Source organism: Roseococcus suduntuyensis (genome assembly GCF_014196305.1).
GTDB lineage: Bacteria > Pseudomonadota > Alphaproteobacteria > Acetobacterales > Acetobacteraceae > Roseococcus > Roseococcus suduntuyensis.
On the sequence record NZ_JACIDJ010000001.1, the window covers coordinates 1 to 225,469 of the forward strand.

Here is a 225,469-nt window from a genome sequence, read left to right on the forward strand (position 1 = left end):
CACCCCAGCTCGCCAGCCCTCTCAGACCAACAAACCAAAGCAGATCACGTCAGCACTTACTATCTGCATAACCAGATGTGATTTTGAAACAACGAAGAAGCTTTTCAGCTTCTTGCCCTAACCTTTGGAGACAGTCAATCGAGGCCGACGAACCGCCCTCGGTTACTACTCTTTGTGTCAGAACCGCGTCAGGCATCCCGTCGGCGTGGAGGGGCTTTTACGGGTCTGACCGGACCCTGTAAACCCCCTCCGCATGCGATAAACGCATGGCCGACATGTTCAGCTACGCAACAGGCGCAACCTCCACCTCCAGGGCGAGTTCATCCCCGTTGGTCGTCACGCGGACCACGTCACCAGACCGCACCTGGCCCTCCAGCAGCAGAACAGCCATTTTATCTTGCAAATTCCGCTGGATAACGCGCTTCAGCGGCCGCGCGCCATACACCGGGTCATACCCCGCTTCCGCCAGCCAGGCCCGCGCGGAGCCATCAAGGGCCAGGCCGATCTTGCGGTCATCCAGCAGTGCCCGCAGCCGCTCCAACTGGATGTCCACGATCACGTCCATGTCCGCCCGCGCCAGGCGGCGGAACAGCACGATTTCGTCCAGCCGGTTCAGGAATTCCGGCCGGAAGCGGTCCCGCACCGCCCGCATCACGGCGGGCCGGGCCTGCTCGATATCCGCGTCCTCCGACAGCTCGGCGATGGCATGGGCGCCGAGATTGCTGGTCAGCACGATGATGCAGTTGCGAAAATCCACAGTCCGGCCCTGGCCATCCGTCAGCCGCCCGTCATCGAGCACCTGCAGCAGGATGTTGAAGACGTCCTCGTGCGCCTTCTCGACCTCGTCGAAGAGGATCACCTGGTAGGGCCGGCGGCGGATCGCTTCGGTCAACGCGCCCCCCTCCTCATAGCCGACATAGCCCGGAGGCGCCCCGATCAGGCGGGAGACGGCGTGCTTCTCCATGAACTCGCTCATGTCGATGCGCGTCATCGCCCGGTCATCGTCGAACAGGAACGACGCCACAGCTTTCACCAGCTCCGTCTTGCCCACCCCCGTCGGTCCGAGGAACAGGAAGCTGCCGATAGGCCGGTTCGGGTCCTGCAACCCGGCACGCGCGCGCCGCACCGCCTTGGACACGGCCTCCAGCGCCTCCTCCTGCCCGACGACGCGCTTGCGCAACGCATCCTCCATCCGCAAGAGCTTGGCGCGCTCCCCTTCCAGCATCTTCTCGACGGGGATACCGGTCCATCGGCTGACGACGCCCGCGATGCCCTCCTCGGTCACCGCCTCGTTCACCAGCTTGGCCCCGCCCTCCCCGGCCTCGGCCAGCTTTTTCTCCAGCTGCGGGATGGTGCCGTAACGCAGCTCCGCCGCCTTGTTCAGGTCGCCGCGGCGCTCGGCCAGTTCCTGCTCAGTGCGGGCGGCGTCCAGCTGCTCCTTCAGCTTCTGGGTCTCCACCACCTGGCCCTTTTCCGCCTCCCAGGCGGCGGTCATCGCGCTGGAACGCTCCTCCAGCTCAGCCAATTCCCGTTCCAGCTTGGCCAGACGGTCGCGCGAGGCCTCGTCCTCCTCCCGCTTCAGAGCCTCACGCTCAATCTTCAATTGCAGGAGGCGACGGTCCAGCTCGTCCAGCTCCTCGGGTTTGCTGTCCACCATCATCCGCAGGCGCGACGCCGCCTCGTCCACGAGGTCAATCGCCTTGTCGGGCAGGAAACGGTCCGTGATGTAGCGATTGGAGAGGGTCGCCGCCGCAACCAGCGCCGCATCCGCGATGCGAACCCCGTGGTGCAGCTCATATTTCTCGCGGATGCCGCGGAGGATGCTGATCGTGTCCTCCACCGTCGGCTCGCCCACGAAGACCGGCTGGAAGCGCCGGGCCAGGGCCGCGTCCTTCTCGATGTGCTTGCGATATTCGGCCAGGGTCGTCGCACCGATGCAGTGCAATTCGCCCCGCGCCAGGGCTGGCTTCAGCAGATTGGAGGCGTCCATCGCCCCATCCGCCTTGCCCGCGCCCACCAGGGTGTGCAGTTCGTCAATGAAGAGAATCACCCGCCCCTGGGCGTCCTCCACCTCCTTTAGCACGCCCTTGAGGCGTTCCTCGAACTCCCCGCGATACTTGGCCCCGGCCACCATGGCGCCAAGGTCAAGCGACATCACACGCTTGTCCTTCAAGGCCTCGGGCACATCGCCCTTGGCGACCCGCAGGGCCAGGCCCTCCACGATGGCGGTCTTGCCCACGCCGGGCTCACCGATCAACACGGGGTTGTTCTTCGTACGCCGCGCCAGCACCTGGATGGTGCGGCGGATTTCCTCGTCGCGGCCGATGACCGGGTCCAGCTTGCCGTTGCGCGCCGCCTCGGTAATGTCCCGCGCATACTTCTTCAGCGCATCGAAGCTTTCCTCGGCATTGGGGGCATCCACGCGACGGCCCTTGCGGAGGCGCTGGATGGCCTCTTCCAACGCGGGCGCCGTGACATGGCCGGCCTTCAGCGCGTCGGCCGCCGGGCCGGACGTCAGCGCCAGGCCCAGCAGCATGCGATCCTGCGCCACATAGGCATCACCGGCCTTGGTGGCCGATTGCTGGGCGGCATCCAGCGCGCGCACCAGTTCCGGCGCAGCATTGGGCTGGCCAGCCCCGCCGCCCTGCACGGAGGGAAGCTTCTTGAGCGCCGCCTCGACCGCCGCCCGCGCCGCGGCCGCGTCGCCGCCGGCGGCGCCGATCAGGCCGGCGGCCGCGCCCTGCTCGTCATCGAGCAAGGCCTTGAGCAGATGCTCTGGCGTCAGGCGCTGGTGGTATTCGCGGATCGCGATGGTCTGGGCGGCCTGGAGGAATCCACGGGCGCGCTCGGTAAACTTCTCGATGTCCATTCCTGTCCCTCCATGAGGCGACTGCATGTCCGCGCCCCCGATTGGGCGACGCGGTCAAGGGGAGTGTGGTAACTCTGCCACGGTGACTTCAAGAGGAATCGGTGAGGAAGCCATGCGCGTCGAACACATTTACCGCTACCCCGTGAAGGGATTCTCGGCCGAGGCGCTGGAGGAGGTCGCCCTCACCCCCGGCCAATGCCTGCCGCATGACCGGGTCTATGCCCTGGCCCAGGGGGATTCCCCCTTCGACACGGCCGCCCCCGTCTGGATGCGGAAGACGAATTTCGCCTGCCTCGCCGCCAACGCTCGCATCGCCAAGCTGCACACGGCCTATGACCCCAAGACCTCACAGCTGGTCATCCGCCCGCCTGAGGGCGCGCCGCTGATGCTGGACCTGGGCAAGCCCGCCGACCGCGCCCGGCTTGAGGACTTCATCACCGACTACCTGGGCGAGGAGGCGCGCGGCCGGCTGCGCCTGGCGGAGGCGCCGGGCTACAACTTCACGGACATTCCGCAGAAATCCGTCTCCATCATCTCCCTGGCCAGCCTGGCGGCGCTGGAGCGCGCCCATGGCATGCGGCTTGATCCCCTGCGCTTCCGCGCCAACATCTATGTCTCGGGCGGGGCCGAATGGGCGGATTTCGACCTGATGGGCCAGGAGATCCAGCTCGGCACGGCCCGGCTGCGCGTCTGGAAGCGCATCGTCCGCTGCCCCGCCACCGAGGTGAACCCCGACACGGCCGAGCGTGACGCGCGCCCCCCGCGCGTGCTGCGTGAGAATTTCGGCCATGCCGACCTGGGCGTGCAGGCCGAGGTGCTGGAAGGGGGCCGCGTGGCGGTGGGCGATGCGCTGGAGGTCTTCACCCCGGCCTGACCCCTCGCCGCCTGAAAGGGAAGCTTGGGCATGGAGCCGGTGGATGTGGCGCTGGTGCTGGCGGTGGATGTTTCCGCCAGCGTGGACTTCCAGGAATTCGCGCTGATGATCGGCGGGCTCTCCGCCGCCTTCCGCGACCCATCCGTGCTGGCCGCCGCCACAGGCGGGCCGCGCGGCGCGGCGGCGCTTTCGGCCGTCTTCTGGTCCGACACCGCCGAACCCGCCGCCCCCTGGACCCGCATCCAGAACGCCGCCAGCGCCGATGGCTTCGCCACCCTGCTGGAGGAGGCCCCCCGCCTGCCCCGCCCGGGCGCCACGGCGCTCGGCGATGGGATGGTGGCGGGCCTTACTTTGCTGGCCCGCTGCCCGGCCCCGGCGACGCGCTCGGTGATGGACGTCTCGGGCGATGGGCGCAGCAATCGCGGCCGCCCCCCCGGCCCGGTGCGGGACCTGGGCGTGGCGGCCGGCGTCACCATCAACGGGCTGGCCGTGCTCGATGAGGAACCTGACCTGCTGGAGCACTACGAGACGGAGGTCATCGGCGGTCCCGGCGCCTTCGCCATGTCCTGCGCCGACTACGCCGATTTCGTGGAAGCCATCCGCCGCAAACTGATCCGGGAACTGCGGGGGCCGGGCCTGCTGGTGGTGTGACGGGGCGCCATTCAGCGCGGCGCCTCCGCCTCGCCCGCGCCGGACAGGCGCTCGACCAGATGCAGCAGCCGCAGGATTTCCTGCTCGCGCAGGGCGTCGAGCTTGGCGTGCAGCGCCTCGATCTCCAGCTCCGCCTTCACGTTCACGCGGTAGTCGTGCTCGGCGTGCCGGCGGTCCAGTTCGGCCTGGCGGTTCTGGCTCATCATGATGATGGGCGCGGTGTAGGCCGCCTGGAAGGACAGCAGCAGGTTCAGCAGGATGAAGGGATAGGGGTCCCAGGCGTTTGCATAGGCGATCACATTTCCCGCGATCCAGAGCGCGAGCAGCACGCTCTGGATGATGATGAAATGCCAGGAGCCGATGAGGGCCGTCAACGCGTCGGCGATGCGCTGGGCGCGCCCGGCGCGCCGCCGTGACGGGTGGGTGAGTTGGGCCGGACGTTCCTGCCGCAATTCATCAAGTCGCGACTGGTCCTCGGCGGAGAGCTTGATGCGGTGTGCGGTCATGGCAGGCTCCGTGGTGTTGACGAAGCATAAGCCCCATCCGCCGGCTGGCGGGGTCGCGAAAGAAGCGGCTCAGCCCAGCGTCCGCGCCACCTCGGCATGCCGGGACAGCCCTTCGCCGAACTCCCCTGCCTCGATCGAATCCGCGAAGGCGCAGAAGGCATCGCGTGCATGATCGGGTGGTAGGCTGCCCGTCGCCACCCACCAGCGCAGCAGCACCAGCCAGGTGGCGGCCACGTCGGCGCGGCAATAGGTGGCGATGCGGGCATGGTCGCCGGCCGCCCAGAGGCCCTCCACCCGTTCCCCATCCATCTCGGCCTTCAGCGGCAGGCCCAGCAGGGCGCAGCATTCCGCCAGGCTGGGTGCCGGCGAGGCACGGAAGCCCGAGAGCCGGTCCATCAAATCCAGATGCGCCCGGCCGAAGCGGTGCAGGTAGTCTGCGCCGGCCGCCCCGTGCAGGTTGGGCAGCGGCACGCCGAGCGCCATGGCGCGATAGCGGAGCACGGGAATGTCGAAGCCCGAGGTGTTGAAGCCCACCAGCAACGGCCCGCCCTGCAGGGCGCGGTCGAAGCGGGCCAGCAGATCGGCCTCATCGTGATCGGCGAGGGTGGCGGCACGGACATAGCGCACCCGCCAGGGCTCATCGGGATCGGCGCGCTCCGCGCCCAGCAGGCCCAGGCAGCAGAGGCGGTGCAGGGGGGCCTTGAGGAAGGTGGCCTCCGGCGCCTCGCCAGCCCGGGCATAGTGGGCGCCAAGGGCGGTGCGGATGTCGGCGTCGGGCGCCTCGGGCAGGTTCAGCAGCGCCCGCCCGGCGGTGAGGTCGGGCAGGGTCTCGATGTCGAGGATCAGCAGCCTCTGCAGCTCAGGCCTGCTTGCGCTCGATCAGTCCGCTGCGGATTTTCCGCCCGCGCTGAATACGGTCCACGATGAACTCCTCCTGCCCCCAGCGGATGGCCCGGCCAAAGGCGTGGGCATCTTCCGTGAAGCGCGCCAGCATTTCCAGCACGGCCTCGCGGTTGTTGAGGAAGACATCGCGCCACATGGCCACGTCACTGGCCGCGATGCGGGTGAAGTCCCGGAAGCCCGAGGCCGCGAATTTCAGCACACTCTCGCGCGTTTCCTCCGAGAGGTCGTCGGCCGTGCCGCAGATGGTGAAGGCGATGAGGTGCGGCAGATGGGAGACGATGGCCACCACCTTGTCATGCGTCAGGGGGTCCATGGCCTCCACGGTGGAACCGCAGCGGCGCCAGAATTCCCGCACCTTCTCCAGCGCGTCCGGGTCCGTAGCCTCGGTGGGCGTGATGATACAGTAGCGGCCGTCGAAGAGCGTGGCGAAGCCGGCATCGGGGCCGGAATACTCGGTGCCCGCCATGGGGTGCGCCGGCACGAGATGCACGCCGGGCGGCAGCAGCGGCGTCAGGTCTCGGACGACCGAGCCCTTGGTGGAGCCGACATCGGAGAGGATGGTGCCCGGCGCCAGGTGCGGCGCGATCTCCCGCATGACCGAGGCATAGGCGCCCACGGGCACGCAAAGGATGACGGCATCGGCGCCCTGGACCGCCTCGGCCGCGCTGTCCACCACGCGGTCGGCGAAGCCCAGTTCGCGCACCCGCGCGCGCGTGGCGGGGCTGCGGGCGGTGACCACCACCTCGCCCGCCAATGCGCGGGTTTCCTGGTTGCGGCGGGCGATGGAGCCGCCGATCAGCCCCGCCCCGATCAGGCAGAGCCGCTGGAAGAGGGGTTCAACCGCCATTCTGGACAAAGGCGGCAAGGCCCTCCTGCACGAGGGTGCATTCCTCGGCCGTGCCGATGGTGATCCGAAGGCAGGTGGGCAGGGCATAGCCGCCCACGGCGCGGACGATGATGCCGCGCGCGCGCAGCGACGCATCGGCGGCCTTCGCACGCTCCGCATCGCCGAAATCGGCCAGGATGAAGTTGCAGGCGCTGGGCCAGACCTTGATGCCCAGCGCGCGCAGCCCCTCGGAGAGCTTCGCGCGCCATTCCTCATTGTGAGCGACGCTACGCTCGATCCAACCGGGTTCGGAGACCGCCGCGATGCCCGCCGCCATCGCGGCCGAGTTCACGTTGAAGGGCCCGCGGATGCGCGCCAGCACATCGGCCACCTGCGGCGGCATGTAGGCCCAGCCCAGGCGCAGCCCGCCCAGACCGTAGATCTTGCTGAAGGTGCGCGTCATGACGGTGTTGCCCGAGGCATCCACCAGGGCATTGCCGGGGTCGTAGTCCGGGTCGGTCACATATTCGGCATAGGCCGCGTCCAGGATCAGCAGGATGTCGTCGCGCAGCCCGGCGCGCAGGCGCTGCACCTCGGAGCGCGGCAGCAGCGCGCCCGTCGGGTTGTTGGGGTTCACGAGGCAGACCAGCTTGGTGCGCGGGCCGACGGCCGCCAGCATCGCGTCCACATCGGCCATCAGGTTGCGCTCGGGCACCTTGATGACGCGGCAGCCGGCGTAGCGGCCCGTCAGGTCATACATGACGAAGCCATGGGCGGGCATGACCAGCTCCGTCCCCTCCCCGCCATAGGCGAGGATGAGATAGGCGATCAGCTCATCCGAGCCATTGCCGCACACGATCCGCGCGGGGTCCAGACCGAAGCGCGTGCCGATGGCCTCGCGCAGCCTGGTGGCGCCACCATCCGGGTAGCGGTGCGCCTCGCGCGCGGCGGCGATGATGGCCTCCTGCGCCGAAGGGGGCGGACCGAAGGCGCCCTCGTTGGAGGAGAGCTTGATGATCCGGTTCACGCCCGGCAGCTTCGACTCGCCGCCCACATAGGGCTCGATCGTCAGGATGGAGGGGCGGGGGAGCAGGGCGTTCACGTGGAGGGCGCTCCTCGTTCAGGGATGGCGTAGCGGCCGAGCACGGCCGCATCGGCCGGCACGGTGCCGTCGGTCTCGATCAGGGCCAGGGTGTGGGTGCCCTCGCGGCGCAGGACCACCACGCGGCCGCCGGGAAACATGGCGGCCACCGAGGCGCGGTCCGGCGTGCCGGGCAACTCCACCCGCACCAGCCGGGCGTCCTCGCCCGAAGGGTCGGCCGGGTAGAGGGCGACGACCGCGGCTTCCAGCGGCGGCTCGCGCTCGCTCAGGAAGGGCAGGCGCGCGATGATGGAGAGGTGCTGGGCGTCGAGGCGCATCCACCAGCTCTCGGCCTCGTTGTCGCTCTCGCGGGGCCAGGGCAGCACGGCCACCGCGGCCTCCCGCTGGCCGAGCGCGGAGAGGGCGGCGCCGGCCGAGGGGTGCTGGCGCAGCGGCGTGGCCGCGCCGAAATGCGAGGCGGCCAGCCGGGCCAGCGCCGGGTCCGCCGGCAGGGATACCGAGAAGCTGGCCTGCTGGGCGATGGAGCCGGCGAAGATCTCCCGCCAGACCTGCACCAGCGTGGCGCGCGGCATGGCCCCCTGGTGGCCGGCCAGCAGCCGGCGAAGGATGCGGGCCTCGCGCCCCGGCCGCAGCACCGTGCCCTGGGGCTTGGCGGCGCTGCTGGCCAGGCGCTGCACCACCTCGGCCCGGCGCATCAGCAGGGCGTGCAGGGCATCGTCGGCGGCGTCGATCTCGGCGCGCAGGGCGGCGAGCGCGGCCTCGGAGGGCGCGGTCTCGGGCGGGGCGGTCTCGGGGGGGGGCGCGTCGGACATGTCTCCTGCACGCATAGCGGGGGGGGCGCGCGGCGCCAAGTTGCCCGGTCGCGGGGCAGGCCCTATCTCTGTGCGTGAATGAACCAGACCGCCGCCCCGCCGCCCATCGAGCACCAGCGCACCGTGCTGCGGGACGGGCTGCGGCTTGACTCCGGGCAGTTGATCCGCCCGCTGCATGTGGCCTGGCGCAGCTATGGCACGCTGAACGCGGACCGCAGCAACGCCATCCTGATCTGCCATGCCCTGACCGGCGACCAATACGTGGCCGAACGCCACCCCAGCACGGGCAAGCCCGGCTGGTGGGCCAACCTGGTGGGTCCGGGCCTGCCGGTAGACACGGACCGCTTCTTCGTCATCTGCGCCAATGTCCTGGGCGGCTGCATGGGGTCGAGCGGCCCGCGCGAGGAAATGACCGACGCGGACGGCAACGGCCTTGGCCGGCCCTGGGGCACGGATTTCCCCTCCATCACCATCCGCGACATGGTCCGCGCCCAGAAGATGCTGGTGGACCATCTGGGAATTGACCGGCTGCTGGCCGTGATCGGCGGCTCCATGGGCGGGATGCAGGTGCTGGAATGGGCCGCCACCTTCCCGCAGAGCGTCTTCGCCGCCGCCCCCATCGCCTGCGCCACGCACCACTCCGCGCAGAACATCGCCTTCCATGAGGTCGGCCGCGCCGCCATCCAGTCCGACCCCGACTGGATGGGCGGGCGCTACTGGGAGACGGGGCGCATCCCTGAGCGGGGCCTGTCCGTCGCGCGCATGGTGGCGCACATCACCTATCTGAGCGAGGCGGCGCTGACCCGGAAGTTCGGGCGGGAGTTGCAAGGCGGCTCGGCACTGACCTTCCTGGAGGATGTGTTCCAGGTGCAGAGCTACCTGCGCCACCAGGGCAGCACCTTCGTGCGGCGCTTCGACGCCAACAGCTACCTCACCATCACCCGCGCCATGGATTATTTCGACCTGGCGACGGAGCATGGGGGGCTGGCCAAGGCCTTCAGCGGCACGCCGACGCGCTTCCTGGTGGCCTCCTTCTCCTCCGACTGGCTGTTTCCCACCTCGGAAAGCCGCACGCTGGTGCGGGCGCTGAACGCGGCCGCGGCGCGGGTCAGCTTCATCGAGATCACGACCGACAAGGGCCACGACGCCTTCCTGCTGGACGAGCCCGACTTTCACCGGGCGCTGGGCGGCTTCGTCGCCGGCGCCGCGCGGGACCTCGGCCTGTGAGCGCGGCGCTGCTGATGCGCGCCCAGGCGCGCAACAATGCCTGGGCGAACCACCGGCTGCTGACGGCCTGCGTGGCGCTCTCGCAGCCGGAGTTCGAGGCTCCGCGCACGGGCTTCTTCCCGTCGCTGCGCGCCACGCTGAACCACATCCTGGTGATCGACCTGTTCTATGTGGACGCGCTGGAGGGCGGCACCCTCGGCCCCGCCGCCTGGGCGGACCCGGAGCCCTGCAAGACACTGACCGAGCTGCATCCCGCCCAGGCCGCGGTGGACCGCCGCCTGATGGCCTGGTGCGACACGCTGACGGATGGCGACATGGGCCGCCTCATCCATGTGCATCGGGGCCAGCGCGTGCAGACGGAGCGCGCGGACCGGTTGCTGCTGCACCTGTTCCAGCATCAGGTCCATCACCGCGGCCAGGCCCATGCGATGCTGTCGGGCACCGCTGTCCGTCCGCCGCAGCTCGACGAGTTCTACAGCATCGCCGAGGCGCCGTTGCGCGCCACGGAATTCGCGGCGCTGGGCTTCACCGAGAATGACCTCTGGCAGGAGCACGCATGATGCGGCCGCCCGCCCCGGTCCAGTATGTCGCGAAGAACATGCGCCTCGACCTGCGGCTCATCGCGGAGATGATCCCCGAACGCGCGCGGGTGCTCGACATCGGCTGCGGCGACGGCGCGCTGATGGCGCATCTCGTCACCGAGAAGGCGGTGGATGCGCGCGGCATGGAGATCGACATGAAGGAGGCCACGGAAGCCGTGGCGAACGGGCTGGCCGTGATCCATGGCGATGCCGACACGGACCTGGCCTTCTACCCCGACGACGCCTTCGACTATGTGGTGCTGAGCCGCACCCTGCAGGCGGTGGAACGCCCGCGCGAGGTGTTGAGCCAGATGCTGCGCATCGGCCGCCACGCCATCGTGAGCTTCCCCAATTTCGGACATTGGGAGGTGCGGCTGAAGCTGCTGCTCGGCGGCCGCATGCCGGACACCGAGACCTGGAGCCGCCCCTGGTACGAGACGCCCAACATCCACCCCTGCACCATCGTGGACTTCGTGGCGCTGGCCGAGATGGATGGCCATGTCATCGAACGCTGGCTGGCGGTGGATGAGCGCGGGTTGAAGGCGCCCTGGCGGCGCTCGGTGCGCCTGGCCAACATGTTCGGGCAGCAGGCGCTGTTCCTGTTGCGACGCAAATAGCCGCGCCGCCCAGGCTGGGCACCGGAAATCGTGGTCCTGCCAGCCCTTGATCGTCTAGCATCTGGCGGCCTGCCCGACTGTGGCCCTGCAAGGGAAGCGGCGGGCAGGGCACGACAGGGCAGGAAGGACAAGAAGCATGGCACGTCTGGCGGTGGTAACGGGGGGCACGCGCGGCATCGGCGCCGCGATCAGCAAGGGGCTCATGGCCGCCGGGCGAAAGGTGGTGGCGACCTATGGCGGGAATGACGAAGCCGCGCAGGCCTTCTCCGCCGAGACGGGCATCCCCGCCGTGAAGTTCGACGTGAGCGATTTCGACGCCTGCGTGGAGGCGGTGAAGCGCGTCGAGGCCGAGCACGGCCCCGTCGAGATCCTGGTGAACAATGCCGGCATCACCCGCGACGCCATGCTGCGCAAGCAGACACGCGAGATGTGGGACGCCGTGATCGACACCAACCTCGGCTCCTGCTTCAACATGTGCAAGGCGGTGTGGGATGGCATGACGGGGCGCAAATTCGGGCGCATCGTCAACATCGGCTCCATCAACGGCCAGGCGGGGCAGCTGGGCCAGGTGAACTATGCCGCCGCGAAATCCGGCATCCATGGCTTCACCAAGGCGCTGGCGCAGGAAGGTGCCCGCGCGCAGGTGACGGTGAACGCCATCGCGCCCGGCTATGTGGACACGGAGATGGTGCGCGCCGTGCCGGCCGATGTGCTGGAAAAGATCGTGGCGCGCATCCCGCGTGGGCGTCTCGGCACCGCCGATGACATCGCCCGTGGCGTGGTCTTCCTGACGGCCGATGATGCCGACTTCATCACGGGCAGCACGCTGTCCATCAATGGCGGACAGCACATGTATTGAAGCCGCGCGGCCCCTGGCGTCACCGCCAGGGGCCTTGCGCGCTCAGGCGTGTTCGAGCGCCACGGTGAACTCGGCCTCGGTGGCCGCGCGCAGCTCGTCCAGGCTGACGCCGGGGGCCAGCTCCACCAGCCGCAGGTCGGTGGGGCCGCGGCGGGCGATGGAGAACACCGCCATGTCCGTCACCACCATGTCCACCACGCGCTGGCCGGTCAGCGGCAGGCCGCACTCCTTCAGCAGCTTGGGCTTGCCGCCGGCGGTGTGCTCCATCAGCACGATCACGCGCTTGACCCCGGCGACGAGGTCCATGGCGCCGCCCATGCCCTTCACCATCTTGCCCGGGATCATCCAGTTGGCGAGGTCGCCGTTCGCGGCCACCTGGAGCGCGCCCAGGATGGACAGGTCGATATGCCCGCCGCGGATCATGGCGAAGCTGTCGGCGCTACTGAAGATGCTGGTGGTGGGCAGCATCGAGACGGTCTGCTTGCCGGCGTTGATGACGTCCGGATCCTCGGAGCCTTCCTCGGGGAAGGGGCCGATGCCCAGCATGCCGTTCTCGCTCTGCAGCTGGACGGAGATGCCGGAGGGGATGTGGTTGGCCACCAGCGTCGGAATGCCGATGCCGAGATTGACGTAGAAGCCGTCCTCCAGCTCTCGCGCGGCGCGGGCGGCCATCTGGTCACGGGTCCAGGGCATGGTCGTCTCCTTTCCTCAGGCCGCTTCGCGGGGGCGGACGGTACGGTTCTCGATGCGCTTCTCGTAGCCGGCCGGCACCTGGATCATGCGCTTCACGAAGATGCCGGGGGTGACGATGTGGTCCGGGTCGATCTCGCCGGGATGCACCAGGTGCTCGACCTGCGCCACCGTCATGCGGGCGGCGGTGGCCATCATCGGGTTGAAGTTCCGCGCGGTGCGCCGGTAGACGAGGTTGCCCTCGTGGTCGCCCATCCAGGCATGAACGAGGGCGAGGTCGGCCACGATGCCGCGTTCCATCACATAGGTCTCGCCGTCGAATTCGGCGGTGGGCTTGCCTTCGGCCACCGCGGTGCCGACGCCGGTCTTGGTGTAGAAGGCGGGGATGCCGGCGCCGCCCGCGCGGATGCGCTCGGCCAGGGTGCCCTGCGGGTTGAACTCGATCTCGAGCTCACCAGCCAGGAACTGCCGGGCGAATTCGGCGTTCTCGCCCACATAGCTCGCGATCATCTTCTTGATCTGGCGCGTGCGGAGCAGCCGGCCCAGGCCCACATCATCGATGCCGGCATTGTTGGAGACGACGGTCAGGCCCTTCACGCCCGAATCGCGCACCGCGTCGATCAGGATGTCGGGGATGCCGCAGAGGCCGAAGCCGCCGGAATGGATCACCATGTCGTCGCGCAACAGGCCGGCCAGTGCCGCCGTCGCGTCGGGGTAGACCTTTCGCATCGTGCCTCATTCTCCATTCGGTGGGGCGCAGGCTACCCGCCCGGCCGATTGCAGGAAAGGCCGGGGGGTGGGCTTGCGGGGCGTTTCGAGGGGGGCTATAGCCGCGTCCACCCAAGGGGGGCCATAGCTCAGTTGGGAGAGCGCTTGAATGGCATTCAAGAGGTCGGCGGTTCGATTCCGCCTGGCTCCACCACTCCCCTTCCTGCACCGGACATCGTGATTTTTCGACCCGACGCCGTTCAGCGTCGCGGAAGCATGTTCGGTGAATTTGGGAAGGCATGTCCCCGGCGGGATTCGAACCCACGGCCCCCAGATTAGGAATCTGGTGCTCTATCCGGCTGAGCTACGGAGACGCCGCCGCAGGAAATAGCACCTCCCGCGCCCCCGCAAAACCCGCCACGTTGGCGGCGCCCGCCCCGCGGCGCATAACGGGCGGACCCATGGCCCGCCCCACCCCCCGCCTGCTGCTGCCCGATGCCCCTGCCCTGGTCGCGGCGCATGGCCGCGCCACGCTGCTGACGCCGGATGGCGAGCTGATGGTGCTGACCGGCCCCCGCATCGCCGAGACGCTGGCCGAGATGCCGCCCCCCATCCTCGTCCACGGCCCCGCCACGGCGCGCCGCCTGGACCTGCCACGCTTCCTCGATGCCTTTGACCTGCTGGAGCTGTTCGCCTTCGCGCGCCCCGCGCAGAACGCACCGCCCACCGCGCGCGGCCTCGCCTTGGCGCTGGACCTTCCACCACCGGCCGATGACGCGGCCGCCGCCGCCCTGCTGCCGGACATCGCGGCCCGCCTGTTGCGGTACCTCGCCGACGAATCGCCCCACCCTTCCGCCCGCGACGCCGCCGGCATGGCCGCCCAGCTCGACCAGGCCGGCTGGTCCTGGGCGCCGGGCGTGCTGGCCGCGCTGGGCCAGGCGGACCCCCGCCCCTCGCGCGATGCCTTCAAGGCTTGGCGGCGTCTGACGGAATGGGAAGAAACCGCCCCTCTCCCCCCGCCCTCCAGCCACCCGGTGTCATCCAACGACGCCCGGCGGCGCCTGGCCGAGATGCTGGGTCCCGGCGCCGAGCAGCGCCCGCAGCAGGGGGACTTCGCCTCGGCCGCCGCCGGCGCCTTCGCCCCGCGCGAGGCGGAGGGCTCGCCCCACATCGTCCTCGCCGAGGCCGGCACCGGCACGGGCAAGACGCTGGGCTATATCGCGCCCGCCAGCCTCTGGGCCGAGCGCAACGGCGCGCCCGTCTGGCTCAGCACCTACACCCGCAACCTCCAGCGGCAGATCGACCAGGAGCTGGTGCGTCTCTTCCCCGATCCCGAGGAGCGCCGCCAGCGCGTGGCCGTCCGCAAGGGGCGGGAGAACTACCTCTGCCTGCTGAACTTCGACGAGGCACTGGGGCAACTGAACATCCGCAGCCTCACCCTGCCGCTTGCGCTGGTGGCGCGCTGGGCCGGCGCCACGCGCGATGGCGACATACAGGGCGGCGACTTCCCCGGCTGGCTGGCCGAGCTGTTTCCCCCCGGCAGCTTCGCCAACCTGGCCGATCGGCGCGGCGAGTGCATCCGCTCGGCCTGCGCCCATTACCGCAAATGCTTCGTGGAGCATTCCATCCGCCGCGCGCGGCAAGCGCGCCTGGTCGTCGCCAACCACGCGCTGGTCATGGTGCAGGCAGCCCTGGGCGGGGGCGAGGACAGCCGCCCCACCCGCTATGTCTTCGACGAGGGCCACCACCTCTTCGACGCGGCCGACAGCGCCTTCTCGGCCGAGTTCTCGGGCATGGAGGCGTCGGAGCTGCGCCGCTGGCTGCTGGGGGCGGAGGGCGGACGCTCCCGCGCCAAGGGCGTGCAGCGCCGCATCGAGGAGTTGGCGGGCGACATCCCGGACCTGCTCGCCCCGCTGGAGGCCACGCTCCAGGCCGCCCGCGCCCTGCCCCCTGCCGGCTGGTTCGGCCGCCTGACCGACGAAACCCCCACCGAGAATGTCAGCGAGACCTTCCTGCGCGAGGTCCGCGCCCAGGTCCTGGCCCGCGCCGAGCGCGACGAGGGCTATACGCTGGAGGTGGACCTGCACCCGGTGGGCGAAGCCCTCGCCGAGGCCGGCGCCACCCTGGCCCGCGCCCTGGCCCGGCTGGAGGAGCCACTGACCACCCTGCGAGATCGCCTCGCGGAACGCCTCGCGGCCGGTGAGGAAGACCCCGACACCGAGGCGGGCGAGCGCATCCGTCTCGAAACCGCGCAGCGCGGCATCGAGCGCCGCGCCCTGATGCCGCTGGCCGCCTGGCGCGCCATGCTGGCCAGCCTCGCCGAGCCCGCGCGCGAGCCTGGTCAGCGCCCCGTCATGGTCGAATGGCTGCAACTCGACCGTCGCGACGGGCGCGACGTGGATGCGGGGCTGCACCGGCATTGGCTGGACCCCTCCATCCCGTTTGCCCAGGCGGTGGCGGCGCCGGCGCATGGGCTGCTCATCACATCCGCCACCCTCACCGACGCCGCGAAGCGCGACGACCCCGAGGCCGCCTGGCGCGTGGCGGAAGCCCGCAGCGGCGCCGTCCACCTGCCCCTGCCCGCGCTGCGCGCCGCCGTGCCCTCGCCCTTCGACTATGCGGCCAACACCCGCGCCTTCGTCATCACCGATGTGGACAGCCGCAACGCCGGGCCTGTCGCCGGCGCCATGCAGCAGCTGTTCACGGCGGCCGGCGGCGGCGCGCTCGGCCTCTTCACCGCCATCCGCCGCCTGCGCGAGGTGGCCGCGCGCATCGCCCCCGCGCTGGAGGCCCGCGGCATCCCGCTCTACGCCCAGCATGTGGACGCGATGGACAACGCGACCCTGGTGGACATCTTCCGCGCCGAGGAAGATGCCTGCCTGCTCGGCACCGACGCCATGCGGGATGGCGTGGACGTGCCCGGTCGTGCCCTGCGCCTGCTGGTCTTCGACCGCGTGCCCTGGCCGCGCCGCACCATCCTGCATCGCGAACGTCGGCTGCACCTCTCCGAAGGCGATCCGCAGGGCCATGACGACGCCCATGCCCGCCACAAGCTGCGACAGGCCTTCGGCCGGCTGATCCGTCGCGCCGATGACCGGGGCGTTTTCGTGCTGCTGGACCGCGCCTGCCCCTCGCGCATCCTGGCCGCCCTGCCGGAGGGTGTGGCGGCCCGGCGCGTCACGCTCGCGGAAGCGGTGGCGCAAACGCGCGATCTGTTGCAAGGGTGAGCGCCATGAACATCCCCGAACAGCTTTCCCCCCAGCAGGCGCTGATCTGTTCCATGCTGCTCATGGCCGCGGCCGGCGGCCAGGTGGACGACCAGGAACTGGCCCAGATGACGCGGCTGATCCAGAACCTGCCGGCCTTCGCGGAACTCGCCCCGGACGAGGTCGCGCGCAGCACCGAGGCCTGCCTGCCCCTGTTGCAGCGCGCCGACGGGCTGGACCGCGCCTTCGACCTGATCCGCGAGGCCCTGCCGCCCCGCCTGCGCGAGACCGCCTATCTGCTGGCCTGCGACGTGGCGGCCGCCGATGGCGATGCGACGCAGGACGAGTTGCAGATGCTCCAGCATTTGCGCATCGGGCTGGAGCTGGACCGGCTGGTGGCCGGCGCCATCGAGCGCGCGGCCCGCGCGCGGTATCAGGTGCTATAGCGCCTGATCCGCGGAGGCGGAATCGCCGGAGCGGTGAATCAGTCGCTCACAAAGCCACCGGGGGCTCGCCGCCCTTCAGCAGCATGACCACGCCGACGACCAGGCAGGGCAGCCCGCACAGGATGAAGCCCAGCGCGTGGCTGCCCGAGACGCTCAGCACCGCCGCGTAGAACAGCGGCATGGTCAGCGCGCCGAGTTGCCCGAAGGAGAGCACACCGCCGGTGGCCGCCCCGCGCATGCCCTCGGGCGCGAGGCGCGCGGCCTCGGCCAACAGGACCCCGTGCCAGGAAAGGACCGTGGCGCTCAACGCCACCGCGGCCAACCCGAGCAAGATGAGGCCCGTCAGCCCCCCCGCCAGCCCGATCATCGCCGTGCTGGCCGCCATGCCGATGGAGAGCCAGGCCAGCACCACGCGCGGCGCGGCGAAGGCGCTGCTGAACCAGCCCCAGAAGACGCGGCCCGGCACCGCCACCAGCGTCGCGATGGAGAACACCATTCCGGCCACCGCCAGCCCGTGCCCCAGCACCACCAGGTAGGTCACGAAATAGGCCACGAAGACCATCTGCAGACCGTTGAAGGCGAAGCAGGCGAAGGAGAGGTTCCGCAACTCACGGCGCTTGGTCACCACCGTCAGCGTGGCGCCAAGGTCCGACAGGTGGAAGCTGCGGGACGGCACGCGGTCTGAGTCGAACTCCCGCCGCGCCGGCTGCAGCACGAAGGCGAAGACGAGGCAGGCCGCCGCCGCCGCCAGCATCGCCGCCCGCCAGCCCCAGAGCCCCACCAGCAGCGGCCCCAGCAGCCCGGCCAGCAGCAGCCCGGCCGGCACCGCCGTCTGCTTCAGCGAGAACACCAGCGGCGCATAGCGTGGCGGCGAATAGCGCCCCAGCAGATGGGAACTGGCGGGCGTCGAGATGGCCGAACCCCCGCCGCCGATAATGGCCGAGAGCGCGAACAGCGCCATGGGCCCCACGGTGGCGGCGGCCAGCCCCACCGCCAGCATGACCAGCGCCGCCTGGCTGGCGCGGAGCGCCCCATAGCGCACGATGAAACTGCCGCAGCTGAGTTGGGCCAGCAGCGCCGCCGCCGCCGTCAGCCCGACATAGACACCGATCCAGGCGGGATCGAGCTGGAGGTCCGCCAGGATGGCCGGTGCGATGATGGGCGGCAGGTTGCGTCCAAGTGCCGCGAAGGTCTGCTGGAAGAACATGGCGCCCAGGGCCAGCAGCAACAGGTTCATCTGCGGGGAACGGGGCATCCCATCATCCATCCGGCGCGGCCCGGATGGCGGCGCGACGGCGGTGGCAGCATAGGCACGCCCCCGCCGCGCGGCAAAACCGTGGTGGCTACAGAACGCCCGCCGCGCGCATCTCGGCCACCTCCTCGGCGGTGAAGCCGAGTTCGGTGGCGATGTCCGCGCCATCGGCGCCCGGGGCGCGCAGATCGCCCGCGCCGCCGGGCCGCGCGCCGTCGAGCGTGATGGGCAGGGCCGGCAGCTTCACCGGCCGCCCGTCCGGCAGCGTCATGGGCACCAGCCCGTCCGAGCCGTTGAGGTGCGGGTCCTCGAACAGCTCCTCGGGCCTGCCGATGGGGGCGTAGGGCAGGCCCAGCGCCTCGCACTTCGCCATCAGCGCTGGCTTGTCATAGGTGCGCAGCACGGCCGCGATGCGCGGGATGGTGCGCGCGCGCTCGGCCACGCGCTGCTGCTTGGTCCGCAGCGTGGGATCGGCGGCCAGGTCCTCCAGGCCGAAGGCCACGCAGAAGGCGGGCCAGGAGGTGTCGGTCACCACGCCCACGAAGACCTTCCCGCCATCGGCGGTGTCGAAGATGTCGTAGACCGGCCAGGCGGGCAGGCGCGTGGACATGGGCGGCGGCGCCTGGCCGGTGATGGCGGTCTGCGCCATGTGCTGCGCCATGAGCAACGCCACCGTCTCGAAGAGGCCCGCCTGCACCTGGCCGCCCAGGCCGGTGGCTTCCCGTTCGCGCAGCGCGGCCAGGATGCCGATGACGGCCGACAGCCCGCCCATGATGTCAATGACGCTGGAACCGGCGCGCAGCGGCCGCCCCTCCGGCCCCGTCATGTGGGCGAGGCCGCCCATCATCTGCACCACCTCGTCCAGCGCGGTGCGGTGCTCATAGGGGCCGGGCAGGAAGCCCTTGCCGGAGCAGTAGATCAGGCGCGGGTTGCGGGCAGCCAGCTCCTCCGGGCCGAAGCCCAGCTTGGCCATGGCGCCGGGGCGGAAATTCTCCAGCAGCACATCGGCGCGGTCGGTCAGGCGGTGCACCAAAGCGCGGCCGCGCGGGTCCTTCATGTTCACGCAGAGGCTGCGGCGCCCCCGGCCGAAGGCGGCGTAGAAGCCGATGCCGGAGCCAGTGAGACGGCGCGTGGTGTCGCCCTCCGGCGCGGGTTCCACCTTGATGACCTCGGCGCCCAGATCGGCCAGGACCATGCCGGCCGTGGGGCCCATGACCATGTGGGTGAACTCGACGACGCGCAGGCCCTTCAGCGGGGTGGGCGTGGTCATGCCGCGGCCCGCCAGCCGGTGGGGCGGCCGGCACGGGCATAGGCGCCATGCAGCGGTTCGCGGGGCAGCGCCTCGGCCAGGATGGCGCGGGCGGCCAGCAGCGCGTCGAGGTCCACGCCCGTCCGCAGGCCGAGGGATTCCAGCAGGAACACCAGGTCTTCCGTCACGATGTTGCCCGAAGCGCCCGGCGCGAAGGGGCAGCCCCCCAGCCCCGCCAGCGCGCCGTCGAAGATGCGGATGCCCTCCTCCACGCCCACCGTCACGTTGGCGAGGCCCAGCCCCATGGTGTCGTGCATGTGCAGGCTGTCGCAGCGTTCGCCGATCTCGGCGCGCACCGCGCGCAGCAGGCGCCGCACCTGGGCGGGTTGGGCATAGCCCGCCGTGTCGGAGAGGCCCACGCTGTCGAAGCCCGCCTCGGCCAGCGCCACGGCCATCTCCACCACCTCACGCTCCGGCACCTCGCCCTGGAGGGAGCAGCCGAAGGCGGTGGACAGCCCGGCCTCCAGGCTGGGTCGCGTGGCGGTGGCCAGCGCCATGACGTGCGCGGCCAGCGCGCGCGCCTCCTCCATCTGCCGTTCGCGCGAGCGGCGGAGGTTGGCCTGGCTGTGCTTCTCGCTGGCCGACAGCGTCAGCGTGATCTTGTCGGCCCCCGCCGCGACCGCCGCCTCGGCGCCGCGCTTGTTGGGCACCAGCACGGCCACATGCAGTCCGGGCAGGGTCTTGGCAAAGCGCGTCACGGCCTCCGCATCGGCCATCTGCGGCACCAGCGCGGGCGGGACGAAGGAGGCGACCTCGATCTCGGGCAGGCCCGCCGCGTGCAGCGCCGCGATCCAGCGGCACTTCACCTCGGTGGGCATCACCTGGGACACCATCTGCAACCCGTCGCGCGGGCCGACCTCGCTGATCGTCACGTCGCGCTGCATGGTTGTTTCCTCCTGTGCTCGTTGCGTGGCGCCGGCCCCGCTTCTACCGCGCCAGGAGGTAATCCGGCAAAGCCGTCACCAACCCGGGAAAGACCGTGATCAGCGCCACCGCCAGCACCAGCATGGCGAAGAAAGGCAGCGCAGCCAGCGCGATCTCGGTCTGTTCCTTCCCTGTCATGCTCTGCATGACAAACAGGTTGAAGCCGAGCGGCGGCGTGATCTGGCCGATCTCGACCAGCAGGATGATGAAGATGCCGAACCAGATCAGGTCGAACCCGGCCTGCTGCACCATCGGCACCACCACGCTGGTGGTCAGCACGATCATGGACACGCCATCCAGCGAGGTTCCCAGCAGGATATAGACCACGGTCAGGATGGCGATGATGGCATAGGGACCGAGCCCCGCACTCGCCACCGCCGCCGCCAGCGCGGCCGGAATGCCCGTCAGCGCCATCGCCTTGGTCAGGAAGGCCGCACCCGCCAGGATGAACAGGATCATGCAGGAGAGCCGCGTGGCGCCGGCCAGGCTGTCCTTGAAGCCCTGCCAGGTGAGCGAACCGGTCACTGCCGCCAGCACCAGGCTGCCTGCCACGCCGAAGGCCGCGGCCTCGGTGGCGGTGGCGATCCCGCCCAGCATGGAGCCGATGACAGACAGGATCAGCAGCACGCAGGGAATGAGCTGCGCCGATTGCCGCAGCTTGTGGCCGAAGCTGGTGGAGGGCTCGGCCGCCGGCTGCTTCTGCGGATTCAGCAGCGCCCAGATCGCGATGTAGGCGCTGAACAGCACCACCACCATCAGCCCGGGGATGAAGCCCGCGATGAAGATACGCACGATGGAGACCTCGGCCGCCACCGCATAGACCACCATGATGATGGAGGGCGGCAGCAGCAGCCCCAGCGTGCCGGCGGTGGCCAGGCTACCGATGGCGGTGCGCTGGTCATAGCCGCGCTTCGCCAGCTCCGGCAGGGCAATCTTGCTGACGGTGGCGCAGGTGGCCGCACTGGACCCGCTGACGCAGCCGAACAGGCCGCAGGCGAAGATGTTCACATGCATCAGCCGCCCGGGCAGGCGCCGCACCCAGGGGGCGATGCCGTTGAACAGCTCATTGCTGAGGCGCGTGCGGAACAGGATCTCGCCCATCCATATGAACATGGGGAGGGCGGCCAGGGTCCAACTGGCCGCGCTTTCCCAATACGCGCCGGCCAGGAACAGCCCCGGCGAGGGGTGCACCAGCGCCATGGCCACATAGCCCGTGGCCGCGAGCCCGAGCGCCACCCAGACGCCCGACCCCAGCAGGAAGATGAGCAGCACCAGCAGCAGGAGCGCGAGTTCGAGAAGGCCCATCGCGGTCAGGCCGTGTAGTCGTGGGCGGCGGCACGCGCCTCGGCCGCGCGTGCATAGCCGGGCTTCTGGCCGCGGATCACGGTCACCCATTCATCAAGGATGGCCACCAGCAGCACCCCCGCGCCGATGGGAATGGCAAGTTTTGGCATCCAGAGGGGATAGGCCACGCTGCCCTGCGCCACCTCCTCGATCTCGAGGCTGAACATGGCGTCGTGCCAGCTCCACCAGGTGATGTAGGCGACCATGACGGCGGCGATGGTGAGGGCGAAGATCTCCATCACGCGCCGCTTGGGCGGCGGCAGATTCTCCACGAGCAGCCCCACGCGAATGAGTTCACCCTTCCGGAAGGTCCAGGCCAGGCCCAGGAACCCCACCATCACGCAGAGATAGCCGGTGAGGTCCGTGGCACCCGGGAACTGGATGGCGAACTGGCGCAGGATCATCTGCGCCATCATCACCAGGAAGATGCCCAGCAGGGCCAGCGCCGCGAGCACGCCACACAAGCCATAGAGGGCATCAAGCGCGCGGCGCACGCCCCCTCAGCTCCGGCCGGCGCGGTAGGCCTGGATGGCGGCCTGCCCGTCGGGGCCCGAGCGCGTCAGCCACTCCTGCACCATCGTGTCGGAGATGCGCGCCATAGCCTCCAGCATGGCGGGCGAGGCCTGGCTGACATTCATGCCGCGCTGCGCCAGCGTGGCGGCGGCGGCGTCACGCGCCTCCTCGCTCATCCGCCAGCCGCGCGTCTCGGCGGCGGCGGCGGCGGCACGGACCGCGGCCTGGTCGGCGGCGGAAAGGGCTTCCAGCGCGCGGCGATTCACGAAGACCGCGTTGCGGGTGAAGGTGAAGCCCACATGGGTGAAGTAGCGCGCGAAATCCCAGGCGCTGCTGTCCACGCCGGTGGCGGCACTCGTCACCATTGCGTTGACCACGCCGGTGGCGAAGGCCTGCGGCACTTCAGCCGCCTGCACCAGCACGGGGCTTGCGCCCACCAGCGTCGCGAAGCGGTTGGTCATGACGTTGAAGGTGCGCATGCGGGTGCCGCGCAGGTTCTCCAGCGTCTCGATCGGCGTGTTGGTGTAGAAGCCCGAGGAGGGCCAGGGCACCATGTAGAGCAGCGACAGGCCCTGGCGCTGGAGACGCGCCTCGATGAAGGGCTTCGTCACCTCGTTCAGGCGGCGGGCATCGGCATAGGTGGGCACCAGCTGCGGGATGCTGTCCACCTCGAAGAACGGGTCCTCGTTGCCATAGGCCGAGAGCAGGATCTCGCCGAGCTGGACCTGGCCGCTCTGCGTGCCGCGCTTGATCTGCGCCATGGGCAGCAGCGAGGCATTGGAATGGAGCTGGACGTTCACCCGCCCGCCCGTGGCGGTGGACAGCTCCTCCAGGAAGCTCCGGACGTTGCGCGTGTGGAAGTTGCCGTCCGGATAGGGGGTGGCCATCTGCCAGCGCGCCTGGGCGGCGGCATCGAGGGCAGGCAGCAGGGGCGCGGCGGCCCCGGCCGCCAGAAGGGCGCGGCGGGTGGTGAGCATGACGATGAGCCTCTCCCATTCGGGCTTTTGATGGGGCGGATCATCACGCGACGGGTGGGCGGCGCGCAAGCCCGCCTTGGGCCGGTCCCCGTGGGGCTTCGCACATCCCTGCCCGCCGAGGCGGCAGAAACCGCGCAGGGTGCACGCGAATCCATGCACCCCGCCCACGGCTCAAAGCGGGTAGTCGCGCTCCGGCTCGACACCGGCGGCTGCGATCAGCTTTCGCAGGCGCATGACCTCGTCACCGCCGACAGAGCCGGAGCCGAGGTGGAAGCTGCCGCGCTCCTCGCCCAGCTTCACGGCCAGGGCGCCATGTCCGGTGTGGCTGAGCTCCGCGCCCAGTTCTTCCAGGACATGCTCGACCGCGCGCGGGTCGAGGTTGTGGTTCAAGGGGTGGGAAAAGATGCCATGCAGCACCTTGCGGTGGCGGTGGTTCATGCGGACGCTCCTTTCAAGATCGCCCGCCGAGATCACCACGCCACCCGCCCGCCGTCCTTGCGGCAGGTCAAAACCCTCAGCCCGCGGTGGCGACGTAGCTCTTGAGCGCCTCGGCCTCGTCCTCGGCCTCCGCGATGCGGGCCTTCACGAGGTCACCGATGGAGACCATGCCCGCGAGCGTCCCGTCGGCATGCAGCACCGGCAGGTGACGGACCCGGCGGTCGGTCATGAGCTGGAGGGCATCCTGGATGGTGCTGGCCGGTCCCGCGGTGAAGAGCACCCGCGTCATCAGCTGGCCCGCCGTCATTCGCATCACGGCTTCGCCAAGGGCGGCCAGCGCGCGGACAATGTCGCGTTCGCTGACGATGCCCAGCACCTGCTCCCCTTCCAGCACCAGCACCGCGCCGATCCGGTGCTGCGCCAATGTGCGGGTGATGGAGGCGATCGAGTCCCCTGGACGGACGGACACCACCTGGCTGCCCTTGGTCTTTAGAACCTGCGCGACGATCATGTGGAGATCTCCTCCCACCTTTAGGGGGAGAAGAGTGCGGCCGCGCATGGCCAGGATGCAATCTTTTGGTGTGCTGCACCGCAGCGAAGGCGTGCGGTGCAGCGCGCCAGGTCAGGCCGCGCTGAGGCGACCATCCCCCAGGCCCGCACGCAGCCCCGGCATGGCGGGGAGCGGGCTGCTCTCACGGATGATGTAGCCGCGGCCCCAGACCGTGCCGATCACATTGGGCGCGCCGGCCTGCTGGAGCTTCTTGCGGAGCTTGCAGACGAAGACGTCGATGATCTTGGCGTCCGGCTCGTCCATGCCGCCATAGAGGTGGTCCAGGAAGTTCTCCTTGGACAGCACCGTGCCGCGGCGCATGAGCAGCAGTTCCAGGATGGCGTATTCCTTGGTGGTCAGGTGGACCGACCGTCCATTTATCGCCACTTCCTTCGCGCTGAGGTCCAGCGAGAGGGCACCAAGCTGGATGCGCGGCTGGCTGAAGCCCTTGGACCGGCGGATCATCGCCTGCAGCCGTGCCACCAGCTCATCGGGCTCGAAGGGCTTGGACAGGTAGTCATCCGCGCCGACCGACAGCCCACGGATCTTCGCCTGGGTCCGGCCATTTGCGGAAAGCATGAGCACAGGGGCCTCGATGCGAGCGGCGCGGAACTTCGCCACCACGTCATAGCCCTCCATGTCGGGCAGCATCAGGTCCACGATGGCGGCGTCGTAGTCATAGAGGCGGGCCAGTTCCAGGGCCTCGGCCCCGCAATCCGCCACATCCACGACCATCCGATGCTGCTGGAGCTGAAACGCGATGCCGCGTGCCGCCGACCGGTCATCTTCCACCAGGAGAATTCGCATCCGTCCATCTCCACACGTTTTGCGTGCAGAGATTTACCACCGGAAGGTGTAGGCGGCTAGGGTGAATCGACATTTTCTGTGTATTTAAAAGAAAATTTTTCACATTTAGAGATTTTTTGGCTCAATTCGACCGCCTTAATGCCTCCCCGGCAGGCCCTGCGGCCCCTGAACCCCATTTCGTATCATCAATTGGACAGACGCTGATAGAGTCTCGAATTGATGGATTCGCGCACCGAAATTAAGCGCTGACTCGGCATCGCGCGACCATGAAAAAAGGGGCGAGCCTCACGGCCCGCCCCCTGCATTCCCGTGCGCCCCTCCCTCGCGGGTGGGGCGCCGTGTCTCACTCCTCGCCGGCCATCTCGCGGCGGCGGCGGATGGCCGCGCCCAGGATGTCGCCCAGCGAGGCACCGCTGTCGGCCGTGCCGAATTCCTTCACGGCCTCGCGCTCCTCCTCGATCTCCTTGCCCTTCACGGTCAGGGAGAGGCGGCGGGCGGCGCGGTCCACGGCGGTCACCTTGGCGTCCACCTTCTCGCCGATGGCGAACTTCTCCGGGCGCTGGTCCTGGCGGTCACGGGCCAGTTCGGCGCGGCGGATGAAGCCCGTCAGCACGTCGTCCACACGCACCTCGATGCCATTGGCCTCGACCTTGGTGACGGTGCAGGTGACGATGTCGCCCTTGCGGACGCGGTCCAGCACCTCGGCGGCCGGGTCGGCCTCAAGCTGCTTGACGCCCAGCGAGATGCGCTCCTTCTCGATGTCCACGTCCAGCACCTTGGCCTTGACCATGTCGCCCTTCTTGTAGGCGGCCAGGGCCTGCTCGCCAGGGACATCCCAGGACAGGTCGGAGAGGTGCACCATCCCGTCGATGTCGGGACCCACGCCCACGAACAGCCCGAACTCGGTGATGTTGCGGATCTCGCCCTCGATCACGCTGCCCAGCGGGTTGTTCTGGACGAACAGCTCCCACGGGTTGCCCTGCGCCTGCTTGAGGCCCAGCGAGATGCGGCGCTTCGGCTCGTCCACGTCCAGGATCATCACGTCCACCTGCTCGGAGGTGGCGACGATCTTGCCCGGATGGACGTTCTTCTTGGTCCAGGACATCTCGCTGACGTGCACGAGGCCCTCGACGCCCGGCTCCAGCTCCACGAAGGCGCCGTAGTCGGTGATGTTGGTCACGCGGCCCGAGAAACGGGCGTTGACCGGGTACTTGAGCGCCACGCCATCCCAGGGGTCGCTCATCAGCTGCTTCATGCCGAGGCTGATGCGCTGCGTGTCCTGGTTGAAGCGGATGACCTGCACCTTCACCTGCTGGCCGATCGTCAGGGCCTCGCTCGGGTGGTTGATGCGGCGCCAGGCGATGTCGGTCACGTGCAGCAGCCCGTCCACGCCGCCCAGGTCCACGAAGGCGCCGTAGTCGGTGATGTTCTTCACCACGCCATCCAGCACCATGCCTTCCTTCAGGCCCTGGACCAGCTCCGCGCGCTGCTCGGCGCGGGTCTCTTCCAGCACGGCGCGACGGGAGACGACGATGTTGCCGCGGGCGCGGTCCATCTTCAGGATCTGGAAGGGCTGGGCCTGGCCCATCAGCGGGCCCACGTCACGGACGGGGCGGATGTCCACCTGGCTGCCCGGCAGGAACGCCACCGCGCCGCCCAGATCCACCGTGAAGCCACCCTTCACGCGCCCGAACAGAATGCCGTTCACGCGCTGGTTGGCGGCGAAGGCCTTCTCAAGGTTGGTCCAGGCCTCCTCGCGGCGGGCCTTCTCGCGGCTCAGCACGATGGAGCCGTCGCGGTCCTCGTAGCGCTCGACGAAGAGGTCGAACACGTCGCCGACCTGCACTTCCGGCTTCATGCCGGCGGGGGCGAATTCCTTGAGGGGCACGCGGCCTTCGCTCTTGAGGCCCACATCCACCACGGCAAAGTCGTCGTCCAGGCGAACGACCTTACCCGTGACGACGGAGCCGGCGAAGCCGGTGTTGGCGCCCAGCATTTCATCGAGGAGGGCGGCGAAATCTTCGGTGCCCGCGGTCGAGCCGGGGGCGTTGGCGTTGGCCATGTAGAGCTTGTGTCCTGGGTCAGGTTCGGAACGAGATGTTCCGAAGTCCGGTCCTGCGCAACGGCCTGGGGCCTTGCCCCGCCATGCCATCACGGCTTGCCGCCAGCCACGGAGGGGTCTGGGGGCCGATGGGTGGGTCGCTTGCGGCGCGCCCCGAAGGCCGGTCCCGGCATCGCCGACACGCACCTGTCTTCGACGGAGTCGTCCCCAGGGTCAAGCCAAAACCGCGATCCACTCCGGGATCACGTCGCTTTTTGCGCCGCAACAGCCCAGGAAAGGGCGATCTGGAACACGGTTTCGGCATCAAGTTCGCTGGTGTCGAGCAGCTTGGCGTCCTCGGCCGGGCGCAGCGGGGCCACGCCGCGATTGGCATCGCGCGCGTCGCGGTCTGCCATGTCCCGCGCCACCTGATCGAGGCTCGGCGCCGGGCCCTTGGCCAGCAGTTCCGCATGGCGACGCTGGGCGCGCACCTCGGGGCTGGCCGTGACGAAGAGCTTCAGCCGCGCCTCGGGGAAGACGACGGTGCCGATGTCCCGCCCATCCAGCACCGCGCCGTGCCGCGCGCCGAAACCGCGCTGGAACTCCAGCAGCGCCGCCCGCACGCCCGGAATGGCCGCGACCTTGCTGGCGGCGGCATCGGCGGCGGGGCCGCGCAGATCGGGGCGTTCGAAGTCGGCGGGGGTCAGATCGCGGGCGGCGGCCTCGGCCGCCACGGGGTCGGCGGGGTCGGCGCCCATGTCCAGCGCCCGGCGCCCCGTGGCGCGGTAGAGCAAGCCGGTGTCCAGGTAGGGCAGGCCCAGTTCCCGGGCGAGGCGCCGCGCCAGGGTCCCCTTGCCCGCCGCCGCCGGCCCGTCCACGGCGATGACGAAGGGCGTGCTCATGCCGCCTCGATGGCCGCGCCGCCCGCGGCGCGGTTCATCAGCCCGACGAAATCGGGGAAGCTGGTGGCGATGAAGCCGCCATCATCGATGGTCATGGGGGCGCGGGTGGCGAGGCCCAGCACCAGGGCGCTCATCGCCAGGCGGTGGTCCATCTGGGTGGCGACCAGGCCGCCGCCGGGGGCGGGGCCGCCCGTGCCATGGACGATCATGTCATCACCCTCCACCTCGACCTTCACGCCGGCGGCCTCCAGCAGGGCGGCGGTGCCGGAGAGGCGGTCGCTCTCTTTCACCCGCAGTTCGCCCAGGCCACGGAAGCGGCTGGCGCCGCGGGCATGGGCGGCGGCCACGGCCAGGATGGGGTATTCGTCGATCATGGAGGGCGCGCGGGTGGCGGGCACGTCCACGGCGCGCAGCTCGCCCTGGCGCAGCACGAGGTCGCCCACCGGCTCACCGCCCTCGGTGCGGGCATTGGCGACGGTGAGCGCGGCGCCCATCTCGCGCAGCGTCTCGAACAACCCGGTACGGAGTGGGTTCAGCCCCACATTCTCCACCACCAGGCGCGAACCGGGCACAATCAGCGCCGCCACGGCGAAGAAGGCGGCCGAGGATGGGTCGCCCGGCACCTGCACCGGCGCGGCGCGAAGCTCGGGCTGGCCATCCAGCTCGATGACACGGCCATGTCCCTCCGCCGCCACGCGGACGGTGGCGCCGAAATGCCGCAGCATGTTCTCGCTGTGGTCGCGGGTGGCCTCGGGCTCCACCACGCGGGTCACGCCAGGGGCGCAAAGACCGGCCAGCAGGCATGCGCTCTTCACCTGGGCCGAGGCCACAGGGAGGCGATAATCGAGCGGCAGCGGGTTGCGCGCGCCGTCCACCGCCAGCGGCAGCCGGCCACCCTCGCGCGTCAGGAAACGGGCGCCGGTGGCGGCCAGCGGGTCCGTCACGCGCTTCATGGGGCGGCGGCGCAGGCTGGCATCGCCCGTCATCACGGCAAACAGGGGGTGACCCGCCAGCAGCCCGCAGATCAGCCGCGCGGCGGTGCCGGAATTGCCCATGTCCAGGACATCCGCGGGTTCCGTGAGGCCGCCGATGCCACGCCCGGCCACGCGCCAGGCGCCATCGCCCAGCCGGTCCACCGTCGCGCCCAGCAGGCGCATGGCGGCGGCGGTGCGCAGCACGTCCTCGCCCTCCAGCAGGCCCTGGATTTCGGTGGTGCCGATGGCCAGCGCGCCGAACATCAAGGCGCGGTGGCTGATGGACTTGTCGCCCGGCACGCGCAGCCTTCCGGAGAGCGGTGCGGGGGCCGCGCGGGCGCGCAGGGGCTGGGGTGCGGATTCGCTCGACATGGAAGGCGGTTTGACACCGACGCGCTGCCCGTGGCAATGCGCCCCGCCCGCCCGGACGGGCGGCATTAGTATAGAGGGCTCCATGGCAAAGCCGGAACTTGGCCTGAAGCGCGTCTGCGTGGCCTGCGGCGCGAAATTCTACGACCTGACGCGCGCGCCCGCGATCTGCCCCAAATGCGGGACGGAACAGCCGGCCGAGCAGCCGCGCGCCCGCCGCTCCGCCGCATTGCCGGAGGACAAGGTGAAGAAGCGCGCCGGTGTCCCCGCCGAGGCCGACGCCGAGGATGTGGAACTGGAAGACGTGGAGGCGGACCCCGCCCTCGACGACGACGCCGACCTCGAGGACGAGGAAGAGGCGATCGGCGATGAGATCGAGGTCGAGGCCGATCGCGACGAGGAAACCTGAGTCCATGGACGCTGGGCGCGGCTGCGCCTATTCAGCGTCCATGTTCCGGACCCTTTTCGTCGCGGTGCTGCTGGCCGCGGCACCCGCCGCCGCCCAGCAGGCCAACCGGCCCTCCAAGCTCGGTGATTTCGACGCCTGGACCGCCGTCACCCATACGGAGGGCGGCCAGCGCGTGTGCTACGCCTTCGCCCGCGCGCGCTCCGTGGATGGTGTGCCAGGGCGCCTCGCGCCCAATGTCATGCTGCTGGTGACGCACCGCAGCAACCAGCGCGACCAGGTGGCCATCCGCCCCGGCTACGCCTTCGCCCGCGGCGCCGAGAGCGCGCTGGTGGTGGGCAATGCCACCCTGCCCTTCTTCACCGCGGGCGACACCGCCTTCGCGCGTGACGGCGCGGCCGTGGTGGCGGCCCTGCGCGGGGGGCGCGAGGCGCTGTCACGCGGGCCTGGTCCCAACAACCGCGGCGTCTCGGCCGATGTGTTTCCCCTGCAGGGCTTCACCGCGGCCTACAACGCCATCACGCGCGCCTGCCCGGCGGCCCGCCGATGAATGCCTTCCCGCCCCACAACCGCACCCTGCCGCCCAGCGACGGGCTGACCGAGGCCGAGCGCGCGCGCATCCTGGCCAAGGCCGCCGCCTTCGCGCCGCCGCCCATGCAGGACGCGGAGGGCCGCCGCGAACTGGTGGGGCTGACGCGCGAGGAACTGGCGGCCGAGATGGTCGAGATGGGCGAAAAGCCCTTCCGCGCCAAGCAATTGTGGCACTGGATCTACCACCAGGGCACGCGCGACTTCGCGGCCATGACCTCCATCGCCAAGCCCTTCCAGGCGCGGCTGGCCGAGCGCTTCACCATCGGCCGGCCCGGTGTGACCACCGAGCAGACCAGCACCGACGGCACCCGCAAATGGCTGTTTGCCTTCCGCGACGGGCAGCAGGTGGAGACGGTCTATATCCCGGACGAGGACCGGGGGGCCGTCTGCATCTCCTCCCAGGTGGGCTGCACCCTCTCCTGCACCTTCTGTCACACCGGCACGCAGAAGCTGGTGCGGAACCTGGGTGCTGCCGAGATCGTGGGGCAGTTCATGGCCGCGCGCGATTCCTACGGCGAATGGCCAACGCCCAAGGGTGGGTCGGGGGACAAGGATGGGTCCGAAGATGGCCGCCTGCTCTCCAACATCGTCGTCATGGGCATGGGCGAGCCGCTCTACAATTACGAGAACATCGCCAAGGCGCTCACCATCATCATGGACCATGAGGGCATCGGCCTGTCGCGCCGGCGCATCACCCTCAGCACCTCCGGCGTGGTGCCCATGATGGACAAGTGCGGGGCGGAGCTGGGGGTGAACCTGGCCGTTTCGCTCCACGCCGTCACGGACGAGTTGCGCGACGAGATCGTGCCGCTGAACCGCAAATACCCCATCGCGGAGCTGCTGGCCGCCTGCCGGCGCTACCCAGGTGCCTCCAACGCGCGGCGCATCACCTTCGAATACGTCATGCTGCGCGGGGTGAACGACAGCGAGGCCGAGGCGCATGAACTCGTCCGCCTGCTGCGCGGCATCCCGGCCAAGGTGAACCTGATCCCGTTCAACCCCTGGCCCGGTTCCCCCTACAAGACCTCGACGCCCGAGGCGGTGAACCGCTTCGCCGCCATCCTGAACGATGCCGGCTATTCCAGCCCCATCCGCCGCCCCCGCGGCCGCGACATCCTGGCCGCCTGCGGCCAGCTCAAGACCGAAAGCGAACGGGCGAAGCGGGGCGGCGCGGCGTGAGCTGGGCGCCGGGGCCCGGCCTGTGGCGCTGGGCGCTGGCGATCGTCACTCTCTTGGCCTGGAGCCCGATCCTGTCGGTGCTGACGGCCTCGGCCCTGGCCGATGTGCTGGGCTGCCGGCTGAATGAGGGCACCCCCCACCCCTGCCTCCTGGCCGGGCAGGACATTGGCGGCACGCTCTATGGCATGTTCGTGATGGGCTGGTTCGGCCTGCTGACCTTCCCCTTCGCGATCGGCACGGCGCTGGCCTGGGCCTGGCTCGGCGCCCGCGCCCTGTGGCGGCGCTTCCAGTGAGCGTGCCCCTGCCGCTCGGCCTCATGGCATTCGGCGGCTTCGCCATCGGCGCGGGGATGCGCCTGCTGGACCCGCTTCTGCCCATGATCGCGGTGGGGTTCGGCACCACCGTGGCGGGGGCCGCCATCCTGATCGCGGCCTTCGCCCTGCCCTATGGCGCGGGGCAGATCGCGACCGGCCCGCTGGGCGACCGGCTGGGCAAGGTGCGCGTGGCGAGCTTCGCGCTGATCGCCTACGGGCTGGTCAGCATGGCATCCGCCCTCGCGCAGGGGCTGACGGACCTGACCATCATGCGCGCGCTGGCCGGGCTGTTCGCCGGCGCTGTGATCCCGCTGATGATGGCGCATATCGGCGACAGCGTGCCCTATGAGGACCGCCAGGCGGCCATCGGCCGGTTCCTGACGGGCATGGTCTTCGCACAGATGCTGGCCGGCCCGATGTCCGGCGTGCTGGGCGAGAATTTTGGCTGGCGCGCGAGCTTCCTGGCGGCCGGCGGGCTGGCGGTGGGGGCGGGCGGGCTGATGGCCTGGAAGCTGCTGCGCGGGGCGCCGCCGCCCGTGCCCTCGGGCGCCGGGATGTTTTCCGGCTTCGGCAAGCTGCTGCGGGCGCGCGCGGGGCGAAAGCTGCTGATGCTGGCGGGGCTGAACGGGGCGCTGCTGTTCGGCGGCGCCTTTCCCTTCGTGGCGAGCTTCCTGATCGAGCGCTTCGGGCTTTCGGCGGCCGAGGCGGGGCTGGTGATGGCGGGCTTCGGCGCGGGGGCGTTTCTCTACACGCGCATCGCCAAGCGGCTGGTAAGGCGCTTCGGGGAGCGGGGGCTGCTGGGCATCGGCGGGGCGGCGCTGATGGGGCTGCTGCTGCTGATCAGCGTGGCCTGGGCCTGGTGGGTGGTGCTGGTGGCGCAGCTTTGCATCGGCCTGGCCTTCTTCATGTTCCACGGGGTGCTGCAGGCGCGCGCGACCGAGGCGCTGCCCGAGGCGCGCGGCACGGCGGTGAGCGCCTTCGCCATGGCGCTGTTCCTGGGGCAGACGGTGGGGACGCTGGTGTTTGCGGGGGTGATCGCCTGGGGGGATTACCGGGTGGCGTTTGCGCTGGCGGGGGTGGGGGTTGGGGGCTTGGCTTGGTGGGCGCGGAAGGCGCCCTCGCAACTATAACAATAGTTTGTCAGCTGGAGAGAGATGCCGAAAACTTTGAGGCCGCCAAGCAGGAAGGCTGTCACTGCCAAGCAAGTCAAGAAACAAAGGATCAAAACTGAGTGATCCATTCGAAAAAACTACATTTGATACATACTTTTTCCCACTTGATAACGCCCACTGAGCCCCGATTTCGACCTCGACAACGTCTGCCAGCTTTAGTGAAGCAAGCGGATGAATGCAGTAAACCCATTTACGTTCTGCGGCCTGCTCGGCGTCTACCCTTCCATAGTTTTGTTCTTTAAAAAAAACTCCTAGACCCCTCTGCAGATTGAATTGACCCCTTCGGTCAAGAGTAACGAAGATCGTTCGAAACTCTAATATTCCGGCTAAAGGAAATAGAAAAGCTTCCTGGTCAAAGATATGGGCCACAATTATTGGAACACAATTCAAGGCAGACCACTTCTCCAATCTTCCTAGGTCTTCGTCTTTGACAAAAATATTTGGCGCGACGGGAACAGGTAGTGTTTTTGGAATATTTCGATTTGAAGGTATGAGCCGTGGAATTTTATAGCGCTCTTTCATTTCAGAGGCACGATAGGGCGAAAACTCCACCTCGAAAGCAAGACGAGCCTTAGACAAAACGAAGCTTGGCTTTGAAACAGAGCCTCCGGCAGGCACAGACAAGTCATTGCTCACCAGCCACTCTAATTCTGTCTGGGTAAGTTCTTCTTTAAGATATAATAAAAGATCTGGTTCTTTTATAGTTATATCGCCGAGATCCACATACTTCGAATCAGAGGAGAATGAGGCTCCGTACCGTATCAGCAAATACGGACCAAGTTTGTTTATTTCTTGAAATAAAAGATTTTCTGCCCACCGACTCGCGTTGAATCTATTCTCAAAATCGGCGCCACGGCCTCGTGACTGAGATGATTCACTCATCGGATGGCCCTTTATATTTTTCTGCGAGAAGCACTAGACAGGAAGGGGCGATCGCAAGTCCTGCAGCTATTCGGACTAAGATAGAAAATGTCGGATTTCTTTTTCCTCGCTCCACGCCACTTAGATAAGTAACGTGGATGCCCGCCCGGTCAGCCAGGGCTTCCTGTGACATTGCGCGGGCCAGCCGGGCCTGTCGGACAGCGACACCCAACTGCAGTAAATCTGCTGCGCCCGCATTGGGGGCTGGGGAGGCCTGCTCATTAGTCACAGGTAAGTCTCACCCCTTCCTCAAGTTGAGGGATGCGACACCGGCGCGCGGCCGTTCCGCCATAGCCAATGAGTCAAGTTCAAGCTATGGCTGCAGAAACGCAGCTCTTCGCAGGCGAAGCCATTAACGGCGCGCTCGCGATCGGTTGGGGGTTACGACGACTGCCGACCTCGGGCAGTTTAGCACTTAGAATCCGAGTACCAGGCACCGCCGATGGGGATACCTTTGAGTAGAATGCGACAGGAACCGTTTGCTCCTCCTTTGCCGGTTGGTCCGGAAAGGGAGCAACTTCGCACGAAAGGCCAATTCTGGACGCCGGCGTGGGTTGCACGAGGAATGGTCGCCTGGGCACTGCAAGGGACGGAAACTCTTTTCGATCCCGCAGTTGGACCTGGTGCGTTTTTCGATGCAGGCAAGTACGTAGGCCAACTGCGTGAAGCGTCTGTGAAACTCAAGGGCGCAGAAATTGATAGCGACCAGATAGCTGCCGGTATCGCAGGCGGCCTTTCTCCAGATGATTATGCCGCCGTGACTCACGGTAATTATATGAGTTTAAAATTTGATGATTTACCATGCATTGTGGCAAATCCTCCATATATCCGTCACCATCGTATGCCCCCCGATGAAAAATTGGCCTATCAGGAAAACAGTTCGCGTATTATCGGAAGAAAAATTGACGGCCGCGCCGGTCTACATGTCCATTTTCTTATTAAATCGCTAACAGAACTAAAAAAAGCAGGGCGTCTATGTTATATTCTTCCGTCTGATGTGTGCGAAGGTAAATATTCAGACGCTCTTTGGTCTTGGATTAGTCAGAATTTTCGAATCAACGCCGCGGTAACATTCAGGAGCTCTTCGTCGCCATTCCCAGGAATTGATACAAACCCGATTATTATTTGTATATCTAATGAGGAGCCCGCCCCCGAATTTGTTTGGGCGCAAGTCAAAGAATACAATTGTTCAGATTTTTTTGATTTTTTCAATTCGAATTTTTCTAACATTGCCGAATCTATTTCGGCAAAGAGAAGACAGACGCTCGAAGCGATTCGTACTGGCTTGAGTCGACCGCCACAGATGGCCATTAACGGCATCGAGTTCGGAAAACTCTTTAAGGTTATGAGGGGCATTGCGACTGGAGATAATTCCTTCTTTTTCCTTACATTGAGGCAAATCCAATTTTACGGCCTCGAAACTAAGTACTTCCGCCGGGGAATTGCTCGTACCCGTGATCACGCATCACCGGTACTTCGTCACGTTGACCTTGACCGGCTAGATGAAAAAGGCCGTCCGACTTATTTGCTTTCGTTCGATGCAAGAGGAAAGGATATTCCAGCGTCGCTTTTAAGTTATATTCGAAGAGGGGAGGATTTGGGCCTGCCGCAGCGCCCGCTGATTGCGCAGCGGTCCCCCTGGTATAAAATGGAGCAGCGCGTTCCGCCGCCATGGTTATTTGCTTACTTGGGACGACGCGAATGCCGCTTTATCAGAAATGAAGCTGAGGCACTACCTCTAACGGGTTTTCTCTGTATATATCAACGTGACGTCCTCAACATATCGTCCAGTATCTGCGAAGAAATATTGAGCGACCCAGATATATTAACTCACTTGGCGCTAGTGGCGAAGAGTTATGGTCAAGGTTCCCTTAAAGTAGAGCCGCGCAATTTGGAAAAACTAATGATCCCTCATGAAGTTTTGCTACGAGCCGGACTCAGTAAATATTGATCAACCTTAACAGGTGTATGGAGAACGTCGTGACCACCCCGAATGTCAAAAAAGTCGTCCTCGCCTACTCCGGCGGGCTCGACACCTCCGTCATCCTCAAATGGCTCCAGACCACCTACCGCTGTGAGGTGGTGACCTTCACCGCGGATCTCGGCCAGGGTGAGGAACTCGGCCCCGCGCGCGACAAGGCGCTGATGCTCGGCATCAAGCCCGAAAACATCTACATGGACGACCTGCGCGAGACCTTCGTGAAGGATTTCGTCTTCCCCATGTTCCGCGCCAACGCGCTGTATGAGGGGATGTACCTGCTCGGCACCTCCATCGCCCGCCCCCTCATCGCCCAGCGGCAGATCGAGATCGCGGAAGCGGTGGGCGCGGACGCCGTCTCCCACGGCGCCACCGGCAAGGGCAATGACCAGGTCCGGTTCGAACTGAGCTATTACGCCCTCAAGCCCGACATCAAGATCATCGCCCCCTGGCGCGAATGGGACCTGACCAGCCGCACCAAGCTGATCGAGTTCGCCGAAACCCATCAGATCCCCATCGCCAAGGACAAGCGCGGCGAGGCCCCCTTCTCCGTGGACGCCAACCTGCTGCACAGCAGCAGCGAGGGGAAGATCCTGGAAGAACCCTGGGACGCGCCGGACGAGATGGTCTGGCAGCGCACCATCAGCCCCATGGACGCGCCCGACACCCCCACCGAGATCACCATCCAGTTCAAGGGCGGCGATGCGGTGGGCATCAACGGCCAGGCGCTGTCCCCCGCCACGCTGTTGACGAAGCTGAACGAACTCGGCAAGGCCAACGGCATCGGCCGGCTGGACCTGGTGGAGAACCGCTTCGTCGGCATGAAGTCCCGCGGCTGCTATGAGACGCCGGGCGGCACCATCCTCTCCGTCGCGCACCGCGCCATGGAGAGCATCACGCTGGACCGCGAGGCCGCGCACCTTAAGGACAGCCTGATGCCCCGCTATGCGGAGATCATCTACAACGGCTTCTGGTTCGCGCCGGAGCGCCACATGCTCCAGGCCCTGATCGACGCCAGCCAGGCGAGCGTGGAGGGCGATGTCCGCCTCAAGCTCTACAAGGGCAACACGATCGTGACCGGCCGCCGTTCGCCGCACAGCCTGTACAGCATGAAGCACGTGACCTTCGAGGACGACCAGGGCGCCTATGACCAGGTGGATGCCCAGGGCTTCATCAAGCTGAACGCGCTGCGGCTGCGGCTGGGCGCCATGGCGGGGCGGCGCGGCGGGGCGCTTTAGCGCCCGCGTCCGATCCGAGCCGGCGAAAGCCGGCGCGGTGAATCGGCCGCCAAGCAAGTTCTAACGGGCCCGCGTCTCCACCATCACGGCGCGGGCCGCGACCTGCCCGCCCGCGCCACGCCGCGCCTGTTCCAGGGCGGCGGCCAGGGCAGGGACCGTTTCCTCATCGGGGCGCGGGGTGGCGAAGAGCGGCCGCTCCGACGCCACCACCAGCACGAGTTCCAGCCCGAACGGCTCGTCAATGATCCAGGGGAAGTCCGGGCTGGTCTCGCGCATGTTCACGCGGGCGCCAGGGGCCATGGGGCGCTCGCGGATCAGTTGCAGCGCGTTCCCGTCATGCATCACGAACCAGATGTTCAGGTGCGCGGCCCAGGGCGGCATCTGCAGGGCCAGTTCCATCTGGTCGTTGCGGCGCAACAGGCGGGCGCGCGGCTCCACCTCCAGCCCCGCACCCGGCGCGGCTGTGATGGGGCGGATGGCGGCCAGCACGTCGCAATAGGGCGCATCGAAGACATCGGCGGCCAGGCGCAGGGTCAGGTTGGCCTCGGCGGCGGCGCGGCGAAGGGCCGTGGCGTCATCCTGGTGCAGGAAGCCGTTGACGACGAAGCCCGAACCCTCCGGTGCCTGTGACACCACGCCGCAGCGCACACGGCCGAGGATGTCGGCCAGGATGGCGGCGGGTGCCGGGGCCGGCACGAGAACGGGCGCCTGCGGCTGCACCAGCACGGGCGGTGGCGGTTCGGGGCGCGGCTGCGCCACCGGTGGCGGTGGTTCCGGACGGGGTTGCGCCACGGGGGGCGGTGGCGGTTCGGGGCGCGGCTGTGTCACCGGCGGCGCGGACGGCTCAGGCCGAGGTTGCGCAACCGGGGGCGCGGGCGGCTCTGGACGTGGCTGTGCCACGGGCGGCGGAGGTTCCGGACGCGGCTGCACCACGGGGGGCTCAGGCTCAGGCCGGGGCTGCACCACCGGCGGCTCCGGACGCGGCTGCGCCTGGGGCGGCGGCGTCACGGGCGGCGCCGGCGGCGGCTCGGGCCGTGGCTGCGCGATCGGCGGGGCCGGGGGCGCTTCGGATGGCGGCTGGGGCTGCGTCACCGGCGGCGCGGGGGGGGAGGCGGACTCGGGGCGTGGCTCGGCAACGGGCGGCGTCTGCAGGGCGGGGGCGGGTGGCGCCTCCGGCTGGGGCGAAGGCGGTGTCAAAACCAACGCTTGCTGCTGTTGCGGCGGCGCGGGTGGCGCCTGGCCACCTGGCAGCAGGAAGATCACGGCGCCCACCACCGCCGCGACGGCCAGCCCCGCCCCGGCCAGGAGGGCCGGCGAAACCCCACCCTTCTTCGCAGGCGGGGTCGGCGCGGCGGGGGGCGGTGCCACGGCGGTGGCCCGGGTCTCGTCCCCCCGCCGGGCGCGCGCGGCCTCCAGCAGCCCGGCCGCGAAGGCACGGGCATCGGGGTAGCGCTTGGCCGGGTCCTTGGCCAAGGCGCGTGCCAGCACCGCGTCGAAGGCGGGCGTCGCCAGGAAGGAGATGCGCGAGGGCGGCTCCGGCTCCGTGGTCAGGATGGCCTGGGTGACGGCGTCGGGGTGGTCGCCGGTGAAGGGCTTCTTCTCGGTCAACAGTTCGTAGAGCAGGACGCCGGTGGCCCAGATGTCCACGCGGTGGTCGAAGGGCAGGCTCTTCGCCTGCTCGGGCGCCATGTAGGCCGGGGTGCCGATGAAGCTTTCGGCGGGCGGGCGGGCGCCGGCCACCACCGTCACGTCATCGGCGAATTCGGGGCGGGAGCGGGCGATGCCGAAATCGGTCAGCTTCACCTCGCCGGAGGAGGTGGCGACGGTCAGCATGATGTTGGCGGGCTTGATGTCGCAATGGATCACGCCCTGATCGTGGCAATGGGCCAGCGCATCCAGCACCTGCACCACCAGGCGCACGATCTCGGGCAGGGTCAGGCGGGTTCCACCACGGATCAGGTCGCGCAGGGAGCCGCCTTCCACCAGCTCCATCACCATCCAGCCGGTGCCCTGCTCCTCGCCGAAGTCATAGACGCCGACGATATGCTCGTGCTTGAGGCCGCCCGCCACCTGGGCCTCGCGCCGGAAGCGCTGGAAGGCGGCCATGCTCTCGGGGTCGCCGGGGATGGGCGGGTCGGCCAGCTTGATGGCGACGCGGCGGCGGATGGTGGTGTCGAAAGCGGCGAAGACGCGGCCCATGCCGCCCCGGCCGAGCAGTTCCTGCCACTGGTAGCGCTTGGGCAGGCCGCTCGGGAGCGGTTCGGTCTCGCTCATGCCGCGGCTTCCCTCAGCGCCCGAGGTTGATCACCTGCACCCTTCGGTTCTCGGCGCTGGGGGTGTTGTCGGGGGTGGGCACCAGAAGCTGCGTCTGGCCAAGGCCGATGGTCTCGAGCCGCCCGGCATCCACGCCGAAGCGCTGCGCCAGGTAGCGGCCCACCGCGGCGGCCCGGCGCTCCGACAGCGCCTGGTTCAGGCTGGCGGCCCCCACCGTGTCGGTGTGGCCCTCGATGCGGAAGCGATAGGGGGCCAAGTCGGCCGAGGTCAGTGCCCGGCCCAGCCGGTCGAGTTCGCGCATGGCCGAGGGCGTCAATTCGTCCGAGCCGGTGGCGAAGTTCACCGTCAGGCTGGCCGAGGGCATGCCGGCGGGCGCGGTCGTGCTCGGGCGCGCGGTCTGGGCCGCCGGCGCGGGGCGCGGCGGCGGCTGGGGCGCCGGGGCGGCGGGGGTCAGTGTCACGGCCGGGGTGGCCGGGGATTCGCTCGGCGCCGAGGGCGGGCGTCGCAGCCCGCGGGTGGCGTTCAGCGCATCCTGGCTCTGCGGCCGAAGCTGGTCGATCAGCCGTTGGGTGGCGGGGTCCATCTGCGCCTGGACGGGTGCGGCAGGGAGCAGAAGGCCGAAGGCCAGAAGGGACACAGGCAGGAGATGAATGGTTCGCATGGAACGCCCCCTAGACGCTGCACGGCGCACAAGTGACGGTGGGACACAAATACTGTCCCGCCGATCGTGGCCGGATGTTTGGCCATCATTATAGGAGACGGACCGCCCACGACCAGAGAGAAACCTGAGGCCGCGCCCATCACCGCCCTGGATAACCGACTTGCGACGCGCGCCCCTGGCTGATTTGATCGCCTTCGACCCCACGAGGCCGCACGCCCCGCATGAAACCCGCAAGCTTCGCGCACCACGCCCCCCTCACCCTTGAGGAAGCGCTGGCGTTGCTGGCACGGCATGGCGAGGAGGCACGGGTCCTGGCCGGGGGCCAGAGCCTCGTGCCAACCATGGCCTTCCGCATGGCAAGGCCCGCCGTGCTGGTGGACATCAACCGCATCGCCGCCCTCGATCACGTCACCGTCGAAGGGTCCGTGCTGCGGATCGGCGCCCTGGCCCGCCATGCCCGCTTCGAGACACCGGCGGTGGCGGGCCCGCTCGGCGCGCTGCTGGCGCGGGTGGCGCACCACATCGCGCACCCACCGCTGCGGCTGCGCGGCACCTTCTGCGGCAGCCTGGCCCATGCCGACCCCGCCTCCGAATGGTGCGCCACGGCGCTGGCGCTGGAGGCGCGCATGGTCCTGGCCCGCGCCGATGGCCTGCGCGAGGTGGCGGCCGAGGATTGGTTCCAGGGCGTCTTCTCCACCGCCATGGCACCCGGGGAGATGCTGCGCGAGGTGGTGCTGCCCCTCCCCGCCCCCGCCTGGCGCGGCGGCTTCGCGGAGTTCGCGCGCCGCGCGGGGGATTTCGCGCTGGCCATGGCGGTTGTCGGGCTGCGGCTGGAAGGCGGCGTGGTGCGTGGCGCGCGGATCGCGCTGGGCGGCATCGGCGGCCAGCCCGTGCTGGCGCGGGAGGCCATGGCCCTGTTGGAAAGCCAGCCCCCCTCGCCCGCCCTGCTGGAGGAAGCCGCCGCCACCGCCGCCCGCCATTGCGACCCGCAGGAGGACCTGCACGCCCCGGCCGAATACCGCCGCGAACTGGTGGCCGTCATGGTGAAGCGCGCGCTGCGCCAGGCGGTGTCGGCATGAACTGGGTCGGCCGCCGCTTGCCCCGCAGCGAGGACCCGCCGCTGCTGCGCGGCGAGGGCCGATATGTGCCCGACATCGCCATCGGCGCGCGGGTGGTGCGCTTCCTGCGCAGCCCGGTGGCCTCGGGCCGCATCACCGCGCTGCGCCCGCCGGCCGAGATGCCGCCCGGATGCCTTTTCGTGACCGGGGCGGATCTGGCCGAGGTGCAGCCCATCAAGCCCGGCCTGCGCCGCTTCAACTACCGCGCCGTGGAACAACCCGTGCTGCCCATCGAGCGCGTGCATTTCGTGGGCCAGGCCATCGCCGCCATCGTGGCCCCCGGCGCGGCCCTGGCCGAGGATTTGCTGGAAGCCTGCGAACTCGACATCGCGGCGGAAGACCCCGTGATCGGCTTCGACGCGGCGCTGGCGCCGGACGCGGCCCTGGTCCACCCCATCGCGCCGGGCAATGTGGCGGTGGAGGGGGAACTCCGGCCCGAAGCCTTCGCGGAGACCCTCGCCTCCGCCGCGCATATGGTGGAATTCGCCTTCCGCTCGGGCCGGCAGAGCGCCATGCCGCTGGAGGGCCGCGGGGGTGTGGCGGAGTATGACCGGGCGACGGGCCGCATCCGGCTTTCCGCCTCGGCGCAGATGCCGCACCAGTTGCGCACCGGCATCGCGCAACTGCTGGGGATGCCGGAGGCCGACCTCCAGGTCATCGCCCCCGATGTGGGCGGCGGCTTCGGGCAGAAGATGGCGCTGTTCCCGGAATACCCCGTGCTGGTCTGGCTGGCGCGCAAGCATCGCGGCCGCTTCGCCTGGGTGGAGGACCGGAACGAGAACCTCATCGCCTCCGCCCATTCCCGCGACCAGCGGCATGTGCTGCGCGCGGGCTTCGATGCCGAGGGGCGGTTGCTGGCGCTGGAGGCGGACATATTGGCCGATGTCGGCGCCTTCTCGGTCTTCCCCACCACCTGCGCGGTGGAGCCCTTGATGGCGCTGGCGGAATACCCTGGCCCCTACAAGGTGCCCGCCTATGCCGTGCGGACGCGCGGGGTGCTGACCCATACCTGCCCCATGGCGCCCTATCGCGGCGTCTCGCGCCCCGTCATCACCTTCGGCATCGAGCGGGTGATGGACCGGGCGGCGGCGGCGCTGGGCCTCGCCCCGGACGAAATCCGGCGCCGCAACCTGCATGACGTGTTTCCGGCCCGCAGCGCCACGGGGATGGTGCTGGACGAGGCCAGCTACATCCAGGCACTCGACGAAGCCGTGCACATCCTGGACATCCCCGCCTTCCGCGCGCGGCAGGCCGCCGCGCGCGCGCAGGGGCGCTATCTCGGCCTGGGGCTTTCCGTCTTCAACGAGCGCACGGGCTATGGCACGCCCGCCTTCGCCGCGCGCTCCATGGACGTCGTGCCGGGCTATGAGGTGGTGGACATCGCCATGCTGCCATCGGGCGAGGTGGAGGCGCGCATCGGCTCCTCCCCGCATGGCCAGGGGCTGCGGACCACGCTTTCGCAGATCATCGCGGACCGGTTGGGGCTCGATCCCGGCCACATCCGCATCATCCATGGCGACACGGACCGCACGCCCTATGGCTGGGGCAGCTTCGCCAGCCGTTCGCTCGTGATCGGCGGCGGCGCCTGCCAGGTGGCGGCGGACAAGCTGGCCGACAAGCTGCGACGCGGCGCCGCGCGGCTGCTGCAATGCGAGCCCTCCGATGTGACGCTGCGCGACGGGAACGCCGTGGCCGGCGCGGCCTCCATGCCCATCGCGGAGCTGGCGCGCCTCGCCCACCAGCGCAGCGAATTGCTGTCCGACGCCATCGGATTCAACCTGGCCGAAACGGGCCAATACGACCCTGGCGGCACCTTCTCCAACGCCTGCCACGCCGCCATCGTGGAGGTGGAGGCCGAGACCGGGCATGTCCGCGTGGAACGCTATCTGGTGGTGGAAGACGCGGGCCGCATCATCAACCCCATGATCGCCGACGGGCAGGTGCAGGGCGGCGTGGCCCAGGGCATCGCCAATGCGCTGTTCGAGGAGGTGATCTACGCCCCTGACGGCACGCCGCTCACCGGCACCTTGGCCGACTACACGCCCCCCACCTGCGCGGAGATCCCCGAGATCGAAATCCACCACCTGGAGACCATCAGCGACGCCACCATCACCGGCGCCAAGGGGCTGGGCGAGGGTGGCTCCATCGGCGCGCCGGCGGCCATCGCGAACGCCATCAGCGATGCGCTTTCGCCCTTCGGCGTGGATGTGGCGGAATTCCCGGCCACGCCGCCCCGCATCCGCGCGCTGGTCCGCGGCCGGGCGCCCCGCGCATGACCGAGGTTCGCTTCACCGTGAACGGCGCGGCGCAATGCGCGGAGGTGGAACCGCGCCTGACCCTGGCCGACATGCTGCGCGAGGAATGCGGCCTGACCGGCACCCATCTGGGCTGCGAGCACGGCGTCTGCGGTGCCTGCACGGTGCTGATGGATGGGCTGCCGGTGCGCGGCTGCCTGGTGTTCGGCGTGCAGGCGGAGGGGGCCGACATCCGCACCGTGGAGGGGCTGGCCGCGCCGGACGGCACGCTGAACGTGTTGCAACGCGCCTTCCAGGCGCAGCACGGGTTGCAATGCGGCTTCTGCACGCCCGGCTTCCTCATGCTCGCCACCTGGATGCTGGAACAGCCGGGGGGCGTGGACGAGGCGCGGTTGCGGGACGTGCTGGCCTCCAACCTCTGCCGCTGCACGGGCTACCAGAACATCCTGGCCGCCGTGCGGGCGGCGGCGCAGGAGATGGGTGTGTGGAAAGGCTGAAGCGCCCTCAGGCCGCCGGCGTATCCGGGTCCTCGACCTCCACGCGCCCCGTCGCGGCCTTCCACAGCTTGGGCCATTGGAAACCCAGCGTCAGCACGATGGCCAGCAGCGGCTGCATCAGCCAGGACCAGACGCTGGCATCGCGCGCATCCATCAGCCCGTAGAAATCCGCCGCCCAGATGCACAGCACGATGATAAGGGTGACGATGCCAAGCCCGATCGGCCCCAGCGCCCGCCACGCCCCATAGACGTAGAGGCCGAAGCCCAGCAGCGCGAAGGCCGTCACCAGGAGCTTGACCGGAAGCGCCACCTCGTTGGGCGCGGCCCAGAGGTGGAAGACCGACAGGCCGGACGGGTTGTACAGCACATAGACGTTCAGCAGGATCAGCAGGAACCAGCCCCAGATGGGGATGTTCCGCAGGAATCGTGTCATGCGGGGTCTCCAGACGCGTCGGCCCCTGCATAGCAGAGGCCGGCGCGCCCGGCATCACGCCGCATGCAGCGCCTTCCACACCACTTCCGGCGTGGCCGGCATGTCAATGGCGGAGACGCCATCCTCGCGCAGCGCGTCGATCAGCGCGTTCACCACGGCGGGGGGCGAGCCCACCGCGCCGGCCTCGCCCGCGCCCTTCACGCCCATCGGGTTGCTCTCGCAGGGCACCTCGATCAGGTCCACCTCGATGTCCGGCAGGTCCTCCGCGCGCGGCAGGCAGTAGTCCATGAAGCTGGCCGAGAGCAGCTGGCCGCTGTGGTTGTCATAGGCCGTGCGCTCCAGGAAGGCTTGGCCGATGCCCTGCGCCACGCCGCCATGCACCTGCCCGCGCACGATCAGCGGGTTCAGCGCATGGCCCACATCATCCACCACGATGTAGCGCGGGATGGTGATGTGGCCCGTGTCGGGGTCCACCTCGACTTCCGCAACATGGCAGCCATTGGGGAAGGTGTGGGCGTCGATGTTCGCCGTCTCCAGCGCATCGAGCAGGATGGTGTCCTCGCCTGCCGCCACCCGCTGCCGCTGGCGCGCGGCGAGGTCCAGGATGTTCACCGCGCGGTCCGTGCCGACCACGCTGAAGTCACCCTTGGTGAACTCGATGTCCACCACGGCGGCTTCCAGCATTTCGGAGGCCGCCTGCTTGCCCTTCTCGATGACGCTCGCGGTGGTGACGAGGATGGCCTGCCCCTCGGAATAGAGGCTGCGCGCACCGCCCGTGCCGCCGCCCGAGGGCAGGCTGTCGGAATCGCCCTGCTTGATGCGGATCTTGTCCATGGGGATGCCCAGTTCATGGCTGGTCATCATGGTGTAGGCGGTCTCGTGGCCCTGGCCGGAGCTTTGCGTGCCCACATAGACATCCACCATGCGATCCTCGGCGAAGACCACCTTGGCGTTCTCGGTGGGGCTGCCGCCCGTGGCCTCCAGGTAGTAGGCGAGGCCGATGCCGCGCTTCTGCCCGCGCTTGGCGGCCTCGGCGCGGCGGGCGGGGAAGCCGGCCCAGTCGATCTTTTCCAGCGCGGCGTCCATGACGCGCGAGAAGTCGCCGCTGTCATAGCGCTGCTTCATGGCGGTGGTGTAGGGCATGGCGGATTGCCCCACCATGTTGCGCCGGCGCAGCTCCACCCGGTCCACGCCAAGGTCACGCGCGGCCTGGTCAATCAGGCGCTCCACCAGGTAGTTGCTCTCGGGCCGGCCGGCGCCGCGATAGGCGTCCACCGGCACGGTGTTGGTCAGCACGCCGATGACGTTCGCGTGGATGGCCTGGAAGTCATAGACGCTGGCCAGCACCTTGGTGCCCGCCCCGGTCGGGATGAAGGGCGCGAAGGTGGAGAGATAGGCGCCCATGTTCGCGTAGTTCTTCGTGCGCAGCGCGAGGAACTTGCCGTCCTTGTCCACCGCCAGCTCGCCGAGCGTGATGTTGTCGCGCCCATGCGTGTCGGACTGGAAGGCCTCCGAGCGGTCGGCGGCCCATTTCACCGGCCGCCCCACCTGCTTCGCCGCGATCGCGCAGAGGGCATATTCGGCATACAGGTAAAGCTTCATGCCGAAGCCGCCGCCCACATCGGGCGTCAGCACGCGGATGTTCTCGGGGTCGGTCTTGAGCACGGCGCTGGCCAGCAGGTTCTTCACCAGCCAGGAGCCCTGGGTGCCGGTGTGCAGCGTGTAGCGGCCGGTGGTGGCCTCGTATTCCGCCGCGCAGGCGCGCGCCTCCATGGAGGCCACGACGACGCGGTTGTTCACCACCGTCAGCCGGGTGACATGGGCGGCCTGGCCCATGATCTCCTCCACCATCTGCTTGTCGCCGGTTTCCCAGTCGAAACAGATGTTGTTGGACGCCCCCTCCCAGAGCTGCGGCTGGTCCGCCAGATGCGCGGTGGCGAGGTCGGTGGCCGAGGGCAGGATCTCGTACTCCACCTCCACCGCCTCGGCCGCGTCGCGCGCCTGCTGCGGCGTCTCGGCCACGATGAAGGCCACCGGGTCGCCCACATGGCGCACCCGGTCGGTGGCCAGCGGCAGGCGCGGCGTGTTGGCGCGGTCCGTGCCGTCCTTGTTCTTCAGCGGGATGGCGCAGGGCACCTCGCCGATGCCGGCGGCGGCCAGGTCGGCCCCGGTGATGACGGCCAGCACGCCCGGCATGGCCTGGGCGGCCGAGACATCCATGCTCTTGATCTCGGCATGGGCGTGCGGGCTGCGGAGCACATGGCCCGCCACCTCGCCCGGCAGGGAGATGTCGTCGGTGTAGCGCCCCTGCCCCAGCAGCAGCCGGGGGTCCTCCACGCGGCGGACGGATTGGCTCAGACCAAACTTGGGCATGGTGTCTCTCCCGCAATCTTCCCTCGCATCATCTGACGATGCTGGGGGAAAGGGGAAGGGGTCCCGCGCTTCAAGGCTGGATTCGGCCGTTCCCGGGCGGCGGCGGCGACTCAACCAGGGAGGACAATTCGCCCGGCCATGTCCTGCTTGCGTCGCATGGCTGCCCGTGCAGCCCCGCAACCTTGGGTCCGCCTTTCCGGGATTCAACTTGACCGAATGGAAAGCTTCCATGCCAAGGATACAGCCAGAGGTGCATTTATCATGCTGCGATGGCTTCCCGCTCTCATTCTCCTCCTTGCCGTGGCCCCCGCGGCCCAGGCGCAATTCGGCCCCGCCGGACCACCCTCGGTGGGCGTGGTCGAGGCCCGGCGCACACCCGTCACGGAATTGTCCGAGTTCATCGGGCGGGTCGAGGCCATCGCGCGGGTGGACATCCGCGCCCGCGTCACCGGCTTCCTGGAGGAGCGCCTCTTCCAGGAGGGCAGCGAGGTGGAACAGGGCGCCCCCCTCTTCCGCATCGAGCGCGCGCCCTTCGAGGCGCAACTGGAGGAGGCCCGCGCCAGCCTGGCCTCGGCCGAGGCCACGCAGCTCAACGCCCGCGTGGCGCTGAACCGCGCGCGGGAGCTGCGGTCCACCGGCGCCGGCACCCAGGCCGCGCTGGACAATGCCCAGGCGCAGGAACGCACCGCGGCCGCGGGCGTGCTGGGCGCCCAGGCGCAGGTGCGCGTGGCCGAGATCAACCTCGCCTACACCGAGATCCGCGCGCCCATCGCGGGCGCCATCGGCCGGGCGACCTTCACGCCGGGCAACGTGGTCACGCCGCAAAGCGAGGCGCTGGCCACCATCTACAGCCAGGACCCGATGCGGGTGGCCTTCACCATCCCCTCCCGCACCGCGACCGAGCTGCGCAACCGCTATGAGGGGCGCGGCGGCACCGCCGCCGTCGTGGTCCGCATCCGCTTCGCCAGCGGCACCACCTATGAGCAGGTGGGGCGCGTGGACTTCATCGACGCCGCGGTGAACCGCGACACGGATTCGCTGCTGGTGCGCGCCTCCATCCCCAACCCCGTCCGCCAGGGCGCGACCGCGGGCGAGCCCGGCGCGCGCGAGCTGCTGGACGGCCAGTTCGTGACCGTGCTGCTGGAAGGCGCGGAGCCGGTGAACGCCATCACCATCCCGCGCGCCGCCGTGGCGCAGGACCAGATGGGCTTCTTCGTCTTCGTGGTGGACGCCGAGGGCCGCGCGCAGCGCCGCAACCTGCGCCTGGGCCGCAGCACCGCCGAGACCGCGGTGGTCGAGGAAGGCCTGCAGGAAGGTGACCGCGTCATCAGCGAGGGCGTGCAGCGCGTGCGCCCGGGCCAGCAGGTGAACGCGGCCCCGGCCGGCGCCCCGCCACGGCCCGCCCTGGCACCGGGCCAGGGCGGCTGACGCGCTATGATCTCCAACCTGTTCATCCGGCGGCCGCGCTTCGCGATCGTCATCTCCATCGTCATCACCCTCGCGGGCCTGCTGTCCATGACGCAGATCCCCGTGGCGCAGTTCCCCGACATCGTGCCCCCCGTGGTGCAGGTGACGGCGCGCTACCCGGGTGCGTCCGCCGCGGTGGTGGAGGCCACGGTGGCGCAGCCCATCGAGGGTGCCGTGAATGGCGCCGATGGCATGCTCTACATGCGCTCCAACAGCGCCAATGACGGGACCTACACGCTCAGCGTCACCTTCGCGCTGGGCACCAACCCCGACATCAACACGGTGAACGTGAACAACCGCGTGCAGGGCATCCTGGCGCGGCTGCCACAGGAGGTGCAGCGCAGCGGCGTCACCGTCCGCAAGCAATCCTCGGCGGTGCTGCAGTTCATCGGCGTCACCTCCACCAACCCCGCGCATGACCCGCTGTTCCTGTCGAACTTCGCCACCATCAACATGCTGGACACGCTGCGCCGCCTGCCGGGCGTGGGCGATGTGCAGATGTTCGGCGCGCAGGACTATTCCATGCGCGTCTGGTTCGAGACAGACCGGCTGAACAACCTCAACGTCACGCCCACCGAAATCATCTCGGCCATCCAGGCGCAGAACGTGCAGGCCGCGGCGGGGCGGATCGGCGCGCGGCCCATCGGCGACGACCAGCAGTTCCAGTTCAACATCCAGACCTCGGGCCGCCTCGCGAGCCCCGAGCAGTTCGGCGAGATCATCATCCGCGCCAACCCCGACGGCTCCACCCTGCGCGTGCGCGACGTGGCCAACGTGGCGCTCGGCGCGGCCAACATGGATGTGGAGGCGCGGCTGAACGGCCAGCCCACCGTCACCATGGGCGTCTACCTCTCACCTGGCGCCAATGCGGTGGCGGTGGCGGAGGCGGTGCGCGCGGAGCTGGCACGGCTGCAGCAACGCTTCCCCGACGGCATGGAGACGGTGGTGGTCTATGACACCTCCTCCTTCGTGCTGGAGACGATGCGCGAGGTCATCATCACCCTGCTGGAAGCCTTCGTGCTGGTGGTGGTGGTGGTCTATCTCTTCCTGGGCTCGTTCCGCGCCACGGTGATCCCCATCATCGCCGTGCCGGTCAGCCTCATCGGCACCTTCGCGGTGATGCTGGCCATCGGCTTCTCGGCCAACACCATCTCGCTGCTGGCCATGGTGCTGGCCATCGGCATCGTGGTGGATGACGCCATCGTCGTCGTCGAGAATGTCGAGCGCGTGATGGAGGAGAACCCCGAATTCACGCCGGCCGAAGCCACGCGCGTCGCCATGGGCGAGATCACGGGGCCCATCATCGCCATCACGCTGGTGCTGCTGTCGGTCTTCGTGCCCATCAGCCTCATCGGCGGCGTGTCGGGGGTGCTGTTCCAGCAATTCGCGGTGACCATCAGCGTGGCCATGATCATCTCGGCCATCAACGCGCTGACACTCTCGCCCGCGCTGTGCGCCATCATGCTGCGGCACACGGGGCCGAAGCGCGGCCCCATCAAGTACGTGCTGCGCGCCATCGACAAGGTGCGCGACGGCTATGCGGCCATCGTGACGCGGCTGGTGCGGGTGGCGGCCGTCTCGCTGCTGCTCACCGCGGCCATCGGCTGGGGCATCTTCGAGATCGGCAACCGCACCCCCTCGGGCTTCCTGCCCAACGAGGACCAGGGCGCCTTCTTCATCCAGCTCCAGCTTCCCCAGGGCTCCTCCGTCGCCCGCACGCGCGAGGTGGTGGAGCAGGTGGAGGAGATCCTCGCCCGCAACCCCGCCATCCAGGACCGCCTGGCCATCGTGGGCTTCTCGCTCATTGACGGCGGCGCGCAGTCCAACGCCGCCTTCATGGTGGCACGGATGCGGCCCTTCGAGGACCGGAAGGCCGTGCAGGACAGCGTCTTCGCCGGCATCGGCCGCGTCTTCGGCGAGACCCAGGCCATTCGCGCGGCCGATGTCTTCGCCTTCAACATTCCGCCCATCATCGGCCTCGGCACCGGCAGCGGCTTCGAATACCAGCTCCAGGATTTCGAGGGGCGCGACCCCGCCGAACTCGCCGGCGCCATGCTGGGCATGATGGTGGCCGCCAACCAGGACCCTCGGCTGACGGCCGTCTTCTCCACCTTCTCGCCCACCACGCCCTCGCTCTTCCTGGATGTGGACCGCGACCGCGCGCAGGCGCTGGGCGTGCGGATCTCGGATGTGTTCACCACGCTGCAGGCCTCGCTGGGCGGCTACTACGTGAACGACTTCAACCTGTTCGGCCGCACCTGGCAGGTGAACATCCAGGCCGTGGCCGAGGACCGGGACGACATCCCCGACATCTGGCGCCTGCAGGTCCGCAACAGCCGGGGCGAGATGGTGCCGCTGCGCGCCTTCGCCGATGTGCGGGTGGTGCTGGGGCCGCAGACCATCCAGCGCTACAACAACTTCCGCTCCGTCACGCTGAACGGCCAGGGGCGGCCGGGCGTCTCCTCCGGTGACGCGCTGCTGGCCATGGAGGAGATCTCGGCGCGCGTGCTGCCGTCGGGCTATGGCTTCGACTGGACCGGCACCGCCTACCAGGAGAAGCGCGCGGCGGGGCAGACGGGCGTGCTGATCGCCCTCGCCTTGCTGTTCGCCTACCTCTTCCTGGTGGCGCTGTATGAGAGCTGGACCATCCCGGTGCCGGTGCTGCTTTCGGTGGCGGTGGGGGGCCTGGGCTCCTTCGCGGCATTGTTCATCGCGCAGCTGCCGCTCACGGTCTACGCGCAGATCGGCCTTGTGGTGCTGATCGCGCTGGCGGCGAAGAATGGCATCCTCATCGTGGAATTCGCGAAGGAGCAGCGCGAACGCGGCCTGCCCATCCGCGAGGCCGCGGTGATCGCCGCGCGCATGCGCTTCCGCGCCGTGATGATGACGAGCTTCGCCTTCATCCTGGGCCTGGTGCCGCTGGTGACGGCCAGCGGGGCCGCGGCCCTCTCGCGCCAGGCGGTCGGCCTGCCCGTGTTCGGGGGCATGCTGGCGGCCTCGCTGCTCGGCATCTTCATGATCCCGATGCTCTACGTCGTGTTCCAGACCCTGCGCGAGCGGGTGAAGGCACGCTTCGCGGGCGGCGCCAAGGCAGCGGCGCATTGATCCGCGCGGCGGCCTTGCTGGCGGCACTTCTGGCGGCGGCACCCGCTTCCGCCAGCGAACCGCCGCAGCGCCGCCGCGCGGCCGAGATCACGCAGGTGGTGCGGGCCGCGACCGATGCGCTGGGCATGCGGCCCATCACCCTGGTCGAGTATGTGGAACCCGGCCTCTATCGCGTGCGCGGCGGCGGCTGCACCGTGATGGTGCAAATCCGGGTGGGCTCCACCCGCCCAGGGCGCCCCGGCGCGATGCCCCTTCCCCCCTTCGAGGCGGTGGCCGGCACGCCGGATTGCGGTTAGCCCGGACCCCGGCTCAGCCCCGCCGCCACTCCCAGTAGAGGGGCTGGCGGCCCGCTTCCAGCGCCTTGGCCTCGTAGCGCGTGGGCGGCCAGCCCTCCGGCCGCGCCTCGTGGAAGGCGTGGGGCGCGAAGAGGGATTGTTCCGCGAAGACCTCCCGCACCCAGTCCTGGTAGGTCGGGTCATCGCTCGCCACGCGCCAGATGCCGCCGGGCTTCAGGGCGCGGGCGACGATGGGCAGCATCTCCGGATGGACGAAGCGGCGCTTGGCGTGGCGCGACTTGGGCCAGGGGTCGGGGAACATCAGGAAAAGGCGGTCGAGGCTGGCTTCCGGCAGGGTCAGCAGAAGCTCCCGCGCATCGGCCGGCCAGAGGCGCAAGAGGGGCGGCGGGGGCGCGGTGGCTTCCTGGCCTTCGGGGATGATCTCGGTCAGCAGGGAGCAGAGGCCCTGCTCATAGACCTCGCTCGCGATGATGGCGGTGCGGGGGCTGGCGCGCATCTGCGCCAGCGTGTGCTCGCCCCCGCCAAAGCCCACTTCCAGCCAGAGCGCCTCGGCGCCCGCCGCGAAGCCCAGGCCTTCAAAGCGGATGCGCGGCAGCGCCTGTTCCAGCAGCCGTTCCTGCCGGGGCCGCAGCTTCTTGCCGCGCCGGCGGCCATAGAGGCGGTGGGGAATGCCCTCGGGCCAGTCATCTTCGGTGGTCATCGCCACGCCTCACAAAAAACCCCGCGCGGCAGACCACGCGGGGGAAATCAATGCAACAGTCGAGCTGGCCCCTGTCGGGCGGCGCCGTGGCTTCGCCACGGCAACGCGGCCCGCCCGCGCAGAACCAGGACCAATCCGTGGCCCCCACGAAAGCGCCAAAGGCGATTTCGTGGGGAAAGGCCTTAGCGCCCGAAGGCCGACTTCAGCGCGGGAACGAGGTCCGTGCGCTCCCAGGTGAAGGTGCCCTTCTCCTCATCCGGCGTGCGGCCGAAATGGCCATAGGCGCTGGTGGGGACGTAGATGGCGCGGTTCAGGTGCAGGTGCTCGCGGATGCCGCGGGGCGACAGGTTCATCAGCTCCTGCACCACCTTGGCCAGCTTCACCTCGTCCACATCCTTGCCCGTGCCGTGCAGGTCGAAATAGACCGACAGCGGCTTGGCCACGCCGATGGCGTAGCTGACCTGGATGGTGCACTTCTCGGCCAGCCCGGCGGCCACCACGTTCTTCGCCACATAGCGCGCGGCATAGGCGGCCGAGCGGTCCACCTTCGTGGGGTCCTTGCCCGAGAAGGCGCCGCCGCCATGCGGGGCCGCGCCGCCATAGGTGTCCACGATGATCTTGCGGCCCGTCAGGCCGCAATCGCCGTCCGGCCCGCCGATGACGAAGGTGCCGGTCGGGTTCACGTAGAGCTCGCCCTCGGGGCACATCCAGCCCTTGGGCAGGCTGCTCTCGATGATGGGCCTCACCATCGCCTTGATCTGGGCCTGGTCCATGCCCTCTTCGTGCTGGGTGGACAGCACGATGGAGGTGGCGCCGACGGGCTTGCCATCCACATAGCGCAGCGTGACCTGGGACTTCGCGTCGGGCAGCAGGCCCTTCACGGCCACGTCGCCATTGCGGCGCATCTCGCTGATGCGGCGCAGGATCAGGTGCGCGTAGTAGAGCGGCGCAGGCATGAGTTCCGGCGTCTCGGTGCAGGCATAGCCGAACATGATGCCCTGGTCGCCGGCGCCCTCGTCCTTGTTGCCGGCGGCGTCCACGCCCTGCGCGATGTGCGCGGACTGGGCATGCAGGTGGCATTCCACATGGGCGTTCTGCCAGTGGAAGCCGTCCTGCTCATAGCCGATGTCATGCACCGCCATGCGCGCCTTGTGGATCAGCAGCTCGGGCGTGATCGAGGACGGCCCGCGGGTCTCGCCCGCGATGACGATGCGGTTGGTGGTGACCAGGGTCTCGCACGCCACGCGCGCATAGGGGTCCTGCTCCAGGAAGGTGTCCAGCACGGTGTCGCTGATGCGATCCGCGACCTTGTCCGGGTGGCCTTCGGAGACGCTCTCCGAGGTGAAAAGGTACTCGCCCTTGTCGCGCATGGCTTGGTTCGGCCTCTTGTCGCTGAGGATGTGATTCTCGGGTTGAGATCAGCCTCGGGCGACCGGACACCCCGGTCAGGCTGGCCCGCGTCGCGCGGGCGCGCGGTCTGTGGCAGGGTGGCGGGGCGCGGTCAAGCGGCGGCGGGGTCGAAACCATCGGTTGGGATGGGCGGCGCGCGGCCCGCGAGGCGCGCGGCCAGGACGGCGGCGCTGCCCATGGCAAGGGTCCAGCCCAGGCCGCCATGCCCGGTGTTCAGATAGAGGTTGGGCGCTGCCGGGCTGCGGCCGATCAGCGGCAGGCCGGTGGGGGTGTAGGGGCGCATGCCCGTCCAGGGACGCAGCGGCCCGTCCCAGTCGCCGGCCTCCGGGAAGGCCTCCCGCGCCTGACGGATCAGAGTGGAAAGGCGCTTCTCGTGCAGGCGGGGGTCCACGCCGACCAGGTCCGCCATGCCCGCCACGCGCAAATGGCTGCCCAGCCGGGCATAGACCACCTTGGAGGCGCTGTCGGTCACGCTGACATGCGGCGCGGCATCGTCCCGCGCCACGGGCAGGGTGAGGGAATAGCCCTTCAGTGGGTAGATCGGCACCTTCTGTCCCAGCGGCCGCAGCAATTCCCGCGCGCCGAGGCCAAGGCACACCACCACCGCATCGGCCTCGATCACGCCCGCATCGGTGACCACGCCCCGGATGCGGCCCTCGGCGCGGATGATCTGCCGCGCCCGCAACCCCAGCCGGATGGCGACCTTGTGGTTCGAGCGCGCGAGCCAGGCGGCCAGCCCCTCGCAGAACAGGGCGCAATCGCCCGCATCCTCACCCGGCGTGTGGATGCCACCCGCGATCCGGTGCGCGATACGGGCCAGCGAAGGCTCCAGCGCCACGCATGCGTCGCGGTCCAGCGCCACCTGCTCGGAGCCGAGCTTCGCCTGAAGCGCCATCTGACGCTTCGCGCCCTCCATGGCGGCGGCATCGGGCTGCAGCACCAGCTTGCCGGCATGGGCGAAGCCGAACTCCGCCACGCCGCGCGCCGCGACCTCCTGCGTCAGGTCGCGCGAGAGGTAGGCGAGGCGCAGCAGCCGCGCCGTGGTCTCGGCCGCGGTGGCGGCGTTGCAGGCGCGCAGGAATTGCCAGATCCAGCCCCATTGGTGCGGATCAAGCTCCGGACGGAAGCGCAAAGGCCCGTCCGGGTCCATCAGCCAGCCTGGCACCTTCCACGGCACGCCGGGCCCGGCGAAGGGCGCCACGTAGGAATAGGAAAGCTGCCCGCCATTGGCGGCACTCGCGCCGCGCGCCACCGCCGGCTCGGCGTCCAGCAGCGTGACCTCATGGCCCTCGCGCGCCAGGGTATAGGCGGTGGTGAGGCCGATCACCCCCGCGCCCAGGACCAGGACATGCATGGGGTGGCGCGGATCAGCCGTGGATGAAGACGGGGCAGGGTGAGGCGCGCAGCAGCCGCGCCGTCGCGCTGCCGAAGACGAGGCGGGACAGCCCGCCTTCCCCCTCCGCGCCCAGGACCATCAGCCGCGCCGGCAGGCGGCGGGCCTCGGCCAGCAGGGTGTCGTGCTCATCGCCCGTCTCGGCCTTGGCGGAGACCTTGCAGCCATGATGGCTGAGGTAGGCCTTCATCCCCGCGAGGCCGGCACCACCGGGGCTGAAATCCAGAAGCCGCACCTCGCCCTCGCGGCCCAGGCCGAGCAGGGCGAAGAGCTGCACCGCGCGCATCCCGGCGAGCGATCCGTGATAGCCGATCAGCGCCGGGCCATCGGCCGTGGCGGGCGCGCCCGGCGGCACGACCAGCAAGGGCCGCACGCCGTCGCGGATCAGCGCCTCGACCGTGGGGGAGAGCCCGTCCTCGCAGGCCTCGCGGCCCAGGGTGCAGTCGCGGCCGATGACGATGAGGTCATGCTGGGCGCCCTCGGCCAGGATGGCCGGCTCGGGCGCCTCCTCGCGCAGATGCACCTCGAAGGGCAGGTCGCCGGCGGCGGCGCGGGCGGCGGCCACCACATCCCGCGCCTCCTCGCGCAGGGCCTCGGCCAGGCGCTTGTTGCGCTGGGCCGCGAAGGCCCCGCCGCCCACCGGCACCGGCTCATGCACATCGCTCGTGTGCGGGCGGTCCATGACGAAGACGCCGGTGATGGCGGCGCCGGTGCGCCTGGCCAGCGCGAAGGCCAGGTCGCGCGCCGCGGCGGCGCCCGGGGTGTCGTCGAGGACGAGCAGGATGGAGGCGATCATGCCCCGCAAATTGCGCCTGCCATGCGCGGCACGCAATACAGGCTTGGTTTGACTTTCATGAATGCCGCGGTCAGCTTGGCGACATGGCTCACCTCGGCACATTTCGTGGCCCTTGCGCGCGTCACGGCTCCGGCCGTCTGAAGCGCCCGGCGCTGCTCGGCCTGCTGCCGGTGCTGCTGATGCCTGATCCACAGGGCGGCAAACGCGGCTGAACCCGCGACCCATCCCCGACCGCCACCACTGGATCCCGAGGGGGCGCCCCTGCGCGCCCGATACATCATGTCCGCCACCACCCTGAACGCGGCGCCACGCGCGCCGCGCAACCCCTTTGCCCTGTTCGTGGGCGCGGCCACCTGCGCCTTCGCGGGCGTGTGGATGAGCACGCCGCTCGCCGCCATCCTGCTGACCGAGGCCGGTGTCTCGCCCGCGCTGGTCGGCCTCTACGCCGCCATGGTCTGGGGCTCGGCCCTGGCCACGGCACCCGCCACGCCCTGGATCGCGGGGCTGGTGGGCGGCGCCTTCGCGCTGCACCGCATCGCGGGGGGGCTCGCCATCCTTGGGCTGGTGGGGTTGGGCTTCAACCCGCCGCTCTGGCTGTGGTTCGTCTTCGGCGCGATGCTGGGCGTGGGCTCCTGCCTCACCTGGACGACGGCCGATGCCATCGCGGCCGCCCTCGCCCCCGAGGGGCAGGAAGGGCGTTCGCTCGGCCTCTACCAGACCTTCGTCTCGGCCGCGATCGGCGGCGGGCCGGCGGTGCTGCTGATCACGGGGGTCACACCTTCGGCCTTCTTCGTCTCGGCCGGCATCCTGGCGCTGGGGCTGGTTCTGGGCGCGGCCCTGCGGGACCCGCCGGGCACCATGCCGCGCCGCATGCGCCTGACCTTCGACCGGCTGCGGCCGGTGCTGTGGGTGCTGGCGGCGCCCGCGGGTGCCGCGGCACTGTGCGGCGCGCTGGAAGCGGCGGCGGGCGCGGTGTTCCCCGTGCAGGGGCTGGCGCTGGGCCTGACGGCGGGTGCGGCGGCGGCCATCGTCATCGCGTCCGGGTTCGGCAATGTGCTGGCGCAATATCCGGTGGGCTGGGTGTCGGACCGGCTGGGGCCGCACCGCGCGCTGCTGGGCTGCGGCATCGCCGTCGCCGCCGCGTCCCTGCTGTGGCCGCTGCTGGCGCCTGGCTGGGGCATCTGGCCGGTGCTGGCCATCTGGGGCGGTGCCGCGGGCGCCATCTACACGCTGGGCATGGTGCGCGCGGTGCAGCGCTTCGCCGGCCCCACCCGGGCGCTGGGCATGGCCGGGCTGAACACGGCCTATCTGGCGGGCGGCGCGCTGGGCGCCCCGGCGGCGGGCCTGGCGCTGGAAACCCTGCCCGGCTGGGGCCTGCCGGTCGCACTCGCCGTGCTGGCGCTGGCGGGCAGCCTGGCCCTGGCCCGGGCCGCGCTGCGCCACGGACACTGAGACGCCCATGCTGAAGCAGTTCGCCGCCTGCTACCGCCCGCACAAGCGGCTGCTGCTTCTGGATTTCGGCTGCGCTTCGCTGTCGGGGATGCTGGAGCTCGGCTTCCCGATGGCGGTGCGCGCCGTCATCGACCACCTGCTGCCGCAGCAGGACATGCAGCTCATCGTGCTGGCGGTGCTGGGGCTGCTGGCCGTCTACCTCGCCAATGCCGCGCTTATGGCGGTGGTCACCTATTACGGCCATGTGCTGGGCATCGCGATCGAGACGCGGCTGCGCGCGCGCGCCTTCGACCACCTGATGAAGCTCTCCTTCCGCTTCTACGACAATCAGAAGACCGGGCATCTGGTCGGCCGCGTCACCAAGAACCTGGAAGACATCGGCGAGGTCGCGCATCACGGCCCCGAGGACGTGCTGATCGCGGTGCTGACCTTCGCCGGCGCGTTTGCCCTGATGCTGCTGGTCAGCCCGACGCTGGCGCTCATCACCGCGCTGGTGGTGCCCGGCATCGCCTGGGTCGTCGCGCATTACGGCGGGCGGATGACGCTGAACTGGCAGGCGCAGTTCGGCCGAGTGGGCGCCTTCAACGCCCGCATCGAGGAAGCGGTGGGCGGCATCCGCGTGGTGAAGGCCTTCGGGCGCGAGGCGCATGAGCGCGCGCTGTTCGACGCCGACAACGCCAAGTACCGCGACACCAAGCTCGACGCCTATCGCATCATGGCCGTCAGCCAGACGCTGAACTACCTCGGCATGCGGCTGGTGCAGGTGATCGTGATGCTGGCCGGTGCCGTGCTGATCGTGCGCGGCGAACTCACCATCGGCGACTTCGTGGCCTTCCTGCTGCTGGTGGGCGTGTTCTACCGCCCGCTCGACAAGATCAACGCCGTCATCGAGACCTATCCCAAGGGCATCGCGGGCTTCCGCAGCTTTCTGGATTTGATGGCGACGGAGCCGGACATCACCGACCGCCCGCAGGCGCAGGCGGTGGGCAAGCTGCGCGGCGAGGTGCGCTTCGAGGACGTTCATTTCGGCTACACGCCCGACCGCCCCCTGCTGCGCGGCCTTGACCTGCACATCCCGGCCGGGCGCACCGTGGCGCTGGTTGGGCCGTCGGGCGCGGGAAAAACCACCATCTGCTCCCTGCTGCCGCGCTTCTATGAGGTGACGGGTGGGCGCATCACCATTGACGGCACCGACATCCGCGACATGACGCAGGAGAGCCTGCGCGGAAACATCGGCATCGTGCAGCAGGATGTGTTCCTGTTCGCCGGCACGCTGCGCGAGAACATCGCCTATGGCCGCCTGGGCGCGACCGAGGCGGAGATTCGCGACGCCGCGCGCCGGGCCCGGCTGGATGACGTGATCGCCGACCTGCCCCTGGGCCTGGACACGCTCATCGGCGAGCGGGGCGTGAAGCTCTCGGGCGGCCAGAAGCAGCGCCTGGCCATCGCGCGCATCTTCCTGAAGAACCCGCCCATCCTGATCCTGGACGAGGCGACCTCGGCGCTCGACACCGTGACCGAGGCCGCGATCCAGGGCGCGCTGGCGGAACTGGCGGCGGGGCGGACCACCTTGGTCATCGCGCACCGCCTGGGCACCATCCGCAATGCCGACCGGATCATCGTGGTGACCGAACAGGGCATCGTCGAGGAAGGCACCCACGCCGAGCTGGTGAAGGCCGGCGGCGTGTATCAGCGGCTGCACGCCCAGGCGGGGTGAGGGCTACTCCGCAAGAAACTCCCGCAGCACCCGCACCACCTCGGCCGGCGCCTCCTCCATGGGCACATGTCCCACGCCCTCCAGCACCACGCGCCGCGCATTGGGCATGGCGCGCAGGTAGTCCTCGGCATTCGTCACCGGCACCATCCGGTCAACCGCGCCCCAGAGCAGCAGCGTCGGCGCCTGGATGCGCGCCAGCAGCGGCTCGGGCGGGACCAGGATGTGCTGCGCCATGCGGTCCAGGATGGCCTGCCGCACGCCGGGGGCGATCATCATGGCGTGGTAGCGTTCGACCAGCGCGTCGGTCATGGCGTTCGGGTCGGCATAGGCGGGTGCCATGCCGCCCTTCACCATGAAGCGCGGCAGGGTGTAGGGCAGCGCCCGCATCAGCAGCGGCACGCGCGGGCTGCGGTTGTAGTCGATGCCGGGCGAGGCGAAGCCATCGGGCGCCATCAGCACCAGGCGGTCCACGCGGGCGGGCTCAGCGGCGGCGAAGCTCCAGGCGATGCGCCCGCCCATGGAACTGCCCACCAGGTGCACGCGGTCCAGCCCCAGCCGGTCCAGCAGCGCCGCGATCACGGCATGGGCGCGGGCATCGGAGTAGTCGCCGGAGGGGTCCGCCCCGGTCAGGCCGAAGCCCGGCAGGTCCATCCGCAGCACGCGGAAGCGGTCCTCCAGCCCGGCCGCGACATCGTCCCAGGTGTGCAGCGAAGACCCGAAGCCGTGCAGCAGCAGGATGGCCGGCGCCTCGCGGGGGCCGGTGTCGCGCAGGTGCAGGCGCAGCCCCGCCACCTCGACGAAGCTGGAGGGCGGCGGCGCCCAGCGCGCCTCATGCGCCTCCCGCCGCGCATCGGGCGTGTAGAGCCAGATGGCCAGCCCCAACAGGAGGACCAGCAGGCCGACAAGGATCCAGGTCATGACGCGCAGCAGCATGGCCGCAAGACTGGCCCTTTCGCCGCGGAAGTCCAGCGCCTCACCGGCCGGCGTAGAGCCGCAGCAGCCAGCGTGGCGGCACGCCCGCGAACCACAGCGACAGAACCAGAAGATTCCGCGCCGAACGCCGCCGCCACCCGTCGCGCCGCCAGCGCTCGGCCGAGGTGATGGCGGGCACCGGCATCGCGGCCAACCGCGCCCGGCCCAGGCGGCGAACCATGTCCACATCCTCCATCAGCGGCAGAGGGCGGAAGCCGCCAAGCAGGGCGTAGAGATCGCGATGGATCAACAGGCCCTGGTCGCCATAGGGCAAGGCGAGCCAGCGGCAGCGCCAGGCCACGGCGCGTTCCAGGCGGCGGGCCTCGGGCGACGCGTCATCCAGGGCGAAGGCGAAGTGGTGGGCGCGGGCGCGCTCGGCCATGGCGGCACGCAGCGCGCCCTCCCAACCCTCGCCCAGCCGCGTGTCGGCGTGCAGGAAGAGCAGCCAGTCCCCCCGCGCCGCCGCCGCGCCCGCCACCATCTGCGGCCCGCGCCCGCGCGGGGCGGGCAGCAGCCGCACGGGCGGGGCGGCTTCGGGCGGGGTGGCGCTGCCGCCATCGGCCAGGATCACCTCGCCCACCCCCGCCGCGCGCAACTGCGCCAGCAGCGGCGACAGCCGCCCCCCCGGGTTCAGCACCGGCAGCACGACCGAAACAGACGCGATTTGCATCCCTTTTCCTTGACCCAACCCGCCCCGGCGGACAGCTTCTCGCCATGCGAAACGGAGGCGCCACCATGCCCGACAATGGCCATCCGCCGATATGGCCGCCGACATGGCAGAAGGGGCGCGGCACCGCCTCCAACCCCGCCGTGCGCTTCGAGAGCACGGCGCGCGAGGCCTTCGACGATGGCTGGGGCAGCCTCACCGAGGACATGCCCCCGCTGCGCACGTCCCTGACACGCGAGGCCGCCAAATCCGCGCTGAACTACAATGACAGCCCGGACCTCAGCTTCGACCGCTCGCTCAACCCCTATCGCGGCTGCGAGCATGGTTGCGTCTATTGCTTCGCGCGTCCGAGCCACGCCTATGTGGGCCTCTCGCCCGGGCTGGATTTCGAGACGCAGCTCTTCTTCAAGCCGGACATGCCGGAGCTGCTGGCGCGAGAACTGGCCAAGCCCGGCTATGTGCCGCGCGTGGTGACGCTGGGCGCCAACACCGACCCCTACCAGCCCATCGAGCGCACCGCCCAGGTGACGCGCCGCACGCTGGAGGTGCTGGAACGCTTCCGCCACCCCGTCAGCATCGTGACCAAGGGGGCGGGGGTGCTGCGCGACCTGGATATTCTCTCGCGCATGGCCAAGCTCGATCTCGTGCGGGTCTGCGTCTCGGTCACCACGCTGGACGCCAGGCTGGCCCGCGCCATGGAACCCCGCGCCGCCAGCCCCGCGCGCCGCATCGAGGCCATCCGGCAATTGCGCGCGGCGGGGGTGCCGGTGGCCGTGCTCGCCGCGCCCATGATCCCGGGCATCAACGACGCCGAGCTCGAACGCATCCTGGAAGCGAGCGCGGCCGCCGGGGCCGGCCTCGCGGGCTATGTGCTGCTGCGCCTGCCGCATGAGCTGCGGCAGCTCTTCGAGGAATGGCTGCACCAGCACTACCCCGACCGCGCCGCCCGCGTGCTGGCGCTCGTGCGGCAGACCCGCGGCGGCAAGCTCTACGACGCGGATTTCGAACGCCGCCAGACCGGCGAGGGCGCCTATGCCCAGATGCTGGGGCAGCGTTTCGCCACGGCCGTGCGGCGCCTCGGCCTCGAACGCCGCGCCGAGACCATGCACCACCTCGCCACCCACCATTTCAACGGCCGTGTGGACGACGCGCAGTTGCGCCTGCTTTGACCATCCGCGCCCCCGCGCGGCAGGATGGGCCCGCGATTCGCTCGGGGGGCATGGTGCCGGACTACACGCTGGAGGCAGACGCGGGTGGCCTTGTCGCCGGGGTGGATGAGGCGGGGCGCGGGCCGCTGGCCGGCCCGGTGCTGGCCGGCGCCGTCATGTTCCTCGCCCCCTGCCCCGACCCGCTCGCCGCGCTGCTGGATGACAGCAAGCGCCTGACGCCCGCGGCGCGCGCGGTGGCCGCCGCCGCCATCCGGCAGGCGGCGCGCGACGGGCTTCTCGTCTTCGCCCTCGGCGCGGCCTCGGCGCGCGAGATCGGCACGCACAACATCCTGGCCGCCACCCACATCGCCATGTGCCGCGCGGTGATGCGGCTCACCATCCGGCCCGATGTGGTGCTGGTGGATGGCAACCGCGCGCCCACCCTGCCCTGCCCCGTGCGCTGCGTGGTGGGGGGCGATGGGCTGTCGCTGTCCATCGCGGCGGCCTCCATCCTGGCCAAGACGGTGCGCGACGGGGGCATGGCCAAGCTGGCCCGCGCCTGGCCGCAATATGGCTTCGCCCGGCACCAGGGCTATGGCACCGCCCAGCACCGCGCCGCCATCGAACGGCACGGCCCCTGCCCGCACCACCGCCGCGGTTTCGCGCCCATCGAGGCCGCGTTGGAGCTTCAGCGCGGTTGACGGGGTGACTCCGCCCCCGGCATGGTCGCTGACCGATTCGCGAAGGGGACTACGTGGGCGCCGGGCTCGATCTGCCGCTGGACAAGGTGCTGGTGGGTGACTGCATCGAGACGCTGCGCGCCCTGCCGCCGGCGAGCGTCCATGCCATCTTCGCCGACCCGCCCTACAACCTCCAGCTCCGGGGCGAATTGCTGCGCCCCAACCACAGCCGCGTGGATGCGGTGGATGACGAGTGGGACCGCTTCGCCGATTTCGCCACCTATGACGCCTTCACCCGCGAATGGCTGACCGAGTGCCGCCGCGTGCTGCGCAAGGACGGCACGCTGTGGCTCATCGGCAGCTACCACAACGTCTTCCGCCTGGGGGTGGCGTTGCAGGACCTCGGCTTCTGGATCCTGAACGACGTCATCTGGCGCAAGTCCAACCCCATGCCGAATTTCCGCGGCCGGCGCTTCACCAACGCGCATGAGACGCTGATCTGGGCCGCCCACAGCCAGGACGCGAAATACCGCTTCAACTACGCCGCCATGAAGTCGCTGAACGATGACCTGCAGATGCGCAGCGACTGGTTCATCCCGCTCTGCACCGGCGCGGAACGCCTGCGCGACGAGGCCGGGCGCAAGCTGCACCCCACCCAGAAGCCCGAGGCGCTGCTGCACCGCGTGCTGCTCTCCTGCACCAAGCCGGGCGATGTGGTGCTGGACCCCTTCCTGGGCAGCGGCACCACGGGGGCGGTGGCGCGGCGGCTGGGGCGGCGCTTCATCGGGATCGAACGCGACCCCGGCTACGCGGCCGCCGCCGAACGGCGCATCCTCTCCATCACCCCGCATGACGAGGCCGCGCTGGTGGGCACCCCCTCGAAGCGCGAGCAGAAGCGCATCCCCTTCGGCGTGCTGGTGGAACGCGGCCTGATCGCCCCCGGCGATGCGCTGACCGACCGGCACCGCCGCTGGACGGCCACCGTCCAGGCCGATGCCAGCCTGGCCTGCGGCACGGCGCGCGGCTCCATCCATGCCGTGGGGGCGGCGGTGCAGGAGGCGCCCTCCTGCAATGGCTGGACCTTCTGGCACCTGGTGCAGCGCGACGGTTCGTTGCGCCTGCTGGACCTGTTCCGGCAGGAGCTGGGCGGCGAGGGCTGAAGGGCTCTCAATCTCAAGTTCCTGCAGTATATTATGCGGCTTTTTCGTCCGAAATTGTCATGTGGATAACCCGCTGACCACCTTGAATCCGCTCTACGCCAGGGCTACCCCCCGGCCCGCACACCTCAACTTCAAGGTTCCTCGGAATGGCGGAAAAGCGGGCGGCCCGGCGTGGCGATGCCTTCCTCATCCTGCTGCGCTTCGCGCTTCTGCTGGTCCTCGCCGCCTTCCTGGCGGTGATGGCGCGGACCATCTGGAACCTCTTCACCGGCGGCTGAGCTTTCGGCAAACGCCGCGCGCCATGGCAGTATGGGGCGCATGACCCTGCGGCGCCTCGCCTTCCTCGCCCTGTGCGGGCTGATCGCCCTCTCGGCCCTGCTGCTCGCGGGGCGCGCGGTGGCGGGGGATGGGCTTACCGTGCTCGACCTCGCCTGGCTGCTGGTGCTGGCCGGCCTCACGCCCTGGGCCGCGCTCTCCTGCGGGAATGGGCTGGTGGGGCTGGCCATCCTGCTCTTCACGCCGCGCCCGGCCGCGCATGTGGTGCCGGCCCTGCGCGACCCCGAGGGGCCGCCGCGCACGCGCACCGTGATCGGTGTCTGTGTCCGCAACGAGGACATGTCGGGCGTCATCCCGCCGCTGGAGAGCCTGCTGGACGGGCTGCCGGCGCCGCATTTCGACCTTTGGTTCCTCTCCGACAGCACCGCGGGCCCGCATGCCGAGGCCGAGGCCGCCGCCATCGCGGCCCTACGCGCCCGCCGCCCCGCCGATGCCGCCCGCATCCATCTGCGTCGCCGCGCCGTGAACACCGGCTTCAAGGCCGGCAATGTCATGGAATTCCTGGAGGCGGAGGGGCGGGACTACGACCACCTGCTCTGCCTCGACGCCGATTCGGAAATGTCGCCGGCCGCAGTTCGCACCCTGGTCGCCACCATGGAGGCGGCGCCGCGCATCGCCATCCTCCAGCAATTGATCGTGGGGCGGCCGGTCACCGCGGCCTTCCCGCGCCTCTTCCAGTTCGGCATGCGGGCGGGCATGCGCGCCTGGTCCAGCGGCCAGGGCTGGTGGCAGGCCGAGAAGGGCCCCTATTGGGGCCACAACGCGCTGATCCGGGTGGCCCCCTTCCGCGAACATGGGCGGCTGGAGGCCCTGCCCGATGGCCGCGCCATCCTGAGCCACGACCAGGTGGAGGCGGTGCGCCTGCACGAGGCCGGCTGGGAGGTCTGGTGCGTGCCGGAGGAGGCGGGCAGCCTGGAGGGCAACCCGCCCGCCCTGCCCGAATTCCTGGCGCGCGACCTGCGCTGGGCCGAGGGCAACATGCAATACTGGTCGCTGCTGGGCGCGCCGGGGCTGACGCTGATGGCGCGGTGGCAATTGCTCCAGGCGGTGCTGCTGTTCCTCTGCGCGCCGCTCTGGGTGCTGGCCTTCGCGCTGGCCGCGCTGATCGCCGCAACCGGCGGCTTCGACGCCGCGCCGGCCGGGCTGCTGGCCGGGGTGTTTCTCACCTTCTGGGCGTTGCCGGCGGCCTCCAAGCTGGCGGGCTATGTGCAGGTGCTGGCCCAGGGGCGGCTGGCCGCGACCTATGGCGGGCGGGGGCGGTTCCTGCGGGGCGCCCTGGCCGAGTTGCTCTTCGCGCTGCTGCTGGCCCCCATCCGCGCCGTCCACCAGACGGGTTTCCTGCTCGCCCTGCCCTTCGGGCTGCGCATGGGCTGGAAGCCGCAGAACCGCGCCGACCGTGGCGTGTCCTGGGGGGATGCGGCGCGGCTGCTCTGGCCGCACACGCTGCTGGGGGTGGTGGCGCTGCCTGCGGTGGCGGCGACCGCGCCCTGGGCGCTGTGGTTTGCCCTGCCCTGGGTGGGGGGGCTGGTGCTGGCCATCCCCTTCTGCGTGGTGACCACGGCGCCCGGGGCCGGGCGCTGGCTCAAGGCGCGCGGGATCGCCGCGACGCCCGAGGAGGTTCAGGCCAAAAGCCGCTCGGGGTCCAGGCTGGCATAGACATCGCCGCTGTTGGCCTCGGGCGGCAGGGCGGTCAGCCACGCGGCCATCTCCGTGGCGTTCACGGCGGCCGGGAAGGCCCATGCCATGCTCTCGCCCAGGCAGGCGTTGAAATGGGCGAAGCCCAGTGCCACCAGCCGCGCCAGCGCCGCATGGGCCACCTCGCGCTGGATGGTGGTGAACTCGAAGGAGAGCGCGGGCGGGGGCGCGGAGAGACCCGCCAGCACCTCGGCCTCCCACCCCTCCACGTCAATCTTGATGAAGGCGGGGGCGCCATGGCGGGCCACGAGGGCATCCAGCGTGGTGCGCGGCAGGGTCAGGGTGGCGTCCCATTCCTGCCCCTCCCAGCCCGGAGCCCCGGCGGCGGCGGCGATGAAGGCCTCGCTGGCGGTGGCGACGGTGGGGTTGGCGCGGTTCAACCGCAGCACGGCCTCGCCGGGGGTGGCGCCGAGCAGCAGCTCCTCCAGCGCGAAGCCGGGCGCGCGGTGGAACAGCAGGCGCAGCGTGCGCGCGAGGCGCGGCTGGGGTTCGACGGCCACCACCCGGGCGCCAACACGCAAAAAGCTCGCCGCGCGGTCACCCACATGGCAGCCCACGTCGAAGGCCAGGTCCCCGAAGGACAAGAACCGCCGATGGAAGGCGTCCAGCCCCGGCCGCCGCGCCTTGTCGTGATACAGCCGCAGCGACCGCCCGATGGCGGCGGCGGGGATCACGGGGCGAAGACCAGCGCCGCACCTGCCGCCAGGGCGGGCGGCACCATCAGGCGCCCGCCCGGCAGTTCCACCGCCTTGCCCGCCAGCAGGCGCGACACGGCGGCATTGCCATCGCTGGTGCGGACCACGAAGCCGGCCAGGAACGGCAGGGACGGAATTTCCACGCCCGGCAGCACGGCGGGCAAAGCCTCGGGCGGCAGCAGGCTCACGCGGGTTTCCATGGCGGGCGCATCCGGCCCGGCCACGCCCGCCCCGCCGGGGAAGCGCAGCACGAAGCCGCCCGCCGCACCCGGCTCCAGCGGCAACCCGGTCAGGCGCGACAGGCGTGCGCCGCTTTCCGCCGGGTTGGGGCTGACGAGGATGAGCTCCTCCAGCAGATCCGCCTTGTTGGCGTGGTCCAGCAGATGCGGCTGCCACATCAGCTCCGGCGTGTGGTGCTGGATGAGTTGCAGCCGCCCCTCCGGCGCATCGGGCCAGGGCAGGCGCGAGAAGCGGGCGCGCGGGCCGTCGGGCTTGTCCACCGGGCGTTCCAGATGCGCGATGCCGGGGATGTCCACGCCGCCCCGCCGCAGCCGGGCCAGGTTCGCCTCGGCATCGTCCATGGCCATGGCCAGGATGTGCAGCCCGCCATAGCGGCCCACGAACTCCGAAAGGCGGTTGTCCCAGCGCCCCGGCTCCACGATGGCCAGCAGCTCGATATAGCCGTGGCGCAGGAAGGCGCAGCGGTTGCCGGTGGCCATGCGCTCGGTGGGCGCGTCGGGCGTGCGCTTGCCCGATTGCTGCGCGATGGGCGAGAGGGTGAAGCCCAGCGCCTCATAGGCCGCCGTCATCGGCCCCAGTTCGAAATTGCAGACGCCCACGTGATCCAGGGCCAGGGCTGTATCGGTCATGCCGGGTTCTCATACTTGTCGAGGAGCCATTCGGCCGGTTCGGCGCGGGCCAGGTCATACCATTCCGCCACCAGCGGGTGGGCGCGCACGGCCTCCACATAGGCCATGCTGGTGGCCTTGAGCTGCGGCTGCCAGGTGAGGAAGCGCGCCACCACCGGCGCGTAGAAGGCGTCCGCCAGGGTGAAGTTCGCGCCGAACAGGTAGGGCCCGCCATGCGCCTCCAGGCATTCCGCCCAGAGGGTTTCCACGCGCGCGATATCGGCCAGCGCGCCCGGCGTGCGGCCCCGCCCCGCGAAGTCGCGGCCCAGGTTCATCGGCATGGCCACGCGCAGTTCGCGGAAGCCCGAATGCATCTCGGCCGTCACGCTGCGGGCATGGGCGCGCACCATGCGGTCGGCGGGCCAGAGGCCGGGGGTGAGCTCGGCGCAATATTCCCCGATGGCCAGGCTGTCCCAGATGCGGGCGCCCCCATGCTCCAGGCAGGGCACCATGCCGGTGGGCGAGGCGCCCTTGATGGCGGCGGTGGATTGCGGGGCGAGGGCGATCACCACCTCCTCCACATCCAGCCGCGCGAGGCGCACGGCCAGCCAGCCGCGCAGCGACCAGGAGGAATAGCGGCGTGTGCCAATGAAGAGGCGACCTTCGGGCATGGGGCGTTCCTTTCCGCCGGGCTTTCTCGCATGGCGGGGCGAGGGAGGAAACCTCGCGCGTGATCGCCGTAGGGCGGCACGCCCGGAGGCGTGAATCACGCGCGCCCAAGCATGATCGCCGTAGGGCGGCATGCCCGGAGGCGTGAATCACGCGCGCCCAAGATTCTGGCGCCGGCGCCCGGTCTGTGGTCTGGTCCGCCCCCATGATGCGGGGATGGTTTCTGGGGGCGGCGATCTGGCTGGCGGCAGGTGGTGGCGTGGCGGCGCAAAGTGCCGCCGAGGCGCAGCGCCAGGCCGCCGAGGCCCGCCGCGCGGCCGAAGCCGCCGAGGAACGCCGCGCCGAGGCCGAGGCGGAGGCCGAACGCCTGGCCACCGAGCGCGTGGCCGGCGCCGCCCGGGCCCAGGACGCCGAACGCGCCCTGCTGGACGCCACCGAGCGCGCGGAAGCCTTGGCCACCGCCGAGGCCGCGGCACGGGCGGAGGTGGCGGAACTCTCGGCCCGCATCGCCCCCCTGCTGCCCGTGCTGATGCGCGTGGCGCGCGAACCCGCCCCCCTGCTGCTCGCCGCGCCCGTGCCGCCGGAGGAGGTCACGCTGGGCCTCGCCGCCATGCGCGGCATGGTGCGGGAGGCGCAGCTTCTCGCCGCCCGGCTGCGCGACGCCGCCACCCGCGCGCGGGAGGAGGCGGAGGCGCTGGACGCCGCCCGAGCCCGCCTCGCCGCCACCGAGGCCGCGGCGCGCGAGGCCGCCGCCGCGCTGGATGCCCAATTCGCCGACGCGCAGCGCAACCTGACCGTCCAGACACGCGCCGAGCGCCGCGCCGTCGAACAGGCCGAAGCCGCCATTGCCCGCGCCACCTCGCTCGCCGAGGCGCTGGCGCGGGTCGAAGCGGCCCAGGCGCGGGCAGAGGCGGCGCGCGCCCGGGCGGAAGCGCGTGCGGCCGCCGCCGCGGCCCGCCGCGCCCGGCCGGCGCCCGCGCCCAGCGCCCCGCCCGCCGACCCGACGCCCCCCGGCAGCATCGCCCCGGTGGCCGGGCGGCTGGTGCGCGGCTTCGGCTCGCCCGGTGAGGGCGGGCCGGCGCGGGGCCTCACCTTCTCCGCCGCGCCAGGCGCCCGTGTCGTGACGCCCTGCGCCGGCTCCATCGCCTTCGCCGCGCCCTTCCGCAGCTATGGGCAGCTCGTCATCGTCGAGTGCGGGGCGGGGCAGCATCTGGTGCTGGGGGGCATGGCGCGGCTGGACGTGCGGGCCGGGCAGCGCCTGCGCGCGGGCGAGCCGGTGGGGGTGCTGGCGCCCTCGGGCAGCCCCACCCTCTATGTGGAATTGCGCCGGCGTGGCGAGGCGGTGGACCCCCGGCCGCTGCTGCGGATTTGACCCGGCGCCGTTCCGGGTTAATTCGGGGCAAGGATAAAGGAGACGACCATGCCCCAGCCCGCCCACCCCGCCGCCGTGAACGGCCTCACCCTCGCCCAGGCCGAGACCATCGCCGATGCCGCGCTCGCCAAGGGCCGCGAACTGGGGCTGCTGCCGCTCTGCGTGGTGGTGCTCGATGCGGGCGGCCATGTGAAGGTGACGAAGCGCGAGGATGGCGCGAGCCTGCTGCGCCCCGAGATCGCCACCGGCAAGGCTTATGGCGCGCTGGCCATGGGCTTCGGCACGCGGGAGCTGGCGCGGCGCGCCCAGTCCATGCCGGGCTTCACCAACGCGCTCTCCGACCTGACGGGCGGCAAGGCCGTGCCGGCCCAGGGCGGCGTGCTGGTGCGCGACGCGGCCCACAACCTGCTGGGCGCGGTCGGCATCTCGGGCGATGTCTCGGCCAAGGACGAGGAAGCCTGCATCGCCGGCATCGAGGCGGCCGGCCTGGCGCCGGACACGGGTGATCCGGCCTGATCGGGGCCAAACGGATCAGGGACTGACAGCGGCGCGCGGATGGGCCTAGGCTTCCCTCTCCGGACCGGGAGAGGGAGCCCCCATCATGCGCGCCAACAACCTGCACATGGCGGACATCGCCCATATGGTGCACCAGCAGACCGACCTCGACGCCCATGGGCGCGAGGGGGCGGTGCTGATCGCCAAGGGCGACGGCGTGCATGTGGTGGACAGCGAGGGCCGCCGCTACATCGAGGCGATGGCGGGCCTCTGGTGCGCCTCACTCGGCTTCTCCGAGAAGCGGCTGGCGGATGCGGCCTACAAGCAGCTCCTGGAACTGCCCTACTACCACACCTTCTTTCAGAAGGGGCATGAGCCCTCGGTGCGGCTGGCCGAGAAGCTGGTGGAGATGGCGCCGGGCGACCTCAGCCACGTCATGTTCCAGTGCTCGGGCAGCGAGGCCAATGACGCGGCCATCAAGGTCATCTGGTACTACAACAACCTGCGCGGCAAGCCGGCCAAGAAGAAGCTGATCGGGCGCATCCGCGGCTATCACGGTAACACGGTCGCCACGGCGTCGCTGTCCGGGCAGCCGCACATGCAGGCGGATTTCGACCTGCCCTATGGCGACCGTTTCCTGCACATCTCCAACCCGCACTACTACCGCTTCCACGAGGCGGGCGAGACGGAGCGGGACTTCTCCGCCCGGATGGCCGCCGAACTGGAGGCGCTCATCGAGCGCGAGGGCGCCGACACCATCGCCGCCTTCTTCGCCGAGCCGGTGCAGGGCGGTGGCGGCGCCATCACCCCGCCCGAGGGGTATTTCGACCTGATCCAGCCCATCCTGAAGAAGCACGACATCCTCTTCGTGGCCGATGAGGTGATCTGCGGCTTCGGGCGCACCGGAAACCTCTGGGGCAGCGAGACCTATGGCATCACGCCTGACATCCTGACCTGCGCGAAGCAGCTCACGGCCGCCTACCAGCCGCTGTCCGCCACGCTGATCAGCCGGCCCATCCAAGAGGCGCTGGTCGCGGGGTCGAAGAAGCATGGCAGCTTCGGCCATGGCTTCACCTATGGCGGGCACCCGGTGGCCTGCGCGGTGGGGCTGGAGACGCTGGCCATCTATGAGGAGCGCGACATGGTGGGCCATGTCCGCGCCGTGGCGCCGGCCTTCCTCAACGGACTCGGTGCCTTCCGCGACCACCCGCTGGTGGGCGATGTGCGCGGCGTGGGCCTCATCGCGGGCGTGGAACTCATGGCCGACAAGGCGAGCCGCACGCCCTTCGCCCCCTCCCGCAAGGTCGGCGTGCTGGTGCAGAACAAGTGCCACGAGGCCGGGCTCATCGTCCGCGCCATCGGCGACCGCATCGCCTTCACACCGCCCCTCATCATCACCGAGGCCGAGATCCAGGACATGTGCCACCGCTTCCGGGAGGGCCTCGACGCCGCCTGGGCCGAACTGGGCCCGGAGGCCAGGGCCGCCGCGGAGTAAGTAAACCAGAAGTTACAAGCCTTTGGCGCAGGGCAGCCCCGCGTGTTCAGGAATGCCTCGCAAACCGGGACGAATGCCGCTAATCTAGGCGTCATGGCCCCGACAAAGCCACTTCTTGAGACGCGGCAAAAGGCCGGGGCCCCCGTCCCGCGCCGTTCCACGCGACTCTACCCCACCGTGGCGGCCATCGTGATCCTGTGCCTGCTGGGCGTCTGGGGCATCGTGACCTATCGCGGCCACACCGAGGCGCGGCGCGAGGCGGAACGCCTGACCGAAGCCGTCGCCGTCGCCCTGTCCGACCAGCTCACCCGCGCCATCCAGACCGTGGACCTCATGCTGCTGGATGTGGCCGAGCGCCCGCGGGAACGGGTGGCCGCCGCGCTGGCTGGCGAACGCTCCAGCCTGCTGGGGGATCTCACGCAGCTTCGCGCGCTGGGCGTCACCGACACGGGCGGCGTGGTGATCCACGCCACGACGGACCCGCTGGTGGGCGTGGACCTCGCCAACCGCGACTGGTTCCGCGTGCTGCGCTTCGGCGGGCAGCAGCTGCGCCTGGGCCCGCCCGAGGCCGGGCGCTTCCTGGCCGGCACCAACCCCCGCGCCATCGCGGAAAGCGGGCTGTGGTCCATCCCCCTCGCCCGCGCCATCCGCACTCCCACGGGCGAGTTCGACGGCGCCGTGGTGGCGCTGCTGAACCCCGACTACCTGATCTCCATCTCGCAGCAATACGCCAGCGCCTTCGGCGTCACGGTGCGGCTGCACGCCTTCAACGGCGCGCTGCTGGTGCGCTCGGACGGGGCGCGGGAGGGCATCGGGACCATCCATCCCGGCGCCTGGCCCTTCCGCAACTTCCTGCCCCGGCGCGAGAGCGGCACCTACACCGGCGCCGACCAGGACGGGCTGGACATCATCGGCAGCTTCGCCGTGACGCGGCAGGGGTTGTTCGTGGTGGAGGTGGTCCGCCGCCAGGACGACGCCTTCGACGGCATCCGGGCGCTGAGCCTGCTGCTGCTGGTGGGCATCGGCGTGGCGGGGCTGGCCATCCTGGGCGCGCTGGCGCTGGTCATTCGTCAGGCGCAGGCGCTGGAGGCCCAGGGCCGCCGCCTGAAGGAAAGCGAGCGCCAGGCCCGCGCCGCATCCCGCGCCAAGGAGGACTTCCTGGCCAGCATGAGCCACGAGATCCGAACGCCCATGAACGGCGTGATCGGCATGACCGGCCTGCTGCTCGACACGCGCCTGGACCCCCTGCAGCGCCGCTATGGCGAGACCATCCAGAACTCGGCCGAGCACCTGCTGATGGTGCTGAACGACATCCTGGACCTGTCCAAGCTCGAAGCCGGCGCGGTGGAGCTGGAACGCGTGCCCTTCGACCTGGAACGCGAGATCGGCACCATCGTGGAACTCTTCGCCCCCCGCGCCGCCACCAAGGATGTGGAGCTGGTGGTGGCGCTGGACCCCTCCATGCCCGCCCAGGTGGTGGGGGACCCCGGGCGTTTCCGCCAGGTGCTGTTCAACCTGGTCGGCAATGCGGTGAAGTTCACCGAGCATGGCTGGATCGAGCTGGAGATCAGCGCCGAACGCCTGCGCGGCAAGCGCGAGTGGCTGCTGCGCTGCCATGTGCTGGACACCGGCATCGGCCTCGAAGCCCACCAGATCCCGCACCTGTTCGAGCGCTTCACCCAGGCCGATGCCTCCATCAACCGCAAATATGGCGGCACGGGGCTGGGGCTGGCCATCTGCAAGCGCCTCGCGGAGGAGATGGGCGGCAACATCGAGGCCGCCCCGCGCGATCCAACGCTGCCGCGCGGCGGCGGCAGCCGCTTCAGCTTCACGCTGCGCACCGGCGTCTCCGCCACCCCGGCCGAGCCGCCGCGCATCGATGGCCTCGTGGGGCTGCGCGTGCTGGTGGTGGATGACCTGGAGATCAACCGCGAAATCCTGGTGCGGCAACTGACCGCCATGGGGGCGCTGGCCATCGCGGTGCCCGATGCCACGAGCGCCATGCAGACCATCCTCGCCGCGGCGGAGGCCAACCAGTCCGTGCAGGCCATGGTGCTGGATGGGCAGTTGGGCGAGACCAACGGCCTCGACCTCGCACGCCATGTCCGCGCCACGCAGGGGCTGCCGCGCATGGCCATCCTGCTGTGCAGCTCGGGCGCGGACCTCGCGCGCGAACAGCCGCATGAGGGGCTGGTGGACGCCATGCTGCTGAAGCCCACCCTGCCCGCCCGGCTGCGCGACGCCCTGCAGCACGCCATGCGCGGGCCAGGGACGGCCGCACAGGCCCCCGCGCCCACGCCCGAACCCGCCGCCGAGATGCCGCGCCGCCATGTGCTGCTGGTCGAGGACAACCCGACCAACCAGATGGTCATGCGTGCGCTGCTGGGCAAAATGAACTGCGAGGTGGTGGTGGCGGGCGATGGCGATGAGGGTGTCACCATCGCCGAGGCCCATGCCTTCGACCTCATCCTCATGGATTTGCAGATGCCGGTGGTGGATGGGCTGGAAGCGACACGCCGCATCCGTGCCGGGGACGGGCCCAACAGGCGCGCCCCCATCATCGGCCTGACGGCGGCGGTGGGGCTGGTCTATGAACGGCAATGCCGCGCGGCCGGCATGGATGACTACCTGCCCAAGCCCGTGCAGCGCAGCGCCCTGCTGGAACGCCTGATGGCGGCGCCGCATGGCGCCATCGCGCCGGCAGGCTGATCAACCCTCCCAGACCACCTCGCAGGCCAGGCCCGCGCGCAGCCAGAGCGTGGCGGGGCCGGGGCCCTGTGCCGCGGGGGCATGGGGCGGGCCCCAGCGCAGCGCGGCGCGCGGAAGGGGGCCGCGCAGGGCGCGCAGGCGGGGTTCGGGCAGCGTGTCCAGATAAGGCAGCGTGACCCAGGCGGCCTCGCCCGCCGCCAGGCGCAGCATCGGCCGCGCACCGCCCGCCCCCAGCGCCACCACCGCGCCATGGCCCAGGATGCGCGCGGCCTGCCAGGGCGGTTCGGGCGGCATGTCCCAGGCGCGCAGGGCGGGGCGGCCGTGTTGGTCCAGGGACAGGGCGATGGGCGCGCCCTCGGCCCGCAGCGCCACGGGGCCGGAGGCCGCGCATTCCACCCAGCCCGCGCGCAGCAGCGCCCCGGGCAGGCGGGCGGCGCCCACCACCAGCGTGGAAAGGGGCGCGGGGCGCGACAGGTGCAGCGCGAGCGTGCCGGCCACCGGGGCGTCCAGTCGGAAGGGCGCCTCGCCCAGCCAGAAGCGGGCGGGGCCGGGCGGGCGATCCAGGATCAGGCGGCGCATCGGGCGGCCTCGGCCTCGATCAGGCGGGCGGTGAGGGTGATCATGCCCGCCTCGTCGCAGGCCTCCGCCACCGCGCGTGCCGCTGCCACACGGGCGATGGTGCCCGCGCGGTCAGCCAGCAGGGCACGGAAGGCGGCGGCGATGGCATCGGCCTCGCGCGGGATGATGCGCGCCACGGCCTCGGGCGCCGGCCAGGCCTCCAGCGCGGCGCGGGTGGCGAGGATGGGGCAGCCGGCCCGCGCCGCCTCCAGCAGCACCAGGGGCGCGCCCTCATGGCGCGAGGGCAGCACCAGCGCATCGGCCGAGGCCAGCAGCGCCGGCACATCGGCCACCTGCCCCAGCAGCCGCACCCCGGCGGCGGCGAGGGCGGGCGCGAAAGGCCCCTCGCCAGCCAGGACCAGCAGGCCCGGCGCCACCGCCCAGGACAAGGCGGGGGCCAGATGCGCGCCCTTGCGGTCATCGAGGCGCCCCACCTGCACCAGCAGCGGGACGCCCTCCGGCAGGTTGAAGCGGGCGCGGTCCGCCGCGGGGGAAGACGCGGGCGGCAGGCCGTTGGGCACCACGGCCACCTGGCCATGCGACAGGTCGAACAGCGCCTCCAGCCGCCGCGCGGCGGGTGCGGAGACGGCGGCCCAGCCCACGCGCAACCCGGCCACCAGCGCGGCCTCGGCCGGGGTGGAATTCCAGTCCACGCGGACCAGATGCGCCACGGCCAGGGTGGGCATGCGAACTTCCGACAGGACCCGCAGCGCGCCCAGCGCGGCATTGGGCAGGGGGCAGCAGACCAGCGCGGCCTCCGCCCCGCGCAAAAAGGGACGGAGCGCCTCGCCCTGCCGGGCCAGAGCCACGGCGAGCGGCGCGTCGGGGTCCATGTGCAGCGCGGCGGGGCGGCTGGCGCAGCCGGCCAGGGCCGCGCCCGCGGCGGCGAGCGTGGCCGGTTCGGCCACCACCAGCACCTCGACGCCCATCCGCGCCAGGCCGCGGGCCACCTGCAGGGTCTGTGCCTCCGCGCCGCCGAAGCCGGGCGATGGCACCACCACCAGCAGGCGGCGCAGCGCGATCATCCGCCCAGGACCAGGAGCCGCGCCTTGCCATGGGCGCGTTCCGTCAGCACCGGGAAGCGGGTTTCCGGCGCGTCGTCCTTGGGGCCGAGCTCGGTGCAGATGATGGCGCCCGGCGCGAACCAGCCGGCCGCGTCCAGGGCATCCAGCGCGGGCTTCAGCAGGCCGGCGCCATAGGGCGGGTCCAGGAAGGCCAGGGTGCAGGGCGTCACGGCGCGCGGCGGCCTGGTGGCATCGGCCGCGAGCACCCGCGCCGTGGCACCCGCGCAGGCGGCGATATTGGCGCGCAGGGCGGAAAGCGCCGCGCGGTCCTTTTCCAGGAAGGTGGCCTCGGCCGCGCCGCGCGACAGCGCCTCCAGCCCATAGGCCCCGGTGCCGGCGAAGGCGTCCAGCACCACGGCACCCTCCACCAGTTCGCGCCCCGCCCAGGGGGCATGCCAGAGCATGTCGAACAGTGCCTGCCGCGCGCGGATGGAGGTGGGGCGCGTTCCCAGCCCCTCCGGGGCCTGCAGCCGCCTGCCCTTCCAGGCGCCGGCGATGATGCGCATCAGCGCTTGCGGGCCGGCGCCGCCAGCCCAAGCTGCTCGCGCACCACCTTCGGGTTCACCTCCTCCACCGCGCCACGCTCCATGGTGCCGAGCTGGAAGGGGCCATAGGCGACGCGGATGAGGCGCGAGACCTCCAGCCCCAGATAGGCCATGACGCGGCGGATTTCGCGGTTCTTGCCCTCCTGCAGGGCCACGGTCAGCCAGGCGTTGTCGCCCTTCTTGGAATCCAGCCCCGCCTCGATGGGCGCGTAGCGGATGCCCTCGATGGTGACGCCCTGGGCCAACGCCACCAGCGCCTTCTCGTTCACCAGGCCGAAGACCCGCACGCGGTACCGCCGCACCCAGCCATTCGAGGGCAGCTCCAGCCGCCGCGCCAGCGCGCCGTCATTGGTGAGCAGCAGCAGCCCCTCGCTGTTGTAGTCGAGGCGGCCGATGGAGATGAGGCGCGGCAAATCCTCCGGCAGCTTCTCGAAGACGGTGGGGCGGCCTTCCGGGTCCTTGTGGGTGGTCATCAGCCCGGCGGGCTTGTGGTAGCGGAACAGCCGCGTGCGCTCCGGCTCGTTCACCGCCTGGCCGTCCACGGTGACGATGTCGTTGGGCTGGACGAAGGTGGCGGGCTGGGTGACAGGCTTGCCCTCCAGCGTCACGCGGCCCTCGGCGATGATCTTCTCCGCGTCGCGGCGCGAGGCCACGCCTGCGCGGGCCAGCCACTTCGCAATCCGCTCGCCTTCCGGCTTGGGGGTTGTTTCCCCCGGCCGATTCAGCCCTCCAGGCTTCGCCTTGCGGTCATCGGACGGGTCAGCCACGGCACGCCTCCACGAAAGCCTTCAGGATCAACGGGTCGGCCGGGTCCACCGCGTATTCGGGGTGCCACTGCACCCCCAGGGCGAAGCGATGCGCGGGGGCCTCGATGCCCTCGATCAGCCCGTCCGGCGCACGGGCATTCACCACCAGCCCTTCGCCCACCGACCGCACGGCCTGGTGGTGCGCGGAGTTCACCGCCATGCGCGCGCGGCCGGTGATGCGCGCCAGCAGCGTGCCGGGCGCGACCTCCACCTCATGCCCCGGCTCGGTGCGCGGGTTGGGCTGTTCGTGCGCGATATCGGAGGGCGCCTCGTCCGGGATGTGCTGGTGCAGCGTGGCGCCGAGCGCCACCGCCAGAAGCTGCTGCCCGCCGCAGATGCCCAGCACCGGCATGTCCCGCGCCAGGGCGGCGCGCGTCGCGGCCAGTTCGAAATCGGTGCGGCCGGGCTTCAGCACCACCTTGGGGTGGGGGGCGAGGGGCGGGTTGCTCCAAATTGCCGGGTCCACGTCGAAGGCGCCGCCCGTCACCAGCAGCCCGTCCAGCGCGGCCAGGTAGTCCAGCGCCAGTTCGGGCGCATGGGGCAAGGCCACCGGCAGCCCGCCGGCCGCGATGACGGCGGAAAAATAATTCTGGCGCAGCGCATACCAGGGCAGCTTCGACCAGCCGCCGGCCGCCTCGCTGTCCAGGGTCAGGCCGATGAGGGGGCGTTTCTCCATGCGCCCTTGTGACGCGGGGGCGCCGCCGGCCGCAAGTGGCGCGGCCACGACTTCTGCGGCACAAGCGCCGCATGTCGCCCATGGAGATCGCGCTGGAAGAGGCCCGCGCCGCCGCCCGGCGCGGCGAGGTGCCGGTGGGCGCCGTCGTCACCGATGCCGCGGGCCAGGTGCTGTCCCGCGCCGGCAATGAGGTGGAGGCGCGGCACGACCCCTCGGCCCATGCGGAAATCCTGGCCATGCGCGCCGCCGCCGCGCTCCGCGCCGACAAGCACCTGGAGGACGCCACGCTCTGGGTCACGCTGGAGCCCTGCGCCATGTGCGCCCAGGCGGCCAGCCTGTTCCGGGTGAAGCGCGTGGTCTTCGGCGCCTATGACCCCAAATCGGGCGGGGTGGAGCATGGCGCACGCGTCTTCGCCCACCGCCAATGCCACCACGCGCCGGAGGTGGTGGGCGGCGTGCGCGAGGCCGAGGCGGCGGCGCTGCTGCGCGAGTTCTTCGCGGCCAGGCGGTAGCCGCGAAGCTGGGGCGCGGTCCGCGACGGCGATATCGCCGTCGCGGTGAAGCGCCCCTTCAGCAAGGGCCGGACCAGCATTCGCCGGTCCGGATCATGGTCTAGCGCCGGGTATCGGGATGAATGGTGGCGTGGCGGTCGCGCCGCATGAAGAGCGGTGCCAGGCCAGCGAGCCCGATCAGGCCGAGCCAGCCCCAGTTGAACCCGTCGGTGCGCCCAACACCGGTGTAGGTTCCGCCCGTGCCGGGGATCGTGGTCATGCCGGGTGTCGTCGTGGCGGGCTGCGCGTGGACCGCCGTCGTCAGGACAGGTGCCGAAAGCAGGGCGGCCACGAGGGCCGCCTGGCAGACGCGGATGAATTTGGCCATGGAACATCTCCGTTTGATTTTGGTGTGGCAGGTGAACGCCACGTCACCATGACCGTTGCAAAAAAACTCCCGTTCTGGCGCAGAATAATGCAGTAATAACTACGCCATGGACTTGGTCTCTCCAAATTTTTTTGCAAAAAAATGGGGGTCATTTCTGGATTATTGTCTCAGCAAGCTTGGCGGTTACAGGAGAAATAGTTACCGCCAAGCACCAGCTTATGCGGGCGGGACGGAACCGGCCGGCGCCTCCTCATGAATGGCGATGAAGGGCCGCCCGCCCGCGCGCCATGCGCCGCGATACATCCCCTCCGTGTTGAAGGGCAGCGCCGCGTGGCCCGCCGCGTCCACCGCGATCAGCCCGCCACGCCCGCCCGCCGCTGGCACATCCGTGCCGATGACGCGCGCGCAGGCCTGTTCCAGCGTTTCGCCCAGATGGCGTATGCGGGCGCTGATCTCATGCGCGGCAGCGGCACGGATGAAGGCCTCGCCCGTGCCGGTGCAGGAGATGGCGACGGCCTGGTCCGCCCAGGTGCCGGCGCCGAAGACCGGGCAATCCCCCACGCGCCCCGGCCGCTTGTTGGTCATGCCGCCCGTGGAGGTCGCGGCCGCGAGCCGCCCCGCCGCATCGCGCGCCACGGCGCCCACCGTGCCCATGCGTGCGGGGGCCGGCACGTCATGGTCCAGCGCCACGCGGTCCTGCGCGCGGGCGGCCTCGAGCTGCGCCAGGCGGTGCTCGGTGCGGAAGTAGTCGGCCGGGGCCAGATCGAGCCCCGTGGCGGCGGCGAAGGCATCGGCGGCGGCGCCGGACAGCAGCACATGCCGCCCGCCCTCCAGCACCGCGCGCGCCGCGCGGATGGGGTTGCGCGGGCGCGTCACGCCGGTCACGGCGCCGGCCTTGCCCTCGCCCAGCATCAGCGCCGCGTCCATCTCGATGGTGCCGTCCGAGGTGAAGGTGCTGCCACGCCCGGCGTTGAACAGCGGGCAATCCTCCAGGGCGCGCACGGCCTCCACCACAGCATCCCCGGCCGTGCCGCCGGCGCGCAGCACGGTGGCCCCCGCCTCCAGCGCCGCCAGCAGCCCGGCGCGGTATTCGGCCTCCTTGCCACCGGTCAGCGCGGCGCGCGGAATGGTGCCCGCACCCCCGTGAATGGCGAGCGTCCAGCCCGCCGCCTCCGTGTCCATCGTCGTATCCTCCTGCCGGCGCAGCATTCGCCGCGCGCGCCCGTGCTGCAAGCTGCTTGCCGCAAGCCGCTTGCGGGGCGCCCCGGTTCCGCCTATCCGCGAAACATCCGAGGGAAGGAAACCGCACATGAACCGCCGCGCTTTGCTGGCCGCACTTCCGGCCACCGCCGTCGCCACCGCCGCGACCGCCCCCTCCGCCATGGCACAGACCTGGCCCGCCCAGCCCGTCCGCGCCATCGTGCCCTTCGCCGCCGGCAGCGCCACCGACATCCTGGGCCGCCTCTTCGCCGAGCGCATGCGCGACAACCTGGGCCAGCCGGTGGTGGTGGAGAACCGCGCCGGCGCCTCGGGCATGATCGGCGCCGAGGCCGTGGCCCGCTCCGCCCCCGATGGCTACACGGTGCTCTTCGGCACCAACTCCACGCAAGCCGCCGCCAACGCCCTGTTCCGCCGCGTGCCTTATGACCAGGAGCGTGACTTCGCGCCGGTCTCGACGCTCGCCTCCATCCCGCTGCTGGTGGCGGTCGCCGCCAACTCCCCCTACCGCACCCTGCAGGACCTGATCGCCGCCGCGCGCGAGCGGCCGGAGAGCATCAGCTTCGCTTCCGCCTCCTCCTCGCAGCAGGTGGCGGCCGAGATGCTGGCCGCCATGGCCGGCGTGAAGATGCTGAACGTGCCCTACCGCTCCTCGCCCAATGCGGTGCAGGATCTGATCGCGGGGCGGGTGAACCTGTTCGTGGCCGACCAGGCGGTGATCCTGCCCGGCGTGCAGGGCGGGCAGCTGCGGGTGCTGGGCATCACGACGCGCACGCGCTCGGCCCAGTTGCCCGACGTGGCGCCGGTGGCCGAGCAGGGCCTGCCGGACTACGAGCTCTTCGCCTGGTTCGCGCTGATGGTGCCGGCGGCGACGCCCGCGCCGATCATCCAGCGGCTGAATGTGGCGGTGCGGCATGCGATGTCGGACAGCACCTTGCAGGAACGGCTCAGCAGCGGCTTCGGCATGGCGCTGCTGCCCTCCACCCCGGCGGAGGCCGCGGCCTTCATCCGCGCCGAGACCGCCAAGTGGAGCAACGCGATCCGCGCCGCGGGGATTGAACCGCAGTAACGCCCTGCCACCGCCGGAGCCTTCGGAAAGCCGCGCGCCTGCGATGGGCGCGCGGCTTTTTCGTTGAGCTGGGCCCGCCTCCTCACATTGGACACAACTCCTGGCGGCAGGAGGCCCCCATACCCGAGCTGATGAACCCGACGGGTCCGCACGGCGCTCGAGAATGCCATCAGGGGCAAGGCCGCCCAGCGCCGCACCTGGGAAGAAACACCGTGGGATATCGGAAGCCATCCTCACCGGGGACGAGGCGTTGGCCGCCAGCCGCGCCGAGGCCCATGTCCGCCGCGCCGGCGCTCCCCTGCTGGCGGGGGACTGACCTGCCGCGCGTGGACTTGCGCGCGGGCCACGGGTAATCAGGTAAGCACGGCCTAACCCACGCGCGCCCCTCGGAGCCACGCCGCCTTGAGCCATTCTGTCTCGGACATCGACGCCCGCCTCTCCGGCCGCCTCGACGACAACCTGGCCGGGCGCCTGCCCGACGCGGCGACGGTCGCCGCCGCCGATGCCCGCGCCCGCCACTGGCACAGCCCCGAGCCCGGCCGGCTGCGCCCCGGCTCGCCCGAACACAAGCGCGCCGTCTGCCGCATGTTCGAGGAGACCTTCAACCCCTACAAGCCGAGCGTCATTCCCTGGCCCAAGCTCGACGCGGAGGCGCTGGGTCGCATCACCTCGCTCCCCATCTGGGACATCGCGGTGCAGACCGAGGGCAAGGCCCGGCTGCGGATGGCCGCCTATGCCGCCACCATCCAGGACCCCGAGATGCGCGAGACCATCGCGCGCAACGGCTGGGAGGAGAACCGCCACAAGGAGGTGCTGTCGCGCCTCGTGGCCGCCTATGACATCAAGCTGGCGCCCGAGCCCGAATACGTGCAGCCGCGCGACCCGGAATGGGCCTATCTCGTCACCGGCTTCAGTGAATGCGTGGACAGCTTCTTCGCCTTCGGCCTGTTCGAGATGGCCCGGCGCTCCGGCTTCTTCCCCACGGAACTCACCGACACCTTCGAGCCGGTGATCCAGGAGGAATGCCGGCACATCCTGCTCTTCGCCAACTGGCTGGCCTGGCACCGCGCCAACATGCCGCTCTGGCGCCGCCCCTGGTTCGAGCTGCGGGTCTGGGCCGTCTGGGCCTTCCTGGGGTGGGAGCGCGTGGGGCTGGCGAAGACCGTGGATGGCTCCGGCAAGGAGCAGAAGCAGGACAACAACTTCACCGTGACCGGCGCCAAGTCGGTCTCCGCCGAGGACTACACCCTGGCCGACATCATTGACCTCTGCCTCGCGGAGAATGACCGCCGCTTCGCGGGCTATGACACCCGCCTGCTGCGCCCCACCACCATGCCGGCCCTGGCCCGCTTCGCGCGCTTCTTCCTGCGCGCACCCAACCGCATGGCGCCCCCCGCCACGCCGGCGGCGGGCTGAGCGATGATGGAGGGTTGGTTCCCCTACGCGCTGGCCATGCTCGCGCGCAGCGCCGCACTCGGCAGCGCCGCCTTCCTGCTGGTCGCGGCCCCGCCCGCGGTGCGGCCGCTGGCCCGCTATGTCACCACCGTGGCCGCCGTTCTGGCGGTGCTGGTGGCGCTGCTGGTCCTGCCCTCCACCGCGGGCTGGGGCGGCTGGATCGGCGCGCTGATGGCACTCGGCGGCGGGGCGGCCACCGCCGCGCTGGCCTGGAAAGACGGGCCGCCCGCCCCCATCGTGGGGGCCGCCGCCGTGCTGCTGCTGGGCGGCATCCTTCAGGGGGGCGCCCATGCCGGCGCGCTGCCCGTGCTGGCCACCTTCCTGCGCGAATCGGGGGCGGCCATCTGGATGGGCAGCCTGCCGCTGCTCTGGTTCGCCCTGCGCGGCACCGGCGCCATGCGCAGCGCGCGCAAACACCGCATCCTGGCACTGGGCGGCATGGCGCTGGCCCTGCCCGGCGTGCTGCTTCTGGGGGCGCAGGCGGGCACGGGTTTCGCCGCCTCCGGCGCCATGATCCTCGCCACGGCGGTGCTGATGCTGGGGCTGGTGAAGCTGACCCTGTGGCAGGCCTGGCTGCTGCGCGGCGAGGTCCCGCCCGACCGGCTGCAGGCGTTGACCGAGTCGTCCATCCTCATCGCCACCGCGCTCTGCGGCCCCATCGCGGCGCTGTTCATGGGGGTGCTGGTGCCGGGGCTCTGGGCCGTGCTGCCCGTGTTCCTGCTGGCGGCGGCGCTGGCGCTGAGCGTGTGGTTCCCCGCGCTGCCCGGCGGCATCCTGGCGCTGCTGCTGGTCGGCGCCGGCACGGTGGCGCTCGGCGCGGGTGCCGCGCTGGTCGGCCTGCTGGCCGTCATGGCGGGCTGCCTGCGCTGGCTTTCCCGGCGCCAGCCCGAGACGTGCGAGGGCAGCACCAGCCAGGCCTTCTGGCCCGGCGTGGCGCTGGCGGCCCTGGTGGCGGCGCTGCTGGTGCATGCGGTCTAGACCGTGATCCGCCAGAACGGATCACGGTCTAGGCTTCGCCGGGAGGGCGATTCACCGCTGCGGCGATTCCGCCTTCGCGGATCGCCCTCCTTCCCATGAGCCTCCCCCCGCAGCCTTCCCCCCCGGGGGCGCTGCTGGGGCGGCTCGTGGTCGCGCTGGTCGGCCGCTCGGTGCGCTGGCCCGTCGCCACGCTGCTGCTCTGCGCGGTGGTGACGGTCTTTGCGGCCTGGCTGACGGTCACCCGCTTCACCCTCGATTCCGACGTCTCCAAGCTTTTCCCCGATGACCTCGGCTGGCGGGTGTCCGAGCGCACCCTCGCCGAGGCCTTTCCCGAACGCACCGACCTCGTCGTGGCCGTGCTGGACGGGCCCGATGCCGGGCGCCTCGACCGCGCGGCCGAGGCGCTGTCCGAACGGCTGCGCGCCCAGCCGCAACTGTTCCGCACCGTCCGCCGCCCCGATGCCGGGGAGTTCTGGGACCGCCACGGCCTGCTCTTCCTGCCGGAGGCCGAGGTCGCGGCCGTCGCCGAACGCCTGATCGAGGGGCAGGCACTGCTGGGCACCATCGCGGCCGACCCCTCGCTGCGCGGCCTGGCCGAGATCAGCCGCCTCATGGCCGAAGGATTGGCGCGAGGCGAGGCGGAGCCCGACCGCGTGGCCGGCCCCCTGCACGCCCTGGCCGCCGCCGCCGATGCCGCCACCCGCAACGACGTGGCCCCGCCCGACTGGCGCGCCCTGATGACGGGGCAGGCGCCCCGCCCCTCCGAGCTGCGGCGCTTCGTCATGATCCAGCCCACGCTGGACTACGCACAGCTTTCCGCCGGCGCCGCGGCGTCGGAGGTGATCCGCGAGGAGGCCCGCATGCTGGGCCTCGCGGAACAGGGGATGCGCCTGCGCCTGACCGGCCCCGTCCCCATGGGCGACGAGGAATTCGCCACCGTGGCCGACGGCGCGGTGCTGACGGGCGTGCTCTCCTTCGTGCTGGTGGGCATCCTGCTCTGGATGGCGCTGCGCTCCTGGCGGCTGATCTGGCCGCTGCTGGCGCTGACGGTGGTGGGCATCTTCTGGACGGCGGCCTTCGGCCTATTGGCGGTGGGCAGCTTCAACCCGCTCTCCATCGCCTTCGCCGTGATGTTCATCGGCCTGGGCAATGATTTCGGCACGCAATACGCCGTGCAGTTCCGCGCCGAGAGCGCGCGCCTCGGCCAGGTGCGCCCCGCGCTGATCGAGGCCGCGCGGGTGGCCGGCCCGGGCATGACGCTGGCAACGCTGGCCATCGGCCTCAGCTTCTTCGCCTTCATTCCGACCGACTACCGCGGCGTGGCGGAGCTGGGGCTGATCGCGGGTGCGGGCATGTTCATCGGCTGGCTGCTGGCCATGACCATGCTGCCCGCCCTGATGCTGCTGGCCCGGCCAGGGCGCGAGATGCGGGAGGTGGGCTACCCCGCCCTGCGCCCGGTGGACCAATGGCTCTCCCGCCATGCACGGCTGGCCGGCACGCTCGCCTTGCTGCTGGCGCTGTTCTGCGCCGGCGCCAGCTACTGGCTGCGCTTCGACACCAACCCCATCAACCTGCGCGACCCCCAGGCGGAATCGGTCTCCACCTGGCGTGACCTGGCGCAGGACCCGGACACCGACCCCAACACGCTGGAAATCCTGGCGCCGGACATGGAAGCGGCCCAGGCCCTGGCCGCGCGGCTGGACGCCCTGCCCGAGGTGGCCCGCGCCACCACCCTGGCCGACTTCATCCCCGAGGGGCAGGAGGCCAAGCTCTTCCTCATCGAGGACGCGGCCATGCTGCTGGGGCCCGCTTTGGCCCCCACCCCGCGCGAGCCCCCCACCGAGGCCGAGACCATCGCCGCCCTGCGCGAGGCGGCCCTCGCGCTGGCGGCCCTGCGCGGCACGGGGCCGGTCGCGGCCGATGCCCGCGCGCTGGCCATCGCCTACAACCGCCTCGCCGACGGGCTGCCCGCGGGGCGCGAGGCCCTGGCCGAGGCCACCCTGCCCGGCCTGACCGACACCTTGCGCCGGGTGCGGCTGCTGCTCTCCGCCGGGCCCGTGACGCTGGACACCCTGCCCGAGGCGCTGCGGCGCGACTGGATCACCGCCACGGGACAGGCGCGCATCGAGATCGCGCCCACGCCCAACACAGGCGGGGGCGAGGGCGACGAGACCACCCAGCTGCGCCGCTTCGCCCGCGCCGTGCAGGCGGTGGCGCCGGATGCGACGGGGCTGGCCATCTCGGCGGTGGAATCCTCCGCGACCATCCAGGGGGCCTTCATCCTCTCGGGCGTCATCGCCATGACGGTGGTGGTGCTGCTGCTCTGGGTGGCGCTGCGCTCGCTGAAACTGTCGGTGCTGGCGGTGGCGCCGCTGGCGCTGGCGGGGCTGCTGACCATGGCGCATTGCGCCCTGCTGGGGCCGGACCTCAACCTCGCCAACATCATCGCCCTGCCGCTGCTGTTCGGGATGGGTGTCGCCTATGACATCTATTTCGTCACCGCCTGGCAGCAGGGGCGGCGCGACCTGCTGGCCAGCCCGCTGAACCGCGCCGTGATCTATTCCGCCGTGACCAATGCGGCCGCCTTCGGCGCGCTGATGGTCTCACCGCACCCGGGCACGGCCAGCATGGGCGTCGTGCTGTCCATCAGCCTTGTCTATTCGCTGGCCTGCGTGATGCTGGTGCTGCCGCCTTTGTTGAAACTCTTCGCCACGCCGACGGAACGCGCCCACATGGAACGCCCATGAAGCTTGCCATCTTCGACCTCGACGGAACCCTGGTGGACAGCGCGCCGGACATTGCGGCCGTGCTGAACCGCGCCCTGGCCCGGCACAAGCTGGCGCCCTTCACGGTGCCCCAGGTCGCCGCCATGGTGGGCGACGGCGCCCACGCCCTGCTGGTGAAGGCCTTCACCGCCCGCGGCGCCACCCTGACCGATGACGTGATCCCGCCCTTCCTGGCCGACCTGGAAGCCAACAGCGCCAACCTCACCCAGCCCTATGAGGGGATCGAGGCCGCGCTGGCCACCATGGGCGTGGCCGGCTGGCGCGCCGCCGTCTGCACCAACAAGCCCGTGGCCGCCGCCCAGGCCCTGCTGCGCGCGTTGGGCATGCTGCGCTTTTTCGAATTGGTGGTGGGCGGCGATACCCTGCCCGTCCGCAAGCCCGACCCCGGCCATGTCCTGGGCGTGCTGAAGGCCATGCACATGAGCCCCGCGCAATCCGTCATGATCGGCGACCACCAGAACGACATCCTGGCCGCCAAGGGCGCCGGCGTGCGGACGGTCTTCGCCGCGTGGGGCTATGGCAGCGGCGAGGGGGCGGATTTGGTGGCCAGGCGCCCGCAGGACCTGCCCTTCCTGCTGGGCGGCTAGAGCGGGATGCGTTGAGGTGGAATCACCGAAAACGCTGAATCCCGCTCTCAACAAAGGCTGGAGCAGGTTGCGTGAACGCAGCATGCTCCAAGCTCAGTTGGTGGCCGGCGCCTCGCGGCGCAGGTCCATCAGCGTCGCCTCGATGGTGCCCCACCAGCGGCTGCCGAGTTCCACGCGCTCCGGCACGGCCGGGTGGCCAGGGGCACGGGGGCCGAATTCGGCCAGGATGCGAAGGGGTTCGCGCGCCTCGGCCGCGTCACGGTCCAGGGCATAGCCGGCCAGCGTCCGCGCCTCGATCACGCAGCGCAGGCGGGGCGCCTCGGCCGGCGCGGGGTCACGCGCCACGACGAATTGCGTGAGGCGCCGCCCGTCGAAGCCACGCGCGCCCGTCTCGCAGGTGGCGGTGTCGCGCACATGGCGCGCCAGCCCCACCAATGCGGAAAGCCCGTCCATGGTGCCCGGAATGGCCGAGGCCGGCACGGGGCTGCGCGGCATGTCCTGGGCCGGCGTCAGCACCGCCACGCGGGGCGCGCCGTCCGGCCCGTATTCCAGCCGGGTGCGGCGCATCACCCCGCGCCAATTGCCCTCGCTGACATGGACGCGCGGCTGCGGCATTCCCTCCGCCCAGCGGCCTTCGGAGCGCGAGACCTGCTCACCCCGCAGGAAGAGCCGTGCGACACCGAGCGAACGCGCGCGGGTTTCCACGCTGTAGCCGGGGCCGTCCAGGGCGAAGCGCAGTTCCACCTGCGCGATGGGCAGGCCGGCGGCATTGATGAAATAGGTGGCGCGCCAGGGCTCGGCCGCGGCCGGCGTGGCGAGGAGCAGCAGAAGTGGGATCACGCGCAGGGCCATGCTGCCGCATATGCGCTTCACGGCCGCCCATACAACCGGTGCGGCGCGCTTGACAGATCGCCGCCTTCGCCGCAAAGGAGCGACCACGGATGGGCGCGTAGCTCAGCGGGAGAGCACTGCCTTCACACGGCAGGGGTCACAGGTTCAATCCCTGTCGCGCCCACCATCCAAATCAAGCACTTATAGCGAATCGTGGGCCAGGCAGCGAAAGCCTGGGAAGCACATAGGTAGCAGCGGCGCACGCTTGGCCCTCGGCCGAGTCCTGTCCCGGCCGTCGGTGCGGGCTGGTCATCCGCTGGCCTCCGCCACCTCCGCCACCTCCGCCAGCAGCCAGTCGCGGAAGGCGCGCAGCACGGGATGCCCCGCCGCCTCCTGCGGGTAGGCCAGGCTATAGGCTTCGCCATCATCCAGCGGCAGGTCGAAGGGGACGACGAGCCGCCCCGCCGCCAGCTCCGGCTCCACCAGGAAGCGCGGCATCAACGCCACCCCCAGCCCGGCCGCCGCCGCCTCCGCCACCATGGCGTGGTGCTGGTATTGCGGGCCGCGCAGCCCATCCACACCCGTCACGCCATGGGCCTGCAGCCAATGCAGCCAGGCGCGGGGCCTTGTCGTCTGCTGGAGCAGGGTATGGCGGACCAGCGCCGCGGGCGCCGGCAGCCCGCCCCCGGCCAGCAGCGCGGGCGCGCAGATGGGCACCCGCACATCCCGCACCAGCGGGTGCAGCGTGACGCCCGCGCGCGGCACCGCGCCCATGTAGATGGCGGCATGAACCCCCTCACCCGCGAAATCCAGCGGCCGTGGCAGGGTGGTGTGGTTGCGGATATTCACCACGACCAGCCGATGCCGCGCCTGGAAGCGCGGCATGCGCGGCATCAGCCAACGCGCGCCGAAGGTGGGCGAGACGACCAGGTTCAGCGTGCCACCCGCGCCGCGATGCGCGAGCACCTCCTGCGTCGCGCTGTCGATGCGCGCCAGCGCGGCCCTCACCTCGGGCGCATAGCTGGCGGCCGCGGCGGTCAGCACGAGGCGCTGCCGCACCCGCTGGAACAGCCGCAGGCCAAGCTGGCCCTCCAGCGCGGCCAGTTGTCGGCTCACCGCGCTCTGGGTGAGGGACAGCTCCTCGGCCGCGCGCGAGACGCTCAGATGGCGCGCGCAGGCCTCGAAGGCGCGCAGCCAATGCGTGGGAGGCGTGTGGCGATGCATGGCGCGTCTCCGGTCACTTCATTCCATACCCTCATGGAAACATGACGGCTTTTCAGTAGCGAGCAGGGCATTCCTGCCCTTACGCTCCTTCTTAACGGTCTCGGACAGAAAGACATCATGCAGCATGGACATGACCCGCGCTGGACGCGGGCGGCCATGCGCTCAAGGGGAAGGGCAGCGCCGGTCATGGCCCACGGAAGGAATTGCGCATGACCGACGCCATCACCTCACGCCGAATGCTGCTCGCCGCGGGCTTCGGCACCGCGGCCGCCCTGCCGGCACGCGCCGCCTGGACGCCCAGCCAGCCCGTCCGGCTGCTGATCGGCTTTCCGCCCGGCGGGGCGGTGGACATCGTGATCCGCATCGTCGCCGAGGGGATGCTGCGCCTGCGCGGCGTCGCGACCGTGCCGGAGGTGCGCAGCGGCGCCTATGGCTTCATCGCGGCCCAGGGCGCGGCCCGGGCAACGCCCGACGGCTACACCCTGGCCAGCGCCATCATGGGCAACATGTCCGTCGCACCCGTCATGCCCGGGGTGGCGGTGCCCTTCGACCTGGACCGGGAACTGGTGCCGGTCTCCAACCTCGCCGGCACGCCCATGGCGCTGGTGGCGCGGCCCGATGCCCCCTTCGCCGACCTCCAGGGCCTGGCCAGCTTCGCGCGGGAGCGTGACGGCGCGGCCACCTATGCCTCGGGTGGCACCGGCTCGATCAACCACCTGGCGGGCGCCTTGCTGGCGGGGGTGCTGGGCGTGCGGATGACGCACGTGCCCTATCGCGGCGGGGCGCCCGCCGTGCTCGACGTGACGGCGGGGCGGGTGGATGTGATGGTGGCGAACCTCGCCGAGGTCGCGGGCCAGCTTCGCGCGGGGCAGCTCAAGGGCATCGGCATCACGGCCGCGCAGCCCAGCGCCATGGCGCCCGACCTCACGCCCCTCGCCGCCCGCGTGCCGCAGCTCGACATCACCAACTGGTTCGGACTGGTGGGCCCCGCGGCGCTGCCGGCCGATGTCCGGAGCGGCCTCGCCGACCTTTTCGACGCGGTCCTGCGCGATGCGCAGACCGCGAACACCCTGCGGCAGCGGGGCCTCGAACCGCTGCCCGAGGCGGGCCCCGCCTTCCAGGCCCGCATCCGCCGCGACCGCGAGCGCTGGCGGCAGGTGATCGAGGCCAACGCCATCCGCAGCGACTGAACCGCGGCCACGACGGGGCGGCCCGTGCCCAGCAAGGCGCCATGCGCGCAAGGATATGGAAGTTCATGACAGCGTCACTTTCCCTCGGCATCGACATCGGCGGCACCTTCACCGACCTCGTCCTGCTCGACCCGTCCGATGGCCGCATCGTCATCTGGAAGGAGAGCACCACGCCCGACGAACCTGCCCGCGGGGCCATGACGGGCGTGGCCCGGCTGCTGGAGAAGGCGGGCGTGGCGCCCGGCCGCGTGGGCCGCGTGGTGCACGCGACGACGCTGTTCACCAACGCGCTGATCGAGCGCAAGGGCGCCCCCACCGGGCTGCTGACCACCGCGGGCTTCGCCGACGTGCTGGAGATCGGGCGCGAGCGGAAATACGAGCTCTACGACCTGTTCCTGGAGATGCCGCAGCCCCTCGTGCCCCGCCCCTGGCGGCGCGAGGCGCGCGAGCGCCTGGCCCCGGACGGCACGGTCGAGGTGCCGCTCGATGTGGACGCGCTGCTGGAGGAGGTGGCGCTGCTGGTCGCGCAGGGTGTCACCAGCCTCGCGGTCTGCTTCCTGCACGCCTATGCGAACCCCGTGCATGAGCGTGCGGCGGCGGCGGCCATCGCCGCGCGCTTCCCGGGGCTTTCCCTCTCGCTCTCGGCCGACATCGCGCCCGAGATCAGGGAATATCCGCGCACCGTCACCACCGTCGCCAATGCCTATGTGCGCCCGCTCGCCGAGACCTATCTCGACCGGCTGGAGGCGGAGCTGAAGCACGCCGGCATCCCGGGCGAGCTGTTCCTCATGCTGTCCAGCGGCGGGTTGACCCATGTGGCGGAGGCCAAGCGCGCCCCGGTCCAGCTGCTGGAGAGCGGCCCCGCGGCCGGCGCGCTGGCCGGCGCCTGGTTCGGCCGCCAGGCGGGGCTGGACCGGGTGCTCGCCTTCGACATGGGCGGCACCACCGCGAAGCTCGCCCTGGTGGACGAAGGGGAGCCGCTGGTCGCCTGGGGCTTCGAGGCGGCGCGCACCAAGCGCTTCCTGCGCGGCAGCGGCCTGCCCATCCAGATCGCGACGGTGGAGCTGATCGAGATCGGCGCGGGCGGCGGCTCCATCGCGCGGCGCAGCGAACTCGGCACGCTGCATGTGGGCCCCGAAAGCGCGGGCGCGCAGCCTGGCCCCGTCTGCTACGGAAGGGGCGGCACCGAACCCACCGTGACCGACGCCGATCTCGCCCTTGGCTACCTCAACGGCGATTTCTTCCTGGGCGGGGCCATGCGCATCGACGCCAACACGGCCACCGATGCGCTGGGCGCGCTGGCGGGGCGCATCGCGCTCGATGCGTCGCGCGCGGCCTTCGGCGTGCATGACGTGGTGAACGAGAACATGGCGGGGGCGGCGCGCGTCGCGATCGCCGAGCGCGGGCGTGTCCCGCGCGACTATGCGCTGCTGGCCACTGGCGGGGCCGCGCCGGTGCATGCCTGGCAGGTGGGCGGGAAGCTCGGCATCGGCCGGGTCATCTGCCCGCCCGGCGCCGGGGTGGGCAGCACCATCGGCATGCTGATGGCACCCGCACGCGTGGACCGCGTGGCCTCCTTCAACCAGTCGGTCGCGGCGGCGGACTGGGCCGGGGCGGAGCGCCTGCTGGCCGCGCTGGAGACGGAAGCCGCCGCCATCATCCGCGCGAGCGGCGCCGATGTCGAACGGCGCACCACCCGCCGCCTCGCTGACATGCGCTATGTGGGCCAGGGCTCCGAGATCACGGTCGTCCTGCCCGATCCCTTGTCGGAGCAAGCCGTGCTCGCGACCTTCGAGGCCGCCTATCGCCGCCTGTTCGGCCGCACGCCGCCCGGCGCCGCGGCGCAGTTCGTGGCGCTGCGCCTGTCGCTGGCGGCACCCATGCCGGGCGCGGGCTCGACCCTGCGGTTGCAGACCCACGCGGCGGACACCGCGCTGAAGGGCCGCCGCCCCGTGCATTTCCCGGAAGCCGAGGGGATGGTCGAGACCCCCGTCTATGACCGCTACGCGCTGGCCGCCGGCACGCAGCTGCCCGGGCCCGCCGTGTTCGAGGAGGACGAAAGCACCTTCGTCGTGGGCCCCGACGCGCGGATCAGCGTCCTGCCCGACCTTTCGATCCTGGCCGAGCGGCTGAGCTGAGGATGCCCGACATGGAACACACCCCCCGCAGCTTCGACGCGGTCGAGCTGGAACTGCTCTGGCGCCGCCTGATCTCGCTGGTGGACGAGGCGGCGGCGGCGCTGGTCCGCACCTCCTTCTCGACGCTGGTGCGCGAGAGCTATGACTTCTCCTGCGTGGTCACGGATGCCGAGGGCCAGTCGCTCGTGCAGGCGACCGAGAGCATCCCGAGCTTCATCGGTACCCTGCCCGAGACGGTGAAGCACTTCCTGCGCTTCTTCCCCGCCGAGGCGCTTCGCCCCGGCGACGTGCTGATCACGAACGACCTGTGGCTCGGCACCGGCCACCTGCCCGACATCACGGTGGCCAAGCCCATCTTCCGCCATGGCCGCCTGGTGGCATTCAGCGCTTCCACCGCGCACGCGCCGGACATCGGCGGCAAGATCCGCAGCCCCGAGCCGCGCGAGGTGTTCGAGGAAGGGTTGCAGATCCCGCCCATGAAGCTGCTCCGCGCGGGCGAGCCGGACGAGACGCTGGTCGCCATCATCCGCAAGAACGTCCGCACGCCCGAACAGACCATGGGCGACCTCTGGGCGCAGGTCGTGGCCCTCGACCTGATGGAGGAGAGGCTGCACGTCCTGATGGAGCAGGCCGGGCTGCACGACCTGTCGGACCTCGCGCGGGAGGTGCAGGCGCGCTGCGAGAACGCGATGCGCGCGGCCATCGCCGCCCTGCCGGACGGTACCTACCACAGCGCGTTGCAGACCGACGGGCTGCTGGACAAGCCCGTGACGCTGCGCATGGCGCTCACCATCGCGGGTGACCGCATCGAGGTGGACTACAGCGGCACCGACCCGCAGGTGGACCGCGCGATCAACTGCGCGCTCTGCTACACCTATGCCATGACGATGTATGGGGTGAAGGTCTGCACCACCCCCACCCTGCCCAACAATGAGGGCGCCTGGCGCCCCATCTCGGTCAAGGCGCCCGAGGGGTGCATCGTGAACCCCGTCTTCCCGGCCTCGGGCGGGTCGCGCATGCTGATCGGCCATTACCTGCCCATGCTGGTCTTCGGCTGCCTGGGCCAGGTGGTGCCCGAGCGCGTGATGGCCGCCTGCGGCTCGCCCATGTGGGGCATGAACCAGTCGGGCGTGAACGCGGCCGGCAAGCCCTACGCGAACATGTTCTTCTTCAACGGGGGCATGGGCGGGAACGTGCATGGGGATGGCATTTCATGCCTCTCCTGGCCCTCCAACGTCTCCTCCACACCGGTCGAGATCAGCGAGCACATCGCCCCCCTGCGCATCCACCACAAGCGGCTGCGCCCGGACAGCGGCGGGCCGGGGCGGCACAGGGGCGGGCTCGGTCAGGAAATCCTGATCGAGAGCCGCTCCGACACCCCCATCGCCGTCTCCTTCCTGGCCGAGCGCACCATCTTCCCGGCCTTCGGCATCGAGGGCGGGCAGGCCGGCGCGCCCGGCATGCTGCGCATCAATGGCGAGAAGGTGGACCCCAAGCGCCAATACGTCCTGCAACGGGGCGAGACGGTGCTGCTCGCCACGCCGGGCGGCGGGGGCCATGGCGACCCTGGCCTGCGGGGCCCGGGCGCGCTCGCGGCCGACCTCGCCTCCGGCCACGTCACCGACCCCGCACCCTACGGCCGATGACGGCGCCCTGCGGCGCCCCACCGGCATCACCCGCTTTCGGACCAGAACAGGGAAGGATGAACATCATGCGTAGACGCAGCCTCGCACTCCTGCCGCTTGCCACGGCGCTCGGCGCCGCGCCGCTGGGCGCGCCTTTCGCCCAGACGGCGGCCTTCCCCACGCGGCCGGTGCGCATCGTGGTGCCCTTCGCCGCCGGGGGCACGGCCGATGTGCTGGCCCGGCTGGTGGGGGAGCGCCTCTCGGCCAAGTGGGGTCAGCCCGTGCTGGTGGAGAACCGGCCTGGCGCGGGCGGCAATATCGGCGCGGAGCAGGTGGCGCGCGCGGCGGGTGATGGCCACACTCTGCTGCTGGGCACCATCGGCATCCATGCCGCCAGCTCGATCTATGCGCGCCTGCCCTACAACCCGGACACCGATCTCGCACCCGTCACGGTGCTGGCCGAGATGCCCAACGCCCTCATCGTCCACCCCTCGGTGCCGGCGCAGAATCTCCGGGAACTGATCGCGCTGGCACGGGCGCAGCCCGGTGCCCTCACCTTCGGCTCGGCCGGCAGCGGCAGTTCCACCCACATGGCGGGCGAGCTGTTCATGCAGGTGGCCGGCGTGCAGATGACGCATGTGCCCTATCGCGGCAGCTCCGCCGCCCTGACCGACCTGATGGCCGGCAGCATCCAGCTGATGTTCGAGAACGTGCCGACCGTGCCGCCCCTGGCCCGCGCGGGCAGCGTGCGGGCGCTGGCCGTCACCTCGGCCGAGGCGGTGGACGCGCTGCCCGGCGTGCCGCCCGCGACGCAGGCGGGCCTGCCCGACTATGTGGCGACCGCCTGGATGACGCTGGCCGCCCCCGCCAGCGTGCCCGCGCCGCTGCTCCAGCGCCTGAACGCCGACACGGTGGCCGTGCTGAACGAACCCGCCATCCAGGACCGGCTGCGGCAGCTCGGCGCCATCAAGCGCGGCCTGTCGGTCGAGGAAAGCCGCCGCTTCTTCGCGGAGGAGACGCGCAAATGGACACGCGTGATCCAGACCGCCAACATCAGGGTGAACTGAGGAATGGCTACGGCGCCGCGGGCCTTCGATCCCGTCCTGCTCGAACTGCTCTGGACCCGCCTCGCCTCGTCGGTGGACGAGGCCGCCGCGGCGCTGCTGCGCACCTCCTTCTCCACCATCGTGCGCGAATCCCACGACTTCGCCTGCGTGCTGGCCGATGCGCAGGGCCGCTCGCTGGTGCAGGCGACGGATGGCGTGCCCTCCTTCCTCTGCACCGTGCCGCGCACCATGCGGCACTTCCTCGACGAATACCCGGCCGAGACGCTGGCGCCGGGCGATGTGCTGCTGACCAACGACATCTGGATGGGCACGGGGCACCTGCCCGACATCACGGTGGCGCGCCCGGTCTTCCGCCAGGGCCGCCTGGTCGCCTTCGCGGGCTCGGCCGCGCATGCGCCGGACATCGGCGGGCGCATCCGCACCGCCGAAAGCCGCGAGGTGTTCGAGGAAGGCCTGCAAATCCCGCCGCTCAAGGCCGTGCGGGCGGGCGTGCTGGACGACACCTTCGCGCGCATGCTGCGCAAGAACACGCGCGTGCCCGACCAGGTGATGGGCGACCTCTTCGCCCAGTTCACCGCGCTGGAGCTGATGGAGCGCCGGCTGCTGGCGCTGATGGACGAATACGGCCTCGATGACCTCGAAGCGCTGGCCCTGGAGATCCAGTCGCGCTCCGAACGGGCCATGCGCGCGGCCATCCGCGAGGTGCCGGACGGGACCTATCGCGGCGAGGTGCTGACCGACGGCCTCGCCCAGCCCATCCGCCTCGTGCTCGCGCTGCACAAGCGGGGCGATGGCATCGTGGCCGACTATACGGGCACCGACGCGCAGGTGCCGCGCGGCATCAATGTCTGCCTCTCCTACACCTTCGCCTACACCGCCTTCGCCCTGAAGGCGGCGCTGTGCCCGGAGGTGCCCAACAACGAGGGCGCGTTCCGGCCCGTGACGGTGGAGGCGCCGCGCGGCTGCATCCTGAACTCGACGCCACCCGCAGCCGGCGCCAACCGGGCGCTGACCGGACACTTCCTGCCGCCGCTGATCTTGTCCGCGCTGGCGCAAGCCATCCCGGAGCGCGTCATCGCGGGTGTGGGCTCGCCGCTCTGGAGCCTGAACTTCGCCGGCCAGCGCGCGGATGGCAGCACCACCGCGAACCACTTCTTCATGAATGGCGGCTACGGCGCCTCCGCCCTGCGCGACGGACCCAATGTGCTCTCCTGGCCGAGCAACGTCTCGGCCGCGCCCGTCGAGATGATCGAGCAGCACAACCCCTTCCGCGTGCGCCACCGCCGGCTGCGCGTGGGCACGGGCGGGCGGGGCCGGCACCGCGGGGGCACCGGGCAGGAATGGCTGTTCGAGAACCGCGCGGCGGGCCCCGTCGCCGTCACCTTCATGGCCGAGCGCACCCGCATCGAGGCCGCAGCCCCGGGGCTCGCGGGCGGGGAGGCCGGCACGCCCGGCGCGGTGCTGGTCAATGGCGTGGCGGTGGACCCCAAGCGCCAGCACATCCTGGAGCCTGGCGACACGGTGGAGCTGCGCACGCCAGGCGGCGGCGGCTTCGGCCCGCCCGCCGAGCGCGACCCCGCGGCCATCGCCGCCGACATCGAGGATGGCTTCGTCGCATGAGCGCCCCGCATCTCGCCCTCGCCGTGGACATCGGCGGCACCTTCACGGATGTGGTGGTGCTGGACCAGCGCACGGGCCGCTTCCACGCCCACAAGGAGCTGACCACCCCGGACAACCCCGCGCGCGGCGTGGTGACGGGCATCGCGCGGCTCTTCGCGCGCGAGGCGCTGGCCTGCGCCGATGTGGGGCGCATCGTCCACGCCACCACGCTGTTCACCAATGCCCTCATTGAGCGGCGGGGCGCGCGCACCGGGCTGATCACGACGGCGGGTTTCCGCGACACGCTCGAAATCGGGCATGAGCGGAAATACGAGCTCTACGACCTGCATCTGCCCCTGCCGGAACCGCTCGTCCGCCGCAGCCTGCGCGAGGAGGCGAGCGAGCGCATCGGCCCCGATGGCGGCATCGAACAGCCGCTCGATGCCGGCAGCCTGCGCGCCGCGGCGGCGCGGCTGGTGGACAAGGGGGTGGAATCCCTCGCGGTCGTCTTCCTGCACGCCTATGCGAACCCCGCGCATGAACAGGCGGCGGGGCGGATATTGGCCGAGGCGCATCCGGGGCTGCCGGTCTCGCTCTCCAGCGAGGTCGCGCCGCAGATCCGCGAATACGACCGCACCTCCACCACCGTCGCCAATGCCTACATCAAGCCGCTGGCCGATGCGTATCTCGGCCGTCTCTCGACGGATCTGCGGGAGCTGGGGCTGCGCGCGCCGCTGTTCATGATGCTGTCCAATGGCGGCCTGACGCATCTGGAGGAGGCGCAGCGCGTGCCCGTCCAGCTGCTGGAGAGCGGCCCGGCGGCGGGGGCGCTGGCGGCGGCGGTGTTCGGCGCGCGCTCCGGCCTGCGGGACCTGCTGGCCTTCGACATGGGCGGCACCACCGCCAAGCTCTGCGTGGTGCAGGGGGGCGAGCCGCTGGTCGCGCACCGCTTCGAGGCGGGGCGGGAGCGGCGCTTCACCCGCGGCAGCGGCCTGCCGCTTGCCATCTCGACGGTGGAGCTCATCGAGATCGGGGCGGGCGGGGGCAGCATCGCGCGGCTGGATGCGCTGGGCCTGCTGAAGGTGGGCCCGCGCAGCGCGGGGTCCGAGCCCGGGCCGGCCTGCTACGCGCGCGGCGGCACCGCGCCCACCGTGACGGATGGCAACCTGCTGCTCGGCCTGCTGGACGCGGAGGGCTTCGCCGGCGGGACCATGCGCCTCGATGCCGGCCTGGCCGAACGCGCGGTGGGCGAGGTGGCGACAGAGGGCGGCCTTGCCACGGCGGAGGCCGCTTCCGGCATCCATGCCGTCGTGAACGAGACGATGGCCGCCGCGGCACGGGTGCATGTGGCGGAGCATGGCCGCGACGCGCGCGACTTCGCGCTGCTGGTCACGGGCGGCGGCGGGCCGCTGCATGGCTGCGAGGTGGCGCGGCGCCTGGGCATCCGGCGCGTGGTCTGCCCGCCCGCGGCCGGCGTGGCCTCGGCACTCGGCCTGCTGCTGGCCCCCGCGCGGGTGGACCGGGTGGCGACGCTGGCGCGCACGCTGGACCAGCTTCCGCCCGAGGCGCTGGAGGCCGCCTTCCAGCGCCTGGAGGAGGAGGCGGGCGCCGTGGTCGCGGCCACGCTCGGCCCCGATGTCCCGCGCGAGGTGCGCCGCGGCGCGGACATGCGCTTCGCCGGGCAGGGCTACGAGATCGTGGCCGCCCTGCCGCCGGGGCCTTATGGCGCCGCCTCGCTCGCGCCCCTGCGTGACGCCTTCCTCGCGGCCTATGACGCGATCTTCACGCGCCGCCCGCCGGTGCAGGGCATCGAGTTCGTGAACATCCGCGTCTCGGTCAGCGCGAAGCCGCCCGGATCTTCGCTGGAGCCCGGCCTCGCGGCCGCACCGACGCCGGTGGGGCAGCGTGGGCTTCGCATCGAGGGAAAGCTGGTGCCCGTGCCCGTCCATGCCCGCGCGGGGCTGGTGGCCGGCGCCCGACTGCAAGGGCCCGCTTTGGTGGAGGACGGCATGTCCACCCTGGTCCTGCCGCCCGGCGCCGTGGCCTCGGTCGAGGCGAATGGCAACCTGGTCGTCACCCTGCCCGGGCCGAGGCAGGCGGCGGACACCCCACTGATGGAGCACGCCCCATGAACGAGGCCCGCATCCGGCTCGATGTCGAGGACGGCATCGCGCGCCTGACCTTCGATCACCCCCGCCGGCTCAACGCCATCACCGCCGCCATGTGGCGCGAACTGGCCGAGGCGCTGGCGCGGGTGGAGGCCGACCCCGCCGCGCGCGTGCTGCTGCTGGAAGGCGCGGGGGAGCGCGCCTTCTGCACCGGCAACGACATCAGCGAGTTCGAGACGCTGCGCGCCGACCCCGAAGCGGCCGCGCGCTACAACGAATTGCAGCACGTGGTCGCCGCCCGCCTGCGCGACCTGACGAAGCCCGCCATCGCCGCCATCCACGGCCATTGCCTGGGCGCGGGCATGGAGATCGCACTGATGTGCGACCTGCGCCTGTGCAGCGCGGAAGCCACCATGGGCGTGCCGGCCGTGAAGCTCGGCCTGCCCTACCGGGCGGAGGACATCGTGAAGCTGCTCGACGTGATCGGCGAGGCGGCGGCGCGCGAGATGGTGCTGCTGGGCCGCCGCCACGGCGCGGAGGACATCCGGCGCCTCGGCCTCGCGCACCGCATCCTGCCCGACCGCGCGGCGCTGCGGGAAGAGGCGCGTTCCATGGCGGAGGAGTTGGCGACGAATGCGCCGCTCAGCCTCGCGGCGGCCAAGATCGCCTTCCGGGAACTGGCCCGTCGTGACGGCCCGCCCGACCTGGCACGCGCCCAGGCCTGGGCCGATCGCTGCTATGCGAGCGAGGATTACGCCGAGGGCAGGCGCGCCAAGCTCGACAAGCGGCCGCCGCGCTTCACGGGAAGCTGACGGCCGTGCCCAGTCTTTGCTGAGAGCGGGATTCAGCGTTTCGGTGATTCCACCTCAACGCATCCCGCTCTAAGCTTTCCCCGGCAACTCCCGCCCGCGACATGATGGCGGGAGGCCACCCGGAGGAAAACCAAGATGCTGCAACGCCGTCGGCTCATCGCCGCGTCAGCGACCCTTCCCCTTGCCGCGCCGGCCCTGGCGCAGCGGCCCTGGCCCAATCGGCCTGTCCGCGTGATCGTGGGTTTCCCGCCGGGCGGCTCGCTCGACGTGATGACACGGCTGGCCTGCGAGCAGATGCAGAACAGGCTGGGCCAGAGCTTCTATGTCGAGACGCGCTCGGGCGCGTCCGGCAATATCGGCACCGAGGCCATCGCGCGCGCCACCCCCGATGGCTACACCATCGGCACGGTCAGCATGCACAACCTGCTGATCAACCCGCTGCTGTTTCGCCGCCTGCCCTATGATCCGCAGCGGGATTTCGCCTGGATCAGCGCGATGTGGGACCTGCCCAACGTCGCCGCCGTGCCGGCGCAGCACGTGCCCGCGCGCAGCCTCGCGGAATTCATCGCATGGGCGCGGGAGAGGCCGCAGGGGGTCAGCTTCGGGTCCTCGGGCGTCGGCACCACCATCCATCTCTCCGGCGCCTATCTCATGGCCCAGGCGGGGCTGCAGGCCGAGCACGTCACCTTCCGCGGCGCGGCGCAGACCATCCCCGCCATGCTCTCGGGCGATATCCAGATCGCGGTGGACAACCTCGCCTCCTATGTGGGCGTGATCCAGGACAACCGCATCCGGCCCCTCGCCGTCACCACGCGGGAACGCTGGCCGGCCCTGCCCGATGTGCCCACCATGGCCGAGGCCGGCTTCTCCGGGCTTTCCTACGGGCCCTGGCACATGTGGGCCGCGCCGGCAGGCACGCCGCGGGCGGTGATCGACCGGCTTTCCGAGGAAGTCCGCGCCGCGTTTTCGGATGTGGCGTTGCAGCGGCGGGTCATCGGGATGGGCGCGCGCCTCCTCGGCACCACGCCGGAGGAGCTTCAGGACAGGCTGGATCGGGAGCGGCCGATCTGGGGCGAGATGGTCCGCATCTCCGGCGCGCAACCCGAATAGCGCGGCGGCGCGGGTTCAGGGGGCGGCCGGCTACCTTCCGCCCTCCGCGATCAGGCGTTCCTTCGCCAGCGTCACGAGTTGCAGCAACGCCGCGCCCAGCGCCAATCCATCCAACCCCGCATCATCCTGCATGTCCGCATGGCGGCGCATCTCGCCGGCGAACTGGTCCAGCATGCCGGCCGGGTCGGGGTGCTGGCGGGCCTGGGTCAGCAGCAGCCGGGCCACGACCGCCTCCAGGGCAGCCAGGCGGATTTCGGGGTCGAGAGCGGGCATCGGGGGTCTCCATGATCCGGTTGGCGCATGGTGGGCCGGGTCATGGCGTCCCGGCAATCACCCCTCGCCGCGCGCCGGTCGCCGCAGCCCCAGCAGGTCGCGCAGGGTGGTGCCCTCGTAGCGCGTGCGGAACAGGCCGCGGCGCTGGAGGATGGGCACCACCAGCTCCACGAAATCCTCCATGCCGCCCGGGAAATGCGAGGGCATGACGTTGAACCCGTCCGCCGCGCCATTCTCGAACCAGTGCTGCAAGGTGTCCGCCACCTGCTCGGCCGCGCCGCACAGCACCCAGTGGCCGCGCGCCGCGCCCAGCAGGTTGTAGATGTCGCGCAGCGTCAGGTTGTCGCGCCGCGCCTTGTTCAGCAGCGCGCGGGCAAAGCCGTGCCCACCGTCGAAGAGCGGCATGTCGCCCAGCGGCGCGTCCATGTCCCGCCCCGCCAGGTCCACGCCCAGACGGTCCTGGAGCAATTGCCGCGCATTGGTGGGGCTGATGAAGGCCTGGAGCTGCGCGAGCTTGTCCAGCGCCTCGCGCTCCGTGCGGCCCACGATGGGCATGACGCCGGGGAGCACCGCCACCTCCTCCGGCCGGCGGCCAAGGGCGGGCAGGCGCGACTTCAGCGCGGCGTATTGCGTGCGCGCCTCCTCGAACTCCTGCACCACGGCGAAGACGACATCGGCCGTGCGGGCCGCGAGGTCGAGCCCCGCATCGGACCCGCCGGCCTGCAGGATCACGGGCCGCCCCTGCGGCGAACGGCCGATGTTCAGCGGCCCCTGCACCGAGAAATGCGCGCCTTCATGGTTCAGCTTGTGCAGCCTGGCCGGGTCCACGTAGAGGCCGCTCTCGCGGTCTGCGACCAGCGCATCCTCCTCCCAGCCATCCCATAGGCCGCGCACCACCTCCACGAACTCGGCCGCGATGGCGTAGCGTTCGGCGTGGTTGGGATGGAGCCGCCCGAAATTCGGCCCCGCCTGCGCGGAGGACCCCGTCACCGCGTTCCACGCCGCCCGCCCACCGCTGATATGGTCCAGCGAGGCGAAGGCGCGGGCGACGCTCCAGGGGTCGCTGTAGGTGGTGGCGACGGTGGCCCCCAGGCCGATATGCTTCGTGACCATGGCGAGGGCCGCGAGCATGGTCAGCGGCTCCAGCCGCACGGTGTAGGAGGGGTGGGCGCCCGGGTCGGCATAGAGGTTGTCGCCCATGAAGATCAGGTCGAAGCAGCCGCGCTCGGCCTGGGCGGCCATGGCCTGGATGGCCTGGATGTCCTGGAAGCTGGTCACCGCGCCCGGCATGCGCCAACCCGCCACATGGCTGCCGGTGCCGAGCAGGAAGAGGCCCAGATGCATCTGCCGCATGAAATCTACCGCCAGAAGATGAAGCGCCGCTCCAGCGCGCCCACCGCGCCGAAGAAGGCGAGGCTGAGCGTGGAAGCCACCAGGATGGCCGCCCAGACCTGCACGAAGTCGATCAGCGTGACGGACTGGTAGATGATCCAGCCGAGGCCGCCATAGGCGCCCAGCATCTCGGTCACGATGGCGACGATCAGGCTGCGCACGGTGGCCACCCGCAGCCCCGCGGCGATCAGCGGCAACGCGGCCGGCAGGCGCAGCCGCCAGAAGATACCGATGCGCCCCGCGCCGAAGCTGCGCATGAGGTCCACGCTGCGCCGGTCCACCCGGTCGAATCCGGCCAGTGCGCTGAGGAAGATGGTGAAGCCCACCGCAAGCGCCACCATCACGATCTTGGAGGAAACCCCCACGCCGAACCACAGCAGCACCAGCGGCGACCAGGCGACCACCGGCACGGAGTTGATGGCCAGCAGCAGCGGCAGCACGCCCGCGCGCAGCGGCCGCGCCAGCACCAGCAGCGTCGCCATGCCGATGCCGGCGAGCGCGCCGATGGCATAGCCCGTGATGGCCTCGAAGCCCGTGACCAGCGCGGCCGCCTGCAAGGCGGCCCGATGCTCCCACACCGCGCCCAGGATCTGCGTCACCGCCGGCAGGGTGTAGGCCGGCAGGGCGAAGCCGCGCGCGGTGACTTCCCACAGCGCCAGGATCAGCACGGCGCCGAAGACGCCACGCGCGGCGGAGGTGCCGCTCATTGCTCCGCCCCCCAGAAGACGATGCGCCGCTCCGCCCAGGCCACCAGCGCGTAGAAGCCCGTGCCCAGCAGCGCCGCGCAGAGGATGGCGGCCCAGAGCGCCACCACGCTTTCATTGTACATGGCCTGGAGCAGCAGCACGCCGATGCCGGTGTTGTCGCCGAACCACTCGCCCACGATGGCGCCCACCAGGCTGAGCGAGGCGCCGAGGCGCAGGGCCACGAAGATCTGTGGCAGGGCCATGGGCAATTGCAGGCGGAACAGGATCTGGGTCGGCGTGGCGCCGAAGCTGCGCAGCAGCGCCGCCTGGCGCGGGTCCACGCTGTTCAGCCCGAGCAGCGTGTTCACCGTCACGGGGAAGAAGGTGAGGTAGAAGGCGATCACCGCCTTGGCCATCAGCGTGTTGCCGAACCACATCACCACCAGCGCGCCGAAGGCGATGACCGGGATGGTCTGCGACACCACGAAGACCGGCAGCAGCATATCGCGCAGCAGCGGTGCCCGGAAGAACACCAACCCGTTGACGATGCCCACCGCCGTGCCGGCCGCAAAGCCGATCAGCGTCTCGGCGGCGGTGCGTTGCAGCCCGGCCCAATAGGCGCCGGGCGTGAAGGCGATGGCGGCCAGGATCTCCGACAGGCGCGGCAGGAGGTGCGGGCGGATGCCGAACAGCACCACCACGCCTTCCCAGACCAGCCCCGCCAGGATCACCCCGCCCAGCAGGCGCAGCGCCGCCATCGCCGTGGCATTCATGCTATGCGGTCCGCCAGCGGGATCGCCTCCAGGAAGCTGGAGTTGTAGGCGGCGGCGAGGTCGAGCGGCGTCTTGATCACCTCATGGCGCAGGAAGAAGTCATGCGCGGCCTGCACCACCGGGCGGTCGATCCAGAACAGCCCGTTCCGCGCGGCGCCGCCGGCCACCATCAGCTTGCCGGCCTCCTCCATCATGAATTCCTGATGCGGGCGGTTCAGCGTGGGCGCGACGGACATGACGGCATCCACGCCGGCCTTGCCGTCGCGCAGCGCCTCGCGCCAGCCGCGGATGGTGGCGCGCAGGAAGGCGGTCACCATCTGCGGCCGGTCGCGCGCCGTCTGCTCGCTGACGATGACGGTGTCGCGCGGGAAGGTGATGCCGTGGTCGTCGGGGACGAAGCTGCGGAGGTTGTCGCGCCCCACGCGGTTCATCAGCGTGAAGAACTCGTTGTAGCGGGTGGCCGTCACCACATCCACCTGGCGGTCCACGAAGGGCTGCACGCTGACCTGCTGCGGCTGCATGGTGAAGTCGCCGCGGCTCAGCCCCGCCTGCGCCAGCATGCCCAGCAGCACGAAGTTCGCACCCGTGAACCAGGTCGTGATGGTCTTGCCGCGGAAGTCGGCCAGGGTCCGGATGGGGCCGTCGGCGCGCGTGACGAAGACGAAGGGCGTTTGCTGGTGCATGACGCCGGCGCAGACGATGGGCAGGTTCCGCTCACGCGCCGCGAAGACGCTGTCCGTCCCGCCCGAGAGGCCGAAGGTGTCGGCGCCCGAGGCCACCAGGTTTTCCGTCAGCAGGTTCGGCCCGCCGGGGTTGATGGTGAGGTCAATGCCCGCCTCGCGGTAGTAGCCCTTCTGCAGCGCCACGTAGAAGCCGGCGAACTGCGCCTGCGTCAGCCATTTCAGGCGCAGCGTGGCGCGCGTCAGCGTCTGCGCCCCGGCGGGGCGGATGAAGGGGGAGACGGCGGCCGCGCCGGTCGCGGCCAGAAGGTGGCGCCTGTTCATCGTGCTTACTCCTGCGGGGGTTGGGTCAGTCACGGAAGCCTGGCTCCTCGCGGTCGAGCAGGCGGAGGAAGGCGGGCCACTCGCGCTCGCCAGGGCCCAGGATGTCGCCCTGCTGCTGCCAGAACTGGTTGGCGGCGCGGGCGCACACCTCGGGGGGCGGCTCGATGATGGGCTGGCCGGAGGACTGCATCATGAGTTGGATGCGGGCCGCGCGCTCGAAGTAGTAGAGCAGCATGAAGGCCGCACCCGGCGTGCGCCCCACGGTCAGGGTGCCGTGGTTGCGCATGATCATGACGGGGTGTGTGCCGAAGTCGCGCACCAGGCGTTCCTGTTCGTCCAGGTCTATCGCCACGCCCTCATAGTCGTGGAAGGCCTGGCGTTCATGGAACCACATGGCGAACTGGCTGAGCGGGCGCAGGCCGCCCGGCTGCGCCGAGACCGCCACCGCCGCATCCGAATGCGCGTGCAGCACGCAGGCCGCGTCATGCCGCGCCTTGTGGATGGCGGCATGGATGACGAAGGCCGCGACATTCGCCTCGTGCGGGCTGGAGGCGAGCTTGCGGCCCTCCGTGTCGATCTTCACGAGGGATGAGGCGGTGATCTCGCTGAACAGCATCCCATAGGGGTTCAGCAGGAAGGCATTCTCCTCGCCCGGCACGCGCAGCGAGATGTGGTTGTAGATGACGTCATCCAGGCCAAGCCGCGCCACCATGCGATAGCAGGCGGCGAGCGAGATGCGCGCCTCGCGCTCGGCGTCCGTCATGGCGCGGCGGCCGTGCCGGTCAGGAAGGACTTCATGGCTTCCTCCTCGATGGCGTCGAGCACCTCGCGCTTGATGGCGGTGAATTCGGGGGAGGTGAGAAGTTCCGGCGCGCGGGGGCGGGGCAGGTTCACCTCGCGCATCAGCTTCACGGCACCTGGCCGCGCGGTCATGACCACCACGCGGTCGCCCAGGAAGATCGCCTCGTCCACGTCATGCGTGATGAAGAGGATGGTGCGGCGGTGACGCTGCCACACATCCAGCAGCCAGCGCTGCATCATGCTGCGGGTCAGTGCGTCGAGCGCGCCGAAGGGCTCGTCCAGCAGCATGAGTTCGCGTTCGAAGAGGAAGGTCCGCATCAGCGCGACCCGCTGGCGCATGCCGCCGGAAAGCTGGTGCGGATACTGATTCTCGAAGCCCGTCAGGCCGAATTCTGGCAGCATGGAGAGCGCCTTGGCGCGGGCCTGGCTGCGGTTGGCGCCCTCGATCTCATTGGCGAGGATGGCGTTGTCCACCACGTTGCGCCAGGGCAGCAGCAGGTCGCGCTGCGGCATGAAGGAGACCTGGCCCAGCAGTTCCCTCGCGTGACAGCCGCGCCCCTTGAAGCGGAGGATGCCGCCCGCGTCGGGTTCGTCGAGGCCCGCCACGATGTTGAACAGCGTGCTCTTGCCACAGCCCGAGGGGCCGACGACGGTCACGAACTCGCCCGGCTGCACGTCCAGGTCGAAGCCCTCCAGCGCCTGCACCGCGCCGAAGCGCTTGGAGAGACCACGCAGTTCGAGAAGAGGGGCGCTGTTCAATCCGTGACCTGCCTTCTGCGCCCCGGGATGAGGCTCTAAAACATCTTCACGACAGGGGCGCCGGTTTGGAATACAAAGACCCAGTTCTTTGCACACAAGAATGAGGCTTTCGCACACATATGCGCGCAAAACAGGCATTGCCTGAGGCAGAATGGGCAGGTTCCGGGCGAAAGCCCCCCGCCGCGCCCGGCCATGGCACGCTGGCCAACACCCTCTATCGCCGCCTGCGTGACGACATCGCGGGCGGACGCCTCGACCCCGGCGCGCGGCTGGACGAGCAGGAGATCGCCGACCGCCACGGCTGTTCCCGCACCCCCGTGCGCGAGGCTTTCCGCCTGCTGGCAAGCGAGCGCCTGGTGGAGTTGCGCGGCCGGCAGGGTGCGGTGGTGCGCAGCATTTCCGCCCAGACGCTGATCGAGATGTTCCAGGTGATGGGAGAGCTGGAGGGGCTCTGCGCGCGGCTGGCCGCCCGGCGCAGCACACCGGCCCAGAATGCCGCGCTTCAGGCCATCCATGCGAGGCTGGAGGCGGCCTCAGGCGACACGGCGGACGCCTTCTACGACATCAACGCGGAATTCCACGAGGCCATCTACGAGGCCGCGCACAACGCCTTCCTGGCCGAGGAAACCCGCCGCCTGCGCAACCGCGTGGCCGCCTATCGCCGTCGCGTGACGCATATGCCGACCCGCGTGGAGGACACGCTGCGCGAGCATGCGGAGATCATGGCCGCCATCCTGGCGCGCGACCCGGAGGCGGCGCACCGCGCCATGCGCGCCCACCTGACCCTGCTGGGGGAGAACCTGCTGGACCTGATCGCGGGCCTCGACTGAGGCGTGCGCCCATGTTGGTATGCATATTGCTAGTCATTGCATACAACACGGACAACGGAGCGCCCCTTGCAGCTTGATCTCGCGGGAAAGACCGCCCTCATCACCGGGGCTTCCAAGGGCATCGGCCTCGCCTGCGCCGAGGTGCTGGCCGAGGAGGGTTGCCACCTCCACCTCGCCGCCCGCAACGGCGCAGCGATGGAGGAGGCGGCGGCACGGCTGCGGTCCCAGCACCCCATCCGCGTCACCACCCATGCGATGGACCTCTCCACCACCGCCGCCATGGAGGCGCTGGCCGAGGCCGCGAAGGACGCCACCATCCTGATCAACAATGCGGGCGACATCCCGGCCGGCCCGCTCGATGCCGTGAGCGATGCCGCGCTGCGCCAGGGCTTCGACCTGAAGGTGTTCGGCTACATCACACTGACGCGCCTGTTCTACCCGCGGATGAAGGGGCGCGATGGCGTCATCATCAACGTCATCGGCAATTCCGGCGAGAACTGGGATGCGAGCTATTTCGCCGGCTCCACCGGCAATGCGGCGCTGATGTCCTTCAGCAAGGCCATCGGCGGCCGCAGCCTGGATGACGGCGTCCGCGTGGTGGGCATCAACCCCGGCCCCGTCGCCACCGACCGCATGCTGAAGATCATGAAGGTGAAGGCGCGCGAGATGCTGGGCGATGAATCCCGCTGGGAGGAACTCTTCGCGAAATACCCCGGCAAGCGCCCCGCCACCGCGCGCGAGACGGCGGATCTCTGCGCCTTCATGGCTTCGCCGCGGGCGGGCTACATCACGGGCACGGTGGTGACGATTGATGGCGGCATCTCGGCGCGCGGCTCGGTGATCTGATGTCGGGCGCGCTGATCCGCAACCGCTATTTCGACGCGCTGACCGCCACCCCGGGCCTGGCCTGGATGGGGCAGAACACCAACCACATCCCGGCACACCCGGCGGTGCTGGCCGCCATGCACGCGGCGGTGGACGGGCTGGGTTTCAACGCCTACGCGCCACCGCTCGGCTTCGAGGCGCTGCGCGAAGCGATCCTGGCGGACCTCGGCGTGGAGGGCGCGGAAGCCCTCGTGACGGAGGGCGGCGTGAACGCACTGGCGCTGGTGTGCCGCGCGCGCTGCCGGCCGGGCACCACCTTCGTCACCACCGACCCCACCTGGAAATGGCCCTGCCTCTTCGCCCGCCAGGCGGGGGCCGAGGTGGTGGAAATCCCGATCTACGACCCCGCCTGCAACTATCGCCTGACGCCCGCCGCCCTGCGCGCGGCGGTGGATGCGCGCACCAGCGTGATCTACATCGTGGACCCGAACAACCCGCTCGGCATCTGCTACACGCGGGACGAGATCGCCGCCTTCGCCGCCATCGCGCAGGAAGTGGGCGCGCTGCTGGTGCATGACTGCACCTATCGCGACTTCGCCGATGGCCACCACCCGGCGCTGCTGGAAACGCCGGACAACGCGGTGGTGTCGCTGTCTTTCTCCAAATGGCTGGGCCTCGCGGGGCTGCGCATCGGCGCGCTGGTCGCCCCCGCCGCCCTGCTGGAGGAATTCGCGGACCAGACGACCGGCGTGCTTGGCGCCAGCGTCATCGCGCAGCGCGCCGCACTCGCGGGCCTTGCCGTAAAGCCCGAATGGATGGCGACCGTCCGCGCCACCACACGCGCCAACAACGCCATGATTCATGAGGCGGCCCTTCGCATCCCGGGCTTCTCCGTCCCCGTCTGGCCCAGCCACGGCAACTTCCTGGTGGTCGAGACCGAGGCCGCGAACATCCGCCCCGAGGCCCTGGTGGAAGCGGCGCGGCGCGAGGGCATCATGATCCGCCAGGGCAGCTATCACACCGCGCGCTTCGGCCACCGCTTCGTGAAGATCAGCACCTCCGTCCCCGGTGAGTGGGCGGAGAAGCTGGCCCATCGCCTGCCCGCCCTGGTCGAGACGGCGCGCAGCCTGAACGACCTCACGCCGCAATTCTGAGAGGGACATCCATGCCGCGCATCACCACGCCCGACGGCACCGGCCTGCACTACGAGGAAGCGGGAACCGGCACGCCCATCCTCTTCATCCACGAATTCGGCGGCAACCACGACAGCTGGGAGCCGCAGATGCGCCATTTCGCGCGGCGGCACCGCTGCATCACCTATGCCGCGCGCGGCTACCCGCCCTCCGACGTGCCGACGGATGTGGAGCAGTATTCCCAGGCCATCGCGGTGGCCGATGCGGTTGCGGTGCTGGACGGCTTGGGCATCGCGAAGGCGCATATCGTCGGCCTGTCCATGGGCGGCTTCGCCACCGTGCATTTCGGCCTGCGCGCGCCGGAACGGGCCCTGTCGCTGACCGTCGCCGGCGCGGGCTATGGCTGCGAAAAGGAGCATGAGGAGTATTTCCGCGGTGTCTCGCTGGAAGTCGCCCGCCGCTTCGCCACCGACGGCGCCCGCGCCTTCGCGCCCATCTATGCCGAGGGTGCCAGCCGCGTGCAGTTCCAGAACAAGGACCCGCGCGGCTGGCGCGAATTCGCCGACCGGCTGGCCACGCATTCGGATGTGGGCGCCTCGCTCACCATGCAGGGCGTGCAGGCGCGGCGGCCCTCCTTCTGGGACCTGGAGGAAGAATTGCGCGCCATGGCCATCCCCACCCTCGTCATCGTGGGCGACGAGGACGATCATTGCCTCCAGCCCGGCATCTTCCTGAAAAAGACGCTGCCGGCCTGCGGCCTCTCGGTCTTTCCCAAGACCGGCCACACGCTGAACCTGGAAGAACCCGCCTGGTTCAACATGCACCTGGCCGAGTTCATCGCGCAGGTGGAGGCCGGGCGCTGGGATGTGCGTGACCCCCGCGCCCTGCCCGGCCAGATCATGCGGACGGATTGAGCATGTCGCGCCTCTGGGACCGGCTGATGCGCCTTGCCGAGATCGGCGCGCGGGGCGATGGCGGGGTGGACCGCCAGGCGCTCACGCCGGGCGAGATCGAGGCCTGGCACCTGGTGCTGCGATGGGCGGAGGAAGCGGGGCTGGAAGCGGCCACCGATGACGCCGGCAACCTGTTCCTGACCCGCCCCGGCCGCGACCGCACCCTGCCGCCGGCGGTGATTGGCAGCCATCTCGACACGCAGCCCAATGGCGGAAAATTCGACGGCGCCTGGGGCGTGCTGGCCGCGCTGGAGGCGGTGGCGGACCCTGGCTTCATCCCCGCGCGCGACATCAGCGTCGTCGCCTGGAGCAATGAGGAGGGCAGCCGCTTCGCGCCCGGCATGACGGGGTCCGAAGCCTTCGCCGGCGTGCGGAGCCTCGCCGCCATCCGCGCCCTGCGCGACGCGGAAGGCGTGCTCCTGGGCGATGCGTTGGACACCCTGCACGCCGCCTTCCCGCATCTGCCGCGCCTGCCGCTGGACCGCGACTTCGCCTTCTGCATCGAGCCGCATATCGAGCAGGCGACGCTGCTGGAGGAAGCGGGCCTCCCCATCGGCATCGTCACCGGCATCCAGGGCAAGATCACCTGGGAAATCACGCTGGAGGGCGAGGAAGGCCATGCCGGCACCCGCGACATGGCGCTGCGCCGCGATGCCGTCATGGGTTTCGCCCGCATGGCCGCGCGCATGCAGCGCGAGGTGGGCGAGGCGGACCCCATCGTGAAGTTCACCATCGGGCGCGTGCAGGTCGTGCCCAACGCGCCTTCGGTCATCGCGGGGCGCGTGGTGTTCCGGATAGACCTGCGCCATCCGGACAATGCCGCGCTGGAAGCCCATGGCGCGCGGCTGGAGGCCATCGCGGCGGCGGAGGCCGCGCCCTGCCGTGTCACCATCGCGCGACTGGTCCACGCGCCCTCCAACACCTTCGACGAAGGGCTGCGGGCGCGCTTGGCCGCCACGGCCACGCGGCTCGGCCTGCCGCATAGGGAGCTGCTTTCGGCGGCGGGGCACGACGCGCGCCATATGGCCCCGCGCTGCCCCACCGCCATGATCTTCATCCCCTGCCGCGGCGGCATCAGCCACTCGCCGCTGGAATGGGCGGAACCCGCGCATGTGGAGGCCGGCGCCGCCCTGCTGGCCGCGACCGTGAAGGAGTTGTGCGCATGATGGACATGGCCGCGCTGCCCGTGCAGCACCCTGAACGCCCCGCCAATGCCGCGGCCGCGCGGGCGCGCTTCTTCAACTCGGGCAATGCCTTCAACGTGAAGCTGGCGCCCGTGCCGGCGGCGGATTTCGGCGCGGTGGCCGCCGCGGCCTTGGTGCCCGGCGCCGCGACCGGCGTGTATCCCTGCGACCAGTCCGGCGCCATCGGCTGCCCCTTCCCCGCCACCACGCCGCTGATGCTGGCGCGCTATGCCGTGATCCGCGCGGGCGAGACGCTGGCCTTTGACTGCGTCGCCACCGGCCTCATCGGCTGCGTGTTGCGCGGCACGGGCGCGGCCGATGCCTTCACCTGGGGCGAGGGCGACGTCTTCCTGCTGCCCGGCGGACATGTGGCCCTGACCGCCTCGGCCGATGCGGTGCTCTGGCTGGTGGGCAATGAACCGATGCTGGCCTTCGAGGGCCTGCGCCCTGGCCCCGCCGCCCTGGTCCCCGTGCATTTCCCGGCGGCGGAGATCGAACGGCAGCTCGCCCTCATCGGCGCCTGCACCAGCAATGACGGCACGGCGGGGCTGGCGCTGATCTTCTCCTCGGATGGGTTGGAGGCGTGGCGGAATCTGACGGCGAGCATGACGCTCTCCCTCAACACACTGCCGCCGCGCGAAAACCAGCGCGCCCACCGCCACAACGCCGCCGCCATCACGCTGGTGCTGCAGGGCGAGGAGTGCCACTCGCGCATCGCGGGCGAGGCGCGGCGCTGGAGCCTCCACAACACCCTCGTCACCCCGCCGGGTGAGCCGCACTCGCACCACAATGGCGGTGACGTGCAGGCCCGCTTCCTGATCGTGCAGGATGGCGGGCTGCACTATCACGCGCGCACGATGGGCTTCCAGTTCCTGGAGTGAGCCTGATCGGCCCCGGTCCTTCACCGGGGCCGTGAATCAGCCTCACAAATGCGCGTTTAAAATGCCCCCAGGAAGCTCGCGGCCAGGATCGCCACCACCAGCGCCAGCAGCGGGAACACCACCGCCACCATGGCGAGATCCCCGTAGGATTGCCGGTGGGTCAGCCCGCAGATGGCCAGCAGCGTCACCACCGCGCCATTGTGGGGCAGGCTGTCCAGCCCGCCCGTGGCGATGGCGGTGATGCGGTGCAGCGCCTCGGGCGCGATGCCGGCGGCGGCACCCATCTGCACATAGGTGTCGCCCAGGGTGGAGAGCGCGATGCTCATGCCGCCCGAGGCCGAGCCCGTGATACCCGCCAGCACATTCACCGCGATGGCCAGCGACACCAGCGGGTTCTCGCCCCCGATGCCCAGCACGCCCTGCCGCACCAGGTCGAAGGCCGGGAGTGCGGCGATGACCGCGCCGAACCCCACCAGCGAGGCCGTGTTGAAGATGGGCAGCACCGAGGCATTGGCGCCCGCGTCCAGCGAGGTCTTCACAGATGCAAGCCGCCCCCAGTTCGTCGCCACCAGCACCAGGATGGCGGCACTCAGCGCGAGGATGATGGACCACACGCCCAGCACCGAGGAAAGCCCCACGCCGCCGAAGCGCGGCTCGGCCAGGAAGGCCGTGTCCCAGGCCGGGATGACGAAGCTGGAGAAGATCAGGTTCGCCAGGATCACCACCACCACCGGCAGCACCGCCAGCAGGAAGGGCGGCTGGGCCGGCGCGGGCATGGGTTCGATCTCGGCCAGGTCGAAGCCCTCGCCCGCCGCGCGTTCGCGCATGTCGGGGCTGGAGGCGGGGGCGTGGTCGGCATGGTCGCCATAACCCTCGCCGCGCGCGCGGGCGGAGGCCGCGCGGCGCATCAGCCACCATTGCCCGGCGCCGAACATCACCAGCGCGGCCAGGATGCCGAGGCCAGGTGCGGCGAAGGGCGTGGTGCCGAAGAAGGGCATGGGGATGGCGTTCTGGATGGCGGGCGTGCCCGGCAGCGCCGTCATGGTGAAGGTGAAGGCGCCGAGCGCGATGGTCGCCGGAATCAGCCGCTTCGGGATGTCGGCCTCGCGGAACAGGCTGGCCGCGATGGGATAGATGGCGAAGGCCACGACGAAGAGCGACACGCCGCCATAGGTCAGGATGGCGCAGGCCAGCACCACGGCGAGGATGGCCTGGCCGCCGCCCAGCCGCGCCACCAGCCCCTGCGCGATGGCGCGCGCCGCCCCGCTGTCATCCATCAACCGGCCGAAGATGGCGCCCAGCAGGAACAGCGGGAAGAAGGAGATGACGAAGCCGCCGGCCGAGGTCATGAAGACCTGGGTGTAGAGCCCCAGCAGCGGCGCGCCCGCGAAGATCGCCGCCAGCAGCGCCATGGCCGGTGCCAGCAGCAGCACCGAGATGCCGCGATAGGCCAGAAAGATCAGCAGCCCCAGCGCCAGCAGGACGCCCGCCAGCCCGATCATTCGGCGGACGCCTTCGGTGCCTTGCCAGGCTCGCGCAGCGTGCCGAGGAACAGCGTGTCGGGGTCGAAGGTGGACCGCTGGCCGATATCGTCGCGGTGCTGCGCCAGCCAAGCATCGGCCGCGGCCCGGCCATGGTCGCGCAGATACGTCAGGAAATCCCATTCCGCGTTGAGCTTGGAGGAGGAGGAGAGATGCTCCAGCCCCTGCCCGCCGATGCGGTGCAGCCGCATGTCGCGATAGCGTTCATTCTCCAGCCCTTCCGCCTTGATCAGGCGGCGCAGCAGGGTGATGGCGCGGAGTTCCTTGATGAGCGCCGCGTTGAAGGTGATCTCGTTCAGCCGGTTCTGGATCTCGGCCGCGGTGGTGGGCAGTTCGTCGCTGCGGATGGGGTTGATCTGCACGATCATCAGGTCGCGACAATCGCTTTCATCCACCAGCGGGTAGAGCGCCGGGTTGCCCATGTAGCCGCCATCCCAATAGGGCTCGCCATCAATCTCCACGGCCTTGTAGAGGGTGGGCAGGCAGGCCGAGGCCATCACCGCGTCCACCGTCAACTCGCCGCGGCGGAAGGTGCGCGGCAGGCCGGTGCGGACATTGGTGGCGGTGACGAACAGCTTCACGGACTGGCACGCATTGACGTTGTCGAAATCCACCGTGGCCTCGACCACGTCGCGCAGCGGGTTCAGGTCGAACAGGTTCAGCTCATAGGGCGACGCCAGGCGTGAGAGCAGGTCCATGGCGATGTAGCCGGGCGAGGTGTCCAGGCTCCATCGTCCCATCAGCCGGTCTATCGGGCTGCGCTGGATGGGGCTGAAGCGCGCGGCGTCGCTGACCGCGCGCCAGAACTTCTCCAATGCCTCACGCGCGCCCTCGCGCCCGCCGCGCACCAGCCCATCGGCCAGCACAACGGCATTCATGGCGCCGGCGCTGGTGCCGCTGATGGCCTCGATGTCGAGCTTGCCATCCTCCAGCAGGCGGTCGAGCACGCCCCAGCTGTAGGCGCCATGCGCGCCCCCGCCCTGCAGGGCCAGTTCGATCTTCTTGTCGCCGTTCATGCGCGCCTCCTGCCAGTGTCGCCCCCGGTGTTGCCACCGGAGGCGTCCAAACCTGTTCAGCGCATGAGCTTACCAAACGATGCTGCGGTGCAGCAAATATTCTGACGTGACGTTAATCCGTCACGTTGGAGGCGCGCTCAATCGACGGTGGCGCCCGAGGCCTGCACGATGGGCCGCCAGCGCTCCAGTTCCGCCGCCACGAATTGCGTGAACTGCTCGGACGTCATGTCGCCCGGGTCGCCGCCCAGCTCCGCGAACCGGGCCCGCATGGCGGGTGCGGTGATGATGGCCATGGTCTCGCGGTGCAGGCGTTCGGTGATGGCGGGCGGCATGCCGGCGGGGCCGGACAGCGAGAACCAGGTCGTGCTCACCAGGTCTACATCCTGCTCGCGGAAGGTGGGGACGTTGGGGAAGGAGGGGTGGCGCTGCGCGCTGGACATGGCGATGGGCCGCACCACGTCGGCGCGGATATGCGCGGCGGCCGAGGGCAGGCTGTCCGACATCATGGGCACCTGCCCCGCGATGACGGCCGCCATGGCCGGGCCCGCGCCGCGGAAGGGCACGTGGGTGTATTCAATGCCCATCAGCCGCGCGAACTGCACGATCATCAAATGGTTCGACGACCCGGCGCCGGAGCTGGCCATGTTCATCCCGCCCGGCTGCGCGCGGGCGAGGCGCACGATGTCGGCCAGGTTCTGGATGGGCGTGTTCTTGTTCACCACCCAGACCGAGGGGTTGGTGATGACCATGGCGATGTGCGTGAAGCTGCGCACCGCGTCATAGCGCAGGCCGCGGTAGAGCGAGGGGCCGATGGCGTGGCTCGCGATGTTGCTCATCAACAGCGTCTGGCCGTCCGGCGCGGCATCGGCCACCAGCTGGCTGCCCGTGGTGGCGGTGGCGCCGGCCCGGTTCTCGACGACGAAGGGGGTGTTGAGGCGGATGGCCAGCTGGTCCGCCACCAGGCGCGCCACCAGGTCGGTCGTGCCGCCGGGGGCGAAGGGGACCACGAGGCGGATGGGGCCGGAGGGCCAGTTCTGCGCCTGCACGATGGCCGGGCTGGCGATCAGGCCGGCACCGCCCAGCAACAGCGGGCGGCGATTGATATTCTTGAGCATACGTCTCCCCTCCACGACATCGGGACTGCGTCGTTGGAGGGGTGAGATGCCATGCCGCGCGGGCGCGCGGCAAGCAGGCTCAGCCGACCGGGTCGCCCTTGACGGCCATGCCATCGGCGCGGCGCTGGGCGCGCTTGCGCTCATTGGGGTCGAGGTAGCGCTTGCGAAGCCGCACCGCGGTCGGCGTCACCTCCACCAGCTCGTCATCCTCGATGTAGGCGATGGCCTGCTCCAGGCTCATGCGCCGGGGCGGGATCAACAGCAGCGCGTCATCCTTGCCGGCGGCACGGATGTTGGTCAGCTTCTTCTCCTTGACCGGGTTCACCTCAAGGTCGTCATCGCGCGAATTCTCGCCGATGATCATACCGACATAGACCTTGGCGCCAGCGCCCACGAACAGCGCGCCGCGCTCCTGCAGGGCGAAGAGCGCATACTGCGTCGTCTCGCCGTCCACATTGGAGATCAGGCTGCCGTTGCGCCGCCCCTCGATCACGCCCGCCCATTCCTGATAGCCCAGGAACAGCCGGTTCATGATGCCGGTGCCGCGCGTGTCGGTCAGGAATTCCGAATGGTAGCCGATGAGGCCGCGCGAGGGCATGTGGAAGGTCAGCCGCGTCTTGCCGCCGCCCGAGGGCCGCATGTCCTGCATCTGGCCCTTGCGGACCGACAGCTTCTCGACGACGACGCCGGAATAGGCCTCGTCCACGTCCACCAGCACTTCCTCGTAGGGTTCCTCGCGCGCGCCGGTCTCGGGGTTCTCGCGCACCAGCACGCGCGGGCGGCCGATGGTCAGCTCGAAGCCCTCGCGGCGCATCTGCTCGATCAGGACGCCGAGCTGGAGTTCGCCGCGCCCGGCCACCTCAAAGGCGTCCGTCTCCTCGCTGTCGCGGATCTGGATGGCGACGTTGCTTTCCGTCTCGCGGAAGAGGCGGTCGCGGATCTGGCGCGAGGTGACCTTCTTGCCCTCGCGGCCGCCCAGCGGGCCGTCATTGACGCGGAAGGTCATGGCGAGCGTCGGCGGGTCCACCGGCACGGAAGGCAGGGCCACATTCTGCTCGGGCGCGCAGATGGTGTCGGGAATGGTGGTGTCGGACAGGCCGGCGATGGCGATGATGTCGCCCGCCTGGGCCTCTTCCACCGGCACGCGCTCCAGCCCGCGGAAGGTCAGCAGCTTGGTAAGCCGACCGGTCTCGACCTGGGTGCCGTCGGCGCGGAGCACCTTCACCGGCATGTTCATGCGGGCCACGCCCTGCTCGATGCGACCCGTGAGGATGCGGCCCAGGAAGTTGTCGTATTCCAGGATGGAGGCGTTCATCGCGAAGGGCGCCGTCGGGTCCACCGTGGGCTCCGGCACATGGCGCACCACCAGGTTGAACAGCGCGTTCAGGTTCTCGCGCGGGCCTTCCATGCTCTCATCGGCCCAGCCCTGGCGGCCGGAGGCGAAGAGCATGGGGAAATCGAGCTGCTCGTCGCTGGCGCCGAGGTTGGCGAAGAGGTCGAACACCTCGTCATGCACCTCATGGGCGCGGGCGTCGGCGCGGTCCACCTTGTTCACCACGACGATGGGGCGGATGCCGCGGGCCAGCGCCTTGCCGAGCACGAACTTGGTCTGGGGCAGCACGCCCTCGGCCGCGTCCACCAGCAGGATGGCGCCGTCCACCATGGAGAGGATGCGCTCCACCTCGCCGCCGAAATCGGCGTGGCCGGGGGTGTCCACGATGTTGAGCTTCACGCCCTCCCATTCCACGGCCGTGCACTTGGCCAGGATGGTGATGCCGCGTTCCTTTTCGAGGTCGTTCCGGTCCATGGCCCGTTCGGCCACCTGCTGGTTTTCGCGGAAGGTGCCGGCCTGCTTGAGCAGTTGGTCCACCAGCGTGGTCTTGCCGTGGTCGACGTGCGCGATGATGGCGAGGTTGCGCATCGGCATGGGGCAGGCTCCGGGCGTGGGCAGGCCCGGGCGGAAGGAGCCCAGGCGGCGGGGTAACGGATTTTGGGCTTGTGGCGCGGTATCTAGGGGGTCCGGCGAGAAATAGCCAGTGCAAGTCGCACCTTTTGCCGCGTTCAAATGTTATGGCAGGGCCCCGCCACCGGAATTGCGCGAGGCATAGGCCGCAGATCAAGCGGGGTGCAGATGGCTTTGCCCAGACGGAGCACCGCCCCGGCCCTGCAACCTTGACCGGGAACCGAACACGATGACACGAGTTCTTGCCGCCCCCCGCCGCCTGCTGGTCCTGGCCGGGTTGGCCAGTCTTTGCCTGGGGTCAGCCGCGCAGGCGCAGCCCCGCACCCAGACCACCCCCTTGGGCCGCTACGGCGCCTGGACCGTCTATGCGATGGTGACGCCGGCCGGTCGTGATGTCTGCGGAATGGTGGCCTCGGGCGCCGAGGGGCGCCGGCTGCACATCCAGCACGTGCGGAACACCAACTTCATCCTGTTCCAGGCCCACAAGGCGAGCTGGACCATTCCGCAGGGCACGCGGATGCAGATCAACATGCGGATCGACCAGGGGGCGGGCTGGACCGCGCCGCAGGCGACCGGCCAGGGCCGTTCCGCGCACTGGACCCTGCGCTCGGGCCTGTCGCGCTTCGAGGCGGAGTTCCGCAACGGCAGCCGCCTGACGCTGACTTTCCCGCAGGGCAACGAGCCGGAGTGGTCGGTGAGCCTGAATGGCTCCTCGGAGGCGATGGCGCGGCTGGTGACCTGCATGCGCTCACATGGCAATGAGCCGACGCAGCCCTTCGGGGGGGCACCCACGCCGCCGGGTCAGCCCAGCCAGCCCTTTTCCGCGCCTGCCCCCTCTGGCCCGCCCTCTGGCCCACCCGGCCCCGACGTCCCACCCGGCAAGGCGGCGCCAGCCACCCAGGCGCCGCCCCTGCGGGGCCAGCCCATCGGGTTCTGAGCGGCCGCCCTCAGTCCGGCACCAGCCGCGTCAACCGCGAGGGCGTCATCTCCGCCAGCAGCACGCTGCCATCGGGGTGCAGCGCCATGCCATGCGCCCCGTTCAGCACGGCCCGCGCCTTGGACAGCAGCACCCCCTGGCGGGAAAAGACCGAGAGGCTGGGCACCTGGTCGGTCACCCACCAGTTCCCCTCGGCGTCGGCCGTCACGGCCATGGGCTTGTGCAGAAGATAGAGGGAGCGGAGGAAGCGGCCCTCGGCGGTGAAGACCTGCACGCGGTTGTTCTCGCGGTCGGTCACCGCCACCTCGCCCTCCATGCCCACGCGGACGGAATGGGGGGTGGAAAACTCGCCCGCCCGCTGGCCGGGCGTGCCCCAGCCGCCCTGCGGCGTGCCGTCGGGCGCGAAGACATGTACGCGGGAGGCCGCGTAGCCATCGGCCACATAGGCCGTTCCATCCGGCGCGAAGCCTATATCGCAGGGGGAGTTGAAGGGCTGGCCGGCCTGGTGGCGGGTGCCCAGGCGCCGGCGGACCACGCCCTCGCGGTCGAAGGCGATGATCTCGTGCGCGTCGCGGTCCACCACATGGATCAGGCCATCGGGGGCCACGTCCAGCATGTGCAGGTCCGCCACCTCCTCGCCGAAGGCGCCGATGCGCTGGCCCATGGCGTCCAGCACGATGACGGTGGGGCCGGGGCCAGAGGTGTAGGAATCCCGCCGCAGCCCGACATAGATGCGGCCTTCGGCGTCGGTCGCGACGTCGGTCACGCCGCCCATGTCGGTGGGAAGGTCGCCCCAGGGGCGTTCGATCCGGTAGCGCTGCGCGCCAAGCGTCACATAGAGCATGCTCCCATGTTGCCATGCCTGCGCGCCCGCGGCCACGCTGGACCCATGCGGGAATCGGATGCGCGCCATCAAAGGGCCGAGGGGGAGGCCAGGCTGGAAATCGGCCCCGGCGGCATCATGCGCCTCTACCAGAAGGCGCCGCTGCGCCTGCTCTTCCCCACGCCCGAGCCCGGGGAGCCCCTGCAGGCCGCGCTGGTGAACACGGCGGGCGGGCTGGCGGGGGGCGATGCGCTGCGGGCGGAGCTGGTACTGGCGCCGGGCGCCCAGGCCCTGGTCACGACCCCGGCGGCGGAGAAGCTCTATGCCAGCCTCGGCCCCACGGCGTCGCTACGGACCCGGATCGAGGTCGGTGAGGGCGCCGCGCTGGAATACCTGCCACAAGAAGCGATTCTCTTCGACGGCGCCCGCCTCGACCGCCGCACCGAGGCGCATGTGGCCCCCGGCGCCACGCTGCTGGCCTGCGAATCCCTCGTGCTGGGCCGTATCGCGCGCGGCGAGGCCTGGCGGCGCGGCGCGGCGCGCGAGGCCTGGCGCCTGCACCTGGACGGCCGCCTGGCCTGGGCCGATGCGCTCGCGCTGGACGCGGCCGCCCGCGACGCCCCCCACGCCCTGGACGGCGCCGAGGCCCTGGGGCTGATGCTGCTGGCCCACCCCGACGCCGCCCGCCACAGGGAGTTGGCCCGCGACCTGACGGGCGGCCAGGCCAGCCTGCCCCGCCCCGGCCTGCTGCTGCTGCGCTTCCTGGGCACGGCGGGTGCCGTGCGGGCCGGCATCACCGCCGCCATCCCGGCCCTGCGCGCCGCCGCCCTCGGCCGCCCCGCCACCTTGCCGAGACTGTGGACGTGCTGACACCGAACGTTCCATGATGCTGCGATGCAACTGACGCCCCGTGAGAAAGACAAGCTGCTCGTCGCCATGGCCGCCCAGGTGGCGCGAAGGCGGTTGGAGCGCGGCGTGAAGCTCAACCACCCCGAGGCCATCGCCCTCATCACGGATTTCGTGGTGGAGGGGGCGCGGGACGGCCGTTCCGTGGCCGACCTCATGGCCGCGGGCGGCGAGGTGCTGCGGCGCGACCAGTGCATGGAGGGCGTGGCCGAGATGATCCACGACATCCAGGTGGAAGCGACCTTCCCCGACGGCACCAAGCTCGTCACCGTCCACAACCCCATCCGCTGAGGGCCAGGCGCATGATTCCAGGCGAGGTGATCTGCGCCCCCGGCGAGATCGAGCTGAATGCGGGCCAGCCCGTGACGGAACTCGACGTGGCGAACACCGGCGACCGGCCCATCCAGGTCGGCAGTCACTACCATTTCTTCGAGACCAACCCGGCACTGGATTTCGACCGCGCCGCCGCGCGGGGCCAGCGGCTGGACATCCCGGCCGGGACGGCGGTGCGCTTTGAACCCGGCCAGAGCCGGCGCGTGAAGCTATTGCCCCTGCGCGGGGCGCGCATCGCGCACGGCTTCCGCGGCAATGTGGAGGGCGCGCTGTGAGCCGCCTCTCCCGCAGCGCCTATGCCGGAATGTATGGCCCCACCGTGGGCGACCGCGTGCGCCTGGCCGACACCGAATTGTTCATCGAGGTCGAGAAGGACTTCACCACCCATGGCGAGGAGGTGAAGTTCGGCGGCGGCAAGGTGATCCGCGACGGCATGGGCCAGTCCCAGCGCACGCGCGCGGAGGGCTCGGCCGATACCGTCATCACCAATGCCCTCATCCTCGACCACTGGGGCGTGGTGAAGGCCGATGTGGCGCTGCGCGATGGGCGCATCAGCGCCATCGGCAAGGCGGGCAACCCGGACACGCAGCCCGGCGTGGACATCATCATCGGCCCGGGCACCGAGATCATCGCGGGCGAGGGCAAGATCCTCACCGCCGGCGGCATGGACGCGCATATCCACTTCATCTGCCCGCAGCAGATCGAGGAGGCGCTTGCCTCGGGCATCACCACCATGTTCGGCGGCGGCACCGGCCCCGCCCACGGCACGCTGGCCACCACGGTCACGCCCGGCCCCTGGCACATCGCCCGCATGCTGCAGGCGGCCGAGGCCTTCCCGATGAATTTGGGTTTCCTCGGCAAAGGCAACGCCGCCCTGCCCGCCGCGCTGGAGGAACAGGTCCGCGCCGGGGCCGCCGGCTTCAAGCTGCACGAGGATTGGGGCACCACGCCCCAGGCCATCCGCAACTGCTTGAGTGTCGCCGACCGCTTCGACGTGCAGGTGGCCATCCACACCGACACGCTGAACGAGAGCGGCTTCGTGGATGACACCATCGCCGCCTTCGAGGGCCGCACCATCCACGCCTTCCACACCGAGGGCGCGGGCGGTGGCCATGCGCCGGATATCCTGCGCCTGGTGGGCGAGGCGAACGTGCTGCCCAGCAGCACCAACCCCACCATGCCCTACACGGTGAACACGGTGGACGAGCATCTGGACATGCTCATGGTCTGCCATCACCTCGACGCGCGCATTCCGGAGGACGTGGCCTTCGCGGAAAGCCGCATCCGGCGCGAGACCATCGCGGCCGAGGACATCCTGCACGACATCGGCGCCATCTCCATGATGTCGTCCGACAGCCAGGCGATGGGCCGCGTGGGCGAGGTCATCATCCGCACCTGGCAGACCGCCCACAAGATGAAGGTGCAGCGCGGCCGCCTGCCCGGCGAAACGGGCGAGAACGACAATCTCCGCTGCCGCCGCTACATCGCCAAATACACCATCAACCCGGCCATCGCGCAGGGCATCGCGCAGCATGTGGGCAGCGTGGAGGTGGGTAAGCTGGCCGACCTCGTGCTGTGGTCGCCCGCCTTCTTCGGCGTGAAGCCGGACATGATCCTCAAGGGCGGCAGCATCGCGATGGCCCCAATGGGCGACCCCAACGCCTCCATCCCCACGCCGCAACCCGTGCATTACCGGCCGATGTTCGGCAGCTATGGGCGGGCGATGACGCTGGGTTCGGTCACCTTCGTCTCGGGTGCCGCGCTGGAGGCCGATGTGGGCCGCGCGCTGGGTCTGCAACGGCCGCTGCTGGCGGTGGGCAACACGCGCGGCGGCATCTCCAAGCGCGACATGGTGCTGAACGGCGCCACACCGCGCATGGAGGTGAACCCCGAGACCTACGAGGTCCGCGCCGATGGCGAATTGCTGATCTGCGAACCCGCCAAGGTGCTGCCCATGGCGCAGCGCTATTTCCTGTTCTGACGAAGGACACGCCATGCACGACATGCTCCCGCGCGCCCGCGGCGTGAAGCCCGCCGGCAGCTTCACCCCTGATGGCGAGGTGCGCCTCGACTTCGACGACCGCTTCCGCCGCCGCAAGCGCTATGAGACGGCGGGCGGCATCGCCTTCATCCTGGACCTCACGGAAGCCCAGGTGCTGCGCGACGGCGATGGGCTGGAACTGGAGGATGGCCGCGTGATCCTGGTGCGCGCCGCCGACGAGCCGCTGGTGGAGGTGCGCGCCGGCGCCTCCATGCCGCTGATGCGGATCGCCTGGCATCTCGGCAACCGGCATTTGCCCGCGGAACTCCATCAGGACCGCATCCTGATCCGCGAGGACCATGTCATCGAGGACATGCTGCGCGGCATGGGCGCCGTGATCTCGCGCGTGCGCGCGCCCTTCAACCCCGAGGGCGGCGCCTATGGCGAGCACAACCGCAGCGCCCACCAGCACCACCACGGGCATGGCGACCATCACCATGGCGACGGGCACCATCATCACCACCACGACTGACCGCATGGACCTGCCAGAGGGCGATTTCTTCCGCCTCCTCGCCTGGACCTCGCCCGCCTATCCGGTGGGCGGGTTCAGCTACAGCCATGGCATTGAGATGGCGGTGGAGGAGGGGCGCATCCCCAATGCACCGGCACTCACCGCCTACATCACCACCGTGCTGATGCGCGGGGCGGGGCATGTGGATGGGGTGATGCTGTGCGCCGCCCATGACGCGGCCGGCGAAGATGTCGCCCACGCCGCCAGCGAAGATGCTGCCCACGCCGCCAGCGGCGATGTCGCACTCGATGCCGTGGCCGAGGACGCCTTCGCCTGGCGCGGCACCGCCGAGCACGCGCTGGAAGCCACGCAACAGGGCGGCAGCTTCGCCTCCGTCACCGCCACCACCTGGCCCGATCCACGCTTCGCCGCCTTCGCCGCCCGGCATCGCGGCCGGCTGACGCATGCAGTCGCCTTCGGTGCGGCGGCGGGCTTCGCGGGGCTGGCGCGGCGGCCGGCCCTGCTGGCCTATCTGCACGGCTTCGCGGCGAACCTGGTCAGCGCGGGCGTGCGTCTGGTGCCTCTGGGCCAGACCGACGGGCAGCGCGTCACCGCCGCGCTCGGGCCCGTCGTCACCGCCGCCGCGCACGCCGCCGAAGCGACCGACCGCGACGCGCTGGCCACCTCCGCGCCGCTGCTGGACATTCTCTCCATGCGCCACGAAACCCAATACACGAGGCTCTTCCGCTCATGACCCCAAGCACCCCGAATGGCCCGTTGCGCGTGGGCGTGGGCGGCCCGGTGGGCTCCGGCAAGACGGCGCTGGTGGAGCGCCTCTGCCGCCTGCTGTCCAAGACGCACGACATCGCGGCCATCACCAACGACATCTACACCAAGGAGGACGCCGAGTTCCTCACGCGCGCCGGTGCATTGGCGCCCGAGCGCATCATGGGTGTGGAGACCGGCGGCTGCCCGCACACCGCCATCCGCGAGGACGCCTCCATCAACCTCGCGGCGGTGGACGACATGAACGCGCGCTTCCCGCTGCTGGAAGTGCTGTTCATCGAGAGCGGCGGTGACAACCTGGCCGCCACCTTCAGCCCGGAACTCGCGGACCTGACCATCTACGTCATTGACGTCAGCGCCGGCGACAAGATTCCCCGCAAGGGCGGCCCGGGCATCACGCGCTCGGATTTGCTGGTCATCAACAAGATAGATCTCGCCCCGCTGGTGGGCGCGGACCTGTCGGTGATGGACCGCGACGCGCGCAAGATGCGCGGCGCGCGGCCCTTCATCTTCACCAACCTGAAGGTGGATCACGGCGTGGCCGAGATCGCGGATTTCATCCTGGAACAGGGCGGGCTCAGGCCGCGTTAGCGCCCCTCCCGCCTACGGCCCCACCCGCGCCATCTGCTCCATGCCGGGCTGGTACGGGAAGGTGCGGCGCCAATGCTCCGCGATCTCGATGCGCCGCGCCACCCACACGCCCTCATGGCCACGGATGTAGTCCAGGAAGCGCGCCAGCCCCACGGCCCGCGCCGGGTGGCCGATCAGGCGCAGGTGCAGCCCGCAGGACATCATCTTGGGCTGCGTGGCGCCCTCGGCGTAGAGCATGTCGAACTGGTCGCGCAGGAAGGTGAAGTAGTCATCGGCCGTGCTGAACGGGCCGCGCCCGAACTTCGCGTCATTGGTCACCAGCGAATAGGGCACGACCAGCACGGGCTTGCCGTCCTGCAGCACCCAATAGGGCAGCTCGTCATTGTAGGCGTCGCTGTCGTAGAGAAAGCCCCCCTCCTCGGCCAGCAGCGCGCGGGTGTTCACGCTGGGTCCATAGCGGCAATACCAGCCCAGCGGGCGGTTGCCGGTGCTGCGCGTCAGGCTCTCCACCGCGAGGCGGATATGCTCGCGCTCCTCCTCCCGCGTCAGCTTGAAATGCTCGATCCAACGCCAGCCATGGCAGCAGATGTCGTGCCCCGCCTCGCGGATGGCGGCGGCGGCGGGTGGGTGGCGCTCCAGGGCCAGGGCGCAGGCGAAGATGGTCATGGGCAGGCGGCGCTCGGCGAAGAGGCGCATCACCCGCCAGAACCCCACCCGCACGCCGTATTCGAACATGCCCTCGGCCGCGAGGTCGCGCTGGCCCGCCGGCACGGGCGAGGCCGCCATTTCCGTCAGCCCCACCTCCGACCGGCCATCATTGTCCATGAAGGAAGGTTCGGAACCCTCCTCGTAGTTCATCACGAAGTTGACCGCGATGCGCGCACCCCCCGGCCAGCGCGGGTGTGGCGGATTCGCTCCATAGCCGATCAGGTCCCGCGCGAAGGCGGCGTTGCCGTGAATGCTCATGCCGCCTTGCTCCGCTGTGATCTGTCTTGCATCCCATACCGGGGCATGCCCTATGGTTGACATTGTAACTCTTTTGGTCAACTCGCGTCGCCCAGTCGCATCTTGTGGCGCATCCCGCGACGCATCATGACGGCGGCGACCATTCCGGTGGGAGAGGTCATGCAGGAGCGTGCCAAGCGTCAGGGACGGCCCCCGCCCCCCGCGCCATGCGCCACGCCCGAACTCCTGCGCGGCGCGACCGAGGGGCTGCGCCTGCCGGTGGTGGTGCTGCAAGGCGGGGCCGGCGCCAGCATCCTCTTCGCCAACGCGGCCTTCGGCGCGCTGAGCGGCTTCACCCCGGCCGAGCTGGAAGGGCGCGCGCTCTGCGGCCTGCTCGGCCGCAAGGGCGACACCAGCCTGGAGGAAGGGCTGACGCACGCCGATACCGGCATGCCCGGCGGCCCCACGGAATACTGCTTCCGCCGCAAGGACGGGACCACCTTCTGGGCCACGCTGTCCATCACCACCCTGCCGGGCGAGGAGGGCGTGCCCGGCCACCGCGTGCTCGCCATGCAGGACGTCACGCCGCAGCATCAGGACATGGACCGGATGCGCCTGCTGCTGGTGGAGATGAACCACCGCACGCAGAACATGTTCTCCGCCGTGCTGGAAATGATCCGCCACAGCCTGCGCGGCAAGGCGCCCGGTGCGGTGGTGGAGACGCTGACGGGGCGCGTCCTCGCCTTCTCCCGCGCCCAGGCCATGCTGCGTGACGAGATGGACGGCCACATCACCCTGCGCCAGGTGCTGGGCGTGGCGCTCCAGCCGCCCACCATCCCGCGCAACCTGGCCGAACGGCTGGTGCTGGAGGGCGAGGATGTGCGCCTGCCCACCAATGTCGCGCTGACCACCGCCATGGCCTTGCACGAACTTGCGGTCAACGCGGTGCGCCACGGGGCGTTGTCAGGAGATGATGGCGTTGTTCGCATCCAATGGTCGGTCCGCTCGCCGCCGCGCGGCGGACTGCTGGCCCTGCGCTGGCAGGAGGCGGGCGGCCCCCGCATGAAACCGCTCTACGAAAAGGGCTTCGGCATGCGGCTCATCGAAGGCGGCGTGCAGCACGGGCTGGGCGGCACCGCGACGCTCAACCTGGAGGCCACGGGTCTCGTGTGCGACATCACCCTGCCTCTGCGGGCGGATGGGAGGACTCCATGACCGAACGCCTCGCGGGGCAACGCATCCTGATCGTCGAGGACGAGGTGATCCTGGCCTGGGCGTTGCAGGACATGCTGACCTCCTATGGCTGCCAGGTGGTGGGCCCGGCGGCGGGCGTGGCCGAGGCGCTGGACCTCATCGGCCGCGAGGGAATCGACGCCGCGGTGCTCGACGTGAACCTCAACCGCGAGAAGTGCTATCCGGTGGCCGATGCGCTGGTGCGGCGCGGCCTGCCCTTCGTCTTCTCCACCGCCTACAGCGCCGACAGCATCGAGGAGGGCTACCGCCACCACCCCTCCGTGCAGAAGCCGCATTCGGCGCCCGAGCTGGCGGATGCCCTTTCGGCATTGTTGCCCATGCCGGCCAGCCTCCCCTTCCCGACCGAGGCGGCGCTGGCAGCCGCGGGCATCGGCCTCTGGAGCTTCCACCGCAAGCGCGACGCGCTGCGCCTGGATGCCGGGGCGCAGTCCCTGCTGGGCATGCCCGAGGGCCCGACCACCCTCGCCACCCTGCTGGCACGGGTGCATGAGGAGGATCAGGCGGGGCTGCGCGCCGGGCTGCGCGCCGCCTGCGCGGAGACAATCGCACGTGACGTGCGGTTCCGCCTTGTCACGCCCGCGGGGCCGCGCGCCCTTGTGATGCGCGGGGCGGCGGGCGCCGAGGGGAACGGCGCGTCCGGCGCGATCTTCCCCCTGCCGGAGGTTTGACCTTCCCTTTCCGTGCCAACCCACCATTTCCCAAGATGTCTGGTCGGTGGATAATATTAGCAAGCAAGCCCAGGGGAGAGGTGGCCAAGCATGACGCCAGGCTTTTCGTCGAACCTTCCATGATACCTGCGCCGACCCGCCTTCCGCCCGGACGCGCGCCCTGCCGCTGACGCCGCCCGACCTCCCACCCGGCGCGGCCGCGCCGCGGGCCGAGCCCCCTTCCGCGCGCCTGCAGGTGGGCGTCGGCACATGGCTGCTGGGCCTCGTCCTGGCGGCCGTGCTGCCCGTCGTGCTGCTGACGATGGTCGCGGCCTGGATCGCGGCCGAAGGGGTGCGGGGGGGGCTCGATGACCGCGTCGGCCGCGTCGCGCATACCTTCGCCATGGCGGTGGAGCAGGATGTCGCGCTGACCCGCACGGTGCTGGAGGGCCTCGCCACCGACCCTCTTCTCTCCGCAATGCGCGACACCGGCCCCGATCCCGACAACCTGACCCACTTCACCGCCCATGCCCGGCAGCTTACGGCGCGGCTCGGCGCCCTTCTCTCCCTCACCGATCTGGACGGGCGCGAATGGCTCCGCATCAACGCCGCCCCCGGCGAGATCCCGCCATACCAGCTTGCGCCCGCGGCCGCGGCCCGCGCGCTGGCCACCAACGCCGTCACGGTCAGTGACCTCCTCTTCGCGGATCGGCCGGATGGGGCGCGGCTTGCGTTCTTCCTGCCGCTGGTGGGAGAGCAGGGGCGGCCTTTGGGCCTCCTGGGCGCCACCCTGCCACCCAACGCCCTGCGGGAGCGTGTCAGCGCCCACATGGTCCCGACCGGGGGGTTCATCATCGTCGCCGACGCGGCGGGGCAACGGGTGGCCGAGGCAGGGCGCGGCGCCGCGGGCGTCACGCGTCCCGCCGACGCCACCTGGCAGGAGGGCGGAGCGGCGGCCTTCCCCGCCAGGGACGCCGATGGCGCGCCCTGGCTTCTGGGCGTCACCGGCATCCCGGGGCTGCCGGGATGGACGCTGACGCTGGGTGTGCCGCTCGATGCCCACCTGGCCATGCTGCGCGCGCCCGCCCAATGGCTGTTGGTGGGCGGGCTGGTCGCGGCCGCACTCACCGGGCTGCTGGCCTGGCTGCTGGGCCGGCAATTGCTGGGCCCCGCGCGCGCGCTGGCCGCCCATGCCCGCGCCATCGCGCGCGAGACCATGGCCCCGGGGCCCGAAGGGCCGTTCCCTGCTCCTCCGGCCTTGGTCCCCACCGCCATCCGGGAGCTGGAGGAGCTGCGCCTGGGCTTCGCCGGCGCGGAGGCCGCGCTGCGCCGCCGCGCCGAGGATGCCGCCGCCCTGCTGCAGGTCCGCCAGCAGAGCGAGGAAAGGCTGCGCCAGGTGCTGGAGCAGTTGCCCGTGGGCATCAGCATCGCCGAGGCGCCCACGGGCCGCCTGATGTTCCACAACGCCCGGGCCGAGCGCATCCTGGGCCACGAACTGGCGGAAACGCCGGAGCTGGAAGCCTACCGGCAATATCCCGCCGCGCACCCCGACGGCACGCCCTACCGGCCGGAGGATTTCCCCATCCTCCGGGCGCTGCTCTTCGGCGAATGCGTGGATGGCCAGCACATGCGCTACGAGCGCGGCAATGGCGAGGCGACCTGGCTCGAGGTCAGTGCCGCGCCGATCCGCGACGCCATGGGCGAGATCGCCTTCGCGGTCTGCGCCTTCACCGATGTGGGCGCGGCCCGCGCGGCGGCGGAGGCGCTGGCCTCGGCCGAGGCGCGTTCCCGCGCGCTGTTCCAGTCGGCGCCCGTGGCCGCCTACCTCGCGGACGCCGTCACGCGCCGCATCCTGGACTGCAACGCCACCGCGACGGCCATGCTGGGCCACCCGCCGGAGACGCTGCGGGGCATGTTTCTCACCGATCTCGACGCCGGCCCGCGCCACGGCGCGCCCCGCCCGCGTGGCGCCGGCGGCCCGCGCGAGACGCGCCACCGCCACCGCGACGGCACCATGCGCGACGTGCTGGTGACGACGGTGCCGCTGGAACTGGACGGACGGCCCCTGCTCTATGCCATCGCGCTCGACGTGACCGAGCAGCGCAAGACCGAAGCCGCGCTCGCGACCAGCGAGGCCCGGCTGCGCATGGCGATGGAGGTCGCGGGGCTGGGCAGCTGGGAGGTGGATCTGCGCACCGGCACCATGTCGCGCGAGGGCCGCGTGATCCCGCCCCGGCCCGGCCTGCCGCTCGCGGGGTACACGGTGGAGGACTTCTTCTCCAAGGTGGTGCATCCCGAGGATGCGGCCCGTGTGCGCGAGACCTTCAACCTCCTCGCCAACGGGCACACCACCCGATACCGCATGGAATACCGCGTGCGCCGGCCCGACGGCCAGGGCTGGCTGCACATGGAAAGCTATGGCGTGCTGGTCGAGACCGACCCCGAGACCGGCGCGCCGCTGCGCGCGGCCGGCACCTCGCGCGACGTGACCGCGCGGCGGGAGGCGGAGGAGGCGCTGCGCGCCAGCGAGGAGCGCTTCCGCTTCGCCCTGCAAGCCGCGGGCGGCATCGGCACCTGGGACTGGGACGTGCCCAACGGCGGCATGATCGCCGATGCGGGCTATGCCAGCCTCTTCGGCGTCCCGCCGGCGCGCGCCGCCGAGGGGGTGCCGGTGGAGGAATTCCTGGCCGGCATCCATCCCGACGACCAGGCGCGCGTCCATGCGCTGCTGGACGAGGCCATCCGCCCGAACTCCCATGGCGACTACGCGGCCGAACACCGGGTGGTGGACGCCCAGGGGCGCATCCGCTGGGTGGTGGCGCGCGGCCGCTGCTACCATGACCTCTCGGGGAAGCCCGCACGCTTCCCCGGCGTGGTCATCGACATCACCGCCCGCAAGGAGGGCGAGGAGCGCCAGGCGCTGCTGGCGCATGAGGTGGACCACCGCGCCAAGAACGCGCTGGCCGTCGCGCAGTCGGTCGTGGCGCTGACCCGCGCGGAGGACCCCGCGGCCTTCCGCGCCGCGGTGTCCGGCCGCATCACGGCGCTGGCCCGCGCCCACACGCTGCTGGCGCGCGAGAGCTGGAAGGGGGCCTCCCTCGCCGTCGTGCTGGAGGCCGAGCTGGCGCCCTACCAGGACAAGGCGGCGGACGAGCTGCGCGGGCGCATCCAAGTGGCGGGGCCGGAGGTGGAACTGGCGCCGGCCGCCGTGCAGCCACTGGCCATGACGCTGCACGAGCTGACGACCAACGCGGCCAAGCACGGGGCGCTCTCGGTGCCCGGGGGCGAGGTGGATGTGGAATGGCGGCGCAGCCCGTCGGGCGGCCTGCTGCTGTCCTGGCATGAGCGGGGCGGGCCACCCGTGGCCGGGCCGCCCAAACGGCGTGGCTTCGGCGCCACGCTGATCGAGGCCACCATGCGCCGGCAGCTCGGCGGGGAGATGCACCTGGATTGGCGGCCGGAGGGTCTGCGGGCGCAGATGGAGCTGCCCGCCCTCCATCTGCGCTGGCACGGGGGCTCGGTCGCCTGAGCCGGCGGGCCATGCCATAAGCGGCCCGCCATTGCCGGAGCCACGCGCCACCCCATGATCCGCCTCGACAACATCAGCAAGCAGAACGGACGGCAGCTGCTGTTCATCGAGACCTCCGCGGCCCTGCAGCGCGGCGAGAAGATCGGCCTGGTCGGCCCCAACGGCGCGGGCAAGACCACGCTGTTCCGCATGATCACCAGCAAGGAACCGCCCGACGAGGGCCTGGTGCTGGTGGACCGCGGCGTCACCATCGGCTTCTTCAGCCAGGATGTGGGCGAGATGTCCGGCCGCAGCGCCGTGGCCGAGGTGATGGAGGGCGCGGGCGATGTCAGTGCCGTCGCCGCCGAGCTGCGCGACCTCGAAGCCGCCCTCGCCGACCCCGACACCACGGATTTCGACGCCGTGCTGGAACGCTTCGGCGAGGTGCAGGCCCGCTTCGAGGAGCTGGGCGGCTATGCGCTGGAAGGCCGCGCGCGGGAGGTGCTGGACGGGCTCGGTTTCAGCCAGGAGATGATGGAGGGCGATGTCGGCAAGCTCTCCGGCGGGTGGAAGATGCGCGTGGCGCTCGCCCGCATCCTGCTGATGCGCCCGGACGTGATGCTGCTGGACGAACCCTCGAACCACCTGGACCTGGAAAGCCTGATCTGGCTGGAGAATTTCCTGGGCGGCTATGACGGCGCCCTGCTGATGACCTCGCACGACCGCGAGTTCATGAACCGCATCGTCAACAAGATCATCGAGATCGATGGCGGCAGCCTGACCAGCTATGCCGGCGACTACGAATTCTACGAGGCCCAGCGCGCCATGGCCGAGCGCCAGCAGCAGGCGCAGTTCGAGCGCCAGCAGGCCATGCTGGCCAAGGAGATCAAGTTCATCGAGCGCTTCAAGGCCCGCGCCTCGCACGCGGCCCAGGTGCAGAGCCGCGTGAAGAAGCTCGACAAGATCGAGCGCGTGGAGCCGCCGCGCCGCCGCCAGGCCATCAGCTTCGAATTCCAGCCTGCCCCGCGCTCGGGCGATGACGTGGTGAACCTCAAGGGCGTGCACAAGCGCTACGGTTCGCGCGTGATCTATGAGGGCCTCGATTTCCTGCTGCGCCGACGCGAGCGCTGCGCGGTGCTGGGCACCAATGGCGCGGGCAAGTCCACGCTGCTGAAGCTGGCCACGGGGCACCTGGCGCCGGACACGGGCAGCGTGGCGCTCGGCGGCAGCGTGAAGATGGCCTATTTCGCGCAGCACGCCATGGAATTGCTGGATGGCGAACGCACCGTGCTGCAATCGCTGGAGGATGAGTTCCCCCGCGCGAACCAGGCCGCGCTGCGCGGCGTGGCCGGCGCCTTCGGCTTCCCGGGCGATGATGTGGACAAGCGCTGCCGCGTGCTCTCGGGCGGCGAGAAGGCGCGGCTGGTGATGGCGCGCATGCTGTTCGACCCGCCCAACTTCATCGTGCTGGACGAGCCGACCAACCATCTGGACATGGCGACCAAGGACATGCTGATCGCGGCGTTGGCGGAATACGAGGGCACCATGCTCTTCGTCTCGCACGACCGGCGCTTCCTGGCGGCGCTGTCCAACCGCATCCTGGAAGTCACGCCGGATGGCGTGCACGATTACGGCGGCGGCTACACGGAATACGTGGCACGCACGGGGCAGGAGGCACCGGGGCTGCGGAGCTAGAGCATGCTGCGTTCACATGCGTTCACGTAGCCTGCTCTAACCTTTGTTGAGAGCGGGATTCAGCGTTCTCGGTGATTCCACCTCAACGCATCCCGCTCTAGCGTCTGATCGGCTTCGGTGGAATCTCCGAAGCCGTGAATCAGCCGCTCAGTAACGCTCTACACCGGATAGGCGCGCAGGTGCTCCAGCAGCAGCGCCGTCACGCGCTCCGGCATCTGGTCGGGCGTGTAGTGGCCGCCGCCCGCCAGCACCTCGAAGCGATAGGGCGCCTCGATGAACGCCGCCGTGCCCTCCGCCGCCATGCGACCCACCGTGTCATCCGCATCACCCCAGATGAAGAGCGTGGGCACCTTCACCTTCCCGATGTCGCGATAGACGCGGCCGCGCGCGCGATACCAGGCGAGCGCCGCCTCCAACGTCTCCGCATGGCCGATCACGGCCAGGTGCTTCTCCGTCGCCTCGGGCGGGATGCCCTGGGCGGCATGGCGGGTGCGCAGCCATGCGGCGTTGTCGGCCAGCAGCTTCGGCACCGCATCGGCCTCCTGGAAGGCCTTGTGGTGGCGCGAGCGGTGGGGCTGGTCCGGGTCCTCGCGCATGGCACGGGCGAAGGCGCCGGGATGCGGGCGCGAGAGCATGGTCAGCGAGGCCAGCCGCTCCGGCACCCGCGTCGCGATGTCCCAGGCGAGGCTGCCGCCCCAGTCATGGCCGACCAGATGGAAGCGCCGTCCCGGCGCCAGCGCCTCGGCCATGGCGATGGCATCGCCGACCAGCTTCTCGATGTCGTAGTTCGCGTGCCGCGTGGTGTCCGGCCGCGCGCCCGGCGAATAGCCGCGCTGGCTGGGCGCCGCGGCGCGATAGCCGGCCTCGGCCAGCGCGGGCAACTGCTTGTCGAACAGGTGGCGTGACACGGCGAAGCCGTGCAGCAGCAGCACGAGCGGCGCGTCCCCGGGTCCGGCCAGGAACACGTCGAAGACGAGCCCCGGGCCCAGCGTGATCTTCCGGTCCTCGATCATGGCGTTGTCCTTCCCTTGTCTTGTGCGATGCGCCGCGCCGCCATCTCACCGATCATCACGCAGGTGAAGTGCAGGTTGGCGCGGCAATCCGTGGGCATGATGGAGGCGTCGGCGACGCGCAACCCCTCCACGCCACGCACCCGCAGATCCGGGTCCACCACGCCGCGCGGATCCTCGTGCGCGGTCATGCGGCAGGTGCCGGCGGCGTGCTGGATGTCGCTCGCGTGTTCCAGCATCAGCGCATCCAGCGCGTCATCGGGCAGCACGGCGGCTTCCTCCATGGAAAGCGCCGTCTCGCTGAAGGTGATGGCCTCCGCCAGCCCCGCCAGCGCCGGCTGGGCGCAAAGCCGTGCCAGCCGCCGGATGCCGTCGCGCATCCGCAGCCGGTCGGCGGGATGGTCGAGCATGTTCTCCTCCACCTCCGGCTGCGCCTCCGGGTCGGCGGAGATGAGGCGCACCTCGCCGCGCGAGAAGGCGTCGTAGAGTCCCACCGCCACCGCCCCCATCGGGCCGATGCCCGACGCATCCAGGCCGCGATGGTTGTAGGCCACCATGATCATGTCCCGCACACCGCCGCCGCCGAGCCCGCTGGAATAGGTCAGGCAGGCATTGGTGTGCCGCGCATCCAGGCCTGCCGCGCGGTGCTCGGGCTTCAGGGCGAGGTTCGCGCGCAGCACCGGGTGGTCCATGAAATGCCGCCCCACGGCGGCATTGTCGCGCAGCACCGGAATGCCCAGCGCGCGCAGCGCCTCCGCCGGGCCGATGCCGCTGCGCATCAGCAGACAGGGGCTGTGGATGGCGCCGGCACACAGCACCACCTCGCGCCCCGCCACCTCCTCCCACGGGCCGTTGCCGAAGCGCACCCGCACGCCGCGCGCGCGGGCGCCGTCGAAGAGCACGCGGTCCACCATCGCCTCGCCGCGGATGGCGAGGTTCGGGCGGCCGCGCGCGGGCTCGATATAGCCGTCATGGGTGGTGACGCGTTGGCCGTTGCGCAGGTTGATGGGGTTGCAGGCCACGCCCTCGCCCTCGGGCGCGTTGAGGTTGGCCATCCAGGGATGGCCCTCGGCGAGCGCCGCATCGCGGAAGCCAAGATCCACCGCGCCCCACTCGGCCACGGGCATGCGGAAGACGGGCAGCGGGCCGCCCTGCCGGCCGAACTCCGCGTCATCCTCGATGCGGTCGAACAGCGGCAGCACGTCGGAGGCTGCCCAGCCCTCGCAGCCCGCCTCGGCCCAGGCGTCGAAGGCGGCCGCCACGCCGCGGATCGCGATCTGCGCGTTCACCGTGGAGGAACCGCCCATGGCCTTCCCCCGCCAGTAGTATTTCGGCGCCTGGGCGCGGGTGCGGCGCGTCATCAGCCCAGGCCATTGCCATTCCGCCTGGTGCGCGGGGTCGTGCATGAAGGGGATGATGTTGGCGCTGCGCAGCGCCTGGGGCGCCTGATCGGGGCGCCAGTCGCGCCCGGCCTCCAGCAGCAGCACGCGGCGTCGCGGGTCTTCCGACAGCCGTGCCGCCAGCGCCGCCCCGGCCGAGCCCGCGCCCACCACGATCACATCCCACATGCGCCATTCCCCTGTCCTGGTAGGGGAAGGCTAGCGCCTGATCCGCGGAGGCGGAATCGCCGGAGCGGTGAATCAGCCGCTCAAGGATGCCTCACACCGCGCCCGCGGCAGCCCCCTCCGCAAAGGGCCGCAGCCGGGCGGCGATGACCTGGCCCACCGCCTCCACCGCCGCGCGGCGCGGAAAACCCGCCCGCCAGACGATGCGGATGCAGCGGCCCGCCCGCGCCGAGAGCGGCCGCAGCACCAGCCCCGCATCTTGCGCGGCGCCGGCCGCCAGGCCCGGGATCAGCGTCGTGCCATAGCCGGCCGCCACCATGTTGAGCAGGGTGGAGAGGCTGGCCGAGCGCAGCGTGCTGCCCAGCAGCCCCGCCTGGCCACAGGCCGCCAGCGCCTGGTCGCGCAGGCAATGCCCGTCCGCCAGCACCAGGATGTCCTGGGCGAGTTCGGCCTCGTCCACCAGTTCGCGCCCCGCCAGCCGGTGGTCGGGCGGCAGGGCGGCGAGGAAGGGTTCCTCAAACAGCGCCTCGCTGACCAAATCCGGCCCATCCACCTCGGTGGCGAGAAGCGCGGCGTCGAGCTGGTGGGTCCGCAGCCGCTCCAGCAGGGCCAGCGTCTGGTCCTCCCAGGGCTCGATCTCCAGGGCGGGCAGGGATTCGCGGAGCGGCGCAAAGATCAGCGGCAGCAGGTAGGGCGCCAGCGTGGGGATGATGCCCAGCCGGAACCGACCCGCCAGCGGGTCGCGCAGGTCGCGCGCCACGGCCAGGATGGCATCCGCCTCGGCGACCGCGCCCCGCACATGGCCCAGCAGCCGGTCGCAGGCATCGGTGGGCACCACGCTCTTGGCGCCGCGCTCGAAGAGGGTGACGCCCAGCGCCTCCTCCAGCTTGCGGACCTGCACGGACAGCGTGGGCTGGCTGATGCCGCAGGCCTCGGCCGCGCGGCTGAACTGCCCGTGCTCGGCGATGGCGAGGATGTAGCGGAGGTCACGGAGGTTCATGCGGGGGCCATGGCAAGCGCCATAGATGGCATCTATGACGACAGTTGAGATTAAGTGGTTCCCTTCATACTCGTGATGCCTCTAGCCTGTGGCAAGACCGCACCAGGGGGGGCGGGCCGCAACGGGCCCAACCCGGGCGGCGCGCGTCCCAACGACGGATCAACCGCAGAAGCCAGCACGGAGGCGACACATGGACGGAAATACCGCGGGCAAATGCCCGGTCATGCACGGGGCCACACCCCGCCACACCACCTTCGCCGGCCGCTCGAACCGCGACTGGTGGCCCAATGCGCTGAACCTGCGCATCCTCAGCCAGCATTCCGCCAAGTCCAACCCGATGGGCGAGGCCTTCAGCTACGCCGAGGAATTCAAGAAGCTCGACCTCGAGGCGCTGAAGCGCGACATCATGGCGCTGATGACCGTCAGTCAGCCCTGGTGGCCGGCCGACTACGGCCATTACGGCGCCTTCTTCATCCGCATGGCCTGGCACGCCGCCGGCACCTACCGCACCGGTGACGGCCGTGGCGGCGCGGGCAATGGCGCGCACCGCTTCGCGCCCGAGAATTCCTGGCCCGACAACGCCAACCTGGACAAGGCGCGGCGCCTGCTGTGGCCCATCAAGCAGAAGTACGGCAACAAGATTTCCTGGGCCGACCTCTTCGTCCTCACCGGCAATTGCGCCATCGAGTCCATGGGCCTGAAGCCTTTCGGCTTCGGCGGCGGCCGCGTGGACATCTGGGAGCCCGAGGAGGACATCTACTGGGGCACCGAGGACACCTGGCTGGGCGACAAGCGCTACCAGGGCGACCGTGAGCTGGAGAACCCGCTCGCCGCCGTGCAGATGGGCCTGATCTACGTGAACCCCGAGGGCCCGAACGGCCAGCCCGACCCCCTCGCCTCCGGCCGTGACATCCGCGAGACCTTCGCGCGCATGGCGATGAACGACGAGGAGACGGTGGCGCTGGTGGCCGGCGGCCACACCTTCGGCAAGTGCCATGGCGCGGGCGACGCCGCGCTGGTGGGCCGCGAGCCCGAGGCCGCGCCGATGGAACTGCAGGGCCTGGGCTGGCTGAGCACCCATGGCAGCGGCATGGGCGTGGACACCATCACCAGCGGCATCGAGGGCGCCTGGACCCCCGAGCCCACGAAGTGGGACAATGGCTACTTCGACATGCTGCTGGGCTTCGAGTGGGAGCTGCACAAGTCGCCCGCCGGCGCCTGGCAGTGGCACCCCACCGACAAGGCGGCCTGGACGCTGGTGCGCGACGCGCATGACCCCACGAAGCGCCACCCGCCCATGATGACCACGGCCGACATGGCCATGAAGATGGACCCGGCCTATCGCGCCATCAGCGAGCGGTTCCACAAGAACCCCGACCAGTTCGCCGATGCCTTCGCCCGCGCCTGGTTCAAGCTGACCCACCGCGACATGGGGCCGAAGGTCCGCTACCTCGGCCCGGATGTGCCCGCCGAGGAGCTGATCTGGCAGGACCCCGTGCCGGCGGTGGACCACGCGCTGGTGGATGCGGCGGACATCGCGGCGCTGAAGGCGGAGATCCTCTCCTCCGGCCTGACGACGCAGCAGCTGGTCGCCACCGCCTGGGCCTCGGCCTCGACCTTCCGGGGTTCGGACAAGCGGGGCGGCGCCAACGGCGCGCGCATCCGCCTGGCACCCCAGAAGGACTGGGAAGCCAACAACCCCGCGCAGCTCGCGATGGTGCTGGGCAAGCTGGAGGCCATCCAGGCCGGCTTCAACGCCAAGGCCAGCGGCGGCAAGAAGGTCTCGCTGGCGGACCTGATCGTGCTGGGCGGCTGCGCGGCCGTGGAGCAGGCGGCCAAGGCCGCGGGTGTCGCCATCGAGGTGCCCTTCGCCCCCGGCCGCACCGATGCCACCGACGCGCAGACCGACGTGGACAGCTTCGCGCCGCTGGAGCCGGAGGCCGATGGCTTCCGCAACTACCAGAAGCGCGACTTCACCGTGGCCCCGGAGGAGATGCTGGTGGACAAGGCCCAGCTCCTGGGTCTCACCGCGCCGGAAATGACGGCGCTGGTGGGTGGGCTGCGCGCGCTGGACGCCAATGCGGGCGGTTCCCGCCACGGCGTCTTCACCCAGCGGCCGGGCGTGCTGACGAATGACTTCTTCGTCAACCTGCTCGACATGAACACCGCCTGGGCGCCGTCCGCCGACAACCCCGGCACCTATGCGGGCCGGGACCGCGCGAGCGGGCAGGTGAAGTGGACGGGCACGCGGGTGGACCTGGTCTTCGGCTCCAACTCGCAGCTGCGCGCCCTGGCCGAGGTCTATGGCCAGTCCGACGCGCACGCCAAGTTCGTGAAGGACTTCGTGGCGGCCTGGACCAAGGTCATGAACGCGGACCGCTTCGACCTGGTCTGAGGCGGGCGTCCGATCGGCTTCGGGGACAACACCGAAGCCGGAAACCCGGCCGGGCCTGTCGTTGCACAGGCCCGGCCTCCCCGCCGCGAGGGCGGGGCAATCCGCCCAGCAAGGGCGCCCCGGGAGGATCACGCCATGCCCTATGCCGTGGACGCCACGCTGCGCGAGGCCCTGCGCCGCGCCGGCCTGCCCGCGCAGGGCCCGATGGCCCGGCTGCTGGCCCTGTTGCGCGGCGACGCCGAGACGCATTTCACCGCGGCCGCCGCCGCGCGCATGGCCGCCGCCGCCGGCATCGCGGCCCCGCCCACCGAGGTCGCGCGCCTGCTCGACACCCTGGCCGATCACGGCCTGCTGGGCCGCCTGCCCAGCCCGGGCGGCGAGGCCGTCTTCGACACGGTGCCCGAGCCGCATTCCCACCTGGTCTATGAGGAGACGGCGCAGACCGTGGACCTCCACGTCTCGCCCGAGACGCTGCTGGCCCTGCTGCGCCAGGCGCTGGCCGAACGCCCGGGCGAGGTGGAGGTGATGGTCCGCCTGCGCCGCCCGGCAACCCCAGAGCCCCGCCGCGCCTGACGCTGCAACGCCCCCGCTTGCGGCGCGTTACGTGTTCTTAACGCGGAAGGGGACATCCATGGCCATGCAACCGAGCGACCGGTTCTTCGTGTCACGGGGGTGGCGCGTCGTTCACCTGTTGCTGCTGTTGGTGGTCGGGCTGCTGGGCCTCGCTCAGGCGGGGCTGGGCGGCTGGCTTGTCGCGGTCGGCGGCACGCCCATGCACCTCGTCTGCGGCCTGCTGCTGGTCATCGCGGCCTTCCTGGGCTGGCGCCGCCCTGGCGCGGCCGAGGGCCTGGCCATGCTGGTCGCCTTCGGCGTGGCGCTGGGCTGGGCCATCTTCGAAATCGCGGGCAAGGGCTGGATGCCGGCCTGGGGCTTCGACCTGGCCGGGCGCGTGGGCATCGTCTTCGCCCTGCTGGCATTCACCTTCGCGGCCTCCATCCTGGCGCGGGTGCCGCGTTCGGGCCTCGCCGTGGGCGGGGCGGCGGGGGTCGGCATTCTCGCCAGCGCGGGCCTCGTCGCCTTCTTCTGGGAACGGCCGATGGAGCCGACGACCGGCGCCGCGCTCGCCTCGCAGCAGGTGCCGGCCGGGGGGAATGATGCCTCAGAATGGCGCGCCCATGCGGGTTCGCATCTCGGCCAGGGCTACTCGCCCGCCGCGCAGGTCACGCCCGCCAATGTCTCGCGCCTGCGCGAGGTCTGGCGCCACCGCACGCGCGACCTTCCACCCAATGAGCGCGTCTTCTACTCCGCGCAGAACACCCCCCTCGTCATCGGCGATGGCCTCTACACCTGCAGCGCCAGCGGGCAGGTCTTCGCCCTCGACCCCGCCACGGGGCAGGAGCGCTGGCATTTCGACCCGCGAACCTCGCCCAGCGTCATGGAAAGCCTGTTCAGCGTGGCCTGCCGCGCGGTGGGGCATCATGGCACGCCGGGCGCCCAGGCCTGTGGCGAGCGCATCTTCTCCACCACCGCCGATGGCCGCCTCTTCGCGCTGGATGCGCGCAACGGCACGCCCTGCGCCGAGTTCGGCGAGGGCGGCATCGTGGACCTGACGGAAGGCATGGGCATCCGCGAGCCCGGCTTCGCCTCCAGCACCTCCGGCCCCGCCGTGGTGGGGGATGCCGTCATCATCGGCCAGCAGGTCAGCGACAATCAGCGCCGCGACGCGCCCTCCGGCGTGGTCCGCGCCTATGACGCGCGCAGCGGCGCCCTGCTCTGGGCCTGGGACGCGCACCGGCCGGACGCGCAGGCGCCGCTCGCGCCGGGCGAGATCTTCCCCCGCGGCACGCCCAATGTCTGGACGCTGATCACGGCCGATGAACAGTTGGGCCTCGTCTTCCTCGGCACCGGCAATTCGGGCGCGGACCATTGGGGCGGCAACCGCACGCAAGAGGAGGATCGCTTCACCTCCGCCGTCGTGGCCGTGGATCTGGCCACCGGCGCCACCCGCTGGTCCTTCGCCACCGTGGACCATGATTTGTGGGACTACGACATCGGCGCGCAGCCGGTGGTGATGGACATGGAGATCGAGGGCGTCATGCGCCGCGTGGTGGTGCAGGGCACCAAGACCGGCTCGCTCTTCGTGCTGGACGCCGCGACCGGCGAGGCGCTGCGGCCCATCGAGCGCCGCCCCGCGCCCCAGGGCCCGCTGCTGTCGAACGAGCGTATCTCGCCCGACCAGCCACATTCGGTGTTCTACCCCAACTTCGCTGGCCACCCCGGCCCGATGCCCGAGGTGGTCGACGCGCGCCACACCTTCGGCGTGACGCCGCTGGATGCCGCCTGGTGCCGCATCCAGTTCCACCAGATGCGCTATGAGGGCATCTTCACGCCGCCCACGACCGAGGGGCGCGGCATGCTGCTCTTCCCCGGCACCATCGGCGGCATCAATTGGGGCGGGCTGGGCGTGGACCAGGCGCGTCGCATCGCCATCACCAACCACAGCCGCCTGCCCAACCAGGTGCTGATGATCCCGCAGGCCGAGGTGACGGATCGCGCCGTGGGCGATGGCGGCGCGCGTCCGGACCAGGCGACGGCGCCGCAGGCCGGCACCCCCTATGGCGTGCAGCGGCCCATGTGGCTCTCGCCGCTGGACGTGCCCTGCATCGCGCCGCCCTGGGGGTATCTCGCGGCCACGGACATGGCGACCGGCCAATTGCTGTGGTCGCAGCCGCTGGGCACGGGCTTCGACACCGGCCCGCTGCTGATGCCGACCTTCCTGCGCATCGCGACCGGCACGCCGAACATTGGCGGGCCGCTGGTGACGGCCTCGGGCCTCACCTTCATCGCCGCCGCGCAGGATGACTGGCTGCGCGCCTTCGAGACCGAGACGGGCCGCCTGCTGTGGTCCGGCCGCCTGCCCGCGGGCGGTCAGGCCAGCCCCATGACCTACATGCACCAGGGCCGGCAATACGTGGCCATCGGGGCTGCCGGGCACCAGCGGCTGGAAACCCGCACGGGCGACTACCTGGTGGTCTTCGCCCTGGACGAATGATGCGAAGGCTCGCCCGCGCCATGCGGGCGAGCCACCATCCTCGCGTGCCGGCGATGGAGGGCGGATCGGCCACGATCCGCGCCAGTGAGAGGAGGGGGCCTCAGCCCTCCTGCTTCAGCAGCCAAACGGAGAACAGCCCGTCCGCATCACCCCAATGCCGCTCGGCCTGCCAGCCGGCGGCGGCGCACAGGGCGGTGAAGCCTTCCGGCCGGTACTTGTGACTGTTCTCGGTGTGGATGGTCTCGCCACCTGCGAAGCGCAGCCGCCGCCCCGCCATCCGCACCAATTGCGGCCGCAGCGAGACGAGGTGCATCTCGATCCGCTCCTTCTCCGCGTTCCAGCGGGCCTCGTGGCGGAAGGCCGAGAGGTCGAAATCCGCCCCCAGCTCCCGGTTCAGCCGCGCCAGCAGGTTCATGTTGAAGGCGGCGGTGACGCCGGCCGCGTCGTCATAGGCGGCCTCCAGCACGGCCTGGTCCTTTACCCGGTCGGCGCCGATCAGCATCCTGGACCCTGGCCCCAGGATGCGGCCCGCCATGCGGAGAAACTCCCGCGCCGTATCAGGCGTGAAATTGCCGATGGTGGAGCCGGGGAAGAAGCCCAGCAGCGGGGTGCCGCGCGGCAGGCGCGGCAGCGGGAAGGGCCGGGTGAAATCCGCGACCACGGGCAGCACCGTCAGGCCCGGATGCGCGGCGGCGACGCGCGCCGCGCCCTCTTCCAGCCATTCGGGCGCGATGTCCACCGGCACATAGGCGGCGGGGCGCTCCATCGCGTCGAACAGCAGGCCCACCTTCTCGGCGCTGCCCGAGCCGAACTCGACCACCGCCGCCCCCGGCCCCGCCAGCGCGGCGACCTCGGCCGCGCAGCCGCGCAGAATCGCCGTCTCGGTGCGCGTCGGGTAGTATTCGGGCAGGCGGATGATGTCCTCGAACAGCCGCGCACCCTCGGCGTCGTAGAGCCATTTGCAGGGGAGCGTCTTGCGTTCGGCGGTCAGGCCCGCCACGGCATCGGCCAGCAGGGCGGCGCGCTGGGTGCGGGCCTCGGCCTCCGGGTCATACCGGTTCTCCGCGCGGCTCATGCCACGTCCTTCGCGAGGCGCAGCCCCGTGAACTGCCATCGCGCCCCGGGCGGGAAGAAGTTGCGGTAGGTCTGTCGCGAATGGCCCGGCGGCGTGGCGCGCGAGCCGCCGCGCAGCACCATCTGGCCGATCATGAACTTGCCATTGTATTCGCCCACGGCCCCCGCCCAGGGGCGAAAGCCGGGATAGGGGCGATAGGCGCTGCCGGTCCATTGCCAGACATGGCCCTCGGCGGCGAGGAAGCCCGGCAGGGCGCTGGACACCTCCCACTCCTGCTCGGTGGGCAGGCGGCAGCCGGCCCAGCGGGCATAGGCGTCCGCCTCATACCAGCTGATGTGCCGCACGGGCGCGTCGGGATGGAGCGTGCCCAGCCCACCCGGCGTGAAGCCCAGCCAGGCGCCATCGCGCGGCTCCCAGTGTTCCGGCGCCTGCCAGCCCTCGGCCTCGCATTGCGCCCAGCCCTCGGACATCCAGAGGGAGGCGGTGCGGTAGCCGCCATCCGCCACGAATTCCATCCATTCGGCGTTGGACACCGGGCGGTCCGCGATGGCGAAGGGTTCCAGGAAGACGCGGTGGCGCGGGGCCTCGTTGTCGAAGGCGAAGCCCTCGCCGTCATGGCCCACCGCCACCACGCCCGAGGGCCCGTCCAGCCAGCGCAGCATGGCGGGTGGCGGGGTGGCCTCGCGCCAGGCGGGGTCCATGGCGGGGTTGAGCGGGTTCTGCGCCATCAGGTGCAGCGCGTCGGTCAGCAGCAATTCCTGGTGCTGTTCCTCATGCCGCAAACCCAGTTCCACCAGCGTCGCGATCTCGGGCGACATCGGCCCGGCCAGCAGCGCCGTCATCGCCTGGTCCACATGCTGGCGATACGCGGTGACGCGGGCCGTGGCCGGGCGGGTCAGCATGCCGCGCCGCGGGCGCGCATGGCGGGGCCCGGCGGCCAGGTAGTAGGAGTTGAACAGGAAGGCGAAGTCCGGGTCGAAGCCCTGGTAGCCCTCCACATGCGGCTTCAGCACGAAGGTCTCGAAGAACCAGGTGGTGTGCGCGCGGTGCCACTTCGCCGGCGAAGCGTCGGGCATGGACTGCACGCACTGGTCCTCGGGCGAGAGCGGTTCGGCCAACCGCTCGGTGCCGGCGCGCAACGCCGCGTAGCGATCGGCCAGCGAGGCTTCCGCCTCCAGCCTGGCGTGCTGGTCCATATCTCTCTCCCCTTCGCGCAAGGCCGATCGCCGGGCGCGGAGGGTCCGGTCCGAGCGGTGGCTTGAGGGGGTGAACGTGCAGAGGGGCGCAGGGTTGCGTCAGTCGGCACGGAAGCCCGCGGCGGTGTGGGAGCCGTCGCAGTAAGGCTTGTTGCGCGACTGCCCGCAGCGGCACAGCAGCGCCGCCTCCGCCTTCAGCAGCGTCCGCCCCGTGCCGCTGATGATCTCCATGGCCCCCGCGACGGAGAGCGGCCCGTCGCGCTGCGGCGCCACCGCCAGCACGCCGCCACGCACCGCCAGGGCGGGGCTGTCGCTGGTCTCGGGCTCGCCCGTCGCGCGGAAGCCGGCCGCGTGATGGGAGCCGTCGCAATAGGGCTTGTTCTGCGAGGCCCCGCAGCGGCACAGCGTGGCACGATACCCGATCGCCGCGCCGCGCAACCGGATGTCGGCGCGCAGCGCGAGCGGCCCGTCCTCGCGCAGTTGCACCAGGTTCACGGGCGGCGGCGCCTCCTCCGGCCCGCCATCGTGGCGGCGATAGCGGATGGCGCCGGAGGGGCAGGCCTGCGCGACGGCGACGAGGCCCTCGGTGCTGGTGGCCTCGTCGGGCGCGATCCAGGCGCCGACCACATTGGCCTTGAACACGGCGGGCTGCTGCAGCACGCAAAAGCGCGCATGGATGCAGCGCTTCGCCTCGAAGAGGATGGTGAGGTCCCGGCCCTCGGCGGTCTCGATCTCCGGTGCCTGGGCGGCTTGCGCCTCGCCCGCCAGACGCCGCGCGATGCCGGCCAGCACCTCGCCGGCCGCGAGATGCGGCAGCAGCGCGGCGGTGCGCGCGGCGACCTCGCGGAAACGTTCGGCCAGCAGCGCCTGGGCGGCCTCACCCGGCGGCAGCGGCGCCACGTCGCGCAGCATGGCGAAGCTCATCCCCGCACGGCGCGCATCGCCACCCGCGCAGGCCGGCAAGGTGGTGAGGTGCTCGGCCACCGGGACCAGGGCGCGCATGGCGTCCACGGAAGCATCGAGGCAGGCGCGCTTGCGCGTGGCGTCCGTTTCCGCGAAGCCCTGAACCAGCGCGCGCAGCATGGCGGCATAGATGGCGTTGGCGGCGTCCATCACCGGCGCCGTCTGCGGGTGGTCCACATAGGTCTTGCCCGCGGGGTCGGGCGGGCGGCGCATGACCGGGTTGGCCACGACCGCCCGCGCCGGGGCGAAGCCTGGCTCGGCGGCGAGGCGCGCGGCATAGGCGTCCCGCACCGCGATGAAGCGGCGGTAGTGCGAGGCCTCCACATCCTCGGGCGAACCCTCGCCCTGCTCCACGATGGTGTCGAGCGCGGCCAGCGCCGAAGCGAGCCCCGTCACCGCCTGCAGCCCCGGCAGCGCGGCCAGGTCCGGCCCCACCTGCAAGGCGGGGTCGCCGGGGAAGAGCGCCGCCTCGCCCATCCCGGCCGCGAGTTGCTCCAGACCCGCGCGGAGGCTGCGATAGAGGTGCCCCACCGTCAGGTAGTCCTGCGCGCTGGGCATCAGCCTTTCGCCGGGGGTTTCGCGGCGATAGACGGGGTTGGGGGCGGCGAAGCCCGCGCCATCCTCCAGCGCCACGCCCTCGGGCCGTTCGAGGTAGATGAAGTGGTCCAGCGTCGCGCGGTCGAAGGGGGTGAGGTTCACCACCACGCCCGAGGGATGATAGCCCGGCGCCACGGGGAAGTTGGGCCGCCCGAAGCGCGGCGCGCCGCCGATGGCGGAGGTGAGGTTGGCCACCAGCGCCAGATGCGTCATCTCGTCCACCGCGACATGGAGGATGGCGCGGCGCCACTCCGCCACCATGGCGGCATCGGCGGGCGCAAGCCCATCGGCCGCGGACTTCAGGCTGAAGGCCGCGTAGAGGTAGCAGCACATCAGGTTGTGCTCGATCTCGGCGGCCTCCGCGAGAAGGTAGAGCAATTCCTCGCGCGAGGTGATGCGGATGGCGGGTTCGGGCGCGTCCATCATGCGATGGCGAGCCGCGCCAGCACCGCCTCGCCCCGCCCACCCGAGGTCAGGCCCCCCGTGCCCAGCGCATAGAGCGCGCGCCCATCGGGGGTGAGGGCCACGGCCGTGCTGCCCTCCACGCCCGGCGCCGGAATGGTGTCCGGCGTGGCGGCGCGGGGGGCGAGGCGCGCGATGCCGGTCGCGTGGGTGGCCGCGAAGATGGTGCCGTCGGCCGCCACCGCGAAATCATCCACGCCGCCGGTCATCTGCGCGAGGGTCTCGGGCATGCCGCCCGCGAGCGGCACGCGCAGCAGCAGGCGCCGCGCGGAGTTGGAAACGAGCAGGTGCTCCCCCTGCCGCTTCAGGCCGTTCACGCCCGGGTTGCGCTGCCCCTCGACGGGCGTCAGCAGCGGGTGGTCCAGCCAGGGCGCGACGGTGCCGGCCGCGAGGTCCACCGCCCAGATGCGGCCCAGCGCGCTGTCGGCCAGCAGCATCCGCCCCGGTGCCAGCAGCACGCCACCGTTGGGGAAGATGGCCTCGGGCAGGGCGATGCGGCCTTGTACGCGGCCCTCGCCATCCAGCAGCAGCACGGAGCCCGTTCCGCGCGTCGCCGCCGGGCCTTGCAGGAAGGAGGCCCCATGCGCGGCCAGCGCCTGGCGCCCATCGCCCAATGCCGTGAGGCTGACAGGGTATGCCGGCACCTCCGCGAGCATCGCGGCGCCCGCGCCCTCGCTCCAGCGCTCGATGCGACGGGCGAGGTAGTTGGTGAAGAGCACGCGCCCCTCCGGCTCCACCACCAGGTTTTCCAGGAAGGTGCCGTTGGGGAAGCGCGCGAGGATCTCGGGCGCGGACTGGGCGCGGACGGGCGCGGCCAGGAGGGACAGGGGCGCGAAGGCGAGCAGGTGACGGCGTTGCATGGCGTGTGACCCTCAGCGTGCCGCGATCTCGCGCGCAAGCGCGCCGGCGTTCAACTCGATCAGGTTGGGCATGGGGGCCACGCGCGGAAAGCCCTGGAAGCGCGCATCCATCGCCGCGCGGATGCGGCCCGTCGCCTCGGGCGAAAGCGGCGTGGCGGTGGCGAGTTCCGCACGCACCAGGCGCTCCATGGTGCGGAGGTAGTCCAGTTGCTCACGGATGAGCACACCGGCCGGGGCGGCCGCGCCATGGCCAGGCAGCGCCGTGCCCACGCCGTCATAGCGCGGCAGCGCGGCTTCGAGCTGCGCGATCCATTCGAGGGTGTGGCCGTCCAGCAGCCAGGGTGTGGCGCGGTTGCCGGCCAGGTCGGCCGTCACCAGCAGGTCATTGGCTTCGGAATACAGCAGCGTCATGCCGCTCGCCTCGCCGCGGCCCAGCTGGTCCACGCGCCATTCGGCGCCGGCGAGCGTGATGCGTTCATCCGGGCGCAGCACGCGCGTCGGCACGGGCAGGGTGTCGGGCACGCGGCCGGGGAAGAAGCCCTGCATCATCCCGATCAGCTCGCGGCCGCTGCGGGCCGCGTAGTCGCGCGTGACCTCGCTGGCGAGGATGGGCGCATCGGGAAAGGCGCGATGGACCACGTCGAGGCCCGTCACATGGTCCGCGTGTTCGTGCGAGAGAAAGATGGCCTCCACCGGCAGGCCGGTGCCGCGGGCATGGGCGACCACCTGCGCGGCCTCCACCGAGGTGCGCTGGCAATCCACGATGACGACGGAGCGCGGGCCGATCAGCAGGAAGGAGTTCACGGACCCCTGGCCCGGCCGGTCGTATTTCGCGACCTCCAGCCCCGCGCCGGGCGTATAGGCCCGCACAGGGGCAAAGGCGGCCGGAACGATGGCGAGGACGGAGAGCGCGCCGGCGGCGTGGCCGAGGCTGCGGCGGGTGACCATGGGGTGGCATCCTTGCGTGACATGGACAGTGTCAACTTCGTGAGTTGTCGGCGTCAACTGAAATGCGGGGCGTCATCGGATTGTCACATCGAATTGTGTTGACGCCGTCAACTTCGGTGCGCGATGAAGTTGACGATGTCAACACGAGAGGCCCCCGCCATGCGTCCCCTGCCCTTCCTGCTCTTCCTCCTCACGACACCCGCCGCCGCGGCGGGGCTCGACGTCACGGTCACCGGCGCGCGTGGCGCCACGGGCGAGGTGGGCTGCGCCCTCTACGCCACGGAGGCGGGCTTCCCCACCGATGCCGCGCCCGCCACGCAACTCTGGCAGCCCGCGCGCCCGGAAGGTGTCATCTGCCGCTTCGACGGGCTGCGCCCCGGGCGCTACGCGGTGGCGGTCTCGCACGACCTGAACGGCAACCGCCGCACCGACACGAACCTCTTCGGCATCCCGACCGAGGATTGGGGCGTGTCCAACAACATCCGCCCCAGCTTGCGCGCGCCGCGCTTCAGCGAAGCGGCGGTGGAGGTGCCCGAAGGCCCCGCCACGCGCATCGAGATCAGGCTCGGCCGATGAGCGCGCGCCTCGATCGTTACGGACCCTGGGCGCTGGTCACCGGTGCCTCCGACGGCATCGGCCAGGCCACGACGCAGCGCCTGGCCGCACAGGGCTTTTCGTTGCTGCTCGTGGCACGGCGGGCGCATCGGCTGGAGATGCTCGCCGCCGAATTGCGCGCGGCGCATGGTGTCGCGGTGCGATGCCTGGCGCTGGACCTCGGCACCGAGGCCGGCCTCGCCACGCTGCGCCATGAGAGTGCCGCGCATGACGTGGGCCTGCTGGTGGCGGCGGCGGGCTTCGGCACCTCGGGCCCCTTCCTCGCCGCGCCGCTCGACGAGGAACTCGCCATGCTCGACGTGAACTGCCGTGCCGTGCTGGCACTCGCGCATGAATTCGGCAACCGCTTCGCCGCGCGCGGGCGGGGCGGCATCGTGCTGTTCAGTTCGCTGGTGGCCTTCCAGGGCGTGCCGCACGCCGCCGGCTATGCCGCCACCAAGGCCTTCGTGCAGTCGCTGGCCGAGGGCATCGCGCCCGAACTCCGCGGGCGCGGCGTGGATGTGCTGGCCGTGGCCCCCGGCCCCGTCCGCAGCGGCTTCGCGGCCCGCGCCGGCATGCGGATGGGTGCCACCGAGAGCCCGGCGACGGTGGCCGATGGCCTGGTCGCGGCACTGGGCCGCCGCGCGCTGGTGCGGCCGGGAATGCTGTCCAAGGCGTTGGAATTCGCGCTCACCCCGCTGCCGCGCCGTGGCCGTGTCTGGATGATGGGCCGCGTCATGTCCGGGATGGCGCGCCATGTGGCTTGAGCCCCGCTTGGTGCCGGGCGGCAATTTGGCTAGTCTCGCCAAGCCCTTCGCCACAAGGCCCCGCATGCCACGCAAGCCCGAACCCCCGCGCGACCTGCGCGAGGCCTGCATCGCCGAGGCCCTCGCGGTCATCGAGCGCGACGGCGTCGAGGCGTTGAGCCTGCGCGAAGTCGCGCGTCGCCTCGGCGTCTCGCACCAGGCGCCCTACAAGCACTACCCCAGCCGGGATCATCTGCTGGCCGAGGTGGTGCGCCGCGCCTTCGCCGCCTTCGCGGCCCATCTGGACGCACGCCCGCGCGCGAAGGACCCCTTCGAGGACCTGCACGCCATGGGCCGCGCCTATCTCGACTACGCGCTGCGCCACCCGCTGCAATACCGGCTGATGTTCGGCACGCCCCTGCCGGATGCGGAGGCACATCCCGACATGATGTTGGATGGCCGCCACGCCTTCGGCCTGCTGAAATCCGCCATCGCGGCGCTGGACGAGGCGCGGCCCGAACCCGCCCGTCCCGCCGATCCGCGCCAGGACGCGCTGCTGGTCTGGTCCATGCTGCATGGCCTGGCCAGCATCGGCCAATGCAGCGCGCTGCAAACCCTGCGCCTGCCACGCGCGGTCATGACCGCCATGCACGCGCACGCCATGGCGCGCATGGAGGAAGGGCTGCGCGCCGCCCTGCCCGCGGCCCGCGCCACCCGCGGCCGACGAACATGATGGCGCGCGAGGCGGGCGCGGCGCTGCCGCTGGCCTGGCTCGCGGTCCTGGGTTTCCTGCTGGTGTTCCTGGTGACGGCAGGGCTGGACCGCATGGATTCGCGGCAATGGGGCGGCGTGGGCGTCTGGGTGAAGCCCATGAAGTTCCAGCTCTCGGTGGCGCTGCACCTCGCCACGCTCGCCTGGGTGGCGGGGCGGCTGGGCGAGGAGTGGCGCATGGGCTTTGTGGTGCAGTCGGTGTTGCTGCTGGCCGTGCTGATGGCGGTGCTGGAGGTGGCCTACATCACCTTCCAGGGCGCCATGCAGCAGGGCTCGCACTTCAACCTGAGCACGCGCTTCCACGCCACCATGTATTCGCTGATGGCGGCGGGGGCGGTGGTGCTGACCTCGGCCGCGGCGGTGCTGGGTGTGGTGGCGCTGCTGGACGGGCAGGCGCGGCTCGGCCCCGGGCTTCGCCACGCCGTGGCGCTGGGGCTGGTCGGCGGCACGGTGCTGACGCTCATCATCGCCTTCGACATGGGCGGGCGCATGGCGCACCATGTCGGCACGCCCGCGAACCCTGAGGCGCGCTGGCCCCTGGTCGGCTGGTCGCGCGAGGTGGGGGATCTGCGCGCGCCCCACTTCTTCGCCACCCACATGATGCAGGCGGTGCCGGCGCTGGGCTGGGCGGCGGACCGCGCGCTGCCGCCGGCCTGGGCGGTGGCGGCGGCCTGGGGGGCGGCCCTGCTCTGGGCCGCGATGACGTGGTTCTTCTATCGTGGCGCGCTGGCGGGGCGGCCCTTTCCATAGCCCGCCGGGCGGGACGATCGGGCGCCCCCCTCTCAGCGGCTAATTCATGCCCTTGGCGTTCCGCCAAGGGCGATCAGGCCCCTCTCAGCGGCTGATTCACGCCCTTGGCGTTCCGCCAAGGGCGATCAGGCGCCTCTCTGCGGCTGATTCACGCCCTTGGCATTCCGCCAAGGGCGATCAGGCGCCTCTCTGCGACTGATTCACGCCCTTGGCGTTCCGCCAAGGGCGATCAGGCGCTAGCCCTTCTTCCGCTTCGCCGCCTTGCCGGTGCGGTGGCCCGCCCGTTCCAGGGCGGCCAGCCGCGCCGGCAGGGCGTCGCGCACGGCGGGCCGCGCGTCACGGTCCTTCTTCCAGCGCTTCTTCTCGGGCTTGGCCATGCCGCAGCCGAGGCACCAACCGGTGGCCTCGTCGAAGCGGCAGACGTCGATGCAGGGGCTTGCCATGCCTTCCAGATGGGGATGTTTCGGCGCGGTGGGCACGGAAGCTTCACGCCCCTGCCATCCCGTCGCAGCAAGGCTTGGCCCACGCTCGGCCCACGGGGTGGTTTACCGCCCCCCTGCCCGCCCTACATGACATCCAGGCCACGGCCCAACGGAGAGGAGATCCACCCATGACCCCACCGCTTCGCCGAACCCTGCTTATTGCCGGGGGCGCGGCCCTGGCCGCCCCCGCCCTGGCGCGCCCGGCCCTCGCCCAGGGCCTGGCGCCCACCCCCACCATGCGCGGCAGCGCCAACAATTATCGGCCCGGCGCGGCCATCGTGCCGCGCATCGGCCAGGGCGGCTTCTGGCTGACCGGCACGGTGCGCCGCGCGGGCGATGGCGCGCCCATCCCGCGCGCGCGCATCCAGATCTGGGCGCACACCACCGAGGGGCATGAACGCGACCCGCACAGCCATGGCGCCACGCTGACCGATGCCGAGGGCGTGTTCCGCATGGAGATGCCGCAGATCGTCCCCGCTTTCGGACAGGCACACGGCCACCTCGCCTATGACGCCGCGCATGACGAGAATGGCTACGAGACCGTCTTCCTCCGCCCGCTGCTCCGCAGTGCCCGCGACACCAGCCTGACCGCGCATTTCGTCCTGCGCCGGGCGTGACGCGCGGGCGCGCGGCGCTCGCCTGGGTCGGACTGGCCCTCGCCCTGGCAGTCCCGCTGGTGGTCGCGGCGAGAAGCCCGCTGCTGGCCTGGCGCGAGCCCATCTACATCGCGGCCGGCATGGCCGGCGTGGTGGGGCTGGGGCTGCTGCTGGTGCAGCCGCTTCTGGCCGGCGGCCATTTGCCGGGGCTGCGCCTGATGGCCTCGCGGCGGCTGCACGCCTGGGTGGGCGCGGGGCTCGTCCTGGCCGTGGTGCTGCATGTGGCGGGGCTGTGGCTGACCAGCCCACCCGATGTGGTGGATGCGCTGCTGTTCCGTTCGCCCACGCCCTTCTCGGCCTGGGGCGTGGTGGCCATGTGGGCGGTCTTCGGCGCGGCGCTGCTCGCGCTGCTGCGCCGGCGGCTGCGACCGCTGCTCTGGCGGCTGTGCCATGTCACACTGGCCGCCATCATCGTGCTGGGCACCGTGGTCCATGCCTGGCTGGTGGATGGCACCATGGGCACCCTGTCCAAGGCCATGCTCTGCCTGCTGGTGCTGGCGGCGGCGGCCAGGGCGGTGCACGAGGCGCGGCTGCCCGCCGCGCTGCGCCGTCTTGGCCGGCGGGGCGGATGAGGCGCCTAAGCCCTTGAGCGGCGATGCCTTCGCCCGCTAGCCTTCCGGCAATTCCATCCCGGAGACTCCAAGAATGCTTCGTCGCGACATCCTGGCCGGCGGTGCCGCCCTGGCGGGCGCAGCCGCCCTGCCGCGCTTCGCCATCGCCCAGCCCGCCCGCAACCGCGTGCTGCGCTACGTGCCCCACGCCAACCCCGGCAACATAGACCCCTTCACCAACACCGCCTTCGTGGCGCGCGACCACGCCTTCCTGGTCTATGACCAGCTCTACGGCATGGACGAGCAGTTCCGCCCGCAGCCGCAGATGGTCCAGGGCCATGTCGTCGAGAATGACGGCCTGCTCTGGCGCTTCACCCTGCGCGAGGGGCTGAAGTTCCATGATGGTTCCGCCGTGCGCGGGCGCGACTGCATCGCCTCCATCCGCCGCTGGGGCCGCCGCGACGCCTTCGGCCAGGTGCTGATGTCGCGGGTGGCCGACATGACGGAGGAGAGCGACCGCGTCTTCTCCATCCGGCTGGAGAAGCCCTTCCCCAAGATGCTCGAAGCCTTCTCGAAGGTGACGACGAGCTGCCTCTTCGTCCTGCCCGAACGGCTGGCGAATGTGGACCCCTTCACCAACATCACCGAGGCCGTGGGCAGCGGCCCCTATCGCTTCGTGCAGAACGAATGGGTGCCGGGCTCCTCGCTCGCCTACACGCGCAACCCGGACTATGTGCCGGTGTCCAGCGGCACGCCCTCCATGACGGCCGGCCCCAAGGTGGCGCATTTCGACCGCGTGGAATGGCGCATCATCCCCGACCACTCCACCGCCGCCGCCGCCCTGCAATCGGGCGAGATCGACTGGTGGGAGCAGCCGACGGCGGACCTGTTCCCGCTGTTCCTGCGCGGCGCCAATGCGCGCAACATCGGCGTGGACATCATCAACAACACGGGGCTGATCGGCATCTTCCGCCCCAACCACGCGACCGAGCCCTTCAACAACCCCGCCGTGCGCCGCGCGGTGCTGACCGCCATCAACCAGATGGACTTCATGACGGCCGTCATCGGCCAGACGGGCATCGAGGGCCGGCCCGATCTGCGGCGCGAGGGCATCGGCTATTTCGCCCCGGAATCCCCCTCCGCCTCCGCGGTCGGCCTGGACCGGATGCAGAAGAGCGTGGAGGCCGCGCGCGCGGCGCTCCAGGCGGCCGGCGCGATGGGCGCGCGCCTGGTGCTGCTGAACGCGACGGACCTTTCCTCCATCAACGCCGCCACCCTGGTGGGCGCCGACCTGTTCCGGCGGATGGGCTTCAACGTGGACCTCGTCTCCACCGACTGGGGCACGCTGGTGGCCCGCCGCGCCAGCCGCAACCCGCTGGACCAGGGCGGCTGGAGCGGCTTCTTCACCTTCTGGTCCGGCGTGGACCATTGGAACCCCGCAAGCCACGCCTCCATCCGCGGGCATGGCGCCAATGCCTGGCCCGGCTGGCCCGAGATCCCCGCCATGGAAGCGCAGCGCGACGCCTGGTTCGACGCGCCCAATGACGCGGCGGCGCTGGCGGCGACGACGGAGATGCAGCGCATCGCCTTCGACGAGGTGCCCTATGTGCCGACCGGCATGTACTACCAGCCCACCGCCTTCCGCCGCAGCCTGACGGGCATGCTGAAGGGCCAGCCGCCGCTGTTCTGGAATATCCGTCGCGCCTGAGGCGCGCGGGGAAAGGGCGCCTGAGGCGCGCGGAGGAAAGGCGCCTGAGGCGCGCGGGGAAAGGGCGCCTGAGGCGCGCGGAGGAAGAGCGCCTGAGGCGCGCGGGGAAAGGGCGCCTGAGGCGCGCGGGGCCGGCCGCGCCGGCTCAGCGCCGGGCGCGGCGTCCCGCCTTGCGCTTGGCAGCAGCCTTTGGCCGCTTCGGCGGGGCCTTGGGCCGTTGGGGCGGCGCTTTGGGCCGCTGCGCGGCAGGGGCCTCGGCCCGCTTCAGCGGCGGGGCGGGCGGCAAAGGTTGCGGCGCGGGCATGCCCTCCGGCCCGGCATAGCGCTGGAGCGTCGCGCCGGCGGCGAGGTGCGGATAGGCCTGGGCGCCCTTCGGCCATGTCCGCGCGAAGGAGGTGACCTCGGCCTGGTCCTGGCGACGGATGGTCTGGACCAGCAGCGACACCGCCTGCGCGGGCCGCAGCCGCTGCTGGCGCAGCAGATGCAGGTGCCATTCGCGCGTGCGCAGCGGGCACCAGTCCACCAGGGCTTCCTGCAAGGCACGGCGCACCTCGCCGGGCAGCTCCTCATAAGCCCGGTAGGGGTCGCCCTTCAGCTTGCTGTAGGGCTTGGTGGCCATGCTGTTGTCCATGGCCGGCTTCTAGCGGCTGATCGGCCTCGGTGGAATTGCCGAAGACGGGGATCAGCCTCTCGGCAACGCCCTACAAAGCCTGGGGCGCGGGGAAACCGCCGCGCCCCACCGCCCGCCGCGTGGCACCCATGCGGCGCGGCTCAGCCGGTCTCCGCCCAGCGGCGCTCGAAGGCGTGCACCTCGGGGAAGCCCATGATCTCCGTCAGCGTCTTGAAGTCGAACACGGGCACGGGGGCGTCGAGGCTGCTGCCCGTCGTGGTCAGGTGGCGGTACATCCCGTCCAGCACCGCGGCGGTGGAGAGGAAGCCCGCGGCCGGATAGATCGCGACCTGGAAGCCCAGCTCCGCGAGGCGCGCGCGCGGCAGCACCGGCGTCTTGCCGCCCTCCACGATGTTGGCGAGCAGCGGCTGGTGGAAGGCGCGGCCGATGGCCTCCATCTCCGCCTCGCTCTCAGGGCTTTCGACGAAAAGGATGTCGGCGCCGGCCTTCGCGAAGGCCTCCGCGCGGCGCAGCGCCTCATCAAGCCCAAGCGAGGTGCGCGCATCGGTGCGCGCGATGATGAGGAAATCCGCGGAGGACCGGCTGTCGGCCGCCACCTCGATCTTGCGGACCATGTCGGCCAGCGGGATCACGCGGCGGCCGGGCGTGTGCCCGCATTTCTTCGGGAATTCCTGGTCCTCGAGCTGAATGGCGGCGATGCCGGCCGCCTCATAGCCACGCACCGTGTGGCGCACGTTGAGCAGCCCGCCATAGCCGGTGTCCGCGTCGGCGATGACCGGGGCCTTGGAGAATTCGGCGATGCGCCGCGCGCGGTCCAGCATCTCGGTGTAGGTCGCAAGCCCCGCATCGGGCAGGCCCAGCGCCGAGGCCACCACGCCGAAGCCGGTCATGTAGGTGGCTTCCGCGCCGTGCTGGTTCAGCATGTGCGTCGAGATCAGGTCGAAGACGCCGGGGGCGATGAGGCATTTGCCCCGGGCGAGAAGGGGCTTCAGCGGCGTTCGGGGCATGTTTTCCTCCTGTGCGGTGCGGTCATTCACCGCTTGCGACGGGATGACACATTGCATACAATGTCGGTATCCATCGATCGCGCAAGGGGGAAACGAACACTCCTCGCATGACGGGAGAAGGCATGGCGACCGCGCGTGAACAGGCCTACCTGACCCTGCGCCGGCGGCTGGCGGATGGCACCTACGCACCCGGCTCGCACCTGCGCGAGGAAGAGCTGGCCGCCCAGCTCGGCGTCAGCCGCACGCCTGTGCGAGAGGCGCTGCGGCGCTTGGATGCCGAAGGCTGGCTGCGCGTCGTGCCGAACCAGGGCGCCTTCGCCTTTGAATGGTCCGTCGCCGACATCGAGGAGATCTTCGACCTTCGCGCGCTGCTGGAAGCCCACGCGGTGGAGCATGCCGCGACCGCGCCCGACCAGCGTGGCCTGGATGCCATGAAAGCCGCCTGCGAGCTGGCCGAACGCGCATTTCCAGGCGGCGATCTCGCGGCGCTGGAGGTGATCTCGGACGCCAATGTCCGCTTCCACCGCGCCATCTGGGAGATGAGCGGCCAGGCGCGCTGCCGCACCATCCTGCAAAGCCTGGCCATGCCGCCGATGATGCTGCGCAACTTCCGCAACTTCGACGCGGCCGGGCTGCGCCGCAGCCTGGACCAGCACCGGGAGATGCTCACGGCGATCATCGCCGGCAACGCGGCCTGGGCGGGGGCCGTCATGCGCGCCCATGTGCAGGCGGGGCGCGCCGTGTTCCTGAATGCCGTGGTCCATGGCGAGGCCGCGGCGGTGGCGGCATGACGCCCGCCGCGCACCTCACATTGGATACAAAATGACCTGCCCAGCCTGGCAGAGGCCCTCGCCTGCGGCGCGGTGCGGCGCGCGCTGGCCGCGCGATTGGCCAGGGAAACTCCGGCCCGACCTTCCGGCCGCCGAGGACATCGACAAGACGGGAGAGCAGAAAGATGGGTGACACGAGGATGCCGGCGGGAATGGGACGCCGTGGAATGCTGGCGGCCGGCGCCGGGCTGGGGCTCGGCGGGGCCTTCGGCTCGCCGGTGCTGGCGCAGGGCGCGCGGACGCTGCGCGTGCGCTTCGGCGCGGATGTCTCGCAGCTGGACCCGGCGCGGATCTTCCAGAACGAGAACCAGTCGGTCGCGAGCCACATCTACAGCGGCCTCGTCCAATACGACCAGGCGACCAACGCCATCGTGCCCGACCTCGCGGCCAGCCATGAAGTCTCGGCCGATGGCACGGCCTGGACCTTCCGCCTGCGACCCGGCGTCACCTGGCACAAGAATTTCGGCGCCCTCACCTCCGACGACGTGAAGTTCTCGCTGGATCGCGTGCTCGACCCCGCCACGGGCAGCCTGTACCGCGGCCAGCTGGCCAGCGTGCGCGAGGTGCAGGCGCCCGACCCGATGACGGTCCGCATCGTGCTGAACGAGGCGAATTCCGGCTTCCTGCACAAGCTCTGCGCCTTCAACCAGGGCTGGATCGTCTCGCGCCGCGCCGTCACCGAGATCGGCGAGCGGTACAGCATGAACCCAATCGGCACCGGGCCCTTCGTGTTCGACCGCTGGACCCCCGGCAGCGATGTGCGCCTCACCGCGAACCCGGATTACTTCGCCGGCGCCTCCACGCTGACCGATGTCGTCTTCCGCATCGTGCGCGACGAGACGGCGGCGGCCATCGCCCTCGAAAACCGCGAGCTGGACGTCTTCTACGCGCTGCAATCGCCCGACGTGATCGAGCGCCTGCGCCGCGCGGGCGGCGTCACCGTGCTGGACCGTCCGGCGAACAACACCGTGAACCTGGTGCTGAACACCACAGTCGGGCCGCTGCGCGACGTGCGGGTGCGCCGCGCCATGGCGCATGCGATGAACCGCAAGGCGCTGGTGGACGGGTTCTTCCGCGGCACGAAGTTCGAGGCGACCAGCGTGCTGACCTCGACCTTCCAGGAATTCACCGAGGAGGACGTACCGCGCTACGCCTTCGACCCTGCCCGCGCCCGCGCCCTGCTACGCGAGGCGGGGGCCCCGAACTTCCGCTTCGAGATCACGACGGTGGGCCTCAACCCCTTCGACCGCTTCCCCGTCGCCCTGGCCAATGACCTGCAGCAGGTGGGCATCCAGGCCACGGTGCGCGTGCTGGAACGCGGGGCCTATGTGCAGGCGCGCAGCAGCGGCAACGTGCAATCCTGCGTCACCGCCGTGGTCGGCCCGCCCGATCCGGACAGCCCGCTGGTCACGCTCTACCACACGCGCAGCCACCCACCGGGCCTCAACACCTCGCGCTACGACCGGGCGGACGACCTGCTGGCGGAAGCCGCGCGCGCGCCCGACCTGGTGGCGCGCAAGGCGGCCTATGCGCGCCTGCTCCGCCAGACCATGGAGGACCTGCCCGTGATCCCGCTCTACGCGGACCGGCTGTTCATCGCGCATGGCCCCACCGTGCAGGGCTTCGTGCAGAACAGCCTGTTCACGGTGAACGTCTCCCCGGTCTCGCTGCGCGGCGCCTGATGGTCGGCCATGTCGCCCGCTGCGTGGGGCAGCTCGCGGTGGCCCTGCTGGGCATCGTCACGGTGGCCTTCTTCCTGATGCGGGCCATCCCCGGCGACCCCGCGCTGTACATGCTGGGCGACTTCGCCACCACCGAGGCGCTCGCGGCCCTGCGCGCGCGCCTCGGCCTCGACCTGCCGGTGTGGCAGCAATACGGAGTGTTCCTGCTGCGCGCCGTGCAGGGCGACCTCGGCACCTCCGTGGTGACGGGGGAGCCCGCGCTGCGCGAGATCCTGGCCTCGGTGCCGCCCTCGGCCGCACTGGCCGTGGCCGGCATGGCCATCGCGGTCGTCTTCGGCGTGCCGCTCGGCATCATCGCCGCCGTGCGCCAGGGCAGCGCGGTGGATGTGGGGGTGATGCTGCTGGCGCTGGGCGGCATTTCCTTCCCGGTCTTCTGGGTGGGCATCGTGGCCATCCTCACCTTCTCGCACGCGCTGGGCCTGTTCCCGGCGCTGGGCGCCACGAGCGAGCCGGGCTTCTGGAAGGGGCTGCACCACTTGGCGCTGCCCGCGCTGGTGCTGGGGCTTTCGGTCGCGGCCTATATCGCGCGGCTGACGCGCTCGGCCATGCTGGAGGTGCTGGGGCAGGACCACATCCGCGTGGCCCGCGCCATGGGCGTGCCGGAGCGGCGCATCGTCTGGAAGCTCGCGCTGCGCAACGCGCTGATCCCGGTGCTGGCCGTCATCGGCGTCACCTTCGCCTGGTCGCTCGGCAACGCCATCCTGGTGGAGGCGGTGTTCAGCCGGCCGGGCCTCGGCTCCACCATCCTCAAGGCGATCCTCGCGCGGGACTACCAGCTGGTGCAGGCGGGCGTGCTGGTGCTGGCCGCCGCCGTCGTGCTGCTGAACACCGCGCTGGACCTGCTCTACGCCACCATCGACCCGAGGCTTCGCCAGCGATGAGCGCCACCTTCGAAGACATCGACGCCGCGGCCGAGGCCGCCACGCGCCGCCGCGCCACCCTGCGCCGCTACGCGCGGCACCCGGGCTTCATGATCGGCGCCGCGGGCATCCTGCTGCTGTTGCTGGTGGCGATTCTGGCCCCCTGGATCGCGCCGCATTCGCCCACCCAGACCGACCTGATGAACACCCTGGCGCCGGCCTCTTCCACCTACTGGCTGGGCACGGACCAGTTCGGGCGCTGCGTGGCCTCGCGCCTGATCCATGGCGCGCAGGTGTCGCTGCTGGTGGGCTTCTTCGTGGTGCTGATCTCGCTCAGCGCGGGCACCATCATCGGCGCGGTGGCAGGCTATGCCGGCGGCTGGCTGGAACGCGCGCTGGTGGCGGTCATCGACATCCTGCTGGCCTTCCCCTCCTTTCTGCTGGCGCTGGCGCTGGTCGCGGCGCGCGGCAACACGCTCGATTCCATCATCCTGGCGGTGGCCATCGCCTATACGCCGCGCGTGGCGGCCGTCATGCGCTCCGTCGTGCTGACCATACGGCCGCGGCCCTTCATCGAGGCCTCGCGCGCCATCGGCCTCACGCCCTGGACGATCGTGCTGCGCCACGTCATCCCCAACGCGCTGCCGCCGGTCATCGTCGTGGCGACCGTCAGCGCCGCGACCGCGATCCTGGCCGAGGCGGGCCTCTCCTTCCTCGGCCTCGGCGTGCAGCCGCCCACCCCCACCTGGGGCAATGTCATCGCGGAAGGACAGACCGCCATCACCACCAATCCGCTGATCTCGCTCTCCGCCGGGCTGTGCATCGCCTTCACCGTCGTGGTGCTGAACCTGCTGGGCGACGGGCTGCGCGACACGCTCGACCCGCAGATGCGCCGCAACACGGGCAAGCTGCTGTGAGCGCCGCCTTCGAACTGCGCGGCCTCACCGCCGCCGTGCCGGGCGAGAAGGCCGCCATACGCCTGGTCGAGGATGTCTCGCTGCACGTCCACGCCGGCGAAACCCTGGCCGTGGTGGGCGAGAGCGGCTCGGGCAAGACGGTCACCTTCACCTCGGCGCTCGGGCTGCTGCCCAAGCCCGGCCGCGTCATCGCGGGGCAGGCACTGCTGGAGGGCGTGGACCTTCTCACCCTCGGCCCCGAGGCGTTGCGCCGCATGCGGGGCGCGCGCATCGGCATGGTCTTCCAGGACCCGCTGACCGGCCTCAACCCCGTCTTCCGCGTCGGCGCGCAGATCGCGGAGGTGCTGCGCGCGCACCTGCCCCTCTCGCGCCAGGCCGCCCGCGACCGCGCGGTGGAGTTGCTGGCGCGCGTACAGATCCCCGACCCGGCGCGGCGTGTGGACGACTACCCGCACCAGTTTTCCGGCGGCATGCGCCAGCGCGTGCTGACGGCCATGGCCATCGCGCTCGGCCCGCGCGTGCTCATCGCGGATGAGCCGACCACGGCGCTCGACGTGACGGTGCAGGCCCAGGTGCTCGACCTGCTGGGCGACCTGCGCGACGCGGATGGCATGGCGATGGTGCTGATCACGCATGACCTCGGCGTGGTGGCGCGCCAGGCGGATCGCGTGGCCGTGATGTATGCCGGCCGCGTGGTGGAGACGGGCACGGTGGCCGAAGTCTTCGCCGCGCCGCGCCACCCCTACACCATCGCGCTGTTCCGCAGCATTCCGGACATCGAGGCGCCGCCGGGCACGCAGCTCGCGCCCATCGCGGGCAGCCCGCCCGAGCCCGCGCGCCGGCCCGCGGGCTGCGCCTTCGCGCCGCGCTGCTTCGCCGCCTCCGAGGCGGCCGGCTGCCACGCCACGCGCCCGCCGCTGACGGGCACGGGCCATGCCGCCGCCTGCCACCGACAGGGCGCGCTGGAGATCGCGGCATGAGCGCGCTGCTGGACGTGCGGGACCTTCGCAAGACCTTCGGCGGCGGCCAGACGCTGTTCGGCGCGCCGCGGCCGGAGGTGCGCGCGGTGGACGGAATCTCCTTCACCCTGGCGCGCGGCGAGACGCTGGGTCTTGTGGGCGAGACCGGCAGCGGCAAGAGCACGCTGGGCCGCCTGGTGCTGCGCCTGATCGAGCCGAGCGCGGGCCAAGTGCGCTTCGAGGACACCGACGTCACCGCCGCCTCCACCCGCGCGCTGCGCGCCATGCGGCCGCGCATGCAGATGGTGTTCCAGGACCCCTATGGCTCGATCGACCCGCGCATGACGGCGGGCGCCATCATCGCCGAGCCGATGACGGCGCATGGCGTGGGCCGGGCGGAGGCGGCGGGCCGCGCCGCGCGGCTGCTGGCGCAGGTCGGGCTGTCGCCGGCCATGGCGGCGCGCTACCCGCATGAATTCTCGGGCGGGCAGCGGCAGCGCATCGGCATCGCGCGCGCCATTGCGCTCGACCCCTCGCTGGTGGTGCTGGATGAGCCGGTGAGCGCGCTCGACGTCTCGGTGCAGGCGCAGATCCTGAACCTGCTGGCGGAGATCCAGGCGCGCTCCGGCGTGGCGTTCCTGTTCATCGCGCATGACCTGGGCGTGGTGCGCCATGTGAGCGACCGCGTGGCCGTGATGTATCTCGGCCGCGTGGTGGAGATGGCGCCGCGCGATGCGCTCTATGGCGCGCCGCTTCACCCCTACACCGTCTCGCTGCTGGCCGCCGTGCCGCGGCCCGACCCGCTGAAGGAGCGCAACCGCCCGCGCATCCGCCCCATCGGCGAGATCGGCAGCGCGGCCTCGCTTCCCACCGGCTGCCGTTTCCACCCGCGCTGCCCGCGCGCGCGCCTGGTGGCCGCGCGCGGCGGCGACACGGTGGAGGCGGAGGGCACGCGCCTGCCCAGCGCCTGCGTGCGGCAGGACCCGCTGCTGGCGCCGGCGGGCGGCGCCGCGCATCTCGCCGCCTGCCATTTCCCCCACGAGGATTGAGAGGAACCCCCATGGCCGCCACGCGCGAGCAGAACTATGTCGGCGTCTTCGATGGCAAGGTGGGCTACGGCACGCGCCCGGCGGTGGTCGTCATCGACTTCACCCTGGCCTACACCACGCCCGGCTCGCCCTTCTTCGCCGAGGGCGTGGTGCGCGCGGTGGCCGACACCGTCCCGCTGCTGGCGGCGGCGCGCGCGGCGGGCGTGCCGGTGATCCACACACGGGTGGAATACCACCCCTCCGGCGCCGATGGCGGCTGGTTCGTCCGCAAGGTGCCCGCGCTGCGCAAGATGGTGGCGGGCGAGCCACTGGCGCAGATCGACCCCAAGGTGGCCCCCCTGCCCGAGGAGGTGGTGCTGGTGAAGCAATACCCCAGCCCCTTCTTCGGCACGCCGCTCGGCCCCATGCTCGCGGCCATGGGCGTGGACACCTTGATCCTGGCCGGCTGCTCGACCAGCGGCTGCGTGCGCGCCGGCGCGCTGGACGGCGTGCAGCACGGCTATCGCGTCATCGTCCCGCGCGAATGCGTGGGCGACCGGCATGACGGCCCGCATGACGCGAACCTGTTCGACATCCACGCGAAATACGGCGACGTTGTGAGCCGCGAGGAGGTCGTGTCCTATCTCACCGGCCTGCCCCGCGGCGCCGCGACATGAGGGAAGGAAAACCAGATGGACCACACCGCCACGGCCGATGACGCGATCCGCGTCTACTGGATGACCGGCTGTTCCTCCTGCCTCCGCACGAAGGAATTCCTGCAGAAGCACGGGGTGCCCTTCCTCTCGCGCAACGTGCTGGAGGATGAGAGCGCCTATGCGGAGCTGGAACGCTTCGGCCTGAAGCAGGTGCCGATCGTCACGCGCGGGGCGGAATGGGTGAATGGCCAGGTGCTGCGCGATGTCGCGCGGCTCTGCGACATCACCTATGGCGAGGTCCGCATGCTGCCGGTGGAGGTGATGCGCGCGCGCCTCGACGCCGTGCTGGCCGGCGCCGCGCGCTTCCTGGCCCAGATGCCCGACGAGGCGCTGGCGCGGATGCTGCCCAACCGCCCGCGCAGCTTCGCCGAGCTCGGCTGGCACATCGCCAACATCGCCGATGCCTTCCTGGAGCATGAGGACGGCATCCCGCTCACCTTCGACAGCTACATGCGCGTGCCCATGCCCGCGCAGAGCGGCCGCGACCAGCTCATCGCCTATTGCGAGGAGATGCGCCGGCGCATGTCCGAATGGTTCGGCGGCCCGGGCGCGGATTGCGACTGGTCCAGGCGCGCGGATGTCTATTACGGCGAGCAGACCATGCATGAGTTCCTGGAACGCACCGTCTGGCACGCCGGCCAGCATGTCCGGCAGCTGATGTGGGTGCTGGAGGGGCTGGGCATCGCGCCCGACCGGCCGCTCGGGCCCGAGACCTTCGCGGGCCTGCCCATGCCGGAGAAGGTCTGGGACGAGGCCGACCCGGCGAAGCTGCGCCGCGCCCCCTGATCCCGGCCAGTTCAGCGGCAGCTGCGCCAGCTTCCCATGTCGAAGTGGAAGTGGTCGGCATGCGCGGCGTTGTAGTCCGGGCCGAGCACGGCGCGGAACCAGCGGCAGGCGCCGTCGCGCACGCCGCGCAGGAAGGCGGCCTCCGGCCCCGTGCCACCCCAGTCGCGCAGCAGCCGCACCTCGCGCCCGTCGCGCAGCGTGAAGCCCGCGATGTCGATCGCGTTGGCCGTCGCATGCTGGCTGCGCCGGCCGGCCCTGGCGTGGTTCACGTTGCGGCAATTGGTGGTGCCGAGGTGGCGCACGCCGCTGACCTCCGTGCCCAGATGCGCGCGCGCCGCCGGCTGCAGGCTGTGCCGCTCGAACAGCACCCAGGCGGCGGCCATGCGGCAGGTCACCACCGGGTTGGCCGGCTGCAGGCGCGCTTCGCCGGGCAGCAGCATGGCGTTCTCGATCGCGCAGCCGACATCTGAGGGGCGGTCGGGCACGCGCCGCGGCGTCATGCCGGAGGCGGCGAAGGCGGCGAAGCAGGCCTCCGGCTCCCACGCCAGGCGCCGCAGCTTCAAATCGGTCATCCAGCCTGGCGCGGCGCTGAAGTCGAGCGGCGCGCGCGGGTCCCATTCGGGCGGGAGGTGCCGCAGCGCGAAGAAGGCGGCGCCGGCCAGGGCCAGCAGAAGCAGCAAGAGAATGAGCAGTCGCATCCGGAAGATATGGCCCCGCCGGGGGCAATCGCACCCCTCCTCAGCCCCGCCCCTGCTCCCGCAGCCGGTCGCCCAGCAGGGTGCAGGCCAGCACGACGGAGAGAATGGCCGCGCCCGGGCCGGCCACCAGCCACCAGCGGTGCAGCGCCGTCGCTCCCTCGGCCACCATCAACCCCCACTCCGGCGCGGGCGGCGGCGCGCCCAGGCCCACGAAGCTCAGCCCGGCCCCCAGCAGGATCACCTGCCCCAAATCCAGCGGCAGCGCGACCAGGATGGGCGTCGTGCACAGCGGCACCACATGCCGGCGCAGGATGGTGGCCGGCGTGGAGCCCACCGTCACCGCGGCCTGGACATGCTCCATCCGCATCACGCCGCGCACCTGCGCCCGCATGAATCGCAGGTAGATGGGCCACCACACCGCCAGCATCGCCAGCCCCGCATTGAGCAGCCCCGGCCCCAGCGTCGCCGCCACGGCCAGCGCCAGCAGCACGGGCGGGAAGGCCAGCGCGATGTCGGCCGCGCGCGACAGCAGCCAATCCGCCGCCCCGCCCAGGAAGCCCGCGATGGCGCCCAGCAGCACGCCAAGGGCCGCGGCCCCCAGCACCACGCAGGCAGCCAGCGGCAGCGACAGCCGCGCCCCGTGCAGGGTGCGCGACAGCACGCAGCGCCCCAGCGCGTCCGTCCCCAGCGGGAAGGCGCCGCCGGGCGGCTGGAAGCGGCGGCCCACGCTCTCGGTCGGGTCGGGCAGCCCCCACCAGGGCACGCTGATGGCCGTGACCACCCAGAAGCCCAGTACCAGCAGGGCCAGGAGGGCGGCGGGCGAGGCCAGCGCGCGGCGCCACACCCCTCAACGGTCCCGCAGGCGCGGGTCGAGCCAGGCTTGCCCCGCATCGGCCACCACGCCGCTGAGCGCCAGCGCCACGCCGCCCAGCATGGTCACCGCCATGATCGCCGGGTAATCGAGGGTGGGGGCCGATTCCAGCGCATAGGCGCCGACGCCCGGCCAGGCGAAGACCGTCTCGGTCAGCACCGCCCCGGCCACCAGCGTGGCGAAGGAGAGGCTGATCAAGGTCAGCGCGGGCACCATCGCGTTGGGCAGGGCGTGGTCCAGCAGCAGCCGCCCCTCGCTCAACCCGCGCGAGCGCGCGGCGACGATGTGGAAGCGCGCCAGTTCCTCGATCAGCGTGGCGCGCAGCAGCCGCGCCACCAGCGCCGCGATGCCCCAGCCCAGGGCGGCGGCGGGCAGCACGAGACGGCGCGCCGCGTCCCGCCAGACCGCCCAATCCATCGCCAAGGCCGCATCCACCAGCAGAAGACCCGTCCACACGGGCGGCGGCGTCAGCCGCGCGTCGAGCCGCCCCGGCCCCGGCAGCCAGTCGAGCCAGCTGGCGAAGACCCACAGGAACAGCAGCCCCGCGAGAAAGACCGGAATGGACACGCCCGCCGAGGCGAAGCCGCGCACCGCCTGGTCCAGCAGCCCATGCGGCCAGCGCGCGCTCAGCAGCGCCAGCGCAGCCCCCACCAGCGTGCCCAGCAGCGTGGCCGCCAGCACCAGTTCGAGGGTCGCGGGCAGCCGCTCGGCCAGATCGGTGCCCACCGGCCGGCGCGTGCGGAAGGAGGTGCCGAAATCGCCCTGCGCGGCATTGGCCACATGGCGCAGGAACTGCACCGCCACCGGCCGGTCCAGCCCCCATTGCGCGCGGGCGGCGGCGACCACGGCCGGGTCCTCCATGGCGCGCTCGCCCACGATGGCGATCACGGGGTCCACGCCGGTGGCGCGGGAGAGGCCGAAGCTGACCGCCGCGATGCCCAGCAGCAGGACGGGCAGCAGCAGCAGGCGCTGGATCAGGACCACCTCGGCGAGGCCCCCCTCAACGGGGACGGATCTCGGCCAGCGGCAGGTTGCAGCAGGTGCTGTAGCGCACGCCCTGCAAGCCCGGACGATGCGCGATGACGAGGTCCGGCGAGAGCAGCGGCAGTATGATCCGGTCGCCCATCATGGAGCGCGCGACGGCCTGGAAGGCGGCCTCGCGCTCGCCCTCCGGCGCGGCGAGGGCGCGGGTCAGCAGCCCGCGCAACTCCGCGTTGGCGATGGAAGACAGGTTGCCGCCGCCCGCGCGGGTGAACCAGGGCGTGCCCTCCATGATGCCGAAGAAGTTCACATACTGCGCCGAGCCGAAATAGTCGGGCGCGTAGTAGCCGATGGTCATGGGCAATTGCGCCGCGCGCATCTGCTGCACCCAGACGGGGAAGGTGGCGGGCTGCAGCCGCAGCCGGATGCCCACCCGGCCCAGATCCTGCTGGAGCCGCTGCGCGACCAGCGACATGTCCGCGCCATAGCTGTTGATGGCGGGGAAGGTGAAATCCACGTCGAAGCCACGCCCATGGCCGGCGGCGGCGAGCATCTGCCGCGCGCGCGCCACGTCGGTGCCCGGCACCTCCAGCCCCGCACTGCCCGGGAAGCCGTTGGGGATGGGGCTGGCCTGCGGCTTGCCCGCGCCGCCCAGCACGAACTCGATCATGGCCGCGCGGAAATGCCCTGAGCCTAGCGCGGCATAAATAATGAAATTTCAACAAGATAGAGCTTGAGGGTGAAATCACCCCACCCCGAGCCTCGGAGACTTGTGCGCCTCCGGAGAGCGATTTCCGGGATCGTTGCGTTCTCCAACCCTCAAGCCATAGCGACAAAACCCCAGGAAATCTGCGGTTCACGGCACCATCAGCGGATAGGAAATGTGAGGTTGGAAAGCCGACTGGAGCAGCGGTGGGAACCGGATTCCAACCTGCTCTGGTGTTAGTGAGACGCGTCTCGGCAGCCGAGAGTGTTCGCCTGCGGTGACTCAACCGGCTTGAGCCTGAGTTTTATGCTGGCGGTAGGGGGCTCGTTCGTGATCGCCCCGTGAGGCTTTGGTGCAAGCATCGCGCCCATGCGGCGGCGCCTTGCGCCGGCCGGAACAAGCCCACACGCCAGCCCAGCCTTTACGCTACCCTTACGGGCTCAGCCAGAAATCCGAATAGCGCCTTTGCGCCTACCGGGCGGATGGTCACCCTGACCCGGGCGCCCTTCGTCCGGGAGGGAGCCACCATGCTTGATGTCCTTCTCCTCCTCCTCGGCCTCGGCGCCTTCGCGCTGATGGGCCTCTACGCCCGCGCCTGCGCCCGGGTCTGACGCCGCCATGCTGGACCTTATTCTCGGCGGCGCCGTCGCGGCGGGCCTGCTCGGCTACCTCGTCTGGGCGCTGCTGCGGCCGGAGGATCTGTGATGACCCTGATCGGCTGGGCGCAGATCGCCTTTCTCCTCACCCTCGTGCTCGCCACGGCCGTGCCGCTGGGGCGCTACATCGCGGCCGTGGCTGAGGGGCGAGTGGGCTTCCTGCGACCTCTCGAAACCGGTTTTTACCGCACCGCCGGCGTGGACCCGGCACAGGGCATGGGCTGGCAGCGCTACGTGCTGGCCATGCTGGCGCTGAATGCGGCGGGGTTCCTGCTGCTGTATGCGCTGTTGCGCGCACAGGCCTGGCTGCCGCTGAACCCGGCGGAGCTGCCGGGCCTCTCGCCCTGGCTCGCCTTCAACACCGCCATCAGCTTCGTCACCAATACCAACTGGCAGGCCTATAGCGGTGAGACGGCAATGTCGCACCTCAGCCAGATGGCTGGGCTGGCAGTCCAGAACTTCCTCTCCGCCGCCACCGGCATTGCGCTGGCACTGGCGCTGACGCGCGCCCTGGCGGCGGGTGGTGTGCAGGCGCTGGGGAATTTCTGGGCCGATCTGGTGCGCATCACGCTCTACCTGCTGCTGCCGCTGGCCCTTCTGTTGGGCATGCTGCTGGTGGCGCAGGGCGTGCCCCAGACACTGTCCGCCGGCGCCACGCTCGAAGGTGGCGAGGTGCTGCCCCTCGGTCCCGCCGCCTTCCAGGTCGCGATCAAGCAGCTCGGCACCAATGGGGGCGGCTTCTTCGGCGTGAACTCCGCGCACCCGTTCGAGAACCCGACGGCCATCACCAACCTGCTGCAGCTCTGGGCCATCCTCGCCCTTCCCTTCGCGCTGACACTCACCTTCGGGCGCATGGTGGGCGACATGCGCCAGGGCTGGGCGCTGTCCGCCGTGATGATGCTTTTCGTCATCGCCGGCACGGCCTTGGCCTACGCCGCCGAGGCCGCGGGCAACCCGCTGCACATCGCGGCCGGCCTCAACCCCGCCGATGGCAACATGGAGGGCAAGGAGGTGCGGCATGGCATCGCGCTCTCCGCGCTGTGGGCCGTGGCCACCACCGGTGCCTCAAATGGCAGCGTCAACGCCATGCATGACAGCTTCACGCCGCTTGGCGGCTTGGTGCCGATGTTCCTCATCCAGCTGGGTGAGGTTCTGCCGGGCGGCGTCGGCTCCGGGCTTTATGGCATCATGGTCTTCGTGCTGCTGGCGGTGTTCGTGGCCGGGCTGATGGTGGGGCGCACGCCCGAATACCTCGGCAAGAAGATCCAGGCGCGCGAGGTGAAGCTCGCCATGTTGGCGGTGCTGGTGGTGCCGCTCTGCGTGCTGGGGTTCAGCGCGGTGGCGGCGGTGCTGCCGGCCGCACTCGCCAGCGTGCAGGATGCCGGGCCGCACGGGCTCTCCGAGATTCTCTACGCCTACTCCTCGGCGGCGGGGAACAACGGCTCGGCCTTCGCGGGGCTGACGGCCGACACGCCCTACATGAACACCACGCTCGGCATCGCCATGCTGTTGGGCCGCTACGCCATCATCGTGCCGGTGCTGGCCATCGCGGGCAGCCTGGCGGCCAAGCCGCGCGCGCCGGATTCCGCCGGCAGCTTCCCCACGCATGGCCCGCTCTTCGTGGGGCTCCTGAGCGGCATCATCCTGATCCTGGGCGGGCTGCAATTCCTGCCCGCGCTCTTCCTCGGACCCGTCGCGGAGCATTTCGCGCTGATGGCCGGCCAGACCTTCTGAGGCACCCTGACATGAATACGACAGCTGAAGCGCGGGGCCAGCCCGTCCTGGCCCGTGCCCTGCGCGACGCGGTGCTGAAGCTCAACCCCGCGCATCTCATCCGCAATCCGGTGATCTTCGTGACGGAGGTGGTCTCCATCCTCGTCACGCTGCTGGCGATGCTCGCCGCTTGGCGGGCCGAGCCCTGGGGCTTCCAGGCCGGCATCGCCGCCTGGCTGTGGCTCACGGTGCTGTTCGCCACCTTCGCGGAAGCCATCGCCGAAGGCCGCGGCCGGGCGCGCGCCGAAAGCCTGCGCCGGTCTCGCGGCGAGGCGCGTGCCAAGCTGCTGGCCCGCGCCGACGACCGCACCCAGTGGCAGGATCGTGCGGCCGCGGACCTGCGCGAGGGCGATCTCATCCTCGTGGCGGCTGGCGACCTCATCCCCGCCGATGGCGAGGCCATCGAAGGCATCGCCAGCGTGAACGAGGCCGCGGTCACCGGCGAAAGCGCGCCCGTCATCCGTGAATCCGGCGGCGACCGCAGCGCCGTGACGGGCGGCACCACGCTGGTCTCGGACTGGCTGGTGGTGCGCGTCACCGCCGCCCCCGGCAACAGCTTCATGGACCGGATGATCGCGCTGGTGGAGGGCGCCTCCCGCCAAAAGACGCCCAACGAGGTCGCACTCGACATCCTGCTGGCCGGCATGACGATCGTCTTCCTGATCGCGGTCGCGACCATCGTGGGGCTGGCCAGCTTCCACGCCACGCCGCCCTCCGTGCCGGTGCTCGCCGCCCTGCTGGTCACGCTGATCCCGACCACCATCGGCGGGCTGCTCTCGGCCATCGGCATTGCGGGCATGGACCGACTGGTGCGCTTCAACGTGGTGGCGACCTCCGGCCGCGCGGTGGAGGCGGCGGGGGATGTGGACGTGCTGCTGCTGGACAAGACCGGCACCATCACGCTCGGCAACCGCCAGGCGGCCAGCTTCATCCCGGCACCGGGCGTGGACGAACGCGACCTGGCCGAAGCCGCCGTCCTGGCCTCCCTGGCCGACGAGACGCCGGAGGGCCGCTCCATCCTCGTGCTGGCGCGAGAGAAGCACGGCGTGGCGGCGGAGGCGGTGCCCGAAGGGGCCACCATCATCCCCTTCACCGCCCAGACGCGCGTCTCGGGCCTCGACCTGCCCGGCCGCGGCAGCTTCCGCAAGGCCGCGGCCGACCGGATGGCCGACGCGACGCCGCCCGCTTTGGTGGAGGCCGTCGCCCGCATCGCCCGCGCCGGCGCGACCCCGCTGGTGGTGGCGCGCGACGGCCAGGTGCTGGGCGCCATCGCGCTGAAGGACGTGATCAAGCCCGGCATGCGCGAGCGCTTCGACGCGCTGCGCCGGATGGGCATCCGCACCGTCATGGTCACCGGCGACAACCGCCTGACCGCCGCCGCCATCGCCGCCGAGGCCGGCGTGGATGATTTCCTGGCCGAGGCCACACCCGAGGACAAGCTGGGCTACATCCGCCGCGCCCAGGCCGAGGGGCGCCTGGTCGCCATGGCCGGCGACGGCACCAACGACGCGCCGGCGCTTGCCCAGGCCGATGTCGGGCTGGCCATGCAGACCGGCACCCAGGCGGCGCGCGAGGCCGGCAACATGGTGGACCTCGACAGCGACCCCACCAAGCTCATCGAGGTGGTGGAGATCGGCAAGCAGCTGCTCATCACCCGCGGCGCGCTGACAACCTTCTCCATCGCCAATGACGTGGCCAAGTACTTCGCCATCCTGCCCGCCATCTTCGTCGCGCAATATCCGGGGCTGGCGGCGTTGAACGTGATGGGGCTGACCAGCCCCGAAAGCGCCATCCTCTCCGCCGTCATCTTCAACGCGCTGATCATCGTGGCGCTGGTGCCGCTGGCGCTGCGCGGGGTGGGGCGTGGCGGCCTGGGCGCGGCGGCGCTGCTGCGGCGGAACCTGCTGGTCTACGGGCTGGGGGGGCTCCTCGTGCCCTTCCTCGGCATCAAGGCCATCGATGTGTGTCTCACTCTGTTGGGGATCGTCTGAACCATGTGGAACCTGCTTCGTCCTGCCCTGGTGATGCTGGGTGGCTTCACCCTGCTGCTCGGGTTGATTGTGCCGCTGGGCTTCACCGGCGTCGCGCAGGCGCTGTTCCCGCATACGGCGAATGGCAGCCTGATCGTGCGGGAGGGGCGCGTGGTCGGCTCGGACCTCATCGCCCGGCGCATGGAGGGTGCCGCGTGGTTCCAGCCGCGCGCCTCCGGCAGCGTTGCGGGCGATGGGCCGAGCAACCTCGGGCCTACCAGCGCCGCGCTGCTGGAAGCGGTGCGCGCCCGCGCCGATGGCCAGCGCGATGTGCCGGCCGATGCCGCCACGGCCTCGGGCTCCGGCCTCGACCCGCACATCAGCCCGGCCCACGCCGCGCGCCAGGTGGCCCGCGTGGCCTCGGCACGCGGCCTCCCGCCCGCGCAGGTGCAGGCGCTGGTGGACCGCCATACCGAGCGCCGCCTGCTGGGCTTCCTGGGGGAACCCCGCGTGAACGTGCAGCGCCTGAACCTCGCCTTGGGTGCACCGTGACGGACCGGTAAAAGAGGCCCCATGCCCAATACCCGCGACCCGGATCGCCCCGACCCTGACGCGCTGCTGGCCCTGGCGGCGCGGGAGGGGCGCGGGCGGCTGAAGGTGTTCCTCGGCGCCGCTCCCGGCGTGGGCAAGACGCACGAGATGCTGGCCGAGGCCCGCCGCCGCCTGGCCGGCGGCGCCGATGTGCTGGCCGGCATCATCGAGACGCATGGCCGCGCGGAAACCATCGCGCAGGTCGGCGACCTGCCCATCCTGCCGCGCGCCCGCCTCGAACATCGCGGCCAGGTGCTGGAGGAGTTCGACCTCGACGCCGCGCTGGCCCGCCGCCCGCAGATCCTGCTGCTGGACGAACTCGCCCACAGCAACGCGCCGGGCAGCCGCCACCCCAAGCGCTGGCAGGATGTGGAGGAGCTGCGCGACGCCGGCATCGAGGTCTGGACCACGATGAACGTCCAGCACCTGGAGAGCCTGTCGGACGCCGTGGCGCGCATCGCCGGCATCCGCGTGGCGGAGACGGTACCCGATGCCGTGCTGGCCGGCGCCGATGCGGTGGAACTCATCGACATCCCGCCCGCCGAGCTGCTGGAGCGGATGCGCCAGGGCAAGATCTACCGCCCCGACCAGGCGGCGCGCGCCATGCGCGGCTTCTTCCGCGAGGGCAACCTGGCGGCGTTGCGCGAAATGGCGCTGCGCCGCACCGCCGAGCGCGTGGACGCCGATGTCACCGGCTACATGCGCGCCAACGCCATCGCGGGGCCATGGCCCGCCGGGGACCGCGTGCTGGCGCTGGTCGGCGCCGATGCCTCGGCCGAGACGGTGGTGCGCCAGGGCCGTCGCATAGCCGATGCGCTGCGCGCGCCGCTGGTGGTGCTGCACGTCGAACGCCCCGGCACCCTGGACGCGACGGACCCCACGCCCATCCTGCGCATGGCCGAGGCGCTTGGCGCCGAGGTGGAGACGGTGGCGGCGACGGACCTGCCCAGCACCATCCTGGCCCAGGCGCGGGCGCGCAACGCCTCGCACATCGTCATCGGCCGGGGGCAGCCGGGTTTCGGGCGGCGCTGGCTGGGGCGGACGCTTTCGGCAACGCTCGCGCGGCGCGCCACCGACTTCACGCTGCACATCGTGCCCGGCCCGGCCGGCAAGGCGCGCGCGGTGCCCACCGCCCCGGCCGCGCTGCCGCGCTGGCTGGGGTGGTGCGCGGTGCCGGCCACCATCGCCCTGGTGGTGACGCTGGGTTACGGCGCGGAGGGGCTGCTGCCGGAGCGCACGCTGGGCATGGTGTTCCTCGCCGTGGTCGTGGCGCTGGCGGCCCTATTGGGGCCGTGGCACGCCGCGGCGGGGGCGGCGCTGGGCTTCCTCAGCTGGAATTTTTTCTTTCTCGAGCCGCGCTACACCTTCGAGCTGTTCGACGGCGCAGACTTGGTGGGCCTCGGCGCCTTCGCCGCAGTGGCGCTTCTGCTGGCCGGCACCACGGGCAGGCTGGGGCGGTCCGTCCGCACGGCACGGGCGCGCATGCTGGCGCTGCGGCGCCTGGTGGAGTTCAGCCGTCGCCTGGGCGGGCCGGGCGGGTTGCCGGACCTGCTGCCCGCCGTGGCCGAAGAGGCCACCCGCGTCGCCGGCGCGCCCAGCGCGGTGGTGATGCCGCTGGAACCGCTGCTGCCGGGCGCCGCGCCGGAGCCCGTGGTCCGCGCCGCCATGCCGGTCACGATGGAGCTCGATGAGACGGCAATGGCGGCCGCGCGCTGGGCGCTGGCGCAGAGCCGCCCCGCTGGCCGCGACACGGACACCCTGCCCACGGCGGCCTGGCAGTTCCGCCCCATGCGCACCGCGCGCGGCGTGGTGGGCCTGGTGGGCGTGAAGCTCGATGACCGGGCGGAGCCCCTGGCGGGCGAGACGGACAAGGCCCTGACCGCGCTGCTGGACCAGGCGGCGGTGGCCATCGAGCGCGCGCAACTGATGGAGCGCGAGGCCCGCGGCGCAGCGCGCGCCGAGACCGAGCAACTCCGCACGGCGCTGCTGACGTCGCTTGGCCATGATCTCCGCACGCCATTGACCTCAATTCGCGGGGCGCTGGGCACGCTGCGGGCGTCGGGTGACGCTCTGTCCGCGGACACCCGCGCCGACCTGCTCCTGGCCGCCGAGGAGGAGACGGCGCGCCTTTCGCGATACCTGTCGAACATCCTGGACATGGTCCGCATCGAGCACGGCCAGGTCGAGCCGCGGCGCGAGGCGGTGAACATCCCGGAGGCGCTGGAGGTGGCGGTCGGCCGGGCGCGGCGCGCCACGGGACGCGAGATTGCCGTGACGGCCGGCGAGCGCCTGCCCGAACCGCGGCTGGATCCGGCGCTGCTGGACCAGATCCTCGGCAATGTGCTGGACAACGCGCTCAAGTTTTCGGAAGCGCCGGTGCGCGTCGCGGCACGGCGCGAGGGGCATGAGGTGGCGATCGCAGTGGAGGATGACGGGCCGGGCATCCCGGCCGGGGACCTGCACCGCGTCTTCGATCCCTTCTTCCGGGTGACGCGGACCGATCGCGTGGCTGCCGGCACGGGCCTCGGCCTCGCCATCTGCCGCGGGCTGGCGCACGCGATGGGCGGCCGGATCGCCGCGGAAAGCCCGATACGTCCCGCTGGCGGCGGCACCCGCATCACGCTGCGCTTTCCTGCATGACCACGAGAGATGCCGCGCGGATCCTGGTCGTGGATGACGAGCCGCAGATCCATCGCTTCCTGAAGCCGGCACTCGAGGCGGCGGGCCTCGCGGTGCTGCGCGCGGACACGGCCGCCGACGCGCTGCGCCTGATGGCGACCCAGTCGCCAGAGCTGGTTCTGCTCGACCTTGGCCTGCCCGACATGGATGGGCAGGAGGTCTTGCTGCGGCTGCGGGCCTTCAGCCTAGTGCCGGTCATCATCGTCTCCGCACGGGAGCGCGAGATGGAGAAGGTGCAGGCGCTGGACGCCGGCGCTGATGACTATGTGGAGAAGCCCTTCGCCCTGGCCGAGTTGCTCGCCCGCATCCGGGCCGCGCTGCGGCGCGTGGCGCCCGCGGGGGTGAAGCCGGAGACGCTGCTGCGCTTCGGCCCGCTTGAGGTGGACCTTGCACGCCGCACTGCGCGTCTGGACGAGCAGGAGACGCTGCGCCTGACGCCTCGCGAGTGGGAGTTGCTGGCGGCGTTGGCACGGGCGGGTGATGGCCGCGTCGTGACGCAGCGCCACCTGCTGGCGACGGTCTGGGGCGCGGCGCATCTGAAGGACACGCAGTACCTGCGCGTCTACGTCGCGCAGCTGCGCCAGAAGCTGGGTGAGGCGGCCTTCCTCATCCGCACGGAGCCCGGCGTTGGGTATCGGTTTGGCGAGGATCCGTGATGTCGTTCGAGAAAGGCATTCCCCCATCAGGGCACGCGCCGTTTGACGACCCCCACCGACAGCGTCGCCGCCGCCAGGTCGAACGTCGCCGCGGAGATGTTTCGTGCCATCACGCGCACCGTGTTGTTCGACCACACGGCGGCATCGAGCTCGATGAACCGCGTCGACGACACCAGCGACGCCTGCGCCAGATCGCCGGCCCGCGCCCCGTTCACCGTGACGTCGATGAGCGCCGTCGCCCCCGGCGGCAGGTTCGGCAGATCCCAGGACACCTCTGCAGCAAACTCCCGCCGCCCGGAGCCGAACAGCGCACCCGTCAGAAGCGGCGTGCCGTTCAGCACCGCGGGTGCCGCCTCCGGCAGCCCGTAGAGCCGCAGCGATTGCAGGTCGATCGGCCCGTCGAAGCCGATCACTCCCACCTGCGCATAGGCGACAGACGCGCCGACGCGGATGGTCTGCCGACGATTGAAGTTCGCATCGTCCATCGGCGCGCCGGCGTTCCACCCCTTGGCCGGCCCGTTCCACTGCATCGTGGTGATCGAGGCCAGGACGTCGCCCGCGATGTCCTCCCGCACGTTCCCAGCGCCATCGAACACGCGCACGAACAGCCGCCCGCCCGACGCGCCGCTCGTCAGCCAATGCGCCAGCGCGAACTCCTTCGCCTGGGAGGTGTCGAGCACCCACCCCAGCCCGCGGTTCGCCGCCAGCGTCACCGCCCGGTCGGTCGGCGTCAGGTCGGTCAGCCCGTTGAAGCAGAAATCCGCCATGAAGGTCGCAGTGGTGGTCGACGTGGCGATGGTGATCAGGCCCTCCACGCCAACCTCCGTCGCCGACTGGCGGAACGCCGCGGCGCGCGTGTTCGGCACACCGGCCAGGAAGCGCTGGAAGCGCGACGCCGGCGCCCGGTGCCGGTTGATCACCGCATTGCCGCAGCGGTTCGCGGTCGCCGTGTAGTCGATGCCGACCAGGTAGGTGTTGGTCCAGGCGACGTCGTACTCGCAATCCTGCGCCCCGGCGGTGTGCCGCGCCGCCAGGGGCGAGCAGGCCTCCATGCGCATGTTGCGCGCGATAATGGCAGAGCCCGAGGTCTGGTTCAGGAAGGGGATGGCGATGTTGCCGCCGGCCTGGCGCAGCTCGAAGTTGGGCGCGTCAAAGACGTGACGGTTGTGGTTGGCGTAGGCGCCGGGCTCATTCCCGAGCCGGATCCCGAACCGGTCCTGGCTCGCATTCACCCCGGTCGCGTGCGCGAAGTGCCCGCCATAGTAGCGCACGGAGGTGTTCCAGGCGGTGGCGGTGGCGCACCAGATGTCGAGGCCGATGCGGTTGTTGACGATGCGGCCCAGCGTGAAGGTGCTGTCCTCCACGCCGCGGCCATCGCCCAGCGTGCGCATGCCGATGGTGAAGCCTTCCACGCGGCGCAGCTCGATCTGGCTCGCATCAACGTTGCGCACAGTGATGCCGATATCGGCCTCGGAGGACCAGTCGGACTGGGTGGCGCGGATGACGTTCAGCCCCGTGTAGAGCTTCTCCGCATTCCGGAGGGTGCCGCCATCGCCCAGCACCAGCACGCTGGTGGGCGCGGTGCCCGTGCTGGGGACGACGACATCCTCGCGGAAATCCGTGCCGTTACCGACGCCCGCCCACCTATGGCTATCGTCGCGTCACCGCCCTGCTGAACCGGGCCAGGGGTCGCACAGGACTGCCGCGCCTAAATCACAAACGCGTCTTTCGGCTCATGCGCCTGGCCTCGCTGCTGCTCCAGCCTCGCACTGACAGGAGAGCCATCCGGGCGCTTGAGGGCGCCGTCGTGGCACGCGCCTCCAACCAGCGCGGGGCGTCCGGCGGGTTTGAGATCCCCTGCTGGAATGGCGAAGTCGTTCTCATCGCTTTCGCCATCGACAACCACCCGGTCACGTAGGTCCGTCGACAGCGCTCGCCTCATGGGCTGCTGCCGTCCGCCCAGCCAGCGGCTTGAATCGGAAATCGACAGGCGCCGGAAGCCACATTCCGATTCCGTCTGTTGCGATCAGGCCCTAGCCTGCGTTGCCCGACCTAGGAGGCTGCCATGACGCACGCGCTGTTCCCTTCCGCCCGGCGCCGCGCGCGGCGTCGCCTGGCCTGTCTTCTCAGCCTGCTGCTGGGCGCCGCCGGGCCCGTCACCGCCACCGAGCTACGCAACCCGCCGGAGCTGGACACCGCCGCGCTGACGCTGCGCCTGCAGACCCACAATATGGTGAACGCGGACGGGACGACAGTCGCCGTCCAAGTCCGCAGCATCGCTGCCTCCGACGCGGCGCCGCTGGTGGGCCCCACAATCCGGACTACCCCGGGCGCCACGCTCCAACTCACCTTCACCAACGACCTCGCCTACAGCGCGACGGCCGGTCTGGACGGGACCGTCAGCACGACGACGCCGCATGGCTTCGACATCATCAACCTGCACGCCCATGGGCTGCATGTGAGCCCCGGCTACACGACCGTGGCAGGCCCGCCCCCGTCGATCGCCTTCGCGGACGACGTGCTGCTGAGCCTCTACCCGCGGGACACGCCGTCGGAGGTGATGGACGACTGCCGGGCCGCGATCGGCGATCCGAACCTCTGCCAGCAGGGCACGGTCCGCTACAGCATCCAGGTGCCGCCGGACCATCCGGCGGGAAGCTTCTGGTACCACCCGCATCGGCATGGCGCCGTAGCGCTGCATCTGGCGAGCGGGCTGGCCGGCGCCCTGATCGTCGAGGACCGCGCGAACGGCATCAACAGCCTGCCGGCGGTGACGGCGGCCGCCGAGAAGATCCTGGTGATCCAGCAGATCAGATACGCGGCCGATGGCGCGGGCGGCCGGTCGGTGACCTGCGCCTCGGCCTATGGCGGCCTGTGTCCAAACGCGCCGCCCAACCCGCCCCCGGCGAACGCGGCGTTCTCCGTCAACGGGCAGCTCGCGCCGACGATCTCCATGGGCACCCAGGAGGTCCAGCTCTGGCGCCTGGTGAACGCCACCCCGGCCGAGCTGGTTCCGGCCTGCCTCATCCCGATGCCGGGGAGCGCGAACCCGCCGGGCCTCTACGTGCTGACCGCGGATGGCATCCCGATTCAGCGCGCCGCCGGCCCCGCGCCCGACCTGCCCTTCCAGCTGCGCCCCCCGGTCGGCAACTTCTTCGCGGCGCCGCGCACGCTGACGCCCACGGCCGGTGAGGACATGGTGAACTATGAGCTGAGCTTCCTCGCGGCGGGCCAGCGCCTGGACCTGATGGTGCAGGCCCCGGCCGCGCCCGGGCGCTACCAGCTGGTCGGCTCGCCAGCCAATCTGTCTGACATCAGCGCGCTCTGCCGCACGCCGGTCGCCGAGGGCGACCCGACCTTGATCGCCAACGTGGTGGTGACGGCGCCGGCCGCGACGCCGACCTACAGCACCGCCCTGCCCACCCAGACCCAGCTGAACGCGCTGGCCCGGCCGGCCTCCCTCATGAATGAGCCGATCCCGGCCGGCCCGACGCAGGGCGTCACCTTCGGGTTCACCAACGCGGAGTTCGCGCCCAGGATCGGGGGAGCGAGCGTCATCAACGGCCGGCCCTTCACCGAGGAGCGGATCCAGCGCGTGCTGCAGCTCGGCCAGCTGGATCGCTGGAGCGCGATGAGCGCGGCCGACACCCACGTCTTCCACATCCACACCAACTCGTTCCAGGTGTTCCAGCGTGGGCAGGTGCCGCTCGCCTTCCCCATCTGGCGCGACACGCTGCTCGTGAACTGCCCCATGGGCCCGGGCGGCTGCTCCTTCCCCTGGGCGCTCACCAACGCGTCGAGTGGCCAGATGATCACGCCGCAAACCCCGTTGCCGGTGGCGGCGGGCGCCCAGGGCGAGGTCGTGCAGTTCCTGAGCCGGGCGCTGGACCACACGGGCGATATGGTCCTGCATTGCCACAACGTGTTCCACGAGGACACCGGGATGATGGAGCTCGTCTCGATCGTGGATCCCCGCCAAGCGGTAACGCTGGAGACGATGACCGTGCCGCGGCACCTGCGCGCGGCGCAGGGTCGCCCGGCGCAGTCGTCGGGCGGCCACCGGCACTGACCGTCAGTGGTCGGCCGCGGCCGCCGAGCGGCGCTCAGGGAGAGGGGGCGGCCGCACCCTCGGGCAGCGACACCTCGGCCGTGTTCAACGCGAAGGAGACGGCGGTGTAGTAGCCGGCGAGGCCGAGCAGCTCTTCAAGCCCGCCGATGCACATGTCACGGTGCTCCTGACGGTACTATCACCCATCGAGGAACGCCTCGGCATCACCCGGCGCCTCGCCGCCGCCATCCTGGATCCACGCTGGACATCTGTGGCCCTCTTTTCCGAGCGTGACGCCTTGCGGCCCCATCGCTAGAGTGCTGCCCAGGGGACCCGGACCCATAAGCGCGGGGACCGTCGGAGACGCCGCACGGTGGGGCGGATCGATGGCCGTGGTGGGGATGGCGGCGACCCCGTCTAGCTCCCACCAGGCTGGTCGTCATAGGGCTGGCCGAGACGGATGGAGCGTGCCCGGCATGGTGGCGCTGCTGGGTACGCCTATCCGTCAATTCGCTGCCAAATCCCTCATCACCCCGTTCCCCGTAGTAACGCCACCAACCCATTGGCGGTCCCATCCACCCGCGCGATGACGGTCTGCCCTGGCGTGAGCGTCGGCGTGGTCGAGCCCCGCACAAACCCCACGCTCTGCGTATTGGCCACGTCGTTATGCAGCAAATTGACCCGCACCACCGCAAGCAGCGTCACCATGTTCGATCTGTCGCGCGTACCGTGAATGCTGGCCGACGCGAAAGGCCGCTCCGCCCCGCCCTGTGGCCAACCGCGACACCGTGCCCACCTGCTTCATCGTCTCGAACACTCCGGGAAAGCGAAAGCTCTCCGACCCCTATAGCTCATCGAGTGCTGACCCATTGCGCAGCTGGGCCGCGCAATCCGCTGCCCGCTCTGCAGATAGCAATATCATGATCCAACAATCACTTGGCTGATTGGGGCCAGTGGAGCGAATGGTCCCTCAGCCGCGCGATGCGCTCGGGGGTCGCCTCGAAGTTGAGCCGCAACGGGCGCTCGACCGTCACTTTCAGGAAGCCGAACTCTGCATTGTCGAAGATGCGGGAAACGACCCGCTCCTCCCACGCGCCATCCACCAGCACCCGCTCTGTCTCACCATCCCGGAAATTGCCGTACAACTCGGTTAGCCGCGCGATGTGGGCGTCGGAGAGCTCATTCCGCTTGTTGTTCAGGCTCTTCTTCATTTTCTGGAAGAAGCGCGTGCCATCGATCAGCTGAACCTTGCCCCGGCGCTCCGGAGGCTTCCGATTGGACACGAGCCAGACGTAGGTGAAGATGCCCGTGTTGTAGAAAAGCTGGTCCGGTAGGGCGATGATGGCCTCAAGCCAGTCCTTCTCGATGATCCAGCGCCGAATGTTGGATGGACCCGAGCCTGCATCACCGCTGAAGAGAGGCGAGCCATTGAAGATGATGGCGATCCTGGAGCCGTCCCCGCCTCGGCCCGGCGCGTCATGCATCTTGGAGATCATGTGCTGCAGGAAGAGCAGCGATCCGTCATTGATCGCAGGCAGGCCGGCGCCGAAGCGCCCGTCGAAGCCTACCTCCTCATGCTCTTTGGTGACGATCCGCTGCTGTTCCTTCCATTCGACGCCGAAGGGAGGGTTGGCCAGCATGTAGTGGAACTTCTTGTCGGGGAAACCATCCTTGGTCTTGCCATCGCCGAGCGTGTCACCAAGGACGATGTTGCCCGTCTCCTCATCCTTGATGAGCATGTCGGCGCAGCAGATCGCCCAACTCTCGTCGTTGTATTCCTGGCCGTAGAGCCCGAGGTTCGCCTTGAGATTCTGCGCCCTGATCGTTTCCTCTGAGACCGACAGCATGCCGCCGGTGCCGCAGGTCGGATCGTAGATCTCTCGATAGACGCCGGCCTTGTAGACGTCCTCTTCGCCTGTGTAGATCAGGTGTGTCATCAGTCGGATGACTTCACGCGGCGTGAAGTGATCGCCGGCCTCCTCGTTCGCCTGCTCGTTGAAGCGCATGACGAGGTGCTCGAAGATGTAGCCCATCTCCAAGTTGCTGATTTTATCCGGGTGCAGGTCCACATCGGACATCAGCTTCACTATGTTGAAGAGGCGGTTGCTCGCGTCGAGCTTCTCGATCTGCTCTCCAAATTTGAACTTGTCGAAGATGCGCCGAGCTGTCTCCGAGAATCCGTTGATGTAGGACACCAGGTTGGGCGCGATATTCTCGCTGTCGCCGAGCAGCTTCTCGAAGGTGTAAGGGCTGACGTTGTAGAGCGGCTGCTTGCGGTCTGGCCCAACAATCTTGGTGAGGAGACGCGGTATAGCCCGTTCAGGCGTGCCGGCAGCCATGAGCCTGGCGTGCTCGCGGATGACTGCGTCCTTGCTGGGTTCCAACACGCAATCGAACCGACGCAGCACCACCATGGGCAGCATCACCAGCCGGTACTGTGGGGGCCGGTAGGGGCCACGCAGGCGGTTGGCGATGTCCCAGATCGTGCCGGCAATCGCTTTGTGGTTCTCGGTGAGCATCTGTCCGTTCGATTCCCCTGAGTAGGCATTTTTATGGACTCAGCCGGAATGTCATAGGTCGCGATGCGGCAGATGCAGCAGAGAATCAGGCAGTGGCCGGGCCTGTGCCGGGAGGGGGACTGCCAACCGATGACCAGGGAAGAGGAAGCAGAGTGTTGGAGCGCGCGGCGCTCGTCTCGCCCTCGGCCAGTTGCTCCCCCCATCGATCCAGGACCGATGAACCAGCTACCCGGTTTCCGCTTTCCGGTGCCCTTCGCCCGACCAAACGGCGTTCGGAAACATCCCAAGCTTCGATCCGAGAGAATGACAGAATTTCAATGGGATAAGGCTTGAGGGTAGAATCATCCCACCCCCGAGCTTCGGAGACTCTCGCTCTTCCAGAGAACCATTTCCGGGATCGTTGCGTTCTCCAACCCTCAAGCCGACACGGGGAAACCCCAGGAAACCTGCGGTTCACGGCGCCAACGGCGAAAAAGACATATGAGGTTGGGAGGCCGACTGGAGCGGGCGAAGGGATTCGAACCCTCGACCCCGACCTTGGCAAGGTCGTGCTCTACCCCTGAGCTACGCCCGCTCGTGGCGTGGCGGGTGATTGCCATGGTTCGCAGACCCTCGCAACCCCCCCGTCGGGAAAACCCCACCGGAAAAGCTACGCCCCCCGCCCCAGCCGGCGCAGCACCCACAGCCCCGCCAGCGTCACCACCGCCAGGTGCCCGAAGGCCAGGCCCCAGCCCAGCGCACCCCCGCCGCCCAGGTCCAGCATCAGCCCCACGCCCAGCGGCCCCAGGAAGCCGCCCGCATAGCCCGCCATGCTGTGCAGCCCCATGGTGGCACCCCGCAGACGCTTGTCGGCCGCCTGGACGGTGCCCGCGGTCAGCGCCGCGCTGTCCAGGTAGATGGCGGCGTTCCACAGCAGCACCAGCGCCACCGCCAACGGCAGCGAGACACTCCCGGCCCAGCCCGTCAGCACCGACAGCGCGGCAGCGGCCCCCATGGCCCCCAGCACCACCCGCCCCCGCCCATGCTTCTGCGCCATCTCGTTGCCAGTGATGGAAACCGCGATGCCCAGCAGCCCCGCCAGCGTGAACAGCAAGGCCGGCGCCGGCAGCCAGGACGGCGCGCCCAGCTGCGCCTGGGACGCCACCAGGAAGGTCACGGCCCAGGCGCGCAGGGCGGCCAGTTCCCAGGTGTGAACGGTGTAGCCCGCGATCCAGCCCAGGGCCTGGCGGTTCCGCAACACCGGCCGGAAGTCCAGCAGGCGGCCCGGCGCCGGGGCGGGCCGCGCATCGGGCAGCAACCAGGCCGCGATGCCCAGCGCCAGCCCCGCCATGACGGTGCCGAACAGGAAGGCCGCCCCCGGCCCCGCCAGCGCGTCGAACAGCCCGGCAAAGGCAAAGGACAAGGCCCCCGCCAGCCCCACACCCGCCGCATGCCAGGACACGGCGCGGGATTGCGCCGCACCCTCCAGCGGGTCGGTCAGGGCCTTGAGGCCGGGCATGTAGCAGGCCGCCCAGCCCACCCCCGCCATGGCCCGCAACAGCATCCCGGACCAGAACCCGTCCGCCCAGACCACGAAGCCCAGGTGCGAGACCAGCGTCAGCGCCGCCCCGCACAGGTAGATGCGCCGCGGCGCCATGCGGTCGGTCAGGGCCAGCAGCACCGGCACGGCGGGCACATAGGCGGCGAAGAAGATGCCGACCAGCCAGCCCGCCTCGGTGTTGGACAGCTCCCACCGCGCCATGAAGCCGGGCAGCAGCGCGGGCAGGGTGAAGGCGCCCACCTGCACGCCGAACTGCGCCAGCACCATGGCCCGGAGGAAGCCGCTGGTGCCGGGCGCCGGCCTCACAGCGCCTCGCCCGCCGCCCAGCCGCTCGACCAGGCCCACTGGAAATTGTAGCCGCCCAGCCAGCCCGTGACGTCCACCGCCTCACCGACCACGAAGAGGCCAGGCACCGCGCGCGCTTCCATGGTCTGCTGCGACAAGGCGCGGGTGTCCACGCCGCCCAGCGTCACCTCGGCCTTGGCATAGCCCTCCGTGCCCGCGGGCTCCAGGCGCCAGGATTTCAGCAGCGTCCCCAGCGCGCGGAGGTCCGCATCGCGCGTGTCGGCCAGACGGCCAGGCAGGTGAAGGGCCGCCAGGGCCTGCGCCAGGCGCTGCGGCAGGGCCTCGGCCAGCAGGGTGCGGCCCTCGGCGCGGGGGCGGGCGCGCTTGCCCTCCAGCAGCCAGGCGGAGGCGTCACGGTGGGGCAGCAGGTCGAGCGTCAGCGCCTCGCCCTCCCGCCAGTAGGAGGAGGCCTGGAGGATGGCCGGGCCGGACAACCCGCGATGGGTGAACAGCATGGCCTCCTCGAACGCCACGCGCCCGCAGCGGGCCATGGCATCCAGCGCCACGCCCGCCAGGGGGCGCATCAGTTCCAGCGCCTCACCCGCAAAGGTCAGCGGCACCAGGCCGGGGCGCAGCGCCGTCAGCGGCAGGCCGAAGCGCCGCGCCACGTCATGCGCGAAGCCCGTGGCGCCCATCTTGGGAATGGACAGCCCGCCGGTGGCCAGCACCAAAGCGGGTGCGGTGAAGACGCCCCGGCTGGTCTCGATACGATACCCCGTGTTGCGCACGATGTCGGTGACGCGGCAATCGAGCCGGATCTCCACCCCCGCCGCCGCGCATTCCGCCAGCAGCATCGCCACGATGGCCCGCGCCGAGCCATCGCAGAACAACTGCCCCAGCGTCTTCTCATGGAAGGGAATGCCATGCCGCCGCACCAGCGCGATGAAGTCATGCTGCGTGTAGCGCGCCAGGGCCGAGCGGGCGAAATGCGGGTTGGCGGAGAGAAAGCGCTCCGGCACGCAGCCCGTATTGGTGAAGTTGCAGCGCCCGCCGCCGCTGATGAGAATCTTCTTCCCCGCCGCCTCGGCATGGTCCAGCAGCAGCACGCGCCGCCCGCGCTGCCCCGCGCGCATGGCGGCGAACAGCCCGGCCGCGCCGGCGCCGATCACCACCGCGTCATAGGCCGTGTTCACGCGGCTTCCTGCGACAGCCCCGCCATGTCGCGCCCCACCGCCTCGGCCACGCGGATACCGTCCACCCCCGCCGAGAAGATGCCGCCCGCATAGCCGGCCCCCTCACCCGCCGGATACAGCCCGCGCGTGTTCACGCTATGGAAGGACGCGTCCCGCCGGATGCGCACGGGCGAGGAGGTGCGCGTCTCCACCCCCGTCATCACCGCATCCTCCATGTCGAAGCCCGGGATGCTGCGCGCGAATTGCGGCAGCGCCTCGCGGATCGCCGCCACCGCGAAATCGGGCAGGCAGAGCGAAAGGTCGGTCGGCGTGACACCCGGCTTGTAGCTGGGCACCGCGCTGCCGAGGTGGGTGGATGGCCGCCCCGCCAGGAAATCCCCCACGCGCTGCGCCGGCGCGCGGTAGTCGCCGCCACCCACCACGAAGGCGCGTTCTTCCCAGTGGCGCTGGAAGGCGATGCCGGCGAGCGGCCCGCCCGGGTAGTCCACCTCCGGCGTGATGCCGACGACGATGCCGGCATTCGCGTTCCGCTCGGCGCGCGAATACTGGCTCATCCCATTGGTCACCAGGCGTCCAGGCTCGCTGGCGGCGGCGACCACGGTGCCGCCGGGACACATGCAGAAGGAATAGACGCCGCGGCCATTCGTGCCGTGATGCACCAGCTTGTAGTCCGCAGCGCCCAGGATGGGGTTGCCCGCGAAGGTGCCGAAGCGTGCGCGGTCAATGACGGATTGCGGGTGCTCGATCCGCACGCCGATGGAGAAGGGCTTGGCCTCCACATGCACGCCGCGGGCGTGCAGCACCTCGAAGGTGTCGCGGGCGGAGTGGCCGATGGCCAGCACGACATGGTCCGTCTCGATGGTGTCGCCCGCCTCGGTGACGACGCTGCGCATGTGGCGCTGCCCGTCGCGCCCGGTCTCGATGAGGAAGTCCGTCACCTTGGTGCCGAAGCGGTATTCGCCGCCCAGCGCCTCGACCTTCGCGCGCATGGATTCCACCATCTGCACCAGGCGGAAGGTGCCGATATGCGGCTTGGCCACCCAGAGGATCTCCTCGGGCGCGCCGGCCTGCACGAATTCGGTCAGCACCTTGCGGCCCAGATGCTGCGGGTCCTTGATGCCCGACCAGAGCTTGCCGTCCGAGAAGGTGCCCGCGCCGCCCTCGCCGAATTGCACATTGCTCTCGGGCGTCAGCACGCCGCGGCGCCACAACCCCCAGGTGTCCTTGGTGCGCTCCCGCACCACCTTCCCGCGATCGAGGATGATGGGCCTGAAGCCCATCTCCGCCAGGATCAGCGCGGCGAAGAGCCCGCAAGGCCCGGTGCCGATCACGACCGGCCGGCGCGCGGGCGGCGCGGCCGCATGCGCCACATGGCGGTAGCTGGTGTCCGGGCGCGGCCCCAGCGTGCGCGCCAGCGCCTTGTCGCCCGCGGCGCGCTTGAGCAGCGCGGCCTCATCGGCCACGGCGAAGTCCACGGAATAGACCAGCTCGATGGCCGAGCGCCGCCGCGCATCCCAGGCGCGCCGCGCCACCTCGTGCGACAGAAGCTCATCCCGTCGCAGCCCCAGCCGCGCCACCACCGCGGTGGCGATGGCGTCGGGCGCGTGGTCCAGCGGCAGGCGCAGTTCGGTCAGTCTCAGCATGGCTCGTCTCTCAACGGTCCTGGATAGGGCGGCGCGCGGCATTTGGCGACAGGTGGCGTGTCATTCCGTTAACCTGTCATTTCCGCTTGACCTCCGTTGCGTCTGCCGCCATCCGCATCGGCCAAGAATGTCGCGAACGACACCGGGCGGGCATTGATATTTCACGATGGATTTTCTGGGGGCAGGACACGTATGGCGCAGACACGCCCGAACGACGACGTGAACACCGAGATCGAGGATCTCGAATTCGCCAGCGCGCGGCGCGAACTGCCGGGGCTGCAGGGCATGGTCTGGCGCGCCGCCGCCACCGCCTTCGTGTCCTTCCACCTCTGGATCCTGCTGGTGCAGCCGGTGGACCCCACCGTGTCCCGCGCCATCCACGTCTTCTTCGGCGCCGCACTCGGCTTCGCGCTGTTCGCGCCGCGCGCCAGCACCAACCTGGTGCGCCCGGTCCCGCTGTATGACTGGGTGCTGATCGGCCTCTCCCTCATCATCCCGTTCCACTACATCTTCGACGCCGACGGCATCGAGATGCGCACCTTCATGGGCCCCAACCTGCAGGACCTGCTGGTGGCCGGCGTGGGCATCCTGCTGGTGCTGGAATTCGCGCGCCGCACGGCAGGGCTGGTGATGCCGCTCATCGCCGTCACCTTCATCGCCTATTGCTTCGTGGGCCCCTGGATGCCGGGCATCCTGTTCCATCGCGGCGTCGCCTTCGACCAGCTGCTGGTGGAGCTGTTCAACAACAATGGCGTGCTGGGCACCATCGTGCAGGTCAGCGCCAGCTTCATCATCATGTTCGTGGTCTTCGCCACCTTCCTCCAGAAATCCAATGCGGGCGAGTATTTCAACGACGTGGCGCTCGCCCTGGTGGGGCGGCTGCGCGGCGGGCCGGCCAAGGTCACGGTGCTGTCGGGCATCATGTTCGGCGCGGTCTCGGGCTCGGCGGTGGCCAATGTGGTGGCGTCCGGCGCCTTCACCATCCCCATGATGCGCCGCGTGGGCTATGACCGCGCCACCGCCGGCGCCATCGAGGCCACCAGCTCCACCGGCGGACAGATCACCCCGCCCGTCATGGGCGCCGGCGCCTTCATCATGGCCGAGGTGCTGGGCATCCCCTACACCGAGATCGCGCTGGCGGGCCTCATTCCCGCGCTGCTCTTCTACTGGGCCAACTACACGCATTGCGACCTGAACGCGCGCAAGCTCGGCATCCGGGGCCTGCCGCGCGACGAGCTGCCGCGCTGGACCACCATCCTGCGCCGCCTCTACATGGCCTCGCCGCTGATCCTGCTGATCTTCATGCTGGTGCAGGGTTTCTCGCCCTTCCGGGCCGCGGCCTGGGGCATCGCGGCCACGCTGGTCATCATGATCGTCACCTCGCTGGTGCACCGGGTGTGGCTGCAGCGGCAGGGGCTGTTCACCGGCACCGCCTCGGCCGTCATCGAGACCGTGGCGCAGATCTATGACGCGCTGCACGGCTCCATGAAGGAGGTGATGCAGCTGATTGCCGTCTGCGCCGCGGCGGGCATCGTGGCGGGCGTCATCGGCGTCACCGGCGTGGGCGGGCGCTTCGCCTCCATGCTGCTGGACGTGGCCGGCGCGTCCTCGCTGTTGGCCATGGTCTTCGCCATGCTGGTCGCCATCATCCTGGGCATGGGCGTGCCCACCACCGCCGCCTATGCCATCGCGGCGGCCGTGGTGGCGCCAGGCCTGATCCGCATCGGGGTCGAGCCGCTGGTGGCGCACATGTTCATCTTCTACTTCGCCATCCTCTCGGCCATCACGCCGCCGGTGGCGCTGGCCTCCTTCGCGGCCGCCTCCATGGCCAGGGCGGACATGTGGCAGACCAGCGTGATCGCGCTGAAACTGGGGCTGGCCACCTTCATCGTGCCCTACATGTTCTGGCTCTCGCCCGCGCTGCTGGCGCAGGGCTCGCTGATCGAGATCGCGCCCGCGCTGATCACCGCGCTGGGCGGCGTCTGGTTCCTCGCCTGCGCGACCGAGGGATGGATGCTGAACGGGCCGCTGAACCCCGTGCTGCGCTTCGTCTCGGGCAGCGCGGGCTTCATGATGATGATCCCGGAATCCATGACGGACCTCACGGGCATCACCATCGGCGTCGCGCTGTTCCTGTGGCAGCGCCGCGCCTATCCGGTCGAGGGCATGGTCACGCTGCCAAGGCCGGTCGAGCGGCGCTCATAAACACATCTGCCCCGGAATGAACCGGGGCAGAAATTCCTTGATCCCCCTCTCCTCCCGCAACACCATGAACCGGGGACGCAAAGCCCCCGCATGTGAAGCAACGACAGGCTGCCGGGCAATGACCCGGCCGGCCGCCACATGGGCGGACCGGCCCGCGCGGCCATCAGGGAGTGAGACGACATGAACGATTTCGGCCGGAGAGCGCTCGGCCTGGGCGCGGCCGCCGCCACGCTCGGCGCCACCACCGCAAGCGCGCAGAACGCACGTTCCTATGTGCTGACCACCGCCACCATCGGCGGCACCTATTATCCGGTGGGCGTGGCGCTGGCGACACTCATCAAGGTGAAGCTCCAGGCGCAGCTGGGCCTGGACATGAGCGCCATCAGCTCCGCCGGCTCCACCGAGAACGTCCGGCTGATGCGCGAGAACCAGGCGCAGTTCGCCATCCTGCAGGGCCTCGTCGCGCAGTTCGCGGGCGAGGGCGCCGGGCCCTTCGCCAATGCCGGGGCGCAGCGCAACATCCGCGGCATCCTGCCGCTGTGGTACAATTTCGAGCAGTTCGTGGTCGAGCGCTCGCTCGCCACCACCGGGCGCATCATGGACATGAAGAACCTGGAGGGCGGGCGGCGCTTCTCCATGGGCGCGCGCGGCTCGGGGCTGGAGACCATGCACCTGTGGCTGTTCCCCAATCTCGGCGTGGACCACACCAAGATGGACCTCGTCTACCAGGGCTATGGGCCGAGCGCGGAATCGCTCATGAACGGCTCCATCCACGGCACGAATTTCGAGGCGGGCCTGCCCACCGGCGCCGTCACACAGGCCTTCGCCCGCGCGGGGGCCAGGCTGCGCTTCCTGCAATGGAATGACGAGGACATCCGCCGCGGCAATGGCCGTGCCTCGCTGCTGGTGAAGGGCCTCATCCCCGCCGGCACCTATCCCGGCCAGACGGAGGAATGGACCACGGCCAAGCTGCCCAACTACTTCGCCTGCAACGCGGCCGTGCCGGAGGAGGATGTCTATCTCGTCACCAAGACGATCTTCGAGAATCTGCCCTTCCTCAACAACATCCATGCCGCCACGCGGGAGATCAACCTGGAGGAATCGCTCGGCGGCTACCCCTTCCCGCTGCACCCCGGCGCCATCCGCTACTACCGCGAGCGGGGGCTGAACGTACCGGCGAACCTCGTGCCGGCGTAAGCCGGCGCTGCCACCCCGGCGGAAGCCGGCGCTGGAGTTGGGGCGGTGTTGGGTCTATCTCACCGCCCCATGGACCAGCAGCCCGAGACCAACACCCGCGCCGGCCTCGCCCAGGATGCGGTGGCGCGCGACGCCGCCCAGCAATCCGCGCGCCGGCGCACCTTCGCCATCATCGCCCACCCCGATGCCGGCAAGACCACGCTGACGGAAAAGCTGCTGCTGAAGGGCGGCGCCATCCAGCTGGCGGGCGCCGTGCGCGCCAAGGGCAATGCGCGGCGCACCCGCTCGGACTGGATGAAGATCGAGCAGGACCGCGGCATCTCGGTCGCCACCAGCGTGATGACCTTCGAGCGCGACAATCTCATCTTCAACCTGCTGGACACGCCGGGCCACGAGGATTTCTCCGAGGACACCTACCGGACCCTGACCGCCGTGGACGCCGCCGTCATGGTGCTGGACGGCGCCAAGGGCATCGAGGCGCAGACGCTGAAGTTGTTCGAGGTGTGCCGCCTGCGCGACATCCCCATCGTCACCTTTATCAACAAGATGGACCGCGAGGGGCGCGACCCCATGGACCTTCTCGACGAGATCGAGAAGACCCTGGCGCTGGACGTGACGCCCGCCGCCTGGCCCATCGGCCAGGGGCGCGACCTGCTCGGGGTCTATGACATCGTGAACCCCGCGCTCCGCCTGCTGGGCGAGGAGGGCGACGAGGTGATCCCCGTCTCCGGCCTCGACGACCCCATCCTGGACGCCCGCATCCCAGCGCCCCTGCTGGCGGAACTGCGCGAACAGGTGGGCCTGGTCACCATGGGCTACCCGGAATTCGACATGGATGCCTTCCTGCAAGGCACCATGACGCCCGTCTTCTTCGGCAGCGCGCTGCGCGACTTCGGCGTGGGGCAATTGCTGGACGGCCTCGGCCGCATGGCCCCCCCGCCCCGCGCCCGCGCGGCCGACACGCGCGACGTGGTGCCCGGCGAGGGCCGGCTTTCCGGCTTCGTGTTCAAGGTCCAGGCCAACATGGACCCCAACCACCGGGACCGCGTGGCCTTCCTGCGCATCTGCTCCGGCCGGCTGGAGAAGGGCATGCGCCTGACCCAGACCCGCACCGGCAAGCAGGTGCCCGTCAACGCCCCCCTCTTCTTCTTCGCCAAGGACCGCCAGGTGGCGGAAGAAGCCTGGCCCGGCGACGTGGTGGGCATCGCCAACCACGGCACCCTGCGCATCGGCGACACGCTGACGGAGGGCGAGGCCCTGAACTTCCGTGGCGTGCCCTCCTTCGCGCCCGAACACCTCCGCCGCGCCCGGCTGGAGGACCCCATGCTGGCCAAGAAGCTCAAGAAAGCCTTGGAACAATTGGCGGATGAGGGGGTGGTGCAGCTCTTTCGCCCCCTCGACGGCTCTCCACCTGTGGTTGGCGTGGTGGGTCTGCTGCAGCTCGACGTGCTGGCCAGCCGAATCAAGGTGGAATACGGCGTGCCGGTCAGCTTCGAGGCGACGCATTGGGACCAGCTGCGCTGGTTCGCCTCCGACGACAAGGATGCGGTGGAACGCTTCACCCGCCAGCACAAGGCCGACCTCGCCGAGGACCATGACGGCGAGATGGTGGCCTTCTTCACCTCCGACTGGCGCCGCCGCCGGGCCGAGGAGGAATTCCCGGCCCTGACCTTCCACGCCGTGCGCGAACAACACGGGCTGGCCAAGCCGGACGGCTGATGCTCAACTCCAGGTGGCGAAAGCGCCTGGCAGTTGACGCACCGCAATGCATCCTTCGCCCCTCCTGGCGCAGGATGCTCCCGGGTCGCGCCGCGAGGCGCGCGCCAGGAGGTCGCGCGCGAGGCGCGCGCCGGGAGTAGAACCAGATGCCGCGCCGGGCACCATCGCCACCACCACCACCAGACCGCCGCGCCCTGCTTCGCGCCGGCGCCGCGCTGGTGCCGCTGCTGGCTGCCCCCGCCCGCGCGGGGAACCATGACCAGGCCTGGCGCCGCATCCTCGCCCAGGGTCGCATCCGCTTCGCCAGCGGCATCTGGATGGCGCGGCTTCCCGTGCCGCCCACCCCGGCGCCGGAGCCGGTGGAGGACCCCTTCCACACCGCCCTCGCCACCCACCTCGCCGCCACGCTGGGGCTGCGGCACAGCTTCGACCCGCCTCGGCGCGCCTTCGAGACCATGCGGCGGGTGGTGACGGGCGAGGTGGATGTGGCGCTCGGCCCCATGCTCAACCGCCTGACCGCGCGGCAGCTCATGTTCACCCCCCCCTATGCCGAGCTGGAGACCGTGATCCTCTCCGCCCATGTCGCGCGCCGCCGCCGCCTCGCGGATTGGAGCGGGCTGCGGCTCGGCCTGCAGGATGGCTATGTGGCGCACCTGACCAATCTGGGCTTCGACCTGGAACAGGCCCGCGCCCAGCCCTTCGCCGAGCAGGCCGCGCTGGAGGGGGCGTTGCTCGACGGCGAGCTCGATGCCCTCATCACCACCAATGTGACGGCGCGCAACATCATGGCGCGCCACCCCGGCAGGGGCTTCGGCATCCGCACCTCCCTCACCCCGCATCTGCACGGGGCGGCGGTGCGCTTCGGCGAGCACGAATTGCTGCGCGCCATCACCATCGCCCTGCACGCCGTCCGGGAGGACGGCACGCTGGCCCATCTCTTCGCATTGCATGCCGGGGCGCCGCTGGTGCCCCCGCGGGAAGGCCTCTGATACCCATGACGCTCCTGCCACGCCGCGCGCTCGGCGCGCTGCTCGCCACGCCCTGGGTCGCGCCCGCCGCCGCCCAGCCCCGCCCCTCGGTGCATTTCCTGAGCTGGACGGCGGTGCTGGACAGCCTGCGCGCGCAATTCGCGGAATTCACACGGGCCAGCGGCGTCACGGTGCGGCACCAGCATGTGCCCTGGATCTCCTACCGCCCGGCGCTGCTGGCCCAGCTGCGCGCAACGGCGGCGGCGGATGTGGTCCTGATGTCCGATGCCTGGCTGCCGGAGGTGGCAGGCTCCGGGCTGCTGGCGCCCATTGACGCCATGCCCGCGCTGACCCGCTTCAACGCCGAGGCCGCGCCCGCCTGCACGGAGGCCATGCGCCATGGCGGGCAACAATATGGCCTCGCCTACTACACGGACAGCATTGGTTTCTTCTACCATCGCGGCCTGTTGCAGGCGGCGGGCATCGTCACCCCGCCCACGAGCTGGGAGGAGGTGATGGACCATTGCCGCCGCATCCGGTCGCTCGGGATCGCCCGCTTCCCCATGGGGCTGCCGCTCGCGGGCGACCCCTGGCTGATCGAGCTGCTCTCCACCCTCGTCTTCAGCCATGGCGGCCGCTTCGTGGACGATGCGCGCGTCAGCGTGATGGCCGAGGCCGGGCGCGGCATCATCCCCACCCTGGCCTTCCTGCGCGACATGATCCACCGCCACCAGGCCCTGGACCCGACCAGCCCCGGCCAGGACGAGGTGGGCGTGGCCCGCGCCTTCGCAGAGGGCCGCCACGCCTTCGCCCTCCTGCCCAGCTACCGCCTGCGCTTCCTGAACAATCCGCTGACCTCGGACGTGGCGGGCCAGGCGCGGCTGGGGCTGATGCCGGTGGGCGGCGCGCAGCATGACCCCGCCACCTGCGGCTGGGTGCGCTTCTACGCCATCTCGGCCGCGGCCGCGCGGGATGCGGGGCGGCTCGCCCGCGCCGGCGCCTTCCTCTCGGCCTTCGGCGGGCATGACGCGACGGGGGCCTACACCATGCAGCGGCGCCTCTTCGTGAATGACGGCCTGCCCTTCTGCACCCTGCCCCTGCTGGATGACCCGCGGGTCAGCGACGTGCTGGTGGCCGCCGGCGAAAACCCCGAATGGCGCGCGCTGCATTTGGCCTCGGCCCGCAACAAGGACGTGATCGCCCCCTGGTTCGGCAACTGGCAGGGCGTGACGAACGAGATCTGGCGCGCCGTGGCGCTGGACCGGCTGGCGCCCGAGGCGGCGGCGCAGATGGCCCATGCCCTCTGGGTGCAGCTCTGCGACGCCTGCCGGCCGCGGCCATGAGGGCACCGCCCCTCACCCGCCGCACCGCCCTGGCCGCCGGGCTGCTGCTGCCCGGCACCGCCCGGGCCGATGGCAGTTTCGCCGCGATCCGCGCGGCGGGCCGGCTGCGCCTCGGCCTGCTGGTGGACGACACGCCCATGGCCTTCCGCAACCACGGCACCCAACTGGACGGCATGGCGGTGGCGGTGGGCGCGGCCATGGCCTTCGGCATGGGCGTGCAGCCCGATTTCGACCTCACCACCTATGGCGACCAGGTGGACGCCCTGCGCGAGGGCCGCTTCGACCTGCTGCTGACCGCGCCGGCCATGACGCTGGAAGCCGCGCGGGTGATGATGTTCTCCACCCCCTATGCCGAGCTGGACTGGCACCTCCTGGCGCGGCGCGACCTGCCGCTGCCCGGCCTGGACGAGTTGGGCCGCCGCCCCCTGGTGCAGCTGCGCGGCTGGAACAGCGTCTTCGGCAACCAGCTGCTGGGCGAGCGCCCGCGCCATCTGCTGCTGCGCCAGGACTGGCGCGGGATCGCGGAGGCGCTGGCGGATGGCGAGGCCGAGGCCGCCATCGTGCCCGCCACCCTGGCCGCGCGCATCACCGAGACGCTGCCCGCGATCGAGACCAAGTCCAGCCTGGGCCGCGCGCTGATGGCCATCACGGCGCCCTTCGGCGCGCATGACCTGCTGGAGGCGGTGAACGCCCAGCTTCTGCTGCTGCGGCAGCGCGGGGTGCTGGCCATCCTCCACCAGCATTTCCTCGGCACGCGGCTGCGCGTGGGCGGCGCGCCATGACAGTTCCCCTGCCGCGACGCGCCCTGGTGGCGGGGGCGGCGCTGCTCGGCCTGGCCGCGCTCCCTGCCGGCGCCACGCCCGCGCGCGGCGCCCTGGCGCGCATCCTGGAAAACGGGGAGCTGCGGGTGGGGCTGATGCTGCGCACTCCGCCCTGGGCCGCGCATGACGAATTCGGCGAACCCGATGGCTCGGAGGTCGCGCTGGTGCGGCAATTGGCGCGCGACCTGGGCGCGCGGCTGCGCCTCGTGGTGCTGGAGGCGGAAGAGCGGATTCCGGCGCTGGAAAGCGGGCGGGTGGACATCGTCGCCTCCTTCCCGGTGGACACCGGGCTGCTGCGCCGCATCGCCCTGGCGCGGCCGCATGACCGGCTGCGGGTGGTCATCGCCGGGCGCGCCGGGCGCCATCTGCACGGCTTCGCGGACCTGGACGACCTGACCCTGGCGCTGCCGATCGGCACCGCCCTGGCGGAGCTGGTGCACCCGCTGCTGCCGCCCGGGGCGGTGGCCGTCTTCCTGCCGGATTACGCGGCATGCCTGGACGCCGTGCTGCATGGCGAGGTGGACGCGACCGTCGCCTTCGAATGGAGCGTGCGGAACCTGCTGCTGACCGACCCCTTCGCCCCCATCGAACCGGGCTTCCTGGTGCGCGACTCCCCCCTGGCGCTCGCCGTCGCGATGGGCGAGCGGGATCTGCTGCGCTTCCTCGACACCTTCGTGCTGCTCCGCACCGCGGATGGCACGCTGGATGCCCTGCACCGGCGCTATTTCGTCAGCGCGCCCGCGACCGAGACATCCGCGACCGACAGGCGGTCGCCATGAGGTCAGCCGCCCCGGCCACTCAGCAGGCGGCGCCGCACCGAGGCGAAGGCGCCCTCCACATCGGGGTCGGCGCGCACATAACCCACGCCCACCGCCCGCTCATGCGGGTTGCTGATGCCGAGCGGGGAGCCGCCCGCGCGTTCCTGCGTGGCCAGGATCTCCAGCAGCGGGCCCTGGCCCACCCCCTCCTGCCAGCGCTGGCGCCAGACGCTGACGGCGCCGCCGCGCACCATCTCGGGCCAGGACTGGGTTTGCAGCGGCGGGCCCATGGCGGCGCCCACATGGGCGAAGACCTCGGCCACCGTGGCCCCGCCCTCGATGGTCTGGAAGGCCTCGATGCGGACCACGCGCAGCCCGCGCTGCGGGTCGTTCAGGAAGTTCACGCGGATATTGGGGCAGACGAAGGGGGCGCCGCGGGGCAGGCAATCATCCTCGGCGGGGACGGCCAGCAGCATGCGCGTCAGCCCATCGGGCGGCAGGTCCGCCTCCACCTCGATGGAAAAGCCCGCGCCGCGCAGCACCTCCACCACCTCCAGCCGCGACATGTCGAGGTCTATGTCGCGGGCGGTGGCCAGCAGTTCGAGGCGAAGTCCTTCGAAACGCGCGCCTTCTTCGGCGGGGGGCGCCTCCGTGGCCTGGGCGGGCGCCATCACCAGCGCGGTGAACACCATCGCCGCCCGCAAGCTTCCAAAAAAGGAAACCCGACTCAACATTGGTCAATTCCCGTTCCCTGGTCGAATTCCTAACACATGTCGGGGACATTCATCATTGTTTCCGCGCAAGATGGCAAGCCGGAGTTCATGCGTCGGCATTGTCTTCTGATGGCGGCCGGCGCGGTCGGGGCCATGGGCATCGCCCAAGGCAGCCCGGCCGGCAGCGACGCCGAGGACTGGAACGTCTTCCGCACCCGCTTCCTCGCCCCGGATGGGCGGGTGGTGGACACGGGCAACCGCAACGTGTCGCACAGCGAGGGGCAGGGCTATGGGCTCTATGGCGCCGTCCGCGCCGATGATCGCCAGGCCTTCCAGCGCATCCTGGCCTGGACGCTGGCCTCGCTGAAACGGCCCAACGACAACCTCTTCGCCTGGCGCTTCACCCCCGACGGCACGCCCCCCGTCACCGACCTCAACAACGCGAGCGATGGCGACCTGATGATCGCCTGGGCGTTGGTCGAGGCCGGGCGCAAATGGCGCCATCCGGAATATACCCAGCGCGGCCTGGCCATCGCGCGGGACCTGCAACGCCTGTGTTTCCTGAACCTGGGCCGGCGCTGGCTGCTGCTGCCGGGCGCCTATGGCTTCCGCGCGGCCAACCGGGTGGTGGTGAACCTCTCCTACATCATCCTGCCCGCCCTGCAGGAGCTGGGGCGGGAGCTGCGCGACGCCACCTGGACGCGCGTCGAGATGGACGCGCTGGGCCTGCTGGAGGAGGCGCGCTTCGGCCAATGGCAGCTTCCGCCCGACTGGCTGGAAATCCAGGCCGACACCGGCGCGCTGCGGATCGCGCGGAACTGGCCGCCGCGCTTCAGCTTCGACGCGGTGCGGATTCCGCTGAACCTGTGCTGGGGCGGCTCGGGCGCGCATGCCGTGGTGCGCGCCTGCGCCGATTTCTGGACGCATCGCGGCCCCGGCGCCCCCATGCCCGCCTGGACGGAACTGCCCAGCGGCGTGCTGGCCCCCTACCCCGCCAACCCCGGCATCCGCGCCGTGGGGCTGCTGTCGAAGGCGCTGCGCGATGGCGCGGGGGCACGGGCGGTCCTGCCGCGCGTGGCCCAGGCGCAGGGGGAATACTATTCCGCCGCCCTGGTCATGCTGGCGCGGATGGCCTGGCGGGACCTGCTGCGGGTGTAGGCGGCGGGCGCATTCTGTGGGAGGCAAGGGCAAACACCCGTCGGAGGATTCCCCCCATGCCCACCGCCCTCGTCGTCAGCGCCCATTCCGCCGATTTCGTCTGGCGCGCCGGCGGCGCCATCGCGCTGCACGCCGCGAAGGGCTGGGAGGTGACGGTGGTGTGCCTGAGCTACGGCGAACGGGGCGAATCCGCGAAGCTCTGGCGCCAGCCGGGCATGACGCTGGACCGCGTGAAGGCCGCGCGCGAGGAGGAGGCGAAGGCCGCCGCCCGGCACCTCGGCGTGCATGACATCCAATTCTGGGATCTGGGCGACTACCCCATCAACCTGAACGAAGCAGCTTTCTACCGCCTGGTGGACCTCTACCGCGCCATCCACCCGAAATTCGTGCTGACCCACAGCAAGGCCGACATCTACAACCACGACCACCCGGCCGTGACCGACTTCGCCCAGCACGCCCGCATCACCGCCCAGGCGCATGGCCACAACCCGGGCCAGAAGGTGCTGGGTGCGCCGCCCGTCTTCCTCTTCGAGCCCCACCAGCCCGAGCAATGCGACTGGAAGCCCGACGTGCTGCTGGACATCTCGCCCGTGTGGGAGAAGAAGCGCGCCGCCATCGAGTGCATGGCGGGGCAGGAGCATCTCTGGGAATACTACACCCGCGTGGCGCTCCAGCGCGGTGCCCAGGCCGCCCGCAACAGCGACAAGTCCATCAAGCACGGGGAAGGCTACCAGTCCGTCTTCCCCCATGTGGTCGAGACGCTGGGATGAGCGCGGCCCTGCACGTCGCCATCGGCCGCACGCCGCGCACGGCGGCGCTGTTCGCGGACCCCACGGGCTTCGCCCTGGCGGAAATGCCCAACATCACCCGCGCCTTCGCCCCCATGGTGCGGGAAGGGCGGTATGAGGTGAGCGAACTGGCCATCGCCACCTTCCTGATGGCCAAGGCGGCGGGCGCCCACATCGTGCTGCTGCCCGCCATCCTCTCCGCCCGCCACCCGGAGGCCTCGCTGCTGGCGCGGCGCGGCGGCCCCGTCCGCAACCCCGAGGATCTGCGCGGCCGCCGCGTGGGCGTGCGCGCCTACAGCCAGACCACGGCGCTCTGGCTGCGCGGCATCCTGGCCGAGCGCCATGGCCTGCCCGCCGATGCCCTGCGCTGGGTCACCTTCGAGGATGCGCATGTGGCCGGCTACCAGGACCCGCCCTGGTGCGAACGTGCTTCCGCCAGCGCCGACATGACCGCGATGCTGTTAGCCGGCGAGCTGGACGCGGCCATCTTCGGCAGCGAGGGCGCCGGCACGCCCGATGTCCTGCCCGTCATCGCCGACCACGAGGCCGCCGCCGCCCAGTTCATTGCCACGCATGGTTTCATGCCCATCAACCATGTGCTGGTGGCCCGCGCCGATGTCGCCGCCGCGCGGCCCGATGCGCTTTCCGCCCTGCTGGCCCGGCTGCGGGCGGGGGGCATCGAGGTGCATCGCCGCGCGGCCCTGTCCGCGCCGCTGGCCGCCGCCGCCCGGCTCTGCCAGGCCCAGGGGCTGACGGAACGCGCCCTGACCCTACATGAAATCTGGGCAGGAACACCGGATCGCTTCCGGTAACAGCTGGCAACCGCAGGAGTAATCGCGCGTTCAGCCGGTCCACCCCGCGCATCGCGCCTCCGGCGGGACATGCCGGGCGGGGCAAGAATGGGGTAGCCTGTTGGGAATGACGCCGCGACACACAAGGTTTTTCTGTCTCCGGCCGGCCGCCCTTCTGTTATGCGGAATGGCGCTGGCGCTGCCCGGTGCCTCGCGCCTGGCCGCGCAGGAAACCCCGGCCTTCAGCGATGCCCTGCCCGGCGCCCTGCCCTATCGCACCACCGTGGTGCCGACCGGCATCGAGGAGCTGGACAGCCTGCTCCAGGCCGCCTCCCCCCTCATCCGCCTGCAGGAACGCGCGCCCACCGATGCGCTGGGCCTCGCCGCGCGCATCGGCGCCGAGCCGGACCGGCTGCGCCCCGCCTTCGAATCCGAGGGGTTTTGGGCCGGGCAGGCGCAGGTGGCGCTGGCCGGCAGCCCGCCCGGCAGCCCGCCGCCCACCGCGGAACAGCTCGCCACCCTGCCCACCCCCATCGCGCTGGAAATCCGGTCCACGCCCGGCACCCGCTACACGCTGCGGAGCATCAACACCGAGGGCGCCGCGCCCATCCTGCTGCGCCCCGGCCAGCCCGCCCGCGCCGAGACGGTGCTGGCCGCAGAGACCGCGGCATTGACCACCTGGCGCGCCGAGGGCCGCCCGCTCGCCCGCGTGGAGCGCCGCGTGACCGTGGACCATGGCGCGGCCGCGATGGACGTGACCTTCCTCGCCGCGCCCGGCCCCCGCGCCACCTTCGCCCCGCCCAGCGTGGCGGGCACCGTGGCGGTGAACCCGGAGGTGGCGCAGCGCGTCGCGGCCCTGCGGCTGCGTTCCTGGCACTACAGCCCCGGGCTGGTGGCGGAGGCGCGGGCGGACCTGCTGGCGCTCGGCCCCTTCGGCGCCGTGCGGGCGGAGGAAGGCACGGCGCTGGATGCGGAGGGCCGCTTCCCCGTCACCTTCCACGTCACCGAACGCCCCTTCCGCGCACTGACCGCCACCGCCGCCTATGAAACCAATTTCGGCCTGGCCCTGACCGGCGCCTGGGAGCACCGGAACCTCTTCGGCAATGCCGAGCGGCTGCGGGTCGAGGCCGCGATCAGCCGGCTCGGCGAAAGCTACGAACGCACCAATGCCCGGCTGTCCGCCAGCTACCGCCAGCCCTTCCCGATGGGCTTCCCCGGCACGCTGGTGGTGAACACGGCGGTGCTGCGCGAGCGCCTGGACAGCTACGACCGCGACGCCATCACCGCCTCCATCCTCTATGAGCAGCGCTTCGGCCGGCATTGGACGCTGAGCGCGGGCCCGACGGGCGAGATCGGCCGCTCCGGCCTGCCCGGCGGCCCGCTGCGGCCGAGCAACATGGTGGGCTTCGCCACCCAGGCGCGCTTCGACAACACCAACAGCGCGCTGGACCCCACGCGGGGCTGGCGCCTGCGCTTCGACGTGACGCCCAGCTACTCGCTCAGCCGCGCCCAGGCCTATGTGCCGGTGCGCGCCACCGCCAGCACCTACATTGATTTCCAGGGCACAGGCCGCACCGTGCTGGCGCTGCGCGGCAGCCTGGGCAGCCTGCTCAACGCCGAGGCCGAGGACGTGCCCGTCGCCCAGCGCTTCTTCGCGGGCGGCGGCGGTTCGGTGCGCGGCTATGGCTTCCAGACCATCGGGCCGCGCGACGCCCAGGGCCGCCCGCGCGGCGGCGCCAGCGTGATCGAGGGCAGCGTGGAACTGCGTCAGCGTTTCGGCAGCAACCTGGGCGGCGTGGCCTTCCTGGATGCGGGCGGGGTGGGGCTGGAGCCCTTCACCCCCACCGATGCGCTGCGCGTCGGCGCCGGCGTGGGCGTGCGCTACTACACCGCCTTCGGGCCGGTGCGCGCCGACATCGCCATGCCGCTGGTGCGCCAGCCGGGCAGCGGCAATTTCGGCATTTATCTCGGCATCGGCCACGCCTTCTGATGCGCGCGCTGCGAATCTTCGCGTGGCTCGTCGCCTCGCTGCTGCTTCTCACCGCCCTGGCGCTGGGCTTCCTGCTGGCCACGCCGCTGGGCAACCGGCAGGTGGCGCGGGTGGCGCAATGGGCGGTGCCCGGCCTGGTGCTGGAAGGCGTGTCGGGGCCGCTGCCCGGCCGCCTCTCCCTCACCCGCGCCACGCTCGCCGATGAACAGGGCGTCTGGCTGACGGTGGAGGATGCCTCGCTGCGCCTGGAATGGACCGCGCTGTTCGGGCGCGAGGCGCACATCACCCGGCTGGAGGCGGCGCGCATCCACCTGGCCCGCCTGCCGGAGGGCGAGCCGGACCCGGACCCCACCCCCGGCATCACCCTGCCCAGCCTGCCACAGCTTCCCGTGGCGATCCGGCTGGACGCGCTCGATGTGGCGCGGCTGGAACTGGGTGCGGGCGTGCCCGGCGGGCCGGCGGCGCTCTCCGCGCGCGGCCATGCGCGTCTGGCGGGACAGGCAGCCTCGGTGGAACTGGCGGTGCGGCGCCTGGACGCCCCCGGCACCGCCGATCTCGTGGCCGAGTTGGAGGGCGACCGGCTGGTGGCCCGCCTCGCCGCCAGCGAACCGCCGGGCGGCGTGATCGCCACCGCCGCGGGCCAGCCCGAGGCGCCCTTCAACGCCGAACTGGCCCTGGACAGCCAGGCCTGGCGCCTGGACGCGACGCTGGGCGAGGCCCGCGTGACCGGCGCGGGCGACCTCGCCTTGGCGGGCGGCGCGGTGGCGGCCTCGGGGCGGCTCGATGCCCTGCCCGGCCCCTTCGTGCCGGCGGACTACGCGCCTTTGGCCGCCACGGTCGGGCTGGACTTCGCGCTGCGCTATTCCGCCGAGGGCGACCTCGCTCTGGACCGCGTGGTGGCCACCGCGCCCGGTGGGCGGCTGGAAGGCCGCGCCACCCTCGCCGCCCATGGCGCGCTGGCGGGCGAGGCCCAGCTCGACCCCGGCGCCGCCGCCCTCTTCGCGCCCTTCCTGCCCGAGGGCATCACCTATGGCACCGCCACCGCCACCGCCCGCTTCGGCGGCACGCAGGACAACCCCAGCGCCACCCTCACCGCCCGCATCACCGACCCGCGCACCAACACCCCCGCCGACCCGCTGCTGGGCGAGGTGCTGACCCTCGAAGCCCGCTATGCCGAGCACGGCCGCGACTCCGCGCTCGCGCTGCAAGGGGCGCGGCTGGAGGCACGGGTGGCCGGCGCCATCCCCACCTCCGGCGAGGCGCCCCTGGCGCTCGACATCACCGCCCGCGTCACCGACCCGCCCGAGGCTGAGGGCACCGTCACCCTGGAAGGCCGCGCCACCGGCACGCTGGAGGCGCCCCAGCTCGACGCCGTGCTGGCCACCGAGGCACTGGTCTATGCCGGCCGCCGCGCCGGTCCATTGCGCGTCACGGTCCAGGCCAGCCCGCAACATGTGGCGCTGGACGCCAATGGCACGCTGGACGAACGACCGCTGACGCTCCGCGCCGAGGTGCGGCAAGATGCCGAGGGCCGCGTGGACATCCGCGCGCTGGACGGCGCCTGGGCCGGCATCACCCTGCGCGGCGGCGGCCGCTTCGCCTGGCCTGACGGGCAACAGCAGGCGGAACTGGCGCTGGCCATCCCGGATCTTTCGGTGCTGGCGCCCTTCATCGGCCAGCCCGTCACCGGCGCGCTGAGCGCCGAGGCCAGCGCCGCTCCCGTCGAGGGCGCCACCGGCCCCGCCGCCCAGCGCTTCGCCCTGCGCGTGGTCAGCCCCGGCTTCGCCATCGCGGGGCAGCGCGGGCGGTTGGATTTCAGCCTGGGCGGCACGCTGGCGGAGGCCCGGCTGGAACTCAACGCCCGCAGCGACATGGCCAGCGTGGAGGCCAGCGCCCGCATCCGCGTGGGCGACGAGGCGGCGGAGGCCGTCTTCACACGCCTCAACCTCGCCTCCGGCCAGGATGCCGCAAGGCTGCAGGGCGAGGCGCGTGTGACGCGCGTGGCCAATGGCGACGTGACGCTCTCCCCGGCCCGCTTCAACGCCTCGCGCGGCGGGCGCCTGGTCGTGCAGGGACAGACGCGGGGCGAGGCGCTGACGGGCCGCGCCGAACTCGCCGCCCTGCCATTGGCGCCCTTCACCGCGGGCGCGGTGGTGGGCACCATGGCGGGGCAGGTGAATGTCGCGGGCAGTCTCGCCGCGCCCCAGGCCCGCTTCGACCTGCGCGGCGAGGGGTTGCGCGCCACCGCGCTGGAAGGCCTGCCCGCCGCGCGCCTCACCGCCACCGGCACCGTGACACCCGAGGCCGCGCGCATCGAGGCGCAGATCAATGCCGGACCCGGCATCGCGCTGACGCTGAACGCCAGCCAGCCGCGCGGGCTGGGGGCCGCCGCCGCCACGGAGGCGCGGCTGCAAGGGCGGCTCGACCTCGGCGCCATCACCCGGCCGCTGCTGGCCGGGGGCGCCGATGTGGTGACGGGCCGCGCCGACCTCGACCTGCGCCTGACCGGCAGCCCGGAGGCGCCGCAACTCACCGGCACCGCGAACGTCACCGGCGCCACCTATCGCAATGACGCCCAGGGGGTGCGGCTGGAGGGCATCACGGCGCGCCTCGTGGCCCAGGGCGAGCGGCTGGTGTTGCAGCAATTCTCCGCCCGCACCCGCGGCAATGGCACCATCTCCGGCGAGGGCTGGGTGGAGCCGCTGGGCGAGAATATCCCGGCCGAACTGCGCCTCACCGCCCGCAACGCCCGCCCCGTGCAGTCGGAGCTGGGCGAGGCGGTGCTGAACGCGGACCTGACCTTGCGCGGGCCGATCCTGGCCGGCGGAAGCTTGTCAGGCCGCGTCGAGATCACGCGCGCGGAACTCCGCATCCCGGAGCAGTTCGGCGGCAGCATCCCCACCCTGGGCGAGGTGCGCGAAGTGGGCCCGCGCCCGCCCGGCCGCCCGGCCCCCGCACCGCCCCGCGCCGCCGCCGCGCCCCCCGCCGGCCCGCCGCTGACGCTGGACGTGCAGGTGGTGGCCCCGCGCGCCATCTTCGTGCGCGGGCGTGGGCTGGAGGCGGAACTGTCGGGTGATATCCGCGTGGGCGGAAACCTCGTCGCCCCCACCATCTCCGGCGCCTTCAACCTGCGGCGCGGCCAGTTCGACCTGGCGGGGCGCGTGCTGAACCTGACGCGGGGTGCGGCGCGCTTCGACACGGGCACGCTGATCCCGACGCTGGACTTCCTGGCCACCACGCGGTCGCGCACGCACACCATCACGCTGACCATCAGCGGCCCGGCCAATTCCCCGGAGCTGGCGGTGGGCGCCCAGCCCGACCTGCCGCAGGACGAGGCGCTGGCGCGGCTGCTGTTCGACCGGGAATTGCAGCGCCTCTCGCCCTTCGAGATCGCCGCGCTCACCCAGGCGGTGGCGCAGCTGGCCGGCATCATGCCCTCGGGCGGCGGCGTGACGGGCCGCATCCGCGAGGCGCTGGGGCTGGACCGGCTCTCGGCCGGCGCGGCGGAGGGCGGCGGCGCCACCGTGGAGGCCGGGCGCTATGTCGCGCCGGGCGTCTATGTCGGCGTGCGCCAGGGCACCTCGGGCGCGGCCCCCGGCGTGGGCGTGCAGGTGGAGCTGACGCCGCGCCTCAGGCTGGAGGCGGAAACCCAGACGGGCGAGGCGGGCGACCGGGTGGGCATCACCTGGTCCTACGAGTGGTGACCCAGCTTCCGGGAGGGCAGCACCGCCCGTGATGGATCACGGCCCCGCGCGGTGGGGCCGCGAACCATCACGGAACGGAACGGGCTTTGTCGGCGCGCTCAATCAATCGAGAGGTTGAGCCGCGCCACCGTCTCCCGCTCATAGGCCGTGCGCTCCTGCGCGAAGGACAGGTATTCGGCGGGGCCGAGATATTCGTCAGGCATCTCCCAGCGGCGCATCACCGCCTGGGCGGCCTCGTCCTGCATGGCCTTGCGGAAGGACTGGTGCAGCCTGTGCACCATCTCGGGCGGCAGCCCCCGGGGCCCCACGAACCCATAGGGCGACGTGACCGACATGCCGTAGCCCAGCTCGCTCAGGGTGGGCGCGTCGGGGAAGGAGGGCAGCCGCGTGCGCGTCCAGACGCTGAGCAGGCGGAAATCACCCGTCTCCACCTGCGGGCGCCAGGCCTGCGCGTCGGCGATCATGTCGATCTGCCGTCCGAGCAGGGCGGTCACCCCCTCCTGCGCGCCGCGGAAGGGGACGTGCAGCATCTCCACACGCTCCCGCGCGCAAAGCTCCTCCATCGCCAGGTGGTTGGTGGTGGCGACGCCCGAGGTCGAATAGGACACCTGCCCGGGCCGCGCCCGCGCCGCGGCGAAGACGTCGGCCAGGGTCCGATAGGGGCTGTCGTTCCGCACCACCGTGCCGAACAGGAAGCCCGAGAGCTGCATGATGTAGGTGAAGTCCGTCACCGGGTCCCAGGTGGGCTGCCGGGTCAGGAAGGGGTGGCGCAGGATGGACAGATGGTGGTGCGCCAGCGTGTAGCCATCGGGCTGCGCCTGCTGCTTCAGGAACATGGCCGCACGGGTGCCGCGCGCGCCGGGCATGTTCTCGGACACGACGGAGACGCCGAGGTCGCGGCTCACGATGTCGAACATCGTCCGCTGCAGCGCGTCGAGCGACCCGCCCGGCGGCCAGGGGGTGAGGATGCGGATGGGGCGGCTCGGCCAGCGCGCCTGGGCGAGGGCGGGCTGCGACAGCATTGCGGCGGCGCCCAGCAGCGCGCCGCGGCGCGCGATCCGTGCGGTCATCTCGTCTCCTCCTCCGTCGGCCGATGCCGACCGACTTTTCTTGTTTGGCCGAGCGAGACGGCCATTGAGGAGGGACGGTAGTTGTGGTGGGTCAGGATTTGCAAGCGTGAAGACGCATGGATCGCGGGGTCAGGCGGCGATCAAAATCCGGCTTCGGGGCACCGTGATCCGGTTCACCCGAAGCCTGGTCCGCGCCGTTGCCCCGGCGGAAGCGCGGAACGGCGTGATCAACTCTCGTGGACCACGCCGTTGGTGCTTCCACCAAAGGCTAACCGTTTCCGCCCGTCAGCACCTGGCCCGACAGGTTCTCGCTGAGCTTCGCCACCGCCGTGTGATCCTCTCCGGCGCCGAGGCTCTTCGCCGCCGCCGCCCACATCTCGCGCGTCAGCGCCGAGAGCGGCGTGGGCACGCCGGCCTCCTTGCCCACCTCCAGCGCAATGGAGAGGTCCTTCACCATCAGGTCCAGCCCGAAGCCGCTGTCGAAGCGCCGCGACAGCACGAACTGCCGGAACTTCTTCTGGGTGGAGTTGTTCATGCCCGTCGAGGCGTTCAGCACATCCACCATCAGCCCCGGCTCCAGGCCGAACTTCTGGCCGATCAGCAGCGCCTCGATGCCGATGAGGAACCCGCCCGCACTCACCAGATTGTTCAGCGCCTTCATCGCCTGCCCCGCGCCGATGGCGCCGCAGCGGTGGATGGAGGTGCCCATGGCGCGCAGGATCGGCTCGGCGGCGTCGAGGTCCGTGTCGCTGCCGCCCGCCATGATGGCCAGCTCGCCCGTCTTGGCGCGCGGCACGCCGCCGGAGACGGGGCAGTCCACCATGCGGATGCCGCGCGGGGCGAGGCTTTCCGCGATCTCGCGCGTGCGGGTCGGGTTGCCCGAGGTCATGTCGATGAACAGCGCGCCGTTCGGCAGGAAGTCCGCGACCTGGGTCGCCACCACCGCCACCTCGCGGCTGGTGGGCAGGATGGTGACGAGGGCATCGGCGCCGGACGCGGCCTCGGCCGCCGAAGCCGCGCCGCTGCCGCCCACCTCCGAGACGAAGCGCGCAACGCGCTCCGCCGAGAGGTCGCTGACCACCACGTCATGCCCGGCCTTGATCAGGTTGGCCGCCATGGGCCAGCCCATGTTGCCGATGCCGGCAAAGGCGATGCGCGCCATGATTACTTCTTCGCCTTGATGGCGCCTTCGGCGATGAGCACCTCATGCGCCGCCTTGAAGGCGTCGAGCGCGGCCGGGATGCCGCAATAGGCCGCGGCGTGGCTGAGCGTGGCGCGGATTTCGTCCACGCTGACGCCGTTGTTCAAGGCGCCCTTCACGTGCAGCTTCACCTCGGGAATCTTGCCGAGCGCCGTCAGCATCGCGAGGTTGATGATGCTGCGCGTCTTGCGGTCCAGCGTCGGGTCGCCCCAGGCCATGCCCCAGGCCCAGGAGGTGGTGATGCGCTGGAAGGCCATCATGAAGTCGTCGGCCTTCTCCAGGCTGGCGTCCACGTAATCGGCGCCCAGCACCTCGCGGCGGATGGGCAGGCCCTTCTCGAACAGCGCGTCGTCGTCGGCCATGGCGGTCTCTCCCTTGCAGGTCCGGTTTCGCGGGCAGGCTGGGCCGGGTGGGCCGGGTGGTCAACGGGGGCGGCGGGTGCTTCGATGCCGGCATGTTCTTCGATGGCTTCACGCTCGAAACCCGCGATGTCGCGGGCCAATCCCTCCGGCTGCGGCGCGGCGGCGAGGGTCCGCCCCTGCTGCTGCTGCACGGCAATCCGCAGACCCACGCCATGTGGCACCGCGTGGCGCCCGTGCTGGCGCGGCGCTTCACCGTGGTGGCGCCCGACCTGCGCGGCTATGGCTTCTCCGGCAAGCCGGGAGCGGGCGCGGAGCACGCGGCGCATTCCAAGCGCGCCATGGCGGATGACATGGCGGCACTGATGGAACAGCTCGGCCACGGGCGTTTCCAGGTGGTGGCGCATGACCGTGGCGCGCGGGTGGCGCATCGCCTGGCGCTGGACCACGCCGCGCGCGTGGAGCGCCTTTGCCTAATGGACGTGGTGCCCACCCTGCACCATTTCGAGCACGCCGACATGGCCTTCGCCATGGGCTATTATCACTGGTTCTGGCTGGCCCAGCCGCACCCGCAGCCCGAGCGGCTGATCGGGCAGGATGTGGAACTCTGGTTCGACATCCACACCAACCGCGAACCCAAGGACCGCGGCTTCTTCCACCCCGAAGCCCGCGCCGACTACCTGGCGGCGCTGCGCCTGCCAGGGACCGTGACTTCCATCTGCGAGGATTACCGCGCGGCCGCCACGCTGGATCTGGTGCATGACCGCGAAAGCCGCGCCGCCGGCCACCGCATCGCCTGTCCGCTGCTGGCGCTGTGGGGCGCCAAGGGCAAGATCCAGCAATGGTATGATGCGCTGGCGGTGTGGCGCGACTATGCCAGCGGCCCCGTCTCCGGCCACGCCGTGAACAGCGGGCACTACCTGGCCGAGGAGGCACCGGAGGAGGTGCTGGCCGCGCTGGAGCCCTTCCTGCGCGGCTAGAGCAGCGGCTTCCTTCTAGCGCGACATCGAATCCGACGCCGTCTGGGTGCGCGACAGCGAGGCGCTGACCTTCTCGACCGAGCCGGAAATGCCCGTCATGGTGCGCGCCAGCCCCTCCACCGCGCCGGCGGCGGCTTCGAGCTGGTCGCGGATGGCCTCCGTCTCCTCGGTCTGGGCCTGCACGGCGGTCGTGGCCTTGGACACCTCCTCGCGCACGCCGCCCACCGCGTCACGGATGCTCAGCACCGCCTGCGCCACGCCATTGGACAGGTTCTGCAGGCCGTCGATCTCGGTGGTGATCTGCTCCGTGGCACGCGCGGCCTGGACAGCGAGGTTCTTCACCTCGCCCGCCACCACGGCGAAGCCCTTGCCGGCATCGCCGGCGCGCGCCGCCTCGATGGTGGCATTGAGCGCGAGAAGATTGATCTGGCTGGCCACGTTGCGGATCAGCGCCACGATGCCGCCCATGGCCTGCGCCGCGCGCGCCATCGCATCCGTGTTGTCGCTGACCGCGCCGGCCTGGGCGAAGGCGGCCTCCGTGCCTTGCCGCGCGCGGTCCATGCCGTGGCCGACCTCCTGCATGGCACGCGCCACGGCGCCGCCGGCAGCCGAGGCGGCGAGGATTTCCGCCGTCACCCCGCCTGCCACCTCCACCGCGCCGCGGGTTTCCGCCGCGGTGGAATCCACCTCCCGCATCATGTCGGTGAGCTGGGTGAGAAGCTGCATCTGCGCCGTCACATCCGTGGCGAACTTCACGACCCGCACCACCCGGCCACTCTCGTCGAGGATGGGGTTGTAGGAGGCCTGGATCCAGACGGTGCGCCCGCCCTTGGCCACCCGCCGCATCCGGCCGACATGGGGCCTGCCCGCGCGCAGCCCCTCCCACATGGCCAGGTAGTCGGGCGAGGCCGCATCCTCCGGCGGCATGAAGAGGCTGTGGGGGCGGCCCTGGATCTCCTCCATCCGGTAGCCCATCACGTCCAGGAAGGCCGTGTTGGCCGTCAGGATCCGGCCCTGCGGGTCGAAGCTGATGACGGCGTTGGTGCGGCCGATGGCCTCGATCTCCGCCGCAAAGTCCAGGTTCTGCAGGCGATACTTCGCGTTCTCCCATTCCACCACGAAGCCGATGCGCTGGCCGTCCTCGTCCAGCGGCGTCACCACCAGGTCGAAGACATGGGCGCCGATGCGGATGGTGGCGGCATGCGTCTTGTCCATCGCGGCCAGCATGCGGCGCTGGTGGTCGGGCTGGCGGTGGAACACGTCAATATTACTGCCGATCAGCCCCGCCACGCTGAAGCGCGGGAGTTCGCGGCGCAGATCAGCCTCGGACTCGCTGAGCAGCCGAATGACGGAGGGGTTCACATAGACGATGTTGAGATCGCGATCCGCGATCATCACATTGCCACGCAATGCAATCAGAGCCGCCCCCTGCAGGCGGTCAGCCAGGGGCGGTTTGGAACGGATGAACATGCCTTGCTTCCTCGGTCAGGCGACCATGGAAGCGCGGCATCCCTTAATCCCGGTTTAAGCCGTCCTCAGCTTCCCATGGCCTGCGACGCCTCCCGCGTGCGGGTCACCGAATCGCTGACCTTCGACACCGCCTCGGAAATGCCGGTCATCTCCCGCGCCAGCCCCTCGACCGCGCCGGCCGCCGTCTCCAGCTGGGTGCGGATGCGCTCGGCGCCATCGGTCTGGGCCTGCACGGCGGTGGTGGCCTGGGCCACCTCCTCGCGCACGCCGCCCACCGCGTCGCGGATGCCGGTCACGGCCTGGGCCACGCCGGTGGAGAGGTTCTGCAAGCCATCAATCTCGGTGGTGATCTGCTCCGTGGCACGCGCGGCCTGCACCGCCAGGTTCTTCACCTCGCCCGCCACCACGGCGAAGCCCTTGCCGGCCTCACCCGCGCGCGCCGCCTCGATCGTGGCGTTCAGCGCGAGAAGGTTGATCTGGCTCGCCACGCTGCGGATCAGCGCCACGATCCCACCCATGGCCTGGGAGGCACGCGCCATGGCATCCGTGTTGTCGCTGACCGCCAGCGCCTGGGCAAAGGCGGCCTCCGTGCCTTCGCGCGCGCGGTCCATGCCGCGCAGCACGTCGCGCATGGCGCGCGCCATCTCGCCGCCCGAGGCCGCCGCGTCGCGGATGTCGCCGGTAGCCTGGCCGGTCGCCGCCACGGTCTTGGCCGCCGCCGCGCGCGTCTCCTGCACGGTATGGTCCACCTCCAGCACCGTCTCGCCTAGCTGGGCGGCCAGCTGCGCCTGCGCGGTCACGTCGGAGGCGAACTTCACCACCTTCACCACCCGGCCCTTCTCGTCCAGGATCGGGTTGTAGGTCGCCTCGATCCAGACCATGCGCCCGCCCTTGGCCATGCGACGGATGCGGCCCGTGCGGAACCGGCCGGCGCGCAGATCTTCCCACATGGCGGCGTATTCGGGGGTGCGGGCCTCCTCCGGCGGCATGAACATGGCGTGGGACTTGCCCCGCACCTCCTCCAGCGCATAGCCCATCACGGACAGGAAGGGCGGGTTGGCGTCCAGGATATTGCCCTGCGGGTCGAAGCTGATCACGGCGTTGGACCGGCCGATGGCCTCGATCTGCGCGGCGTAGTCCAGGTTCAGCAGGCGATACTTCGCGTCCTCCCACTCCACCACGAAGCCCAGACGCTGGCCTTCGCGCGTGAGAGGCGTCACCAGCAGGTCGAAGACATGCGGGCCGATCTGGATGGTGGCGGCGTGCGGCTTGTCCAGCACCGCCAGCATGCGGCGCTGGTGGTCGGGCTGGCGGTGGAACACATCAATGTTGCTGCCGATCAGCCCCGCCAGGCTGAAGCGCGGCAGGGCCTGGCGCAGCTCCGCCTCGGCCTCGCCCAGCAGGCGCATCACGGCGGGGTTGGCATAGACGATGGTCAGGTCGGGGTCGGCGATCATGACCTTGGCCCGCAGCGCATCGAGCGCGGCCAGGCGGAGGTCGTGCAGCAGCGAAGGACGGGGGCGAAGGAACATGCGGGTCTCCAGGGGATACCCGACCAAATAAGTCTGTTTTTATGACCGGCCCCTTAACGCCGCTTGCGACCGCGCGCCGCCATGCGACATTCCCCCCATGACAACCGAACGCTTCCAGCGCCGCATCCCCGAGGGCGAGGACCGCGAGCGCCTCATCTGCGGCGATTGCGGCTTCGTCGCCTATGAGAATCCCAAGATCGTGGTCGGCTCCGTGGTCAGCGAGGGCGGGCGCGTCCTGCTCTGCCGCCGCGCCATCAACCCCCGCCGCGGCTTCTGGACCCTGCCCGCCGGCTACATGGAGTTGGGCGAAACGGTCGAGGAAGGGGCCAGACGTGAAGCCTGGGAGGAGGCGCGGGTTAAGCTCGCCCTGGAAGGAATATTGGCCGTTTACTCTATCGCCAGAATCGGACAAGTTCAGGTCATCTTCCGGGCCGGTCTTGCCGAGCCAGGACATGAGCCGGGCCCCGAAAGCCTGGAAACCCGGTTCTTCGAGTGGGGGGATATCCCATGGGACGAGATAGCCTTCCCCTCCGTGCATTGGGCCCTGAAAGCCTGGCGGGAGGGCGGGACGGGGATCGCGGGGAACCCGCCGGAAGACCGTCGCGGCATGGCCGGGCTCTAGCCGCGGCGCTGCTGCTGCCGGGCCTCTGGCTGATCGCCCCCGCGCCGCTGGCCGCGCAGTCCCGCATTGATACCCGGATGGAGGCGCTTTCCGAGGCGCCGAGCCAGCCCCGCGCCCGTGCCAATGACCCGCGCGACCGCGCCTTCCGCTCGGGCGGCCTCGCCGCCACGCCGGATTTCGGCAATGCCCCGCGCCCGGCGCCCCGGGTGGAGCTGGCGCCGCGGCCCAATCTCAGCCTCGACGCCCCCCGCGCGCCGATGGCCGAGGAGGTGGCGGGCATCCGCCCCACCATCATCAACCCCGCCATCCCCGGCAACGGCATGGCGGCCGAGGGCATGATCAACCGGCGCGAGCGCCGCTTCCTCGACACGCCGGCCGCCGGCGCCAGGTTCTCCGCACCGGTGACCTGGTAGAGGACTTCGCATCCCTTCGCATGAGGCGCACACTCTCCGTGCGCCCCTGGGGAGGAGACAGCGCGTGGAATTCGACACCATCATCGTGGGCGGCGGCTCGGCCGGTTCCGTCCTGGCGCACCGGCTTTCGGCGCGTTCCCATCACCGCGTCCTGGTCTGCGAGGCCGGGCCGGACGTGAAGCCCGGCGAGGAACCGCCCGAAATCCGCGACAGCTATTCCGGCACCGCCTATTTCGACCCGCGCTTCCACTGGACCGAGCTGAAGGTCCACACCCAGATCGTCAGCCACAACAACCCGGATGAGCGCCCGCCGCTGCGGAAATACGAGCAGGCGCGGGTACTGGGCGGCGGCAGTTCGATCAATGGCCAGATGGCCAACCGCGGCGCCCCCACCGACTATGACGAATGGGCGGCGCGCGGCGCCGAGGGCTGGGGCTGGCAGGACTGCCTGCCCTATTTCAAGAAGGTGGAGCGCGACCTCGACTTCGACGGGCCGCTGCATGGCAAGGAGGGGCGCATCCCCGTCCGGCGCATCATGCCGGAGAACTGGAACCCGCACGCCCGCGCCGCCGCCGAAGCCTTCAAGGGGGCGGGCTTCGACTACCTGCCCGACCAGAACGGCGAATGGCGGGACGGCTACTTCCCCATCACCATCTCGAACGAGAACGAGACGCGCGCCAGCGCCGCCATGGGCTACCTGGACGCCGAGACGCGTCGGCGGCCCAACCTCACCATCTCCTGCGAAACCACGGTGAAGCGCCTGCTCTTCGAGGGCACGCGCTGCGTGGGCGTGGTGGCCCTGGTGCGCGGGCAGGAGCAGGAATTCCGGGCGAAGGAAGTCATCCTCTCCTGCGGGGCCATCCACACGCCGGCGCACCTCATGCGCGCGGGCATCGGGCCGGCCACGCACCTGCGCGACCACGGCATTTCCGTGCTGCACAACCTGCCCGGCGTGGGCCAGGGGCTGATGGACCACCCGTCCATCGCGCTCTCCTCCTTCGTGCGGAAGGCGGCTCGCGTGGACGAACGCACGCGGCGGCACATCCTGCTGGGGCTGCGCTATTCCTCGGCCATGGAGGGCATTCCGCCGGGCGACATGTTCGCCGCCGTGGTCTCGAAATCCGCCTGGCACTCGGTGGGCGAGCAGGTGGGCAGCTTCCTCATCTGGGTGAACAAGACCTACAGCGAGACGGGCCAGGTGCGCTTGGCGTCGGCCGACTGGCAGGCCGAGCCGGTGGTGGAGTTCAACCTGCTGTCGGACCGGCGCGACCTGGACCGCCTCATGCAGGGCTTCCGCATGTGCGCGGGGATGCTGATGGCGCCGAGCCTCGCGCAGGTGACGGACAACCCCTTCCCCGCCGCCTATTCCGACCGCGTCCGCAAGATCGGCGTCATCAACGCGAAGAACCGCTTCCTGACGAACGTCATCTCGCGCTTCCTCGACGGGCCGGCCTTCCTGCGGAAGGCGTTCATCGAGCGCTTCGTGGTGGAGGGCTTTCAGTTCGACGAGGTGATGACCGACGACACGGCGCTGGAGGCCTTCATCCGCAAGGCCACCATCGGCATCTGGCATGCCTCCTGCTCCTGCCGGATGGGGCGGGAGGAGGACCCGATGAGCGTGGTGGACACGGAAGGGCGGGTGAAGGGCATCGAGGGGCTGCGGGTGGTGGATGCCTCCATCTTCCCGGTGGTGCCGCGTGCGAACACCAATTTCCCGACGTTGATGAGTGCGGAGAAGATCAGCGAGGCGATCCTCGCCGGCCACTGAACTTCGCAACCCTGGTCAACCGGGCATGGCGTAGAACCCCGCCATGCCCATCAAGACCCTCACCCTCACCGACCACGCCCGGCGCATCGCCCGCGCCATGGCCCACCTGGCCGGGCGGCTGGACCAGCCGCCGAGCCTGGACGAGTTGGCCGCCGTCGCCGCCTTCTCACCCTATCATTTCCACCGCGCCTATCGCGCGCTGGCGGGTGAGACGCCGGTGGAGACCCTGGCCCGGCTGCGCCTCTCCCGCGCCGCGGCCGCCCTGCTCAAGAGCGACGCGCCCATGGCGCGCATCGCGCGGGAGGCGGGCTACGCGTCGGTCCCCGCCTTCACCCGCGCCTTCCGCGAGGCGCATGGCATCCCGCCCGGCGCCTACCGCGCCCGCGCGGGCATCGGGCTGGAGGAGGACATGCTGGACCGCGTGGATATCGTGGAACTGCCCGCCATTCACCTGGCCGCCCTGCCGCATCGCGGTTCCTACGACGCCATCGGGCCGGTCTTCGCGCGCCTCACAGCCTGGGCCGCCGCGCGCGGGCTGATGGGGGAGAAGGCGCGGTCCTTCGGCGTCTACCATGACGACCCGACCTCCATGCCAGACGCCCAACTCCGCGCCCATGCGGCGCTGACCGTACCGCCGGGCACACCGCTCGACCCCGGCATGGAGATCATCGCCACCCCCGCCCTGCGCTGCGCCCGGCTTCGCTTCCAGGGGCCCTATGTGGAGATCGAGGCCGCCTATGACCGCCTCTATGGCGAATGGCTGCCCGCCTCGGGCGAGGAACCGGCCGACCAGCCCATGATGGAGGAATACCTCAACGACCCCCGCGCCCTGCCCCCCTCCGAATGGCTGACGGACATCCTGATGCCCCTCAAGCCGCGCTGACGCCACCCCCAGGCCTGTCTTCCGCCATGATCCACACCTATAAGTGGCAGACAGGAGGCCCCCATGCCGCAAACCATCGCCCTTGTGGATGACGACCGGAACATCCTCACCTCGCTCTCCATGACGCTGGAGCAGGAGGGCTACACCGTCCGCACCTACACGGATGGCGAGAGCGCCCTGCAAGGCCTGCTGGGCAAGCCAGCGGACCTTGCGGTGCTGGACATCAAGATGCCCCGCATGGACGGGATGGAGCTGTTGCAGCGGCTGCGCGCGCGCTCGGCCATGCCCGTCATCTTCCTCACCTCCAAGGATGAGGAGGTGGATGAGCTGATGGGCCTGCGCCTCGGCGCCGATGACTACATCACCAAGCCCTTCAGCCAGCGCCTGGTGCTGGAGCGCATCCGCGCCCTGCTGCGCCGGAACGACGCCAGCCGCGCCGAGGCCTCCGGCCAGCCGCCCGGCGGGCTGCTGGTGCGCGGCGACCTGACGCTGGACGAGACGAAGCACACCTGCCTCTGGCGTGGCCAGCCCATCCAGTTGACCGTCACCGAGTTCCTGCTGGTGAAGACGCTGGCGCTGCGGCCCGGCCTCGTGAAGAACCGCGACCAACTCATTGATGCGGCTTACGGCGAGAATATTTACGTGGACGACCGCACGATTGACAGCCACGTGAAGCGCGTCCGCAAGAAGTTCCGCGCGGTGGATGATGAGTTCGCGCAGATCGAGACGCTGTACGGCATCGGCTACCGCTACAAGGAGCAGTAGCGTCTGATCGTCGGAGGGCGGAGGCCCGGAGACGTGAATCAGCCGCGCAAAGGTCAGCCAACCGGTAAGATGGTAAGATCGTAAGATGGTAAGGCGGGGGCCCGGAAACCGGGCGGCCCCGCTTGCCCTGTCTGCTTGCCGTGGCTAGGGTCGCCGCCACATCACGGCAGTGCAGCAAAAGAAGGCGCCACGCCCCATGAAGCTCCTCGTTCCCGTCAAGCGGGTGGTGGACTATAACGTCAAGGTTCGCGTGAAGGCGGACAACACGGGCGTCGAGACCGCCAACGTCAAGATGTCCATGAATCCCTTCGACGAGATCGCCGTCGAAGAGGCCGTGCGCCTCAAGGAGAAGGGCGTCGCCACCGAGATCATCGCCGTCTCCTGCGGCCCCACCGCCGCCCAGGAACAGATCCGCACGGCACTCGCCATGGGCGCGGACCGCGGCATCCTGGTCGAGCATGACGGCGTGCTGGAGCCCATCGCGGTCGCCAAGCTACTGAAGGCGCTGATCGCCAAGGAAAGCCCGGACCTGGTGGTCATGGGCAAGCAGGCGATCGACGACGACATGAACGCCACCGGCCAGATGCTGGCGGCGCTGATGGGCTGGCCCCAGGGCACCTTCGCCTCCAAGGTCGAAATCGCCGACGGCCATGCGACCGTGACGCGCGAGGTGGATGGCGGGCTGGAGACGGTGAAGATCAAGCTTCCCGCCGTCGTCACCGCCGACCTGCGCCTGAACGAGCCGCGCTACGCCTCGCTGCCCAACATCATGAAGGCGCGCAAGAAGCCCATCGAGACGATCAAGCCCGCCGATCTCGGCGTGGACGTGACCCCGCGACTGACCGTGCTGCGCGTCGAGGAACCCGCCAAGCGCCAGGCCGGCGCGCGCGTGGCCTCCGTGCAGGAGCTGGTCGAGAAGCTGCGCAACGAAGCGAAGGTGATCTGAGCCATGGCCGTCCTTCTTCTCGCCGACCACGACGGCTCGGCCGTCTCCCAGCCCACCCGCTCCACCCTCGCCGCCGCCCAGAAGCTGGGCGAGGTGCATGTGCTGCTGGTGGGCGAAGGCGCCGCCGGCGCCGCGCCGGCCGCCGCCGCGCTGCCGGGTGTCGCCAAGGTGCTGCTGGCCGAGGATGCCTCCCTCGCCCATCGCCTCGCCGAGCCGCTGGCCGCGCTGCTGGTGCAGCTCGCCCCCGCCTATGACCACCTGATGGCCCCGGCCTCCGCCGCCGGCAAGAACGTGATGCCGCGCGTGGCCGCCCTGCTGGACGTGCAGCCCATCAGCGACGTCTCGGGCGTGGTGGACGCGGACACCTTCGTCCGCCCCATCTATGCCGGCAACGCGCTGGCCACCGTGAAGTCCAGCGACGCGAAGAAGGTGATGACCATCCGCGCCGCCAGCTTCGACCCCGTGGCCGCCACGGGCGGTTCCGCGCCGGTGGAGAACGTCGCCGCCGCCGCCGACCCCGGCCAGTCCAGCTTCCTGGGCGCCGAGGTGCAGAAGAGCGAGCGGCCGGAACTGACCGCCGCGCGCGTGGTGGTGTCCGGCGGCCGCGCCATGGGTTCGGCCGAGAACTTCCACCTGATCGAGGGTGTCGCGGACAAGCTCGGCGCCGCCGTCGGCGCCTCGCGCGCCGCGGTGGATGCGGGCTACGCGCCCAACGACATGCAGGTGGGCCAGACCGGCAAGATCGTGGCGCCGGAGCTCTACATCGCCATCGGCATCTCGGGCGCCATCCAGCACCTGGCCGGCATGAAGGACAGCAAGGTCATCGTCGCCATCAACAAGGACGAGGAGGCGCCGATCTTCCAGGTGGCCGACTACGGCCTGGTGGGTGACCTCTTCAAGATCATCCCGGAACTCCAGGCCGAGCTGGCGAAGGGCTGACCCCCATGTCCTTCCGCCTGGCCACCCGTGCCGACACGAACGAGGCCCCGTCCGCGGTGCCCGAGATCCAGAGCGTCGGCATCGTGGGGGCCGGGCAGATGGGCAACGGCATCGCCCATGTCTGCGCGCTGGCCGGCCTGCCGGTGACGGTGGTGGACATCAACCCGGCCGCGCTCGACAAGGCCGTGACCACCATCGCCCGCAACATGGAGCGGCAGCTCGGCCGCAAGCTCATCACCGAGGAACAGCGGGACGCCGCACTCGCCCGCATCACCACGGGCACGGACTACGCGCTGTTCGCGGACACGGACTTCGTGGTGGAGGCGGCGACCGAGAAGGAAGCCATCAAGATCGAGGTGTTCAAGGCGCTCTGCCCGCACCTCAAGCCCACGGCGATGGTGGCGTCGAACACCTCCTCCATCTCGATCACCCGCCTGGGCGCGGCCACTGACCGGCCCGAGCGCTTCATCGGCATGCACTTCATGAACCCCGTTCCGGTCATGAAGCTGGTCGAGATCATCCGCGGCATCGCGACCGATGAGCCGACCTACCGCGCCGTGGACAACCTGGCCAAGAAGCTGGGCAAGCAGACCGCCACCAGCGAGGACTTCCCCGCCTTCATCGTGAACCGCATGCTGGTGCCGATGATCAATGAGGCAGTCTATGCCCTGTATGAGGGCGTGGGTGACATCCGCTCCATTGATACCGCCATGAAGCTCGGCGCCAACCACCCGATGGGGCCGCTGGAACTGGCGGATTTCATCGGGTTGGACACCTGCTTGTCCATCATGCAGGTGCTCTATGACGGGCTGAGCGACAGCAAGTATCGTCCCTGCCCGCTGCTGGTGAAGTATGTCGAAGCCGGGTGGCTCGGCCGGAAGTCCGGCAAGGGCTTCTACGACTACAGCCAGGACCCGCCCGCGCCGACGCGCTGAACTTCAGCGGTCCCAGAGCGGCAGGCCGATCACCGCCGCCAGCAGGATGAGGCCGAAGCAGATGCGTCGGAACATCCGCTGGCTGGCCAGCCCGAACAGCCGCCCGCCGATCCACAGCCCCAGCCCATAGCCCGGGCCCAGCGCGGCGGCCAGCAACAGCAGCTCCAGCCCCAGCAGCCCACCGGCCAGGTAGGCCAGGGCACTCAGCACCCCGCCAATGGCGCCCGTCAGCACCAGATTGGCCCGCACGCGCGCGGCGTCATTCGTGCCGCCCATCCAGTAGGCCACCAGCGGCGGCCCGCCCATCTGCGCCGCGCCCGAGAACAGTCCCGACACCGCCCCCACCGCCAGCGTCGCCGGTGGCCAGGGCGCGCCCTGGTAGCGCCAGCCCGAGGCCAGCAGCGCCACCATGGCCAGCACCATGGCGCACATGCCCCAGCGCAGCGCCTCGGCATCCAGTTGCAGCAGCAGCCAGGCGCCGGCCGGCACGCCCGCCAGGGCGCCCAGCGCCATCACCGCCACCTCCCGCCGCGCCGCGAAGCGCCAGGCGCGCGGGATCATGGGCGAGGCCATGACCAGATCCACCACCAGCAGCAGCGGCGCCGCCACGCGCGGGCCCAGGATGGCGCTACCCAGCGGCACGAAGATCAGCGCCGCGCCGAAACCCGAAAAGCCGCGTGCCAGCCCGGCCAGGAAGGCGGCGCCCATCGCGGCGAGCAGCAGATGGGTCTCCGGCCAGGGCATCACCCCACTATGCCGCAGGCTTCGGCGCCTGTCGCCGCGCGGGGCGGGCGGGTGTAAGGGAGGGCGCGTGGAACCCCTCGCCCTCTACCTCCATTGGCCCTTCTGCGCGTCGAAGTGCCCCTATTGCGACTTCAACTCCCATGTGCGGGAGGGGGGCGTGGACCATGCGCGCTTCCGGGCCGCGCTGCGCCAGGAACTGGCGCATGAGGCCGCGCTTCTGGGCCGGCGCCCGCTGCATTCCATCTTCTTCGGCGGCGGCACGCCCTCGCTGATGGAGCCGGAAACGGTGGCGGCCCTAATCGAGGACGCCCGCGCACATTTCGACGCGGCCCCGGACATGGAGGTGACGCTGGAGGCCAACCCCACCAGCGTGGAAACCGAAAAGCTGCGCGCCTTCGCGGAAGCCGGCGTGAACCGCGCCTCGCTCGGCGTGCAGTCGCTGGACGCCGAGGCCCTGCGCTTCCTCGGCCGCCAGCATGACGCGCCGCACGCCGTGGCCGCGCTGGAGAAGGCGCGCGCCATCTTCCCCCGCCTCTCCTTCGACCTGATCTACGCCCGCCCCGGCCAGGAGGAAGCCGCCTGGCGGGCCGAGCTGCGGCAGGCGCTCGCCTTGGCGGCGGACCATCTCAGCCTCTACCAGCTCACCATCGAGCCCGGGACGCGCTTCTTCACCGAGCACGCCCGCGGCGCCTTCGCCCTGCCCGCCGAGGACGACGCGGCCCGCATGTATGAGGCCACGGCCGAGGAGGCCGCCCGCTACGGGCTGGCCGCCTATGAGGTCAGCAACTACGCCAGGCCCGGCGCCGAAAGCCGCCACAACCTCGCCTATTGGCGCTATGGCGACTATCTCGGCATCGGCCCCGGCGCGCATCAGCGGGTGCTGGAAGGCGGCGAGATGCGCGCCACCCGCCGCCATCGCGCCCCCGAGGAATGGGCCAGCCGCGTGGAACAGCACGGCCATGGCGCCGTCGAAACCACAACCCTGACCCCCACGGAACGCGGGCGCGAGGCCATGCTGATGGGCTTGCGCCTCGCCGAAGGCGTGGACCCGGCGCGCGTCGAAGCCCGGGCTGGCCTGGCTTTCGCGCAGATCGTGGACGCCACCATGCTCTCGGCCCTGCTGGACGAGGGCTACCTGGAATGGGCCGGGGGTCGCCTCATCGCCACCATCGAGGGACGGGTGCGGCTGGACGCGCTGCTGCCGGTCTTGCTGCGCTGACGCGCCCCGCCTATCTTCCACCCATGTCCTGGATGACGCGCACGCTGCGAATTACGCCCCCGGCCGGTTGATCCGCGCCGCATGGGGCGGCGTGGTCCTTCGGTCGGGCCCGTTTCGCCACCGCTTCCAGGAACATCACCATGACCGATTGCGTGACCTTCGCCGTGCTGGCCCTGCCCGAACCCGGGCTGCTGCCGCGCCTGCTTCAGCCCTTCGCCAAGCGTGACATCACGCCCGACCACATGCTGGCCGAACGCCAGGGCGAGGAGATGCGCGTGACCTTCACGCTGCACGCGCCGGATCCCGCCATGCTGCACCTCATCGCCGGCAATCTCGGCCAGGTGGTGGGGGTGCTGGCAGTGGACATGCAAGAGGCGCGCTGGGCGCAGGCCGCCTGAAACACGAAGGGCGCGCCCCCCGTGCGGGAGGCGCGCCCTTCGTCAGGCTGAACCGGGTCTCAGGCCGCGCGGAAGACCGTGGGCAGGTTCGAGATGGTCTTGTCCAGCATCGCGGCATCGGCCGATGCGTCATGCTTGGAGGCGATCACCTCGCGCACGGCGGCGGCGGCGAGGTCGGTCGCGGCGTTGCGGACCTCGGCGATGGCGCCAGCCTCGGCGGCGGCGATGCGGTCCATCGCCATGCGCTCACGCCGGCGGGCGGCCGCCTCGGCCTCGGCGGCCATGGCGGCGGCCAGGCGCTCGGCCTCCTGCTTCGCGCGGGCGACCAGTTCCCCGGCCTCCGCGATGGCGGCGGCGCGCTCGGCCTCGGCGCGGGTCATCATGGCCTGGGCCTCGGCGCGCAGGCGCTGCGCCTCCTCCAGCTCCTCACGGATGCGGGCGGAACGGGCGTCCAGCATCTCCGTGATCTTGGTCCAGCCCATCTTGCCGACGAGCACGACGAACAGGATGAAGCTGGCGGCAACCCAGAATTTCGGATCGGCGAACATCAGCGCGCCCCCTGCTTGGCCGCGCGGTCCACGGCGGCGGTGACGGTGCGCGCGGGGGCGGAAACGCCCAGCCGCGCCAGCATGGCCTGGGCGGTGGACCCGGCCACCTCGCGCAGCGCGCCCATGGCGGCGTCGCGGGCGGCGCGGACACGGGCCTCGGCCTCGTCCACCTGGGCGGCGAGGCGGGCATTGATGGCTTCGGCCTGGGCGCTGGCCTTGGCCTGGGCGTCGGCCATGGCGGCGGCGACGGTGGCCTGGGCCTCGGCGCGGGCCGCGGCGGTGGCGGCGCGCAGCTCGGCCAGGGCGGCCTCTCCCTCACGCTGGGCGGCCTGCGCGGCGTCGAGGTCGGCACGGATGCGCGCGGCGCGGTTTTCCAGCACGGTCGCCACGCGCGGCAGCGCGTAGGACTTCAGCACGAAATAGAGGGCGCCGAAGATGAGGAACAGCCACAGCAGCGTGGTCGTCATCAACGGGTTGGCGAAATCGAGCTGGGGCATTGCCTTGTCCTGCTGTCCTGAAGGCCACGGCATGTGCCGCGGCCTTCAGCCTCTGCCGGGTCGCGGGGTGGGGCGCCTCGCGGCACCGCCCCGCCCTGAAGGTGGAAAGGGGGCCGGATGACCCCCTCCCCGCCGGATCAGGTGAAGAGGATGAGGAAGGCGATCAGCAGGGCGAACAGCGCCACGGCTTCCGTCAGGGCGAAGCCCAGGATGCCGATGGGGAACACGGTGTCGCGGGCGGCCGGGTTGCGGGCCACGCTGCTGATGAGGGTGGAGAAGATGTTGCCCATGGCGAGGCCCACACCGAAGAGAGCCAGCACGGCGATGCCGGCGCCGATCGCCTTCGCAGCCAGAACAATTTCCATGATCTCGATCCTTAGGTTTGCGAGGAAAGTTGAAGGTTCGGCGTCTGCGTCAGTGCAGATGCACCGCGTCGTGCAGGTAGATGCAGGTCAGGATGGCGAAGACATATGCCTGCAGGAACGCGACCAGCACTTCGAAGGCGACCAGCGCGATGTTCAGCGCCAGCGGCATCAGGGACAGGACCGGCCCCACCGTGCCCAGGCCCGCCAGCATCACCACGAAGGTGGCGAAGACCTTCAGCATCACGTGGCCCGCCATCATGTTGGCGAAGAGACGCACGGACAGGCTGATGGGGCGCGAGAGGTAGGAGACGATCTCGACCGGAATGATGATGGGCGCGAGCCACATGGGCGCGCCCTCCGGCATGAAGTAGCCGAAGAACTTGCGGCCGTGCAGAGCGATGGCGACGGCCGTGACCAGCACGAAGACGGTCGCGGCCAGCGCGAAGGTGACCGTGATGTGCGAGGTGAAGGTGAAGGCGTAGGGGAACAGGCCCAGCATGTTCCCGAACAGGATGAACATGAACAGGGTGAACACGAAGGGGAAGAACCTGCGGCCCTCCTCGCCCACCTGCGCCACCACCATGTCATCGATGAAGCCGTAGGCGCTTTCGGCCAGGCCCTGCATGCGGCCCGGCACCATGGCGGCTTCGCGCATGCCATAGACCATCAGCGCCACGATCAGGACGCCGGCGAAGACCATGTAGAGGTTGGAGTTGGTGAAGCCCACGGCGGAGCCCACCTGGCCGAGCGCAGGGTACAGCACGAACTGCCCGAGTGCGTCGATCGCATTGCCTTCTGCCGCCACCGGGAACCTCTCCTGGCCTAGTCCTTGCGAACACCGGTCCGGGGGGCGAACAGCCGATACACGTTCGACACCCCCGCGGCGGCCCCCAGCACGAAGAACAGCAGAAAGAGCCAGGGGGCGGTCCCGAGCCACCGGTCCAGTCCGAGGCCGATCACCACGCCGACGATCAGCGCGGAAACCACCTCGACACCAGCCCGAAGGCCCACGCCCCAGGTGCTCGACGGAAGCGCCCTTTTGCCGCGTTCCGGCTTGTCCAGGCCTCGTTTGGCCCGGGCATCCGCCAGTCGTTTCGCGAAGGCTTCCCGATCGTCCACAATGGCTCCCTCCGCGGTTCACCCCTGGAAGGCGAGGGTGGATTATGGCGGCGCAGCAATGCTGTCAAGGCGCGCGGCCCTTGTTCAATCCTGCCACTTCACCTTCAGGAATGGCGCGGGCATCAGCAGCTTGCTTTCCTGGCTGACGATGTAGGGCCGCACCTTCTTCAGGTAGTCCAGCCAACCCTGGTCCTGGAACAGCTTGGCGCGCCTCTCGGTTCGCTCGGCGAGGGATTCATACGCCCAGAGGTGGATCACCTGGTTCAAAGGGCCGAATTCGGTCGTGTAGTAGCCCACCATGCGGCCGAGGATGCGCTTCTGGATGGGCATGCCCTCGGCCTCATAGGCCGCGATGTACAGCGCGGCGGTGGCCGGCTGCACGGTGTAAATTCTTTCTTCGACGATCATGCGTCGCGTCCTCCCTGGGTGACGGGGACGAAAGCTAATCCCTTCCCGCGCCGGGCGATATCACCGCTCGGCGCGCGCGGCCGTCAGGTCGGTCAGGAAGTCGCGCGACCAGGTGCTGGACCCCGCCTCGTGCAGCAGGTCGTAGTCCTGGCGCCAGCGCTGCCGCCGCTCGGACAGCGGCATGGACAGCGCCTGGTCCAACGCCTCGGCGATCTCGTCCGGGTCGTTGGGGTTCACCAGCAGCGCGCCCTGCATCTCGCGCGCGGCCCCCGCGAAGCGCGACAGCACCAGCACGCCCGGGTCCTCCGGCGGCTGGGCCGAGACGAATTCCTTCGCCACCAGGTTCATGCCGTCCCGCAGCGGCGTCACCAGCGCCACCCGGGCAATCCGGAGGAAGCCCGCCAGCACGCTGCGCTGGATGGGCCGGGTGGTCCAGCGCAGGGGCACCCAGTCCACCTCGGCGAATTCGCCGTTGATGCGGCCCACCGCCTCGTCCAGCTCGCGGCGCAGCAGGCGGTAATGCTTCACCTCCCCGCGCGAGACGGGGGCGACCTGGAGGAAGGTGATCTTGCCGCGGTGCTGGGGGAAGCGCTTCAGCAGGTCGGCATAGCCTTCCAGGCGCTGGGGCAGGCCCTTGGTGTAGTCCAGCCGGTCCACGCCGAAGATCAGGCGCCGGCCGCTCAGGCTTTCCTGGAAGCGCTGCACGTCGCGGCGCGCCTCGGCCTTCTCGGCGGCCTTGCCGAAGGCCTCCGCGTCAATGCCCACCGGGTAGGCGCCGACCGGGGTGTTCACCCCCTGCTGGCGCAAGGCGTCGCGCAGGTTCTCGGCGTCGTCGGGCGTCTGCATGCCGATCAGGTCATAGCCGTCCAGGTCGCGCAGCAGCGCCTCGCCGCGCGGCAGGGCGGCGAAGAGGCCCGGCGGCGGGAAGGGCACGTGCAGGAAGAAGCCGATGCGCTGCTTCGCCCCCATCGCGCGCAGCTTCGCGGCCAGCGGGAAGAGGTGGAAGTCATGCACCCAGATGACGTCATCCTCGCGCAGCAGGGGCCAGAGCGCCTCGGCGAAGCGGTCGTTCACCGCGCGCCAGGCCTCCTCCTCCTCGCGGCGGAACTCGGCCAGGCCGAAGCGGTAGTGCAGCAGGGGCCAGAGCGTGCCGTTGCAATAGCCCCCGTAATAGAGGCGGTGTTCCTGGGCCGTCAGGTCGATCACCGCCTGGGTCCGTTGCCCGCGCGAGGTGACCTTGGGTTCGGTGCTGGCGGAGGTCTCGCCCGACCAGCCGAACCACAGCATCTCCCGCCGCCGCACCGCCTCTTCCAGTGCCACGGCCAGTCCGCCGGCCACGGCCGAGGTGGCCCGCAGCGGGGGAACCCTATTGGAAACAATCACCAGGCGCGCCAAAACCCCTCCTCCCAGCTCCGCGAGAGCCGCATGGCCGACAGGACGAGGCCCACCTGCGAGTAGCTCTGCGGGAAATTTCCCCAGAGCTGCCCGGTCCGTGGGTCCACATCCTCCGGCAACAATCCAACGTGGTTCCGGAGGGAAAGGATGCGTTCAAAAAGTGACCGCGCGTCATCTTTCCGCCCGATTGCGGCCAAGGCGTCCACCAGCCAGAAGGAACAGACGATGAAGGCCGTCTCCGGCACGCCGAAATCATCGGCGGCCGAGTAGCGCAGCAGCATGCCGTCGCGCATCAGGTCGCGCTCGATGGCCTCCACCGTGGCGATGAAGCGCGGGTCGGTGGGGGGCAGCAGGCCGATCTCGGGCAGCAGCAGCAGGGCGGCGTCGAGGCCATGGCCGCCGAACACCTCCTGCAGGCTGCCCGCCTCCTCGTTCCAGGCGCCTTCGAGGATGGCCTCCTTCAGCGTGGCGGCGCGGGCCTGCCAGTCGGCCGCCTCCTCGACCAGGCCCAGATGGGCGGCGATGCGCCCAAGGCGATCCACCGCCGCCCAGCACATGGCGGCGGAGAAGGTGTGGATGCGCTCCCGCCCCCGGTATTCCCAGATGCCCGCATCGGCCGTCAGCGCCGCGGCCTCGGCGGCCACGCCCAGCGGCACCAGGCGGCGATACAGCGCCTC

At 70.7% G+C, this 225,469-nt stretch carries 206 protein-coding genes, 4 tRNA genes and 1 pseudogene (1 of these 211 cut by a window edge); 116 read left to right on the forward strand and 95 right to left on the reverse strand.

All coding sequences use genetic code 11. From position 1 onward, the window contains the following. Positions 1-283 precede the first annotated feature (283 nt). Entirely contained in the window at positions 284-2,869 is a 2,586-nt protein-coding gene (gene clpB, locus GGQ83_RS00005; protein WP_184381553.1) for an ATP-dependent chaperone ClpB, read from the reverse strand. Positions 2,870-2,981: 112 nt separating this feature from the next. On the opposite strand from clpB, the gene GGQ83_RS00010 reads away from it, so the two are divergent. Then, the gene (locus GGQ83_RS00010) at positions 2,982-3,743 is read left to right on the forward strand and encodes an MOSC domain-containing protein (protein ID WP_184381554.1); all 762 of its coding nucleotides are present in this window, start codon (positions 2,982-2,984) and stop codon (positions 3,741-3,743) included. A gap of 30 nt (positions 3,744-3,773) precedes the next feature. Next, positions 3,774-4,394: a DUF1194 domain-containing protein gene (locus GGQ83_RS00015; RefSeq protein ID WP_184381555.1), complete on the forward strand. Its 621-nt coding sequence runs from the start codon at positions 3,774-3,776 to the stop codon at positions 4,392-4,394. 11 nt (positions 4,395-4,405) lie between these two features. On the opposite strand, the gene GGQ83_RS00020 is transcribed toward GGQ83_RS00015, so the two are convergent. The 5 genes from GGQ83_RS00020 to GGQ83_RS00040 all read right to left on the reverse strand — a co-directional run bounded on the left by GGQ83_RS00020 (position 4,406) and on the right by GGQ83_RS00040 (position 8,543). Continuing rightward, positions 4,406-4,900 (reverse strand): DUF1003 domain-containing protein, encoded by a 495-nt coding sequence (locus tag GGQ83_RS00020; protein ID WP_184381556.1) that lies wholly within the window; start codon positions 4,898-4,900, stop codon positions 4,406-4,408. Between the two features lie 69 nt (positions 4,901-4,969). Beyond that, positions 4,970-5,758 carry a 3'-5' exonuclease gene (locus GGQ83_RS00025; protein WP_184382892.1) on the reverse strand — a complete coding sequence of 263 codons (789 nt, stop codon included), beginning with the start codon at positions 5,756-5,758 and terminating at the stop codon, positions 4,970-4,972. Position 5,759: 1 nt separating this feature from the next. Beyond that, a complete protein-coding gene (locus tag GGQ83_RS00030) occupies positions 5,760-6,650 on the reverse strand; it encodes a prephenate/arogenate dehydrogenase family protein (protein WP_184381557.1) in 891 nt (296 codons plus the stop codon). Continuing rightward, entirely contained in the window at positions 6,640-7,731 is a 1,092-nt protein-coding gene (hisC, locus tag GGQ83_RS00035; RefSeq protein WP_184381558.1) for a histidinol-phosphate transaminase, read from the reverse strand. The genes GGQ83_RS00030 and hisC overlap by 11 nt, the downstream gene beginning before the upstream one ends. Next, complete coding sequence (locus tag GGQ83_RS00040) at positions 7,728-8,543, reverse strand: chorismate mutase (protein ID WP_184381559.1); 816 nt, start codon at positions 8,541-8,543, stop codon at positions 7,728-7,730. Before GGQ83_RS00040 ends, hisC begins: the two co-directional genes overlap by 4 nt. A 78-nt stretch (positions 8,544-8,621) precedes the next feature. Between GGQ83_RS00040 and metX the strand changes: the two genes are divergently transcribed. From metX to phbB, 4 genes are all read left to right on the forward strand, one after another. Continuing rightward, positions 8,622-9,770 carry a homoserine O-acetyltransferase MetX gene (gene metX, locus GGQ83_RS00045; RefSeq protein WP_184381560.1) on the forward strand — a complete coding sequence of 383 codons (1,149 nt, stop codon included), beginning with the start codon at positions 8,622-8,624 and terminating at the stop codon, positions 9,768-9,770. Further along, positions 9,767-10,330, forward strand: coding sequence for a DinB family protein (locus GGQ83_RS00050; RefSeq protein ID WP_311726762.1), 564 nt, complete (start codon positions 9,767-9,769; stop codon positions 10,328-10,330). Before metX ends, GGQ83_RS00050 begins: the two co-directional genes overlap by 4 nt. A gap of 38 nt (positions 10,331-10,368) precedes the next feature. Beyond that, entirely contained in the window at positions 10,369-10,968 is a 600-nt protein-coding gene (gene metW / locus GGQ83_RS00055) for a methionine biosynthesis protein MetW (protein ID WP_184382894.1), read from the forward strand. Between the two features lie 136 nt (positions 10,969-11,104). Then, positions 11,105-11,827 carry an acetoacetyl-CoA reductase gene (gene phbB, locus GGQ83_RS00060; RefSeq protein ID WP_184381561.1) on the forward strand — a complete coding sequence of 241 codons (723 nt, stop codon included), beginning with the start codon at positions 11,105-11,107 and terminating at the stop codon, positions 11,825-11,827. Between the two features lie 42 nt (positions 11,828-11,869). Here the strand turns inward: phbB and GGQ83_RS00065 are convergent, their stop codons facing one another. Both GGQ83_RS00065 and GGQ83_RS00070 read right to left on the reverse strand, forming a co-directional pair. Beyond that, complete coding sequence (locus GGQ83_RS00065; protein WP_184381562.1) at positions 11,870-12,520, reverse strand: CoA transferase subunit B; 651 nt, start codon at positions 12,518-12,520, stop codon at positions 11,870-11,872. 15 nt (positions 12,521-12,535) lie between these two features. After that, positions 12,536-13,246 (reverse strand): CoA transferase subunit A, encoded by a 711-nt coding sequence (locus GGQ83_RS00070; protein WP_184381563.1) that lies wholly within the window; start codon positions 13,244-13,246, stop codon positions 12,536-12,538. 117 nt (positions 13,247-13,363) lie between these two features. Here GGQ83_RS00070 and GGQ83_RS00075 point away from each other — a divergent pair. Continuing rightward, positions 13,364-13,439 (forward strand) — tRNA-Ala (locus tag GGQ83_RS00075). 86 nt (positions 13,440-13,525) lie between these two features. Here the strand turns inward: GGQ83_RS00075 and GGQ83_RS00080 are convergent. Then, a tRNA-Arg gene (locus GGQ83_RS00080) sits at positions 13,526-13,599 on the reverse strand. Between the two features lie 87 nt (positions 13,600-13,686). Between GGQ83_RS00080 and GGQ83_RS00085 the strand changes: the two genes are divergently transcribed. Beyond that, positions 13,687-16,452, forward strand: coding sequence for an ATP-dependent DNA helicase (locus GGQ83_RS00085; protein ID WP_184381564.1), 2,766 nt, complete (start codon positions 13,687-13,689; stop codon positions 16,450-16,452). 5 nt (positions 16,453-16,457) lie between these two features. Continuing rightward, positions 16,458-16,877 carry a tellurite resistance TerB family protein gene (locus tag GGQ83_RS00090; protein WP_184381565.1) on the forward strand — a complete coding sequence of 140 codons (420 nt, stop codon included), beginning with the start codon at positions 16,458-16,460 and terminating at the stop codon, positions 16,875-16,877. Between the two features lie 46 nt (positions 16,878-16,923). Here GGQ83_RS00090 and GGQ83_RS00095 read toward each other — a convergent pair whose 3' ends face one another. The 12 genes from GGQ83_RS00095 to aroA form a co-directional block, all read right to left on the reverse strand. Next, complete coding sequence (locus tag GGQ83_RS00095; protein ID WP_184381566.1) at positions 16,924-18,132, reverse strand: MFS transporter; 1,209 nt, start codon at positions 18,130-18,132, stop codon at positions 16,924-16,926. 88 nt (positions 18,133-18,220) lie between these two features. Next, on the reverse strand, positions 18,221-19,399 hold the full coding sequence (locus GGQ83_RS00100) for a CaiB/BaiF CoA transferase family protein (RefSeq protein ID WP_184381567.1): 1,179 nt from the start codon (positions 19,397-19,399) through the stop codon (positions 18,221-18,223). Then, entirely contained in the window at positions 19,396-20,322 is a 927-nt protein-coding gene (locus GGQ83_RS00105) for a hydroxymethylglutaryl-CoA lyase (RefSeq protein WP_184381568.1), read from the reverse strand. The genes GGQ83_RS00100 and GGQ83_RS00105 overlap by 4 nt, the downstream gene beginning before the upstream one ends. Positions 20,323-20,365: 43 nt before the next feature. Next, complete coding sequence (locus tag GGQ83_RS00110) at positions 20,366-21,667, reverse strand: TRAP transporter large permease (protein WP_184381569.1); 1,302 nt, start codon at positions 21,665-21,667, stop codon at positions 20,366-20,368. A gap of 5 nt (positions 21,668-21,672) precedes the next feature. Then, positions 21,673-22,200, reverse strand: coding sequence for a TRAP transporter small permease (locus GGQ83_RS00115; protein WP_184381570.1), 528 nt, complete (start codon positions 22,198-22,200; stop codon positions 21,673-21,675). A 6-nt stretch (positions 22,201-22,206) separates the two neighbouring features. Then, on the reverse strand, positions 22,207-23,196 hold the full coding sequence (locus GGQ83_RS00120; RefSeq protein WP_184381571.1) for a TRAP transporter substrate-binding protein: 990 nt from the start codon (positions 23,194-23,196) through the stop codon (positions 22,207-22,209). A gap of 171 nt (positions 23,197-23,367) precedes the next feature. Beyond that, positions 23,368-23,634, reverse strand: coding sequence for a hypothetical protein (locus GGQ83_RS00125; RefSeq protein WP_184381572.1), 267 nt, complete (start codon positions 23,632-23,634; stop codon positions 23,368-23,370). A 76-nt stretch (positions 23,635-23,710) separates the two neighbouring features. Then, positions 23,711-24,145: a CBS domain-containing protein gene (locus GGQ83_RS00130; RefSeq protein WP_184381573.1), complete on the reverse strand. Its 435-nt coding sequence runs from the start codon at positions 24,143-24,145 to the stop codon at positions 23,711-23,713. Positions 24,146-24,256: 111 nt separating this feature from the next. Further along, a complete protein-coding gene (locus tag GGQ83_RS00135; protein WP_184381574.1) occupies positions 24,257-24,991 on the reverse strand; it encodes a response regulator transcription factor in 735 nt (244 codons plus the stop codon). Between the two features lie 343 nt (positions 24,992-25,334). After that, positions 25,335-27,053 carry a 30S ribosomal protein S1 gene (rpsA, locus tag GGQ83_RS00140; protein WP_184381575.1) on the reverse strand — a complete coding sequence of 573 codons (1,719 nt, stop codon included), beginning with the start codon at positions 27,051-27,053 and terminating at the stop codon, positions 25,335-25,337. A 242-nt stretch (positions 27,054-27,295) separates the two neighbouring features. Beyond that, positions 27,296-27,934, reverse strand: a complete 639-nt coding sequence (gene cmk / locus GGQ83_RS00145; protein WP_184381576.1) for a (d)CMP kinase — start codon at positions 27,932-27,934, stop codon at positions 27,296-27,298. Next, complete coding sequence (gene aroA / locus GGQ83_RS00150; RefSeq protein WP_184381577.1) at positions 27,931-29,280, reverse strand: 3-phosphoshikimate 1-carboxyvinyltransferase; 1,350 nt, start codon at positions 29,278-29,280, stop codon at positions 27,931-27,933. Before aroA ends, cmk begins: the two co-directional genes overlap by 4 nt. Positions 29,281-29,362: 82 nt before the next feature. Between aroA and GGQ83_RS00155 the strand changes: the two genes are divergently transcribed. Genes GGQ83_RS00155 through GGQ83_RS00175 form a run of 5 tightly spaced genes read left to right on the forward strand, consistent with a single transcriptional unit; the run spans position 29,363 to position 32,897 of the window. Continuing rightward, a complete protein-coding gene (locus GGQ83_RS00155; RefSeq protein ID WP_184381578.1) occupies positions 29,363-29,686 on the forward strand; it encodes a TIGR02300 family protein in 324 nt (107 codons plus the stop codon). Between the two features lie 40 nt (positions 29,687-29,726). Beyond that, positions 29,727-30,233, forward strand: a complete 507-nt coding sequence (locus GGQ83_RS00160; protein ID WP_184381579.1) for an invasion associated locus B family protein — start codon at positions 29,727-29,729, stop codon at positions 30,231-30,233. Then, positions 30,230-31,453 (forward strand): 23S rRNA (adenine(2503)-C(2))-methyltransferase RlmN, encoded by a 1,224-nt coding sequence (rlmN, locus tag GGQ83_RS00165; RefSeq protein WP_184381580.1) that lies wholly within the window; start codon positions 30,230-30,232, stop codon positions 31,451-31,453. The genes GGQ83_RS00160 and rlmN overlap by 4 nt, the downstream gene beginning before the upstream one ends. Next, positions 31,450-31,746 carry a hypothetical protein gene (locus GGQ83_RS00170; protein WP_207017830.1) on the forward strand — a complete coding sequence of 99 codons (297 nt, stop codon included), beginning with the start codon at positions 31,450-31,452 and terminating at the stop codon, positions 31,744-31,746. The genes rlmN and GGQ83_RS00170 overlap by 4 nt, the downstream gene beginning before the upstream one ends. Next, a complete protein-coding gene (locus tag GGQ83_RS00175; protein WP_184381581.1) occupies positions 31,743-32,897 on the forward strand; it encodes an MFS transporter in 1,155 nt (384 codons plus the stop codon). The genes GGQ83_RS00170 and GGQ83_RS00175 overlap by 4 nt, the downstream gene beginning before the upstream one ends. Here the strand turns inward: GGQ83_RS00175 and GGQ83_RS00180 are convergent. Then, entirely contained in the window at positions 32,892-33,821 is a 930-nt protein-coding gene (locus GGQ83_RS00180; RefSeq protein WP_184381582.1) for a hypothetical protein, read from the reverse strand. The genes GGQ83_RS00175 and GGQ83_RS00180 overlap by 6 nt on opposite strands. Beyond that, positions 33,814-34,089, reverse strand: coding sequence for a helix-turn-helix domain-containing protein (locus GGQ83_RS20365; protein WP_375781498.1), 276 nt, complete (start codon positions 34,087-34,089; stop codon positions 33,814-33,816). The genes GGQ83_RS00180 and GGQ83_RS20365 overlap by 8 nt, the downstream gene beginning before the upstream one ends. A gap of 234 nt (positions 34,090-34,323) precedes the next feature. Here GGQ83_RS20365 and GGQ83_RS00190 point away from each other — a divergent pair, with 234 nt between their 5' ends. Further along, positions 34,324-35,811, forward strand: a complete 1,488-nt coding sequence (locus tag GGQ83_RS00190) for an Eco57I restriction-modification methylase domain-containing protein (protein ID WP_184381584.1) — start codon at positions 34,324-34,326, stop codon at positions 35,809-35,811. Positions 35,812-35,840: 29 nt separating this feature from the next. Beyond that, positions 35,841-37,076, forward strand: coding sequence for an argininosuccinate synthase (locus GGQ83_RS00195; RefSeq protein ID WP_184381585.1), 1,236 nt, complete (start codon positions 35,841-35,843; stop codon positions 37,074-37,076). 60 nt (positions 37,077-37,136) lie between these two features. On the opposite strand, the gene GGQ83_RS20240 is transcribed toward GGQ83_RS00195, so the two are convergent. Further along, positions 37,137-39,350: a serine/threonine-protein kinase gene (locus GGQ83_RS20240; protein ID WP_184381586.1), complete on the reverse strand. Its 2,214-nt coding sequence runs from the start codon at positions 39,348-39,350 to the stop codon at positions 37,137-37,139. A 13-nt stretch (positions 39,351-39,363) separates the two neighbouring features. Further along, positions 39,364-40,011 carry an OmpA family protein gene (locus GGQ83_RS00205; RefSeq protein ID WP_184381587.1) on the reverse strand — a complete coding sequence of 216 codons (648 nt, stop codon included), beginning with the start codon at positions 40,009-40,011 and terminating at the stop codon, positions 39,364-39,366. 221 nt (positions 40,012-40,232) lie between these two features. Between GGQ83_RS00205 and GGQ83_RS00210 the strand changes: the two genes are divergently transcribed. The 3 genes from GGQ83_RS00210 to GGQ83_RS00220 are packed head-to-tail and all read left to right on the forward strand — an operon-like array spanning position 40,233 to position 43,881. Next, positions 40,233-41,090 carry an FAD binding domain-containing protein gene (locus tag GGQ83_RS00210; RefSeq protein ID WP_184381588.1) on the forward strand — a complete coding sequence of 286 codons (858 nt, stop codon included), beginning with the start codon at positions 40,233-40,235 and terminating at the stop codon, positions 41,088-41,090. Beyond that, positions 41,087-43,405, forward strand: a complete 2,319-nt coding sequence (locus tag GGQ83_RS00215) for a xanthine dehydrogenase family protein molybdopterin-binding subunit (protein ID WP_184381589.1) — start codon at positions 41,087-41,089, stop codon at positions 43,403-43,405. The genes GGQ83_RS00210 and GGQ83_RS00215 overlap by 4 nt, the downstream gene beginning before the upstream one ends. Then, positions 43,402-43,881 carry a (2Fe-2S)-binding protein gene (locus tag GGQ83_RS00220; RefSeq protein WP_184381590.1) on the forward strand — a complete coding sequence of 160 codons (480 nt, stop codon included), beginning with the start codon at positions 43,402-43,404 and terminating at the stop codon, positions 43,879-43,881. Before GGQ83_RS00215 ends, GGQ83_RS00220 begins: the two co-directional genes overlap by 4 nt. Positions 43,882-43,888: 7 nt before the next feature. Here GGQ83_RS00220 and GGQ83_RS00225 read toward each other — a convergent pair whose 3' ends face one another. Both GGQ83_RS00225 and GGQ83_RS00230 read right to left on the reverse strand, forming a co-directional pair. After that, positions 43,889-44,314, reverse strand: a complete 426-nt coding sequence (locus tag GGQ83_RS00225) for a DUF6524 family protein (RefSeq protein ID WP_184381591.1) — start codon at positions 44,312-44,314, stop codon at positions 43,889-43,891. 54 nt (positions 44,315-44,368) lie between these two features. Continuing rightward, positions 44,369-46,687 (reverse strand): xanthine dehydrogenase family protein molybdopterin-binding subunit, encoded by a 2,319-nt coding sequence (locus GGQ83_RS00230; RefSeq protein WP_184381592.1) that lies wholly within the window; start codon positions 46,685-46,687, stop codon positions 44,369-44,371. Positions 46,688-46,948: 261 nt separating this feature from the next. On the opposite strand from GGQ83_RS00230, the gene GGQ83_RS00235 reads away from it, so the two are divergent. From GGQ83_RS00235 to GGQ83_RS00245, 3 genes are read left to right on the forward strand one after another with little or no spacing between them, the layout of a single operon-like run. Beyond that, positions 46,949-48,115, forward strand: coding sequence for an efflux RND transporter periplasmic adaptor subunit (locus GGQ83_RS00235; protein ID WP_207017833.1), 1,167 nt, complete (start codon positions 46,949-46,951; stop codon positions 48,113-48,115). Positions 48,116-48,121: 6 nt separating this feature from the next. Beyond that, complete coding sequence (locus GGQ83_RS00240) at positions 48,122-51,259, forward strand: efflux RND transporter permease subunit (protein ID WP_184381593.1); 3,138 nt, start codon at positions 48,122-48,124, stop codon at positions 51,257-51,259. Positions 51,260-51,273: 14 nt separating this feature from the next. Continuing rightward, positions 51,274-51,555 (forward strand): hypothetical protein, encoded by a 282-nt coding sequence (locus GGQ83_RS00245; RefSeq protein WP_184381594.1) that lies wholly within the window; start codon positions 51,274-51,276, stop codon positions 51,553-51,555. A 13-nt stretch (positions 51,556-51,568) separates the two neighbouring features. Here GGQ83_RS00245 and trmB read toward each other — a convergent pair whose 3' ends face one another. The 4 genes from trmB to GGQ83_RS00265 form a co-directional block, all read right to left on the reverse strand. After that, complete coding sequence (trmB, locus tag GGQ83_RS00250; protein WP_184381595.1) at positions 51,569-52,255, reverse strand: tRNA (guanine(46)-N(7))-methyltransferase TrmB; 687 nt, start codon at positions 52,253-52,255, stop codon at positions 51,569-51,571. Positions 52,256-52,437: 182 nt separating this feature from the next. Then, positions 52,438-53,625 carry a methionine adenosyltransferase gene (gene metK / locus GGQ83_RS00255; protein WP_184381596.1) on the reverse strand — a complete coding sequence of 396 codons (1,188 nt, stop codon included), beginning with the start codon at positions 53,623-53,625 and terminating at the stop codon, positions 52,438-52,440. 131 nt (positions 53,626-53,756) lie between these two features. Beyond that, positions 53,757-55,019 (reverse strand): D-amino acid dehydrogenase, encoded by a 1,263-nt coding sequence (locus tag GGQ83_RS00260; protein ID WP_184381597.1) that lies wholly within the window; start codon positions 55,017-55,019, stop codon positions 53,757-53,759. A gap of 13 nt (positions 55,020-55,032) precedes the next feature. Continuing rightward, positions 55,033-55,854, reverse strand: a complete 822-nt coding sequence (locus tag GGQ83_RS00265) for a universal stress protein (protein WP_184381598.1) — start codon at positions 55,852-55,854, stop codon at positions 55,033-55,035. 279 nt (positions 55,855-56,133) lie between these two features. Here GGQ83_RS00265 and GGQ83_RS00270 point away from each other — a divergent pair, with 279 nt between their 5' ends. Together GGQ83_RS00270 and GGQ83_RS00275 are read left to right on the forward strand one after the other, a co-directional pair. Then, positions 56,134-57,306 carry an MFS transporter gene (locus tag GGQ83_RS00270; protein WP_184381599.1) on the forward strand — a complete coding sequence of 391 codons (1,173 nt, stop codon included), beginning with the start codon at positions 56,134-56,136 and terminating at the stop codon, positions 57,304-57,306. A 7-nt stretch (positions 57,307-57,313) separates the two neighbouring features. Beyond that, complete coding sequence (locus GGQ83_RS00275) at positions 57,314-59,023, forward strand: ABC transporter ATP-binding protein (protein ID WP_184381600.1); 1,710 nt, start codon at positions 57,314-57,316, stop codon at positions 59,021-59,023. Positions 59,024-59,026: 3 nt separating this feature from the next. Here GGQ83_RS00275 and GGQ83_RS00280 read toward each other — a convergent pair whose 3' ends face one another. Continuing rightward, the gene (locus GGQ83_RS00280) at positions 59,027-59,941 is read right to left on the reverse strand and encodes an alpha/beta fold hydrolase (RefSeq protein ID WP_207017838.1); all 915 of its coding nucleotides are present in this window, start codon (positions 59,939-59,941) and stop codon (positions 59,027-59,029) included. Between the two features lie 55 nt (positions 59,942-59,996). Further along, entirely contained in the window at positions 59,997-60,665 is a 669-nt protein-coding gene (locus GGQ83_RS00285; protein ID WP_184381602.1) for a TIGR04283 family arsenosugar biosynthesis glycosyltransferase, read from the reverse strand. Between the two features lie 65 nt (positions 60,666-60,730). Between GGQ83_RS00285 and GGQ83_RS00290 the strand changes: the two genes are divergently transcribed. The 5 genes from GGQ83_RS00290 (at position 60,731) to mdoH (ending at position 65,642) form a co-directional block, all read left to right on the forward strand. Further along, a complete protein-coding gene (locus GGQ83_RS00290) occupies positions 60,731-61,831 on the forward strand; it encodes a PA0069 family radical SAM protein (RefSeq protein WP_184382897.1) in 1,101 nt (366 codons plus the stop codon). Positions 61,832-61,884: 53 nt separating this feature from the next. After that, entirely contained in the window at positions 61,885-62,511 is a 627-nt protein-coding gene (locus GGQ83_RS00295; protein ID WP_184382898.1) for a ribonuclease HII, read from the forward strand. Positions 62,512-62,564: 53 nt separating this feature from the next. Further along, a complete protein-coding gene (locus GGQ83_RS00300) occupies positions 62,565-63,650 on the forward strand; it encodes a site-specific DNA-methyltransferase (RefSeq protein ID WP_184381603.1) in 1,086 nt (361 codons plus the stop codon). A 146-nt stretch (positions 63,651-63,796) separates the two neighbouring features. Next, a complete protein-coding gene (locus tag GGQ83_RS19970; protein WP_260170352.1) occupies positions 63,797-63,928 on the forward strand; it encodes a hypothetical protein in 132 nt (43 codons plus the stop codon). A gap of 40 nt (positions 63,929-63,968) precedes the next feature. Next, a complete protein-coding gene (gene mdoH, locus GGQ83_RS00305) occupies positions 63,969-65,642 on the forward strand; it encodes a glucans biosynthesis glucosyltransferase MdoH (protein WP_184381604.1) in 1,674 nt (557 codons plus the stop codon). Here mdoH and GGQ83_RS00310 read toward each other — a convergent pair. The 3 genes from GGQ83_RS00310 to GGQ83_RS00320 are packed head-to-tail and all read right to left on the reverse strand — an operon-like array spanning position 65,606 to position 67,895. Then, positions 65,606-66,355 (reverse strand): FkbM family methyltransferase, encoded by a 750-nt coding sequence (locus GGQ83_RS00310; RefSeq protein ID WP_184381605.1) that lies wholly within the window; start codon positions 66,353-66,355, stop codon positions 65,606-65,608. The genes mdoH and GGQ83_RS00310 overlap by 37 nt on opposite strands. Further along, entirely contained in the window at positions 66,352-67,245 is an 894-nt protein-coding gene (locus GGQ83_RS00315; RefSeq protein WP_184381606.1) for a VOC family protein, read from the reverse strand. Before GGQ83_RS00315 ends, GGQ83_RS00310 begins: the two co-directional genes overlap by 4 nt. Then, on the reverse strand, positions 67,242-67,895 hold the full coding sequence (locus GGQ83_RS00320; RefSeq protein ID WP_184381607.1) for a glutathione S-transferase family protein: 654 nt from the start codon (positions 67,893-67,895) through the stop codon (positions 67,242-67,244). Before GGQ83_RS00320 ends, GGQ83_RS00315 begins: the two co-directional genes overlap by 4 nt. Positions 67,896-68,152: 257 nt before the next feature. Between GGQ83_RS00320 and GGQ83_RS00325 the strand changes: the two genes are divergently transcribed. The 4 genes from GGQ83_RS00325 (at position 68,153) to GGQ83_RS00340 (ending at position 73,964) form a co-directional block, all read left to right on the forward strand. Further along, positions 68,153-69,265 carry a murein hydrolase activator EnvC family protein gene (locus GGQ83_RS00325; protein ID WP_184381608.1) on the forward strand — a complete coding sequence of 371 codons (1,113 nt, stop codon included), beginning with the start codon at positions 68,153-68,155 and terminating at the stop codon, positions 69,263-69,265. A 48-nt stretch (positions 69,266-69,313) separates the two neighbouring features. After that, a complete protein-coding gene (locus GGQ83_RS00330) occupies positions 69,314-69,781 on the forward strand; it encodes a GlcG/HbpS family heme-binding protein (RefSeq protein ID WP_184381609.1) in 468 nt (155 codons plus the stop codon). Between the two features lie 85 nt (positions 69,782-69,866). Then, positions 69,867-71,255 (forward strand): aminotransferase, encoded by a 1,389-nt coding sequence (locus tag GGQ83_RS00335; protein WP_184381610.1) that lies wholly within the window; start codon positions 69,867-69,869, stop codon positions 71,253-71,255. Positions 71,256-71,432: 177 nt separating this feature from the next. Beyond that, a complete protein-coding gene (locus tag GGQ83_RS00340) occupies positions 71,433-73,964 on the forward strand; it encodes a response regulator (RefSeq protein WP_184381611.1) in 2,532 nt (843 codons plus the stop codon). Here GGQ83_RS00340 and GGQ83_RS00345 read toward each other — a convergent pair whose 3' ends face one another. The 5 genes from GGQ83_RS00345 to GGQ83_RS00365 are packed head-to-tail and all read right to left on the reverse strand — an operon-like array spanning position 73,965 to position 77,673. Next, on the reverse strand, positions 73,965-74,543 hold the full coding sequence (locus GGQ83_RS00345; RefSeq protein ID WP_184381612.1) for a hypothetical protein: 579 nt from the start codon (positions 74,541-74,543) through the stop codon (positions 73,965-73,967). It abuts the gene before it with no gap. Further along, complete coding sequence (locus GGQ83_RS00350) at positions 74,531-75,607, reverse strand: glycosyltransferase family 4 protein (RefSeq protein WP_184381613.1); 1,077 nt, start codon at positions 75,605-75,607, stop codon at positions 74,531-74,533. The genes GGQ83_RS00345 and GGQ83_RS00350 overlap by 13 nt, the downstream gene beginning before the upstream one ends. Next, positions 75,604-76,152, reverse strand: a complete 549-nt coding sequence (rsmD, locus tag GGQ83_RS00355) for a 16S rRNA (guanine(966)-N(2))-methyltransferase RsmD (RefSeq protein WP_184381614.1) — start codon at positions 76,150-76,152, stop codon at positions 75,604-75,606. The genes GGQ83_RS00350 and rsmD overlap by 4 nt, the downstream gene beginning before the upstream one ends. Then, complete coding sequence (locus tag GGQ83_RS00360; RefSeq protein ID WP_184382899.1) at positions 76,152-76,916, reverse strand: pseudouridine synthase; 765 nt, start codon at positions 76,914-76,916, stop codon at positions 76,152-76,154. Before GGQ83_RS00360 ends, rsmD begins: the two co-directional genes overlap by 1 nt. A 34-nt stretch (positions 76,917-76,950) precedes the next feature. Next, positions 76,951-77,673 carry a gamma-glutamyl-gamma-aminobutyrate hydrolase family protein gene (locus GGQ83_RS00365; RefSeq protein WP_184381615.1) on the reverse strand — a complete coding sequence of 241 codons (723 nt, stop codon included), beginning with the start codon at positions 77,671-77,673 and terminating at the stop codon, positions 76,951-76,953. An 80-nt stretch (positions 77,674-77,753) separates the two neighbouring features. On the opposite strand from GGQ83_RS00365, the gene GGQ83_RS00370 reads away from it, so the two are divergent. Further along, the gene (locus tag GGQ83_RS00370; protein ID WP_184381616.1) at positions 77,754-78,185 is read left to right on the forward strand and encodes a nucleoside deaminase; all 432 of its coding nucleotides are present in this window, start codon (positions 77,754-77,756) and stop codon (positions 78,183-78,185) included. 100 nt (positions 78,186-78,285) lie between these two features. Here the strand turns inward: GGQ83_RS00370 and GGQ83_RS00375 are convergent, their stop codons facing one another. Next, positions 78,286-78,552, reverse strand: coding sequence for a WGxxGxxG family protein (locus GGQ83_RS00375; protein ID WP_184381617.1), 267 nt, complete (start codon positions 78,550-78,552; stop codon positions 78,286-78,288). Between the two features lie 216 nt (positions 78,553-78,768). Then, the gene (locus GGQ83_RS00380; RefSeq protein WP_184381618.1) at positions 78,769-79,734 is read right to left on the reverse strand and encodes an isoaspartyl peptidase/L-asparaginase family protein; all 966 of its coding nucleotides are present in this window, start codon (positions 79,732-79,734) and stop codon (positions 78,769-78,771) included. Positions 79,735-79,861: 127 nt separating this feature from the next. Here GGQ83_RS00380 and GGQ83_RS00385 point away from each other — a divergent pair, with 127 nt between their 5' ends. The 5 genes from GGQ83_RS00385 (at position 79,862) to gph (ending at position 86,645) form a co-directional block, all read left to right on the forward strand. Next, positions 79,862-80,839 (forward strand): Bug family tripartite tricarboxylate transporter substrate binding protein, encoded by a 978-nt coding sequence (locus GGQ83_RS00385; protein WP_184381619.1) that lies wholly within the window; start codon positions 79,862-79,864, stop codon positions 80,837-80,839. Positions 80,840-81,241: 402 nt separating this feature from the next. Beyond that, a complete protein-coding gene (locus GGQ83_RS00390) occupies positions 81,242-82,255 on the forward strand; it encodes a ferritin-like domain-containing protein (RefSeq protein WP_375781499.1) in 1,014 nt (337 codons plus the stop codon). 3 nt (positions 82,256-82,258) lie between these two features. Then, entirely contained in the window at positions 82,259-83,272 is a 1,014-nt protein-coding gene (locus GGQ83_RS00395; protein WP_184381620.1) for a hypothetical protein, read from the forward strand. A 95-nt stretch (positions 83,273-83,367) separates the two neighbouring features. Then, positions 83,368-86,019 carry an MMPL family transporter gene (locus GGQ83_RS00400; protein WP_184381621.1) on the forward strand — a complete coding sequence of 884 codons (2,652 nt, stop codon included), beginning with the start codon at positions 83,368-83,370 and terminating at the stop codon, positions 86,017-86,019. Continuing rightward, on the forward strand, positions 86,016-86,645 hold the full coding sequence (gph, locus tag GGQ83_RS00405; RefSeq protein ID WP_184381622.1) for a phosphoglycolate phosphatase: 630 nt from the start codon (positions 86,016-86,018) through the stop codon (positions 86,643-86,645). Before GGQ83_RS00400 ends, gph begins: the two co-directional genes overlap by 4 nt. A 93-nt stretch (positions 86,646-86,738) precedes the next feature. Here the strand turns inward: gph and GGQ83_RS00410 are convergent, their stop codons facing one another. Next, positions 86,739-87,485 carry a DUF3108 domain-containing protein gene (locus GGQ83_RS00410; RefSeq protein WP_184381623.1) on the reverse strand — a complete coding sequence of 249 codons (747 nt, stop codon included), beginning with the start codon at positions 87,483-87,485 and terminating at the stop codon, positions 86,739-86,741. A 103-nt stretch (positions 87,486-87,588) separates the two neighbouring features. Between GGQ83_RS00410 and GGQ83_RS00415 the strand changes: the two genes are divergently transcribed. Next, positions 87,589-87,663 (forward strand) — tRNA-Val (locus GGQ83_RS00415). Positions 87,664-87,785: 122 nt separating this feature from the next. Here GGQ83_RS00415 and GGQ83_RS00420 read toward each other — a convergent pair. Further along, positions 87,786-88,700: a LysR substrate-binding domain-containing protein gene (locus GGQ83_RS00420; protein ID WP_184381624.1), complete on the reverse strand. Its 915-nt coding sequence runs from the start codon at positions 88,698-88,700 to the stop codon at positions 87,786-87,788. Between the two features lie 209 nt (positions 88,701-88,909). Here GGQ83_RS00420 and GGQ83_RS00425 point away from each other — a divergent pair, with 209 nt between their 5' ends. The 8 genes from GGQ83_RS00425 to GGQ83_RS00460 all read left to right on the forward strand — a co-directional run bounded on the left by GGQ83_RS00425 (position 88,910) and on the right by GGQ83_RS00460 (position 100,349). After that, positions 88,910-89,890, forward strand: a complete 981-nt coding sequence (locus tag GGQ83_RS00425) for a Bug family tripartite tricarboxylate transporter substrate binding protein (protein WP_184381625.1) — start codon at positions 88,910-88,912, stop codon at positions 89,888-89,890. A gap of 65 nt (positions 89,891-89,955) precedes the next feature. Beyond that, positions 89,956-92,028 (forward strand): hydantoinase/oxoprolinase family protein, encoded by a 2,073-nt coding sequence (locus tag GGQ83_RS00430; protein WP_207017843.1) that lies wholly within the window; start codon positions 89,956-89,958, stop codon positions 92,026-92,028. A gap of 11 nt (positions 92,029-92,039) precedes the next feature. Beyond that, the gene (locus GGQ83_RS00435) at positions 92,040-93,674 is read left to right on the forward strand and encodes a hydantoinase B/oxoprolinase family protein (protein WP_207017845.1); all 1,635 of its coding nucleotides are present in this window, start codon (positions 92,040-92,042) and stop codon (positions 93,672-93,674) included. Between the two features lie 65 nt (positions 93,675-93,739). Next, complete coding sequence (locus GGQ83_RS00440) at positions 93,740-94,720, forward strand: Bug family tripartite tricarboxylate transporter substrate binding protein (RefSeq protein ID WP_184381628.1); 981 nt, start codon at positions 93,740-93,742, stop codon at positions 94,718-94,720. Between the two features lie 3 nt (positions 94,721-94,723). Beyond that, entirely contained in the window at positions 94,724-96,340 is a 1,617-nt protein-coding gene (locus GGQ83_RS00445; protein ID WP_184381629.1) for a hydantoinase B/oxoprolinase family protein, read from the forward strand. Beyond that, positions 96,337-98,451, forward strand: a complete 2,115-nt coding sequence (locus GGQ83_RS00450; protein WP_184381630.1) for a hydantoinase/oxoprolinase family protein — start codon at positions 96,337-96,339, stop codon at positions 98,449-98,451. The genes GGQ83_RS00445 and GGQ83_RS00450 overlap by 4 nt, the downstream gene beginning before the upstream one ends. Continuing rightward, the gene (locus GGQ83_RS00455; protein WP_184381631.1) at positions 98,448-99,239 is read left to right on the forward strand and encodes an enoyl-CoA hydratase-related protein; all 792 of its coding nucleotides are present in this window, start codon (positions 98,448-98,450) and stop codon (positions 99,237-99,239) included. The genes GGQ83_RS00450 and GGQ83_RS00455 overlap by 4 nt, the downstream gene beginning before the upstream one ends. 135 nt (positions 99,240-99,374) lie before the next feature. Continuing rightward, positions 99,375-100,349 carry a Bug family tripartite tricarboxylate transporter substrate binding protein gene (locus GGQ83_RS00460; RefSeq protein ID WP_184381632.1) on the forward strand — a complete coding sequence of 325 codons (975 nt, stop codon included), beginning with the start codon at positions 99,375-99,377 and terminating at the stop codon, positions 100,347-100,349. Between the two features lie 30 nt (positions 100,350-100,379). Here the strand turns inward: GGQ83_RS00460 and GGQ83_RS00465 are convergent, their stop codons facing one another. Genes GGQ83_RS00465 through GGQ83_RS00495 form a run of 7 tightly spaced genes read right to left on the reverse strand, consistent with a single transcriptional unit; the run spans position 100,380 to position 106,037 of the window. Continuing rightward, positions 100,380-100,622 (reverse strand): hypothetical protein, encoded by a 243-nt coding sequence (locus GGQ83_RS00465; RefSeq protein ID WP_184381633.1) that lies wholly within the window; start codon positions 100,620-100,622, stop codon positions 100,380-100,382. Between the two features lie 57 nt (positions 100,623-100,679). After that, a complete protein-coding gene (locus GGQ83_RS00470; RefSeq protein ID WP_184381634.1) occupies positions 100,680-101,975 on the reverse strand; it encodes an LLM class flavin-dependent oxidoreductase in 1,296 nt (431 codons plus the stop codon). A 5-nt stretch (positions 101,976-101,980) separates the two neighbouring features. Continuing rightward, entirely contained in the window at positions 101,981-102,721 is a 741-nt protein-coding gene (locus GGQ83_RS00475) for an ABC transporter permease (protein WP_184381635.1), read from the reverse strand. After that, on the reverse strand, positions 102,718-103,473 hold the full coding sequence (locus tag GGQ83_RS00480) for an ABC transporter permease (protein WP_184381636.1): 756 nt from the start codon (positions 103,471-103,473) through the stop codon (positions 102,718-102,720). Before GGQ83_RS00480 ends, GGQ83_RS00475 begins: the two co-directional genes overlap by 4 nt. Beyond that, complete coding sequence (locus tag GGQ83_RS00485; RefSeq protein WP_184381637.1) at positions 103,470-104,477, reverse strand: ABC transporter substrate-binding protein; 1,008 nt, start codon at positions 104,475-104,477, stop codon at positions 103,470-103,472. The genes GGQ83_RS00480 and GGQ83_RS00485 overlap by 4 nt, the downstream gene beginning before the upstream one ends. A gap of 25 nt (positions 104,478-104,502) precedes the next feature. Further along, positions 104,503-105,240, reverse strand: a complete 738-nt coding sequence (locus GGQ83_RS00490; protein ID WP_184381638.1) for a class II aldolase/adducin family protein — start codon at positions 105,238-105,240, stop codon at positions 104,503-104,505. Next, positions 105,237-106,037 carry an ABC transporter ATP-binding protein gene (locus GGQ83_RS00495; RefSeq protein ID WP_242534818.1) on the reverse strand — a complete coding sequence of 267 codons (801 nt, stop codon included), beginning with the start codon at positions 106,035-106,037 and terminating at the stop codon, positions 105,237-105,239. Before GGQ83_RS00495 ends, GGQ83_RS00490 begins: the two co-directional genes overlap by 4 nt. Positions 106,038-106,174: 137 nt before the next feature. Here GGQ83_RS00495 and GGQ83_RS00500 point away from each other — a divergent pair, with 137 nt between their 5' ends. The 6 genes from GGQ83_RS00500 (at position 106,175) to GGQ83_RS00525 (ending at position 111,843) form a co-directional block, all read left to right on the forward strand. Next, positions 106,175-106,867 carry a GntR family transcriptional regulator gene (locus tag GGQ83_RS00500; protein ID WP_242534819.1) on the forward strand — a complete coding sequence of 231 codons (693 nt, stop codon included), beginning with the start codon at positions 106,175-106,177 and terminating at the stop codon, positions 106,865-106,867. 66 nt (positions 106,868-106,933) lie between these two features. Further along, positions 106,934-107,713 carry an SDR family oxidoreductase gene (locus tag GGQ83_RS00505; RefSeq protein WP_184381641.1) on the forward strand — a complete coding sequence of 260 codons (780 nt, stop codon included), beginning with the start codon at positions 106,934-106,936 and terminating at the stop codon, positions 107,711-107,713. Continuing rightward, positions 107,713-108,846, forward strand: coding sequence for a pyridoxal phosphate-dependent aminotransferase (locus GGQ83_RS00510; protein WP_184381642.1), 1,134 nt, complete (start codon positions 107,713-107,715; stop codon positions 108,844-108,846). Before GGQ83_RS00505 ends, GGQ83_RS00510 begins: the two co-directional genes overlap by 1 nt. Positions 108,847-108,857: 11 nt before the next feature. Then, positions 108,858-109,739, forward strand: coding sequence for an alpha/beta fold hydrolase (locus GGQ83_RS00515; protein ID WP_184381643.1), 882 nt, complete (start codon positions 108,858-108,860; stop codon positions 109,737-109,739). A 2-nt stretch (positions 109,740-109,741) separates the two neighbouring features. Further along, positions 109,742-110,944 (forward strand): hydantoinase/carbamoylase family amidase, encoded by a 1,203-nt coding sequence (locus GGQ83_RS00520; protein ID WP_184381644.1) that lies wholly within the window; start codon positions 109,742-109,744, stop codon positions 110,942-110,944. Next, positions 110,941-111,843 carry a cupin domain-containing protein gene (locus GGQ83_RS00525; protein WP_184381645.1) on the forward strand — a complete coding sequence of 301 codons (903 nt, stop codon included), beginning with the start codon at positions 110,941-110,943 and terminating at the stop codon, positions 111,841-111,843. Before GGQ83_RS00520 ends, GGQ83_RS00525 begins: the two co-directional genes overlap by 4 nt. A 56-nt stretch (positions 111,844-111,899) precedes the next feature. Here the strand turns inward: GGQ83_RS00525 and GGQ83_RS00530 are convergent, their stop codons facing one another. The 4 genes from GGQ83_RS00530 to typA form a co-directional block, all read right to left on the reverse strand. Next, positions 111,900-113,345, reverse strand: coding sequence for a GntP family permease (locus tag GGQ83_RS00530; RefSeq protein ID WP_184381646.1), 1,446 nt, complete (start codon positions 113,343-113,345; stop codon positions 111,900-111,902). Then, on the reverse strand, positions 113,342-114,400 hold the full coding sequence (locus GGQ83_RS00535) for a patatin-like phospholipase family protein (RefSeq protein ID WP_184381647.1): 1,059 nt from the start codon (positions 114,398-114,400) through the stop codon (positions 113,342-113,344). Before GGQ83_RS00535 ends, GGQ83_RS00530 begins: the two co-directional genes overlap by 4 nt. Positions 114,401-114,537: 137 nt before the next feature. Then, positions 114,538-115,515: a Bug family tripartite tricarboxylate transporter substrate binding protein gene (locus GGQ83_RS00540; protein ID WP_184381648.1), complete on the reverse strand. Its 978-nt coding sequence runs from the start codon at positions 115,513-115,515 to the stop codon at positions 114,538-114,540. A gap of 79 nt (positions 115,516-115,594) precedes the next feature. Then, positions 115,595-117,442, reverse strand: a complete 1,848-nt coding sequence (gene typA, locus GGQ83_RS00545) for a translational GTPase TypA (protein ID WP_184381649.1) — start codon at positions 117,440-117,442, stop codon at positions 115,595-115,597. Positions 117,443-117,707: 265 nt separating this feature from the next. Between typA and GGQ83_RS00550 the strand changes: the two genes are divergently transcribed. Further along, complete coding sequence (locus GGQ83_RS00550; RefSeq protein WP_184381650.1) at positions 117,708-118,415, forward strand: hypothetical protein; 708 nt, start codon at positions 117,708-117,710, stop codon at positions 118,413-118,415. Positions 118,416-118,425: 10 nt separating this feature from the next. On the opposite strand, the gene GGQ83_RS00555 is transcribed toward GGQ83_RS00550, so the two are convergent. Further along, a complete protein-coding gene (locus GGQ83_RS00555; RefSeq protein WP_184381651.1) occupies positions 118,426-119,259 on the reverse strand; it encodes an NHL repeat-containing protein in 834 nt (277 codons plus the stop codon). 45 nt (positions 119,260-119,304) lie between these two features. Here GGQ83_RS00555 and GGQ83_RS00560 point away from each other — a divergent pair, with 45 nt between their 5' ends. From GGQ83_RS00560 to ureG, 7 genes are read left to right on the forward strand one after another with little or no spacing between them, the layout of a single operon-like run. Beyond that, the gene (locus tag GGQ83_RS00560) at positions 119,305-120,108 is read left to right on the forward strand and encodes an urease accessory protein UreD (RefSeq protein ID WP_184381652.1); all 804 of its coding nucleotides are present in this window, start codon (positions 119,305-119,307) and stop codon (positions 120,106-120,108) included. Between the two features lie 24 nt (positions 120,109-120,132). Further along, entirely contained in the window at positions 120,133-120,435 is a 303-nt protein-coding gene (locus GGQ83_RS00565; RefSeq protein WP_184381653.1) for an urease subunit gamma, read from the forward strand. Between the two features lie 11 nt (positions 120,436-120,446). After that, a complete protein-coding gene (locus tag GGQ83_RS00570) occupies positions 120,447-120,752 on the forward strand; it encodes an urease subunit beta (protein ID WP_184381654.1) in 306 nt (101 codons plus the stop codon). Continuing rightward, a complete protein-coding gene (gene ureC, locus GGQ83_RS00575) occupies positions 120,749-122,458 on the forward strand; it encodes an urease subunit alpha (RefSeq protein ID WP_184381655.1) in 1,710 nt (569 codons plus the stop codon). The genes GGQ83_RS00570 and ureC overlap by 4 nt, the downstream gene beginning before the upstream one ends. A 13-nt stretch (positions 122,459-122,471) precedes the next feature. Beyond that, positions 122,472-122,990: an urease accessory protein UreE gene (locus GGQ83_RS00580; protein WP_184381656.1), complete on the forward strand. Its 519-nt coding sequence runs from the start codon at positions 122,472-122,474 to the stop codon at positions 122,988-122,990. After that, positions 122,899-123,723, forward strand: a complete 825-nt coding sequence (locus tag GGQ83_RS00585) for an urease accessory protein UreF (RefSeq protein WP_242534820.1) — start codon at positions 122,899-122,901, stop codon at positions 123,721-123,723. Before GGQ83_RS00580 ends, GGQ83_RS00585 begins: the two co-directional genes overlap by 92 nt. Continuing rightward, positions 123,720-124,346, forward strand: a complete 627-nt coding sequence (ureG, locus tag GGQ83_RS00590) for an urease accessory protein UreG (protein ID WP_184381657.1) — start codon at positions 123,720-123,722, stop codon at positions 124,344-124,346. The genes GGQ83_RS00585 and ureG overlap by 4 nt, the downstream gene beginning before the upstream one ends. Positions 124,347-124,358: 12 nt before the next feature. Here the strand turns inward: ureG and GGQ83_RS00595 are convergent, their stop codons facing one another. Next, positions 124,359-125,312, reverse strand: a complete 954-nt coding sequence (locus tag GGQ83_RS00595; protein WP_184381658.1) for an allantoinase PuuE — start codon at positions 125,310-125,312, stop codon at positions 124,359-124,361. A gap of 126 nt (positions 125,313-125,438) precedes the next feature. Between GGQ83_RS00595 and GGQ83_RS00600 the strand changes: the two genes are divergently transcribed. The 4 genes from GGQ83_RS00600 (at position 125,439) to GGQ83_RS00615 (ending at position 132,395) form a co-directional block, all read left to right on the forward strand. Then, positions 125,439-126,506: an HWE histidine kinase domain-containing protein gene (locus tag GGQ83_RS00600; RefSeq protein WP_184381659.1), complete on the forward strand. Its 1,068-nt coding sequence runs from the start codon at positions 125,439-125,441 to the stop codon at positions 126,504-126,506. Then, on the forward strand, positions 126,503-127,213 hold the full coding sequence (locus GGQ83_RS19915; RefSeq protein ID WP_207017848.1) for a response regulator: 711 nt from the start codon (positions 126,503-126,505) through the stop codon (positions 127,211-127,213). The genes GGQ83_RS00600 and GGQ83_RS19915 overlap by 4 nt, the downstream gene beginning before the upstream one ends. 235 nt (positions 127,214-127,448) lie before the next feature. After that, a complete protein-coding gene (locus GGQ83_RS00610) occupies positions 127,449-130,721 on the forward strand; it encodes a PAS domain S-box protein (protein WP_184381660.1) in 3,273 nt (1,090 codons plus the stop codon). Between the two features lie 54 nt (positions 130,722-130,775). After that, a complete protein-coding gene (locus tag GGQ83_RS00615) occupies positions 130,776-132,395 on the forward strand; it encodes an ABC-F family ATP-binding cassette domain-containing protein (protein WP_184381661.1) in 1,620 nt (539 codons plus the stop codon). A 158-nt stretch (positions 132,396-132,553) separates the two neighbouring features. Here the strand turns inward: GGQ83_RS00615 and GGQ83_RS00620 are convergent, their stop codons facing one another. The 3 genes from GGQ83_RS00620 to GGQ83_RS00630 form a co-directional block, all read right to left on the reverse strand. Next, positions 132,554-133,408, reverse strand: coding sequence for an alpha/beta fold hydrolase (locus tag GGQ83_RS00620; RefSeq protein WP_184381662.1), 855 nt, complete (start codon positions 133,406-133,408; stop codon positions 132,554-132,556). Then, entirely contained in the window at positions 133,405-134,973 is a 1,569-nt protein-coding gene (locus GGQ83_RS00625) for a GMC family oxidoreductase (RefSeq protein WP_184381663.1), read from the reverse strand. The genes GGQ83_RS00620 and GGQ83_RS00625 overlap by 4 nt, the downstream gene beginning before the upstream one ends. Before the next feature lie 91 nt (positions 134,974-135,064). Beyond that, the gene (locus GGQ83_RS00630; RefSeq protein ID WP_184381664.1) at positions 135,065-135,970 is read right to left on the reverse strand and encodes a LysR substrate-binding domain-containing protein; all 906 of its coding nucleotides are present in this window, start codon (positions 135,968-135,970) and stop codon (positions 135,065-135,067) included. A gap of 190 nt (positions 135,971-136,160) precedes the next feature. Here GGQ83_RS00630 and katG point away from each other — a divergent pair, with 190 nt between their 5' ends. The 3 genes from katG to GGQ83_RS00645 all read left to right on the forward strand — a co-directional run bounded on the left by katG (position 136,161) and on the right by GGQ83_RS00645 (position 141,417). Further along, the gene (gene katG, locus GGQ83_RS00635; protein ID WP_184381665.1) at positions 136,161-138,365 is read left to right on the forward strand and encodes a catalase/peroxidase HPI; all 2,205 of its coding nucleotides are present in this window, start codon (positions 136,161-136,163) and stop codon (positions 138,363-138,365) included. A 135-nt stretch (positions 138,366-138,500) separates the two neighbouring features. Next, positions 138,501-138,938 (forward strand): helix-turn-helix domain-containing protein, encoded by a 438-nt coding sequence (locus GGQ83_RS00640; protein ID WP_184381666.1) that lies wholly within the window; start codon positions 138,501-138,503, stop codon positions 138,936-138,938. A 58-nt stretch (positions 138,939-138,996) separates the two neighbouring features. Beyond that, positions 138,997-141,417 carry an outer membrane protein assembly factor BamB family protein gene (locus GGQ83_RS00645; protein ID WP_184381667.1) on the forward strand — a complete coding sequence of 807 codons (2,421 nt, stop codon included), beginning with the start codon at positions 138,997-138,999 and terminating at the stop codon, positions 141,415-141,417. A 100-nt stretch (positions 141,418-141,517) separates the two neighbouring features. Here GGQ83_RS00645 and egtD read toward each other — a convergent pair whose 3' ends face one another. From egtD to GGQ83_RS00670, 5 genes are all read right to left on the reverse strand, one after another. Then, positions 141,518-142,492: an L-histidine N(alpha)-methyltransferase gene (gene egtD, locus GGQ83_RS00650; RefSeq protein ID WP_184381668.1), complete on the reverse strand. Its 975-nt coding sequence runs from the start codon at positions 142,490-142,492 to the stop codon at positions 141,518-141,520. Next, entirely contained in the window at positions 142,489-143,688 is a 1,200-nt protein-coding gene (gene egtB, locus GGQ83_RS00655; RefSeq protein ID WP_184381669.1) for an ergothioneine biosynthesis protein EgtB, read from the reverse strand. Before egtB ends, egtD begins: the two co-directional genes overlap by 4 nt. Positions 143,689-143,787: 99 nt before the next feature. Beyond that, a complete protein-coding gene (locus tag GGQ83_RS00660; protein WP_184381670.1) occupies positions 143,788-145,674 on the reverse strand; it encodes a ferritin-like domain-containing protein in 1,887 nt (628 codons plus the stop codon). Further along, entirely contained in the window at positions 145,671-146,570 is a 900-nt protein-coding gene (locus GGQ83_RS00665; RefSeq protein ID WP_184381671.1) for an SMP-30/gluconolactonase/LRE family protein, read from the reverse strand. Before GGQ83_RS00665 ends, GGQ83_RS00660 begins: the two co-directional genes overlap by 4 nt. A 12-nt stretch (positions 146,571-146,582) precedes the next feature. Further along, positions 146,583-147,518 (reverse strand): MBL fold metallo-hydrolase, encoded by a 936-nt coding sequence (locus tag GGQ83_RS00670; protein ID WP_184381672.1) that lies wholly within the window; start codon positions 147,516-147,518, stop codon positions 146,583-146,585. Positions 147,519-147,677: 159 nt separating this feature from the next. Here GGQ83_RS00670 and GGQ83_RS00675 point away from each other — a divergent pair, with 159 nt between their 5' ends. From GGQ83_RS00675 to GGQ83_RS00690, 4 genes are read left to right on the forward strand one after another with little or no spacing between them, the layout of a single operon-like run. Next, entirely contained in the window at positions 147,678-148,094 is a 417-nt protein-coding gene (locus GGQ83_RS00675; protein ID WP_207017850.1) for a DUF2141 domain-containing protein, read from the forward strand. Continuing rightward, the gene (locus tag GGQ83_RS00680; protein ID WP_184381674.1) at positions 148,091-148,879 is read left to right on the forward strand and encodes an SDR family NAD(P)-dependent oxidoreductase; all 789 of its coding nucleotides are present in this window, start codon (positions 148,091-148,093) and stop codon (positions 148,877-148,879) included. The genes GGQ83_RS00675 and GGQ83_RS00680 overlap by 4 nt, the downstream gene beginning before the upstream one ends. Next, the gene (locus tag GGQ83_RS00685) at positions 148,869-149,591 is read left to right on the forward strand and encodes a TetR/AcrR family transcriptional regulator (RefSeq protein WP_221223416.1); all 723 of its coding nucleotides are present in this window, start codon (positions 148,869-148,871) and stop codon (positions 149,589-149,591) included. Before GGQ83_RS00680 ends, GGQ83_RS00685 begins: the two co-directional genes overlap by 11 nt. Continuing rightward, a complete protein-coding gene (locus GGQ83_RS00690; RefSeq protein ID WP_184381675.1) occupies positions 149,588-150,379 on the forward strand; it encodes an efflux RND transporter permease subunit in 792 nt (263 codons plus the stop codon). Before GGQ83_RS00685 ends, GGQ83_RS00690 begins: the two co-directional genes overlap by 4 nt. A 236-nt stretch (positions 150,380-150,615) precedes the next feature. Here the strand turns inward: GGQ83_RS00690 and GGQ83_RS00695 are convergent, their stop codons facing one another. After that, a complete protein-coding gene (locus tag GGQ83_RS00695; protein WP_184381676.1) occupies positions 150,616-150,822 on the reverse strand; it encodes a DUF1289 domain-containing protein in 207 nt (68 codons plus the stop codon). Positions 150,823-150,989: 167 nt separating this feature from the next. Between GGQ83_RS00695 and GGQ83_RS00700 the strand changes: the two genes are divergently transcribed. From GGQ83_RS00700 to GGQ83_RS00710, 3 genes are all read left to right on the forward strand, one after another. After that, complete coding sequence (locus tag GGQ83_RS00700) at positions 150,990-151,478, forward strand: peptidase associated/transthyretin-like domain-containing protein (RefSeq protein WP_184381677.1); 489 nt, start codon at positions 150,990-150,992, stop codon at positions 151,476-151,478. Next, positions 151,475-152,089, forward strand: coding sequence for a ferric reductase-like transmembrane domain-containing protein (locus GGQ83_RS00705; protein ID WP_184381678.1), 615 nt, complete (start codon positions 151,475-151,477; stop codon positions 152,087-152,089). The genes GGQ83_RS00700 and GGQ83_RS00705 overlap by 4 nt, the downstream gene beginning before the upstream one ends. A 73-nt stretch (positions 152,090-152,162) precedes the next feature. Beyond that, positions 152,163-153,776 carry an ABC transporter substrate-binding protein gene (locus GGQ83_RS00710; RefSeq protein WP_184381679.1) on the forward strand — a complete coding sequence of 538 codons (1,614 nt, stop codon included), beginning with the start codon at positions 152,163-152,165 and terminating at the stop codon, positions 153,774-153,776. A gap of 145 nt (positions 153,777-153,921) precedes the next feature. Here the strand turns inward: GGQ83_RS00710 and GGQ83_RS00715 are convergent, their stop codons facing one another. Then, a complete protein-coding gene (locus tag GGQ83_RS00715) occupies positions 153,922-154,407 on the reverse strand; it encodes a DUF6525 family protein (RefSeq protein WP_184381680.1) in 486 nt (161 codons plus the stop codon). Positions 154,408-154,547: 140 nt separating this feature from the next. Continuing rightward, positions 154,548-155,414, reverse strand: a complete 867-nt coding sequence (locus GGQ83_RS00720; protein WP_184381681.1) for an isocitrate lyase/PEP mutase family protein — start codon at positions 155,412-155,414, stop codon at positions 154,548-154,550. A gap of 122 nt (positions 155,415-155,536) precedes the next feature. Here GGQ83_RS00720 and GGQ83_RS00725 point away from each other — a divergent pair, with 122 nt between their 5' ends. From GGQ83_RS00725 to GGQ83_RS00760, 8 genes are all read left to right on the forward strand, one after another. Continuing rightward, positions 155,537-156,205, forward strand: coding sequence for a GntR family transcriptional regulator (locus GGQ83_RS00725; RefSeq protein ID WP_184381682.1), 669 nt, complete (start codon positions 155,537-155,539; stop codon positions 156,203-156,205). Positions 156,206-156,396: 191 nt separating this feature from the next. Then, the gene (locus GGQ83_RS00730; protein WP_242534821.1) at positions 156,397-157,926 is read left to right on the forward strand and encodes an ABC transporter substrate-binding protein; all 1,530 of its coding nucleotides are present in this window, start codon (positions 156,397-156,399) and stop codon (positions 157,924-157,926) included. Next, positions 157,926-158,867, forward strand: coding sequence for an ABC transporter permease (locus GGQ83_RS00735; protein WP_184381683.1), 942 nt, complete (start codon positions 157,926-157,928; stop codon positions 158,865-158,867). The genes GGQ83_RS00730 and GGQ83_RS00735 overlap by 1 nt, the downstream gene beginning before the upstream one ends. Further along, on the forward strand, positions 158,864-159,763 hold the full coding sequence (locus GGQ83_RS00740) for an ABC transporter permease (RefSeq protein ID WP_184381684.1): 900 nt from the start codon (positions 158,864-158,866) through the stop codon (positions 159,761-159,763). Before GGQ83_RS00735 ends, GGQ83_RS00740 begins: the two co-directional genes overlap by 4 nt. Continuing rightward, positions 159,760-160,743 (forward strand): ABC transporter ATP-binding protein, encoded by a 984-nt coding sequence (locus GGQ83_RS00745; protein WP_184381685.1) that lies wholly within the window; start codon positions 159,760-159,762, stop codon positions 160,741-160,743. The genes GGQ83_RS00740 and GGQ83_RS00745 overlap by 4 nt, the downstream gene beginning before the upstream one ends. Next, a complete protein-coding gene (locus GGQ83_RS00750; RefSeq protein WP_184381686.1) occupies positions 160,740-161,771 on the forward strand; it encodes an ABC transporter ATP-binding protein in 1,032 nt (343 codons plus the stop codon). Before GGQ83_RS00745 ends, GGQ83_RS00750 begins: the two co-directional genes overlap by 4 nt. Positions 161,772-161,782: 11 nt before the next feature. Further along, positions 161,783-162,427: an isochorismatase family protein gene (locus tag GGQ83_RS00755; RefSeq protein WP_184381687.1), complete on the forward strand. Its 645-nt coding sequence runs from the start codon at positions 161,783-161,785 to the stop codon at positions 162,425-162,427. Positions 162,428-162,442: 15 nt separating this feature from the next. Further along, positions 162,443-163,252 carry a DinB family protein gene (locus GGQ83_RS00760; RefSeq protein WP_184381688.1) on the forward strand — a complete coding sequence of 270 codons (810 nt, stop codon included), beginning with the start codon at positions 162,443-162,445 and terminating at the stop codon, positions 163,250-163,252. An 11-nt stretch (positions 163,253-163,263) separates the two neighbouring features. Here the strand turns inward: GGQ83_RS00760 and GGQ83_RS00765 are convergent, their stop codons facing one another. Genes GGQ83_RS00765 through GGQ83_RS00780 form a run of 4 tightly spaced genes read right to left on the reverse strand, consistent with a single transcriptional unit; the run spans position 163,264 to position 166,472 of the window. Continuing rightward, on the reverse strand, positions 163,264-163,950 hold the full coding sequence (locus GGQ83_RS00765; protein WP_184381689.1) for an extensin-like domain-containing protein: 687 nt from the start codon (positions 163,948-163,950) through the stop codon (positions 163,264-163,266). Positions 163,951-163,990: 40 nt separating this feature from the next. Next, positions 163,991-164,794 carry an ABC transporter permease gene (locus GGQ83_RS00770; protein ID WP_184381690.1) on the reverse strand — a complete coding sequence of 268 codons (804 nt, stop codon included), beginning with the start codon at positions 164,792-164,794 and terminating at the stop codon, positions 163,991-163,993. A 3-nt stretch (positions 164,795-164,797) separates the two neighbouring features. After that, the gene (locus GGQ83_RS00775; RefSeq protein WP_207017854.1) at positions 164,798-165,805 is read right to left on the reverse strand and encodes an ABC transporter permease; all 1,008 of its coding nucleotides are present in this window, start codon (positions 165,803-165,805) and stop codon (positions 164,798-164,800) included. A gap of 16 nt (positions 165,806-165,821) precedes the next feature. Continuing rightward, positions 165,822-166,472, reverse strand: coding sequence for an ABC transporter substrate-binding protein (locus tag GGQ83_RS00780; RefSeq protein ID WP_184381691.1), 651 nt, complete (start codon positions 166,470-166,472; stop codon positions 165,822-165,824). Positions 166,473-166,990: 518 nt separating this feature from the next. Here GGQ83_RS00780 and GGQ83_RS19975 point away from each other — a divergent pair. The 7 genes from GGQ83_RS19975 to GGQ83_RS00810 are packed head-to-tail and all read left to right on the forward strand — an operon-like array spanning position 166,991 to position 174,833. Next, positions 166,991-167,119, forward strand: a complete 129-nt coding sequence (locus GGQ83_RS19975; protein WP_260170353.1) for a hypothetical protein — start codon at positions 166,991-166,993, stop codon at positions 167,117-167,119. A 7-nt stretch (positions 167,120-167,126) separates the two neighbouring features. Continuing rightward, the gene (gene kdpF, locus GGQ83_RS20370) at positions 167,127-167,213 is read left to right on the forward strand and encodes a K(+)-transporting ATPase subunit F (protein ID WP_184382905.1); all 87 of its coding nucleotides are present in this window, start codon (positions 167,127-167,129) and stop codon (positions 167,211-167,213) included. Beyond that, positions 167,213-168,898 (forward strand): potassium-transporting ATPase subunit KdpA, encoded by a 1,686-nt coding sequence (kdpA, locus tag GGQ83_RS00790; protein WP_184381692.1) that lies wholly within the window; start codon positions 167,213-167,215, stop codon positions 168,896-168,898. Before kdpF ends, kdpA begins: the two co-directional genes overlap by 1 nt. An 11-nt stretch (positions 168,899-168,909) precedes the next feature. Continuing rightward, on the forward strand, positions 168,910-170,928 hold the full coding sequence (kdpB, locus tag GGQ83_RS00795) for a potassium-transporting ATPase subunit KdpB (RefSeq protein ID WP_184381693.1): 2,019 nt from the start codon (positions 168,910-168,912) through the stop codon (positions 170,926-170,928). A gap of 3 nt (positions 170,929-170,931) precedes the next feature. Then, a complete protein-coding gene (gene kdpC, locus GGQ83_RS00800) occupies positions 170,932-171,459 on the forward strand; it encodes a K(+)-transporting ATPase subunit C (RefSeq protein WP_184381694.1) in 528 nt (175 codons plus the stop codon). 21 nt (positions 171,460-171,480) lie between these two features. Continuing rightward, positions 171,481-174,138 (forward strand): sensor histidine kinase, encoded by a 2,658-nt coding sequence (locus GGQ83_RS00805; protein WP_184381695.1) that lies wholly within the window; start codon positions 171,481-171,483, stop codon positions 174,136-174,138. Further along, positions 174,135-174,833 (forward strand): response regulator, encoded by a 699-nt coding sequence (locus GGQ83_RS00810; RefSeq protein WP_184381696.1) that lies wholly within the window; start codon positions 174,135-174,137, stop codon positions 174,831-174,833. Before GGQ83_RS00805 ends, GGQ83_RS00810 begins: the two co-directional genes overlap by 4 nt. 26 nt (positions 174,834-174,859) lie before the next feature. On the opposite strand, the gene GGQ83_RS00815 is transcribed toward GGQ83_RS00810, so the two are convergent. After that, positions 174,860-176,401: a hypothetical protein gene (locus GGQ83_RS00815; protein ID WP_184381697.1), complete on the reverse strand. Its 1,542-nt coding sequence runs from the start codon at positions 176,399-176,401 to the stop codon at positions 174,860-174,862. 77 nt (positions 176,402-176,478) lie between these two features. Here GGQ83_RS00815 and GGQ83_RS20375 point away from each other — a divergent pair. Continuing rightward, a pseudogene (locus tag GGQ83_RS20375) lies at positions 176,479-176,751 on the forward strand (IS3 family transposase); the annotation flags it as partial. 147 nt (positions 176,752-176,898) lie between these two features. Next, on the forward strand, positions 176,899-178,902 hold the full coding sequence (locus GGQ83_RS00825) for a multicopper oxidase family protein (RefSeq protein ID WP_184381698.1): 2,004 nt from the start codon (positions 176,899-176,901) through the stop codon (positions 178,900-178,902). Between the two features lie 507 nt (positions 178,903-179,409). Here GGQ83_RS00825 and GGQ83_RS00830 read toward each other — a convergent pair. The 6 genes from GGQ83_RS00830 to GGQ83_RS00855 form a co-directional block, all read right to left on the reverse strand. Then, entirely contained in the window at positions 179,410-179,589 is a 180-nt protein-coding gene (locus GGQ83_RS00830) for a hypothetical protein (protein ID WP_184381699.1), read from the reverse strand. A gap of 224 nt (positions 179,590-179,813) precedes the next feature. After that, entirely contained in the window at positions 179,814-181,400 is a 1,587-nt protein-coding gene (locus GGQ83_RS00835; RefSeq protein ID WP_184381700.1) for a type I restriction-modification system subunit M, read from the reverse strand. A gap of 499 nt (positions 181,401-181,899) precedes the next feature. After that, positions 181,900-181,974, reverse strand: a tRNA-Gly gene (locus tag GGQ83_RS00840). A 75-nt stretch (positions 181,975-182,049) separates the two neighbouring features. Beyond that, on the reverse strand, positions 182,050-183,246 hold the full coding sequence (locus GGQ83_RS20245; RefSeq protein ID WP_184381701.1) for an MFS transporter: 1,197 nt from the start codon (positions 183,244-183,246) through the stop codon (positions 182,050-182,052). Further along, positions 183,243-184,418, reverse strand: a complete 1,176-nt coding sequence (locus GGQ83_RS00850; protein ID WP_184381702.1) for a BaiN/RdsA family NAD(P)/FAD-dependent oxidoreductase — start codon at positions 184,416-184,418, stop codon at positions 183,243-183,245. The genes GGQ83_RS20245 and GGQ83_RS00850 overlap by 4 nt, the downstream gene beginning before the upstream one ends. Then, on the reverse strand, positions 184,415-186,061 hold the full coding sequence (locus tag GGQ83_RS00855) for an NAD(P)/FAD-dependent oxidoreductase (protein ID WP_184381703.1): 1,647 nt from the start codon (positions 186,059-186,061) through the stop codon (positions 184,415-184,417). Before GGQ83_RS00855 ends, GGQ83_RS00850 begins: the two co-directional genes overlap by 4 nt. A 192-nt stretch (positions 186,062-186,253) precedes the next feature. Between GGQ83_RS00855 and GGQ83_RS00860 the strand changes: the two genes are divergently transcribed. From GGQ83_RS00860 to GGQ83_RS00890, 7 genes are all read left to right on the forward strand, one after another. Continuing rightward, positions 186,254-188,266: a TRAP transporter permease gene (locus GGQ83_RS00860; protein WP_184381704.1), complete on the forward strand. Its 2,013-nt coding sequence runs from the start codon at positions 186,254-186,256 to the stop codon at positions 188,264-188,266. 180 nt (positions 188,267-188,446) lie between these two features. Further along, entirely contained in the window at positions 188,447-189,463 is a 1,017-nt protein-coding gene (locus tag GGQ83_RS00865) for a TAXI family TRAP transporter solute-binding subunit (RefSeq protein ID WP_184381705.1), read from the forward strand. A gap of 69 nt (positions 189,464-189,532) precedes the next feature. Then, the gene (locus GGQ83_RS00870; protein WP_184381706.1) at positions 189,533-191,182 is read left to right on the forward strand and encodes a peptide chain release factor 3; all 1,650 of its coding nucleotides are present in this window, start codon (positions 189,533-189,535) and stop codon (positions 191,180-191,182) included. Between the two features lie 146 nt (positions 191,183-191,328). Further along, positions 191,329-192,171: a substrate-binding periplasmic protein gene (locus GGQ83_RS00875; RefSeq protein WP_184381707.1), complete on the forward strand. Its 843-nt coding sequence runs from the start codon at positions 191,329-191,331 to the stop codon at positions 192,169-192,171. Between the two features lie 5 nt (positions 192,172-192,176). Then, the gene (locus GGQ83_RS00880; RefSeq protein ID WP_184381708.1) at positions 192,177-193,493 is read left to right on the forward strand and encodes an ABC transporter substrate-binding protein; all 1,317 of its coding nucleotides are present in this window, start codon (positions 192,177-192,179) and stop codon (positions 193,491-193,493) included. Further along, complete coding sequence (locus GGQ83_RS00885; RefSeq protein WP_184381709.1) at positions 193,490-194,275, forward strand: substrate-binding periplasmic protein; 786 nt, start codon at positions 193,490-193,492, stop codon at positions 194,273-194,275. The genes GGQ83_RS00880 and GGQ83_RS00885 overlap by 4 nt, the downstream gene beginning before the upstream one ends. Further along, positions 194,272-195,093: a transporter substrate-binding domain-containing protein gene (locus GGQ83_RS00890; protein ID WP_184381710.1), complete on the forward strand. Its 822-nt coding sequence runs from the start codon at positions 194,272-194,274 to the stop codon at positions 195,091-195,093. The genes GGQ83_RS00885 and GGQ83_RS00890 overlap by 4 nt, the downstream gene beginning before the upstream one ends. Before the next feature lie 2 nt (positions 195,094-195,095). On the opposite strand, the gene GGQ83_RS00895 is transcribed toward GGQ83_RS00890, so the two are convergent. Continuing rightward, positions 195,096-195,764, reverse strand: a complete 669-nt coding sequence (locus tag GGQ83_RS00895; RefSeq protein WP_184381711.1) for a hypothetical protein — start codon at positions 195,762-195,764, stop codon at positions 195,096-195,098. Positions 195,765-195,938: 174 nt separating this feature from the next. Between GGQ83_RS00895 and GGQ83_RS00900 the strand changes: the two genes are divergently transcribed. From GGQ83_RS00900 to GGQ83_RS00920, 5 genes are all read left to right on the forward strand, one after another. Then, positions 195,939-196,943, forward strand: coding sequence for a glycosyl hydrolase family 8 (locus GGQ83_RS00900; protein ID WP_184381712.1), 1,005 nt, complete (start codon positions 195,939-195,941; stop codon positions 196,941-196,943). 56 nt (positions 196,944-196,999) lie between these two features. Continuing rightward, positions 197,000-197,713, forward strand: coding sequence for a PIG-L deacetylase family protein (locus GGQ83_RS00905; RefSeq protein ID WP_184381713.1), 714 nt, complete (start codon positions 197,000-197,002; stop codon positions 197,711-197,713). Beyond that, the gene (locus GGQ83_RS00910) at positions 197,710-198,543 is read left to right on the forward strand and encodes an ABC transporter substrate-binding protein (RefSeq protein ID WP_184381714.1); all 834 of its coding nucleotides are present in this window, start codon (positions 197,710-197,712) and stop codon (positions 198,541-198,543) included. Before GGQ83_RS00905 ends, GGQ83_RS00910 begins: the two co-directional genes overlap by 4 nt. Positions 198,544-198,709: 166 nt before the next feature. After that, a complete protein-coding gene (locus GGQ83_RS00915; RefSeq protein ID WP_184381715.1) occupies positions 198,710-200,512 on the forward strand; it encodes an autotransporter assembly complex protein TamA in 1,803 nt (600 codons plus the stop codon). Continuing rightward, positions 200,512-204,216, forward strand: coding sequence for a translocation/assembly module TamB domain-containing protein (locus GGQ83_RS00920; protein ID WP_184381716.1), 3,705 nt, complete (start codon positions 200,512-200,514; stop codon positions 204,214-204,216). The genes GGQ83_RS00915 and GGQ83_RS00920 overlap by 1 nt, the downstream gene beginning before the upstream one ends. Positions 204,217-204,314: 98 nt before the next feature. On the opposite strand, the gene GGQ83_RS00925 is transcribed toward GGQ83_RS00920, so the two are convergent. From GGQ83_RS00925 to GGQ83_RS00935, 3 genes are all read right to left on the reverse strand, one after another. Beyond that, positions 204,315-205,286, reverse strand: a complete 972-nt coding sequence (locus GGQ83_RS00925) for a Bug family tripartite tricarboxylate transporter substrate binding protein (RefSeq protein WP_184381717.1) — start codon at positions 205,284-205,286, stop codon at positions 204,315-204,317. A gap of 268 nt (positions 205,287-205,554) precedes the next feature. Further along, a complete protein-coding gene (locus tag GGQ83_RS00930; protein ID WP_184381718.1) occupies positions 205,555-206,448 on the reverse strand; it encodes an NAD(P)-dependent oxidoreductase in 894 nt (297 codons plus the stop codon). A 2-nt stretch (positions 206,449-206,450) separates the two neighbouring features. After that, positions 206,451-206,849, reverse strand: a complete 399-nt coding sequence (locus GGQ83_RS00935) for a carboxymuconolactone decarboxylase family protein (RefSeq protein ID WP_184381719.1) — start codon at positions 206,847-206,849, stop codon at positions 206,451-206,453. 92 nt (positions 206,850-206,941) lie between these two features. Here GGQ83_RS00935 and GGQ83_RS00940 point away from each other — a divergent pair, with 92 nt between their 5' ends. Continuing rightward, the gene (locus GGQ83_RS00940) at positions 206,942-207,826 is read left to right on the forward strand and encodes an alpha/beta fold hydrolase (protein WP_184381720.1); all 885 of its coding nucleotides are present in this window, start codon (positions 206,942-206,944) and stop codon (positions 207,824-207,826) included. 15 nt (positions 207,827-207,841) lie between these two features. Here the strand turns inward: GGQ83_RS00940 and GGQ83_RS00945 are convergent, their stop codons facing one another. After that, positions 207,842-209,221, reverse strand: a complete 1,380-nt coding sequence (locus GGQ83_RS00945) for a methyl-accepting chemotaxis protein (RefSeq protein WP_242534822.1) — start codon at positions 209,219-209,221, stop codon at positions 207,842-207,844. A 140-nt stretch (positions 209,222-209,361) separates the two neighbouring features. Beyond that, on the reverse strand, positions 209,362-210,828 hold the full coding sequence (locus GGQ83_RS00950) for a methyl-accepting chemotaxis protein (RefSeq protein WP_184381722.1): 1,467 nt from the start codon (positions 210,826-210,828) through the stop codon (positions 209,362-209,364). Between the two features lie 97 nt (positions 210,829-210,925). Here GGQ83_RS00950 and GGQ83_RS00955 point away from each other — a divergent pair, with 97 nt between their 5' ends. The 8 genes from GGQ83_RS00955 (at position 210,926) to GGQ83_RS00990 (ending at position 218,099) form a co-directional block, all read left to right on the forward strand. Then, the gene (locus GGQ83_RS00955; protein WP_184381723.1) at positions 210,926-211,450 is read left to right on the forward strand and encodes an NUDIX hydrolase; all 525 of its coding nucleotides are present in this window, start codon (positions 210,926-210,928) and stop codon (positions 211,448-211,450) included. Positions 211,451-211,527: 77 nt separating this feature from the next. Further along, positions 211,528-211,863: a hypothetical protein gene (locus tag GGQ83_RS00960; protein WP_184381724.1), complete on the forward strand. Its 336-nt coding sequence runs from the start codon at positions 211,528-211,530 to the stop codon at positions 211,861-211,863. A 64-nt stretch (positions 211,864-211,927) separates the two neighbouring features. After that, positions 211,928-213,631: a GMC family oxidoreductase gene (locus tag GGQ83_RS00965; RefSeq protein WP_184381725.1), complete on the forward strand. Its 1,704-nt coding sequence runs from the start codon at positions 211,928-211,930 to the stop codon at positions 213,629-213,631. A gap of 43 nt (positions 213,632-213,674) precedes the next feature. Further along, a complete protein-coding gene (locus tag GGQ83_RS00970; protein WP_184381726.1) occupies positions 213,675-214,514 on the forward strand; it encodes an AraC family transcriptional regulator in 840 nt (279 codons plus the stop codon). A gap of 63 nt (positions 214,515-214,577) precedes the next feature. Then, positions 214,578-215,279 carry a response regulator transcription factor gene (locus GGQ83_RS00975; RefSeq protein ID WP_184381727.1) on the forward strand — a complete coding sequence of 234 codons (702 nt, stop codon included), beginning with the start codon at positions 214,578-214,580 and terminating at the stop codon, positions 215,277-215,279. A gap of 196 nt (positions 215,280-215,475) precedes the next feature. Beyond that, positions 215,476-216,225: an electron transfer flavoprotein subunit beta/FixA family protein gene (locus GGQ83_RS00980; protein WP_184381728.1), complete on the forward strand. Its 750-nt coding sequence runs from the start codon at positions 215,476-215,478 to the stop codon at positions 216,223-216,225. A 3-nt stretch (positions 216,226-216,228) separates the two neighbouring features. Further along, complete coding sequence (locus GGQ83_RS00985; protein WP_184381729.1) at positions 216,229-217,164, forward strand: electron transfer flavoprotein subunit alpha/FixB family protein; 936 nt, start codon at positions 216,229-216,231, stop codon at positions 217,162-217,164. Positions 217,165-217,169: 5 nt separating this feature from the next. After that, entirely contained in the window at positions 217,170-218,099 is a 930-nt protein-coding gene (locus GGQ83_RS00990; protein WP_184381730.1) for a 3-hydroxybutyryl-CoA dehydrogenase, read from the forward strand. Between the two features lie 3 nt (positions 218,100-218,102). On the opposite strand, the gene GGQ83_RS00995 is transcribed toward GGQ83_RS00990, so the two are convergent. Beyond that, positions 218,103-218,843: a sulfite exporter TauE/SafE family protein gene (locus GGQ83_RS00995; RefSeq protein ID WP_184381731.1), complete on the reverse strand. Its 741-nt coding sequence runs from the start codon at positions 218,841-218,843 to the stop codon at positions 218,103-218,105. 67 nt (positions 218,844-218,910) lie between these two features. On the opposite strand from GGQ83_RS00995, the gene hemW reads away from it, so the two are divergent. Together hemW and GGQ83_RS01005 are read left to right on the forward strand one after the other, a co-directional pair. Beyond that, a complete protein-coding gene (gene hemW, locus GGQ83_RS01000) occupies positions 218,911-220,062 on the forward strand; it encodes a radical SAM family heme chaperone HemW (RefSeq protein WP_184382981.1) in 1,152 nt (383 codons plus the stop codon). A 140-nt stretch (positions 220,063-220,202) separates the two neighbouring features. After that, on the forward strand, positions 220,203-220,460 hold the full coding sequence (locus GGQ83_RS01005) for a hypothetical protein (protein WP_184381732.1): 258 nt from the start codon (positions 220,203-220,205) through the stop codon (positions 220,458-220,460). A 59-nt stretch (positions 220,461-220,519) separates the two neighbouring features. On the opposite strand, the gene GGQ83_RS01010 is transcribed toward GGQ83_RS01005, so the two are convergent. The 8 genes from GGQ83_RS01010 to GGQ83_RS01045 form a co-directional block, all read right to left on the reverse strand. Continuing rightward, positions 220,520-221,008 (reverse strand): F0F1 ATP synthase subunit B family protein, encoded by a 489-nt coding sequence (locus tag GGQ83_RS01010; RefSeq protein WP_184381733.1) that lies wholly within the window; start codon positions 221,006-221,008, stop codon positions 220,520-220,522. Further along, positions 221,008-221,505: a F0F1 ATP synthase subunit B family protein gene (locus tag GGQ83_RS01015; RefSeq protein ID WP_184381734.1), complete on the reverse strand. Its 498-nt coding sequence runs from the start codon at positions 221,503-221,505 to the stop codon at positions 221,008-221,010. The genes GGQ83_RS01010 and GGQ83_RS01015 overlap by 1 nt, the downstream gene beginning before the upstream one ends. 137 nt (positions 221,506-221,642) lie before the next feature. Further along, complete coding sequence (locus tag GGQ83_RS01020) at positions 221,643-221,870, reverse strand: ATP synthase subunit C family protein (RefSeq protein WP_184381735.1); 228 nt, start codon at positions 221,868-221,870, stop codon at positions 221,643-221,645. Positions 221,871-221,919: 49 nt separating this feature from the next. Further along, a complete protein-coding gene (locus tag GGQ83_RS01025; protein ID WP_184381736.1) occupies positions 221,920-222,675 on the reverse strand; it encodes a F0F1 ATP synthase subunit A in 756 nt (251 codons plus the stop codon). A 17-nt stretch (positions 222,676-222,692) separates the two neighbouring features. Continuing rightward, entirely contained in the window at positions 222,693-222,989 is a 297-nt protein-coding gene (locus GGQ83_RS01030; RefSeq protein WP_184381737.1) for an AtpZ/AtpI family protein, read from the reverse strand. A gap of 84 nt (positions 222,990-223,073) precedes the next feature. Next, positions 223,074-223,397, reverse strand: coding sequence for an NIPSNAP family protein (locus GGQ83_RS01035; RefSeq protein WP_184381738.1), 324 nt, complete (start codon positions 223,395-223,397; stop codon positions 223,074-223,076). A 60-nt stretch (positions 223,398-223,457) separates the two neighbouring features. Continuing rightward, on the reverse strand, positions 223,458-224,792 hold the full coding sequence (locus GGQ83_RS01040) for an alpha,alpha-trehalose-phosphate synthase (UDP-forming) (RefSeq protein WP_184381739.1): 1,335 nt from the start codon (positions 224,790-224,792) through the stop codon (positions 223,458-223,460). Further along, positions 224,777-225,469, reverse strand: partial view of a glycoside hydrolase family 15 protein gene (locus tag GGQ83_RS01045; protein ID WP_184381740.1) — the end only. 1,140 nt of this gene lie beyond the right edge of the window; only the last 693 of its 1,833 coding nucleotides appear in the window; its start codon lies off the right edge, out of view — the gene reads right to left on this strand; it ends in the stop codon at positions 224,777-224,779. Before GGQ83_RS01045 ends, GGQ83_RS01040 begins: the two co-directional genes overlap by 16 nt.

Coding starts and splice junctions, on each gene's coding strand:
- GGQ83_RS00205 (WP_184381587.1), bottom strand. CDS start 40,011: ATGCGAACCATTCATCTCCTGCCTGTGTCCCTTCTGGCCTTCGGCCTT.
- GGQ83_RS00275 (WP_184381600.1), top strand. CDS start 57,314: ATGCTGAAGCAGTTCGCCGCCTGCTACCGCCCGCACAAGCGGCTGCTG.
- GGQ83_RS00580 (WP_184381656.1), top strand. CDS start 122,472: ATGCACGACATGCTCCCGCGCGCCCGCGGCGTGAAGCCCGCCGGCAGC.
- GGQ83_RS00720 (WP_184381681.1), bottom strand. CDS start 155,414: ATGCCCCGAACGCCGCTGAAGCCCCTTCTCGCCCGGGGCAAATGCCTC.
- katG (WP_184381665.1), top strand. CDS start 136,161: ATGGACGGAAATACCGCGGGCAAATGCCCGGTCATGCACGGGGCCACA.
- GGQ83_RS00260 (WP_184381597.1), bottom strand. CDS start 55,019: ATGCATGTCCTGGTCCTGGGCGCGGGGGTGATCGGCCTCACCACCGCC.
- GGQ83_RS00515 (WP_184381643.1), top strand. CDS start 108,858: ATGCCGCGCATCACCACGCCCGACGGCACCGGCCTGCACTACGAGGAA.
- GGQ83_RS00620 (WP_184381662.1), bottom strand. CDS start 133,408: ATGATCGAGGACCGGAAGATCACGCTGGGCCCGGGGCTCGTCTTCGAC.
- GGQ83_RS00110 (WP_184381569.1), bottom strand. CDS start 21,667: ATGGGCCTTCTCGAACTCGCGCTCCTGCTGCTGGTGCTGCTCATCTTC.
- GGQ83_RS00265 (WP_184381598.1), bottom strand. CDS start 55,854: ATGATCGCCTCCATCCTGCTCGTCCTCGACGACACCCCGGGCGCCGCC.
- GGQ83_RS00420 (WP_184381624.1), bottom strand. CDS start 88,700: ATGCATCGCCACACGCCTCCCACGCATTGGCTGCGCGCCTTCGAGGCC.
- GGQ83_RS00690 (WP_184381675.1), top strand. CDS start 149,588: ATGATGGCGCGCGAGGCGGGCGCGGCGCTGCCGCTGGCCTGGCTCGCG.
- GGQ83_RS00905 (WP_184381713.1), top strand. CDS start 197,000: ATGCCCACCGCCCTCGTCGTCAGCGCCCATTCCGCCGATTTCGTCTGG.
- GGQ83_RS20240 (WP_184381586.1), bottom strand. CDS start 39,350: ATGAGCGAGACCGAACCGCTCCCGAGCGGCCTGCCCAAGCGCTACCAG.
- GGQ83_RS00685 (WP_221223416.1), top strand. CDS start 148,869: ATGTGGCTTGAGCCCCGCTTGGTGCCGGGCGGCAATTTGGCTAGTCTC.
- GGQ83_RS00230 (WP_184381592.1), bottom strand. CDS start 46,687: ATGCCCAAGTTTGGTCTGAGCCAATCCGTCCGCCGCGTGGAGGACCCC.
- GGQ83_RS00935 (WP_184381719.1), bottom strand. CDS start 206,849: ATGGCCGACGACGACGCGCTGTTCGAGAAGGGCCTGCCCATCCGCCGC.
- GGQ83_RS00030 (WP_184381557.1), bottom strand. CDS start 6,650: ATGGCGGTTGAACCCCTCTTCCAGCGGCTCTGCCTGATCGGGGCGGGG.
- GGQ83_RS00090 (WP_184381565.1), top strand. CDS start 16,458: ATGAACATCCCCGAACAGCTTTCCCCCCAGCAGGCGCTGATCTGTTCC.
- GGQ83_RS00240 (WP_184381593.1), top strand. CDS start 48,122: ATGATCTCCAACCTGTTCATCCGGCGGCCGCGCTTCGCGATCGTCATC.
- GGQ83_RS00680 (WP_184381674.1), top strand. CDS start 148,091: ATGAGCGCGCGCCTCGATCGTTACGGACCCTGGGCGCTGGTCACCGGT.
- GGQ83_RS00595 (WP_184381658.1), bottom strand. CDS start 125,312: ATGAGCATTCACGGCAACGCCGCCTTCGCGCGGGACCTGATCGGCTAT.
- GGQ83_RS00990 (WP_184381730.1), top strand. CDS start 217,170: ATGTCCTTCCGCCTGGCCACCCGTGCCGACACGAACGAGGCCCCGTCC.
- GGQ83_RS00345 (WP_184381612.1), bottom strand. CDS start 74,543: ATGCGCCGCCTGATCCTGGATCGCCCGCCCGGCCCCGCCCGCTTCTGG.
- GGQ83_RS00350 (WP_184381613.1), bottom strand. CDS start 75,607: ATGATCGCGCTGCGCCGCCTGCTGGTGGTGGTGCCATCGCCCGGCTTC.
- egtD (WP_184381668.1), bottom strand. CDS start 142,492: ATGAGCCGCGCGGAGAACCGGTATGACCCGGAGGCCGAGGCCCGCACC.
- GGQ83_RS00900 (WP_184381712.1), top strand. CDS start 195,939: ATGGGCATCGCCCAAGGCAGCCCGGCCGGCAGCGACGCCGAGGACTGG.
- GGQ83_RS00480 (WP_184381636.1), bottom strand. CDS start 103,473: ATGAATGCCACGGCGATGGCGGCGCTGCGCCTGCTGGGCGGGGTGATC.
- GGQ83_RS00860 (WP_184381704.1), top strand. CDS start 186,254: ATGGCGCAGACACGCCCGAACGACGACGTGAACACCGAGATCGAGGAT.
- GGQ83_RS00855 (WP_184381703.1), bottom strand. CDS start 186,061: ATGCTGAGACTGACCGAACTGCGCCTGCCGCTGGACCACGCGCCCGAC.
- GGQ83_RS01005 (WP_184381732.1), top strand. CDS start 220,203: ATGACCGATTGCGTGACCTTCGCCGTGCTGGCCCTGCCCGAACCCGGG.
- GGQ83_RS00715 (WP_184381680.1), bottom strand. CDS start 154,407: ATGGACAACAGCATGGCCACCAAGCCCTACAGCAAGCTGAAGGGCGAC.
- GGQ83_RS00425 (WP_184381625.1), top strand. CDS start 88,910: ATGACCGACGCCATCACCTCACGCCGAATGCTGCTCGCCGCGGGCTTC.
- GGQ83_RS00895 (WP_184381711.1), bottom strand. CDS start 195,764: ATGGTGTTCACCGCGCTGGTGATGGCGCCCGCCCAGGCCACGGAGGCG.
- kdpA (WP_184381692.1), top strand. CDS start 167,213: ATGACCCTGATCGGCTGGGCGCAGATCGCCTTTCTCCTCACCCTCGTG.
- GGQ83_RS00945 (WP_242534822.1), bottom strand. CDS start 209,221: ATGATCGCGGATCGCGATCTCAACATCGTCTATGTGAACCCCTCCGTC.
- GGQ83_RS00980 (WP_184381728.1), top strand. CDS start 215,476: ATGAAGCTCCTCGTTCCCGTCAAGCGGGTGGTGGACTATAACGTCAAG.
- GGQ83_RS00380 (WP_184381618.1), bottom strand. CDS start 79,734: ATGGACACGGAGGCGGCGGGCTGGACGCTCGCCATTCACGGGGGTGCG.
- GGQ83_RS00220 (WP_184381590.1), top strand. CDS start 43,402: ATGACCGAGGTTCGCTTCACCGTGAACGGCGCGGCGCAATGCGCGGAG.
- GGQ83_RS00335 (WP_184381610.1), top strand. CDS start 69,867: ATGCGCGCCAACAACCTGCACATGGCGGACATCGCCCATATGGTGCAC.
- GGQ83_RS00235 (WP_207017833.1), top strand. CDS start 46,949: ATGCTGCGATGGCTTCCCGCTCTCATTCTCCTCCTTGCCGTGGCCCCC.
- GGQ83_RS00615 (WP_184381661.1), top strand. CDS start 130,776: ATGATCCGCCTCGACAACATCAGCAAGCAGAACGGACGGCAGCTGCTG.
- GGQ83_RS00570 (WP_184381654.1), top strand. CDS start 120,447: ATGATTCCAGGCGAGGTGATCTGCGCCCCCGGCGAGATCGAGCTGAAT.
- rpsA (WP_184381575.1), bottom strand. CDS start 27,053: ATGGCCAACGCCAACGCCCCCGGCTCGACCGCGGGCACCGAAGATTTC.
- kdpF (WP_184382905.1), top strand. CDS start 167,127: ATGCTGGACCTTATTCTCGGCGGCGCCGTCGCGGCGGGCCTGCTCGGC.
- GGQ83_RS00870 (WP_184381706.1), top strand. CDS start 189,533: ATGGACCAGCAGCCCGAGACCAACACCCGCGCCGGCCTCGCCCAGGAT.
- GGQ83_RS00875 (WP_184381707.1), top strand. CDS start 191,329: ATGCCGCGCCGGGCACCATCGCCACCACCACCACCAGACCGCCGCGCC.
- GGQ83_RS00540 (WP_184381648.1), bottom strand. CDS start 115,515: ATGCTCAAGAATATCAATCGCCGCCCGCTGTTGCTGGGCGGTGCCGGC.
- GGQ83_RS00565 (WP_184381653.1), top strand. CDS start 120,133: ATGCAACTGACGCCCCGTGAGAAAGACAAGCTGCTCGTCGCCATGGCC.
- GGQ83_RS00830 (WP_184381699.1), bottom strand. CDS start 179,589: ATGGTGACGCTGCTTGCGGTGGTGCGGGTCAATTTGCTGCATAACGAC.
- GGQ83_RS00020 (WP_184381556.1), bottom strand. CDS start 4,900: ATGACCGCACACCGCATCAAGCTCTCCGCCGAGGACCAGTCGCGACTT.
- GGQ83_RS00370 (WP_184381616.1), top strand. CDS start 77,754: ATGGAGATCGCGCTGGAAGAGGCCCGCGCCGCCGCCCGGCGCGGCGAG.
- GGQ83_RS00270 (WP_184381599.1), top strand. CDS start 56,134: ATGTCCGCCACCACCCTGAACGCGGCGCCACGCGCGCCGCGCAACCCC.
- GGQ83_RS00665 (WP_184381671.1), bottom strand. CDS start 146,570: ATGCAACGCCGTCACCTGCTCGCCTTCGCGCCCCTGTCCCTCCTGGCC.
- GGQ83_RS00450 (WP_184381630.1), top strand. CDS start 96,337: ATGAGCGCCCCGCATCTCGCCCTCGCCGTGGACATCGGCGGCACCTTC.
- GGQ83_RS00885 (WP_184381709.1), top strand. CDS start 193,490: ATGAGGGCACCGCCCCTCACCCGCCGCACCGCCCTGGCCGCCGGGCTG.
- GGQ83_RS00485 (WP_184381637.1), bottom strand. CDS start 104,477: ATGAACAGGCGCCACCTTCTGGCCGCGACCGGCGCGGCCGCCGTCTCC.
- trmB (WP_184381595.1), bottom strand. CDS start 52,255: ATGACCACCGAAGATGACTGGCCCGAGGGCATTCCCCACCGCCTCTAT.
- GGQ83_RS00315 (WP_184381606.1), bottom strand. CDS start 67,245: ATGACCGATACAGCCCTGGCCCTGGATCACGTGGGCGTCTGCAATTTC.
- GGQ83_RS00825 (WP_184381698.1), top strand. CDS start 176,899: ATGACGCACGCGCTGTTCCCTTCCGCCCGGCGCCGCGCGCGGCGTCGC.
- cmk (WP_184381576.1), bottom strand. CDS start 27,934: ATGAGCACGCCCTTCGTCATCGCCGTGGACGGGCCGGCGGCGGCGGGC.
- GGQ83_RS00430 (WP_207017843.1), top strand. CDS start 89,956: ATGACAGCGTCACTTTCCCTCGGCATCGACATCGGCGGCACCTTCACC.
- GGQ83_RS00760 (WP_184381688.1), top strand. CDS start 162,443: ATGGACCACACCGCCACGGCCGATGACGCGATCCGCGTCTACTGGATG.
- GGQ83_RS00470 (WP_184381634.1), bottom strand. CDS start 101,975: ATGCGGCAGATGCATCTGGGCCTCTTCCTGCTCGGCACCGGCAGCCAT.
- GGQ83_RS00625 (WP_184381663.1), bottom strand. CDS start 134,973: ATGTGGGATGTGATCGTGGTGGGCGCGGGCTCGGCCGGGGCGGCGCTG.
- GGQ83_RS00125 (WP_184381572.1), bottom strand. CDS start 23,634: ATGAACCACCGCCACCGCAAGGTGCTGCATGGCATCTTTTCCCACCCC.
- GGQ83_RS00920 (WP_184381716.1), top strand. CDS start 200,512: ATGCGCGCGCTGCGAATCTTCGCGTGGCTCGTCGCCTCGCTGCTGCTT.
- GGQ83_RS00995 (WP_184381731.1), bottom strand. CDS start 218,843: ATGCCCTGGCCGGAGACCCATCTGCTGCTCGCCGCGATGGGCGCCGCC.
- GGQ83_RS00280 (WP_207017838.1), bottom strand. CDS start 59,941: ATGACCTGGATCCTTGTCGGCCTGCTGGTCCTCCTGTTGGGGCTGGCC.
- GGQ83_RS00385 (WP_184381619.1), top strand. CDS start 79,862: ATGAACCGCCGCGCTTTGCTGGCCGCACTTCCGGCCACCGCCGTCGCC.
- GGQ83_RS00015 (WP_184381555.1), top strand. CDS start 3,774: ATGGAGCCGGTGGATGTGGCGCTGGTGCTGGCGGTGGATGTTTCCGCC.
- GGQ83_RS00810 (WP_184381696.1), top strand. CDS start 174,135: ATGACCACGAGAGATGCCGCGCGGATCCTGGTCGTGGATGACGAGCCG.
- rsmD (WP_184381614.1), bottom strand. CDS start 76,152: ATGCGCATCATCGCCGGCGCCTGGAAGGGCAGGCGGCTGCAGGCCCCG.
- clpB (WP_184381553.1), bottom strand. CDS start 2,869: ATGGACATCGAGAAGTTTACCGAGCGCGCCCGTGGATTCCTCCAGGCC.
- GGQ83_RS00320 (WP_184381607.1), bottom strand. CDS start 67,895: ATGCCCGAAGGTCGCCTCTTCATTGGCACACGCCGCTATTCCTCCTGG.
- GGQ83_RS00435 (WP_207017845.1), top strand. CDS start 92,040: ATGGAACACACCCCCCGCAGCTTCGACGCGGTCGAGCTGGAACTGCTC.
- GGQ83_RS00180 (WP_184381582.1), bottom strand. CDS start 33,821: ATGAGTGAATCATCTCAGTCACGAGGCCGTGGCGCCGATTTTGAGAAT.
- GGQ83_RS00640 (WP_184381666.1), top strand. CDS start 138,501: ATGCCCTATGCCGTGGACGCCACGCTGCGCGAGGCCCTGCGCCGCGCC.
- GGQ83_RS00740 (WP_184381684.1), top strand. CDS start 158,864: ATGAGCGCCACCTTCGAAGACATCGACGCCGCGGCCGAGGCCGCCACG.
- GGQ83_RS00100 (WP_184381567.1), bottom strand. CDS start 19,399: ATGACCACGCCCACCCCGCTGAAGGGCCTGCGCGTCGTCGAGTTCACC.
- GGQ83_RS19975 (WP_260170353.1), top strand. CDS start 166,991: ATGGTCACCCTGACCCGGGCGCCCTTCGTCCGGGAGGGAGCCACCATG.
- GGQ83_RS00445 (WP_184381629.1), top strand. CDS start 94,724: ATGGCTACGGCGCCGCGGGCCTTCGATCCCGTCCTGCTCGAACTGCTC.
- GGQ83_RS00490 (WP_184381638.1), bottom strand. CDS start 105,240: ATGACGGACGCCGAGCGCGAGGCGCGCATCTCGCTCGCCGCCTGCTAT.
- GGQ83_RS00395 (WP_184381620.1), top strand. CDS start 82,259: ATGATGGAGGGTTGGTTCCCCTACGCGCTGGCCATGCTCGCGCGCAGC.
- GGQ83_RS00095 (WP_184381566.1), bottom strand. CDS start 18,132: ATGCCCCGTTCCCCGCAGATGAACCTGTTGCTGCTGGCCCTGGGCGCC.
- rlmN (WP_184381580.1), top strand. CDS start 30,230: ATGAATGCCTTCCCGCCCCACAACCGCACCCTGCCGCCCAGCGACGGG.
- phbB (WP_184381561.1), top strand. CDS start 11,105: ATGGCACGTCTGGCGGTGGTAACGGGGGGCACGCGCGGCATCGGCGCC.
- GGQ83_RS00585 (WP_242534820.1), top strand. CDS start 122,899: ATGGCGAGCACAACCGCAGCGCCCACCAGCACCACCACGGGCATGGCG.
- metW (WP_184382894.1), top strand. CDS start 10,369: ATGCGCCTCGACCTGCGGCTCATCGCGGAGATGATCCCCGAACGCGCG.
- GGQ83_RS19915 (WP_207017848.1), top strand. CDS start 126,503: ATGACCGAACGCCTCGCGGGGCAACGCATCCTGATCGTCGAGGACGAG.
- GGQ83_RS01015 (WP_184381734.1), bottom strand. CDS start 221,505: ATGCCCCAGCTCGATTTCGCCAACCCGTTGATGACGACCACGCTGCTG.
- GGQ83_RS00710 (WP_184381679.1), top strand. CDS start 152,163: ATGCTTCGTCGCGACATCCTGGCCGGCGGTGCCGCCCTGGCGGGCGCA.
- GGQ83_RS00675 (WP_207017850.1), top strand. CDS start 147,678: ATGCGTCCCCTGCCCTTCCTGCTCTTCCTCCTCACGACACCCGCCGCC.
- typA (WP_184381649.1), bottom strand. CDS start 117,442: ATGCCGATGCGCAACCTCGCCATCATCGCGCACGTCGACCACGGCAAG.
- GGQ83_RS00750 (WP_184381686.1), top strand. CDS start 160,740: ATGAGCGCGCTGCTGGACGTGCGGGACCTTCGCAAGACCTTCGGCGGC.
- GGQ83_RS00985 (WP_184381729.1), top strand. CDS start 216,229: ATGGCCGTCCTTCTTCTCGCCGACCACGACGGCTCGGCCGTCTCCCAG.
- GGQ83_RS00915 (WP_184381715.1), top strand. CDS start 198,710: ATGGCGCTGGCGCTGCCCGGTGCCTCGCGCCTGGCCGCGCAGGAAACC.
- GGQ83_RS00955 (WP_184381723.1), top strand. CDS start 210,926: ATGACAACCGAACGCTTCCAGCGCCGCATCCCCGAGGGCGAGGACCGC.
- GGQ83_RS00600 (WP_184381659.1), top strand. CDS start 125,439: ATGACGGCGGCGACCATTCCGGTGGGAGAGGTCATGCAGGAGCGTGCC.
- GGQ83_RS00835 (WP_184381700.1), bottom strand. CDS start 181,400: ATGCTCACCGAGAACCACAAAGCGATTGCCGGCACGATCTGGGACATC.
- GGQ83_RS00660 (WP_184381670.1), bottom strand. CDS start 145,674: ATGATGGACGCGCCCGAACCCGCCATCCGCATCACCTCGCGCGAGGAA.
- GGQ83_RS00330 (WP_184381609.1), top strand. CDS start 69,314: ATGCCCCAGCCCGCCCACCCCGCCGCCGTGAACGGCCTCACCCTCGCC.
- GGQ83_RS00510 (WP_184381642.1), top strand. CDS start 107,713: ATGTCGGGCGCGCTGATCCGCAACCGCTATTTCGACGCGCTGACCGCC.
- GGQ83_RS00465 (WP_184381633.1), bottom strand. CDS start 100,622: ATGCCCGCTCTCGACCCCGAAATCCGCCTGGCTGCCCTGGAGGCGGTC.
- GGQ83_RS00460 (WP_184381632.1), top strand. CDS start 99,375: ATGCTGCAACGCCGTCGGCTCATCGCCGCGTCAGCGACCCTTCCCCTT.
- GGQ83_RS00225 (WP_184381591.1), bottom strand. CDS start 44,314: ATGACACGATTCCTGCGGAACATCCCCATCTGGGGCTGGTTCCTGCTG.
- metX (WP_184381560.1), top strand. CDS start 8,622: ATGAACCAGACCGCCGCCCCGCCGCCCATCGAGCACCAGCGCACCGTG.
- GGQ83_RS00155 (WP_184381578.1), top strand. CDS start 29,363: ATGGCAAAGCCGGAACTTGGCCTGAAGCGCGTCTGCGTGGCCTGCGGC.
- GGQ83_RS00940 (WP_184381720.1), top strand. CDS start 206,942: ATGTTCTTCGATGGCTTCACGCTCGAAACCCGCGATGTCGCGGGCCAA.
- GGQ83_RS00560 (WP_184381652.1), top strand. CDS start 119,305: ATGCGGGAATCGGATGCGCGCCATCAAAGGGCCGAGGGGGAGGCCAGG.
- GGQ83_RS00290 (WP_184382897.1), top strand. CDS start 60,731: ATGCCCGACAATGGCCATCCGCCGATATGGCCGCCGACATGGCAGAAG.
- metK (WP_184381596.1), bottom strand. CDS start 53,625: ATGCGCGACAAGGGCGAGTACCTTTTCACCTCGGAGAGCGTCTCCGAA.
- GGQ83_RS00475 (WP_184381635.1), bottom strand. CDS start 102,721: ATGAGCGGCACCTCCGCCGCGCGTGGCGTCTTCGGCGCCGTGCTGATC.
- GGQ83_RS00365 (WP_184381615.1), bottom strand. CDS start 77,673: ATGGAGAAACGCCCCCTCATCGGCCTGACCCTGGACAGCGAGGCGGCC.
- GGQ83_RS00105 (WP_184381568.1), bottom strand. CDS start 20,322: ATGCAGCGCGACGTGACGATCAGCGAGGTCGGCCCGCGCGACGGGTTG.
- GGQ83_RS19970 (WP_260170352.1), top strand. CDS start 63,797: ATGGCGGAAAAGCGGGCGGCCCGGCGTGGCGATGCCTTCCTCATCCTG.
- GGQ83_RS00285 (WP_184381602.1), bottom strand. CDS start 60,665: ATGCAAATCGCGTCTGTTTCGGTCGTGCTGCCGGTGCTGAACCCGGGG.
- GGQ83_RS00960 (WP_184381724.1), top strand. CDS start 211,528: ATGGAGGCGCTTTCCGAGGCGCCGAGCCAGCCCCGCGCCCGTGCCAAT.
- mdoH (WP_184381604.1), top strand. CDS start 63,969: ATGACCCTGCGGCGCCTCGCCTTCCTCGCCCTGTGCGGGCTGATCGCC.
- aroA (WP_184381577.1), bottom strand. CDS start 29,280: ATGTCGAGCGAATCCGCACCCCAGCCCCTGCGCGCCCGCGCGGCCCCC.
- GGQ83_RS00520 (WP_184381644.1), top strand. CDS start 109,742: ATGTCGCGCCTCTGGGACCGGCTGATGCGCCTTGCCGAGATCGGCGCG.
- GGQ83_RS01020 (WP_184381735.1), bottom strand. CDS start 221,870: ATGGAAATTGTTCTGGCTGCGAAGGCGATCGGCGCCGGCATCGCCGTG.
- GGQ83_RS00085 (WP_184381564.1), top strand. CDS start 13,687: ATGGCCCGCCCCACCCCCCGCCTGCTGCTGCCCGATGCCCCTGCCCTG.
- GGQ83_RS00375 (WP_184381617.1), bottom strand. CDS start 78,552: ATGGCCAAATTCATCCGCGTCTGCCAGGCGGCCCTCGTGGCCGCCCTG.
- GGQ83_RS00525 (WP_184381645.1), top strand. CDS start 110,941: ATGATGGACATGGCCGCGCTGCCCGTGCAGCACCCTGAACGCCCCGCC.
- GGQ83_RS00530 (WP_184381646.1), bottom strand. CDS start 113,345: ATGATCGGGCTGGCGGGCGTCCTGCTGGCGCTGGGGCTGCTGATCTTT.
- GGQ83_RS00535 (WP_184381647.1), bottom strand. CDS start 114,400: ATGAACGGCGACAAGAAGATCGAACTGGCCCTGCAGGGCGGGGGCGCG.
- GGQ83_RS00130 (WP_184381573.1), bottom strand. CDS start 24,145: ATGATCGTCGCGCAGGTTCTAAAGACCAAGGGCAGCCAGGTGGTGTCC.
- GGQ83_RS00455 (WP_184381631.1), top strand. CDS start 98,448: ATGAACGAGGCCCGCATCCGGCTCGATGTCGAGGACGGCATCGCGCGC.
- gph (WP_184381622.1), top strand. CDS start 86,016: ATGAAGCTTGCCATCTTCGACCTCGACGGAACCCTGGTGGACAGCGCG.
- GGQ83_RS00160 (WP_184381579.1), top strand. CDS start 29,727: ATGTTCCGGACCCTTTTCGTCGCGGTGCTGCTGGCCGCGGCACCCGCC.
- GGQ83_RS00190 (WP_184381584.1), top strand. CDS start 34,324: ATGCGACAGGAACCGTTTGCTCCTCCTTTGCCGGTTGGTCCGGAAAGG.
- GGQ83_RS00925 (WP_184381717.1), bottom strand. CDS start 205,286: ATGACCGCACGGATCGCGCGCCGCGGCGCGCTGCTGGGCGCCGCCGCA.
- GGQ83_RS00765 (WP_184381689.1), bottom strand. CDS start 163,950: ATGCGACTGCTCATTCTCTTGCTGCTTCTGCTGGCCCTGGCCGGCGCC.
- GGQ83_RS00805 (WP_184381695.1), top strand. CDS start 171,481: ATGCCCAATACCCGCGACCCGGATCGCCCCGACCCTGACGCGCTGCTG.
- GGQ83_RS00215 (WP_184381589.1), top strand. CDS start 41,087: ATGAACTGGGTCGGCCGCCGCTTGCCCCGCAGCGAGGACCCGCCGCTG.
- egtB (WP_184381669.1), bottom strand. CDS start 143,688: ATGGACCAGCACGCCAGGCTGGAGGCGGAAGCCTCGCTGGCCGATCGC.
- GGQ83_RS00210 (WP_184381588.1), top strand. CDS start 40,233: ATGAAACCCGCAAGCTTCGCGCACCACGCCCCCCTCACCCTTGAGGAA.
- GGQ83_RS00975 (WP_184381727.1), top strand. CDS start 214,578: ATGCCGCAAACCATCGCCCTTGTGGATGACGACCGGAACATCCTCACC.
- GGQ83_RS00780 (WP_184381691.1), bottom strand. CDS start 166,472: ATGATCGAGTTCGTGCTGGGCGGCGCGGGCAAGCCGCAGGCCAGCCCC.
- GGQ83_RS00630 (WP_184381664.1), bottom strand. CDS start 135,970: ATGAACCTCCGTGACCTCCGCTACATCCTCGCCATCGCCGAGCACGGG.
- GGQ83_RS00040 (WP_184381559.1), bottom strand. CDS start 8,543: ATGTCCGACGCGCCCCCCCCCGAGACCGCCCCGCCCGAGACCGCGCCC.
- GGQ83_RS00865 (WP_184381705.1), top strand. CDS start 188,447: ATGAACGATTTCGGCCGGAGAGCGCTCGGCCTGGGCGCGGCCGCCGCC.
- GGQ83_RS00930 (WP_184381718.1), bottom strand. CDS start 206,448: ATGGCGCGCATCGCCTTTGCCGGCATCGGCAACATGGGCTGGCCCATG.
- GGQ83_RS00725 (WP_184381682.1), top strand. CDS start 155,537: ATGGCGACCGCGCGTGAACAGGCCTACCTGACCCTGCGCCGGCGGCTG.
- GGQ83_RS00755 (WP_184381687.1), top strand. CDS start 161,783: ATGGCCGCCACGCGCGAGCAGAACTATGTCGGCGTCTTCGATGGCAAG.
- GGQ83_RS00010 (WP_184381554.1), top strand. CDS start 2,982: ATGCGCGTCGAACACATTTACCGCTACCCCGTGAAGGGATTCTCGGCC.
- GGQ83_RS00065 (WP_184381562.1), bottom strand. CDS start 12,520: ATGCCCTGGACCCGTGACCAGATGGCCGCCCGCGCCGCGCGAGAGCTG.
- GGQ83_RS01035 (WP_184381738.1), bottom strand. CDS start 223,397: ATGATCGTCGAAGAAAGAATTTACACCGTGCAGCCGGCCACCGCCGCG.
- GGQ83_RS00730 (WP_242534821.1), top strand. CDS start 156,397: ATGGGACGCCGTGGAATGCTGGCGGCCGGCGCCGGGCTGGGGCTCGGC.
- GGQ83_RS00735 (WP_184381683.1), top strand. CDS start 157,926: ATGGTCGGCCATGTCGCCCGCTGCGTGGGGCAGCTCGCGGTGGCCCTG.
- GGQ83_RS00910 (WP_184381714.1), top strand. CDS start 197,710: ATGAGCGCGGCCCTGCACGTCGCCATCGGCCGCACGCCGCGCACGGCG.
- GGQ83_RS00070 (WP_184381563.1), bottom strand. CDS start 13,246: ATGCGAAAGGTCTACCCCGACGCGACGGCGGCACTGGCCGGCCTGTTG.
- GGQ83_RS00700 (WP_184381677.1), top strand. CDS start 150,990: ATGACCCCACCGCTTCGCCGAACCCTGCTTATTGCCGGGGGCGCGGCC.
- GGQ83_RS00670 (WP_184381672.1), bottom strand. CDS start 147,518: ATGGTCACCCGCCGCAGCCTCGGCCACGCCGCCGGCGCGCTCTCCGTC.
- kdpB (WP_184381693.1), top strand. CDS start 168,910: ATGAATACGACAGCTGAAGCGCGGGGCCAGCCCGTCCTGGCCCGTGCC.
- ureG (WP_184381657.1), top strand. CDS start 123,720: ATGACCCCAAGCACCCCGAATGGCCCGTTGCGCGTGGGCGTGGGCGGC.
- GGQ83_RS00970 (WP_184381726.1), top strand. CDS start 213,675: ATGCCCATCAAGACCCTCACCCTCACCGACCACGCCCGGCGCATCGCC.
- GGQ83_RS00950 (WP_184381722.1), bottom strand. CDS start 210,828: ATGTTCCTTCGCCCCCGTCCTTCGCTGCTGCACGACCTCCGCCTGGCC.
- GGQ83_RS00400 (WP_184381621.1), top strand. CDS start 83,368: ATGAGCCTCCCCCCGCAGCCTTCCCCCCCGGGGGCGCTGCTGGGGCGG.
- GGQ83_RS01010 (WP_184381733.1), bottom strand. CDS start 221,008: ATGTTCGCCGATCCGAAATTCTGGGTTGCCGCCAGCTTCATCCTGTTC.
- GGQ83_RS00880 (WP_184381708.1), top strand. CDS start 192,177: ATGACGCTCCTGCCACGCCGCGCGCTCGGCGCGCTGCTCGCCACGCCC.
- GGQ83_RS00550 (WP_184381650.1), top strand. CDS start 117,708: ATGACACGAGTTCTTGCCGCCCCCCGCCGCCTGCTGGTCCTGGCCGGG.
- GGQ83_RS00120 (WP_184381571.1), bottom strand. CDS start 23,196: ATGCTCACCACCCGCCGCGCCCTTCTGGCGGCCGGGGCCGCCGCGCCC.
- kdpC (WP_184381694.1), top strand. CDS start 170,932: ATGTGGAACCTGCTTCGTCCTGCCCTGGTGATGCTGGGTGGCTTCACC.
- GGQ83_RS00135 (WP_184381574.1), bottom strand. CDS start 24,991: ATGCGAATTCTCCTGGTGGAAGATGACCGGTCGGCGGCACGCGGCATC.
- GGQ83_RS00695 (WP_184381676.1), bottom strand. CDS start 150,822: ATGGCAAGCCCCTGCATCGACGTCTGCCGCTTCGACGAGGCCACCGGT.
- GGQ83_RS00645 (WP_184381667.1), top strand. CDS start 138,997: ATGGCCATGCAACCGAGCGACCGGTTCTTCGTGTCACGGGGGTGGCGC.
- GGQ83_RS00440 (WP_184381628.1), top strand. CDS start 93,740: ATGCGTAGACGCAGCCTCGCACTCCTGCCGCTTGCCACGGCGCTCGGC.
- GGQ83_RS00555 (WP_184381651.1), bottom strand. CDS start 119,259: ATGCTCTATGTGACGCTTGGCGCGCAGCGCTACCGGATCGAACGCCCC.
- GGQ83_RS00890 (WP_184381710.1), top strand. CDS start 194,272: ATGACAGTTCCCCTGCCGCGACGCGCCCTGGTGGCGGGGGCGGCGCTG.